The sequence below is a fragment of the Flavobacterium sp. 11 genome (assembly GCF_002754315.1).
GTDB lineage: Bacteria > Bacteroidota > Bacteroidia > Flavobacteriales > Flavobacteriaceae > Flavobacterium > Flavobacterium algoritolerans.
The window spans coordinates 1,730,145-1,960,830 of record NZ_PEFE01000001.1 but is presented as its reverse complement, the minus strand read 5'-3'; the positions used below and the strand labels follow the sequence as shown (position 1 = coordinate 1,960,830).

Here is a 230,686-nt window from a genome sequence, read left to right as displayed (position 1 = left end):
GTGTAGTAGTTTTTTCTTGTGAAAAAACACTGTAATTAAAAAACAAAGCCGTTATAGAAATCGCAAAAAAATATTTCATCATTTTTATTTATAAAATTATTCAATTATTAATAACGGAACGGTATCAAATTTTATTCCAAAAATCTGATACCGTTTTATAGAGAACATTAAAAACAATGATGTTCAAAAGATTAGATTACAATCTAAATTATTATTCCCACTCAATAGTTGCTGGCGGTTTTGAACTAATGTCATACACCACTCTATTGACTCCTTTTACTTTATTGATGATATCATTAGATACTTTCATCAAGAAATCATACGGTAAATGTACCCAGTCAGCGGTCATACCATCCGTAGATTCTACTGCACGAAGCGCAATCACTTTTTCATAAGTACGCTCATCGCCCATTACACCTACACTGTTAACCGGAAGCAAAATTGCCCCTGCCTGCCAAACTTTGTCGTATAATCCCCAAGATTTCAATCCTTCGATAAAAACAGAATCTACTTCTTGTAAAATTCTAACTTTCTCCGGCGTGATATCTCCTAAAATTCTAATGGACAATCCTGGTCCTGGAAAAGGATGTCTTCCTAATAATTCTGGGTCAATTCCTAATGAAGCTCCTACTCTACGCACTTCATCTTTGAAAAGCATACGCAAAGGCTCCACAATTTTTAATTTCATGTAATCAGGTAAACCTCCTACATTATGGTGTGATTTTATAGTCGCCGAAGGTCCTTTTACCGAAACTGATTCAATAACGTCAGGATAAATTGTTCCTTGTGCTAACCATTTTACATCTTCTATAAGGTGTGATTCATCATCGAAAACCTCGATAAATACACGTCCAATAATTTTACGTTTGGTTTCCGGATCACTTACACCTGCTAATTCAGATAAGAAACGATCTCCGGCATCTACTCCTTTTACGTTTAAACCCATTCCTTTGTATTGATCTAATACGTTTTGGAATTCGTTTTTACGAAGCAAACCATTATTTACAAAAATGCAGTATAAATTTTTCCCAATAGCTTGATTTAATAAAACTGCCGCTACAGTAGAATCTACTCCTCCAGAAAGACCAAGAACTACTTTATCGTCTTGTAATTTTTCTTTTAACTCTGCTACCATTTCTTCAACAAAAGCATTTGGTGTAAAATTTTGAGGAACTTCTGCAATTTTCACTAAAAAGTTCTCCAGCATTTTTGATCCATCTGTAGAATGGAAAACTTCAGGGTGGTATTGAATTGCATAAGTGGTTTCACCTTCAATTCTGTACGCTGCAAATTCCACATCATGTGTGCTTGCAATTTTCACACCATCAGTTGGCAAAGCCTTAATACTATCACTATGGCTCATCCAAACTTGGCTGTTCTCAGAAACACCTTCAAAGAAAACTTCATTCTCTTTTATGAAAGACAAATTAGCTCTACCATATTCCCTAGTATTCGAAGCTGCTACTTCACCTCCACTAAAATGAGATAAATATTGTGCTCCGTAACAAACGGCTAACAAAGGTAGTTTTCCTCTAATTTGAGATAAATCAGGATGTGGTGCATCTTCTCCTCTAACAGAAAAAGGGCTTCCTCCAAGAATTACTGCTTTATAAGATGATAAATCACTCGGAAAATGATTGTAAGGGAAAATTTCGCAGAATATATTTAATTCGCGAACTCTACGCGCAATAAGCTGTGTATATTGCGATCCGAAATCTAAAATAAGTACGTTGTGTTGCATGCGCAAAAATACTTTTTATATTTTGAATTGAAAAATTGATTTTTGAAAAATATTCTTTTTATTTGTCTCACTTGGATTATTCCGCTAAAATCAAATTAAAATAATCCTAAAAAAACCCGAATCCTATAATTTTCGTAAGTGAACTTATACATTCTAAAAAAATAATTTAAGACAAAACAACTTTCAATGAGAACAAAAATTTATGTATCAATAGTAACTGTACTGCTTTTAATAACTTCATGTAATGTGATTGATGATTTATTGACTTTTTCAATAGACAATCAAACAACTTTTAAAATTGAAAGTGGATTTCCTCTTGGTACTGCATTTAATGTGGTAACTCCAGATGTCACGACAAATTCAAGTTCCACTTTTGAAAACAACAATACCAAAGCTGAATTAGTAAAAGATGTAAAATTAAGTGAGTTGAAATTGACCATCACAGATCCAAGCAATAAGTCATTCAGTTTTCTAAAATCGATTCATTTATACATTTCAACAGATGCAAATGACGAAATAGAATTGGCTTATTTAGATGAAATCAATTCGACTTCAAATACTATAAATCTAACGTGTACTTCTCAAAAATTAGACAAATACATCAAAGCATCTTCTTACAAAATAAGAACTAAAGCAGTTATTAAAGAAAGTTTAACACAAGACATCAGTGTAAAATCTGACATGAAATTCAGAGTTACCGCTGATCCATTTTAAGAAATCAGCGGTGCTAAATTATTCTTTTGTAACAATAATAGTTGCCTTAAAACCAGTTCCAAGATTCCATTGACTGGCCGAAATCAAACCGCCATTGTCATCATAAATCTGAAATTCAGCAGTATTTGGACCTGAACTTCCTTGATTTAAGGCTTCAAAGTCTATCTTGTTGAATCCTTTTTCCAGTACTATTTCAAAACCCTGGAAATTACTATCTAAATTCACTTGATATTCAACGACTTTATCATTCAAGTACACACGAATCTTATCGCCATCGACATAAGCTGCATCTCTGTATCTTACTTTGGCGGTAAGCGAACTTGTTGTAAAATTTCCTAAATTTTGATTTTTTCTGTAAACGATACCTTCAGAATTGTCTTCCTTTTTGTTTAATTTATCTCTGTAAACATCTCCCGGATTAATAAATTCATTTTTCGGAGTCATTGAAAAATTAGTGGTCGGAGTAATTGAAAGTGAAGGACTCGGATTCGGGTTTAAAAGCTCTGGGTTTTTGAATACATTCGGAGTCTTTATAGGAGGAATCTCTGCTTTTGGCGGAGTTACTTTTTTAATTTTAGGTGCATTATTTTTGAGTGGAATAGGCGTAAATTTTGAACTAAATTCATTCTGAGCATATCCACTTAAAGACATACTTATTGCAATCATTAAAAATAAAATCCTTTTCATAACTTTTTTAAATTAATTTATCAGTGCTTGTAAAATTTTAAAAATAAAAAACTAATCATATAAAATGACTAATTATGGCATAATTTAACTTTCATTTATAACATTCAATTTTTAAATTTATTGCCTTTTAGAACCTAAAATATTCTAACAATTCTCAGCAAAAATTGAAGTTTTTAATTAAAAATTACTGTTTTTCATTTCAGTATTTTTTATAAATTGCAAATATTATGCCACACCAAAAATTGCATTTAAACAATGCAAATAATACCTAAACACAATTAAAATGAAAAGAGAAAACATATTGACAGGTTCACCTTGGGAAGACAAAATGGGATATTGCCGTGCTGTACGCATTGGAAACATCATTGAAGTATCAGGAACGGTAGCCATTGTTGATGGTGAAAAAGTAAAAGCTGACGATGCTCATGCCCAAACACTAAACATTTTAGAGCGCGTAGAAAAAGTTCTGGAAGACCTGAATGTAAGCATGAAAGATGTCATTCGTACCCGCATATTTACTACTGACGTTTCTACATTTGAAGCTGTTGCAACCGCTCATGCCAAGTTTTTTAAAGACATAAAACCAACCACTGGTTTCTACGGAATTAATCAACTCGTAGCACCTGAATATTTAGTTGAAATCGAATTTACAGCTATAGCTTCTGAAAAACCATTAATTCAGGAAGGATTATAATACTTTTGTAAAAAATACTTCTTCAATTAAGGTAATGAATTTAGAAAATACTAAAAAAATAATGCTTGTCACACTCAAATGGATTCTCATTTGTGTATTGACAGGCATTTTTTCTGGATCGGCATCAGCATTTTTTTTAGTGGCACTGGATTGGGTTACACAATATAGGAAACACAACAACTGGATAATTTGGCTTTTGCCAATAGGCGGACTCATAATAGGATTGCTCTATTATTATTGGGGTAAATCTATAGTTAAAGGCAATAATTTATTGCTGGAAGAATACGAGAATCCTCAAAAAACAATTCCTCTAAAAATGGCTCCATTAGTACTTTTTGGTACCTTAATCACGCATCTTTTTGGAGGTTCAGCGGGTCGTGAAGGAACCGCAGTACAAATGGGTGGCGCCATCGCCGATCAATTTACAAGCATCTTCAAGCTTGATACTACCGACAGAAAGACATTAATCATTCTGGGAATAAGTGCAGGTTTTGCTTCCGTTTTTGGAACACCTTTGGCTGGAGCCTTGTTTGCTTTGGAGGTCCTTTATTTTAGCAAAATCAGTTACAAAAGCATTCCATTGTCCTTTTTGACAGCATACATCGCTTATTTCACTGTTGAGTTTTGGCAGGTAAAACACACTCATTATAGTATTCCAATTATCCCCGAAATGAGTTTTACCACATTATTTTGGATAATTCCAGTCAGTATTCTTTTTGGTTTAGCAGCTATGTTATTTTCTCGAAGCACCCATTTTTGGGGTCATTTATTTTCAAAAACCATATCCTTTCCTCCGCTTCGTCCTTTCATTGGAGGAATAATTCTTGCGGTGGTTATTTACTGCATTGGAACTACAAAATACATCGGCTTAGGAGTTCCAATTATTGTTGATTCCTTTTCTAATCCAAATGCTTCGTATGATTTTATTTTAAAAATACTATTCACAGGATTCACGCTCGGAGCAGGATTCAAAGGTGGCGAAGTGACTCCGCTATTTTTCGTTGGTGCTACACTGGGAAGCGCTTTATCGGTTGTAGTTCCTTTACCTATTGCACTTTTAGCAGGAATGGGATTTGTAGCCATTTTTTCGGGAGCAACCCACACTCCTATTGCTTGTACGGTCATGGGAATGGAACTTTTTGGGATAGAAAGTGGTGTTTTTATTGGCATTGCTTGTATTATCGCATATTTTTCTTCGGGGTCAGTGGGGATTTATAATGCTCAAATAGTAAAAGGAGCAAAATACAAGTTGTATCAAAAAGTAAGAAGAAAAAATATAGAACTTTTGTGACATTGTAAAAGTTTGTTAATTACACAAATGATTTCAACATTACATTAAAAAAATGTAATTTCGCAATCTATGAAAATACAAGACATTCAAGCGATACAGTTGTTATTATCAACTCCAAAAAAAATTGCAATAATCCCACACCGAGGTCCTGATGGAGATGCTATGGGCTCTACCTTAGGATTATATCATTTTTTATTAAAAAACAATCACCATCCTGTGGTGGTTTCTCCCAATGAATTTCCTGATTTTCTGGCGTGGATGCCCGGCTCAGAAACCGTAAAAATATACGAAAAAGACAAAGAAAACTGTACTAAAATACTGGAAGAAGCGGAACTTATTTTCACTTTAGATTTCAATGCTTTGCACCGAACCGGTGAAATGGAGCATGTTTTAGCCAAGCTAAAAGCGCCATTTATCATGATTGATCATCATCAAAAACCAGATGATTATGCCACATTTACCTATTCTGACACCTCGTTTGGATCTACTTGTGAAATGATTTATAACTTCATTTTATTTCTTGGAAAAAAAGAGGATATCGATAAAACTATAGGAACTTGTATTTATACCGGAATTCTTACTGATTCAGGTTCTTTTCGTTTTCCAAAAACAACTGGAACAACCCATCGAATTATTGCTGAATTAATTGATTTAGGTGTTGAAAACACGGAGATTCCAACCTTATTATTTGACAACAGTTCTTTTGGAAGATTACAGTTATTGGGCAGAGCGCTTCAAAACATGAAAGTCTTAACAGAACATCAAACCGCATACACTACGCTTACTCAAGACGAGTTAAATGCCTTTGATTATGTAAAAGGCGATACAGAAGGAATTGTAAACTACGGATTAAGTATAAAAGGAATCGTTTTTACTGCTATATTTATCGAAAATAAAGAAGAAAAAATCATCAAGATTTCATTCCGCTCACAAGGTGATTTTGATGTCAATCAATTTGCCAGAGATCATTTCAATGGTGGCGGACATCGTAATGCTGCCGGTGGAAAATCAGAAGTATCGATGGAAGAAACGATTCGAAAATTTGAAGATTTAGTAACAAAGCTAAAAATATAATAGATGTCAAAATTTAGTACGTTAATCGTATTTGGATTCTTTTTATCCATAATTGCTTCAAGCTGTAAGCAGCATCAGGATGCTAGAAAGCCTATTTCACAGACTTCGGGAAGCTTTATGAAGAAATCAATCGCGCGCAATAAAAAACTGGTTGCCAGTGAAGAAACCGAGATTGAGGCTTTAATCAAAAGCAATCCAAATGTAAAATATATCGCTTCCAAAAAAGGATATTGGTATACTTATGAGACGAAAAATGAGATTGATTCCCTTACTCCAAAAAAAGGTGATGTCGCTTTTTTTGACTACGAAATAAAAGATTTAAAAGGTGCCGTTATCTATTCTGAATTGGAATTAAGGCCTCAAATCTATTATGTAGACAAACAAAACATCATGATGGGATTGCGTGACGGTATCAAATTAATGCGAAAAAACGAAAAAGTGAGTTTCCTTTTTCCGTCAAATATGGGATATGGCTATCATGGTGACGACAAAAAAATTGGCACCAATCAACCTTTGATTTGCACGGTAACTTTACGAGATTTCAAATCGGAAGCAGTGTATAAGAAAGAAAGTGAAGTCCAACTAAAAGCAATCCCTGCTCCTGCCAAGCAGGAAACCAAACCCGTAATAAAACCCAAAGACACTATAACCCAATAAAAATTAAATTTAGAAATGAAAAAAAAGATCCTATTCGCATTCCTAGTTATTGCTTCAATTTACTCTTGTAAAGAAGAGCACAACAATCTTCCTGATGGTTTATATGCAAAAATAGAAACCAATAAAGGGGAAATAATTGTACAATTAGATTTCGAAAAAGCACCTATAACCGTTGCCAACTATGTGGCTTTAGCCGAAGGAAAAAATGAATTTGTCACCAATGAAAAACTTAAAGGCAAACCATTTTTTGACGGATTAAAATTTCACCGAGTAATTCCGGAATTCATGATTCAAACGGGAGATCCTTTAGGAACAGGATCAGGAGATACCGGTTATAAATTTAAAGACGAGTTTTCAGATTTAAGATTTGACAAAGGCGGTGTTTTGGCTATGGCCAATAACGGACCTACAACTAATAGCAGTCAGTTTTTCATCACGCATCTTGCAACACCTTGGTTAGACGGAAAGCATACTATTTTTGGTCATGTGGTAGACAAAGGAATGGATGTTGTGAACAAGATTGTACAAAATGATTACATTACTAAAGTTACCATCATCAGAAACGGTGAAGCGGCTAAAAAGTTTAATGCCGTAAAAACATTCAATGATTATTTTTCAGTAGAATCTGAAAATCAAAAGAAAAAAGCAGCGATTGATGCTGAAAACAAAAAAATCTACGACGCTAAATACAAAGAAGTTCGTGAGCAAAAAATTGCTTATTTTGCTACTTTAAAAGCAAAAGCAACAAAAACACCTACTGGATTGCAATACGTAATCACTAAGAAAGGCGGCGGCAAAAAACCTACTAATGGAGCCAATGTTTTCATACACTATGCTGGTTTTCTGGAAGACGGAGAATTATTTGATGCCAGTGTAGAAAGTGTTTCTAAAACTTTTGGTAAATACGACGAAAACAGAGCGGCTCAAAATGGGTACCAACCTATCCCTTTTCAATTCGGAAGAAAAGATGGCATGATTCCTGGTTTCATTGAAGGATTGGAGCAATTATCTTTTGGAGATAAAGCGATACTTTTTATCCCATCTCGATTAGGATATGGTGAAGCGGGAGCTGGTGGAGTAATTCCTCCGGGTGCTAATATCATTTTCGAAATTGAATTATTGGAAACAATGCCACAACAATAACCGATTAAAAAAGTTAGACCTTAAAATACTTAAAAAATGAAATTTAAAATTCTGTTTTTATTATTTGTGGGAATGTTAAACCTGCATTCTCAAACTACAAAGAAAACTGTTCCGGTAAAAAAACCTGTAACAACAGTAAAAGCTGCTGTAAAACCAGCAGTGAAACCAGTAGTAAAAGCACCAGCAGTAATCGAAGGAATTTTTGCAACAATTTCCACTAACAAAGGAGATATTGTGCTTGAATTAGAATACAAAAAAACTCCGGTTACCGTAGCTAACTTTATTGCGCTTGCTGAAGGTAAAAATACTTTTGTAACCAATGAAAAACTAAAAGGAAAACCATTTTTTGATGGTTTAAAATTTCACCGTGTGATTAAAGACTTCATGATTCAAGGAGGAGACCCTTCAGGAAATGGCTCAGGTGGACCGGGTTATGCGTTCAAGGATGAAATTACCGACTTAAAACACAACAAACCAGGTATACTTTCTATGGCTAATTCTGGACCAACTACCAATGGAAGCCAGTTTTTCATTACCCATAAAGAAACGCCTTGGTTAGACGGCAAACATACTGTTTTTGGTCATGTTACTGAGGGAATGAATGTGGTGAACTCCATTGCTGCAAATGATGTGATTACTAAAGTTACTATCGTTAGAAAAGGAGTTTTAGCCAAAAAATTTGATGCCCCAAAAGTGTTCTCGGATTATTTCAACAATAAATCTGAAGATCAAAAGAAAGTGGCTTCGGTTATTACTGCTAAAAAAGCATATTTAGCCGCTACAAAAGCAACAGCAACCACTACTCCATCAGGACTAGCATATAAGATAACACAAAAAGGAACAGGTGTAAAACCTGCTAACGGAACTACATTTTATTTTCATTATGCCGGTTATTTTGAAGATGGAACCCTTTTTGACAGCAGTTATGAAGACGTTTGTAAAAACTACGGAAAATATGATGCAAACCGTGCCGCACAAAACGGATACCAAGCATTCCCTTTTGAAGCCGGAAAAAAAGACGGTATGATTCCGGGATTTATTGAAGGCTTAGAGAACATGTCCTTTGGAGACAAAGCAGTCGTTTTCATCCCGTCAAATCTGGCGTATGGAGAAAGAGGTGCCGGCAGCGTTATTCCGCCTAATACAACACTTGTTTTTGAATTGGAAATGCTGGAAAAACAAGCAACTCCAAAACAATAAATTTCAAAAAAACACAAATAAAAAACCCGACAGACTTAAAAATCTATCGGGTTTCTTTTTATAATTTATTTGCTAAAAAGTACAGATTAAACCAATGGAAATTGGTGATAATCTCCATCATCAGCATTCCATTTTGCTATTATTTTTTTCCAAATTTCCAATCAAATTCATCTTTTTGATTGATAATTGCACCAATCTCAAATTTTACAACCTCATCAAATTCCGTTTGAAAAATGATCCAGTTTTCCTCATTGAAATAGTTTTCAAACGTATCAAATTCTTCCTGAGTGAATTTAGTGATTCCTTTGGCAGCCAAATCTTTTTTGACTTCGCTAATTTTTCTATTGATAATTTTATTCCCAAACAAATCCAGTTCCGGGCTAGATGCCACGATATAACCCAATTTGAATTCTTCCTCAACGTAGAAAGTCAAACGCATTTTTAGTTTGTTGTAAGCAAAAATCACATTATCATCCTCGTCCTTGTAATTCCTGTCTGGTTTCCCGTAAATAGCGGTAACATCATTTTGTTTCATTCCGAAAATGAGCTTATCAATTCCGTTTTTTGGATTTATTTTCATACGTAGTTTATATTTATTTTTTAAAGCAATATGCAATTCGGACAACGCATTCGGTGTTTATTTCGAGTTTGCGTTATGCTCCTTTCATATCATTTTATTTGACCGCAAAGTTCGCAAAGTTTTTCGCAAAGTCCACTACCTTTTTATTTAAAAATTAGTGTCAAACAAATACTGTTACTGATTCTAAAATTCACAATTTGGGCGTGACCCGCTAAAAAATCGGGTCGGGCTATCCGTTGCAATCTCCCGAAGAAAAATCGGGAGGATTTCCACTTTTATCCCTCACGCAAATAAGTGAGAACAACGACTAAATTAGTCTCATGTAAATTCAAAAAGTACCCAGCAAATGAAAAGCCTTTTCGATGATTTGTAAGAAAATTTTAATATATTTGATAAGGAATAAATGTATTATGTTCGTCAGACCTATCTCTCTAAGTTTGGGGTGATAGGTCTGATTTTATCAGACCTATATACTAGTTGCCAGCAATACATAAAACCAAAACCATAAATATGAAACAACTTTTTACAATTATAGCATTCGCATTTTTGTCAACTACATTTGGACAAACCGCAGATGAATCTCTGAAAAGTGGAATCGAAAAGCACAACTCAAAAGACTATGAAGGTGCGATTAAAGAATATAGTAAAGCAATCAAAGCGGATAAAGATTTAAAAGTTGGATATTATAATCGTGGAGTTTGCGAACTTGGTTTAAAAAATTTTAAATCGGCAAAAAAAGACTTTGACAAAACAATTGAGCTTGACCCGACTTTTATAAAAGCATTTTATAGTAGAGCGAGCGTTTATGTAAGTCAAGAAAAATATCAAGAGGCTTTGCCCGACCTTGACAAAACAATAGAACTCGACCAAAAATTTCCAAATGCCTTGACTTTACGTGGACAAATCAGAGCACAAACAGGAAACAAAAATGGTGCTTGCTCAGATTTTAATAAAGCCAAAGAAATTGGAGATAAACAAGCTGATAAATACTTAAGTCAATTTTGTGGTAATGAACAACAAGATGGCGAATCTTTATCTCTTCATTGGCCAGAAAGTGAAAACTGGAAAATTGGAAGTAACCAAGAAAACGATGAAATGGCAATGCTTGAACTAATTCCTTCAAATGAAACCTTTGATGATTGGACAGAAATTGGAACCATGATATCTATAAAAGGTGCAAAAAATATACCTATGGATAAAGCAATGGCAATGCAATTTGAAAGGTTAAAAGAAAGCTCTCCAAAAGCTAAATTAACATTTATTGAAAAAGATGAAAGTGTAGAATATCCTTGGATAATTTTTACTATCGAAAGTCCTAAATCTAAAGACTACAAAAATCCTGAATCACAACTTTGGTATATAACACAAGGCAAAACATCATTATACATAAATTTTAGAGCGGTTAAAGAATCAACAGTCCCTGCAAACTTAAAAGACAAATGGATTAATTTTTTTAAGACTGCAAAAATCATATATCAATAGTATCAACTTGTACTGCTGGCAACAGCCACTACAACGGATTTGGGTATTTGGCTTAATGGAAAGATGGTTTTGTATTTGGAATGATTTGCTGCGCCTGTTCGCTATCGCATTCTATGATGAAAAACAAGTAAAAATTGTTAAAACTACGATGCAAATTTATACGTGTTTATATATGAAGTTTCTCTGTTAATGACAGCAAAAACCCTGCTTATAAGTTTGCATCTAATATTGTTTAAAACAAGCATAGAATTTTTTCCTTCAGCCTTTTTCTTATTGTAATATTCTTTTAATTGAGGATCATACTTCAATGTGGTCATAGCGCACATTTGCAGCAAGGATTTTATTTTTTATCAGCCATATGATTTACTTTAGTCCTGCCTTTTATACTAGAGCCGGAGCTGCATTCAAATGGGGCAACTCCAGAATAACAGGCAAATTGTCTCCAATTTTTAAAAGCCGTAAATCCTTTTGTGGCAATGATTAAATATATGCTGGTTTGTTCCCCTATTCCAGGAATGGTTCTGATGAGTTGAGTCTGTTTGTTCAACTGAGCATTTGCTTTGATGATTTCTTTCATCTTGGTTTCTATTTTGCGGATAGCATTTCTAATGGTTTTGGTTAAACTTTGATTGATTGATGATACTTCCTTGAAAACTTCTTTACTTGCAAAACCCTTATTTTCCTTAGTTGTTTCTAAAAGCAATAATGATTTAAGCATTTTTTCTCTTTCGGTATACAGAATTTTTAGTTTTTGAATGTCTATAGCTGTCAAAGTAAAAAGTTTGAGTTTGTCAATATTTCTATAGCTGTAATAGGCAATATCTTTAGCGTCTGATTTATCGGTTTTTCCTCTTGAAATCCCCTTTGATCTTTTTATTTCAACGGCTGGGACAATCCATAAATCTAACTTTAAATCCATTGAAGCAGACGAAAGATGATTGGTATAAACCCCTGTGTTTTCACAACAAAAAAGAGTTTGATTTATGTCAATCTTCTTGCTTAGATTTTTGACAAACAGACTAATGCTTTTTATGTTGTTTTCAACAACAAAATGTTCCGATTTCAAAGAAGAAACATCAAGAATAGTGATATCTAATTTTAGTTTTGAAATATCAATACCCACATAAAATAAATAGTTTTTCATAACTTTGGATTTAGGATAAACAAAAATGTTGAACTTCTTTAGAGCCTTTATTAGACCTTGATGTCTATCATTCTATTTGAAGCAATTCAACGGGTTCAAGGAGAAGGCAGAGGACTAATGCGATAGTTAAGTCTTAAGCTTAGCTCGGGTGAAAGTTCACCTCTGCTTTCCTTTGAATAAATTTAATGTTTTTTACTCTAACACAAAGTAAAGGCTCGGATGGCAAATCCGAAAATAGGGCTTAATTTAGTCCCAAACCCGCTGTAGTGCCAAAACGTTGGCACCAATTACGAAAGAAAATCAAAACTTATGAAAAAAATTATCCAAATAATATTACTTCTATTTTCTGGTGCAGTGTTCGCTTGCACTTGTAATGATCCTAAAATAACAGAGAAATATATTGAATCTGAATTTGTTGCTAAGGTTAAAATTATTAAAAATTATAAAAATGAAAGCTCAAAAGAACTGTATAAGACAGACATTTTAATTAGTGAACTTTTTAAAGGAGAAAGTTTAAAATCAATTTATGTTACAGGGAGAAGTGATGGAAATATCGGGAGTTCTTGTTCTATATTTATTCCTGAAAATACTGAATTGATTATTTATGCCCGAAAAGATAAAGATGGGAAATATATAATCGGAATGTGTTCTGGTTTACTATATATAAACAAATCTAACCCGAAAAGACAAAAACGAGAATTAGAAATATTAAAAATGTTTAAGTCAAAAAACATAGTTTTCACCGACAAAATAAATTACCGTGAAAAAAATAATATTAGCGCGGATTTAGAGCAATTTAAAGGAATTGAACTTAATAAAGAGTACGGAATATATGAAATTATTTTCAGTGCTGATTTGACAATTAAAACTGTATCTGAAATTAGTGGTTTTGGAAATCAAATAGATCAAAAACTAACTGAAATTATTAAAAAAAGTGAATGGTCTAGTTTTAACAACGGTATAAAAGATAAAGTCCCAGATAATAGTAAACTGATAATTGGAATATATTTTTATCCAAAAGAAAAGAATGACTTGAGTTTCTTAAGCCAGTTTTATCTATAAAGTAACAGGTGCCAACAGCCACTACAACGGATTTGAGCATTTGGCTTAATAGAAAGTTGGTTTTGTATTTGGGATAATTTGTCAAGCCCCCTGTAGTAATACAACGCTAGGCATCATTGTATCGTAACACCCTTGCCTTAGAGATTTCGAGTAAAAGATTTTAGATAAGAGAACCAATTAAAAAATAAAAATTATGGCACTTATTAATCCTTATGTAAACTACAATGGCAATGCCGAGGAAGCATTCCTTTTTTACAAATCAGTATTTGGTGGAGAATTCGCCAAGATTATTCGTTTAAAAGACATATCGAGTCCTGAATATCCAGTAGCAGAAAATGATGCGAATAAAATCATGCTCATTGCCTTGCCCATTGGCAAAAACATTTTAATGGCCAATGACGTTCCAGAAAGCATGGGTCGAGTAAATGAAAATGAAAACAGGTCAAAAATATCTATAAGTGCAGAAAGTCGTGAAGAAGCCGATAAGTTATTTAACGGACTTTCAGTAGGTGGAAATATTGAAGTGCCTATTAGTGACAGTCCTTGGGGCTCTTATTTTGGTATGTTTAGAGACAAATTCGGTATTGAATGGATGGTGGATTTTGATCCAAAATTTAACGGGAAAATATAAGTGAACTAAACAAAGAATGCCTAACAGGGATTTGACGCAATTGCTGTTTCAGTTGTTGTAGGAAACCATTATTTCCATAACTTCGTTTAGTTCGGCCGAGAGAACTCAATTCCAATTGTTGCAATTGTTGCCAAGCAAAAGAAGTTATGTGCTATTTTCGAGGACCGAAATGCTAATCCAAACCAACTAATGAAGCAATTACAAAAAGGGGAATTTTATGGACAAACTAATAAGACTATTAATTTAGAGGGAATTACTTTGACCGATACCATTTATACTCACGATAAAGTAGATTGGCATTATCACGAAAACGCATACTTTACTTTTATACTTCAAGGGAATGTGATTGAAGGAAACAAAAATGAAATTTATAATTGTTCCGCAGGTAGTTTATTATTTCACAATTGGCAAGAACCACACTATAACATTAAACCAGAAGGATTTACAAGAGGTTTTCATATTGAAATAGAAAAAGATTGGTTTGATGATTTGGAATTTAACACACTGAATTTAGAAGGCAGTATCAATATTGCAAACCCAGATTTAAAATTTTTACTTTATAAAATTTTTAGAGAGACAAAAGCTGATGATAGCACTACAACACTTTCAATTCAAACACTGTTATTAGAAACTTTAACAAAAATGCTTCGATATAACCAATCTAAATCTAATAAAAAACCGACTTGGGTTTCAGAAATAAATCTAATACTGAATGACCAATTTTCAGATAATCTTACATTAGAATATTTGTCAAAAACTGTGAACGTCCATCCTGTTCATTTATCAAGAGATTTTTCAAAATACTTCCATTCCAGTCTCGGGGAATATATTAGAAAATTAAAAGTCCAAAAATCTTTACAGCTCATTTCACAAAAAAAACTGGATTTGACCACAATAGCTTTTGATTGTGGCTTTTCTGACCAAAGCCATTTTACACGTTGTTTCAAAGAAGTAAACGGTATTAATCCTTCTGAATATAGAAAAATTCTTTTTACTTAATAGTTCACGAATGTTAATTCTGTTCTATTTTAAAACTAAATTTGGTTATACTATTGTAGCTAAAATATTTAAAGAATTATGAAAAGAATTTTAATAACCGTTTTGGTTAATCTATTTTGGCTAACAAGTTTTGCGCAAACAAAAGATATTGTACCTACTGACGGAATTACTTCAGATTTACACAGAGCCAATGTTGGAAAAATTACATTTATGGACCGTAATATTCCTGTAGAGGAATATAAAGAAACCGATTTTTTAGCAACACTTGAATTAAAGCAAGAAACTAATTTGAACATTAGAGTTTTTATGGAAAACTCAATTACAAATTACATGCATCAACTTGTACCTGAATTATCTGCGGATGAACTCAATCTTAAGGGCAATTATCAATTCTCATTTTTTGTAGACAATACTCTCATTTATAAAGAAAATATCCATCACGGTTGCGGATTAAGAAAAAGCACTACCACTACATTTCGAGTTCCCTTTACTGATACTGCCGGTGGTGATTGGTGGTCTATTTATTTATTTGACAGGTTTAAAAACAATGGTGGAGAAAAAGCATTAACAATAGGAACACATAAACTAACCATAGAATTGCGACCTTATGTAAAAATGGATGAAAATAGTGACGCAAAAGTGGGAGATTTAATCGCATCAGGCAATCTTAACTTGATTATTAAAACACCTGAAATTACGGCTAAACAAATAGCGATTCAATCTATTGCTAATAATAGCGGTTTTGAAACATCTAATTCCCAATATGATAAAAAGAAAATTGAAGAACTGAACAAAAGTATTCACCAAAATTCATTCAAAGCAATTACAAGCATTGTTGTTATAAAAGAAGGAAAGCTTTTATTAGAAGAATACTTCAACAAAGCTGATAGAAATACATTGCACGACACGCGCTCAGTTGGAAAATCTTTTGCCTCTGTATTGATGGGTATTGCTATAAAAGAGGGATATATAAAAGATGAAAATCAAACCTTAAACACTTTCTACGATTTAACTAAGTTTTCAAATTACAGTGCAAAAAAAGATAGTGTCAAGCTGAAAGATTTATTGACAATGAGCTCTGCTTTTAATGGTTCAGATTCAAATAGTGAGTCGCCGGGAAATGAAGAAAACATGTATCCAACTGACAATTGGGTCAAATTTGCATTAGATTTACCTATGGACAGCCTTAAATCAAATGGCAAACAATGGGATTATTTTACAGCAGGAGTAGTTTTACTGGGGGATATTTTAAATAAATCTGTACCCGAAGGATTAGAAAAATACGCCGAGAAAAAATTATTTAAACCATTAAATATTGACAAATACCAATGGCAATACACCCCTCAAAATGTGGTTAATACTGCTGGTGGTTTGCAAATGACATCGTTAGAATTTGCAAAAATTGGGCAGCTCTATAAAAATAAAGGACAATGGAAAGGACAACAGATAGTACCAACTGAATGGATCAATAAAACATTTACAAGACAAATTCAAATTACTGAAAGAGAGCATGAATTTTACGGCTACCTCTTTTGGAACAAAACCTATACCGTAAACGGAAAAAATTATGAAACGTTTTATTGTGCCGGTAATGGCGGAAACAAAATATTTATTTTCAAAGATGTGCCTTTAACGATTGTTATTACTGCAAAAGCTTTCAACAGACCTTACGGGCATTCGCAAGTGGACAAAATAATGGAAGACTATATTTTACCTGCAATACTGAAATAAAAAACATCACTAACAGCCGTTTGTCAAGATTGGGGATTTAGGTATCATTTAAAATTGATTTTATATTTGCAATTTATTTTAAATCAATATATTAGTAAAAAACATTCCCACTTGTGTGAAACGAGTGTACTATAACAGTCATTGTTACATGACACCCTAAAAAAAATTGTGAGAACTGCATTTGATATTAAAAATGTCATTATTTTTTTTTAATTTTATACAGATGTATAATTTAAACCAATATATCGTAGATACTCCCAGCCGTTGCCACAGACTAAGTTGTGGTGATTCTCTTTTTACGGTTTATAACTGTAGGCTTGATGATAAATTTGCAGACCTGTGGAGTCATAATAATTACATTGTATATGTTGCAGAGGGGAAAAAAATTTGGCACACTCCTCATGGTTCCTATGATTTGCAAGCCGGAAGTTGTGTATTCATAAGACGCGGAGCCGCAATTGTAGAACAGTTTCTAGATACAGAGTTTTGCTTTTATCTTTTTTTCGTTTCCGATACATTCATTTGTGACGTATTGAAAACAAAATCAACAGCACTTCATCAATCTGACAAAAAATATGATCCCATCATACCCATTGAAAGCTCAGAAGCAGTGCATTCCTTTTTTAAATCGATGCTTCCTTATTTCAATGCAGTTGTTCCTCCAGACCAGTCGCTATTGCAGCTTAAATTCAAAGAACTAATTCTTACACTGGCAGACAACAAAACAAACGAAGCTTTATTATGTTATTTCTGCTCCTTACTCCATGCACCACAAACGGTAGCATTACAATCGGTTATGGAAGATAATTTTTGCTTTAATTTAAAAATGGAGGATTTTGCCAAATTAAGTTATCGCAGTTTATCTGCTTTTAAAAGAGATTTTGTAAAGGTTTATAATACTTCTCCCGGCAAATGGTTAATGGAGAAAAGATTACAACATGCCAAACACCTGCTTACCAGCGGAGTCCAATCAGTCAGTGATGCGGCTTTTGAAAGTGGCTTTGAAAGCATCTCCCATTTTAGCAGAGTTTTTAGCAAAAAGTTCGGAACATCTCCCTCAACTATAAAGAGAGCTATAAATATTTTGAGCTGAACAGTCAAGTAAATGAACTTTGCAGTAAAGCAGTTTATCGAAAGGTTTTTTAGTTTTGATTAACTAAAAATTAAAAGCCATGAATGCAAACAAATTACTTTGGGAAAAAGGCGATTTCACGCGAATAGCAGAAAGTATGCGTGAAAGCGGAGCAACTTTGGTTGCCAAACTGGATATTACTAAAAATCTTAACGTTCTTGATTTAGGTTGTGGTGATGGTACTACGGCAATACCTGAAGCTAAACTTGGCGCCAATGTTTTAGGTGTTGATATTGCAAGTAATCTTGTTGCTGCAGGAAACATCAGGGCAAATGCTGAAGGACTTACCAATTGTACTTTTCAGGAAGGCGATGCAACGGATTTGAATGGACAAAAAGACGAGAGTTTTGATCTTGTGGTGAGCATCTTTGGAGCTATGTTCGCACCAAAACCTTTTGATGTGGCTAAGGAAATGGTTCGTGTTACCAAACCTGGAGGAAGAATCGTAATGGGTAACTGGATACCAGGAGACCCAACATTAGTGGCACAAATATTAAAAATCAGTTCTTCCTATACACCGCCACCGCCAGAAAGTTTTATCAGCCCAATGCTTTGGGGTATTGAAGAAAACGTTACAGAGCGTTTTGTAGATGCAGGAGTACCAAAAGAAAATATAGCATTTGCCAGAGATACTTTTACATTTAAGGCTCCATATTCTCCAACCGAATTCTTGAACAATTTCAAGAACTATTATGGACCAACTATGAATGCTTTTGAAGCGGCTGAAAAGAATGGTAAAGCTCTAGATCTTCAGAATGAACTGGAAACATTGTTTATCAGCCAAAATAAAAGTCTCGATAAAAATACTACTGATATAACTGCAACTTTCCTGCGAGTAGATGTTTCAATATGAAAGCATTAAAAACGTTAACCAGAACGCATTGATATCGCACAATTGTTCGTGTAGTTTTGCAAACTGTGTCCACAATAGCGAACCAATAATACAAAAAGCCATGATTAATTCATGGCTTTTGCTGTTTTAAATCCCCTGTTTCATCCAAAAAAAGCATACCTATTTACTCTTAATCCTAAAATAGATTAGCTCCATACTTGGCAACAAATATGAAAAAATCACTTGTTAATTCAATTTAATTAACTAACTTTCATACACTTATACTTAAATTATCAATTCTTGATAATGAGGTTACTACTATTTAATTTTTATACCGTACGACTATGAAAATTTCTTTAGAAAAAAAAATAATCATTGGATTCATCCTCAATTTATTCGTTGTTTTTGCTATTGCTTGGATTTTTATTCTAAGGATTGACAAACAAAGAGACCAAACTTTAGACAAGTCTTTGAATTGGATAGAAATTGCATTAATCATTCTTTCTGTTATATTACTGACCGTTGTTTATTTTATCATTCGGTCCCAACTTCGGGCTAAAAACGTTTCCCAAGATTTACTTTTAGAAAACAAACAATTACTACAATCGATTATCGACAATACTTTGAGCCCCATGTTTATAAAAAAAATAAATGGCGAATATCTGTTGATTAATAAACAATTTGAATCTTTATATAAAATCACAAATGAAGACATAATAGGCAAAACAGATCATGATTTTTTACCCGCATCAATAGCTGATGTCTACCGAAACTCCGATTTTGAGGTTGTAAAAGCATTAAAAGAGTTAAAAACCGAAGAAACAATTCAACAATCTGACGGAATGCACACGTATATCGCTGTAAAATTCCCAATCTATGACGCCACAAAAAGGATTTATGCTATTGGTGGCATTTTCACAGATATCTCCGAAAGAAAAAAACTGGAAGAATCTTCCAAAGCCGCCGATACATTCTTCAACATGTCAGTAGATATGATGATTATTTCTTCTATGAATAAATTTGTAAAAGTGAATCCAGCAGTCAGTAAAATTTTAGGATATTCTGAGGAAGAACTACTAAGCAAAAGCTTTTTGGAATTTACTCATCCGGAGGATATTGAAATCACACAAAAAGAAGTTTCTAAACTTCAAACGGGAGCTCCATCAATAAAATTCGAAAACAGATACATTTGTAAAGACGGTTCAATAAAATGGCTCATTTGGTCTGTATTTCCTGATGTCACAACTGGATTATTATATGCTGTAGCCAGTGATATTACCGCTCAGAAAGAAATTGAAACCGCATTAAATGTAGCTAATACATTTTTCTACATGTCCTTTGATATGTTTGTTGTCATTAAAAACGAAAAATTTGTAAAAGTAAATCCTGCTTTTACAAGAATACTTGGATACGATCAAAGAGAAATAATCAACAAGCCATTTTTAGATTTTATTCATCCTGAAGATGCTAAAGTCTTTATGGATGGAATTAAAAAACTACAAATCAGCGACTCCGTTATCAGTCACAGAGTTCGAGAAAGACTAAAAGACGGCTCCTATAAATGGTTTGACTGGACAAGCACAATTGACATTCAAACAGGAATAATTTATGCCGTGGCAAGAGATGTTTCTGAATTGATTAAAAATGAAGAATCCTTGAAGATAGCAAATATGTTTTTTGACATGGCATTTGATATTTTAACCGTTGCCAAAGAAAATCATTTTATCAAAATCAATCATGCGTTCACAAAAACTCTCGGGTATAATCAGGAAGACATGGATCGGATTAAATTCATGGATTTAATACACCCTGACGACAAGGAAACTGCTGGAGAAGTATTGGAAAAACATCTAAAAGGAGAATCTGTTGTTAATTTTAGAACACGGTTTTTGTGTAAAGACGGTTCTTATAAATGGCTGGATTGGAATAGCAATATGGATCTTCAGAACGGCATTTTTTATTCTGTTGGACGAAACGTCACAGAACTTGTAGAACTCGAAAATGAGCAGCAACAAGCCATAGACAATCTCTATGAAAATGAAGAAAAATTACGATTAATCGTCGAAAATATAAGTGAGGGAATTATTGTGGCAAACGCCGATAAAAAAATAATTATGGCCAATAATATGGCCAATGAGATTTTTGGAATCGAAGAAGACGATAAAATTTCCACTAATTTAAGCAATCATTTCGAACTCTATTTCCCTGATGAAAAAACCATTTTTCCTTCGCAAAACTTACCTATGGAACGCGCGCTGAGTGGCGAAGTGACTACTGATGTTGAAATAGTTCTTTGGAATCCAATGGCACAGGAAAAGAAAAGAGTGCTGATTAGCGGCAGACCATTAGTCGATCAAAACAACAATGTGGTTGCAGCTGTTGTAACGATAAAAGACATCAGTAAATACAAACAAATGGAGGAGGATTTGAAAGAATCAGAATCTAAATACAGACAATTAATCGGATTCCGAAAAGGCAATACTGATACGCTGATATAAGCCTGAAACTATGCGCTATAATTTCCTTTTTAGATTCTCTTTAACGTCATCGAACCATTCATTTCTTAAAATACTTAATATAATACTGTCACGCCGAGCATCACTTCCCAGAGTGGGCATATGATTGCGCAATACTCCTTCAACTTTACAACCGATACTTTTCATGGCAGCAATGCTTCGTTCGTTATTATTATCAGCGCGAAACTCAACACGTTCGACTCCTAAAGTTTCGAATGCGAATTGCAACAGTAAAAATTTACAATGCTTGTTTAACCCGGTTCCACGAAACGCTCCTCCGTACCAAGTATAACCCAGTTGAAGTGTTTTGAATTCTAAATTGATATCGTAAAAACGAGTGCTTCCAGCATATTTTCCTGATTTTTTATCGAAAACTATAAAGGGAAATTCTACTCCGTTTTCTTTGGCTTTTAGAGCAATCTGAATGTATTTTTCTAAATTTTCCTTCCCATTTGCCTGAACAAGGGAATACTTCCAAGTTTCAGGTTCATTAATAGAAATTTCCATTAGATTTTCAACATCCGACTCCAATAATGGGCGCAATAAAACAGTTTCGTCTTCTAGGATGGTATTTTGGAATAAAACTAAGCTCATATTTATATTCAGTTATGGGTAAAAAACAATTTATTTTAATCACTTAATTCAAGTATTAAAATTGAATTTTATGAAGATAGACTACATTAAATCAAGTCGTAAATTTAATATAAAAATTGAAATTTAACTTCTTACGATTTAGAGATTTATTATTTTTATTTTCTTAATTTCGTTATCGGTAGCAAAAAATTAGTTTCACTAAATAAATAACTACGAAATCCAATTTTAAAAATTAATCCATGAAATCAATCCAGTTTTTAATCCTTCCTTTCGTTTTTTTTACTGCATTCAGTTCTTATTCTCAAAATCAAAGTAAAACAGATAAATCAAAAGAATTTAAAGTAGCATTCGAACAGTTCACACTAGAAAACGGGCTGCATGTAATCCTGCATATTGATCGATCTGACCCAGTAGTCGCTGTTGCTTTGACAAGCCACGTGGGATCTGCGAGAGAAAAAGCAGGTCGTACCGGATTTGCACATTTATTTGAACATTTACTTTTCTTGGAATCTGAAAACTTGGGTAAAGGAGGTCTTGATAAAATGAGTGCCCGTATTGGTGGGGCTGGTGCCAATGGTTCTACCAGCAGAGATCGCACTAATTATTTTCAGACTGTTCCTAAAGACGCATTAGAAAAAATGATTTGGGCCGAAGCCGATAAATTAGGTTATTTCATCAATACGGTAACAGAACCCGTTTTAGCCAAAGAAAAACAGGTCGTTAAAAATGAAAAAAGACAGAGTTATGACAACAGACCTTATGGACACAATTTTTCTGTAATATCTAAAAGTTTATACCCTGCAACACATCCGTACAGCTGGGATGTGATTGGTTCCTTAGAAGATTTACAAAATGCCACACTGGAAGATGTAAAAAGTTTCTACAATCGCTGGTATGTACCTAATAATGTTACATTGACAATTGCCGGAGATTTCGATGTCAAACAAACCAAAGCTTGGGTCGAAAAATACTTTGGAGAAATAAAACGTGGGGAAGCAATTCCTAAAATGGAGAAACAATCTGTAACATTGACCGAAACTAAAAAACTGTATTATGAAGATAATTTTGCCAAATTACCGCAACTCACACTGACTTGGCCTTCGGTTTACGAATACCATCCTGACAGTTATGCCTTGGAAGTTTTAGCCAGTTATCTGTCAAAAGGTAAAAAGGCACCTTTGTACAAAACCCTTGTCGAAGACAAAAAATTAACCGATGCCACTGACGTTTTCCAATACAATTCAGAAATAGCAGGTCAGTACATGTTGAGTGTTACTGCTTTTGAAAAAACAAATTTGAATGACGTAATGAGTGGCGTAAACGAAGCTTTTAAAAACTTTGAAGCCGAAGGAATTTCTCAACAGGATTTAAATCGGATTAAAGCCGGACAGGAAACCGCTTTTTACACAAATCTATCCAGCGTATTAGGAAAAGGATTCCAACTGGCGCAATATGAAATTTTTGCAGGAACTCCAGATTATATTAATCAAGATGTGAAAAATATTTTAGCGGTAACTACTGAAGATGTGATGCGTGTGTATCAAAAATACATCAAAGGAAAACATTTTGTGGCCACAAGTTTTGTTCCAAAAGGTGAAGCCAATTTAATCTTGGACGGTTCAGAATTAGCAGCTGTAGTTGAAGAAAAAATCATCGAAGGAAAAGAAGATTCATTTGATGCCAGCATTGCGGCTACGTATGAAAAAACGCCTTCTAAATTTGACCGAAGCGTAGAGCCAGCGTATGGAGAAAGCCCTGATGTAAAATTACCATCGGTGTGGAAAAGCAAATTGTCATCTGGTTTAAACGTTTTAGGTATTGAAAACCACGAAGTGCCTCTTGTTCAATTTCAGTTGCAGATTAAAGGCGGAATGTTACTTGAAAATACCGATAAAATAGGTGTTTCAACCATGCTGGCGGAACTGATGACAAAAGGAACCAAAAACAAAACTCCGGAACAACTGGAGAATGCTATTGAGAGTCTGGGAGCAACCATTAGAGCATACGCAACTGACGAATCTATTTTTATCTCAGGAAATACCTTAGCAAAGAATTACAATGAAACTATGGCGTTAGTTCAAGAAATAATCCTGCAACCTCGCTGGGACGCCAAAGAATTTGATTTGATTAAACAAAGTACTTTAAGCCAAATTATACAACAAAAAGCGGATCCAAATAGTATTGCCAGAAATGAATTTAAGAAGTTAATTTATGGAACAGAATCTATTTTATCCAACAACCGCATCGGTAACGAAAATTCTGTAAACAGCATTACGATTGATGATTTGAAAAATTATTACACTAAAAACATGGCTCCGTCTGTTGCTGATTTTCAAATTGTGGGTTCCATTTCAAAAACGGATGTGACTAATTCATTAGCGACTTTAAATAAAAACTGGGAAGCTAAAAAAGTTACGGTTCCTAAAATAACAACTACGAATACCGTAGCATCATCCAAAATTTATTTTTACGATGTTCCCGGTGCAAAACAATCGGTTATCCGAATAGGATATCCCGCACTTGCCGCTACGGATGCTGATTTTTATCCCGCTCAAATCCTGAATTACCGTTTGGGTGGTGGTGGCTTTGCCTCCCAATTAACGCAAGAATTACGTGAAGGAAAAGGATATACGTATGGTATCAATTCTTCCTTTAATGGTTCTGTCAATAAAGGTCCGTTTACTATTTCCAGTGGCGTTCGCTCTAATGTAACATTTGAATCCGTTAGTTTAATCAAAGAAATTGTAGCGCAATATGGAAAAAATTTCAACGAGAATGATCTTGAGGTTACAAAAGGATATTTAATAAAAAGTAATGCCAGAGCATTTGAAACACTGTCATCTAAACTGGAAATGCTTTACGACATCAGCAACTACAAATACTCTGATGACTATGCAAAACAACAGGAAAACATTGTAAAAAAGATTACTATTGGAGAACTAAAAAAGCTTTCGGATACGTATTTGAATGCTGATAAAATGATTTATTTAGTGGTAGGCGATGCTGAAACGCAATTGAAAAAGCTGCAGCAAATTGGTTTTGGAGCGCCAATTCTTTTGAATAAAACGGCGATAAAATAACTGATTGTATTAGCCAGGATTGAAGTAAAATCCCGAACAGAAAAAAAATAATTTTTCTTGTCCTGAAAGAGCGACCAACGGAAGCTCCTTTCAGGATTTAGAAAAATTATTTTTTAAGGGAATCCCGAAATATCGGGGTGTAACGAAGTGCTGTCTCGATTCTTAGGGATAGCTCCAAAAAAACTACTCGTTCATTTCGTCGTAACGCACCGGAATTTGCGGATCGTACAACGGACATTTGAATTCTTCCATAGTATCCGCCAGAAGGTTCATGGTTTTACCTTCGGTTCCGTAGCAATCGATTTGTATGCTTTGCGATGTCGTTTTGATGTGAAAAGCACCTTTTCCAGTCGTGTTTTTCCAACTAAATTCGTCTACTTTTTCCCAGTTTGAAAATACCGAATTGATTCTATTGATGATAACCGTCACTGGCAGTTCCTCTAATCCTTCGAGGATTTCTTGCTCAACAAGAGCTTCATACACCAAGTGATGGTTGAGATAAATTCCGTCCTGATATCTCCAAAAAAGTAATTCGTACATTGGAAAAAAGTTTAAAGGTTTAATCGTTTAAAAGTTTAGGCAAAAAACCAAAGTTTAATTGTTTAAATCAATCAACGATTAATCAATTCAACGGTTAAACAATCTTAATATTCAAAAGTCCCGTATTCGCTGGTAATAGTAAGTTTTTTTGTATCGGCTGCTTCTACTCTACCCACGATTTGAGCATCAACATTGAATGATTTTGAAATCGCGATAATGTCTTGTGCAACAGCTTCCGGAACGTAAATTTCCATACGGTGACCGCAATTGAAAACTTGGTACATTTCTTTCCAATCCGTTTTAGATTGTTCTTGAATTAACTGGAACAATGGCGGAACCGGAAATAAATTGTCTTTTATAATGTGTAGCTTTTCTACGAAATGTAAAATTTTAGTTTGTGCTCCACCACTGCAATGTACCATTCCATGAATTTCATCAGAAGAATATTTATCTAAAATTTTCTTGATAATTGGCGCATAGGTTCTGGTTGGCGAAAGCACTAATTGTCCGGCGTCGATTGGTGAATTTTCAACTGCATCCGTCAATTTTACTTGCCCGGAATAGATTAATTCTTCAGGAACTGCAGCGTCAAAACTCTCTGGGTATTTAGTTGCCAAATACTTCCCGAAAACATCATGACGCGCCGATGTCAATCCGTTGCTTCCCATTCCGCCATTATAGCTTTTCTCGTAAGTAGCCTGACCAAAAGAAGCCAATCCTACAATTACGTCACCCGCTTTAATATTAGCATTGTCTATTACTTTAGAACGTTTCATGCGAGCTGTTACTGTTGAATCTACAATTATAGTTCGAACAATATCGCCTACATCTGCCGTTTCACCGCCTGTTGAATGGATGGTCACGCCAAAAGAATCCAGTTCTTTAATCAACTCCTCTGTTCCATTGATAATTGCTGAAATAACTTCGGCCGGGATTAGGTTTTTGTTTCTTCCAATAGTTGAAGAAAGCAAAATATTATCGGTTGCTCCTACGCACAATAAATCATCAATATTCATGATTAAAGCATCTTGCGAAATGCCTTTCCAAACAGAAATATCTCCTGTTTCTTTCCAATACATGTATGCCAGAGAAGATTTAGTTCCTGCTCCATCAGCATGCATGATAAGACAATAATCTTCGTCTTGAGTTAAATAATCAGGGACTATTTTACAGAAAGCTTGTGGAAATAATCCTTTATCAATGTTTTTTATGGCATTATGAACATCTTCTTTGGATGCCGAAACACCGCGAAGCGCATATCTTTTTGAAGTATCTGAACTCATGTAGTATAGTTGTGAAGCCTGCATTATGACAGGTAGTTGTGCGGCAAAGATAATTATTTTTTTGGGTTTTGCCTATGGGGTTTTCAAGTGTTTCGTTAAATCTACATTCCTTCCATAAAGTGTAGTTTTATTTCATTAAATTTGTCATAAAATTTTAACTATTAGATTATTACATTTAAAAATCAATACTAAAATGCCGTTTATATTAATCGCGATTATCCTAAATTAATATTGATTTTAATTGAGTTTATCCAATAAACTACCTTTAAAAGTTCAACAAAATTTAAACACTGAATGAAACTTAGAGAAGTGGAAACCAGCAACCACTATAAAAAACGGGGCCATGCCGAAAAGCCATACGAGTAGGAAATTAAAACAACAATATCATGCCTAAATATGTAATTGAAAGAGAAATTCCTGGTGCCGGTAAATTAAATGCCGATCAACTGAAAGCTATTTCGCAAACATCTTGCGGAGTATTGGGTAAAATGGGACCGCAAATCCAATGGGTTAACAGTCAGGTAACCGCTGACAAAATTTATTGTACTTATATTGCTCCCAACGAAGAAATGATTCGCGAACATGCGAAACAAGGTGGGTTTCCTGCAAATTCCATAAGTCGAATATCTACAACCATTGACCCGACAACCGCAGAAGAAACCGTTTAGCAAGCTGAAATTAAATGCATTAAACTTAAAAAATGCCTATCCGAAACGGAAAGGCATTTTTTATAAAAACACGTTTGTTATTATTTTACAGTATTACACTATTTTTTCACAACCAATATTTCGACTCTCCTATTGGCAATTCGTTCTGCTTCATTTTTCTCTGGCAATGCATATATAGGTCTGCTGCTTCCGAATCCTCTATGCCCTAATCTTGAAGTGGCGATTCCGTTTCTTATTAAATAATCAAATACAAACTTTGATCTTCTATAGGAAAGTTTTACGTCATTTGGATTGTTGTTACAACAAATATGCCCGTAAACATAAATTTTCAATTGAGGATTCATTTTTAAAACCTGAAGAAGATCAGAAAGAATTGGTTCCGATTCTGTAATTATTCTTTCTGAATTAAAATAGAAATTTAGATTTTCGAGTTTTATCAAATCTCCTATTTTAGCGTTATTTACTTTTTCAATCAGAGAAATATTATTTTTTGTTTCATTAACAGGAACATCTTTCTCTGGGGTATTTTCAAAAACCAAATTCTCATTATCTGTTTTTTTGTTAATGGAAATCTTATCTTGATAATAAACTAAAACTTTTCGGTTATCGCTTTGATTTTTTAATTGCTCAAAGTCTTCTCCTAAACCGTATAACTCAAGTTTTTCGCTCAGAGGAACTTTATTAAATTCTAAAAGTGCGAGTACATTATTAGCTCTTCGAAAAGACAGTTCCTTGTTGTAAGAATTGGAATCGATACTATCACAAAATCCTTGAATTTTTAAAATCTCTTTACCTTTTGAATGTTCTAACCATTTACAAAAATCTTGTTGTGATTTTTCATTAATTATATCTTGATTAAAATCAAAAAACAATACCAATTTATCTTGTGCAGACAAAGTAATTATATAAAAAAACAAAATAAAAAAAAGTCTTATTTTCATGTAAAACAATTGACTATTATTTTAAAATAACGCATAAATAAAAAAAATAGTATAAAAAAACCCGATAGGTTTTGAAACCTATCGGGTCTAATCTTTTAGAGCTTTTAGTTTATTTTGTAAACAACAATTCTCTGTATTTAGTCAATGTCCAAAGTTCATTATCTACCAGTAACTCTAGTTTATCACAGTGGTTTCTGATGATTTCAAAATATGGTTTTACATTATTACAATATGCCTCAGCCATTGCTTGCGCATCAGTCAAATTGTTAGCTTTCTTTCTTTCGTTTGTCATCGCTTCCACTTTAGAATTGATTCCTTCGATATGACTGGAAATTTCTCTGATCAGGATGATTTGTTCTTTAGCAATCGATTCGAATTCAGCTCCAAAAATATCTTTCAATCCTTTAACATTCTCAATTAAAGTATTTTGGTAACGAATAGCAGTAGGAATTACGTGATTTTTAGAAATATCACCTAAAACTCTACCTTCAATTTGAATTTTCTTAGTGTACTCTTCCAATTCAATTTCGTAACGCGCTTCAACCTCGATGTGATTCATGATATTCAACTCAGAAAACAAATCCAAAGCTTGTTTTGAAGCTCTTGCTTTTAATGCTTCAGGAGTTGTTTTGAAGTTGCTTAAACCTCTTTTCGCTGCTTCGATTTCCCAAGCATCGCTGTAACCGTCTCCTTCGAAAAGGATATTTTTAGAAACTTTGATATATTCTCTCAATACATTGAAGATAGCATCATCTTTCTTCATGTCTTTCGATTCAATCAAGCTATCCACTTCTTTTTTGAAATCTTTCAATTGTTTAGCAACAATGGCATTCAAAGTAGTCATTGCATTAGAACAGTTTGCAGTAGAACCTACAGCTCTGAACTCAAATTTATTTCCTGTAAAAGCAAATGGTGAAGTTCTGTTTCTGTCCGTATTATCCAAAAGTACATCTGGAATTTTACCTACTACATTTAGTTTTAAATCTGTTTTTTCTTCCGGAGATAATTTCCCTGCAGTTACTCCTTCTAATTCAGCTAAAACTTTAGTTAATTGCTCACCAATAAATACAGAGATAATTGCCGGTGGCGCCTCATTTGCGCCTAATCTATGGTCATTACTTGCAGAAGCGATAGCACCTCTTAATAATGCCTCATAATCATTTACCGCTTTGATTGTATTGATAAAGAATGTCAAGAACTGTAAATTACTCATAGGCGTTTTACTTGGACTCAACAAGTTTACTCCAGTATCAGTTGCTAATGACCAGTTATTGTGTTTTCCTGAACCATTAACGCCTTTGAACGGTTTTTCATGGAATAACACTTTCAAATCATGACGTTCTGCCACTTTTTGCATTACGTCCATTAACAAACAGTTGTGGTCAACTGCTAAGTTTGTCTCTTCAAAAATAGGTGCCAATTCAAATTGATTTGGAGCTACTTCATTATGACGTGTTTTAACCGGAATTCCCAACAACATACATTCTTGCTCTAAATCCCTCATGTACGTCAAAGCACGAGTTGGAATAGAACCAAAATAGTGGTCGTCCAATTGTTGTCCTTTTGCAGAAGTATGTCCTAGCAAAGTTCTTCCAGTCATCACAAGATCCGGACGAGAATCAGCCAATGATTTATCAATTAAGAAATATTCTTGCTCCCATCCTAAGGTTGCAGTAACTTTCTTTACATTTTTATCAAAATATTTACATACTTCAGTTGCAGCGTCATCCATTGCAGATAATGCTCTTAATAAAGGAATTTTATTATCTAAAGCTTCCCCTGTGTACGAAATAAAAACTGTTGGAATACATAATGTAGTTCCAAAAATAAATGCTGGAGAAGTTGGATCCCAAGCAGTATACCCTCTTGCTTCAAATGTGTTTCTGATTCCACCATTTGGAAAACTGGATGCATCTGGTTCTTGTTGTACTAATTGAGCACCACCAAATTTTTCTACTGGATCGCTTCCATCGTATGAAGTTTCGAAAAAAGCATCATGTTTTTCAGCAGTTGTTCCTGTTAACGGTTGAAACCAGTGTGTGTAATGGGTAACTCCTTTTGACAGAGCCCATTCTTTCATACCCATGGCAATATAATCAGCTAATTTTCTATCTATTTTAGTTCCATGCTGAACAGCACCCTGGACTCCCTTATAAGCATCTGAAGTCAAATACTGCTTCATCGCTTTATCATTAAATACATTCGAACCAAAAATAACTGATTTTCTATCGGATTCTTCAAAATGAACCGGCTTTCTAGTGGAAGCTTCTCTCAAAGCTTGAAAACGTAATGTAGACATGTGAAAAAAATTAAATTATTAATATTTTTATTAGGAAATAGCAAATATAAGGAATAAAACGTAGAAAAAACAGAATCGTAGATTATGAAATTAATTTATATTCCCCTTTTAAATTATCATTTTTAAAATATACCCCACTCAAAATGCAGTTATGGGAAAAATAACAGGCTTACAAATAAAAATACCCCCTTATTTTTATTGGAGTTAAAATTTAATTTAATTTTGCGTTAAATAAAAGTTACGAATAAATTTATATTGTTATGGCGAAAATAAAATTAGAGTACATTTGGTTAGATGGTTATGAACCAACACAAAATCTTAGAAGTAAAACTAAAGTTGAAGAGCATGAAAATTTCCAAGGAACTTTGGAAGAAATCGGAAACTGGTCATTTGATGGTTCATCAACTAGACAAGCAGAAGGTGGTTCATCAGATTGTTTATTAGTACCAGTTGCTATTTATCCAGATCCAACACGTAAAAACGGATACTTAGTAATGACCGAAGTTATGCATGCAGACGGTACCCCTCACCCTTCAAACGGTAGAGCTACAATTGATGATGATGGAGACTTCTGGTTTGGATTCGAACAAGAATATTTCATCATGGACAATCATACTTTATTACCTTTAGGTTTCCCAATTGGTGGTTACCCAGCCCCACAAGGTATGTATTACTGTTCAGTAGGTGGAAAAAATACTCACGGTAGAGATATCGTTGAAGAGCATGCAGATTTATGTATTGCTGCAGGTATCAACTTTGAAGGTATTAACCAAGAGGTTGCTTGCGGACAATGGGAATTCCAATTATTTGCAAAAGGAGCTAAAAAAGCAGGTGACGAAATCTGGATTGCGAGATACTTACTAGATCGTTTGTCTGAAAAATTTAATTGTTTTATTGAATATCACCCAAAACCTCTTGGAGATACAGATTGGAATGGTTCAGGTATGCATGCTAACTTCTCTAATGAAGTTTTAAGAACATGTGGTTCTCAAGAAGTATACGAAAAAATATGTGAAGCTTTCAGACCTGTAACTAAAGAGCATATTGCTGTTTATGGAGCATACAATGACCAACGTTTAACTGGTAAACATGAAACTGCTTCTATCAATGATTTCTCTTATGGTGTTTCTGACAGAGGAGCTTCTATAAGAATCCCATTAATCACTGTTCAAAAAGGATGGAAAGGATGGTTAGAAGACAGAAGACCAGCTTCAAACGGAGATCCATACAAAATCGCTGCAAGAATTGTTAAAACTGTAAAATCTGCTTTAATAGAAGAACCAGCTTTAGTATAAAAATAAGTTTATATAAAATTTGATTTTGTTTATAAGAAAAGGTGTCATCAATTCTGATGACACCTTTTTTATTGTTAGACATTTTTAAAAATTAACTTTTGTTCAGAATAAATTTTAATCTTAAAAAATCAAGAAGTATCTTTGCTAATCTCAAAAAAATAAACTGATATGATTGTCTGGATTTCTTTTTTAACAGCTGTTTTAATTTTTCTTGCACTCGATTTAGGAGTCTTCAATAAAACACCACACATTATAAGTTCAAAAGAGGCTGGTAAATGGACTGCAATATGGGTCACATTATCATTTATGTTTTCAGGAGTGGTCTATTGGCTTTACACCACGGATTATATTGCAAATCCAGATATTTTGAAACCTGCAGATGCAGCAATAAAATTCATAACAGGCTATTTAATAGAATTATCCCTGAGTATAGATAATATTTTTGTCATCGCTATTATTTTCTCTGCCTTTAAAATTCCACAAAAATACCAACATCGAGTTTTATTTTGGGGAATACTAGGCGCTATCGTTTTTAGAGGTTTAATGATCTATTTTGGTGTTTTGCTTATTAACAAGTTTTCATGGATGACCTATATTTTTGGAGGTTTTCTAATATACACTGCTATGAAAATGTTGTTTAGTGGTGAAGATGAAAAATTTGAACCCAAAAAATCATTCATATATAAGACTCTTAAAAAAGTTATACCTATCTCGAATCACATCGACGGAGAGCATTTTTTTGTAAAAAGAAGACATATTACAGCTGCAACACCTCTTTTTGTAGCGCTTATAGTAATTGAAGTAATGGATGTCGTATTTGCTATAGACAGTGTTCCTGCAATTTTAGCCATAACAAGTGATCCTTTTTTGGTTTTTAGTTCGAATATCTTTGCCATTTTAGGATTACGTTCTATGTATTTCTTTCTTGCCCATATGCTTGATAAATTTGCTCATTTAGAATACAGTCTTATTGCAATCTTAACTTTTGTAGGTATCAAAATGTTGCTTCATGATTATATTAAATTACCGGAATGGGTATCGCTGGCTTTTATAGCGGTTTCACTTATAGCAGGAATTATTGCATCTTTAAGAAAAAGCAACAAAGAATTCGTCTAATTAATTCATAAAAATAAACGCATAAAAAAAGGAAATCTCACGATTTCCTTTTTTTATTTTATTGAATATTGTAACCTACAAATTGATTTTTTGAATCTCAGTCTTCTCCACTTTTAATGCTGACATTACTGCGTCTATACTGTTTTTATTTACTGAAGTAGCAAAACTAGCCGGTATAATTACAATTCTAAAAGTTTGGTCTTGTGTCCAACTTGAAGGTAAAGTAGTAAGACTAAAATTAGCCGAAAGAAAAATATTAACATTATATCTGGTGTAATCAAAATTGAAATCTAATTCTCCACCATCACTAAAATAATACGTTTGAGGCATTAGTTTCCAAATGTCTTCACCATTTACCGTATCATACAGGTGATACACTAAAACTACATCCGATGAATAAATTGGTGGATTAAAAGTAACCAATCTACTGTAGTTATTATTGGAATTAAATGAAGTTGTAACTTCAAACACTTCACTAATGGTATCATTATCCACAGTATCGGTTATTTCTGTTACTTCGCAACTTTGTAGTGTCATCATCCCGATGAAAACTAAAAATAAGGTAATTTTTTTCATTAGTTATAGCTTTATAATTTATATTGAAAAACTGTATCCATTAATTGTGCCAAAGTTTATTTTAAAAAATAATGCACTTTTTAAAAATGGAAAAAAAACTTAAATTATACCTAATAATGCTAGGCTCCACACCAAAGTAAAGTTTAAAAAAACAATATGATTTTTTTTTAGAATAGTAATTTTTTGAAAGATTTTATTCCACATAGGAAAGATTTTTGGCTAGAAGCCAAAGGAAAATTTCACATTGATGCTCTTAAATGCTGAACAACCCGTTTAAAGAAGAATATTGGTTGAAAATTACAAAATGCAAGACTCCCTTATAAGAGGGCAGATTGCATTTGGGCATTTTAAACTGAATAAAATAACTAATTGACAAAACATTAAATAAAAAAAGCATCTGCGAAAACAGATGCTTTTTAGTTAAAATTAGTTTTAAAACTATCTGGTAGAAATTACTTTTTTAATGCTACTACCACGATTAGTAGTCACTTTTACAACATACACTTGGTCTCTTCCTCTATTCAATTTAAGATCAAGCGTTACTTCTTTATTCAAAAAACCATTAGCATCGGCTTTAGAAAGCACTGAAATACCTTGTGAATCAAACACCTCGATTTTAACATCAGAAACGTAATCAAAATTGTATCTTACGGTGAGTTGGTCTTTGAAAGGAACAGGATAAGTAGTAAACCCTGCGGCTTCAGTTTTTGCTTCTATAGGCGCAACCACATCGGTAGTTTTAGCAGCTTGTTGTGCTGGAGCTGAACAATTAGTAGTATCATCTTCATCATTACAAGCGGCAGTTGCGCTACAACCAGCTTCAGTTTCAACTGCAACTGTTGGACTAGAACCGGCTGCGAGACCGCTAAATATAACTGGCTCCCCTTCTTTTGCTTCAATACCTGAATTTGGCACACCAACTAATGAATATGTGGCTCCAATAATTGGACTACATACCTCAATACTACCAGTTGCTGACCCACAAAGTGACGGCTGGGTTATTTTTAATTTTAGTTCTGGGTTAGCATTTACTGCCACAGTAGCTGTTTCTTGACAACCATTACTATCAGTATATGTGATGACAGAAGTACCAACTGACACTCCTGTTACTGTACCGTCACTATCAACAGTGGCTACACCAGGATTAGCAGATACCCATGGGTTAGAGGTCGCTCCAATACCTGATCCTGTTAATTGAGTAGTAGCGCCTACACATACACTAAGAACACCAGTAATTGTAGGTGTTACATTTACTGTAACCGTAACTTCACTTGTTGAAGCAACACAAGAAGGGGTCTGGTTACTGGTTACTGTCAATATAAAAGTTACCGAACCCACTCCATCTACATGCACTACTGGGGTAGCTGTAGTACCATCACTTTTTACAGAGCCAACAGCTGTACCTGTTGCTGATCCTGTCTTAACAGTCCATAGAGCAGTTCCGTTGGTAAAACTTCCACTTAAGCTGAAATCATTTCCTCCAACTTCTGGACACTGTGCCGATGGGGCAGTACCTGCTGACGCGGTTGTTGATAAATTAATAGAAACTGTCTGAGAGCAAACACTTGCCACTCCATTTCTAGTCACTGTTGAAGTAATTTCAAAACTCCCACCGGGTGTAAAATCAGTGCTAGATGGTACAACAGTTACTGATGAACTTGTTGTAGCTCCACTAAAAGTTGCTCCAGCAGTATTACTAGTAAAAGCCCATGAATAAGTTACTGGGCTGCCATTTGGATTAAGGATAGTCGAATTGAAAACTAAGTTCGCCACTTCTGGACAAGCTGTTAATGGTCCTGAAACTGAACATCGTGGAGGACTGACTACAGCCGCAGCTGCAAGCGATCTATCCTGATTACCACCATCACCATCAAGTGAAATAAGACGGGTATGATATGGTGAACCTGAAACCCCAGTAGCACCATTACCAATCCCCCAGTCATATTCAGCAGCAATATGACCAGCCCATGCCATCACTACTGTAGAATTAGTCGTGGTAAAGGTAATTTTCAATCTTGTTGATGATTGCGCATCGTTTAAATCTCCTTCGCTTACATAACTAATTGCAGTAATAGTTCCGTTATATATTGTCATTAATTTCTTTGTAGCTGCCAAAGCATTAAAACTGCTTGTAGGTATATCAGGAACAGGTGAATCTAGAGAGCTGGGAGCTGGAATTTCAAAAGTATTGGGTCCTGCTAAACCAGTTATCCCTGCAGTTGGATCTATTACTTCTTGTGAATGTCCGAAGGTTGCAATATGAGATCCCGTTGGATTATCTATATTGTCATAGTGTGTTATATAATCAAGTGCATTTTTTCCGGAATGTTTTATATCCCACTCAATTATCAGGTCATGAGATCCTGACACAAGATTATTCATGACTATACGATAAGGTATAGACCATCCTTCAGCGTAATGAGCTTGTGTGGCATTCGCATTTCCATTTACCCAGTTACCTGGAGTAACAGGAGATGACTTAGATCCATTTCTAATCTGGTCTATATTAGCTGTCTGTGGCTTCACAGCCTTAAATCCAGATTCGCTTCCAATAGCATCAAGTATAAAAGCCTGCGAAATGATATTTTGTTGTGTATATACATTGTATGACTGAGAAACTTTGTTTGTGTGAGCAGATGCATCTGTAAAGGCAATTGTACCGCGTAAACGAGAAGTTTGACTTGCAGACCTATTTTGTGCCAATAAAGTAATCCCTGTTGAACACAATAAAACCATTGTAAAAAAATACAGTGGTCTAATAGTTATTTTACCTAATCGATTTTGGTAATCTAGTGGAATTCTGATATTAATTTTTAAAAAATTTAATATAGAAACCATGTTTTCCGATAAAAAGCAAAATATGTTTTTGCTAGATAAAGCTCCGAAAAACTGCTGAAGTGTATTATTTTTCATGATATTGTAATTTTACTCCATAGTTGTTAAAAAATAGGAAAACAGTAGACTCGGGATAGAAACAATCATATAAAAACAAATCACCCTCACAAACTCATTTATAAAGTACGCCATCATCAAAAGAATACTTTATTTTGGGGTAATAAACTACCTTTTATTAACCAAATTGGGGCTTTAAAAGAAACTTAAAAACCTTAATTTCAAATTAATAAATAAGTTCAAAAAAAGAAAAAATAGAAAGCTTTCTATCTAAGCGATACAACTTTCTGAATAAAAAAACACCTTCAAAAAAATTGAAGAACTCCTTCATCAAAAGGATATTTTATTGCGGGGAACAATCCTAAAAATCCTTTTTTACCAGTAAACTATTTTGGAAAACAGCTCGAAAAAATGAATTATTTTTTTGCTATATCAAAGTTAATCAATGCATTAAAGCCCTATTAAAAAGCGAAAAGCAAATCTGATAAAGAGCAAATATATTCGATAAAAAACCTATTGATTCAGAAAAATAGTATGTTTTAAAACAAATTATTTTTTATTCAAAACACTATTAATCAATTAGTTATAAATAAAAAAACCTCGAAAGCAAAACTTTCGAGGTTTAATTTCATACTCTAATCCTTCTCAATATTTTATAGGATCAGATGATTATTCATAACCTATTTTGAAGAAATTATTTTTTTCACACTACTTCCTCTATTGGTTGTTACTTTTACAACATACACTTCTGATCTATCTACATAAGAATTAAGATTTAGTGTAACTTCTTTGTTCATGTAACTATTATTATCCATTTTTGAAAGTATTGAAACTCCTTGTGAATTAAGTACATCGATTTTCACATCAGATACATAATCAAAATTATATCTAATGGTAAGTTGATCTTTGAAAGGAACTGGATAGGCTTCAAAACCTGCTTTATCGCCCAAACCATCTCCTTCTTTTGTAGCAGGAGTTCCTCCTAATGGACATCCTGAATTATTAAGAATATCCAATTGAGTGGCTAATTTTCCAGGTGCATTTCCTCCTGATGAATAGGCTGCATTAACGGCATCTATTACCGATTGTGGACTATCAGAATATGGTGCAGGATAATCAACTTCATCGCTGCAAGCATTCAATAAAGCGGCTACTCCTTGACGAGCTAAATTAAAAATACCTCCACCACCTAAATTAAGCGCTTGCAATAAAGTTAAATTAGCAAGATTGGACGGTGCATTTACAAACACATCGCCGAACAACATTGTAGGAGTATAGCTTGAACACCATCTATCAGTATGGTTTTTCCAGTATCCTAATGTACAACCTTCAACGATACAAATTTGATTAGTAACGAGAACTAAATCAGAAGCAGTACATCCATTTATTGGATCTGTAACAGTTAATGTGTACGTTCCAGCTGCATTCACAGTTGGTGTAGCTGTATCTGCCCCAGAGACAATGTTACCACCATTACTGGCAACCCAAGAGTAGATTGCATTTTGAGTAGTTGAAGTTCCTGATAATAGTACAGTAGTTTCACCACATAATATCAGAACATCGTCACCTGCAACTGCATTTGGTAGTGCTATATTAACCGTTACAGTCACCTCATCACTATCACTACAACCAGAAGCGGTATGTGTTTTAGTAACGGTATACGTAGTAGTCACACTTGGATTAACGAATGGATTTGCAGCAGTCGAAGTAAATCCGGCTGGAGATGAAATCCAAGAATAAGTAAATCCAGCTTCTGCTACTTCTCCAATAGAACCGCCATCAGGATTTGATATACAGGTTTTAGTGAAATCAGGTCCTGCTACCGCAACTACTGTTGGTTGATTAACTGTTACAATAACCTCATCAGTATCGCTACAACCAGAAGCGGTATGCGTTTTAGTTACGGTATAAGTAGTAGTCACACTTGGATTAACGAATGGATTTGCAGCAGTCGAAGTAAATCCGGCTGGAGATGAAGTCCAAGAATAAGTAAATCCGGCTTCTGCAACTTCTCCAATAGAACCACCTGATATATTAATCAAGCAATTTTTAGTGAAATCAGATCCTGCATTAGCAACTACTGTTGGTTTATTCACCGTTACAGTCACTTCATCAGTATCGCTACAACCAGAAGCGGTATGCGTTTTAGTAACAGTATAAGTAGTAGTCACACTTGGATTAACTGTTGGATTTGCGGCAGTCGAAGTAAATCCGGCTGGAGATGAAGTCCAAGAATAAGTAAATCCGGCTTCAGCTGCTTCTCCAATAGAACCGCCATCAGGATTTGATATACAGGTTTTAGTAAAATCAGGTCCTGCTACCGCAACTACTGTTGGTTTATTCACCGTTACAGTAACCTCATCAGTATCGCTACAACCAGAAGCTGTGTGCGTTTTGGTAACGGTATACGTAGTAGTCACACTTGGATTAGCTGTTGGATTTGCAGCAGTCGAAGTAAATCCGGCTGGAGATGAAGTCCAGGAATAAGTAAATCCGGCTTCTGCCACTTCTCCAATAGAACCACCTGATATGTTAATCAAGCAATTTTTAGTAAAATCAGATCCTGCATTCGCAACTACTGTTGGTTTATTCACCGTTACAGTCACTTCATCAGTATCGCTACAACCAGAAGCGGTATGAGTTTTAGTAACAGTATAAGTAGTAGTCACACTTGGATTAACTGTTGGATTTGCAGCAGTCGAAGTAAATCCGGCTGGAGATGATGTCCAAGAATAAGTAAATCCAGCTTGAGCCGCTTCTCCAATAGAACCGCCATCAGGATTTGATATACAGGTTTTAGTGAAATCAGATCCTGCTACCGCAACTACTGTTGGTTGATTAACCGTTACAGTAACCTCATCGGTATCGCTGCAACCAGAAGCTGTCTGTGTTTTAGTAACGGTATACGTAGTAGTCACACTTGGATTAACTGTTGGATTTGCAGCAGTCGAAGTAAATCCGGCTGGAGATGATGTCCAAGAATAAGTAAATCCGGCTTCTGCAACTTCTCCAATAGAACCACCTGATATATTAATCAAGCAATTTTTAGTGAAATCAGATCCTGCATTTACCACTATCGTTGGTTTATTCACCGTTACAGTAACCTCATCGGTATCGCTACAACCAGAAGCGGTATGCGTTTTAGTTACGGTATACGTAGTAGTTACACTTGGATTAACTGTTGGATTTGCTGCAGTCGAAGTAAATCCGGCTGGAGATGAAATCCAAGAATAAGTAAATCCGGCTTGAGCCACTTCTCCAATAGAACCGCCATCAGGATTTGATATACAGGTTTTAGTAAAATCAGGTCCTGCTACCGCAACTACTGTTGGTTTATTAACCGTAACGGTAACCTCATCGGTATCGCTACAACCTGAAGCGGTATGCGTTTTAGTTACGGTATACGTAGTAGTCACACTTGGATTAACTGTTGGATTTGCAGCAGTCGAAGTAAATCCGGCTGGAGATGAAGTCCAAGAATAAGTAAATCCGGCTTCTGCAACTTCTCCAATAGAACCACCTGATATATTAATCAAGCAATTTTTAGTGAAATCAGATCCTGCATTAGCAACTACTGTTGGTTTATTAACTGTTACAGTAACCTCATCGGTATCGCTACAGCCAGAAGCGGTATGCGTTTTGGTAACAGTATACGTAGTAGTCACACTTGGATTAACAAATGGATTTGCAGCAGTCGAAGTAAATCCGGCTGGAGATGATGTCCAAGAATAAGTAAATCCAGCTTGAGCCGCTTCTCCAATAGAACCGCCATCAGGATTTGATATACAGGTTTTAGTGAAATCAGGTCCTGCTACCGCAACTACTGTTGGTTTATTCACCGTTACAGTCACATCATCAGTATCGCTACAACCAGAAGCGGTATGCGTTTTAGTAACAGTATAAGTAGTAGTCACACTTGGATTAACTGTTGGATTTGCAGCAGTCGAAGTAAATCCGGCTGGAGATGATGTCCAAGAATAAGTAAATCCAGCTTGAGCCGCTTCTCCAATAGAACCGCCATCAGGATTTGATATACAGGTTTTAGTGAAATCAGATCCTGCTACCGCAACTACTGTTGGTTGATTAACCGTTACAGTAACCTCATCGGTATCGCTGCAACCAGAAGCTGTCTGTGTTTTAGTAACGGTATACGTAGTAGTCACACTTGGATTAACAAATGGATTTGCAGCAGTCGAAGTAAATCCGGCTGGAGATGATGTCCAAGAATAAGTAAATCCGGCTTCTGCAACTTCTCCAATAGAACCACCTGATATATTAATCAAGCAATTTTTAGTGAAATCAGATCCTGCATTTACCACTATCGTTGGTTTATTCACCGTTACAGTAACCTCATCGGTATCGCTACAACCAGAAGCGGTATGCGTTTTAGTTACGGTATACGTAGTAGTTACACTTGGATTAACTGTTGGATTTGCGGCAGTCGAAGTAAATCCGGCTGGAGATGAAATCCAAGAATAAGTAAATCCGGCTTGAGCCACTTCTCCAATAGAACCGCCATCAGGGTTTAATGTACAGGTTTTAGTGAAATCAGATCCTGCTACCGCAACTACTGTTGGTTGATTAACTGTTACAGTAACCTCATCAGTATCGCTACAACCTGAAGCGGTATGCGTTTTGGTAACGGTATACGTAGTAGTCACACTTGGATTAACGAATGGATTTGCGGCAGTCGAAGTAAATCCGGCTGGAGATGAAGTCCAAGAATAAGTAAATCCAGCTTCTGCCACTTCTCCAATAGAACCACCTGATATATTAATCAAGCAATTTTTAGTAAAATCAGATCCTGCATTAGCAACTACTGTTGGTTTATTCACAGTTACAGTCACCTCATCAGTATCGCTACAACCAGAAGCGGTATGCGTTTTGGTAACGGTATACGTAGTAGTCACACTTGGATTAACTGTTGGATTTGCGGCAGTCGAAGTAAATCCGGCTGGAGATGAAGTCCAAGAATAAGTAAATCCAGCTTCTGCCACTTCTCCAATAGAACCGCCATCAGGATTCGATATACAGGTTTTAGTAAAATCAGGTCCTGCTACCGCAACTACTGTTGGTTTATTCACCGTTACAGTAACCTCATCAGTATCGCTACAACCAGAAGCGGTGTGCGTTTTGGTAACGGTATACGTAGTAGTCACACTTGGATTAACTGTTGGATTTGCAGCAGTCGAAGTAAATCCGGCTGGAGATGAAGTCCAAGAATAAGTAAATCCGGCTTCTGCAACTTCTCCAATAGAGCCACCTGATATGTTAATCAAGCAATTTTTAGTAAAATCAGATCCTGCATTCGCAACTACCGTTGGTTTATTCACCGTTACAGTCACTTCATCAGTATCGCTACAACCATTAGCCGTATTCGTTTTAGTAACGGTATACGTAGTAGTTACAATTGGATTAACTGTTGGATTTGCGGCAGTCGAAGTAAATCCGGCTGGAGATGAAGTCCAAGAATAAGTAAATCCGGCTTCAGCTGCTTCTCCAATAGAACCGCCATCAGGATTTGATATACAGTTTTTAGTAAAATCAGGTCCTGCTACCGCTATTGGCGGTGTATTATTTTTTTCTACAACTACTGTCGCTTGAGCAAAGCACCCTGTAAAACCTGGCGCATAGACTTTGACAGTATAGGTACCAGAGTCTGTTACCACTCTGTCAGGATCCAGTGGATTATCGCCTGGAATAAGTACATTAGAAGGATTATACCATTCTATAGTTGCTCCCGTTGGGGCTATGCCTGTAGCAGTAATAGTGGCATTGGTATTAATACAAGTAATCACTTGATTAACATTAGCAGCTACCGTTGGAGTTACTGTATCACCAAATGGGAATGGTCCTGCAAAATCTTTTTGCTCACTGGTAAAAGAATCAGACTGTCCACCTGCGGAACTACGGGTCTTAACCAATAAACTCCCCAATACATTGGCACATGGCCCAGAACCTTGTCCTTTTCTGTCCAAACCAAAAGCAGTAAGATTAATACCAATTTCTACATGTTGAAGGATTTGGTAGTGATCAAAAAATGCTGCGTTTGGACCTTCAATAGTTCCCCAAGGCGGACCTAAAGTAGTATCTTCAGCATTTACCCTTCCAAAAATATTTTCAACATCGGCTGGGTCATTGGAAACAATACGCCCATAACCAAAATTACCGCTTTGCTCCCCTTTTTCAAAAGTTCCGGGAACTACGCTAAATGGTCTTAAGGCCGCTGAATTATTATATGTATTAAAAACAGTTTCATCCATCCATACTCTGATTCTAACTTCAGGTTTAGATCCTCCTCCTTCATAATCAATCGAAACGATTATAGTTCCAGGAACATTAACACTTCCGTCAGCATTAAAAGTAAATGCGGTACGACCTCCATCGCTGCCTGTATTCCCAAAAACTAAATCTCCTGGAGAGTAGCTAACTAAGGTACGGAAGAATTCAAAATCAATATGCTTGCTACCATCAGTAGATCGCAATGTTGCAGCAGCATAAGCCCAAAGTACATCAAAAGGTCTGTCGTCTACAGGAAAACCTGGATTTGTAGAGGGATCATGCGGATTTGTTCCTCGTAAATGTGCCATTACATCGATGATATCATCTTTTTGAGGAATACTTCCAGCGCCTAGACTCCAAGTAATTGGATTATCAGCATTTTTATCTGCTGTACCGGCAAAAATACTCGAATCACTATTCCCTTGAGCAGAATTAGTATCCCTGCCATATACAGAATCTATCCATAAAAACCCATCAACAATAGGATATGGAAAACCTGGAGCAGGAGTCGTTACTGACTGCCCTTTTGTAAAGGAATAATTATTGTTAGCCAGAATAGAAGTCTTCAATGCAGCAGCACCAGTTACATCTATGACTCCTTTGCCACTGCCTGGGTAGGTAGTATTAAACCAGTCATCTGTACCAGCCTGATTGGGAAGACTCCCAAACTGCAACAGGTTGGCATAAGCATCAGCTTCAATACCAAAATTGGCTTTGACAGCAGCACCTCCAACAAGTTGACCATAAATAGGAGCTTGGCCAAACACTAAAAGCAGTAAAGTGGCATAAAAAAAGAGCTTTTTAGCAAACGCACTCGTCCAAAAAAAGCTCGAAAAACCTGCGTTGAAGCGCCAGGAAAAAGTGCAACAATAATCTTGTACACTTTTTATCGTAGAAAATATAAATTTTTTCATAATAATTTGGTTTTAAGACCATATTATTAATAAGAAAGCACATGTAGAAGTGGGGTTTTCGAAGAGTTGAAAAGGTCCTGTTCCATAGATAGAGTGTAGTTTAATACCATAAATTAGAAAAAAAAGGAAGTTACAGACTGAGGCTAAAAATTACTGAGCTACAAATCAACCTTCATAAACACATTTATGAAGTAATCCATCATTCAAAAGATTTTTATTGTGGGGAACAATAACTAAATTCTTTTATCTACCAGACAATTGCTTTACAAAGCAATCTTTAAACTTTAATCTAAAACAATCAGTATTGAAATTAATAACTGGTTCAAACAAAAGATTTTCAACTCAAAGGAAAAACTTGCAACAAACGAAATATCTTCAAAAAATAAATTTAGGAAGCACTCCATCTAAAAAAGTCCACTTTATTGTAAAGAGTAAAAATACATCTGATAACCAAATAGTTACGTTATAAAAAAAAACTTAAATAATTAACTTTTGTTGAATCAAAGTTAGCTATAACATCAAAAAAAGAAAAAGAAAGAGCGCTAAACAAGATAAAATTCTGTTATTCCCGACAAGAGACACTATTCGCTAAGAAAAGGTTTACAGCTGCAAAATATTAATACTTAAAAACCTGTTAACTTATTGACAATCAATTAATTAAGTAATATATTATTTAAATTTTGTTAATAAAAAAACAATGTTAAAAAACAGTAATATCCTTTAACATATGAATTAGTAGTATCAATTCTTTATCCATCATTTATTTAAAAAATTATTTCTCTTAAAATACTGAAAATGAATCCTTTTTTAAGGTTAAAAAAACCTCAGGAGGCTATAAAAACATTGCTTTTTATTCATGAAAACAATATAGCCATCTAAAAAACGTCAAAAAAAAGACCCTTCATTGCTGAAAGGTCTTTTGTGTTAAAAATTATAATTCAATTCTAATTTCTATTTCACGGCAACAGTGTTGTTTCTTAAAATTTTGCTAAAAAATAATACATGAGAAGGCAATGCATTTTCCCAATATTCCCAAGTGTGAGCTCCTGGACGTTCCGTATAATCATGAGAAACTTTATTATAAACGAGTCTTCGGTGTAATTCCCTGTTAGATTCTATCAAAAAATCATCTACTCCGCAATCTATAATCAATTCCAGTTTGTTACTTTTTATTTTATCAACCATATTTAAAACAGCATTTGAGGCATACACTTCCTGTGGTACTCCTTCAATTCCAAAAACAGGTTCCATTAATTTAGTCACTCTTTCCTTAGATTCTGGATTAATCATGCTCCCCATATCAACAGCTCCACTCATACTTCCTGCGGCACAAAATAGTTCCGGGTGTTTTGTCGAAAGATACAATGCCCCATGACCTCCCATAGAAAGTCCTGTAATTACACGTCCTTTTCTGTCATTTATTGTTCGATAGGTATTATCTACTTTCTGAATTACTTCTTTTGTGATATATGTTTCAAACTGACTTCCTTTATTAACAGGACTATCAAGATAAAAACTGAAAGTTTCCCCTTCCGGCATTACAATTATGATATTATACTGATCCGCTAAATTGTGCAATAAATTCTTATCCGGGGTTTTAGACAACCAATCATTAAAATGACCATAAGCACCGTGCAAAAGATAAAGAACAGGATAGTTAACCTTGCTTTTAGCATAAGAACTGGGCAATACTACCGCAGCTTTATAGGTTTTATTCATAGCTGAACTCGGGATTTGCAACGTATCGGCTTTTGCACCATAAGATGATGCAGTATGTCCAAGAAGGAAAAATAAAAATAGAATCTGAAGTTTTTTCATTTGATAGTTTTTTTGGTGATTGAAAAGTAAATATACACTTTTCCAGAAAAACTTGCTTTATCGTTTAAAAATCGAATACACTTTACAAAAACAATTGATTCATTTAGAACAGCTTAATTCAATATTGATGTGTTTTTGTAAAAACAATTCAATAAATAATTAACTCCACATTAAACAAAAACCTCTTACTTTTTTTATTCCGAAATTAAACAATATATACTTTTTTAACACAAATGAATTTATAAATTATTGAATTTTAACCATAATCGGCATTATGATGATAAAATAGCACCTAAATTAGAAAATATAGTTCTATTCCGTAAACGATTCTTATCCTAATTTTACAATAGAAATTTTAACTATTAATTTAAAAACTAGAATTATGAAAAACATTTTAAAATTGAGTTTATTGTTGATAGTAACAATGACTAGTATGAGTATGTATGCAATTGACGACAATTTTTTACTTAACGTAAAAAAAGGAAAAGGAAATGAAATTAGCTTTACTCTAAACCAAATTAAACAAGCTAATGTATCTATTTATGATGATCAGAATAATTTAATCTACACCGAAAAAGCAAAAGGTGAAAAAGGAATCTCAAAAACATATAATTTAGACGAATTTCCCGTGGGAACGTATTATTTGGTTGTCGAAAACAGCCTGAAAAAAGTAAAACACGAAATTATCATCTCGGAACAAAAAACATTTTTAACAACAAAAGCAATCTCGGAAGTTTATAAACCAACGATGAAAAATAGAAATTTGGCAACTATCAATTAGTGTCCTGCCGAATAGTATTAATAAAGGCTGTCTTTTGGGACAGCCTTTTCTTTTATTTTAAATATGAATTACATGTTACATATTTCTTCTATATTGCCCGCCTACTTCAAACAAAGCCGAAGTGATTTGTCCCAAAGAACAAACCTTCGTTGCTTCCATCAAATGTTCGAATAAGTTTTCGTTTTTAATGGCAGCTTCCTGAAGCGTATTTAAATGTGTATTCACTAAATCCTGATTGGATTGGTGTAAATGGTTCAACATATCAATTTGGTATTGTTTTTCTTCTTCCGTAGCACGAATTACTTCAGCTGGAATCACTGTTGGAGAACCTTTAGAACTCAAGAACGTATTCACTCCAATAATTGGAAATTCACCGGTATGTTTCAAAGTTTCATAATACAAACTTTCTTCTTGAATTTTACTTCTTTGGTACATCGTTTCCATAGCACCAAGCACTCCGCCACGTTCAGTAATTCGGTCGAATTCCTGTAAAACCGCAGCTTCTACTAAATCTGTCAATTCTTCGATAATGAAAGCTCCTTGAATTGGATTTTCATTTTTGGCCAGACCTAATTCTTTATTGATAATCAACTGAATCGCCATTGCACGACGTACAGATTCTTCTGTTGGCGTTGTAATTGCTTCGTCATACGCGTTAGTATGCAACGAATTACAGTTGTCATAAATGGCATACAAAGCTTGTAAAGTAGTACGAATATCATTGAAATCAATTTCCTGTGCGTGTAAAGAACGACCTGATGTCTGAATATGGTATTTCAACATTTGCGCACGTTCGTTGGCTCCGTATTTGTTTTTCATGGCTTTCGCCCAAATTTTACGTGCCACACGACCGATAACTGCATATTCAGGATCTACTCCATTCGAGAAAAAGAAAGATAAGTTTGGTCCAAAATCATTGATGTTCATGCCACGACTCAAATAATATTCTACGTAAGTAAAACCATTAGAAAGTGTGAAAGCCAATTGCGTGATAGGATTTGCTCCCGCTTCAGCAATGTGATAGCCTGAAATAGAAACCGAATAGAAGTTTCTAACATTCTTGGTAATGAAATATTCCTGTACGTCACCCATCAATCTCAATGCAAATTCAGTAGAAAAAATACACGTATTTTGTGCTTGGTCTTCTTTTAAAATATCAGCTTGAACCGTTCCACGAACTTGTGACAACGTTCTTGCTTTTATGTCGTTATACACTTCCAAAGGTAGAACCTCATCTCCGGTAACGCCCAAAAGCATTAACCCTAAACCGTTGTTTCCTTCGGGTAAATCACCTTGATAATGCGGTCTTTCTACTCCTTTTTTGGTATAGATTTGTTTAATTTTTTCGGCAACTTCACCTTCAATGCCATTCTCTTTAATGTAAAACTCACATTGCTGGTCAATCGCAGCATTCATAAAAAAGCCTAATAACATAGGCGCTGGTCCATTAATCGTCATACTCACCGAAGTCATCGCATGAACCAAATCAAAACCAGAATATAATTTTTTAGCATCATCCAAACAACAAATAGAAACTCCGGCATTACCGATTTTTCCATAAATATCAGGACGTACATGTGGATCGTTTCCGTATAAAGTTACACTGTCAAAAGCAGTTGACAACCGTTTTGCAGGCAAACCTGCACTCACATAATGAAAACGTTTGTTGGTTCTTTCTGGTCCGCCTTCTCCGGCAAACATACGGGAAGGATCTTCTCCTTCGCGTTTGAAAGGATACAATCCAGCGGTAAAAGGAAATTCTCCGGGAACATTTTCCTGCAAACACCAACGTAAAATATCTCCCCAAGCTTTGTACTTTGGTAACGCAATTTTCGGGATTTGAGAATGTGAAAGCGACTCGGTATGCGTAGCCATTTTAATTTCTCTGTCACGAACTTTGAACGTATAAACTGGATTTTTGTACTTGTTTACTTTTTCGCTCCAAGTCAAAATGATTTCCCAATTGTACGGATCCAAATCCATTTTTACTTTATCAAATTGATTCAGCAAAAGGTTCAAAAAGATTTTGTCTTCAGCAGCACCTAGTTTTTCAGATTCCAAAGGAGTTGGCAAAACCGAATCGTCATTAATTCCTGCTTTGTTTATTTCAGGTATTTTCTTAGCAACTGTTTCAATCGTTTTGAAAATTCCGTATAATTTCTGGGCAACTTGTTCCTGACTAACCGCAGTAACATCATATTTACGGTTACTTTCGGCAATTTCAGACAAATAACGCGTTCTGTGTGGCGGAATAACGAAAATCTTCTCACTCATTTCACGAGTGATTTGGAACGTTGATTTCAAATCAGAATTCGTTTTCTCATGGATTTTATCCATAATCGCTTTGTACAGCGTATTCATTCCTGGATCGTTAAACTGCGAGGCAATTGTCCCGAAAACTGGAAGTGTATCTAAATCCGCATCCCAAAGATTATGGTTGCGTTGGTATTGTTTTTTCACGTCTCTTAACGCATCTAGAGAACCGCGTTTGTCGAATTTGTTTATCGCTACCAAGTCGGCAAAATCAAGCATGTCGATTTTTTCCAATTGGGTTGCTGCACCAAATTCTGGTGTCATTACATATAAAGATACATCAGAGTGGTCCATGATTTCCGTATCAGATTGCCCGATTCCAGAAGTCTCCAAAATGATGATATCATAATTTGCCGCTTTAATCACTTGAATCGCATCGGCAACATATTTAGACAAAGCCAAATTCGATTGGCGTGTGGCCAATGAACGCATGTAAACTCTAGGACTATTGATAGCATTCATTCGGATTCTATCTCCAAGCAATGCACCGCCAGTTTTTCTTTTGGATGGATCTACAGATATTAACCCGATTGTTTTTTCCGGGAAATCGATTAGAAAACGACGCACCAATTCATCTACCAACGATGATTTTCCTGCCCCACCTGTTCCTGTAATCCCAAGAACCGGAATCGTGCAATTCTCATTCTTTTTTTGAATGGCTTCCAAAGTTTTGGCCGCAACATCAGGAAAATTCTCTGCTGATGAAATAATTCTGGCAATTGCTTTTGGATTTTTTTCTTCTAAATGATTGATTTCATCACTTAGTTGATCTCCAATAGCATAATCTGCACGTTGTACTAAATCATTTATCATTCCTTGTAAACCCAAAGCACGTCCGTCATCAGGAGAATAAATTCTCGTAATTCCGTACGCTTGTAACTCGGCAATTTCAGAAGGCAGAATTACACCTCCGCCACCGCCAAATATCTTGATTTGCCCTGCTCCTTTTTCTTGAAGCAAGTCATACATGTATTTGAAATATTCGTTATGCCCTCCTTGGTAGGAAGTTATTGCAATCGCATTGGCATCTTCTTGAATCGCTGTATTGACAACTTCTTCCACACTACGGTCATGGCCCAAATGGATTACCTCAACACCTGTAGACTGAATAATCCTACGCATGATGTTGATTGCGGCATCGTGACCGTCAAAAAGAGCTGCTGCGGTAACAATTCTTACTTTATTGTTAGGGATATATGGTTTTTGTTGTTCCATTTTATGAATATGATAATTTAAGCCTGCAATTTACGATTTTATTTTAAAAATTATTTGATGTTGTGGCTCGTTGTTAATAAATAACACAGAATTTTGTTATTTAGCCCCGATTGAAGCGGCATCTCCCGATTTAGAAAAACAAGGCTTTTATCAGCCGTAGTTTTTATTTATCGGGAATACAGCGGAAAGCGGGACAAATCCTGATTAATAAAACTAAAATTTGTGCTCCTAAAGAATAGTTGGCTTTGTTTTTGAATAAGTAGTATTTTTACAAAAGCCAAATGGCAAACAGACGAAGTAAACTAATACTCTAATTACGATGAAGAAAATTTTAATGGTTATGATGGCGGTTTCGCTTTCGAGTTGTGCCGAAATGCAACAGGTGATGAATCAATTTCCACAAACGCAAGGAATTGGCGGCGTTGATATTGCCGGTGGATTGAAGGAAGCATTGAACAATGGGATTTCGAAACAGGTAACAAAATTGACTGCTACCGATGGTTTTTACAGAAATGAAGCCGTGAAAATTTTATTGCCGGAAGAATTGAGAAAAGTAGATACTGGTTTGAGAAGAATTGGATTGAGTTCTTTGGCTGACGAAGGTTTGAAAGTATTGAATCGTGCTGCCGAAGACGCAGTGAAGGAAGCGACTCCAATATTTGTTGATGCCGTTAGAAACATGACTTTTATGGATGCCAAAACGATTTTGATGGGAAATGAAAGTTCGGCTACCACTTATTTGCAGAACAGTACTTCGACCGCTTTGTACGGAAAATTCAATCCTGTGATTAAAAATTCATTTACCAAAGTGGGCGCCGATAAAGTATGGGCCAACATTATTACCAAATACAACAGCATTCCTCTTGTAAATAAAGTGAATCCTGATTTGACTGATTATGTTACGAACCAAGCGTTGAATGGCGTTTTCAAAATGGTTGCTGTTGAAGAAAAAAACATCAGAACGAATTTGAGTTCCAGAACTTCTGTTTTATTGCAAAAGGTTTTTGCCTTGCAGGATAACAAATAGATTGAAATTTGGCTGTTTTTTTTCAAACATAAAACAGCCAAATCCAACTTTTTTATAAAAACAAATACGTTTAGTTTTGAAAAATACTATTCATTACTACCAACAAAGCTGAAAACAGAACCCTAATGCAGAAAATTACAATCCTAATCCATTGCGAAGATCAAAAAGCAATTATTGCTTCCGTTACGAATTATATTTCCTCTATTGATGGTAATATTATTTATTTAGATCAACATGTCGATGCCGATGAAAATGTATTTTTCATGCGTTTAGAATGTGAATTCAGTGCCAAAAATTGGAATATTGAAGCTATTAAAACTGATTTTCAAGCTAAGTTAGCAGCTCCTTTTAATATGTCGTGGGAAATGTATACCCAAAACGAAAAACCAAGAATGGCTTTGTTTGTTTCTAAATACGACCATTGTTTGTATGATATTTTAGGACGCTACAGCGCCGGCGAATTGCCTCTTGAAATTCCTTTGATTATAAGCAATCATGAGGATTTGAAAGCAGTGGCAGAGCGTTTTTCTATTCCGTTTCATTATGTTCCTTTCACAAAAGACATTAAAACCGAAGGTGAACAAAAACAGTTGGATTTACTAAAAGAATACAATATTGACTTCATTGTTTTGGCACGCTACATGCAAATTATCACACCTAATTTGATTGCGCAATACAAAAATCAAATTATCAATATTCATCATTCCTTCCTTCCGGCATTTCCAGGGGCAAAACCGTATCATTCTGCTTTTAAACGCGGTGTAAAAATCATTGGTGCCACGAGTCATTATGTTACCGAAGGATTAGATGAAGGTCCGATTATCGAGCAGGATATTGCCCGAGTTTCACACAGTCATTCTATAGAAGATTTTATTATGAAAGGGCGCGATCTGGAACGCATGGTTTTGGCCAGAGCCATAAAACTGCATGCCGAAAGAAAAACAATGGTTTATGACAATAAAACGGTGGTGTTTTTATAAATTCTCACCCCAACTCTCTCCAAAGAAAAGAGAATCAAACCCCATAGAATTAAAGGATATTGTCTATTATATATAAATGCTCGCTTATTGGTGAGCATTTTTTTTAACCTGAAATTTCAATTTCCCTCGTTTTTCCATTATTGTCAAATACTACTTTGGTCCAAAACGATTTTGCTTTTTGATGCGTTGGATACCAATCACGATTTTCTTCCACAAGAATAAAAAGTCCAGTATCTGTTCCTAAAACGATAAATTTTTCTAGTTTTGGTTGTTTTGAAAATACCGAAAGACCGTATTTATTAAACATTTCATCACTGAGCTTTGAAACATTTTTGGTCACAAAACCTATTTCGCTCACAGAAAGAATTGACAATCCATCAAATGGTTTTTCTGAAGTATTATCAAGGCTGAAACGGGCAATAAATTCTAAAATATTTCCATTATTGTCATAGAAATAAAAAGACTTTGCATTCCAGTTATAGAAATCGGCAATTTTTTCTGGTGGAACAACCTCCATAATTTCAGTTTTCTTTTCTATCCAAGCAAAGGCTTCCAACAATTTATTATTGGGTATATCAAAAGCAAAATGATATACCGGTTTTAAATTCTCAGAAGAACGGAAAGTTAGTTTTGTAGAACCAGCGGCAAATGATACACTCGAATTGGTTTTCGAAATAGTTTTCAATCCGATGACTTTAGTATAGAACAACTCCGTTTCAGTAATGCTATCCGTCAATAATTCGAGTTCGAGAATATTCATCGTGTTTAAATAAAGTAATTTATCTTTTTAACAAATACACCTCAACGCCCAGCAACTAAATCACTATGAGTTGCTAATGATTCTTTAAACCTGCTGAAATTCAATAGCCTCAGATGATGTCAAAATACTTAAAGAAGTGCTCTGGAAATAAAGTTAAAAAACTTAACTTATGTACAACAAAGTAATAACAAAATCTTAACAGCAAAACGCCTGCTTATGTGTGATCTTTGCAGAGTAATAAACTGGTTATTTATTATTTTGGTTTTGGTTAGTTAAAGAATTGCCTGCATTTGTAATGCAGGCATTTTTTTATTTAGCGGTATTTATAAAAGAAAGAACTGCATCATTGAAAGCATTAGGTTGCTCCACATTTACTACATGTCCACACTTTTCTATTACAAAGAGTTTTGACGATTTATAATGATTTTCTACCACTTTCCTAACCGATGGCAAAAACATATAATCCTCTTCGCCCATAACATAAAGCGTAGGAATATTCAATTCGACCTGGCGGAACCATTTCAGCACCGGATTTATTTCGGCAGTGAGTTTAAACCATTTGATGAATTCTTTTTGATATAATTTTTTAGCTTCATTGATAAAAAGAACACGAGATTGCTTGTGACTTTTTTTAGGCATGATGACAAAGGCAAAAAACTTGTATAAAACCAAATACGGCAATACATATTTAAACATATTTCCCAATCGCATTAATACTTGAGAACGGAAATTCATTTTCAGGATTGCGCCGCCAAGAATCATGCTTTGCACGCGTTCCGGATACATTTCAGCCAATTGTCTGATGAGTATGGTACCCAAAGAAATGCCAACGAAATGTGATTTTTTAATTTTAAGAAAATCTAAGACTTCCAGAATATCATTGGCCAAAGCCGAAAAAGTATATTTCTGTTTGAAAGCCGTCTTTAAAGTAGGTTTTGATTCCCCATGACCCCGCAAATCCAATAACAATACATTATACTGTTTTTTAAAATCACGTATTTGCTTAAACCAGATAGAAGAACTCCCACCGGCGCCATGAACAAAAGTTACCCACTGATCGGTGTTTTTATTTTCGTAAATGGTATAATTAATCACTTGGTTTTTTTTGTAAAAATAGGACTTTAATTTTAAATCCCAATCTTAACAAAAAATAATGCTGGTTTTATAATTGTATACCGTAAATTTGCAAAAAATTTACACCCATGAAAGGATTATTGAAAGAGAAAAGTGAAATAGAAAAGCTTAAAAGAGAATACCAAATGCTCTCAGAACTAAATTTCAACTTCGACAAGACCACTGTTAAGTCTACCGTAACAACAGAAGAATTAATTTTAGAGGAATGCGAATCATAATTTTTGATGCATTTTTTTAAAATAGTCAAACGCTTTTAGCAGCCTGCTTCCATACCAAGAAAACATTTCGCCATCAACAAATACCGTTTTTGCATGATGCGTGTACCTTCCTATTTCGAATGCATCTTCTTCTTTGAAAGGATACGGCTCTGAAGACAGAAAAACCAAATCCGGATCTCCTTCCAATCGCATTTTTTTGAGTTCGATTTCCGGATAACGTGATTTGTTATCATAAATATTCTGAAAGTGGTTCAGTTTCAGTAATTCATTGATAAAATTATCCGAACCAGCGACCATAAACGGGTTTTTCCAAATGAAATACGCTGCTTTTTTAACCGGTTTATCTTTGATGAAGTTTTTAAAATCGCTCAAGGCAAAAGCCAATTTGTCGTTCCATTTCTGGGCTTCGGTTCTGCAATTGAAGAGCTGACCAAAGTCGGTAATCATTTGAAAATTGTCTTCAATCGTGATGATATTTGTCACCCAAACCGGACAAATTTTACGCAATTCTGCTACGATTTCCTGTGTGTTTTCTTCTTTATTACAAATGATGATATCCGGCTCCAACAACCTGATTTTCTCATAATGTACTTTCTTGGTTCCTCCAACTATTTTCTTAACAGACTTAAAATGATACGGATGCACACAGAATTTGGTAATACCAACAATTCGGTTTTCCAAGCCCAAATCATACAGTAATTCCGTTTGAGAAGGAACCAGTGAAATAATGCGCTTGGGGGACGTTTCAAAAGAATGGGAAATTCCTATTTGATCGATTAGATTTTTTTGTTTCAAGTTTAAAGTTTAAAGTTCATAGTATTAAAACATAAATTGGCAGCTTCTTAACCATTAAGAAATTAAGAAAATTAAGCTTTAAAAGTATTTCTTAACGGTTGTGAGAAACAAGCTTTAAAGTATTTCTTAATGAAACTTAATTTCTTAATGGTTTAAAAAAAGTCCCAGTTTAAAATTCTTTCACTTTAAGTCTTAAACCTTTTCAAACTTCAAACTAATAATTGCTGCCATTTCCTGTTGCATTTTCAACGCTTCTTCTCTTGCTTTTTCAACAAAATCAGTTCCGTTTGACGCATAAATAATCGCTCTGGAAGAATTAATAAGCAACCCAACATTCGCATTCATACCGTATTTACAAACTTCAGATAAACTTCCTCCTTGTGCTCCCACTCCAGGAACCAGCAAGAAACTGTCAGGGACAATTTTACGAATTTCAGTAAAATATTCGGCTTTGGTAGCACCTACAACATACATCAGGTTTTCACTGTTTTTCCACGTTTTAGACGTTTCTAATACTTGCTTATACAGTTCTTTAGCTCCGCTCCGTTCGGCTCCGCCTCGGGTTCCTTCCACATTTAAAGTCTGAAAATCGAACGCACCTTCATTGGAAGTCAAAGCCAGCATAATCGTATGTTTATTTTCGAAAGCAAGAAAAGGCTCCACCGAATCTTTCCCCATATAAGGAGCAACGGTAACGCTGTCAAAGTTTAAATCTTCAAAAAAAGCTTTGGCATACATCGAAGACGTATTTCCAATATCACCACGTTTTGCATCTGCAATCGTGAAAATATCCGGATAAGTTGAGTTGATGTAATGAATTGTTTTTTGCAACGACATCCAACCTTTTATTCCGTAAGCTTCATAAAAAGCGGTATTGGGCTTATACGCCACCGCTAAATCATGGGTTGCATCGATTATGGCTTTATTGAATTCGAAAATAGGATCTTCCAGTGCTAATAAATGTTGTGGAATTTTATTCAAATCAACATCTAATCCTACTGCTAGGAATGATTTCTTGATTCTGATTTGGTCAATAAGTTGTTGTGTAGTCATTGTTTAAATTGTGTGCTGCAAATTTATGAAAAAAACCGCAAAAGGATTGGCCGTTTTATAACTTAAAAATTCAATGAATACACTCTATTTTAAGGCTGTTCCTTTTTTTAAAATTGTTAGTATAATAGATTGTCAGGACTGCACTAAAACTATATTTTTATTTTAAAAGAAATTGATTTTCAAACCAATAAGAGTTAATTATATAAGAAAAATAAAAATTTATATAACAAATGAAATCCATAGCAACCTCATCTTTGCAGTGTTAATCTAACATTGTAAAAACAAAAAACATGAAAAACTTTATCTTATCAGCATCTTTATTTGCAACAACAATATTGTTTGCAAACACCACAGAAAAAATTGATCAAACTACAATTTCAAAAAAACAAAAAGTTGAAATTAGCAAAACAACAGATAAAACAGTCTATTTCTGGGAAGTAAACACGCCAACAGGTTATGCAAGTGGTTATACGCTTTCGGAAGCCAAAGCATTAAAAACAATAAAATTGATGGCTACAAACGACATCGTAACGTATAGAATCGTTGAAGCCTATAAATAGTTTTTAAAACTAAATATAGGCTTCAATAGCTTATTTTTATAAAAATTATTTCCCTTTTGAGGTCCCGAAGAACACAAAAAAAAGTGAAACGAATTTCACTTTTTTTTTATTTAGAATACCTCGCTGGCTTCTTTCAATTTTTCCATGTTGTTGACTAACGCTAGCTCGTCAACAATTTTCTGAATGTCACCATTCATGATATTTCCTAAATCGTACAAAGTCAATCCTACACGGTGATCCGTTACACGACCTTGTGCGTAATTGTAGGTACGAATTTTGGCAGAACGGTCACCAGAACTTACTTGAGACGTACGTTTTGTAGCATCTTCGGCTTGTTTTTTGGCTAATTCCTGTTCGTATAAACGGGAACGCAATACACCAAAAGCCTTATCTTTATTTTTATGTTGTGATTTTTGATCCTGACATTGCGCCACTAATCCTGTTGGAATGTGCGTCAAACGAACGGCTGATTTGGTTGTATTTACTGATTGTCCACCAGGTCCTGACGAACAGAAGAAATCCACACGCACATCATTCATATCAATTTGTACATCAAATTCCTCTGCTTCCGGCAATACCATAACAGTCGCTGCTGATGTGTGAACACGTCCTTGCGTTTCTGTTTGCGGTACACGTTGCACACGGTGAACACCCGCTTCAAACTTCAAAGTTCCATAAACATCTTCACCGGTAACTTCAAAAATCACCTCTTTAAATCCACCCGAAGTTCCTTCATTCATATCCACCACAGATGTTCTCCAACCTCTGTTTTCACAATATTTTGTGTACATACGGAATAAATCCCCTGCAAAAATACTCGCTTCATCCCCACCCGTTCCGGCACGAATCTCCACCATGACATTTTTGGCATCTTCGGGATCTTTAGGAATCAACATAAATTTGATTTCATCCTCCAGTTCCGGTAATCTTTCCTTTGCTTCTTCCAGTTGCATTTTGGCCATTTCGGTCATATCTGCATCACTGTTATCGGCTATAATTTCGTTTGCTTCTTCAATATTTGCCATAATCAGCACGTATTCATCGCGCTTTTCGGCCAAAGCTTTTAAACTTTTGTACTCTTGATTCAATTGCACATAACGCTTCTGATCAGAGATAACATCCGGCTGAATGATTAAATCCGATATCTCATCGAAACGTTGTTTTACTATTTGAAGTCTATCTAACATTTTCTTATTCCTTTTATTGGAGTGCAAAAATACGAAAAAACTATTCAGTTTGCAAGGCTCGTTTTTGACGTATTACTTATCAATTGAAAACTTAAGGAACGCTAAGTCATCAGTAAAACAAATGGTACATGAGTAGAAATTTTAAACGTTAAACTTTTAAACAATTAAACTCTTTTTCAGGAGCTGTTTCCTGCTATTCGCTGTATTCCCGATAATAAAAACTATGGCTAAAAAGCCTTGTTTTTTTAAATCGGGAGATGCCGCTGCAAACGAAGTTCACTGAACTCCAATTAAAATAAAAGTAAAGTGAAGTAATCAGGGCTAGGCGTTTGTGCTAAAAAAAGCGTTTTACGGTTTCCCGTAAAGCTATTGATTCAAAAGAAGTTAGTTTTGAACACCAAAGATAACTTAATATGTTTTTGTCCGTATTTTCGGTATTAAGTTATATATTTGAAAATAACTAAACTCTGCCGTTTATCAGGCAAAGCGACCCAAAATTAGATGGCTTTGTATGATTTTGTCATACATATAGACAAGTTACCCTGCAATAGTATAAAGAATCGTAAAAACATCAACAATATAGATTAGTAATTAAAATCAGTTAAAGACTTATGGATATAGTAAACATAAAAACAAAAATTTATTATTATGAGTTAAACTTTGTATTTAAAACAGGTGAAAACTTAAGTACTTTTTTTGATACTTTAACAAATTTGTCAGTTACAAGAGCAAGAATACGTTATCAATATTTTGGAGAACGGTATGTTTTTATTCAAGGAGTTAGTAATGGTGGGAATATTATTCAAGGAAAACTTAGAAGTATTCGAGATGATATTTTTCCACAATTAATAAATATGACAAATGATGAAGTTACTGATTTAGAAGATAGAGGAAGTGATGGAATTATGGACACTTCTCACTTTATTATAGATTTTCGTAGAAATAAAACAATTTTAGCTTTGGAATACAATCACAGTGGTGCAAAAATTGATGATTTTGTTAAATACATAGAAAAAATTGGAATTTCTAAAGAACTAATCACAAAATTAGGTTTTCAATTTTTAACAGAAGAAAGTTTTGAAGACTTAGAAAGTAGAATTAATAGAATCTCAGAATTTAGTTTAAAAATTCATAAAGATAATTTCGAAGAGATACGTGGAATGGATGGAAATATATTACAAGCAGCTGAAGCTACTATAAACAATTTTGAAAATGAATATGCAGTATTGAATTTCAAAATGGATTATAGAAAGTTCTCTGATACTCCACAAATTAAAAGGTCAATTCTAAATATTGTGCATTGGTTTGAAGAAAATCCAGATAAAAGAAACTTGTTTAATTATTTAAACTTTGTCGCAGAAGATGAAACAAATAATAATAAACTTCGTTTATATGATTTAATAGTTTCAAAAGTAAAAAGCGAATTTAATGTTCAAAAAAAGAAAAAAGCTAAAACAATTATTTCGGAAGATATGTTTCCAAAAATGCTAAGAGAAATTGATATAAAAGGATTTAGATGAAAAAAACACTTGATTTCTATATTAATAATGCGTTATTTTTCGATAGCATAATTATTCTTGCGCTTTGGTTTGCAAATTCATACTTTTCCTTTTTTGATTTTAAAATTGCGGAAAAAAAAGATAATTTAGAAATCGTTAGTGATACAGTTTCGGCTTCAATTTCACTTGCTGGATTTATTTTAGCATCGTTAACTGTTATTGCATCAATTAGATCAAATATAACTAATCGACCACAAGACGCAATAAGAAATCCGTTAGAAATGTTTTTTTCTGACGTAAATTACAAAAGAGTTGTACAAGTATTCAAAGATGCAATAGTTGAATTAGTTTTGGTTTTGGTTTTTATTTTATCATATTTTATTTGGATAAGCCAAGAAAATTTTCTTAATTTCACAATACTAAAGTGGATAATTTCAGCAATTTTAATGATTTTTTTAAGCGTATCAAGAACTTTAATTGTACTATTTACAATAATCAAAATAGATAGTTAAAAAAACTACTGCAGGTAACAGGCGTTTAGCAAAAAAGCGGGTCTAGTGCTTAAATGAAATTTTGTGCTTCGTATCAAGTTTATTGCTAGCAGACAGTTTAGCGCTTCGAAATCCGCTTCTTCGCAAAGCGCCAAAACGTTAGTGACTATTTTAACACTCCGCGGTTGTAACAAACTATTTTTTTTAAAGACTACTTAAAGAAAAAGAAAATATGGAAACGAGCAGAAGACTTTGGCTGAAAAAAATTGGTATTGGAGTAGCTGGTATTGGACTTACAAACTTCAATTCATTTGCTTCTCCTCTTGTATCAGAAAATTTAATTAATAGTTTTGAGGATGATGCTAACTTAATTTTTTTACGCTCAAATGAAAACCCTTATGGTCCATCTCCATTAGCAAGGAAAGCATTTGTAGACAATGTGAATATTAGTAACCGATATAATTGGGATGTTGCATCACAACTGATTTCTGACCTTGCAAAAAAGAATAGTGTTAAAGACGAAAACATATTGTTGGGAGCTGGTTCAACTGAAATTTTAGATTTGGTTGCAAAATTCGTATCATTAGACAAAGGAAATTACGTAATCGCAGACCCAAGCTATGATTATTGGACAGTTACATTAGATAATTTAGGCTTAACAAAAAATAAAGTACCTCTTACAACCGACAAGAAAATTAATTTGCAAGCTATGTTGGAAGTTGTAAACCAAGACACAAAACTTGTTTATATCTGTAATCCAAACAACCCAACAGGAACAATTTGTGAAAGAGAAGCATTGGTAGAATTTGTAACCAAGATTTCACAAAATACAATTGTATTAATTGATGAGGCATATTTGGACTTTACTAAACAGCAATCCCTTAGCAATATCGTAAATGACCACAAAAATATTATTATAGCCAAAACATTTTCCAAAATGTACGGTTTGGCTGGAGCACGGATTGGGTATGCGATTGCGAACAAAACAATAATTGATAATTTGGCTAATTTGCAATCCAATACAAATAATAGCGTTAGTGTATTGTCAAAACTTGCTGCTATAGCTTCTTTGAAAGATGATAAATTTGTTTCAAATTGCTACTTGCTAAATGAAGATGTGAGACAATATACTATCAGCGAACTCAAAAAATTAAATTGTGAGTGCATTTATTCTAATACAAATTTTATCTATTTTTCACTTGAAAAATACAACAAGGACTATTTCAAGCAATTAGAAAGCAATAATATTCAAGGGGGAAGAATATATGAAGAGCAAGGTAAATGGACAAGGATTACAGTGGGTAAAATGGGCGAAATGAAAAAATTCATTAAAGCAATACAATAAAAAACTGCCACCAACACTCGCTACAAGCAATTTGGGTATTAGGCTTAATTTGAAATTAGTTTTGTATTTGGGAGGATTTGGCAAACACCATCTCCGCAAACTATAAATAAGTCGCAAAAACAAAATATAATCGTGATTGCTCTGCAAAGTCTCACGACTTCGTAGCAATTCCAATAATCAACAAACACAGGAAAATAAAGGTTGCTAAAGTTAAAACGGCATATAGCAATGGGTACGAAGTCAGGAGACTTCGCACAGCATGCTATTAATACAATTTTCATTTTTTGAGAAGACAGCATATCCCACTGATGCTTGTTTGCAACGAATACCAATTTTAATTTGTAGCACAATCGTAGCGTTTGCAACGCGATTTTTTATACTTTTATTGAACTAAAACCTTATTTTAATAAAATGAATCCCAAAGTTGATGACTTTATAAGCAATGCCAAAAAATGGCAGCCCGAAATGGAGCAATTGCGACTATTGCTACTCGATTGCGGACTAACCGAAGAGTTCAAGTGGCGTGCGCCTTGTTACAGTTTTCAGGGAAGTAATGTGGTACTTATAGGTAGTTTTAAAGAATACTGTGCGCTTAGTTTTTTTAAAGGAACTTTACTTCAAGACACCGATGGAATTCTATGCAAACCCGGAGAAAACAGTCAGGCTGTACGTTTTTTTAAGTTTACCAATCTGGAAGAAATCATAGAACAACAATCGATAATCAAAGCCTATATTTATGAAGCCATTGAAATTGAAAAAGCAGGCTTGAAAGTAAATTTCAAAAGCAATACCGAACTTGAATTGGTAGCAGAATTACAAAATACGTTAGACAAAAATCCCGACTTAAAAGTTGCTTTCCACGCCTTAACGCCAGGGCGACAGCGCGCTTACAACTTATACTTTTCGGGTTCCAAACAATCCAAAACCCGCGAAACCCGAATTGAAAAATACATGCAGCGTATTCTTGACGGAAAGGGAATCAACGATTGTACTTGTGGACTGTCTAAAAAAATGCCCAATTGTGACGGTTCACACAAATACATTCGAGCAGAAAATAAATGACAATCCACAGCATCTTTTACTTTGGTTATTATGAAAACGAAACGGAATCGATAGCCCTGATAGAAGCGGCATCTCCCGATTTAGAAAAACAAGGCTTTTCGGCCGTAGTTTTTATTTATCGGGAATACAGCGGACAGCAGGACGGTTCTTAATTGAAAACACCATTCTTTCTGCTCCAGCAATGCAAAGTGTTCTTTAAAAAAACATTTTCTTAAAAGTCTGGATTGCTGTGCAAAGTCTCCTGACTTCGTGAAGCATGGGTGAAATTATTTACCGTAAAAATATTTTTCACAGCAATTTTTTTTTACTTTTAAAATAAAAAACATGAACAGAGTTTTATTCTTACTATTTATTATTTCTTTCTCAAAAACCAGTGCACAAAATGCCGTTTCAGATAAAATAAAGAATAACAATCCTATTTTCAAAGGTTGGTATGCTGATCCTGAAGGAATCATTTTTGATAAAACATACTGGATATATCCCACTTTTTCAGCTCCTTATGAAAAACAAGTTTTTTTGGATGCTTTCTCGTCTACTGATTTAACCAATTGGACAAAACATGCTAAAATTTTAGATACAACTGCTGTAAAATGGGCGAAAAAAGCGATGTGGGCACCGTCAATCATTAAAAATAAGAATAAATATTTTCTGTTTTTTGGAGCTAACGATATTCAAAGTGATACTGAATCAGGAGGAATAGGTGTAGCGGTTGCATCTAAACCTGAAGGTCCTTATAAAGATTATTTAGGAAAGCCATTAGTTGATAAATTTTATAATGGCGCACAACCTATTGACCAATTTGTTTTTAGAGATAAAGATGGTCAACATTATTTAATTTATGGAGGATGGAAACATTGCAATATTGCTAAATTGAAACCGGATTTTACGGGTTTCATCCCTTTCAAAGACAAAACAGTATTTAAAGAGATTACTCCGGAAAATTATGTTGAAGGGCCATTTATGTTTATCCGAAATAACAAATATTATTTTATGTGGTCCGAAGGCGGCTGGGGCGGACCCAATTATTGCGTAGCGTATGCGATTGCTGATTCTCCGATGGGGCCATTCAAGCGCATTGGTAAAGTCTTGCAACAAGATCCTAAAATTGCTACCGGAGCAGGGCATCATTCGGTTATGAAAGCACCTGATTCCAATCAATATTACATTGTTTACCACAGAAGACCGCTTACAGAAACGCATGCCAATTCAAGAGAAACGTGCATAGAAGAAATGTTTTTTGACGAACAAGGTTTTATCAAACCCATTACGATTACCAACGAAGGTGTAAAAGCACATACTATTAAATGATTGTATGGTATCTTTATTAATTCATAACCCGATCCAATCATTAGCGCAGCATTACAGGCTATGCCCACAAACCAGAACAGCTAAACAAACAGTAAAAAAACACTAACACATTTAAAAAACTTACCTATGAAACTACTACTTGCCACATTCCTTTTAGTTTTCAACCTGACGGCATTCGCTCAATCGAATGACTTTGCCGGTGATTACAATCGTATTTTAAATGGTAAAGATGAAAGTCATTTATTTGATTATAAATTGACCTTACATCAAGATGGAACATTCCTATTTCATTATTATTCGAAAATTAAACAGGGAATTCCACCTGAAGTAAATAAATACGGAAAAGGAAAATGGAGTGCAAAAGACAATGTGATTACTTTTTCTTCTAACAAACAAGAAGACTTTGATGAAAAATACACGTTGGATTTTAATAATTCCAAGGCGAGATTTGTAACTAAGAATCCTAGAGATAAATCGGACCGAATAATCAAAACCAGACTTACGTTTGTTGAGTCAGAAATCTCCTGGATGCAAAAACTGGATGTTTTTAAGATATAAATCCGCATTACAACGCCTGTATACAATTAAACAATCAACAGCTTGACGAAGAAGCAGTAAGGGTAACTTTTAATTTACCAATCGAATATAAATTGAATTAACGATTACACCATTTGACCACAATGAAAGAGGAAATTCAAACATATAACGACATACAGACCTCAGACGACAAAGCAATTTGCAACGTGCTTGCCCAGACTATTGACAACGAATTGACCGAAGCTGAGAGCAAAATTTGGCACGCCCACCCTGTTTGGTTTTTAGACGGTAATCCAATTGTTGGTTACAGCAAACAAAAAGCAGGATGGCGTTTGATGTTTTGGAGTGGTGCTGACTTTGAAGAAGACGATTTAAACATAAAAGGAAAAAAATTTAAAGACGCTTCTATTTTCTTCAGTACAGTTGAACAAATCAATACAAAAGACCTTGAACGTTGGCTGAACAAATCAAGAGATATTCAGTGGGATTACAAAAACATAGTAAAAAGAAAAGGACAATTAGAGAGGTTGAAATAAATGGAGATTAACCTTAAAATCTAAAGCATGAACAAGACAAACAATCACGATGAGCGTATTGCAAAAATGACATTCGCATCGGTATATCCACATTATATCGCAAAAGTCGAGAAGAAAAACAGAACAAAAGAAGAATTATTTCAAGTAATTGAATGGTTAACGGGTTACGATGAAAAAAAACTACAAGAACTCGTGGAAGAAAAAGTAACTTTTGAAAAATTCTTTCAGAATGCTACACTAAACCCTAATGCGCACTTGATTACGGGTGTAATTTGTGGGTATCGGATAGAAGAAATCGAAAATCCGTTAACGCAACAAGTACGATATTTAGACAAACTGGTCGATGAATTGGCTAAAGGACGTAAAATGGAGAAAATTTTGCGAGTGGCGTAAAGCGCCCCAAAAACGAGATAAATTTACACTCATAAACCCTCTCTCAAATCAGCTTCATTCGGTTCCCAATAGGGATAATTAATCTTCAATTCCATAATAATAAGACCCGCCCTTTTTAAGATTCTCCAATGCATTTTTTGGAAATACCCGTTCATAACTCCTACCGATTTCTTTTTAATACCAATTTCTAAATTCCTAATTTGCGCCCTTAAATCAGAAAGAGAAAATGAAGGTCTGTATTGCCGAGAAACCAAGTGTAGCACGCGAAATCGCATCCGTTTTAGGAGCCAATACCAAACGCGACGGGTATTACGAAGGCAACGGTTATGCCGTAACGTACACTTTTGGGCATTTATGTACCTTAAAAGAACCAAACGATTACAAACCCCATTGGAAAAGTTGGGATTTGAACAACCTGCCCATGCTTCCCGACAAATTTGAAACCAAAGTGGTCGAAAATTCGGGAATCCAAAAGCAATTCAAAATCATAAAAAGTTTGTTTGACAAAGCCGAGTTGGTCATCAACTGCGGGGATGCAGGGCAAGAAGGAGAACTCATTCAGCGCTGGGTCATGAATGAAGCCAATTATAAAGGCGAGGTAAAACGCTTGTGGATTTCGTCCCTGACCACCGAAGCCATCAAAGAGGGTTTTGAAAACCTAAAACCATCTGCCAACTACGATAATTTATACTACGCCGGATTTTCCAGAGCCATTGGCGACTGGTTACTCGGTATGAATGCCACCCGTTTGTACACCGTAAAGCACGGCGGGTACAAGCAAGTATTGTCTATTGGAAGGGTACAAACCCCTACTCTAGCCATGGTTGTTGACCGATTTAAAGAAATTGAGAATTTCAAACCGCAACCGTATTGGGAGTTGCAAACTTTATATCGAGAAACGCTTTTCAGCTATGAAGATGGACGCTTTTTGAAAAAAGAAGATGGCGAACTTTTGGCCAATAAAGTCAAAGAAAGTGTGTTCGAAATTGTTTCTGTCGAAAAAAAGAATGGCAATGAGTTTGCGCCTAAACTGTTTGATTTAACAGGTTTGCAAGTATATTGCAATACAAAATTTGGCTTTTCAGCAGATGAAACGCTTAAAATTGTTCAGACTTTGTACGAACAAAAAGTAGTCACCTACCCCAGAGTCGACACCACGTTTTTACCAAGCGATATTTATCCAAAAGTACCCGGAATTCTGAGAAACTTGACGAATTATGCGGCGTTGACGCAACCGCTTTTGGAAAAAAAGATAAAAAAATCGCCTAAAGTTTTCAATGACAAAAAAGTTACCGATCACCATGCGATTATTCCAACGGGAATTCAAAGCAACTTGCAATACAATCAGCAACAAGTATATGACATTATTACAAAGCGTTTTATTGCGGTGTTTTATGATGATTGTTTGGTTGCTAATACGACAGTAATAGGGAAAGCCGCCGATGTAGCTTTCAAAACCACCGGAAAAGAAATCTTAAAAAAAGGCTTTCGCATTGTTTTTGAAGATCCGAACGCCAAAGAAAAGGAAGCCGATATCCTGCCGAGTTTTGTTGTAGGTGAAAAAGGCCCACACGAACCTTCATTTTTAGAAAAGGAAACCAAACCACCGAATCAGTTTACGGAAGCCACCTTATTGCGCGCCATGGAAACCGCGGGCAAACAAGTTGACGATGAAGATTTACGCGAATTGATGAAAGAAAATGGTATCGGTCGTCCATCCACGCGAGCCAATATTATTGAAACGCTTTTTAGACGCCAATACATCGTAAGAAACAAAAAACAAGTATTGCCAACGCCAACAGGAATTCAACTAATTGATACTATTCAAAATGAGTTGGTCAAGTCCGCAGAACTGACGGGTTCTTGGGAAAAACAGTTGAAAGATATTGAAAAAGGAACCTTTACCGCCGGTTCATTTATCAAAAATATGAAGCGCATGGTTGAGGTTTTGGTATATGAAGTTCGCAGTGAAACCAGACGCGCCAACATCTCACATGCAGGAAATGTCCAAAAGGAAGAGGCTAAAGTGGAGAAAAAGAAAGCTGCAGGAATTTTGGCGGAAGCCTGTCCGAAATGTAAAAAAGCAACGCTTATCAAAGGAAAATCCGCTTATGGCTGTGGCGAATACAAAGCAGGTTGCACGTTCCTATTGCCCTATACTTTTGCGGAGAAAAAAATATCCGAGAACCAATACCTGCGATTGCTTCAAAAAGGATCTACCGTAAACTTGAAAGATTTTAAAACCGATGCCGGCGCTGTGGAAGGTTTACTCCGCTTTGATGAAAATTTCAAACTCAAATTAGAACTGAAGAAAACTTTGACGAAAACCGTACCGGACGAATTAGCCTGTCCGAAATGTGAAAAAGGAACGGTTCTTAAAGGAAAAACTGCTTATGGTTGCAGTGATTATAAATTGGGTTGTGATTTCAAAGTGACTTTCGATGTGGTCAGAACGAATTTAAAAGATCAAAAACCGACCAAAGAATTGGTTTATACTATTTTGAAAGAAAGCGAAAATAATTACTGATTTCTGATTAATACTATCTGAAATGCTTCGCTGGTTCGCTATCGCATTCTATGATGAAAAACAAGTAAAAATTGTTAAAACTACGATGCAAATTTATACGTGTTTATATATGAAGTTTCTCTGTTAATGACAGCAAAAACCCTGCTTATAAGTTTGCATCTAATATTGTTTAAAACAAGCATAGAATTTTTTCCTTCAGCCTTTTTCTTATTGTAATATTCTTTTAATTGAGGATCATACTTCAATGTGGTCATAGCGCACATTTGCAGCAAGGATTTTATTTTTTTATCAGCCATATGATTTACTTTAGTCCTGCCTTTTATACTAGAGCCGGAGCTGCATTCAAATGGGGCAACTCCAGAATAACAGGCAAATTGTCTCCAATTTTTAAAAGCCGTAAATCCTTTTGTGGCAATGATTAAATATATGCTGGTTTGTTCCCCTATTCCAGGAATGGTTCTGATGAGTTGAGTCTGTTTGTTCAACTGAGCATTTGCTTTGATGATTTCTTTCATCTTGGTTTCTATTTTGCGGATAGCATTTCTAATGGTTTTGGTTAAACTTTGATTGATTGATGATACTTCCTTGAAAACTTCTTTACTTGCAAAACCCTTATTTTCCTTAGTTGTTTCTAAAAGCAATAATGATTTAAGCATTTTTTCTCTTTCGGTATACAGAATTTTTAGTTTTTGAATGTCTATAGCTGTCAAAGTAAAAAGTTTGAGTTTGTCAATATTTCTATAGCTGTAATAGGCAATATCTTTAGCGTCTGATTTATCGGTTTTTCCTCTTGAAATCCCCTTTGATCTTTTTATTTCAACGGCTGGGACAATCCATAAATCTAACTTTAAATCCATTGAAGCAGACGAAAGATGATTGGTATAAACCCCTGTGTTTTCACAACAAAAAAGAGTTTGATTTATGTCAATCTTCTTGCTTAGATTTTTGACAAACAGACTAATGCTTTTTATGTTGTTTTCAACAACAAAATGTTCCGATTTCAAAGAAGAAACATCAAGAATAGTGATATCTAATTTTAGTTTTGAAATATCAATACCCACATAAAATAAATAGTTTTTCATAACTTTGGATTTAGGATAAACAAAAATGTTGAACTTCTTTAGAGCCTTTATTAGACCTTGATGTCTATCATTCTATTTGAAGCAATTCAACGGGTTCAAGGAGAAGGCAGAGGACTAATGCGATAGTTAAGTCTTAAGCTTAGCTCGGGTGAAAGTTCACCTCTGCTTTCCTTTGAATAAATTTAATGTTTTTTACTCTAACACAAAGTAAAGGCTCGGGTCAAAAATCATTAATCAAAAATCTTTCTATTCTATTTTTTTATATTTTAGCGTTTCAAAATAACACCAAATACTTACACATATGTTTCAAAAAACAACTCTCATACTGCTTTTGCTAGTAATTGTTTCCTGCAAAAATTCTGATTCCAATAAAAACGAAAAAATCAAAGCGGCAAGTTGGCTTTTGGGGAATTGGGAAAACAAATCAGCCGATGGTACTCTAACGGAAAATTGGGAGAAATTGAACGACAGTACCTTTCAAGCACAATCCTATTACATAAAAGAGAAAGATACAGTGCATTTTGAATCTATCATCTTACAACAAAAAGGAGAAAACTTAACGTATACTGCAACAGTAAAAGGGCAAAATAATGACAAACCCGTTGTTTTCAAATTGACAACTGCAACCGACAAACAAGTATCATTTGAAAATTTGAAACACGATTATCCTCAAAAAATCAGTTATAACCAAATTACTCCAGACAGTTTAGTCGCTAAAATTTCGGGAATCCAACAAGGAAAACCAAGTTCTGAACAGTTTTCGATGAAAAAAATCAAATAAAACTTTAACAATTAAGTTTCAATCAAAACCTTGCTCTAAATAAGCAAGGTTTTTTTTATGCCGTAAAATACTGACTTTCAAATTACTGAAAATTATTTTTTAATATTATTTATATTTAGTCTAAATAAGTTTTGTTAAAACAAAAAGCACCATTATATTTGCGGTATTATTTTTAATTAATCTAAATAAATGAAAACGATAAATACATTTTACCTGTCTGTTTTATTAATTGGCATAACAGTGAGTGCTCAAGAAAAAAAAGAGCAAGAAAAAGATTCTCTTAAAACCTTAAAGGAAGTTATTGTAAACACCAACAAATACAAGTACAAAAGAGAAAAAAGCACTACGGTTTCAAAAATGCCTTTGAACAATATTGAAAATCCTCAAGTGTACAATACCGTTACCAGCGAATTATTGAAAGAGCAAGTAGTGACTAATTTTAATGATGCTTTGAAAAATGCAACTGGTATAACGCGTCTTTGGGAATCAACAGGACGTGGCGGTGATGGAGCAGAATATTTTTCTATGAGAGGATTTGCTGTTCAGCCTACCATGATTAATGGTCTTCCTGGAATCAATAACGGAAGTATCGACCCTGCAAATGTGGATAACATTGAAGTTATAAAAGGACCATCGGGAACATTATTTGGAAGCAGCTTAATTTCTTACGGAGGTTTAATAAACACTGTCACTAAAAAGCCATACTCAACTTTTGGTGGAGAAATAAGTTATATTTCAGGATCGTATGGATTGGACCGAATCACTGCCGATGTAAACATACCTTTAAATTCAGATGTTGCCGTTCGAATAAATACAGCGTATCAAAAAGAAAATTCGTTTCAAGATGCTGGTTTCGGCAAATCATTTTTCTTTGCGCCTTCGCTAAGTTATAAAGTGAATGATAAACTTTCATTCTTAATAAATACAGAATTCACCAACAGAAATTCTGCTAATGCACCCATGATTTTCTTGAGCAGATATTCTCCTTTATCTTTTAATTCAATCGAATTATTTGAAAGAAATTATAAAAAATCGTTTACTTCAAACGAATTATCAATCAGTAATCCAACGTATAGTTTACAAGCTCAAATGTTTTACAAGTTGTCTGACCAATGGACTTCTCAAACGGTATTATCCAGAAGTAACAGTAAAACCAGCGGGTATTATTCGTATTTATTTGACGCGTCAAACGGAAATGATTTTTCAAGATATATTTCTAAAAGAAACGGAGAAACTTTGGCAACTGATATTCAGCAGAATTTCATAGGAGACTTTAAAATTGGAAGTTTAAGAAACCGATTGGTCGCAGGTATTGATTATTATAAATCAAATATTATAAACGGAAGCACCGGTTGGTTAGGAAACGGAACTGTTTCCTTAATCGATGGATCAGATACGGGAGATTTGACCCAAGCAGGAGTTGACAACCTTTTAGTAGGTTCGTTCGAAGGAAACTCAACTGCAGAAACGGAAGTTATTAGTGCTTATGCGTCGAATGTGTTGAATATTACGGATAAATTATCTGCCATGGCGAGTTTGAGAATTGACAACTTCAAATCTAAAACAGCAACCGAAGAAAACAGTCAAGCAGCCGTTTCTCCAAAATTCGGTTTGGTTTACATGCTGATTAAAGATAAAGTTTCTGTTTTCTCCAATTATATGAATGGCTTTGTAAATGTAACGCCACGAGAAGTTTCTGAAGTGGATGGTTCTAATCCGAGAATGGAATCTTTTGACCCAGAACAAGCCAATCAATATGAATTTGGACTAAAAACAAACTTGTACAAGGATATTATTTCAGCATCGATTAGTTATTACAACATTGATGTAAAAAATAGAATAATGACTGATCCCAATAATATCAACAATTCCATTCAAGGCGGCGAAGTAAACAGTAAAGGAATTGAATTGAGTTTTACGGCAAATCCTGTCAAAGGATTTAACATCATTGCCGGATTCAGCAACAACAAAAGTGAAGTTACTAAAGACAATCCCGGAGATGGTTATTTAGGACAAAGACCCGAAGAAGCAGGACCGGAAACCCTAGTTAATTTCTGGGCTAATTACACGTTGACTTCAGGAAAATTAAAAGGTTTCGGAATTGGATTTGGTGGAAACTATGCCAGCGAGTACAAAACCTTAAACAGAGCAAATATTGGAACATTTGAGTTGCCAAGTTATACCGTTTTAAATTCGGCTTTATCGTATACGAGTGATAAATTTAATATCGCATTAAAATTGAATAATGCATTAAACGAAAAATACTATTCTGGTTGGTCCACTGTAACTCCTCAGCGTTTGAGAAGTGTAACAGCAGGTTTAACCTATAAATTTTAAGTTTCATAATTGGTTTTGTTTCACTAAACTCCTCATTTCGGTGGGGAGTTTTATCCTTTTTAAATGAAAAATAACAACTTCAAAAAAGCAATTCGAAAAATCCATCTTTGGCTTGGTTTGTCCTCTGGTTTAATTGTTTTTATAATCGCCATAACAGGATGTTTGTATGCCTTTCAAGAGGAAATACAGGACATCACAGAAGAATATCGTTTTGTGGAAACGCAAAATAAATCCTTTTTACCTCCATCTCAACTGGAAATCATCGCTAGAAAAGAAGTTCCTAATAAAGTACTTCACGCCATCAAATACAATGAAAAAAATAATTCTGTTGAAGCTATATTTTTTCATTACGAACCCAGTTATCATTATACAACTTACATGAATCCTTATACAGGAAAAGTGCTGAAAACGATCAATAATGAGGAAGGTTTTTTCCCTTTTATACTAGACGGACATTTCTATCTTTGGCTGCCTCATGAAATTGGGCAGACTATTGTGGCATCGGCGACATTACTATTTCTGATACTGCTCGTTTCGGGTTTAATTCTTTGGTATCCAAAAAATAAAAGTGCCGCAAAACAACGCTTTTGGTTCAAATGGAAAAAAGGTACAAAATGGAAAAGAAAAAATTATGATTTACATAATGTCACCGGTTTTTACATCTTGATAATCGGAATTATTTTTGCCATTACGGGATTAGTATGGGGATTTCAATGGTTTGCGTACTCGTATTATAAAGTGTCCGGCGGTGAAAAATCATTGTTATATGAAGAACCGCTTTCGAAAAAAAATCAGAAAACTGCAACTACTTCAACCGTAAAACCATTAGATGCTGTTTGGCTTAAAATGCAGAAAGAATATCCTCAAGCTAAATCCATTGAAATTCATCCGCCGGAATCGAATCTTTCACCAATAGCCGCCAATGCGAATAGTGACAAAGGAACGTATTGGAAAATTGACTACCGCTATTTTGATCAATACAGCTTGGAAGAAATGACTGTTTCCCATCTTTGGGGTAGAAAAACAGCGGATAAAGTTGCTGATAACCTCATGAAAATGAATTATGATATTCACACCGGAGCCATATTAGGATTACCGGGGAAAATATTCGCCTTTCTTTGTAGTTTACTCATTGCAAGTCTGCCAATATCCGGATGCTATATTTGGTGGGGACGAAATAAAAAAAATAAAAACACAACAACAGTTTCAGCGTAAATCAAAATAAAAAAACATAATTGAACTATTTAAAGTAATTGCATTAAACCTTTCAATTCATTTTATATCTAAATAGATAATTGAAAAAATTTTTATGCTTTTTGAATTAGATATAGTGCAAACAAGTATAAAAAAACACAATAAAAAATTTCTCTTTATAGGGTAAATAATAATTGCTATTATACTATTTATTTTTACATTTGCGTTATTTTTATTTATTCTAAATAACTCAACTATTAAATAAACAAACTTTCCCTATTAATAAGAACCTTGACAATACATTTATGAAAAAGAATCTTTTTATTTCATTTGCCTTAGTCGCTACTTTATTTGTGAGTGCGCAGCAAAAAAATACACTTTTGGAGCAGTCTTTCTGGAAAACAACACCAGATGTAAACGCAGTTAAAGCAGAAATAGCAAAAGGGAACAGCCCATCAGCATCAACACCTAATGCTTTTGATGTAACCGTTATGGCTATTAATAATGATGCACCTGAGGCTACAATAAAATTCTTATTGGAACAACCCGGAAATGAAGTCACTAAATCTACTCATGATAATCGTATTTATTTACATTGGGCCGCTAATAAAGGAAATACAGCAATCGTAGAATACCTTATAGCCAAAGGATCAGACATTAACCTAGAAGATAGCCAAGGCTTTACTCCAATTACATTTGCAGCCAATAACGGTCAAAATAATACTGCAGTTTATGATGCGCTTTTTAAAGCTGGAATAGACCCAAAGAAAAAATATAAAGACGGTCTAAACCTATTGTTTATGGCAATACCGTCAGACAAAAACCTGACACTTACTACCTATTTTGTTTCTAAAGGATTGTCTCTTAAAGACATTGATAATGATGGAAATACGGCCTTTAATTATGCAGCCAGAACTGGAAATGTAACCCTTTTAAAAACACTGTTAGAAAAAGGAGTGAAATACACTGATAATGCACTAATTATTGCTGCACAAGGCTCTCGTAGAGACGCAAACACAATTGAAACCTATAAATACTTGGTAGAAGAATTAAAACTAAAACCAACAGTAACTAGCAAAACAGGAGAGACTGTACTTCATTTTCTGGTAAGTAAATCCAACCAAACTGAAATCATCAATTACTTTTTAGCAAAAGGAGTAGACGCCAACAAAGCCGATAATGAAGGGAATACTGCATTAATGGCAGCAGCCGGGTCAAGAGAAATTGCTGCACTAGAACTGTTATTGCCAATTGTAAAAAATATCAATATACAAAATGGTAAAGGTGAGTCGGCATTAACGATGGCTGTGAAATCTGGGACACCAGAAGCAGTTGCACTATTATTGAGTAAAGGTGCCGCTGCAAACGTTCAAGACAAAGATGGAAACAACTTAGGATATTACTTAATACAGTCCTACAGACCAATAGGTCGTGGACCAGAAGCTGCTAATGGACCAAAACAAGATCCTTTTGAAGCTAAAATAAAACTACTTCAGGATAAAGGATTAAACGTAGTCACTCCTCAAAAAGATGGAAGCACGCTTTATCACTTTGCTATCGCAAAAAGCGATTTAACTTTGCTAAAGAAAATTACTGATTTAAGCGTCGATGTAAACGCAAAAAACAAAGATGGTTTAACCGCTTTGCACAAAGCAGCTATGATCTCTAAAGACGATACTATCTTAAAATACCTGATCTCTATTGGTGCCAAAAAAGAAATCACCACTGATTTTGACGAAAGTGCCTATGCCTTAGCAAAAGAAAATGAGTCTTTAACAAAAAACAACGTATCTCTAGAATTTTTAAAATAACAATATGAAATTGCCGTGATAGAAAATCACAAACAATAATAAAGAATGGCGATACCATATTCCTTTAAAACAAATATTATCTACATATGAAATCAATCCTGAAAATTAGTTTATCTATAGCGTTTCTATTCCTTTTGTCCTTTCAAGCTGCCGCACAAACCAGTAAATACAAATGCATGCTCCAAATGTCCAACTACATGGGAGAAGGCGCTTATATTGTAGTTTCACTTGTAAACACTAAAGGCGAATATGTGAAAACATTATATGTAATGGGTGACGATAAAAAATGGTACAAAACCCTAAAAGAGTGGCATAAATTCTATTCTAAAAAACCAGAAAACATCAGCGCCAAAACTGGAGCTTCAGTAACTGGTGGAGACCGTAGCATCACTACACTAGAAATTGAAGATGCTAAAATCAACAAAGGATTTAAATTACGCTTTGAAACAGCTGTAGAAGATCATAAATATTATACCGCCGATTTAGAAATTCCGCTAACAACAGAAGGAATTGCTGCAAAAACTGAAGGTAAAGGTTATATTCGTTACGTAAGATTAAACAAAATATAAAATAAACAGCTTTTACATTAAACCATATTAAGTCATATAAGCTTTTACAAAACGTAAAACTTATATGACTTATATGTTAAAATTTATTATCAATGACTCTTTCTTTTTGGCGTTACTCACACTTGGCTTTGGCTGTATTTTCTGCTGCATTTTTGATATTGGCATCTGTAACTGGTGTCATACTCGCAGTCGATGCCATACAAGAGAAAACACCGCCATACAAAGTAGAAAATTTCGACAAAATAACACTTGGAGAAACTTTGCCAATATTGCGCAAAACCTATCCTGAAATAACCGAATTGAGTGTAAACCACAATCAATTTGTAACCCTGCAAGGTATCGACCAGGAAGATAATGATGTCAATGCTTATGTTGATCCAAGAACTGGAAAAATACTAGGAGATCCCATCAAAAAAAGTGAGTTTATCCAATGGACGACAGCGCTCCATCGTTCTTTATTTCTTAAAGAAACGGGGCGTTTTTTTGTTGGTTTTATTTCCTTTTTGTTAGTATTGATTTCCATTTCGGGTTTTGCTTTGATACTCAACCGACAAAGAAGTCTTCGCAGTTTGTTTTCTAAAATTGTAAAAGAAAATTTTGCCCAATATTACCATATTTTTCTAGGACGATTATCGCTGATTCCGATTCTGATTATCGCACTTTCAGGAACCTATTTAACCTTGGAAAAGTTTAATTTTTTCCTTGAAAAAACAGATTCAGAAGAAAAAACTGAAACGACTGTAACTGCGCCTATTGCAGAAAAAAGTGCAGCTAATTCCGTTTTTAAAAATACACTTCTGGCTGATGTTCAAAAAATTGAATTCCCTTTTTCGGATGATCCCGAAGAATATTATATCATTACATTAAAAGACCGAGAAATAGAAGTCAATCAGGTTTCCGGGGCAATTGTAAATGAAACTCCTTTTCCGATGAGAGCTTTAATATCGGATTTGAGTCTTAACTTACATACCGGTCGAACCAGTATTTTATGGGCGATAATTTTAGGAATAGCGAGTTTAAATATTCTCTTTTTTATCTACTCGGGATTTGCAATGACTTTGAAACGAAGATCGAGTCGCATTAAAAACAAATTCAAACCCGAAGACAGTAGATTTATTTTGCTGGTAGGTTCTGAAAATGGAAGTTCATTGCGATTTGCTAATGCTATTCACAAACAATTACTTGCTCACGGAGAAAAAGCTTTCCTTACTGAATTGAATAATTATTCGGTTTACCCAAAAGCAGAACATCTTATCGTATTTACTTCAACCCACGGATTAGGAGATGCTCCTTCTAATGCGAGCAAATTTATTTCGCTCATTAACAAAACCGAACAACAACAAAAAATCAATGTTTCGGTAGTCGGATTTGGTTCAAAAGCGTATCCTGATTTTTGTGGTTATGCACGTGACATTGACACTTTATTGGCGAAACAAAATTGGGCGGAGCACTTCTTAGAATTACAAACCGTAAATGACAAATCAGCTGAAGAATTTGTAGGTTGGGTAAAATTATGGAGTGCCAAAACAGGAATTTCTCTTTCCTCCACTCCATCAGTATACAATGAGGTTCCAAAAGGTTTGGAGAAACTGGTGGTATTGGACAAGACCGCCATTTCTGATACGGAACATACTTTTTTACTCACATTACGCGCTAGCAGGAGCGCTAAATTTACTTCGGGCGACCTCTTGGCTATTTATCCTGCAAATGACACCCGAGAACGCCTATACTCTATCGGAAACCATAATGGCAACATATTATTAGTGGTAAAACTGCATCCTTCAGGTTTGGGATCCGGCTTTTTATATGGTGTGGAACCTGGTTCGATTATAAAAGCCAGAATCCTCAAGAATGCTGCTTTTCACTTTCCGAAAAAAGCACCCAAAGTAGCACTAATTTCAAATGGAACCGGTATCGCTCCCTTTCTGGGCATGATAGAACAAAACAAGAAAAAAACCGAAATCCACTTGTATTCCGGCTTTCGAAAGGAAACTGAAACTGTTTTAGGATATAAAAAATTCGCCGATGAAATGATGGAGAAACAACAACTCCAAAGTTTTTATTTGGCTTTATCCCGTGAAGCAGACCATAATTATGTGATGGATTTAATCAAACGTGACGCTGATTTTTTCATGGATTTGTTAACACAAGGAGGCGTTGTAATGATTTGCGGTTCGCTTGCGATGCAAAAAGATGTAGAAGCTGTTCTTGATAAATTATGTCTTTCCAGAACAAGTATGGAAATTGCAGCTTATAAAGCGAATGGACAAGTATTGACGGATTGTTATTAGTGGAATTATGTTACTTTGTAATTGCGAGGAACAAAGCAATCACATTAGTTGCTCAACTTATATGCTTATGCTAGTGCGATTGCTTCGTTCCTCGCAATGACTACTGATACTTTTATTATGAAATTCCAATTCCTCTTTCTCCTTTTACTAATTTGCGCTTTCACAAGCCACAGCCAGGTCTTACGCAAAAGAACCACCTTACTTATGGGCGGTCGTTTTGATATTAGCATTGTTGCCAAAGATTCAGTATCGGCAGAACAAAACATAGACGCCGTTATTGCAGAAATTACCCGAATCGAGAATTTAATTTCTGATTGGAAATCGGATTCACAAGTATCTGAAGTGAACCAAAATGCGGGTATTCGACCAGTAAAAGTGGATAGAGAAGTTTTTGAATTAACACAAAGAGCGATTCAATTTTCTGAAGTAACCCATGGCGGTTTTGACATCAGTTTTGCGGCGATGGATAAAATCTGGAAATTTGACGGTTCCATGACTGCGATGCCTTCGGCGGAAGCCATTAAAAAATCGGTTGAAAAAGTAGGCTATAAAAATATTATTTTGGATAGTGTTCAATCTACCATTTTCCTAAAACTAAAAGGAATGAAGATTGGATTTGGAGCATTAGGAGAAGGATATGCCACCGATAAATGCCGAGATATGATGCTAGCAAAAGGTATCAAAGCCGGAATTATAAACGGATCAGGCGATATGAGCACTTGGGGAAAGCAACCTAACGGGAAACCTTGGAATATAGGAATTACCAATCCCTTTCATCCCGAAAAACTTCTGGCTGTTGTTCCATTAGAACAAGATGCAGTAACCACTTCAGGGAGCTATGAGAAATTTGTTGTTTTTGACGGCAAACGCTATTCCCATATCATCAATCCGGCAACGGGCTATCCCGCAACGGGCTTGTGTAGTGTGACTGTTTTTGGACCAAATGCTGAAACGGCTAACGGCTTGAGTACTTCGCTAATGGTTTTAGGAAAAACGGCAGGACTGCTTTTACTCAACAAATATCCTGATTACAGCTGCATCATAATTACTGATGATGGAAAAGTTGTGAAATCAAAAAACTTCCGAATCAAGAAATTTAAGGCAAAGCTTTAATTTACTCTAAGCATTAAAACACTCCGAAATTAAATACTATTGCATCAAAGATAGGCTTCGTATTAGTGCTTATGAATGGTTATTACAATATTCTGTTTTGACACCAATTCCACAAATCAAGTATTCCCTTTGAAAACAGTTGCTAATCCTTAAAATCTGCAGCACCGAAAATGTCCTCCTCAACCATGGTATTTGCAAATTGCTTTAACAAAATTTAACATAAAAGTTCTTCAAACACTTTTCAAGGGATGAATTTCAGAATTCACAGGGTCAAAAAAGTAATATTAACAAGACAAAGACCATGAAAAAGAAAGCTTCAGGTAAAAATGGTTGTTTCATAAAAATATAAAACACTAAAAAACAATACGTTAAATATATTTTTAATTTTTATTAATATTTAATCTAAATAAGTTTTGCAAATCCATACTTGGGTTTTATATTTGCATCGTTATTTTTAATTATTCCAAATAAACAATCATGAAATATATTTTACTTCCAACTTTAACACTTTTATTCAGTTTATCCTGTCTAGCACAAGAATCAGCAAATGCTTCTGGTGATAAAAATTATGATGAAACTACTTCTTCAGAATTTGACACTATAAAAAACAAAAAAGGAGGGATACTAAAAGAAGTTATTATCACAGCCAACAAGGAGAAAAAACCAGTTTCAGCATTGAGATCAGGTTTAAAACCAATGGACACTCCACAAAGTGTACAAGTTATTGGATCTGAAATTATAGCACAACAACAAAGCATTCGTTTGAGTGAGGTACTGAAAAATGCCAATGGTGTTTATGTAGGTTCTGCACGTGGTGGCGCTCAAGAATCATTTTATTCTAGAGGATATGATATGTCAGCCAACAATATGTTTAAAAATGGTTTTCGCTATAATGCGGGGTCTATTCCTGAGGTTTCTTCTTTGGAAAAAGTAGAATTTTTAAAAGGTAGTGCGGCTTTATTATTTGGTAACGTTGCTCCTGGAGGAATCTTAAATTTAGTTACGAAAACACCATCTTTCAAAAGTGGTGGAGAAATTTCTATGCAAGCAGGAAGTTTTGCTTACTATAAACCAGCTGTAGATTTTTACGGACCATTAAATAAAAATATTGCATATCGTTTTACAGGTTCTTACGAAAATTCAGAAAGCTTTAGAGATGTTGTGAAAAACGAACGTTTATACATTAATCCCTCTTTCCTTTTTAATGTAACTGATAAAACTCAAATTACAGTACAAGGAGATTACTTGAAAAGCAATTGGACACCAGATTTTGGAACTGGAGTAATAGGAAAAGAAATTGTTGATGTGCCACGCAGTAACTATTATGGTGCGCTTTGGTCAAATGGAAAAACAAAATCAGCAAGTGCTTCCGCATTACTTAATCACAGTTTCAATGACAACTGGAAATTAAATTTCAATGCTTCTTTTCAAAATTTCGACAGAGAATCAAAAGCTACAGAACGTATTGTAATATCTCCAACAGCTAATCCTTATGGAAATTTCAATAGACCATTAGGACAGAATAAAGGTACTGAACAAATTTTTGGAGATCAATTAAGCATACAAGGAAACTTCAACACCGGAAAAATAAAACATCAATTGTTAACAGGTGTAGATTTTGAAAACTCTTTTGCACAAGCATATACGTTTGCTTTTAGTACTGCCAATTATGATACTGTAAATATCTTTACTTTCGACCCTGCAACACAGCGAATGGATGAACCAAATTCTACGCTTACCCGAATAGTAAGTACTGATACAAACCGTTTTGGGGTTTATGCACAAGATTTGATTTCGTTTACAGAAAAAATTAAACTTTTAGCAGGAATTCGTTGGTCTTGGCAAGAAGCAGAAGTAATCAACAACAGCTTGACAACTCAAGCTCCAATACGTAAAGATGAGGCATTCTCTCCAAAATTTGGATTAGTGTATCAACCAACAAAAGAGATGTCTTTGTTTGCCAGCTACTCTAACTCATTTACACCAAATACTGGAACAACAGTTGATTTAAAACCAATAAAACCTTCAATCATAGACCAATATGAAGCAGGTATTAAAAAAGATTTCTGGAGAGGTATTTTGAGTACAAATATTACTGCGTACCAAATCACAAACAGCAATTTGGCACAAACAGCAGAATTTAAAGCTGATGGATCAAACAATACTGATACGACTATAAAAGTCTTGAACGGAGAAACTACTAGCAAAGGAATTGAAATTGATATTACAGCCAGACCTACAGAAGGCTTAAACATCATTGCCGGTTACAGCTACAACGATATGCGTTATACCAAAACATCAGGATTAAACGGAAGTACTATTCAAGGAGATCGTGTGGTAAGAACTCCAGCTAATACCGCTAATTTAAGCTTTTTCTATACTTTGCCAGCTGGAGCATTAAAAGGTGTTTCTTTTGGAGCAATCGGGAACTACATTGGTGACCGTCTTGGAGGTTGGAATAATCTAGTTGTAATTAATCCTAATACTGGAGCTCAAACAATCAATGACAGAGAAATTCCAATGAGTGGTTATACTACAATAGATGTTTCTGCAGGTTATACTTGGAAAAAAATCTCAATCTTATGTAGGTTGTCAAACATTACAAATGAGTTGAATTATACGGTACACGAAAACTACAGTATCAATCCAATTGCACCGCGTCAAATATTGACAAGTTTAAAATATAAATTCTAAAACCAAACTTGGGTTTTACTTCATCCAAAACTTTTTCTGCCAATTTCATTTTTTTGAAAAGCAGAAAAAGTTTTTGTTATTTTAACGAACTAAAAAATTGTGCTTGCAAAAGAATAAAAATACGATTCCCTCATTAAATTAAAAATTATGAAAAAAATAAAATTCAGAAATTTGCACCGTGATTTAGGCTATTTTTATATTGGACTTATTGTATCATTTGCCTTCTCTGGGCTTTTGATGAACCATAGAGATGCTTGGCATCCAGAAAAATATACTACTGAAACAAAAGCGATTGAAGTGAAATTGCCGGAGGAAAGTGAAATCAACGAAAAATTTTCTGAAGATTTAGGTAAACAACTGGGCATCGATGACAAAATGAGACGTCACACAGTGAAAAAAGGAGAATTTAAAATTTCTTTTGAAAACCACGATGTCGAAATTGATATGAAAACCGGAAAAGGAGAAATCATCTCTTTTGTAAAAACACCAATAATCAGTCAATCGATGAAATTGCATAAAAACACATCTAATTTCTGGATTTATTATTCTGATATTTTTGCCATCAGTTTAATCATCATCGCTTTGACAGGAACAATAATGATCAAAGCCGGGAAATTCAGTTGGAAAAACAGAGGTTGGAAACTCGCAGTAGCCGGAGTAATTTTTCCATTGATTTTTCTGTTTTTATTGGGATAAAATCCAATTTAACACATAAAATTCAAAAACCTCGTTTAGAAATAGACGGGGTTTTCTATTTTTCATCAAAGCGTTATTTTTTTCATATATTTGATGGTAACAATTGATATATAATGACTTAACAAATTTTAAATTATGAAAAAAACATCTATTTTATTTGGGGCTTTATTAATCATGATACTTTCATCATGTAAGGATGAGAAAAAAAAGGAAGAAGCACGTTTGCCTGAACAATATGACTTGGAAGATTTTTACAATACCAAATCGATAAGTGCTTCAGGATTCAATAACGATGAAACAAAAATTCTAATAAACAATAACACAACTGGAATCTACAATGCGTATGAGTTATCTCTCGCAGATACTACCGCTATAGCATTGACAAAATCTACTAAAGAAAGTATTTATACTGTAGATTATTTACCGGGAAGTTCTAAATTCATTTATTCGGCTGATGAAGGAGGGAATGAAAATTCTCATTTATTCCTAATGGATCGTAAAAGTAATACTCCAAAAGACATCACTCCTTGGGCAAATAGCGCCAATAGTTTCAATGGCTGGAGCCAAGACAAAAAAAACATGTACATAAACAGTAACAAGCGAGATGTAAAGTATTTTGATATTTTAAAATTAGACACTCTAACTTGGAAACCTACCATTTTATACCAAAATGAATCCGGTTTAACCCCATCAGTAATTAGTAAAACGGAACGTTATATAGCACTTACCAAAGAAATCACTACGGATAAAAACGAAATGTATTTATACGATAGTAAAACTAAAACAACTAAACGTCTCAGTAACGACAAAGAAGCAAATTGGAGTCCAATGGCTTTTGAAAAAAATGACAGCATTTTTTATTATACCAGTAATGAAGATAAAGAATTCAGTTCGTTACTCAAATACAATATCAATACCGGAAAATCAGAAGAAATTTTCAAAGATAAGTGGGATGTAATGTATATGTCTTTAAGCGAAAAAGAAAAATACCATATTGTTTTTGTGAACAATGACGGGAAAAACAAAGTACTCCTTTTTGAACATGCAACCGGAAAACCGCTAAAGCTACCTGACTTTGACGATGGTGATGTAATAAATGTAATCATTTCCAATAGTGAAAATAAATTATTGCTGACTGTAGGAAGCAGTACCAGCTCTCCAAACTTATATCTTTATGATATTACTTCCAAAAAACTAAAACAACTGACTTCCACTCTAAGTAAAAAAATCAATCAAGACGATCTTGCAAAAGCCGAAGTGATTCGTTTCAAATCTTTTGATGGCAAAGAAATACCAGCTATTTATTATAAGCCTTTACAAGCTTCTAAAAACAATAAAGTTCCAGCATTAATCTGGGTACACGGCGGACCCGGCGGGCAAAGTCGCATTGGATATTCAAACACCATACAATATCTGGTTAATAAAGGATATGCGGTTTTGGCCGTAAACAATCGCGGCAGCAGTGGCTATGGTAAAACATTTTACAAAATGGATAATAAAGATCATAGTAACGGAGATTTAAAAGACTGTATTTGGGGCAAAAAATGGCTGACAGAACAGGATTATATTGACCCGAATGCTATTGGTATTTACGGCGGAAGTTATGGCGGATGCATGGTTTTAGGCGCATTAGCATTTCATCCCGAAGAATTTAAAGTAGGTATCGATTTATTTGGCGTTGCAAATTGGCCCAGAACATTAAAAAGTATTCCTCCTTATTGGGAATCATTCCGCAAAGCGCTCTATGACGAAATGGGAGATCCGTATACTGCTGATAGTATTCGATTGAAAAAAATATCGCCATTATACAATTACGATAAAATAAACAAACCATTACTTGTTTTCCAAGGGGCTAATGATGTAAGGGTATTGCCTGTAGAAAGTGATGAAATTGTAGAAGGAGTAAAGAAAAATGGAGTGCCGGTTCAATATGTAGTATATCCAGATGAAGGGCATGGATTTCAAAAAAAGGAAAACCAAATTGCGACAACAAAAACCACATTACTCTTCTTGGATAAATACCTAAAATCTAAGAAATAGAAATAATTAAGTAAGTTCAAAAAAAAATCCATCTCGTTATAAATGAGATGGATTTTTTTAATGTAAACCTTCTGAGTCTATCATTATTAGTTCAATACTTATATCTAAGGGAAATTTTGTGAATTGTAACCAATTTAAGCGGCGAGCAATTTCATAAAAAGCTTAATTTATTTGAATTCCATTTTTTTCAAGTAATTCAAAAAGAGCGATACTTTGATTTGGCTCGTATTTTTCTACACCACTTTGATACCATTTTGCAATTAAATTCATCTGATGTGAAGTATAACCATCTGTGTCAATGCTTAAGCCAAGCAAACCTGACAGAAGAAAATCTTCCAAAATTTTATTAGTTACAATACATTCCGGAATTCCATCACTAACGCATCCGTTCATCCGTTCATAATCTGATCTCCCAGAATCAAATCCAGCAATAAAAGCTTCATTCCTTTTTGCATAATTAAATTCCAAAAATGGATTCAAACCAATTGAATATCCTTCAAAATAATGTTGTCTGTAAGCTGGACTATATATTTTTTTCATTTCTATACTAAAGTATTAATTGAAAATCTCACTACAAACATATTAACAATATTTTACTTAGTACATAAAAATCGTTTAAAGGACAAAATACTCTTTAAATCACAATAGAATAGCCGTTTATCGACAAAATATTGTCAAATCACAACAAATCACAAGAATTCTGCTTTTTCCGAAATCGGAATTATTTATCTAATTTTCAACAAAAAAATCCCATTCGCCGAGACGAATGGGATTTTAAATTTTATAAATAAACTAACTCTTATTTCAATCCTGCCAAACTATGTTCGATAGTCTCAATTTTAGATAAGGCATCAGCTTCTTTTTGTCTTTCGTTTGCCAAAACTTTCTCTGGCGCACCAGCCACAAATTTCTCATTTGCCAGTTTATTTTGAACTGATTTCAAGAAACCTTGCGTATAAACTAACTCAGCAGTCAGTTTTGCAATTTCCTCTTCAACGTTTATATTTCCTGTAATCGGAATGAAATACTCATTCGATTTTACACGGAAAGATAATGCTCCTTCTACTTTATCCGAAACATATTCTAATGATGTTATGTTTCCTAATTTAGTTATAACAGTATCAAAATAAGTAGACACTTTATCATTGTTTACCGCTTTCAATTCGATTGTATCTTTAAACGGAATATTCTTGTCTTTACGAATCGTTCTAATTCCAGATATCACTTCAATTGTATTTTCAAAATCAGTAATTAGACCCGCATTAAAAGGTTTCATTTCCGGCCAAGTCGAAACAATCAACGCTTCCTCAGTAGTTCTTTCGGCAAGAATTTGCCAAATTTCCTCTGTCAAGAACGGCATAAAAGGATGTAATAATTTCAAATTATTTTCAAGCATTTCGATGGCTTTCGCCAAAGTTACGCTGTCAATTGGCTGTTGGTACGCCGGTTTTATCATTTCGAGGAACCAAGAACAGAAATCGTCCCAAACCAGTTTGTAAATGGCCATTAAAGCATCGGAAATTCTATATTTTTCAAAATTGTCTTCGATTTCTAGAAGTGTTTGTTGCAATTTGGCTTCATACCATTCAATCGCCACTTTTGAAGATTCCGGTTGCGGAATTGTATCCGAAACTTCCCAACCTTTTATCAGTTTGAACGCATTCCAAATTTTGTTGGTAAACGCTTTTCCTTGGTTACACAATTCCTCATCAAACATAATGTCATTCCCTGCAGAAGCGCTCAAAAGCAATCCTACACGAACTCCATCAGCTCCAAATTTTTCAATCAAATCTAAAGGATCAGGTGAATTCCCTAATGATTTAGACATTTTCCGACGTTGCTTATCACGAACTAAACCAGTCAAATATACATTTGTAAATGGTTTTTTTCCTGTGTATTCATAACCTGCAATAATCATTCTCGCTACCCAGAAAAATAAAATATCCGGACCGGTAACTAAATCATTCGTTGGATAATAGTATTTAAAATCTTCGCTTTCGGGATCCATAATTCCTCCAAAAACAGACATTGGCCATAGCCAAGAAGAAAACCAAGTATCTAATGCATCAACATCTTGTTTCAAGTCAGAAGTTGTAAGTTGTACGTTGTTGGTTCTTTCTTTAGCTAAAACTAAAGCTTCTTCGATAGATTCAGCAACCACGAAATCTTCTTTTCCGTCCCCGTAGAAATAAGCTGGAATTTGTTGTCCCCACCATAATTGACGAGAGATATTCCAATCACGAATATTATTTAACCAATGTGCATACGTATTATTAAAACGAGCTGGATGCAATTTGATTTCGCCATCTTCCAAAACAGATTTAATCGCCGGTTTTACCAAATCTTCCATTTTCAAGAACCATTGGTCTGATAAACGAGGTTCGATTACGGCTTTCGTTCTTTCAGAAGTTCCAACTTTATTCAAGTGTGTTTCTGTTTTTGCCAAAGCTCCAATAGTTTCTAATTCTTTGGCAATTGCCTCACGAACCACAAAACGATCTTGTCCTTGATACTGCAATCCAAAACTATTCAAAGTAGCATCGTCATTGAAAATATCAATAATCTCCAGATTGTGCTTCTCCCCTAATGCTTTGTCATTCATATCGTGCGCCGGAGTCACTTTCAAACAACCAGTTCCAAACTCGATATCAACATATTCATCTTCGATAATTGGAATTACTCTTCCGCAAATAGGTACAATTGCTTTCTTGCCTTTCAAATGAGCAAAACGTTCGTCATTTGGATTGATACAAATCGCGGTATCTCCAAAAATAGTTTCCGGACGTGTGGTTGCAATAGTCAGAAAGTCTTCACTTCCTTCGATTTTATATTTTAGGAAATATAATTTTCCTTGTTGTTCTTCGTAAATTACTTCTTCGTCAGACAAAGTAGTTTTTGCTTCGGGATCCCAGTTTACCATTCGGTATCCTCTATAAATCAAGCCTTTGTTGTATAAATCCACAAAAGAACGAATTACTGAGGCTGACATATCAGGGTCCATCGTAAACTTGGTTCGTTCCCAATCACAAGAAGCCCCTAATTTTTTCAATTGATCAAGAATTACACCTCCGTATTTATCAGTCCATTCCCAAGCATGAGCCAAAAATTCTTCGCGTGTTAAATCATTTTTATTAATTCCTTCGGCTTTTAATTTCGCAACTACCTTAGCTTCAGTAGCTATCGAGGCATGATCCGTTCCCGGAACCCAGCAAGCGTTGAATCCTTTAAGACGCGCTCTTCTAATTAATACATCTTGAATGGTGTTGTTCAACATGTGTCCCATATGCAAAACTCCGGTAACATTAGGCGGAGGAATTACTATGGTATATGGTGTTCTATGGTCTGGTTCTGAGTGAAAATAATTGTTTTTCATCCAGTAGTCATACCACTTATTTTCAATGGTTTTAGCGTCAAATTGTGCAGGAATTGTCATTTTATTGTGGATTCGTTTAATCGTTAAATTCGATTGTTTGTTAGTTCAGTTAAACAAATAACCAAATCAACAAATAAACTTTAAAACTTTGGTCTGATATTTGTAATTCTAATTGGGAACAAAAGTAAATAATTAAGTACACTATAAAAAGAGAAATAAAAATTTGTACGTTAATTAAAAGAAAGTAAATTTACTAAATGAATTTAAATATAAGAAAATGAAAAAAACAATAGCTTTATTCGCATTCGCATTAATCAGCAGTATCGGTTTTGCTCAGAATGGCCCAAAAATTGAATTTGCAGCCAAAGACAATACAATTGATTATGGAAAGGTTACTAAGAATGAAAATGGCTCTCGTGATTTTATCTTTACAAATACAGGTAATGCTCCATTAATTATCACTAATGTACTGTCTACTTGTGGCTGCACGGTTCCTACAAAACCAGATGAACCAATCATGCCAGGGAAAACAGGAAAAATAACTGTGAAATATAACATGGCTCCAGGACCAATCAGAAAAACGATAACTGTTGAGTCAAATGCAGTAAACTATGAAGGTGGAAGAGTTGCTCTGAAAATTAAAGGTGAAGTTATTTCTAATTAATTTCAGAATCAAAAATAAATTAAAAACGCTTTTGGATATTATTTCCAAAAGCGTTTTTTGTCTATAAAATATTATACAATTGAAACCTGAATTTTAAGATTTCACTTTTACGTTCCACTTCTAAAGTAATCCATTTTTCTTCTTCTTCCTTAAAAAGAGCATTGATTTCTTGCAATGAAAGTTTATGAATGGGATTATTATTAATTAAAATGATTACATCTCCTTTTTGTAATCCTGCGTTAGCTGCCGGAGAATTTTGCCTCACATAGGCAATCTCATAAATAGGTTTTAATTGGAATTTATATTTAAAGTCATCCATAAATACTCTAACACCACCGGACTCATTATATTTTGTAGACAAAGGAACCGTTTCCATTCGCACAGTTTCCTGAACCCACTGTAAACCATTTTGTTGAATCTCAACTCCACTTTTATTGTAGCTGAAAGGTGCACTGTAATCACTATTCTTTTTTAAATACATTTGGCTGTTTTGGTAATCAAAAACAACTGTAAACCGCTTCATAATTTCTCCTCCAACTGAGCCTTTTCGATCTGGCACCATATTTACATTCCTAATTGATACCGAATCTGGAAAGGCAACCACAGGATTATTAAATTCAAAATCACCCATCTCAAATTTTTTAATTATGGCTCTTTTACCTTTTACATCACCACTAAAACCTCTTCCTAAAAAGTCTTCGAAATTTTTTGCAGGAACTTTAATCAATTCTGAACGATCTTGAAACAACCATATTGCATCGCTGTTCCCTATATCTATCAATAACTTTACAGGAATTTCTTTATTATCCTGAATTATTGTGCTTTTTAAATAGGGCTTGGATTTTTCAACAGTGATAGGAATTGTTTTGTAACTTTTTTCAATTTTTTTTCTGTTTTTATCATTGTCCTTATAAACTATAACTCTCTTTTTCCTGTAATTGACTTCTATTAAATTATTTTGAAAAAAATGATACCCAATAATTCCATTGACCGGAATCCCTACATGTGACGATAAATTAAATTCAGGGTCCAAAATAATATAGAGCATATGATTACTATACTTCATATCATTAAACTCTAAGACATTATTAGTGGATTTCAATCCTTCAACAGCCTCTTGGCTTCCTAATCCTTTCAGCAATATTTTCTCGGCATTGAAAAAACGAACTTCTTTTTTATCTTCTAAACTAAATAATATCGTTTCGGAAACACCGGTATCCAATAAAAAATTCAATTCTACTCCATTTACTTTTATAGGTACAAAGACTAAATTATTAATCAATTTAAAAGGGACACTAATTTTATTCATGTCTTTTTTAAACTGAAATCCTTGTTGTGCAAAAACAGGGCAAGCAAACAGGTAAATGAGAATTATTACTATTCTTTTTTTCATTATTAATCTTTTACATAAAAATACTAAATAAATCATATCAAAAATGCAGATTTAACAATATATACGCATATTGATTATAATAAATTCGAAAAAAAAATTGCAAATTTGCAATTCAATAATCAAGACTATGCCAAAAATATCAAACAAAGGCAAACAAATGCCTGAATCGCCAATACGAAAATTAGTTCCATACTCAGAAATAGCGAAGAAAAAAGGACATAAAGTATACCATTTAAACATTGGCCAACCAGATATCAAAACTCCTGAAGTTGCCATGAACGCCGTTAAAAATATTGATTTAACTATTCTGGAATACAGCCATTCTGCTGGAAATGAAAGCTACAGAAAAAAATTATCTGCCTATTATATCAATCAAGGCATTTCGGTAAATATTGAAGATATTATTATCACTACTGGTGGATCAGAAGCACTTATGTTTGCTATGGGAAGCACTATGGATCAAGGAGATGAAATCATTATCCCAGAACCATTTTATGCTAATTACAATGGATTTTCAACAGCTTCAGGCGTTACTGTTGTTCCAGTAATTTCGACTATTGAAACAGGTTTTGCTTTACCGGCTATAGAAGATTTTGAAAAACTGATTACTCCAAAAACTAAAGCCATCCTGATTTGTAACCCAGGAAACCCAACGGGATATTTATATTCGAAAGAAGAAATTATGAAATTGGCAGCTTTGGTCAAAAAACATGATTTATTCTTGATTTCTGACGAAGTATATCGTGAGTTTACCTATGATGGTGACATCCATTATTCAGTAATGAATGTTACCGGACTTGAGGAACACGCTATTATGATTGATTCGGTTTCTAAGAGATATAGTATGTGCGGTGCAAGAATAGGATGTATTGTTTCTAAAAATAAAGAAGTCATGGCGACCGCTATGAAATTTGCACAAGCAAGATTAAGCCCTCCTACTATTGAACAAATTGCAAGTGAAGCTGCCCTTGATACTCCAAAAAGTTATTTTGATGAAGTAATTTCAGAATATAGAGAGCGTAGAGACACTTTAATAAATGAGTTGAATAAAATTGAAGGTGTTATAGTGTCTAAACCAAAAGGTGCTTTTTATTGCATTGCACAACTTCCAGTTGATAATGCTGATGATTTTGCACAATGGCTTTTAGAAACCTATGATTTGAATGGTGAAACCGTTATGGTAGCTCCAGCTGCAGGGTTTTATTCGACTCCAGGAATGGGATTGAATCAGGTTCGAATAGCTTATGTGCTAAAGAAAGAAGATTTAATTAGTGCTGTATCAATTTTGAAAGCAGCGATTCCAGTTTATAATGCAACTCAATCAAAAAGCTAATATAAGCTTTGCTTTTTTAGTGCTAAACTCACGCTATAAAACATTCCTATTACATCAAAAGGCAGTAACTATTGAGTTATTGCCTTTTGCTTTTTATAACCAATAGAAAGAAGTCATTGACTTTATAGCCTATAAAGTCATCATTAAATAGTATGAGCTTTAGAAATTCTTTAATTTTTATTATTTATCTTTACGGCTTAAATATTTACACCCACAATAATAGTTGCTTTTAATGATAAAAAACGAAGAATTTCAAGACGAAATAGGAGATAATCATGTTAGTTTATCCGCAAAAAATCCAGTAAGAGATGATGCTTTTGATATTACTGATGATGAAAAAATTGAAAAAATAAAAAAAGACGTTGAGAGCATTCTACTGACACTTGGAATGGACTTGACTGACGATAGTTTAAAAGGCACGCCCAATCGTGTTGCAAAAATGTTTGTAAAAGAAATTTTTGGAGGTTTAAATCCTGCAAAAAAACCAAAAGCATCTACATTTGACAATAATTACAAATATGGCGAAATGTTGGTTGAAAAAAACATTATCGTTTACTCAACTTGCGAGCATCATTTATTACCAATCATAGGAAGAGCTCATGTGGCTTACATTTCTAATGGAAGCGTAATTGGTTTATCCAAAATGAATCGTATTGTAGAATATTATGCCAAAAGACCTCAGGTTCAAGAGCGTTTGACTATGCAAATTGTTCAGGAATTACAAATCGCTTTGGGTACTGAAGATGTCGCTTGTGTGATTGATGCGAAACACCTTTGCGTTAATTCAAGAGGAATCAGTGATATCGAGAGTAGCACTGTGACATCAGAATTTGGTGGAAAATTTAAAGACAATGTAACTCGCAGAGAGTTTTTGGATTATATTAAATTAGAAACAAAGTTCTAAATTTGGTTAATCGTTGATTTGGTTAATCGTTTATTCGATGAATCGTTCAATCGAAAATATGTAAACCATTCAAACAACAATAAATTATTAAATAAACCACTTTGCTATGTATATTTTTTCATTTGAGAAACTGGAAGTTTGGCAAAATTCAAGGCTTTTCATTTTGGACATTTATAAATTAACAAATAACTATCCTACAAACGAAATATATGGAATGACATCTCAATTAAAGAGAAGTGCTTCCTCTATAGCGACAAACATTGCTGAAGGAACTTCCAGAAACACTAATAAAGACAAAGCTCATTTTTTAACAATGTCTTATTCATCTGCAATGGAAACATTAAGTCATTTAATTATATCCTATGATTTGAATTTCATTTCAAACGAAGAATATTTATCGACTAGGGAAAAGTTAGAAAAAATTTGCAATCAAATTAATAGCTTAAAAAAATATTACTTATCTAATGATTGAATCGGATAACTGTTCAACAAATAAACAGTTAACCAAATAAACAAATAACCGATTAAACGATTAACCTCTTATGCCATTATATAGTAGCCAAACTCTAAAAATATACAATTCTCTTTCGGGAGAAAAAGAAATTTTCACACCAATACATGAAGGAAATGTAGGAATGTACGTTTGTGGACCTACGGTTTACAGTAATGTGCATCTTGGAAATGTGCGAACATTCATGTCTTTTGACGTGATTTTCAGGTATTTTTTGCATTTGGATTACAAAGTGCGCTACGTTCGAAACATTACGGATGTGGGTCACATTGTGGATGATGTGGATGAAGGTGAAGATAAAATTGCAAAAAAAGCCCGTTTAGAGCAACTGGAACCTATGGAAGTGGTGCAACGCTATACGGTAGATTTTCATGATATTTTGAATGAATTTAATTTTTTACCGCCAAGTATTGAGCCAACAGCTACAGGTCATATTATTGAGCAAATTGAAATTATTAAAACCATAATCGACAAAGGAATTGGTTACGAAGCCAATGGGTCGGTTTATTTTGATGTAGTGAAATTCAATGAAACCAATCATTACGGAAGATTAAGTGGTAGAAATATTGAGGATATGCTGGCTAATACCCGTGATCTAGATGGTCAAAGTGACAAAAGAAATTCACAGGATTTTGCGCTTTGGAAAAAAGCCGAGCCACAACATATCATGAGATGGCCTTCGCCATGGAGCGATGGATTTCCGGGTTGGCATCTTGAATGTACTGCAATGAGCACAAAATATTTAGGTAATCATTTTGACATTCACGGAGGTGGAATGGATTTGAAATTCCCGCATCATGAATGTGAAATTGCTCAAAATGAAGCATGTACTGGACAAACTCCAGTCAATTACTGGATGCACGCCAATATGCTTACGTTAAACGGTAAAAAAATGGCCAAATCTACTGGTAATAATATTTTACCAAGAGAAATATTAACCGGAGAAAATACTATTCTAAGCAAAGCCTTTTCAGCATCGGTAGCACGATTTTTTATGTTACAAGCGCATTACAGAAGTATTCTTGATTTTTCTGATGATGCCATTGTCGCTGCCGAAAAAGGATACAAACGATTGATGGAAGCCATGAATTCGTTAAAAGATATCACTGCTGACACAAAAAGTACGATTGATATTCCAGCTTGGAAACAATTGTGTTATGATGCCATAAATGACGATTTTAATACGCCAATTTTAATTGCGCAGTTATTTGAAGGCGTTCGTTTTATCAATTTGTTGAAAGATGGAAAAGAAACGTTGAATAACGAGGATTTAAAATCTTTCGAAAAAGCAATGAACAGTTTTGTTTTTGAAGTCCTGGGACTGGAAGATGAAAAAGTTTCGGATAGCAGTAATGACAAATTAGAAGGAACGGTAAACATGCTTATTGAAATGAGAAAACAAGCTCGTGACAATAAGAATTTTGCTTTATCAGACCAAATTAGAGATCAATTGATTGCATTGGGAATCCAGTTGAAAGACGGAAAAGAAGGAACTACTTTTAGCATTTAGTTTTCTATATCAAGTCGCAGACTAATACCGTAAAATAATTTTGATTAACAAAAGTGAAGTTTTAAATTCTAATACTAAAGTCATGTTGTCAAAAATAGTTGTTTACCCATTTTTGCTATTGGTTCGATTTTATCAAGTTGCCATTTCCCCTTTTACTCCAGCAGCTTGTAGATTTGAGCCTACCTGCTCTTCCTATATGATTGAAGCATTACAAACCCATGGCTTATTTTATGGTGGATTTTTAGGAATGAAACGTATTTTGAGTTGCCATCCTTGGGGCAAAACAGGTTATGACCCTGTTCCCAAAAAAGCATGTCATCATAAACATTAACTTTTTTTAAATACGAAATTTTACTTTAAATCTTTATTTTTACGACTAATAAACAAATTTAACACTAAATGACACACGCTTTAAACATCGTTTGGAATCCATCAGAAGGGATCGATTTAGGCTTTTTTATCATTCGATATTACAGCTTAATGTTTGTAATTGCTTTTGGTTTAGGCTGGTACATAATGAAACATATATTTGAACGTGAAGGAGAATCTATAGAAAAATTAGATTCATTGTTTATCTGGACTGTACTTGCCACTTTGATTGGCGCACGTTTAGGACACGTTTTCTTTTATGATTGGGAGTATTACCGCAATCATTTATTGGAAATCATTTTACCTTTCCGTTTTTCTCCAAATTTTGAATTTACCGGTTACCAAGGTTTAGCAAGTCATGGCGCTGCCATTTCTATCATAATTGCGATGTATTTTTACAGCAAAAATGTGCTTAAAAAACCACAAATGTGGATTTTAGACCGAGTGGTAATTCCGGTTGCCAGTGGAGCCATTTTTGTGAGATTAGGAAATTTTTTCAATTCAGAAATTATAGGTCATGAAACCACATCGCCATTTGGAATAAAATTCATCAAAGATCATTTCAGTCCGATGGATGCGGTCAATGCTACTCAAATAGCCAATCCTAAAGATGCCTATACAGCAATAGCAACCGATCCAAAATTTGCATCATTACTGGAGCAGGTTCCAGTAAGACATCCTACGCAATTGTACGAAGCATTTTGTTACGTTTTTGTTTTTGCTATTTTATTTTTCTTGTATTGGAAAACCGAAAAAAGAAATAAAACAGGATACCTATTTGGTATGTTTCTAGTCCTTTTATTTTCTGTTCGTTTTGTAGTGGAATCCGTTAAGGAAAGCCAAGGTGGATTCGAAAGCGCTTTGGGATTATTCTCTACAGGACAATGGCTAAGTATTCCTTTTATACTTATAGGACTGTATTTTATTTTTACTGCTGAAAAACCTCTTAAAGTATAACATCATATTTACTTAACAAAACGAAAAAGCTCCCGTCGCAATGGGAGCTTTTTTGTTTTATTATCTTTTTAATGAAAAATGGGATTTGAATTTCTTAGGAATATCTTGTTCAGTGTACTCAATACTGAACCAATAATCATTCGCTGGCATTGGCTGTCCAATGTACGTTCCATCCCATCCCGTGCCATTTGGAAAAATTTCTTTTAAAAATTTACCATGACGATCAAATATTAGAATTTTTGAATTTAATTGGTCTTGCAAAGCAAAAACATTCCAAGTATCATTATACCCATCAGCATTTGGTGTGAAAAACTTAGGATAATTGATTACTAAAACATTAGTTCTAGTTATTGGCGGACTACAGCCATTTTTGTCTATAACAGTAACGGAATGAGTTCCTAAAGAAACATATTCAAAAACGGGGCTTTCCTGAAATGGTCCATCATCTAATTGATACAAATAATCGCCAGTTCCTGTAGCGATAACTGTCACTATTTGATTTTTCGCAAAAGCCTCAGAAACTGTCCAATCTACATCTAAAAGGGTATTTGAGGGAGTCACAGTAACATTAATTGTTTGTGAAGTGGCACATTGATTTGAATTTGGAGAAAAAACATAAGCACCACTTGCCATATTGTTAACAATTGCGGGTGACCAAGTTCCTGAAATTCCATTTGGAGAAGTAGTATTCAAAATAGGCGGTATACCTCCCATACAGATTGACAAATTAGAAAAATTAGGCTGAACAAGAGGAGTAACAGTAACTGCTAATGTTTGGCTATTGGCACATTCAGATGCATTTGGCGTAAAAACATAACTTCCGCTAGTTGTATTACTAACTGTTGATGGCGACCAAGTTCCTGTGATTCCATTAGGAGAAGTTGTTGCTAATATTGGCGCAGTAGACCCTGAACAAAATGGGGCTATTGCGGGAAAATTAGGTGTTCCTTTTGGTATAATCGTCACACTTAATGTTTGTGTAGTCGCACATTGATTTGGATTTGGTGTAAAAACATAGTTCCTGCTAACAGTATTACTAATCGTTGATGGAGCCCATGTACCAACAATACCATTTGGAGATGTATTTGCCAAAAGTGGTGCGGTAGTTCCAGAACAAAACGGTGGAATACTTGCAAAATTTGGCGTAACAACCGGTACAATATCTATTGTGACTCTTGTAGGTGTTACTGAAGTACATTGTCCTGTATTAGGTGTAAAAGTATAAGTAACTGGACCTAAAACTGCCGTATTAACTGTAGCTGGACTCCAAGAACCTGAAATAGCCGGTGTATTATTTGAAGTTGTTGGCAAGATTGGTGCAGTCGCATTTTGGCAAACTGTAGTTGGAATACCCGTAAAAGTTGGTGTTACCAATGGGGTAACGATTACATTCAAAGTTTGTGTGGTAGCACATGGAAACAAAGTTGAATTTGGAGTAAATACATAACTTCCGCTAGTCGTATTACTTATTATTGCTGGCAACCAAGTTCCTGTGATTCCATTTGGAGATGTAGGACCTAGTAACGGTGCTGGAGTTCCAGTGCAAAAAGGAGCAATAGCAGGAAAATTAGGAGTTACTGTTGAAGTTCCGCAAGGTACACTACAAGTGATAGTTTGTGGAGGCACACAAGGATGTGTAGCTGAAGACAATGTTAATGTTGCTGATTGCCCTGGTAACATATTAAAGACTTGAAAATGAGAAACACCTGTACTTCCGTTTACAGGAGAACCACCTTGAATTGTATAGGTGTAATTATACGAATTAGAAATCAGAGGATTATTTGACCAATCAAAAAATACGGAAGAAGCTCTATCAGCTGGTAAAATCTGCGAAGCGTCACATCTGAAATTAAGAATAGTGGCGCCATTATTAGCAACTACTATAACATCAATTTTTGAACGAGTACTTTCAACACCTCCTACAGTTTCACTAACATAATAAGAAGTAGTTCCTACGGTAGCTGTTGAAGGAATTGGCGCGGTAGCTGATGCCGTTCCCCCAGTTGCGTTTGTACCATACCAATTTAATGTTCCTCCGGAAGATGCTGTGGCCGTCAATGCAGTTGCTACAGCATTTTGACAATAATAAACAGGAGTAGTAACTGTTGGTGGCGAAGCTAAAATATCTGAATTTTCATTTCTAGATATAAGAAATAGTAAAGCATCCTTAGAATTAGAACTTGTTTTTAAAGTAAAAATCGAGCCACTCTTAACTAATCCAAGGCTCTTGTTTTCAAGACCAATGCTGCTATTTTTAGCATGAAGAATTGAATTAGACAAAATTGTAATTAAAAAAATAAAAACGAAAGACTTAATAAATTTTTCCATTATTAGTTAGATTTTAATTTCATCAAAAAAACAGCGAGCTTTAACAAATATTTAGTAAATATATAAATTTTATACTTTCATAATCTATAAGTTCATAGATATTAATAGATTATACATAACATAGAAAATTCAGAAGTAATTCTATAAAGGAAATGAAAAAGCAAAATCAATATTTTTAGTATTATAACCTGAATTTGAACCTTGCAATCCAGCATTGGACACATGACGAAAATTCGGTCTTATGTCAACTGTTATTTTATTTATTTTAAAAGTAAAACCTAAAGCTAGTACATCTGAAAAAGCAAAACCTTTTGACAATCGCTCTGTCTCTGTGTCAGTAAACATAGGTCCAACACTACCAAGAATATAAATACTAGCTGTTTTAAAAACTGGTTTACGCATCAAAAAACCAATATTTAAAACATATTCTTTTATATCTTTTAACTTGGTATATCTTTCTCTTTTTTCAATATAATTGGGGTCATCAGGCTTAACAAAATATAAATTCAATAGTTGATGTTTCGCAAAGTTTAGTTCTGGTTGCAACAAGATTTCATATTGAAAATGTTTTGTTTGTTTTACGGTATAGTATACTTGTAGTTTATAGTAACTGTTTGTATACGTATAATCGCTATTTTTTAATTCAGTTCCAAAACCATAACCAAAACCTAACTTTACTTTACTCAATGTATCTTGAGCATAAAATGTTTGATAACTAAAGACTATAATTAAAATAAAAATTATTTTTTTACACATGAAATTTAGTTTATAGCCAATATATTTCTTTACCATTAAATTACAAATAAAAACTTAAAATTGCCATTATGAATCAAAAAAAAGAGATTCAACTTTCGCTGAATCTCTTTTAAAAATTTATATAAAAAGCTCATTTAGCTTTCTTGATGTGCTTTTTCTACCTTGCTTTTATCCTCTTTAGATATTGTATCCACAAGTACCGGAGTAGCAATAAACAATGAAGAATATGTTCCTACGATAATACCCACTAACATAGCGAATATAAATCCTCTGATAGATTCCCCTCCAAAAACAAACATGATTAATAAAACCACAATCATTGTTAATGAAGTATTGATTGTTCTAGACATTGTTGTATTAATAGATTGATTTACAATCTCAGCAAAAGTACCTTTAGTTTTACCTGCTAAATACTCTCTAACTCTATCAAATACAATAACAGTATCATTCATAGAATACCCAATAACCGTTAGAATCGCAGCGATAAAGTGCTGATCGATTTCCATACCAAAAGGCATAAATTTATAACACAAAGAGTAAATCCCTAATACAAAAACAACATCATGCGCAATAGCTGCAATTGCACCTAAACTATATTGCCATTTTCTGTAACTGATCATTAAGTATAAAAATACGATAGCCATTGCTCCAAGTACTGCCCAGTATGCGTTTGTTTTAATGTCTTCTGCTACTGTTGGACCAACTTTAGATGCTAGTAAAATACCTGATTTTTTACCATCATAAGCATTTACAAATTTCTCATACGTCATATCTGCTGAAAAATGTTGTTTTAAAGTAGCAAACAACAATTTATTCACTTCTTCATCAGCTTTAATTCCTGGCTCCTGAACTTTATATTTTGTTGTGATTTTTAATTGATTATCACTACCAAAAACTTTTACTTCAGCGCTACCATCAAAAACTTTAGCTAACTCCGCTTTTACAGCTTCAGTTTCAATTGGTTTTTCAAAACGCACTTGGAATGTTCTTCCTCCTACAAAATCAACCCCTTGATCTAAACCATTTGTTGCCAATGAAATAATACTTATAACAACTACAACACTAGAGAACAAATACGTCCATTTTTTTACTCCTAAGAAATCAAAGTGAAAGTTATTAAACATATTCTTAGAGAAGTTTGTAACAAACGTCAAATTATTCTTTCTACTTATGTTCCAATCAATGAAGATTCTTGCAATGAAAATAGAGGTAAATAATGAAGTTACAATACCAATCAATAATGTAGTAGCAAAACCTTTAATTGGTCCTGAACCAAAAATAAACAATACCGCTCCTGTTAAAATATGCGTTACGTTAGCATCAGTAATTGATGACATTGCACCTCTCCAACTGTAAGAAGTTTTAATGGCTTCCTCTAATGTTTTACCTGAACGTAATTCTTCTTTTGCTCTTTCGTAAATAATGATATTCGCATCAACTGCTGTTCCCATTGTTAAAACGATACCTGCAATACCTGGCAATGTAAGAACTGCCCCAATACTTGCTAAAATTCCGAATAAGAAAAGTAAGTTAACCGCTAACGCTACATTAGCATACCAACCTGCTTTACCATAATATATCATCATCCAAAGTGATACTAAAAGCAATCCTATCAAAGCAGAATTAGTACCATTATCAATAGCTTCTTGCCCTAGGGATGGTCCTACCACTTCTGATTGAACAATATCTGCAGCAGCAGGAAGTTTACCTGCTCTTAAAACATTCGCTAAATCTTTAGTTTCTGTAACATCAAAAGCTCCTGAAATTTCAGATCTACCACCAGAAATTGGACCTGTAGATACTCCCGGTGCAGAATAAACCACATCATCCAAAACAATAGCAATATTGCTTTTTTGAGTATATGCTCTACCTGTTAATTCTTCCCAAGATTTTGCTCCTTGACCATTCATTTGCATTGAAACCGCTGGTTTACCCATTTGGTCAAATGTATCTTTTGCATCAGTAACAACACCACCACTCATAGAAGGAACATTGTCTCTGTTCCCTTTTAAAGCGTATAATTCTACAGCATCAACACTTTTTGCTTTAGCATCTTTAATAGTCATTGGTTTACCCCAAACAAATTTTGCATAACGTTGGTCACCTGCTAATAAAACTCTTATATCTGCTCTTTTCAAATATCCGTTTACTACGGCAGTATCTTTTGGAGAGAAAAGCCCTAAAACTGGACCTCCACCTTGACCAATTATTTTATCAAATAAAGGATTTTCTCCTTTTTTAGTAGCAGTTGAATCTTTTTCATCTGTAAGTAATGCACTTAAAGAATCTTTTACAACTGGTTTTACTTCAGTAGTTTTAATTTCAGTTTTTTTCAATGACTCATTAGCAGCCATTAAGAAATTACCAATTTCTTCAATTTTATACGTTTCCCAAAACTCTAATTGAGCTGTACTTTGTAATAATTTTTTAATTCTGTCTACATCTTTTGCACCAGGAAGTTCTACAAGGATTCTTCCAGATTCTCCTAATTTTTGAATATTAGGTTGTGTTACACCAAATTTATCGATACGTTTTCTTAAAACACCAAAAGCACTTTCTACAGACTCATCTACTTTTCTGGAGATAACCTTTTTTACTTGTGCATCTGTCATTTGAAAATCAACTCCACCTTCACCTTGCAAACTTCTGTTTGCGAAAATATCAGGAGATGCTAATTTTACAGTTCCTTTTGAATTTTCATCAAAAGCATCATAAAAAGCATCTAGATACGATTGATTTCCTTTTTGATTTGCAGTAGCATCAGCCAAAGACTTATTGAAAATTGGGTTTTTAGAATTATTCGATAATCCTTTTAAAATATCTTTTACTGATATTTGAAGTATAACATTGATACCACCTTCTAAGTCAAGACCTTTATTGATTTGTTTGTCACTAACTTCATTGAACGTAAAATCGGTAAAACCAAGATTAAATACTTTTTCTTTACCAATAGAATCTAAATATTTTACTTCTTTTTCAGGATTTCCACCTGCAAAAGATTTTGCATCACTTTTTACTTTGCTCGCGACAAAAGTGAAAGAAAGTTGGTAAATACTTACCAATGCAAATAGAATTGCGAAAAATTTAATAAGTCCTTTATTCTGCATTATTACTAAAAATTAATTATTTTTTATTTATTTATTTTTGCTTTAAACCTTATAGAATAAGACTTGACATCGATTTTTTAAATTCAAAAAAGAATATCTCGAACTACATCATTTTTTTAAACCGAGCAAATATATAATTAACGTTAAGATTAACCAATTTATTTATTAATTAATCTCAAGAAAAAGACTGCATATTAGCAGTCTTCCTTATTATATATGTATTTTTTTATGCTAAAATCGATTTTAAGGCATCATTCATTTGTCTAACGGCATCAGCACTTTTAGCAAATAAGGCTTTTTCTTGTTCATTGAGCTTAATATCAAGAATTTCTTCCACTCCATTTTTACCAATAATACAAGGAACACCTATACAGATATCATCTTGACCGTATTCTCCTTCAACAAAAACGGAACAAGCGATCATTTTCTTTTGGTCATTCAAAATACTGTCAACTAAGAAAGCAACTGAAGCACCCGGAGCATACCAAGCTGATGTTCCTAAAAGACCCGTAAGTGTAGCTCCACCTACCATTGTATCTGCAGCTACTTTTTGTAATTGTTCTTCTGATAAAAATTGAGAAACCGGAATTCCATTATAAGAAGCCAATCTTGTCAAAGGAATCATAGTAGTATCACCATGCCCACCAATAACCATTGCTGAAATATCATTTGCAGGTTTATCTAAAGCTAAAGACAAATACGTTCTGAAACGAGAGCTGTCTAATGCTCCTCCCATACCTATTATTCTATTTTTTGGCAATCCAGTAGATTTCAATGCCAAATAAGTCATGGTATCCATAGGATTAGAAACTACAACTATTATAGTATCCGGTGAATGTTTCAATACGTTTTCAGCAACCGTTTTCACGATTCCTGCATTAATACCTATTAATTCTTCACGAGTCATCCCTGGTTTTCTTGGAATTCCTGATGTAATCACAACTACATCACTTCCAGCGGTTTTAGAATAATCATTAGTAACGCCTGATACTTTGGTATTAAAACCCGTATTAGTAGCACACTGCATAATATCTAAAGCTTTACCTTCAGCAAAACCTTCTCTGATATCTAACAACACTACTTCGCTGGCAATTCCTCTATAAGAAATTACATCTGCACAGGTCGCACCTACATTTCCTGCTCCTACAATGGTAACTTTCATATTTTAAAGTTTATTCGGTTATTAGTTAATTTGGTTAATCTCTATGGTGTTAATCGTAATTTATTCAAACAAAAAGCAAACGATTAAACTACGTTATGCATCAATATTAGCATAAACTGCATTCTTCTCAATAAATTCTCTTCTTGGTGGTACCTCATCACCCATCAACATAGAGAAAACTCTATCGGCTTCCGCCAAACTGTCAATAGTTACCTGACGTAAAGTTCTGAAACTTGGATCCATTGTAGTTTCCCACAATTGCTCCGCGTTCATCTCCCCAAGACCTTTATAACGTTGAATTCCTGCGCTTCCACCCATTCTTTCATTCGCTTGATCACGTTGTACGTCATTCCAAGCGTATTCTTTCTTGTTCCCCTTTTTAACTAAATATAAAGGTGGTGCTGCAATATATACGTGACCTTCTTCGATTAATTCTTTCATGAATCTAAAGAAGAATGTCAAGATTAAAGTAGAAATGTGGCTACCATCCACATCGGCATCACACATAATAATTACTTTATGGTAACGTAATTTTTCAATATTCAACGCTTTACTATCTTCGGCAGTTCCAATTGTAACACCAAGAGCAGTAAATATATTTCGAATCTCTTCGTTTTCAAAAACTTTGTGATGCATTGCTTTTTCTACGTTCAAAATCTTACCACGTAATGGCAAAATAGCTTGAAACGCACGATCACGACCTTGTTTAGCCGTTCCACCTGCCGAATCTCCCTCGACAAGGTATACTTCACATTTTGCAGGATCTTGTTCCGAACAATCAGAAAGTTTTCCTGGCAATCCACCGCCACCCATTACGGTTTTGCGTTGTACCATTTCACGCGCTTTTTTGGCTGCGTGACGTGCTTGTGCTGCAAGAATTACTTTTTGAACGATGATACGGGCATCATTTGGATTTTCTTCCAAATAATTCTCAATCATTTCACTCACTGCCTGACTCACCGGAGAAACAACTTCTCTGTTCCCCAGTTTTGTTTTAGTTTGCCCTTCAAATTGTGGTTCAGCAACTTTTACCGAAATAATAGCCGTCAATCCTTCACGGAAGTCATCACCAGAAATATCAAACTTCAACTTATCTAACATTCCAGAAGCATCTGCATATTTCTTTAATGATCTGGTCAAACCAGTTCTGAAACCTTGCAAGTGCGTTCCTCCTTCATGTGTGTTGATATTATTCACATAAGAGAAAATATTCTCAGTGTAACTTGTGTTATAAATTAACGCAACTTCAACCGGAATCTCTCCTTTTTCATGGTCCATAGAAATAACGTGTGCAATAATTGGCTCACGATTTCCATCTAAATAACGGATGTATTCTTTTAAACCTTCATCAGAATGAAAAATTTCAGAAACAAAATTTCCGTCTTTATCTAATTCTCTTTTATCTGTAAAAGTAATTGTAATTCCTTTATTCAAAAAAGACAATTCACGCATACGAGCTGACAAAGTATCATACGAATACTCTATCGTTTGGGTAAAAATACTTGGATCAGGGTAAAAAGTTACGATTGTCCCTCTTTTAGACGTTTCCCCAATTTGTTTAACCGGATACAACGCTTTTCCTTTTTCGTATTCTTGTTCGTATACTTTTCCATCACTACTGTGAACGGTAGCTCTCAAATGATTGGACAAAGCATTTACAACAGAAACCCCAACACCGTGAAGTCCTCCAGAAACTTTATACGAATCTTTATCAAATTTACCTCCGGCACCAATTTTAGTCATTACAACCTCCAATGCCGAAACACCTTCTTTTTTATGAATACCAACCGGGATACCACGTCCATTATCTTCAACAGAAATAGACCCATCTTCATTTATATCGACTCTGATGGTATCACAATGACCTCCCATTGCCTCATCAATAGAGTTATCTACAACCTCATAAACTAAATGGTGTAGTCCTCGAACACCTACATCTCCAATATACATTGATGGACGCATTCTTACGTGCTCCATTCCCTCTAATGCCTGAATACTATCCGCTGAATAATTGTCCTTCTTGATTTCTTCGCTCATATATTTTATTCTAAAAAAATGTAATTTTTGTCTAACACGCAAATATATAAAAACGCAAATTATATAACCGTTAAAATCCCTTTTTAAGCTCTTAAGTTATTAACATTTGTTCATATAACTCCAAAAAAAACGCTCTCAAAATCGAGAGCGTTTTCTATTCCTGCAAAATCAATTTAATATTTTAAACCGTAACTCCTGTTTTAGCAATTTCGGTATCTGCCTGAACGTGCGCTGCATTGGCTCTTCCGCTTGGATCCTGATTTTCTTGCCATTTCGGAATCCATTTTCTAACCGTTTGTGCCGCACTAACTTGCGGATAATATTTATTAAATATAGACCTGTAAAAATACGCTTCTTTAGTTGCAGGGGAATTGTATGGAAATTCAGTAGCAGCTCCGGCTAATTGCTCATCAGTAACTTGAGAGGAACAGTATTCAATCAATTGATCAATCCAGTTGTATCCTACTCCATCTGAAAACTGTTCTTTTTGTCTCCATAAAACCTCTTCTGGAAGATATGGATTATCCGGTGTGTCAAATGCTTTTCTCAGAATGTATTTTTCCTTTCCATCGTACGTTTTAGGCATCTTTTCTTCTGCTTTGATACAAACTGCCATCTCCAAGAAAGCTTTGTCTAAAAACGGAACTCTAGCCTCTAATCCGTGAGCCATCGTTGATTTATCAGCTCTTAATAAATCGGCAGTAAATAATTTCTGCACTCTTTCGATTGTTTCCTTTTGAAAATCTTCTGTTGAAGGCGCATTTCTAAAATACAAATATCCTCCAAAAATCTCATCTGCTCCTTCGCCCGAAAGCACCACTTTTATTCCCATATCCGTAATCGCTTTAGATAAGAAATACATTGGAGTACTTGCTCTTACCGAAGTCACGTCATAGGTTTCTAAATGCCAGATTAGTTTGTCCAATATTTTAATTCCTTCTTCGATAGTAAAGTGAATTTCATGATGTTCCGTTCCTAAATATTCCGCTACTTTTCTGGCAGCAGCAGCATCCGGAGCATCAGCATCTAAACCAATCGAGAATGAATGTAATTTTTTACCGCTTTCCGCCAAGAGTCTGGAAGCAATTGCCGAAGTCAAGGAAGAATCCAATCCTCCAGAAAGCAACACCCCAATTGGCACATCACTCATCAGTCGTTTACGAGTCGCTTCGGTCAAAGTTTCTCTGATTAATTCTAAATCTAATTCTTGGTCTGCTTTTAAATAATCTTCATATTCCGGCTTGTAATATTTTACAAAACCCGTTTTTTGAGTATAAAAATGTCCTGGAGGAAAAGTAGAAAATGTTTTACATTGATCTGCAATAGGTTTCATTTCCGATGAAAAATAGATTCTTCCTCTTTCGTCCAAACCATAATACAACGGCTTTACTCCCATTGGGTCTCTACCCGCAATAAAATCATCACCATCAACGACTACAAAAGCCCAATCTCCATCCAACATATTGCAAAAATCATATCCAAACTCTTCGTACAAATGCACAATAACCTCTGAATCTGATTTAGTTCTAAAAGTATGTTCTTTCAAAACACCATCTCTTAATTCCTGATGATTGTATATTTCGCCATTATGAACCATATAGGCCGTTTTTGTGCCTTGTATCGGTTGTTTTCCAGAATGCAAATCGATTATAGACAACCGTTCATGGCTCAAAATATGTCCTTTTTCGGTAACATGCAAATCACTTTCATCCGGGCCACGATGCGACATTCTTTTCGAAAGTTCCCCAACTAGCTGTTCATCTTTTGCTCTTCCAATAATGGCTAATATTCCGCACATAACATTATATTTTTATTTTTTACCAATTCTAACTCAACAAATATGCGACAGTAGTTACAAATACAAAACACAAACACACTATTTAGTTTAAATTTAAAACAAAAAAAATAATTTTACATTTAAAGTGTAATTAAAATACTCAATTAATAAAATTATTCCATTACAATTGTAAATCCTCAAAAAGTATCCTCTTATTTATTTCACTTTCTTGCCTTTTAAATACGTACTTGTTGGCTTCATTTTTACAATTTTATGCTCTTCCACTTTCATTAAATCCTGATCATACATTACAAAATCAGCCCATTTACCCACTTCAAGACTTCCTTTTTCTTTTTCTTCGAAATTAGAATAAGCTGCCCAAATGGTCATTCCTCTTAAAGTTTCGGCTCTAGTCAAAGCATTTTCCATCTGGAAACCACCTTTTGGGTATTCCTTACTGTCTTTCCTTGCAACTGCAGCATGAAAAGTAAGCATCGGGTTCACTTCCTCTACAGGAAAATCGGTTCCTAAAGCTACCATTCCAGCTTTTTGGAGTAATTTTTTATAAGCATACGCATTTTTCAGCCTTTCTTTCCCCAATCTATCACCAGCCCAATACATATCGGATGTCGCATGCGTAGGTTGAACCGAAGGGATAATCCCGAATTTAAAATAGTCAAAATCAGCTTCACGCAAAACTTGGGCATGCTCAATTTTCCATCTTCGGTCTTTAGTACCTTCTAAAACTTGTCTGTATATTTTTAAAATCACCGTATTTGCAGAGTCTCCAATGGCATGTGTGTTGAGTTGAAAATCCGAAACCGCAATTTGCCTTGCCACTTCTTTTAATTCTGTAACCGGTGCCAACAAAGCGCCATATTGGTCTGGCTTGTCAGAATACGGTTTGTGCATGCAAGCGCCACGAGAACCCAAAGCGCCATCACCATACATTTTAAAAGAACGGACATTTAGATTATCGGTTTTATAAATTCCTTTTTTTAGATACAAGTCGATATTTTTTTGATTTGCTGTAATCATAGCATAAACATTAAGCTTCATCAATTTTGCTTTTTGCAAACTATCCATCAAATGAATAATATCCGGATCTAATCCTGCATCATTTACAGTTGTCAATCCATAATCAAACATCACTTTTTCAGCATCCAATAAAGCGGCTATTTGTATTTTACGAGTTGGTTTCGGAATTATTTTAAAAACCAATTCCATCGGATTATCAACTAAAATTCCTGTTGGTTCCCCGTTTACAATTTCAATTTGACCACCAGCAGCTTTCGTATTTTTTGTAATTCCGGCCAATTTCAATGCCTTACTATTCACTATAATTGCATGCCCGTCAACTCTATTCAATACTACAGGAATATCAGGAAAGGCAGTATCCAATTCTGCTTTTGTAGGATATTTTTTTACTTTCCAATCGTTTTGATCCCAACCGTTACCTACAATAAACGTTGGATTTTTATCTTTTTGAAAAGCCTTTAAACGAGTAATTATTTCGTCCATACTTTTAGTACCGCGCAAATCAGCTTCCTGTAAACTTAATCCATAGCTGTAAAAATGACAATGCGCATCAATCAAGCCTGGATAAATAAATTTCCCTTCGGCTTCTATCGTATTCTTAGATTCATATTGTTTTGCAATTTCACGATTTGTACCAATAGCTACAATTTTTCCCTCATCAATTGCCATAGCCGAAGCCTTTTCAAAAGAATTATTGATGGAATAAATCGTTGCATCTGTAATAATGGTATCAACGGAAATCTTATCCTTTTGATCACAGGAAATCAATAAAAATAAAGCAAGGAATGATGTAATAAATCTCATAATAAACAATTTAGTTATGCTAATATAAAAAAACTCCACCTAATTATTTTAGACAATGCCGTAATTATATTTTTTTCAAATTGTAACCTTCTCCATAAAAATAGTTCCCATAAAAAAACGCTCTCGAAATGGAGAGCGTTTTTATCTATTTATAAAATCTTATTTCAATACTGTTTAGGCTTTTGCATATGCATCATCATGCACACTAGCTACTGCTCTTCCTGAAGGATCATTCATGTTCTTGAATGCTTCATCCCATTCCAATGCAATTTTTGTACTACACGCCACACTTGCTTCTTGCGGAACACACAAAGCTGCGGCATCACTTGGAAAATGCTCATGGAAAATAGAACGATAATAATATTCCTCTTTTGAAGTTGGCGTTTGTAGAGGGAACTTGTATTTGGCATTTGCTAATTGTTCATCCGAAATTTCAACAGCTACAACCTCTTTCAAAGTATCAATCCAACCGTATCCTACACCATCACTAAATTGTTCTTTTTGTCTCCAAGCAACACTTGGCGGAAGCATTTCTTCAAAAGCTTTACGAACTACCCATTTTTCCATAGGATGTTCCTTGTTGATCATTTTATCTTGTGGATTAACTCTCATCGCCACATCCATAAATTCTTTATCTAAAAACGGCACACGTCCTTCAATTCCCCATGCTGCTAAACTTTTGTTGGCACGCAAACAGTCATACATGTGTAATTTACCTAATTTACGTACGTTTTCTTCGTGGAATTCTCTTGCGTTTGGCGCTTTGTGGAAATACAAGTATCCTCCAAAAAGTTCATCTGCTCCTTCACCCGATAATACCATTTTAATTCCCATTGATTTGATGACTCTCGCCATTAACCACATTGGTGTTGATGCTCTAATCGTAGTCACATCATACGTTTCCAGGTTGTAAATCACATCTTTAACTGCATCTAAACCTTCCTGAATAGTGAATTTTATTTCGTGGTGAATAGTTCCAATATGATCTGCCACTACTTGTGCAGCCGCTAAATCTGGAGAACCTTCTAATCCTACTGAGAAAGAGTGTAATTGTGGGTACCAAGCATCAGCAACATCACCAGATTCAATACGTTTTTGCGCATATTTTTTGGCTACAGCCGAAGTAATAGAAGAATCTAATCCTCCTGAAAGTAATACTCCATAAGGCACATCACTCATCAATTGTCTGTGAACTGCTGCTTCTAAAGCGACTTTAATTTCGTCAATGCTGGTTACGTTGTCTTTTACGGCATCGTAATCTGTCCATTCTCTTTTATACCATTGTACAAATTCGCCATCTTTACTTGACATATAATGTCCCGGAGGAAACAATTGGATTTTAGTACAATATCCTTCTAATGCTTTCAATTCTGAAGCCACATAAAAAGTTCCGTGCTCATCCCAACCTATGTATAATGGAATAATTCCCATGTGATCACGAGCAACAAAATACTCATCTTTTTCTACATCATAAATGGCAAATCCAAAAATTCCGTTCATTTCATCTATAAAATGAGGTCCTTTTTCTTTGTAAAGTGCTAAAATAACTTCACAGTCACTTTCTGTTTGAAAGTTGTATTTCCCCTCAAATTGTTTACGCAATTCTCGGTGGTTATAGATTTCACCATTTGCAGCTAAAACAAGTTGTTTGTCTTCACTAAATAAAGGTTGTTTCCCTGACGCAGGATCAACAATTGCCAAACGCTCGTGAGACAAAATAGCTTTTTCATTACTGAAAATTCCACTCCAGTCCGGTCCACGATGACGGATAATTTTAGACATTTCTAATACTTGTGGTCTTAAAACTTCCGCTTTTTGTTTTAAATCAAAGGCACATACTATTCCGCACATAACTATATATTTTTAATGTTTTTGTTTATTTTTATAGGGCAAAGATGGAGTTATAGTTCTAATTGAAAAACACAAATGCCATTTTTAATTACAAACAATAACTAAAAATGATTATTTGTATTTAAAATGTAATTAAAAAAGAATAAAAACAGAATTGAAGTTGTGGATTGTAAAATAGGACGCGGATAAGGCAGATGCAACTCCCGAAGTTTCGGGACGGATTATAACAGATTTTATTCAATATTCTCCACTAAATACTTCGTACCATTAATCTCAAAAGTAAACCCTTCTTGATTTCCCATGAGTTTATTTCCCAAAGGCGATTGTGGTGACAATGCGATAATATTGATTCCTTCGACATTGATTTTAGGAAGCGCCACACTCAGGTACAAATAGATTCCGTTTGCTTTTACCAAGCTGCCCACAATGATGGTTTCGGCAATTGTAGTGGCATCAATTTTATCTAAAACTGTTTTTTGATCCAGTACTTCTCTCAATTTACGATTGAGTTTTTCCTGCTCAATATGCATCATTGACAAAGCGGTTTCGTGTTTGTCTCCGGCAGAACCTTTGGCATCGTTCTTAGAATCTTCGGTAAGCGCTACAATCATGTCTTTGAAAACATCGATTCTATCCTGAACTAATTGTAGATAATGCGTATGTATTTTTTGCTTGAAAGTCATAATTTAAAGTTTAACCACAAAGTTCACAAAGAAAGCACAATGTTCACGAAGTTTTTTTATTATAGTTTCTGTATTTAGAAAAAGTTTAATCATAAAGAAGACAAAAGGTTGACTTCTTTATGATTAAACTTTCTGTAGTCTTTGTATCTTCTTTGTGAACTTTGTGGTTAAGTAAAAAATTAAAAATCAAATTTATAGTTCACTCCTAAAATTACCTGAAAACCTTGAACCGGATAATTCTGCCATTTTTGGTAAGCATTATTAGTGATATTATTGGCTCTTGCAAAAGCAGTCAATCGATCGCTGTATTTGAATCCTACATTTGCATTTACATCAAAATAAGATTTTAAAGTTACAGGAGCAGCATTCGCTGAAAAATCAGTATTTATCTGGATATCTTTACGCTCGCCTACATAAAACACATTTGCACCAGCGAACCATTTCTCAGTTATATTGAAATCAAGATTTGAATTTATTTTAATTGTTGGCATATTCCAAGCTTCTTGCTGAAAATCATTGGTGTAACTACTGAAAGTTCCATTGATTCCAAAAGATACAGCTGAAGAAAAATCAGCTTTTAGTTCTCCGTAAAAACGCAATGTTTTCATATCGTCATACACCACTTGAAAGGAATTTCCAAAAGCATAATCCTCGTTACCCGCATTTTCAGTATAATCATTGCTTCTAAATAAAGCTTTATTTCTCTCGTTTGCATACGAAGCTTTTATATTATAACTTACTGTATTGGTTAATTTTCCTTTTAATCCGGCAAAAATATCATACTGCTTATCTGTTGGCGCAATATTCAATGTTGGTGATAAAAACGGATTTTCGTTGACAAAATCCATATAGGAGTTTTGCTCTAAATCCCCTTCGGCTCCTGCATAGAAAATCATCAAATCACCAACAACTTTGTAAGAAGCATTGAATTGTGGATACACTAAAAAGGTATTGTTGCTGTTTTCATTATCCATACTATAAAACAAACCAGCTCCAATATTCAGCGTCCAATCATCTTCCTGCATTACAAAACTGGGAACAATTCCAAAATTTGTAAAACCATATTTTACACGCTCTGTATTGGTATTTAAATAATTTTTCTTGAAACTACCGCTAACATAATCTACAATTATATTTGTTTTTACCGCGCTTTCCATTACATCAAATTCTACTGTTGGTTTTGCATAAAAACGATTTTCAGAAGATCCTGAAGCATCCGAAAAATGATTGTATTTCAGACTTGCTTTGTTCAAAATACTTTCGTTAAAGGCTACATTTCCGCCTAACGATATCGTACCGTAAGTTTGCTGAGGATTAATTCCGTTAATCAAAACCATTCTGTCTTGAGGAGTCAAAGTGCTGCCAAAATTTGCAGGTAATCCGTACCAATTATAAATTTGGTTTTGATACCCCAAATCCAAATTCCAGGACACGTCTTTTTGATTGGAACCATACATCAAGTCCAGCGATGTATCGTAAAAACCATCCTCTAATGCTATATTTTGGATTCCACCCTCAGACGAATGATGACGAAACATTCCACCAACATAATCCGTGTCATTAAGATCATGATTCACGAATAATTCCCCAATAAAGGTTCCGTAATTACCCACTCCAAAAGTGGCGTAATTTTTAAACAAATGGGCTTGTTTTTCTTTTTCTACCCCTTCTGCTTTCCCTTTGGATGGTGTAAAAGTTGAAGCTACCGGAAAAGAGAAAATCGTGTACTTTATCTTTTCTTTTTTGGCATTTGCGTCTTCATCCAGTTCAGGAATTTCTTTTACCTTGAAAGCGTCCGAAATTTTTGGCGTATACGGTTTTACAACATTTACGGTCTCTGTTCCTATTTGCTCTTTCTTTTGTGCAAACGAAAATTGGAATACGAAGAAGAATAAAATCCCCAACCCAATTCTCACTGAAGGAAAGGGAACCGAAAACGTTGCTGCCTTATTTGTGAATGATTTTATGTTCAATTGTTTAAATGTCATGTTTTATTTTTTTTACTTCTTATTTCTAACGCTAATAATCTTAATCTTTAAACTTCCCATTCGCCTTTTGCAATGAATTGCGTTTCTCCGCCTATTTTTATATCAAAATGATTTTCACTTAATTTTCCATCAAAATAAATTTGGGAAGCCCTGTTTATAAAATCTCCCTGATGATTGACTATTTTAATTTCTGGTGAATAATATTTCAAAAGAAAAGCCTGTAAACAAGTGCTGGCACTTCCCGTTGCAGCATCTTCAATAAGTTGATTGTTTTCAACACATAGCATTCTGCTAATGAGTTTTCCATCTTCTAAACAATAAAAATATAACGCTCTATGATTGGTTTTACAGTGTGCATGCAACCATTCGTTCATTTTATCCTTGTCAAGAATTAAATTCTCCAATGCTTTTTTATTTTTCAGAGGAACAATTACAAAAGCGCTTCCTGTGCTTACTTCCTGAATGGAAAATTTATCATCAAAATCAGCACTGCTTAAATTGCTGAAGGATAAAAAACCTTCTGCTGAAAAAGTATCCAAAAACTGAGGTTGAGCCGCCTGCAACCAAACCAAATCTCCCGATTGACGCACTGGAATTTCACCAATTGGAACCGATAACGTAATCTTTTCTGGTTGGCCTTCAAATATGGTATTCATCAAAACCCACGATGTTCCTATTATTGGATGTCCAGCAAACTTCATTTCGTGCTCTGGAGTAAAAATTCTAATTGTTGCTGCTTTATTTTCAGGGTCAAGCTTTGTTATAAAAGTGCTTTCCGCAAAGTTGATTTCACGGGCAATTTTTTGCATCTGTTCGTCACTTAAGGCTTCAGCCTCTAAAAAAACAGCCAATTGATTGCCTGCATATTTTTGCTTTGTAAAAACATCAACGATGTAAAAAGGTAAATTCATTCTATTTGTTTTTTGACTTTCCATTATTCTAAAAATTTCATGCCGATTTTTGTTGTTTTCCAACATACAATCACAGCCTTCTTTATTTAGTTATCGATGAATTTGTTTTAGATTCCTCAGCTTTTATAGTATCCAATTCTCTTTGTGCATCTGAAACTACATCCGTAAAATCAGTAAAATTTTGGATTACATTTTCTAAAATGTATGTTGCCTGATAACTGTCTTTTAGTCCGTAAAAGTTTTTCGCCATTAATACTAATCCTTTCGCACCAAAATATTTATAGCTGGAATAATTCTTCGCTAATTTTTGAACAGCAGTATTAGAAGCTTCAAACTTTTCGTCTTTATTTTTAAAATAAGCATCATAATACAAGGCTTCGGCAGCTAATTCTCCTTTAGCAATCGTCATCAATTTTGCGTAGGCAACTTTCGCTTTCGCTTCATCACCTGTTTCAATTGCCGCACGCGCTATAATAATTTGCGCATCACTTTTTACATTATCATCCGTTTTAGGATTCATCAATACTTTCTCTGCATAAATAACTGAATTTGGATAATCCTTTTTGTCATAATACGATTTCATCAAATTAGATTGTGCAAAAGTTTTATTCTGAGAAATATCCGCTTCGTTTTCTAAACGGGATAAAACCGGAATTGCTTTCTCATACTCTTTATTTTTAAGGAAAATTTGAGCTAATCTTGATAACGATTGTTCTGTAAATTCACTTCTAGATTGCGCAATTACATATTCATAATTAGCAATAGATTTACTCTCCGAACCTTCAGAATAATACAATTGAGCCAAATAATAATTAGCCTGCAAAGCATGAATCCCACGAGGAAATTGGTTTATATAACCACTAAATCCTGCTATTGCTTGCTTAACATTATTTTGTTGAAATTGTTTTTCAGCAGCTTCATACGTGTCATTATCAAGCTCTGCATCTGTTACAGCAACAAAATCCAACGTACGAACCCAAGTTGCATATTCATCAACTCTGCCATTGTCCACATAAATCAATCGAGCGGTTGCTACCGCTTCTAAAGCCTCAGGAGTTCTAGGAAAATCAGCAGCTACTTTCTTAAATTTCAACAATGCCTGCTCATCTTTATCCGTGTTATAATACACTAATCCCTGACGCAAAATAGATCTGGAAGTGAAAGATCCTTTTTTAAATTCCGTATTTAAACGGTCATAAGTTTTAACGGCAAGGTCATTTTTATTCTCGGCAACATAAGTATTAGCAAGTTCAAAAAGCGCATCGTCTCTGTATTCTGATTTTGGATATAATTGTAAAAAAGCATTTAGCTCATCTATTTTCTTGTCATTTTTTGCTATAAATCCATAGCAAATCGCTTTTTGAAAATACGCATAATCTGCATCTACACTTTTAGATTCTATCACTTTACTGTACGCATCCATAGCCGGACCGTATTTTGAAGTTACAAAACGGCAATCCGCCAAACGCAAATACGAATCATTCAAACGTACTTTATCCGAAGGTGCTTTTTCTATTTGATTTTGGAAATAATTACCCGCTTGATCGTATTCTTTCAATTTAAAATACGTGTAAGCAATATTGTAATTGCTGTTTTTAAATTCTGGTGTTGTAGCCGCTTGGTTTGCACCAATGAATTGCTTGAAACTTAATAATGCGTCTTTGAAATCATTCAAAACATATTCCGTTTCACCTTGCCAGAAAGTAGCACGAGCCGTAAAAACGGCATCTTTTTGTTCGCTCACAGATTTTGTGAACATCTTCAAGGCTTCCGGATAATTCCCATCGGTGTATAATTCTAAACCTCTGTAAAAAAGTACTTTTTGGTACGCTAATTTGTTTTCTGGCGATTTATTTTTCTCCAATAAAACTAAGGCTTCTTTGTAGTTTTTAGACGAAATATAAGAATCTATCAATAATTTCTCCACCTCTGAACGGCTTGCATTATCTGGATATTTTTTCAAAAAAGCTTGCAAAACTGCAGGTACACTTTGATACGAATTTCCTAATTCATAACTTAATTTTGCATAATTCAGGCTCGCATCTTCTTGAATTGCTAAATCAAAATCCATTTCAGAAGCGTTTTTGAAAGCATTCAAAGCCTGCTGTTTTTTATCGGTATTCAGGTAACTTTCTCCCAAATGATAATAGGCATTTTGCGCTACAAAATCTTTCCCTCCAATGATTTTATTGAACTGAGAAATCGCGTTTTCGTAGTCTTTTTGTTTGTAATACGCATATCCTAATTGGTAAAAATCCGTATTATTCCATTTTCCTTTTTTTCCTTTATAATCTACTAAATATGGAATTGCTTTATCATATTGTTTCAAATTGAAGTAGCTTTCGCCAATGATTTTACTCAGTTCAGATTTTTCCAAAGGAGTTGATTTAGCCATTGCTTTCTGTCCTAAATCAATTGCTTTTTGGAAATTCCCCAACTTAAAATTCATGTCAGCCTGATAATACGAAAGCTTTTCTTTGTACTTTTCTTCGCCTGAAACTTCGTCAAAATACTTTGTTGCCTGCTTGTAATCATCACCTTCATACGCCATAAACCCCAAATAATATTTGGCTTGAGAACCATATTCGGCAGAGTTTACGACTTTATTCAAATACACTGTAGCTTCTTTTTTCTTTTTGGCATTAAAAAAACTATACCCTTTCTGAAAATTGAATTTATCTTGGTCGTTTCTGCTTAAACTGCTTTCGTCTACTTTATCAAACCATTGCAATGCTTGCGGATAATTCCCTTGATTAAAATGATAATGTGCCACTTCAATGTACGCCTGATTTTGTTTTACACTCGTAGGATAATCCGAAACAAATTGCTCCATCAATTCATCCGCATTGGATTGATTGGTTCGAATGGCGCAATTAGCGGCATAATAGGCACAATCTGATTTTAGTTCTTCAGTAGTCGCTGTTTCCTTTACTTTATTAAAAATTAGTTGCGCCGATGCATATTGCGCATCTTTAAATAAAGAAACCGCTTTATTGAAATCTTTTGAATCGTGAGTGTAAATTGTTGATTTTTGTGCCGAAACAGAGGCAGTTATAATGAAAATTGGAATAAAGAAGAGCCAAGAAATTTTACGCATTGTGATTTTATTTTAATAATTCAAATGTATCATATTCTGAAGTCTATAACGAATCGTTATCGGCTTTTATTATGAACATTTTTTTTAACACTGAAGAATTTAACTTTATTCATCCCTTTAAACTCCGCTACTTTCACTTATTATTTATAATTATCAGAATTCTATCTAATTGAATAGAATTTATTTTGAATAGAACCGTTATCTTATTACTTTTACCCAATAAACAAATGCAAACTATGTCACAATCCGTACTGTCTCTAAAAAATGTAAATATTTATCAAGAAGGTAAATCTATTTTATCCCAAGTAAACTTGGAGGTAAAACATGGTGAATTCCTTTATATTATTGGAAAAACAGGCTCTGGAAAAAGTAGTTTAATGAAAACTTTATATGCTGATTTACCTTTAACAGAAGGAGAAGGAAATATTGTAGATTTTGATTTAGCCACTTTAAAAGAAGATGACATTCCGTTTTTGAGAAGAAAGATTGGAATCGTTTTTCAAGATTTCAAATTATTACCGGATAGAACTGTAAAAGACAATATGTTATTTGTTCTAAAAGCTACCGGCTGGATTGACAACGTAGAAATGCAAAACAAGATTGACGAGGTTTTAAATAAAGTAGGGATGAGAGAATTTGGCAATAAAATGCCGCATCAACTTTCTGGAGGAGAACAACAACGTGTTGCCATTGCCAGAGCTTTACTGAACGACCCTGAATTAATCCTTGCTGACGAACCAACAGGAAACCTTGACCCACAAACCAGTGCCGAAGTTTTAGAAGTATTAAAAAGCATCAATGCTAACGGAAAAACCATCATTATGGCCACACACGATTATGCATTATTGATGAAATTCCCATCTAAAACATTGAAATGTGAAGATGCAAAAATCTTTGAAGTGGTTCAGAGAACGGCATAATGCTTTCCATTCTTGTTCCAATATACAATTACAATGTTTATCCTCTTGTTTTAGAGTTGCACAAACAATGTATGGATTGCGGAATAGATTTTGAAATTCTATGTCAAGACGATGCTTCAAAATCAGGTTTGAATGTACTCAATGAAAATGTGAATGCATTATCAAATTGCAGTTTTGTCTCCTTAAAAGAAAATCTGGCACATCGTGAAAACAGAAATTCCCTTGCCGAACAAGCAAAATTTGATTATTTGCTTTTCATTGACGGAGATTCAATTATTATTCATGACCATTACATAAAAAAACACATTGACAACCTTCATGATTTTGATGTTGTATATGGCGGTAGGTTACATCCTGAAAAATGTCCTTCTGACAACCAAAAACTACGTTGGAAATACGGAAGGTTTATTGAGGATAAATCTGCAATAAACCGAAAGAAAAAACCGTATCAATCGTTACTTTTTAATAATACCGTAATCAAAAAAGACTGTTTCAAAAAAGTGAAATTTGACAAAAACAGAAAGAAATACGGTCATGATGACACCCAACTTTCATATCAATTGAGTTTATTAAAATCTAAAGTAAATCATATTGAAAATCCTGTTGAACATGGAGATATTGATACCAATTTGGCTTATCTGAACAAGACCAAAGAGTCTTTAGAAAATTTGATTTCGCTGTACGAAGAAGAAAAAATTGATATTGAATTTGTAAGACTGATTCAATTGTATCATTTTTTAAAAAGAACAAAATCCACTTTTATCATTTCAAAAATACATTCCATTTTTGAGAAACATCTATTATTGCAAAATTTGACTGGAAAGAATCCTAATTTATTCCTTTTTAATTGGTTTCGAGTTGGCTATTTATGTTCGATAAATGATAAAAATTAACGCTTTTTGAGTCCAATGAATAATTGATTCCAAGTTTGCATAATAGCATCTATATTGTATTTTTCGCTGGATATTTTTGCCTTTTTCCCCATTTCTCTTCTTAATGTCGCATTTTCGATTAAAGTCTCAACACCCTTTACATAATCTGATTCGTTGCCGTTTTCAATCAAAAAACCGTCTTCACCATGAGACAAAATTCCTCTTGGCCCACACGGACAATCATAAGCAACACAAGGCAATCCGGAAGCCATAGCCTCAATTAAAACCATCCCAAAACCTTCAAATCGAGACGACATCAGATAAAATGAAGCTTCTAAATATTTCTTATCAATATCCTGAACCGGTTCATAAAAAACAACATTGTCTGAAACATTTAGGTTTTCAGCCAACAATTTTAAATCGATATTTTTAGCTGATTTGCCGTAAATTTCCAAAGTCCAATCCGGGTGTTTTGCAACAACTTTTTTCCAGATTTGCAACATTCTGTCAAATCCTTTTTCATACGTATGCCTGCCAACAGCAATTACTTTTTTACTTTCTAAAGCACTCGATTTTTCTGAAGTAAACCAAAGGGGATTTGGAATAACAATTGTATCATCTATATTCCATTCTGCAATGCTTTCACTTGTTACAACAACAAATCGATCGTATTCCTTTATCCCGATTTTTTTTAAAGCATGAATACCATTAGACACCATTTTCGTCAAGAAATCATCCTTTAATTCTCTTTCTTCAACAAACTTAGAACTGTGCATTTCTAGAATAAGAGGAACTTTATTTTTTAAAATAAAAGGAATTGAATATGCCTTTAAACCATTATCACAAACAACAACAATATCGGGTTGAATTGCTTTAATTTTACTTTTTAACCCTTTCGCAAAAGAATTAAAAAACTGAAAAAAGTTACCTTTCAATGATAAATCGTGAAAAATAATATTGGAATTAAAAGAATAAAACAAAGGATAGAAACCCTCGTTTTGAGTCAGAACATGAACTTCATATCCCAATTTTTCAACCAGATAATTAGCTTTTATCGAAAGGACTCTGGCTACACCGCCTTCGTTATTTATGTTGGGAACTATATAAAGAAGCTTCATTTTTTTGATTCCAAAAATTCATCAAAATCCCTAATATAATCTTCTTCTTTGAAAACACCAGATGCCAAAACCAAACAAACGGCTCCAGAAGAAAAATTTTGCAATTCTCTCCAAATGCCTGTTGGTATAAGCAATCCAACATTTGGTTTGTTCAATATAAATGATTTTTTTTCTAATCCATCCTGAAGAACAACCTCAAAACTTCCGCTCAAAGCAATCAGCGTTTCTTGCTGCGCAATGTGTGAATGCCCACCTCTGTATGCATTACTTGGCACATCAAAAAGATAATACACACGTTTGAATTCAAATGGCAAAACATCCTCTTGAATAAATGCCAGATTCCCACGTATATCTTCCACAACAGGAATTTTTATTAATTGTATGGCGTTAAGAGTTGTTTTCATTTAGTAAGTTGTAAAAAATCTTCTTTTCCTTTGTTTGCGCTTTTTAGTGCTACAAAAACTTGGTTTATTTTAATCTTGCTTTGTTTAATATCAAAGAACAACTTCAAAAAAACCCCTTTAAGATAATTATAATTTGAAACTCTGGTCAAGAAAGCACCCAGTACATAATACCTTTGTTCCAAATTTAATTTATCATCTGTTGAAACCGCCGGATGAACTGCTATAACCTTAGGAACAATGATTATGTTTTGTTTTTGATTTTTCAAATCTGACAAAAAAATAGCTTCTTCTCCCATCATAAATGAACTTCCAAGTCCAAAATTAGTATCAAACTTAATCTTTAGTTGGTCGAATACCGCTTTTTTTAAACTTATTTCAATCGACAAAATATTAAAAATGTCTAGATTATTTAGTTGCAATTTTGTTTGAGAAGGATATTTTTTAAATAACAAACCATTTGAACCTTCAATTGCAAAACAAATGCTGGCTGCCTCAGGATAATTATTGTGGGCTTTAAGAATATTGCTTTCAAAATCTTCCTTGAAAACTTCATCGTCATCGGCTAATAAAACAATTTTTCCATGAGCATTTTGTAAGCCTAAATTCCTGCTTTTCGACAACCCTTTTTCAAATGAATTTACAACTCTAACGGAAGGAAAATCTGAAACCAACAGCTTATTTTCAGAGGTTTGATTGATAATTAAAATTGAAAATTCTGAAAAATGACAGAAAGGAAACATAGGAATCAAAAAATCCAAAGAATCCCTATTCATCGTAGCCATTACTATTTCAAGATCTCCTTTTTTAAATTCTTTTATCAATTTGTTACTATATTTACACAAATATAAATAATTCAGCTTTGTAAATGAAAATACTTTTGATTGGCGAATACAGTCGATTGCATAATTCTTTAAAAGAAGGATTGATAATGCTGGGACATGAAGTTATTTTGTTGTCATCAGGAGATCATTTCAAAAAATTCGATAGTGATTATTCGTTCCACCCAGCATTTTTATCGGGTTGTTGGCTGCCTCGAAAAATCAAAAATATCCTTTATAAACTCACGGGTATCAATTTAGAGAAAGCTGAAAGAGGTCTTCGATTTTTCCTTTTATTACCACAATTAAAAAACTTTGATCACGTACAGCTCATTAATTCGGACGCAATTGAAACGTTCCCTTTTTTGTCCCTAATACTTTATAAAAAGATATTCAAAAAAATCAAAAACAGAAGCTTATTAATCTGTGGTGACGAAACCCCGGTTATTGATTATTTACTCAAAAAAGAATCTGCTTACAGTATTCTGACTCCTTATTTCGAGGATAATTCGTTAAAAGAACATTTTGAATATCCATTAAAGTACTCCACAAAAAACTATCGAAAAACCTTTGATTGGTTGGTCGAAAACTGCCAAAATCTAGTTGCCTCCGATTTAGATTATAAGATTCCGATGGAGAAAATGGGATATTCCGTTCATTTCATTCCGAATCCGGTTAACACCCTAAAAATTGAGTTTCAAGAACAAAAAATTAACGATAAAATTGTTATTTTTCTTGGCATAAATCGTTCCAGCTACATCAAAAAAGGAATTGCTTATTTTGAAAAAGCGTTGCAAATTATTCAGGAAAAATATGCTCAAAAAGTAGCTGTGATTATCACTGAAAACCTTCCTTATGAAGATTATATACATTTATACAATAGCGCACAAATCGTTTTAGATCAAATCTATGCTAACGACCAAGGGTACAACGCCCTGGAAGCTATGGCAAAAGGAAAAGTAGTTTTTACAGGCGGTGGAAAAGAATTTATGGATCATTATAATTTAAAGGAACGAATCAATATAAATGCATTACCAGATGTAGATTACTTGATAAATGAACTTTCCTTTTTGATTGAAAATCCCGAAGCCATTATTACTATTGGAAAACGTGCCAGAGCATTTATCGAAAAAGAGCATGATTATATTAATATTGCGAATCAGTACTTGGCGTCTTGGAATTCAAAAACAATTTCCTAAACATAAATAAAATCAGAACGAACACTATTAAATTGGCAAAAAAATACGCCTGTAAAGCTCCTTCAAAAGAAAAAAGCGGCACTAAATAAAAAGACAATAAAAGATACGCTACATTAAACACTATTTCAAGAATAAAATATTTTTCAATACTTGCTTTAACAACGATTTGATACCCAAAAGCTAATGTCATTATCCTTAAAAAATCGCCTAAAAGCTGCCAAATCAACACATCATTCACTTTTAAAAACGCTGAAGTAAAAGCAATATTCAATATAATTCCTTTCAACAAAAAAACAGCCACTAATGCCAATAAACATAGCGGTACAAAAAATTTAAAATAGGATTTCAATTCCGCTTTAAAAGCTGCATCAGTTGTCAAAGAAGCCAATTTAGGCATGTAGTACAATGATAATCCAGAACTAAAAACTAACATATAAAAACTGGAAAATTTATTCGTTGCATCCCAGATTCCAGCTTCTTGAATGGAATGTGTTTCAATAATAAAATTCCGTATCAGCATTAATGTTGCTGGAGCAATTATAGCACTCAATAATGCCATGGAAGAAAATCGCTTGATGACATCCAGGTATTTTTTTTCTAAAATTTTTTGGAGATTGAATTGAAAATAGCTTTTGTCTTTTATAACAAATCCAAACGTTACTAAAACCATTATTAATTCGCCCAAAGCGACAGCAACTAATCCTCCATTTACAGCATGATTCACAATTAAAAAAGCTGTAAAAACAAAAATCAGCACATTGGAAACAATCTGTAAAATAACAATCCTTTTATACTTTTCTAAGGCGTTGTAGATTGCCATCCAAAATACATTGATAACAATTAAAGGGAGCAGCAATCCAAAAAAACGAATGGGATTGGTAAACGAATTGGTGAAAAATAAAAATTCGGAAATATTATTGGCAAAGAGTAAAATAAGCAACCCCATGACTGATGAAACCAGGAGGAAAAACCAAAAAAAAGTAGAATAAATAATGCCTATTTCTTTCTTATCCTCTTTATTCTCAACAAATAACTTTATAAATGAATTGTTTATACCTAATGTAGTTACAGACTTCATCATTCCTGTAAAATTCCTGAAACTCCCCAATAATGCCATTCCTGAAGTTCCTAAATAAACGGACACAATCTTTGTAGAAATAATTCCCAAAACAAAACTCACCACTACGGAAATAGAATTAAGTGATACTACTTTTAGAAGTGTATTTTGTTTTATGAATTTCAACATTATAAATTCCTTATTACTTTAGCTGGATTCCCTGCTGCAACAACATTTTTGGGAATATTTTTAGTCACTACAGACCCATTTCCTATAACCGAGTTATCCCCTATTTCAACACCTTTTAAAATAGACACATTGGAACCAATGAAAACATTTTCACCAATGTACACTGGAAAGGAATCTGGATTTCCCTCATTCCTTTTATCAATATTCAAATCATGTCCATCATTATCAATAATAGTGCAATTACCGCCTATTAAAACATTGTCTTTGATGGTAACTTTAGAAAAACAAACAATAGAAAAAGCATTATTGATAGCAACATTGTTTCCAATGTTAATTTCGCTATTTTCATTTCTGGCTTCTAAATAGGTATAGCCTGAAAAAAAGTAAGGAGAGGAAACTACACCAATTTGAACATTGTTCCCAAAATGAATCTTCCCATTTCCTTTCAACAATAATGGATAGAAAAGATTTGGTTTACCAAAAACTCTTTTACAATCTGAAAGAAATTCATACTTTTTGATTCGAAAAGTAACAAAACACAATTGTTTAATTCTACTAAATAATCCCATCTAATATTTATTTAAAACTGAAACAATATAACTCACTTCATCCATCGTCAAAACTGGGCTTATAGGCAAACTCAACACTTCATTATGAATTTTTTCGGTGATTGGAAAAGATAAAGGATTCCATCCCGAAGCTTCGGAAGAAAATGCTTTTTGTTTGTGTGGCGGAACTGGATAATGTATGACCGTTTGAATACCATTTTGATGCAAATAGTCTTGTAAATCGATTCTGTTTTGTGTTCGAATGACAAACAAATGAAAAACATGATTATTTGACAAATCCCAATTTGGCACTATTATTTTATCGTTTTTAATTTCAGACAAATAACGTCTGGCAATAGTTCTTCGCCATTCATTTTCAGTGTCTAAATTGGGTAATTTCACGTTAAGGAAAGCCGCTTGCAATTCATCTAATCTTGAATTTACTCCAATATAATCATTATAATATTTTGTTTCCGAACCATAATTACGAAGTGATCGAATGACTTCTGCTAAGTCCGAATCATTTGTGATAACGGCACCGGCATCTCCTAATGTTCCCAGATTTTTCCCAGGATAAAAACTATACGCTACGCTTGATTTTTGATTGCTGATTCTTGATTTCTGATTTCTGATTGCACCATGAGCCTGAGCCGCATCTTCAATAACTAGCAAATCGTTTGCGACAGCAATTTCATGTATCGCATCCATTTCTGCCAATTGTCCATAAAGATGAACTACTAAAATTGCTTTGGTTTTTGAAGTGATTTTATCTGAAATTAAATCGGGATTGATGTTGTAAGTTTCCAACTTTGGCTCAACCAAAATAGGAATTAAATCTGCTTGCAAAATAGCCAGAATACTCGCAATATAGGTGTTTGCAGGAACAATAACTTCGTCTCCTTTTTGTAATTTCCTTAATTGAATATACCCTTTAAAAATTAAAACTAAAGCGTCAAAACCATTTCCCGTACCGATGCAATGCTTTGTACCGCAATAATTGGCAAAACTGGTTTCAAATTCCTTGACTTCATTCCCTAAAATATACCAGCCATTGTCTAAAACCGCTTTCATTTTTTCCTGAAATGCAGTTTCATACGGTTCGTTAATTTTTTTCAAATCAAGAAATGGTATCATATGAGATTCATTTTATAAAAATCCTGACTGTAAACAGAGCATCCTAATTCTTCTTTTTGTTTCAAAAGTCCTGCATTATACCCTTTTTCATTGTCATCAGTAACGACACCCATATCAAAAAAAAGCTTCCCTTCGCTCTTGTATTTTTGTATCAAACGAATGAATAAAAAATCCAATGCGCGCAGCTCCTCGCCTTTCTTGGTGGTAGCTCCATATTGCGATTTTACAACAGTTTCTGTTTCGAATAACGTAATACCAGCAATAATAACGCCCTCATAATACACTGAAAACTGTTTGATGTTATTGGGGAACATTTCCTTTAACTTTTTGATTTCCTCTAGGGTATGAACAGGTTTTGCATTATGTTTCTCGAATAGTCTTGGCACTAAAACCAATTCCCAAAAAGATTCAAATCGATGTTCTTCCACCAATTCTAAATCGAGCGTTTCAGTTTTTCTGAAATGCTTTAATTTACTTTTTGAAATCGTCAAAGGCATTGCCAAATTTATTGCGAGATTCATTTCTTTTTTATCTAAAAAAGCACCTCTTTTAAGTAAAAAGAAGTCGGTTTCATGATTCCCATCAGAAGAATAGAAAAAAGGAATTGGTTTACAATAAAAAAAATGTATCCCATTTTCTTTAAAAAAAGACAAAAGAGAATCTAAAATTATTTCTACTTTTTCTCCATTTATTTTAGGGGAGTAAACCAATCCGCCGTACGTCAAACCTTGATGAGAAAAAACTTTTGCTCCAGCTTTATTTGCCGGCAAAACAGCTATCAGTTTTTCATCCTCAAAAACCATCAAGGAGAAATCCTCAAATCGCTCTTTGTGGTATTCCATAAAATCACGGTGAAATAAAAAGGTAGCGTTTTTGGCTTGACCAATAAAGGCATTCCAATTTGTATAATCGCTTTCCTGGTATTGTTTGACGGAATAATTTTTCACTATTTGATTTTAGACTTCGTGAAATTAAGCATTTTTTATTTATGTTCTAAAGTGGGTAAATACCATTTAAATTTCACCGCCATCAAACGAACCGAAATGATAACTAAAGAAGTTGTTAGGTATAAAACATCATTTTCTAAATTAAATTCCCGAAGGATAAAGAAAACAATTCCACCCAAAATACAAATCGTAGCATAAATTTCCCTTCTGAAAATAACGGGGATTTCAGTACACAAAATATCCCGAATAACGCCTCCAAAACAAGCTGTCATGGTCCCTAAAGCTACACAAATAACAGGATGAAGTCCAATATTTATTCCTTTTTCGAGACCTATCAAAGTAAAAACGCCCAACCCAATAGTATCAAATAAAAACAAAGAAGTTCGCAATCTGTCGAATTTTTTTCTAAAAATAATGGCCAATATGAATCCGATGATTATAACATAAACGTATTTTAAGTCCAGCATCCATCCCACCGGCGTTCTGCCAATCATGATGTCTCGCAAGGTTCCGCCACCCACGGCAGTTACAAAAGCAATAATAAATACCCCAAAAGGATCCATTTTTTTATTCATTGCCGTCAAAGCGCCAGACATGGCAAAAGCCATCGTACCGATGATGTCTAATAAATGGAACATACTGTTTTTTTGGATTTAAAAATGGATAAAAAGAATGCTTTTAATTGAATCTAATTCAGGCAAAATTAAAGAAAATACTCGTGTAACCAACTCCTATTGGCTACATTTAATCAACGTGTATTACAGCAGATAAATATTCGAATCCAAATATAGAAAACTGAATTTTCTCTATGTATCTTTGTTTTCTATAAATTAAATAGTTGTACCTCTTGAAACAAATCACTTCGATACAAAATCCATACATAAAATCTTTAGTGCAATTGCAGGAAAAAGCAAAAGCACGTAAACAATCTGGAACCTTTTTAATTGAGGGAAAACGCGAAATTTCTATTGCCATCAAGGGCGGTTACGAAATGGAAACGCTGTTATTTTTACCTGAAATTTGTTCAGAAAACGAAGCCCGTCAATTATCTAAAAATGCCGAATTGATAGAAATCAATAAAGAAGTGTATCAAAAACTCGCTTACAGAGATACCACTGAAGGCATTTTGGCTGTAGCCAAAACCAAATCGATGCAATTATCTGATTTGAAATTATCTGAAAACCCATTGATTCTTATTGCCGAAGCGCCGGAAAAACCAGGGAATATTGGAGCTTTGCTTCGTACTGCCGATGCTGCTAATCTTGATGCGGTGATCATTGCCAATCCAAAAAGCGATTTATACAATCCAAATATTGTGCGTTCCAGCGTGGGTTGTTTGTTTACCAACCAAATTGCAACCGGAACAACATCCGAAATTATTGCGTTTTTGAAAGAACGGAAAATCAATTTTTATTGTGCGACATTACAAAACTCGACTTCGTATCACACACAGGATTATACTACGTCAACAGCACTGGTTGTAGGAACAGAAGCCACCGGATTGACGGAGGAATGGCGAAAAGAAGCAACCCAAAATATTATTATTCCAATGCAAGGCGAGATCGATTCCATGAATGTTTCGGTTGCAGCAGCCATCTTGATTTTTGAAGCAAAAAGACAGAGAGGGTTTTAGATTTTTTGATTGCAAATTTCAAGATAAACCCAAGTATTTTTAGTTTAAAATTCAAATATACATTTGCATATCTCCCAACTTATTCTTATTTTTAGGAAATGAACAATGCCGTTATGACAGAAATAGATTTAGAAAAAGAAAACAAGGCAATTGCCCAAGAATATAAAGAATTGCTTCGCATAAGTTACCAAACTTTAACACCTGAAGACAAAAAATTAATCCGAAAAGCATTTGATGTTTCCGTAGAAGCTCATAAAGAGCAACGCAGAAAATCAGGTGAAGCCTATATCTTCCACCCAATTGCTGTGGCAAAAATTGTTGCTTCCGAAATAGGTTTGGGAGCCACATCCATCGCTGCTGCATTATTGCATGATGTGGTTGAAGACACACCAACTACTATTCAAGATATCGAACGTTTGTTTAATCCTAAAGTGGCTCAAATCGTTGAGGGATTAACCAAAATATCCATGGTTCAAAAAGATTTGAATGCATCATTACAAGCCGAGAATTTCAGGAAAATGATTCTTACACTGAATGATGATGTTCGAGTGATTTTGATTAAACTAGCCGATCGTTTGCACAATATGCAGACTATGGAATCGATGCAGGAAGACAAACAAACTAAAATTGCATCGGAAACTTTATACATATACGCACCATTAGCGCATCGACTGGGGTTATACAACATAAAAACGAAGCTAGAAGATTTAGGGTTAAAGTACACTGAACCTGCCGTTTACAATGACATTGTAAGCAAAATAAAAGAAACCAAAGAAGAACAAGATGCTTACATCGCTGATATTACTGCCGTTCTAAAAACAGCTTTGGATGAAGAAGGGATTGAGTACATTATAAAAGGTCGTCCAAAATCTATCTATTCTATTCGTCGAAAAATGAAGGCGCAAAACGTAAGCTTCGATGAAGTGTATGATAAGTTTGCCTTGCGAATCGTTTACAAATCAAATCCCCACGACGAAAAATTTCTCGCCTGGAAGATTTATTCTATCGTAACGGATCATTACAGACCAAGCCCAAGTCGTTTACGCGACTGGATTTCGTCACCAAAATCTACTGGCTACGAAGCATTACATATTACAGTAATGGGACCAAAAGGACGCTGGGTTGAAGTTCAGGTTCGAAGTGAACGCATGGATGAAATTGCCGAAAAAGGATACGCAGCGCACTACAAATATAAAAATGGCGCTACTGAAGAAAGCGGTCTGGATGTATGGCTTAATTTACTAAAAGAAGCTCTGGAAAATTCAGAAACGAATGCAGTAGATTTTGTGGAAGATTTCAAAATGAATTTATATTCTAAAGAAATCTTTGTGTTTACCCCAAAAGGAGAAATAAAATCATTGCCAAAAGGCGCCACTTCACTTGATTTTGCTTTCAGCATTCATTCCGAAATAGGAATTAGAACCAGAGGAACACGTGTTAATGGGAAATTAGTTCCTTTGAATTTCGAATTAAAAAGTGGTGACCAAATTGAAGTCATTACTTCACAACATCAAAAACCTACGGTCAACTGGCTGGATTACGTAACTACATCCAGAGCCAAAACGAAAATAAAAAATGTTTTAAACGAAAACACCAAGAAAATTGGCGAAGAAGGAAAAGAACTCCTAACTCGAAAACTAAAGCATTTAAAAATAACATTGAACGAATCAGTGGTTAACGAATTGGTTAACTTTTTCAAACTTAAAACCAGTTTAGATTTATTTTACAGAGTGGGAATTGGTGCCATTGAAAACCAACAACTCAAGGATTACGCAGCCCAAAAAAGCAATACTTTCATTAATTTTTTCAAAAATAAAATGAAACGTTCGCCAAGCACCGCTGACGAAGACATCCATAAACCAATCATTAGCAGCAGTTACGACATGCTTGTTTTTGGTAAAGAACACGATAAACTGGATTACAAATTATCGCCTTGTTGCAACCCAATACCTGGTGATGATGTATTTGGATTTGTAACCATCAACGAAGGAATAAAAGTGCATAAAAAAGATTGCCCGAACGCCATTGGGATGCAATCCAACTATGCCTACCGAATAATGACAGCTAAATGGATTGACTCTTCACAAGAAGAATTCAAAGCCATCATAAACATAACCGGAATGGATGTTTTAGGACTCACAAACCAGCTAACAAAGGTAATTTCCAACAATATGCATGTTAATATTCAGAGTATTTCTTTGAGTACCGATGCAGGGATTTTTCATGGTCAAGTTGCGGTAATTGTTCAAAACAACACCATTTTGAAAAAAATGATCAACAACATCAAAAAAATTGACGGAATCGATAAAGTAACAAGGGTTTATAAAACATAGAAAAAAATCCAGTTTTTAGTTTCAAATCTCAATTTGTTCTACGTGAAAATAAAAAACTTGAAACTAAACAAACCTTAAACTTTATACTTTAAACTAAAAAATTTATCTTTGCCCGCATATGACACTCATTTCCACAGATAACACCAAAAACCAAGAAATTGTAAAAAATGTTTTTACAATGTATCTTGAAAAAAAAGGACATCGCAAAACTCCTGAACGTTATGCTATCCTTCAGGAAATTTACGATAGCGAAGAACATTTTGATGTAGAGAACCTTTATATCAAAATGAAAAATAAAAACTATCGTGTGAGTAGAGCAACTCTTTACAATACGATTGAATTGCTATTGGATTGTGCTTTAGTGCGTAAACACCAATTTGGACAAAATCAAGCACATTATGAAAAATCATATTTTGACAAACAGCACGATCATATTATAATGACGGATACTGGTGAAGTAATTGAGTTTTGTGATCCAAGAATTCAAAGTATCAAAAAAACAATCGAAGAAATATTCGACATAGAGATTACCAACCATTCCTTATATTTATATGGAATAAAAAAACAAAAATAGTACGGATAACTTACTAGTTGTCCCTTCAATATATCACTAACTACAAAATAACAGATAGAATGACCGTAGATTTATTACTAGGATTACAATGGGGAGATGAAGGAAAAGGAAAAATTGTTGATGTTCTAACTTCAAATTATGATATTATTGCTCGTTTTCAAGGAGGTCCAAATGCAGGACACACTTTGGAATTTGACGGAATAAAACATGTTCTTAGAACTATTCCTTCTGGTATTTTTCATAAAACTGCTGTAAACATCATTGGAAATGGAGTAGTAATTGATCCTGTTGTTTTTCAAAAAGAAATTGAAGGTCTTGAAAAATTTAATTTAGACATCAAAAGCAAATTAATCATTTCAAGAAAAGCACATTTAATTTTACCAACACACCGTTTATTAGACGCTGCTTCTGAGGCTTCTAAAGGAAAAGCAAAAATTGGTTCTACATTAAAAGGAATTGGCCCTACTTATATGGACAAAACCGGAAGAAACGGTCTTCGTGTAGGTGATATCGAATTAGAAGATTTTGCAGATCGTTACAGAGCTTTGGCTGACAAGCATGAAGCAATGATTAAATTCTACGATGTTGCTATCCAATACAATTTAGAGGAATTAGAAAAAGAATTTTTTGAAGCCATCGAAGAACTAAAAAAATTAGATTTCATCGATAGTGAAGAATATTTACACCAAGCTCAAAAAGCAGGTAAATCAATACTATGTGAAGGTGCTCAAGGTTCATTATTGGATGTTGATTTTGGAACGTATCCATTTGTAACTTCATCTAACACAACTGCTGCAGGTGCTTGTACCGGTTTAGGGATTGCTCCAAATAAAATCAAGGAAGTATACGGAATTTTCAAAGCTTACGTAACACGCGTAGGAAGTGGTCCTTTCCCTACTGAACTTTTTGACGAAGATGGTGCAACTATGGCACGTGTAGGAAATGAATTTGGATCAGTAACCGGAAGACAAAGACGTTGTGGCTGGTTAGACTTAGTAGCACTTAAATATGCTGTTCAGGTTAATGGTGTAACGCAACTGATGATGATGAAAGGCGATGTACTTTCAGGATTTGAAACGTTGAAAGTATGTACGGAATACAATTATAAAGGAGAGAAAATTTCTCATTTCCCTTATAACATCGAACCAGAAAATGTAACTCCGGTTTATCAAGATTTCAAAGGTTGGAAACAAGATTTAACGGGTATGACTACGTATGATGAATTACCGACAGAGTTGAAAGAATACATTCAATTCATTGAAAAAGAAGTGGAAGTTCCTATCAAAATAGTTTCTGTAGGTCCAGACAGAAAGCAAACTATTCTAAAATAAGATTACTAAACGCTCTGAAATTCAGAGCGTTTTTTTTAGTTTAAAAATCAATACAACCGAATGAAAAATCCAGCTATTAAAATCCAAAAAACCGAATTGCTATCAGACAATTGGTACATCTTAAACAAAGTAACTTTTGACTATCAAAAAAAAGACGAGTCCTGGATTACCCAAAGAAGAGAAGTTTATGATAGAGGAAATGGCGCCGCTATTTTGCTTTATAACACACTACAAAAAACAGTTATTCTAACACGACAGTTTCGCCTCCCAACCTATCTTAACGGAAATGAAACCGGAATGATGATTGAGGTTTGTGCTGGACTTTTGGACGCAGACAATCCTGAGCAATGCATCATTCGAGAAACCGAAGAAGAAACAGGATACCGCATTTCTAAAGTAAAAAAGGTAATGGAAACGTATATGTCTCCGGGTGCAGTAACAGAAATTTTATATTTATTTATAGGTGAATACGATGAATCCATGAAAGTGAGTGACGGTGGTGGAGTAGCACATGAAGAAGAAAATATAGATGTAATGGAAATGTCTTTTGACGAAGCCTATGCTATGATTGAATCCGGTCAAATGCAAGATGCAAAGACCATTATGTTGTTACAATATGCCAAAATAAACAGTCTTATTTAATGAACAACACAACTAAAGGGATTTTATTTGCACTGTTAGCTACCTTTCTTTGGTCCGTAAATATGGTAATCGCCAGTGGGATAAAAGGTCATATTCCTCCTGTTGGATTGGCTTTTTGGCGCTGGACAGTTGCTTGTATTGTTTTGGCTCCGTTTGCCATAAAAAGCACTCTTGAAAATTTCAAAATTGTAAAGAAACACATTCGGTATCTTACGCTTACAGCAGTATTAGGCATCACTATTTTTAACACGCTGATTTATTTTGCAGGAAAAACAACAAGTGCAGTTAATTTATCATTAATCGCCATTTCGATTCCCTTGTTTATTGTTGTCCTTTCCAGAATTATTTTTAAAGAGAAAGTTTCCAATGTAAAAATAGTGGGAATTGCAACCATAATCACAGGAGTTTTAGTGCTTATTTCCAAAGGTTCCTTACAAGCATTACTCCATATCAACTTCACCATTGGAGATGTATTGATGCTAGTGGCTTGCTTCTTTTTTGCTTACTACACTATTTTAGTACGTAAAAAACCAGACGAATTAAGCCCAAAAGTATTTTTGTTTAGTGTTTTCGTAATTGGTACAATTTTACTGTTCCCTTTTTATCTGTATGAACATATCTATTATAAAAAAGTGATTTTTGACACTAAAACAGTCTCGGTAACCACATACGTTGGCGTTTGCGCTTCCTTAATTTCTTTTTATTTATGGAACGAAGCCATTCGATTAATTGGAACCTCAAAAACAGCATTGATTTATTATTTGATTCCCGTTTTCAGTGGGATTCTGGCGTATTTTTTTCTAAATCAAGCTATTTTGCTAACCCAAATCATAAGTATGGGAATCATTATTTCCGGGTTATTAATTACCAATAAGAAGTAAAAAATTAAACTTTTGACAAAATAGAAAAGCAGAATAAAAATAAATTTATTCTGCTTTTCTATTTAAAAGATATAGTGAAAATTACTATTTATTAGGCTGCGGGGTCATTCTTAAATACGGTTTTACCCTCTCGTAGCCTTTTGGAAATTTAGCCGCAATATCTTCGTCTTTAACTGCAGTCGAGATTACTACTTTATCACCATCTTTCCAGTTGGCCGGCGTTGCAACGCTATAATTAGCTGTCAATTGCAAACTATCAACTACACGCAAAAGTTCATCAAAATTTCTACCGGTTGACGCAGGATAGGTCATCATTAATTTTATTTTCTTGTCTGGTCCAATTATAAAAACCGAACGAACCGTGAAACTCTCACTTGCGTTGGGATGAATCATATCGTATAATTCAGCAATACGCTTGTCTTCATCGGCAATTATAGGGAAATTTACAGTTGTATTTTGAGTTTCGTTGATGTCTTTGATCCACTCCATGTGCGAATCTACTCCATCAACACTCAATGCGATTACTTTTACATTTCGTTTTTCAAATTCAGGATAATAATTTGCAACTGTTCCTAACTCCGTGGTACAAACAGGTGTGAAATCAGCTGGATGAGAGAACAAAATACCCCAAGAATCTCCTAACCAATCATGAAATTTTATTTTTCCTTGTGACGTTTCTGCTTCAAAATCAGGAGCAATATCGCCTAATCGTAATGTTGCCATAGTAGTTTATTTTATTAATTAGTAACACTGTAAGTTATTGAAATAAAAGCAATAAAGGAGGAAACTAATCTTAAAATTGTACTAATTTTTGTAAAACCCAGAAAGCAATACTTCCAAAAAATGTCATTAGGAGACCAAATGCCCTAGCCCTGATTGTCCCGAAGTTTCGGGAGCAATCCTTTTGTTTTTTTCTTAAAAAAACAAAAGATATAGTGTAGAGCAGGACACGAGCGAAGCGAACTGACGAAGTAAAAAGCTCCTGAAAAGACGTCTTATTTTTTCTTTAAATTTGGTAAAAAGAGCGCTATAATCCCTATCAAAGGCAAATACGCACAAAGATAATACACGTACGTTATGCTGGTGTGATCTGCAAGATTCCCCAATAAAGCAGAACCTAAACCACCCATTCCAAAGGCAAAACCATAGAAAAGACCAGAAACCATTCCGAGTTTTTTAGGCAATAATTCTTGTGCATAAACTAAGATTGCCGGAAATGCAGAGGAGATTATGATTCCTATTAAGACTGATAAAACGCCTGTCCAAAACAAATCGACATACGGCAACAATAAAGTAAAAGGTGCGGCTCCCAAAACTGAAAACCAAATCACATATTTTCTTCCGAATTTATCGCCTAACGGTCCTCCGATTAAGGTTCCAATAGCACAAGAAGCCAAAAATAAAACCAAATGAAATTGCGCTTCCTGAACCGATAATCCAAATTTTTCGATTAAATAAAACGTAAAATAGCTGGACATACTGGCCATGTAAAAGAATTTTGAAAATATCAGAACCAACAAAATTCCCACTGAGATTACAATCTTTTTTTGGGATAAATTAGGCAAATCGATTACGGCTTTCTTGGTACTTCTTAAACTTAAATGGTTTTGGTACCAAAGTGCAATTCTACTCAAAACTATCAATCCGATAATGGCAACAACCACAAACCAAATGATGTAATATTGTGAATTAGGAACCACAATTAAGGCTACTAATAAAGGACCGATAGCTGTTCCAGCATTGCCTCCCAACTGGAAAATGGATTGTGCCAAACCACGCTTTCCTCCAGATGCCAAAAAGGAGATTCGGGAAGCTTCAGGATGAAAAATCGAAGAACCAATACCAACCAAAACAACCGAAATTATAATCATTGAAAAACTGGAAGCATACGATAAACATACGATTCCGGATAAGGTAAACAGCATTCCGAAAATTTGAGAAAAAGGCTTTGGTCGTTTGTCCGTATACAAACCAACCAAAGGCTGTAATATAGAAGCCGCCAATTGATAGGCCAAGGTGATTAACCCGATTTGTGTGAAGGTTAAATTGAAATTTTCTTTTAAAATAGGATACGCTGCCGGAATTACGGCTTGTAATAAATCATTCAATAAATGGGCGAATGCAATAGAAAATAATATAGAATAAACGGTTTGCTGAGCAATAGGAGTTGTATCTATTTTTGATACAGTATCAAGAGATGAATTCATATTTTTAAAAAAACTATATTACTAATTATTGATCCATATTAGATTAAAAAAATTAAACAAACTGAACTACAAAATACCAAAATAACAAGGTGATAAACGACAACGGGATTCCAAAACCTATCATCATACTGCTTAAACGAGGTTTTAAACCGTGAGTAGAAGCTAAAATACAAGCGGTAATCATGGGTGCCATCGCTGACTCTAATATGGCAACCTGAATAATTTTAGAATGCTGTTGCAAAATTACGACATACAACACGTAAATGAGAGCCGGAGTCAATATTAATTTATACAAAAGTCCCAGTCCTAAAAACTTCCAATGCTGGCTTTTCCGGTCAAAACGCAGTTGCAAACCAACAGAAAGCAAAGCCAAAGGTGTCACTCCACTTCCCAGTTTTTGCAATAAAAGCTGAACGTAATCCTGAAAATCGAAATTAAAAACATTCATCAAACAGGCAATTAAAAAAGTTATAAATGGAGGAAAAAAAAGAATTTTTTTGGCGATTTGAAAACCGCTAGGGTTGCCACTGGAATATAAAGTTGCTACCAGAATTCCTAAGGTAGAAAGCACCACAAAAGAACCGGGTTGATCGACTAAAATAGCCGTTTTCAAACCTTCTTCTCCATATAATGCTTCAATTATTGGGTAACCTAAAAAGGAAGTATTGCCCAAACCTGCCGTTAAAATCAAACATCCAATGAGTTTTTTAGACCAGCCAAATTTGCTGCCTAAAAAACTAAAAAATAAATAGGATACAACAAATCCAATCCAAGCAACTCCAATTGGGAATAACAATTCATTACTCCATTTTATTTTTGGAATATAATACAAGGCCAGCGCTGGGAGACAGATATAAATAACAATCTTGTTTAATAGCTTGTAAACAGTTACAGGAAACCCTTTTATATTTTGGAATACAATGCCTAGAAATAAAAAAACAAAGATTAGGATGAAATTAGTCATAGCTTAATTTGATTACAAAAATACCATTTAAATTTATTTTGAGAAGTAGAAAAAACTGCTTTAGATGCTACAATATGTTAAAAAAGCAACAATAATTGGAAATTACAATTTTAGACGTATATTTGTAATATATTTTATTACAGTATGATTTCAGGTAAATTTGCAATAACAATACATATCCTCACCTTACTCACTAAATTCCCAGATGAATATTTATCTTCAGAATTTATAGCAGGAAGCATGAACTTACATCCCGTTTTGGTAAGAAAAGAAATTGCAAACCTGAAGAAAAATAATATTGTAGAAAGTAAAGAAGGCAAAAACGGCGGTACAAAATTATTAAAATCGGCATCAAACATTTCGTTAGACACCATTTTCAAAATGACTTTTGACACTGTTACTTTGGGATTTTCAAAAAACACACCCAATCCAAATTGCCCTGTCGGAAAAAAAATAAATGAAAATTTAGAAAATTTATATGAAAATATCAATGAAAAAATCAGCTTACAATTAAGCGGTATTACATTGGAAAATTTTTCTAATCAATTTTAAAACTATTTTTTTAAACTAAACTGTAACATTTTTTATTACTTTTAAATACATATAATTATGAAAATCGCAATTATCGGAGCCACAGGATTTGTAGGTTCAGCAATTTTAAATGAATTGGCAAATCGCAATCACCAAATTACAGCAATAGCCAGAAATCCAAAAAATGATGAAAACTCGAATATCAAATGGGAAAAAGCAGATATTAATAACGTTGATGAACTGTCTAAAATTATTGCAGGAAATGATGTGATTGTAAATGCTTTCAGCGCAGGTTGGACTAATCCAAATTTATATACCGATTTCCTTGAAGGTTCAAAAGGGATTCAAGAAGCTGTTAAAAAATCCGGTGTAAAACGATTCATCACCATTGGTGGCGGAGGAAGTTTGTTTGTAGCTCCAAATCTACAAGCAGTAGACACTCCGGATTTTCCAAAGGAATATTACGCAGGAGCAACTGCAGCAAGAGATTATTTGAATATTATTAGAGAAGAAAAAGAATTGGATTGGGCATTTTTCAGTCCGGCTTTTGAAATGCATCAAGGCATCACAACAGGAAGAACAGGTAAATACCGTCTAGGGTTAGAAAACCCAGTTTTTGATGAAAATCAAAGAAGTATTTTATCCGTTGAAGATTTAGCAGTTGTTATAGCTGATGAAATTGAAACTCCAAAACACCATCAAGTGCGTTTTACAGCAGCCTATTAATTCCGCATGTTTTCTAAAATAAAACAGTTTCATAAGGCAGTTGCTTTTTGAAACTGTTTTTGTTTTCACTACTTTTACTATTCTAAAAAATAGTTTTGCCAAATAAAAAACACCATCCAAGCGCGTTAAACGAAAAACCCGGAATTTCTGCTCCAGAAATTATCAGCACTGTTGCTGTTGAACATATTCAGCAATTTAGAAAGATACAACCTTCGGCAAAAGAACTCGTTAAAGGGATTTTAGAAGAAAATATAACTGCGCTGAGTCGTGCGATTACTTTAGTGGAAAGTACGAATGTAAGTCATTTGGCGAAAGCCAATGAAGTGATAAATGCCTGTTTGCCATATGCCAACAAATCAGTTAGAATTGGCATTACAGGAGTTCCCGGCGTTGGAAAAAGTACCTTCATTGAAGCTTTTGGAAAATATTTGACTGGTTTAGGAAAAAAAGTAGCGGTGCTTGCCGTTGATCCCAGCAGTACGATTTCGCATGGAAGTATTTTGGGTGATAAAACCCGAATGGAAGAACTCGTTAAAGATGAAAATGCTTTTATACGACCTTCAGCTTCAGGTGAAACATTAGGTGGTGTCGCTCGAAAAACCCGTGAAACCATTACACTTTGTGAGGCTGCCGGTTTTGACACTATCATTATAGAAACGGTTGGCGTAGGCCAAAGTGAAACCGCTGTTCACAGCATGGTTGATTTTTTTCTTCTATTAAAAATTTCTGGTGCCGGCGATGAATTGCAAGGCATCAAACGCGGCATTATGGAAATGGCCGATGCTATTGTCATCAATAAAGCGGATGGTGACAATATCAAAAGAGCTCATCTTGCTAAACTGGAATTCAATAGAGCATTGCATCTTTTCCCTGCCAAAAAATCAGGTTGGACTCCTACAACTGCTGCCTGCAGCGCTATTACCCATGAAGGAATACCTGATGTTTGGGAAACCATTCAAAAATTTATGGAACTGACTAAAGGCAATAATTACTTTTTTGAAAAACGAAAAGAACAAAATCAATATTGGATGCTGGAGACCATCAACGAGCAATTGAAAACCAATTTTTACAGCAATGCTGAAATTCAAAAATCATTGGATTCAACTAAAAAAGCGGTGCAAAATGATGAAATTTCACCCTTTGCAGCCGCTCAAAAATTATTGGAAAAGTATTTTAAAAAAGACTAATCTATTCTGTTCTTCTTTTCCCTTCTAAATAAGTTTGGTATCCATACTTTAACATTAAAACACCAAGAGCAATCTTACCAAATTTACCAATAACATATCCTACAATATGTCCAGAATTATAGGCTTCACTTTCGTTTATATTTGATTTAATTTCAAACGGAAAAAAGTTAAAAACCCCTTTAATTATGAGTATTGTGCCAAAAATAAACATGAAATACATAAATAAATTTTTCATTTGGATATAGATTAGGTAAGACAAAAAGTTAACTACTCCTCGTAAAGTTTAATTTCTCTATCATAAAACTCATTGGCAAGAACTATTAATCCTTCCATTTCTGCATTTAATTCTGCTTCGTCAAGATCCTCTGCTTCTTCCATAAACTCTACCTCATCATCTTTCAGATTGATTATAAATCTAGGGTAATCAAGGTGTATGATGAAAATATCCTCAGGGAAATCAGTATTGTCGCCTAGTAAAAATTTTGGTAATTCCATGAATTTAATATTTAAGTATTTATTATTTTATTTGTTATGATTTTGCAACACCAACTTTCTTGTTAATCTCGCAAAGCGAATATACAAAAATAAAGCGGCAGCAGTTAATCCCGCCAGAAGTCCTATCCAGATTCCAACGGCTTTAAGTTCCGTATATTTTCCTAAATAATAGGAAATAGGAAAACCAATAACCCAATACGCCACAAAGGTAATGTACATAGGGATTTTTACATCTTGCAAACCACGTAATGCTCCCAAAACAACGACTTGAATTCCATCCGAGATTTGGAAAATAGCTGCAATCAATAGTAATTTTGAAGTGATTATGATGATTTCTTCGTTGTCCAGCATCTGAGCTGAATCGGTCATATTCAAGAATAAATGCGGTAAAAAATTATGGAATACCACAAAGATTATCGCAAAAAAAGTTTCAAGTATAATCGCCAATAGAAAAATAGATCGTGCAACAACAATCAACTTTTTAAAATCATTCATTCCTTTAGTATGACTCACTCGAATCATTGCCGTAACACTTAAACCCATTGCAACCATAAAAGTAGAGGATGCCAAAATAAGTGCAATCTGATTGGCAGCCTGACTATTTTTACCCAAAGAACCAGAAAGCCAAATTGCAGCGGTAAACAAAGTTACTTCAAACAACATTTGCATAGCTGAAGGCATACCCAGATTGATAATCTTTTTCAAAATTGATTTTCTGATTTCTTTAAAACTGAAATTCTTAAAATATTTTTTCAATGCAGAATTCTTTTTCATCAGGTAATGCATGAAAACCACCATCATTATCCTTGATAAGACCGTTCCCAATGCAGCTCCCAGAATTCCTAATTTTGGAAAAAACCAAATTCCGTAAATCAGTACATAATTAAAAAAGACATGCACTACGTTAGCCATAAATATGGCGTACATGGAGTATTTTGTTTTAGACAATCCATCGGCAAATTGTTTGTACCCTTGATACATAATCACCGGAATTAAAGAAAAAGCAACCCAATCAATATAAGGAGCAGCCATTTCAGCCACTTCCTTGGGTTGGTGCATGAAATACATAATTTGTTTAGACAATACGGTCAAAATAAATAATGCAACTCCTAAAATCGTACATAAAAGTAATCCGTGATGAAAAGTAGTACGGATTTTTTGATCATTTTTTTCGGCATCAGCCTCAGCCACTAATGGAGTTATTGCAGTAGAAAAACCTATCCCTAAAGACAAAGCAATGAATATAAAGCTATTACCCAATGAAACTGCCGCCAATTCAGTTGAACCTAATTTTCCAACCATGAAATTATCAACGATTCCTATTAATGTATGTCCTAGCATTCCCAGAACTACAGGATAAGCTAATTTAATATTATAAGAAAACTCTTTGAAGTATTGAGATAAATTCACTTTTGCTTTTTTTTGATGGCAAAGATAATTAGAAGCTTTCAATTGCATCAATACTATTACATATATAACACTTCTTTTTTAGTGCATAATTTCACCCAACAAGGAATTCTATAACAAAACCAAGTAATTCTATAACAAAACAGGCTTATGAGGGCTATACATTTGTAACGTTGTTTAGAATTAAATAAAATCAAGACAACACCAAAAAAAATTATTAATAAAAAATATTACAATTATGAAAACGACAGGAAAAATCAAAATGTTATTTGTATTCGCAATAGCAATGATGTTTGCTAACAATGTACAAGCACAAGAAACAACAACTACAGCTACAAATTACGATCAAGGATTCCGTTTAGGATTTGGTGCAAATGCAGGATATTCAACTAGCGACCCATACAAATTAGCACTAGGAGCTGATGTAAGAGGACAATATGATTTATCAAAAAGATACTCTTTAACTTTAACAACTGGTTACACTAATTTATTTGTAAGCAAAGCTGATACGTTTCCTGGTCAAACAGAAGGAAAAGATTTAGGTATCATCCCAGCTAAAGCAGGTTTTAAAGCTTTCGTATGGAATGACCAATTTTATGTAATGGGAGAAGCTGGTGCAGCATTTGCAGTAAGTAATGTAGACAATACCAGAGATAAAACTTCTTTATTGTTATCTCCAAGTATAGGTTATGCTACTAAATACATAGATATTTCTTTGAACTATACACACTACAATCATTTTGATCGTTTAAACAACAACGGTTCTCTCGGAAAAGGTGTTGGACAAGTAGGTGTTCGTTTGGCTTACGGTTTTGAACTATAAAACTTTTTTGAATTAGTTATAAAAATGCGCTGAAATTCAGCGCATTTTTTGTTTACTATCGGGAGTACTTTTTATCTGTCAACGTTTTCATAAAGGCGATAAGCTGTTTTTTTTCCAAGTCAGTAAGGTTCAGTTTGTCTTCGGGTAACGTTTGATTTTGTAAATTAAACCCCAATCCGTTTCCACCGCCGTCATTGTAAAAATCAATCACTTCTTCCAGTGTTTTAAAAACACCATTGTGCATGTAAGGCGCCGTCAATTCTACATTTCTTATGGTTGGTGTTTTGAAAGAATTACGATGAATTTCGGCTTTCGTTAATTCAAATTTACCCAAATCAGCATCTAATTTTTTATGTTTATCAGGAACGCCCAGCACTTCACTTTCTGATTTCATAAAACTTGGTGGTACAGTTCCATTTGTTAATGGAATAAAATGACAGGTAGCACATTTTGCTTTTCCGGTGAATAAATTAAACCCTGCAATTTCATCTAAATCAAATTTTTCCTCACCTTGCATAAATCCATCAAACTTTGAATCATAATTACTCAATGATCTTATATAGGATGCTAATGCATTTTTTATTCCAAATTCATCTATTGCTGTTTTAGGAAACGCCTTTTTGAACTTGGCAACATAACTCGCTTCTTTTTTTAAAGCTGCAACTGATTTTGCTAAAGAACCGTGCATTTCATTTTCATTGATAATTACCGCTACAGCCTGATCTTCTAGATAATTGACTCTGGAATCTGAGAAGAAAGCACGCTGAAATGCAATGTGAGTAAGCGTAGGCGTATTTCTTTTTACCAAAGATTTACCATCTAATGAAACTGATTTCTCCAAACCATCCGTAAATGCTTTATCTGAATGGTGACAAGAAGCACAAGAACGAGCATTATTTCCCGATAAAACAGGATCATTAAATAATAACTTTCCCAATTCTATTTTTTCAGGCGTTGTTTCATAATCTGGAAATGCGGAGAAAGCTTCGGCATCAAAAGCAGTTGCATCAAAAAGTGTCTGTGCAGTTGTTTTCAGTCCTCTTGTTTCTTTTATAAAAGGAATTTTCAAGCTGACTTGCGTTTTATGCAAACCGATACTTAACGGATTGGCGATTTCTCGAATAAAAAAAGCGCGATCAAATGCATTAAAGTTGGTATTTGTTTTTAAATATTCCTTGCCTTTTTTAATCGTTTTTAAAACATTCTGAAAAGATTCATCGGTTGAATTATCCGCATAGATTTTATAATATTTCTCGATACTTTCTAATGCTGATGCTGCTTCCGGAATAGATTTTTGAGCAATCGGGGAATCAAATCCGGTTATTCCCAAGGTTATGATTCTAAAAACTTCCAAACGCATCGCATCAAAAACATGGGAATCTGTGAATTCATTTGTCTGTGACACTTTGTCCAAACGCTTTAAATTTGCCGATAGAATACCCATTTCTTTCAGCAATTCCGCTTTTGATTTTGGATTATATGCCGGAAAAATAAATTCTTCAATCACTTGAAATCCTTCGGGAGACAAAGTCTTTCCATCATTTTCTTCAAATTCTGCTAAGGCTGGACCATTTATAGCTTTAGAAACAGCCGGAAAATAATATTCACTCATCGTTTCCACTTGTTTGTAACTACCATGCGCCAGTAAAAATTGTTTCTGGAGCTGAACTGTTGAGGAATTTAACTTTATTAAATGCTCCAGTTTAGAAACCTCATCTATGACTTTTAGAATATCTGATTTGAATACATTATTTACCGTTTCATGCTTAGGAATAGCATTTTGGCAAGAGAACAATACAATTAGAACCAATAAAATGAAACTGTTTTTCATGATAAATGCGAGTAACTTTAAAAAATTGTAAAAAACAAAAACCACGGTTCCTAGTAAGAAACCGTGGATATTTGTAACTATTTGATTGGGTTTATTATCGTGCTAATCCTTTGATTAAAACAATTTGGCTTGCTTGGTCTTCATTTGGACGATTTGTTCCTCCATCCACTCCTTTGTATTTTGTTCCTCTCCAAGTATGAGGTTGAACACTTAGTAAAAAGGTATCATCAATCCCTAATTGCTCTGAAACATCAATCATGGCTCCGTATTCCCAATCCCCTAATTTACTTGTTCCTCCTACATTATATTTAGTAGCATCTGTAGCCGTACGACGATGGTCTAACTCAACAACCACTTTCAATTGTTTTGTCGCTATATTATATTGGTAGATGTAAGCATCATGCGTTTCATCACCATATCCATTCGCATCTTCCTGAACATAAACGTAGTTTTTTGTCACACAGATGTTATCCGGATTTTGGAATTTCCCTGCAATTCCGGTACGGTCATCTCCGTCAAGAATTACTTCAAGAGTACCAGCCAAAGGATTATTTGCATCTAAGTTCAATTTGTAAACTCTACCGTATTTTGTTCTTGAAGCATCTGCATTTGCACCAGAAGTATTTTGTCCTGTAACATTAAAATAAATTTCTCTTGCTCCGGCATCTGTACCTTTTTTATAATCCAAATCCTCTACTCTTCCAAATTTGATTCCTTTCAATGTATTCACAGATGCATTTATAGCCGCTCCTGTCATTGTAGTATGGTTCTCAATTTTCACAAAAGAAACACCGTACGATTGATTGACAACCATATCTTTCTCTCTCTGATTGTTATCCGTTCTTTTCATCATGTATAAAGAACCGTTCGTTAAATCACCAACAGTGTTTGAAACATACATAAACACTTGGCCACCATACGTTCCTGAATCATCATCTCCAATCACAACCACCGTTTTTCCTGCAAATGCAGACGCTTTTAACGGTAAAGCATTTTCAGCACTTATTCTTCCTAAAGCAGGTAATTCTTTAGAAACTGAAGCAGAAGCAACATCTCCAAAAGGATTTATGGCATGAGTACGCGATTCTTCACCAGATTCTCCACAAGTCAAATACAATGGACCAAAACCATTTTCGGCAACTGTTGCCATTGTAGCACCACATAACCTCCAAGTTCCACCATTAGAATTCAATAAATATTCTCCTTTTGTAGGTTTGAATGTTTTGTCAAAAGTTACTCTTGATACCGCAAAATTATCTTCGTGATTCACCAAAAAAGTAAAAGTACCATCAGCATTTTTCAATAATCCTGATCCATCTGCAGATCCTCCAAAAACAAAATTTGGGCTTCCTGCCAAAACATCGTCAGAACCAATCAATGAAAAAAGCTCTAAGCTTTCAAAACCAGCTTGCTTTTTCAATAACACTGGAGTCGCTGATTGATTCACTAAAACAACACTCGTTGTTTCATTAGAAGATTTAGCATCATTCTCACATGAGATTAAGGATACTAAAAATAACATTGGTAAAATAATTCTTTTCATCTTGGTTGATTGTTTAAATTTCAAGCAAAGTAATGCCGTGAATTTAAACTCTGAATGAATTGAATATTAACAAAAAGCCAAGAGTTGGCTTTATTTTAAAGGCGAGAAAAACAATAATTTTACATACTAACAGTACCGTAATGCAATGATAAACTTCAAGTAACTTTCGCAAGAAAATCTATTACATTAATTCTCTTTCTTCAACATCTCTTTATACATTTCAAAATTAGCTTTAACTTTTTCGTCTAATTGCGGTTCTTTAATATCAGTACGTTTTTGCATTTCTTCCCAAATAATTTTGGCAACAATATAACGTGCCATTTCCTTATCATCCGCAGGAATAATATACCAAGGTGCATTTTCGGTAGCAGTTTTATTAATTGCCTCTTCATAATACTGCATGTATTCCTCCCAATGCTCGCGCTCTTTCAAATCTCCAGGTGAAAATTTCCAATGGTGCTCCACTTCTTCCAATCGGCGTAGTAACCTTTTGCGTTGTTCTTCCTTACTCATGTGAAAGTAAAACTTCAAAACAATCGTTCCGTTTTGCGTGATGTGTTTTTCAAAATTATTGATTTGCTCCATCCTATTTTCCCAAAACTGTGGTGTTATATCAGCCACTTTTTCGATTCCCGGCAAATTTTCATTCATAATATATTCCGGATGCACACGAGTAACCAAGACATTCTCATAATGCGTTCTGTTAAAAACAGCAAATTTCCCTTTTTCAGGCAAAGCCAAATAATGTCTCCACAAGTAATCATGCTCCAGCTCCGTAGAATTAGGTGTTTTAAAACTATGCACCACAACCCCACGCGGATTAAATTCCTTAAAAACTTCCCGAATCAGACTGTCCTTCCCTGATGTGTCCATGCCTTGCAAACAAATCAAAACGCCGTATCGATTATGCGCATACATAACATCCTGCAACTCGCTCAATTTCGTCTGAACTTTATCCAGTTTTTCCTCTTTATCATCCTCACTGGCTCCATTAAACAAGTTCGTAGGGATTTTAGACAAATCAATTTTGCCAATCACTTTAAAATCATCGGGATTTATAGACTTCATAAGAAATATTTTATCTTTGTAAACTCAAATATAACAAATTATAAGGAGCATTTTCCAGCTATTCGTTGCAATCTTTTATTATTTTAAAGAAAAATAATAAAAGGATTTCCACTGCTATCTGGGCTAGGCACTCGTTTTCAAAACAAAAACAATGGAAAAATTCACACTCGAATTATTATTTCAAATCATCGGCATTGGTTCAGCATCAGGACTTATTTACAAAGACAATTCCCTACTGATTATTGGTGACAACAGCGGTTTCCTTTATGAATATCAAATGGATTCCAAAGATTTAAAACGCCATCCATTACTGGAAAACCCAACAGAAAACACGCTAAAAAAAGACAAAGCTGATTTTGAAGCCATAACCCATTTTGGGGATAGTTTGTATGTTTTTGGTTCCGGTTCCACCGAGAAAAGGAACAAAATGATACAAGTCAATTCTACTGATAAAAAGATAATCGCCACAAATGACCTCACCGATTTGTATGCAGTCATGCAAAATTTTGGAGAAATAAAACCCGAAGATTTCAACCTCGAAGGCGCCATCTATAATGGCGAAAGTTGGTTTTTATTGAATCGTGGCAACGGAAGTTCCAATAAAAATGTTCTTTTTACCATCGAAGGAAAAAACCTGACCAATGATTTTACTATTCTTTCTAACGCCTACAAACTCCCTAAAATAAAAGGAGTCCGCAGTAGTTTTACCGATGCCGTTTTAGTCGACAACAGCATTTATTTTTTGGCTACAGCCGAAGATACCGAATCTACTTATGATGATGGCGAAGTTTTAGGAAGTCTTATCGGGAGAATCAACCTGAAAACCATGAAAATAGATTTTACCCAAAAAATAAGCAGCACCCATAAATTCGAAGGATTGACTTTGTATACTGATTCAAAAGAAAAAATCGAGTTCCTGCTTTGTGAAGATAAAGACACCGAAGTTTTAGAAACAGATATTTATAAATTGAGTTTGGACAAAAAATAAAATCCATTCCTTTAAAGATGTTCCTTTTATCCAAAATAACAGAACGTTAAATTTAGATTAAATAGAAAATCAAAATAGATTTCAAATTTAAAACGAGGTACTTTTACAATAAACCAAGCCTTTTATTGGCTTAAATAATTTATAAAATGACAGATTTAAAAAATAAAAATGCCCTAATCACCGGCGCAGGAAAAGGAATTGGAAAAGCAATCGCGATTGCTTTAGCAAAAGAAGGTGTAAATGTAATTCTGGTAGCACGAACTCAGGAAGAAATAGACAGTGTAGCTGCCAAAGTGCGTTCGTTACGAGTAAAAGCACTGGCGATAACTGCTGATGTTGCTGATATTAATTCGGTAAACGCTGCCGTTGCCAAAGCCTTAGCAGAATTTGGAACCATTGATATTTTAATCAACAATGCAGGAATAGCTGCTTTTGGGAAATTCTTAGAATTAGAACCAACGGATTGGGAACGTATTATTCAGGTAAATTTAATGGGAACCTATTATGTAACGCGTGCCGTTTTGCCAAATATGATTCAAAGACAAACAGGTGATATCATCAATATTTCTTCAACAGCCGGACTAAGTGGAAATGCGTTAACAAGTGCTTATAGTGCTTCAAAATTTGCTGTTTTAGGATTAACGGAATCGTTGATGCAGGAAGTTCGCAAGCATAATATTCGTGTAACGGCTTTAACGCCAAGCACTGTTGCGACTGACATGGCCAAAGAATTAAACTTAACAGATGGCAATCCGGATAAAGTCATGCAAGCAGAAGACATGGCCGAATTAATCATCGCGCAACTCAAATTAAACCGACGCGTTTTTATCAAAAACAGCAGTATTTGGTCTACGAATCCGTAATTTTTTTATTTTTAAACATACAAGGCTTAAAAGATAAAACCATTAAGAAATTAAATGACCTTATATGGTTGAAAAAAACTTACACTAAAGCCGAAGCAAATTCCATTCGTACGCTTCCGTCTTCATCAATTTTTGTCAAATTAATTTCGTGTAAGGTATTGACTAATTCTGGATTCCAAGGCGTTTTTACTTTCACGTAGTTTTCGGTAAACCCGTGAATATAACCTTCTTTATTTTCACTTTCGAACAAAACAGTTCTATTGGTTCCCAATTGACTTTCGTAAAAAGCACGGCGTTTTTTAACTGACAAACCGCGTAACATCTTACTTCGTTTGGCGCGAACATTAGCAGGAACAACACCTTCCATTGAAGCTGCTTCAGTATTATCACGTTCTGAATATGTGAATACGTGTAAATACGAAATATTCATTTCATTCAAAAAATGATAGGTTTCCAGAAAATGTTCATCTGTTTCACCCGGAAAACCCACAATCACATCCACACCAATACAAGCGTGTGGCATCACTTCCCGAATTTTATTGACTCTTTCGGTATAAACTTCACGTTGGTAACGACGTTTCATCAACTTCAAAATGTCATTGCTTCCAGATTGCAACGGAATATGAAAATGCGGTACAAAAGTTCTGCTTTTTGATACAAATTCTATCGTTTCGTTCTTTAATAAATTTGGTTCAATAGATGAAATTCGCAATCTTTCGATGCCTTCCACTTTGTCTAATTCTTGAACTAATTCCAGAAAAGTATGTTCGTGTTTTTTATTTCCAAATTCACCCTTACCGTAATCGCCAATATTGACACCGGTAAGAACAATTTCTTTGATATTTTGTTTCGAAATTTCTGAAGCATTTTTCAATACATTTTCCAATTCATCACTTCTCGAAATTCCTCTTGCCAACGGAATCGTGCAATAGGTACATTTGTAATCACAACCATCCTGCACTTTCAAGAAGGCACGGGTTCTGTCTCCTATTGAGTAACTTCCCACATAAAAATCAGCTTCGGCTATTTCGCAGGAATGCACTTCACCAAAATCATTTTTGGACAAATCATTAATATAATCCGCCAATTTAAATTTTTCTGTTGCACCAAGAACCAAATCTACTCCATCTACACTCGCTAATTCTTCCGGTTTCAATTGCGCATAACATCCTACTGCCGCTACAAATGCTTTGTCATTCAATTTCATTGCTTTTCGCACCACTTGCTTGAACTGCTTATCTGCATTTTCAGTAACTGAACAGGTATTAATCACGTACATATCAGCAATTTCCTCAAAATCTACCCGATCAAAACCTTCGTCTTGAAGATTACGCGCAATCGTAGAAGTCTCTGAGAAGTTTAGTTTACAACCCAGCGTATAAAAAGCAACTTTTTTTCTATTTTCCATAAGATAACTCAATTAATGAAATCGTTGTCAAAAAATTGAGTGCGCAAATTTACGAACTAAAATCTATTAATTTTTAGACAATAACCATTTTATTAAAAACTAAATCCGACACTCAGACTCTTTTAGAGAACAAGTATCGGATACTAAATTATTATTATTTTGATTTGAATTTTAATTCAAAATAAATCGTCTCACTACTTCAGCCACGCCATGATTATTATTTGAGGCTACAATAACATCTCCTTTATCTCTCAATTCTGGCGTTACATTATCGACCCAAACACCCAAGCCTGCATATTCAATCATGGTTAAATCATTTCCTGCGTTTCCAACAGCAATAATTTCACTTTGATTTATATCCAGTTTTTCTGCTAAAATTTTTATGCTGGCGGCTTTATCAATCCCATTTTGCGCTACTTCAAGAAAAAATGGCTTCGACATGCTCACACTAAGATGTGGCATTGCGGCTTTCAAATCTTTTTCAACTTCTTTTAAATAACTTGGCTCTTCCAATAAAATACATTTTACAGCGGAAGACTGAACCTCATCTTTAAAACTAAGGACTTTATTGTGTTCTAAACCTGTGATTTTTTTTTCGATTTCAATAAATTCCGAATTTGTCTCACTCACAATTTTCCCATCAACATAAGTAATAATATGGGTATTACTTTTTAAACTGTAATCATACAATTCATGAATTTGTTCCTGGGTCAACGTTTGTTCAAAAATGACTTTATCTTCCTTTAAATCTGTAATGACAGCGCCATTATACGATATCATAAACGAATTATCCAGTTGCAATTCTTTGGCATAAGCAGTCATGGCTGGTGTTGGCCTTCCGGAAGCCAAAATAACATAAACACCCAATTCCTGTGCCTTAAACAACATTTCTTTATTCTCGTCTGAAATGGTATGGTCATCGGTTAACAAAGTGTCATCCATGTCCAAAACCAACATTTTATATTTCATTTTTATTTTTTAAAAAGCAGTATTTCAAATACCGAAAATTCACAAATTATTTTTTAATTTACTTTGATTTTGTCTTGTGCCAAAAATTTGAAGAATACGAATTTCCGTTTCAGAATGAATTTTATAAATGATTTTATAATCTCGAACAATCATTCTTCTATAAGGTTCTCCTAAAAACTCATCCGCTTGATATTGCTCAACAAAATGAATATTTTTACTTTGAACCACAATATCTCTAATAACGTTTTTTGCTCCTTGAGGAGATTTTAACTTGATAAATTCAAATATTAATTTCAAATTAGCTTTGGCCTGATTATCCCAAAGTATGGTAATTGGCTTTTGCATATTACCACTTCTCGATTTCTTTTTCTAGATCTTCAATCGTTGTATAGTTGCCCGAAGATATTCGTTCATCAGCTTCTTTAACCATATTAATGTATTCTTCTTTGTCAACTGGATAACCACTAATAGTATGAGCAACAACTTCTTTATCTAAAACAGATTTAAGCGCTAATATTTTTTTTAGTTTACTTTCATCATTAATATGAAGCAACCAATCCATCAATTCTCTTTTCTTTGCAGCTATGTCCATCTTACAGAGTTATTTGAACAACAAATATACAAATTTAAATACTCATTCTGAATTCCTCAATAACTGGGTTCACTTTTGCAAACTCGGTTTCCTGAACGAATAATTCAACTGCTAAATCTGAATTTCCAAATCCTCCCAATCGAGCTGATTGTATGTTGTTTTTCAAAACGGTATCTACTCCTATTGCTTCAATTCTCTCTTGCAACGCTAAAGCTAAAATTTCACTTCCCGAAAACACTTTCATTAATCCCATTTTATTCTTTATTTAATTATTTATTACCGTTTTCTTCATCACCTTCTTGCTCTTCAAAATCATCCTCTTCATCTGCCTCAAAGTTTTCGTCCTCTTCGAAATCTTCGTCCTCATCCTCATCTTCGTCTTCTTCATCAAAATCGAATTCAAAAGGCTCTACTAACATTTTTTCAGCAAGGACTTCAATTCGTTCTGTGAATTGTTCCGAGAAAATAATACGTTGGGTTCTCACAATGCTATTCGAAATACGCATGATTTTAGTTTCATGACGCAATTTCAAAATTGGATCTGCATCATCAAGGATAAACATTTTCAATCGGTTTACATTATAACCGGCAGTAGTGAACATTTCACTTAACTTATTTGGTGTCCCAATCAACACGTCAATTCCGCTGGAAATATAATTTTTATCGTATTCCATATCGCCTTTATCATGAACACCGTAGACTTCTAAATTAGAATTCTTGCCATATTTTTCAAAAAGTGATTCCATTTCTAATACTTTGGCTTTGTCTTCCACAATAATCAAAGCCCTAGGTGACTCTTCATTTGCGCCTGCCAATCTCTGAATTACATTCAGCACAATTGTTGTCGATTTTCCGCTTCCTTTTGGCGCAATAACAATACAATCCGAACCACTTTTCATGGTCGAAAATGTTTCTTTTTGCATCGCATTGGCTTCAGTCAAACCGTTTTCAATTAGAGCTTGTTGTAAGTCTTCGTTTATTTTTTTTAGTTTCATTTCTTATGATTGAAAGATTAAAAATTAAAAGATTTAAACTATTACCAAATCTTTTAATTTTTAATCATTAAATTAATTTTATTTCGATGCAAATAACTTCACATCATTCTCGGAAATTTCGCTTCCGCCAAGGATAATCAAACGCTCCACTACATTTCTCAATTCACGGATATTTCCAGTCCAATCGTATTCCTTCAATAAATTAATCGCTGCTGCAGAGAATTTTTTGACCGCATTACCTTGCTCCGAAGCAATTTTATCTGCAAAATGTGAAATCAACATCGGGATGTCATCACGTCTTTCATTCAACGCAGGAACTTTTATCAAAATTACTGCCAAACGATGGTATAAATCTTCACGAAAACGACCTTCGGCAATTTCCTTTTTCAAATCTTTATTAGTAGCCGCAACCACACGAACATCAACTTTGATGTCCTTATCTGCTCCCACTCTGGTAATCATACTTTCTTGTAAAGCACGCAATACTTTGGCTTGCGCCGAAAGACTCATATCCCCAATTTCATCCAAGAAAATAGTTCCTTTATCAGCAGCTTCAAATTTTCCTGCACGGTCTTTTACTGCCGATGTAAACGCTCCTTTTACGTGACCGAATAATTCGCTTTCTATCAATTCAGACGGAATAGCAGCGCAATTCACTTCGATTAAAGGGAAATTAGCGCGTTCGCTTTTTTCATGTAATTGATGCGCAACCAACTCTTTTCCTGTTCCATTTGGACCTGTGATTAAAACTCTGGCTTCGGTTTGAGCAACCTTCTCAATCATCACTTTGATGTGATTGATAGCTTCGCTTTCGCCAATCATTTCGTAGTTCTTGCTGACTTTTTTCTTCAGAATTTTATTTTCAACTACAAGTTGTTTTTTGTCTAAAGCATTTCGAACCGTATTCAACAATCGGTTTAAATCCGGTGGTTTTGAGATGTAATCAAACGCTCCCAAACGCATCGTATTGATAGCCGTTTCCATATCGCCATGACCAGAGATCATCACCATAGGAATTTCGGGTTTGATTTTTTTTACCGCTTCCAGCACCTCAACGCCGTCCATTTTTGGCATTTTGATATCGCACAAAACCAAATCGTAATCGTTGTTTTTTATTTTTTCAAAACCTGCAACACCATCTTCGGCTTCTTCAACTTGATACGTATCGTTTTCTTCGGTGAGTATCTTTGTAAGTACTCTTCGAATTGCAGCTTCATCTTCTATGATTAGTATTTTTGACATATTTTTTGATTCGATTATTGTTCATTCGGTTAATCGGTTAAACAAATAACCAAATCCACGAATTAACTTCTATTAATATTTCAACCAGCGGTACATTTCACCCCAGGTTGGTTTTTTGCCGTACATGAGTATTCCTATTCGGTATATTTTTGCGGCGAACCAAACTACAAAAAAGAAGGTTCCAAATAATAATGTTACCGATATTGCAATTTGCCACAAAGGTACGCCAAACGGAATTCGCATCAGCATCACGATTGGTGAGGTAAGCGGAATCATTGAAAAAACGACTGCTATTGTTCCATGCGGATCATTGATAACCGTAAAAAATCCAACGTAAACACTCAACATTAATGGCATAATGATAGGCAACAGAAACTGCTGTGAATCCGTTTGATTATCAACTGCAGCGCCAATTGCCGCGTAAAATGAACTGTATAAAAAATAACCTCCTATGAAATAAATCACAAATCCAATAAGGATACTTGCAATGGGTAAATTCCATAATTCCTTAATATACATTTGCGCAGTTCCAGTCATTTCTTGCTGTGCAGAGTGCATCAATTCTGGCGAAACGCTGGCTGTTGGCCCCACATTTACACCAAAAAAAACGGAGGCTGCAAACATTAATGACATTCCGATTATTGCCCAAATAAGGAATTGCAACAATCCTGCCAATGAAGTACCTATGATTTTCCCCATCATCAACTGAAATGGTTTAACCGAGGAAATTATAATTTCTACTATTCGACTGGTTTTTTCTTCGATGACACTTCGCATCACCATGTTTCCGTAGATGATGATGAACATCATTATAAGATATCCAAATGCGCCACCAATCCCGATTTTGATTTCGTTAAGTCCTTTTACGCTTTCTTCACCAGATGCTTTTGTCAAGCTGATATTCACTTTTGACTGGGCATTTTTAATTGCCAGCGTATCTAAATGTGCTTTTTCTAAATTATTTTTGGTTAGTTTACTTGCAATTACATCCTGAACATTTTCAATGAATGAAATACTGGGACTGCTATTTGAAATAAACTGGATTTTACTTTCAAAATCCTTGGAATTACTCGCTTTTGGAATGTATAACAATCCTTCGTAGCTTTCATTTGTAATACTGTCTTTGAGGAATTTTAAATCTATTAAAGACAAATCAAGATATTTGTATGCTTTATCTTTATTGTTTTGGGAAGTAAATTCCTTTACAAACATACCTGATTCGTCATGAATAGCTATTCGTTTGGTGTCAGCTTTCATGGAACTTAAATATGCTACAAAAACGGCGATTCCCACAAATAGTAACGGACTTAAAAAAGTCATAACAATAAAAGATTTATTGCGCACTTTGGCAATAAACTCTCTTTTTATAATTAATGATACTATAGACATTTTAGATGGTTAGATGGTTAAACTACTTAGACTTTTAGACTTCTTAGATTTTAGATTCGATCTAAGCATGTAAGAAATCTAAAAATCTATTTTGTTACTGTTTGAATAAAAATATCATTGACACTTGGTATTTTCTCTACAAAGTGTGTTACCTGGCCGCATTGCGTCAAGATATTCAATAACTCATTTGGCGTGGCATTCCCGAGTTGAATTTCCAGTTTTAACTCGTTGTTCAGTGATTTAAAATTAGCCGGGCCAACAGTAAATTTTTGTGTAATAGTATACATCAACCCTTCTACATTCTCCGATAAAATACCCACTTCAAAACTATTGGTTTTAAATTGTCTTTTGACATCGTCCAGTTTTCCTTCGATTAATTTATTGGATTTGTGAATCAAAGCGATGTGATCACATAATTCTTCTACGCTTTCCATACGGTGGGTGGAGAAAATTATGGTAGCTCCTTCCTCTCTCAAGGCAAGGATTTCATCTTTGATAATATTGGCATTTACAGGATCAAAACCCGAAAAAGGTTCGTCAAAAATCAACAGTTTTGGTTTGTGCAAAACGCAAACCACAAACTGAATTTTCTGAGCCATTCCTTTAGAAAGTTCCTGAATTTTCTTGTTCCACCAACCTTGAATTTCTAATCTTTCAAACCAATACTCCAATTGTTTTTTGGCTTCAGCCTTAGAAAGTCCTTTCATTTGAGCCAAATACAAGCATTGTTCCCCTACTTTCATAGTGTTGTACAATCCTCTTTCTTCCGGTAAATAGCCTATATATTGAACATGTTTGGGTTGTAATTTTTCACCATCCAAAATAATTTCACCACTGTCAGGCAATGTAATTTGATTTATAATTCGGATAAGTGATGTTTTTCCGGCTCCATTTGGACCTAAAAGTCCGTAGATACTTCCTTTTGGAACCATTAATGAAACCTCGTTAAGCGCCACATAATCACCGTATTGCTTGACAACTTTATTCACTTCAAGAATATCACTCATGCTCATTTTTTAATTGGTGTAAAAGTAAATAATTAGTATCGAAATACTTAGAATAGTTTCATATATGTAGCATTTAATTTTTTGAGGTCCTATATGTTATCGCCTTATATTTATTGGTGTTTATCTCACAATATTTTATTTTCATCGGAGTTCGATGATTTTCAATTGTTTGCAACAAACAAATTATTAGTGGCGATTTCATAAAAAACCCATCCTTATTTTAACAAGGATGGGAAATATATTTAAAACAGCTTAGATAAATTGTATCGCTACTTTTTATTATGAAAACATGTCTTTCACTTTCTCAAAAAATGATTTGTCTGATTTTTCAGGATTTGGAATAAAATTCTCATCGGTAAGATTTTTTTCGAAAAACTGTTTTTGCTCTTTGCTCAGTGTTTTTGGAGTCCAAACATTTACATGTACCAATAAATCGCCGTTTCCGTACCCATTGATACTAGGAATTCCTTTTCCTTTTAATCTCAGAATTTTACCGGATTGAATTCCTTCCTCCAGTTTGATTCTTACTTTTCCGTTTATAGCTTCGATGTCTTTGGAAATTCCAAGAACAGCTTCAGCGAAACTGATGTATAAATCGTAGTGTAAATTCTCTCCTTCACGTTTCAAGAATTCATGCTCCAATTCTTCAATAGCAACAATCAAATCTCCCGGGATACTGTTTCCTGGAGCATCGTTTCCTTTATTAGAAACTTTCAATTGCATTCCGTCTACAACACCCGCAGGTATTTTTATTGAAACCGTTTCATCTTCAAGAATCATTCCTTGTGAATCCGCTTCGGATGGTTTTCTGTCTAAAATTTGACCTGAACCACTACATGTTGGACATGTAGAGGCAGATTGCATTCTACCCAAAATGGTATTCGTAACGCGCATCACTTGTCCTTGACCGTTACATGTAGAACATGTTTTATAGGTAACTCCAGGTGCTTGAACTTTACGTTTTACTTTTACTTTTTTCTCAACGCCATTCGCAATTTCTTCCAATGTCAATTTTACTTTGATACGAAGGTTGCTTCCTTTAGCACGACGAACACCGCCGCCGCCACCGCCTCCGAAACCACCAAAACCGCCTCCGAAAATATCACCAAACTGACTGAAAATGTCATCCATATTCATTCCGCCGTGACCACCTCCGCCAAAACCGCCAGAACCATCAAAAGCTTGATGACCATATTGATCGTATTTTGCTTTTTTCTGAGGATCGCTTAATACTTCGTAAGCTTCAGCAGCCAATTTAAATTTATCTTCTGCCGATTTGTCTCCAGGATTTTTGTCAGGATGAAATTGTAGTGCGTTTTTTCGGTATGCTTTTTTAATTTCAGCAGCATCAGCATTTTTTGAAATGCCTAATATTTCGTAAAAATCTTTTTTCATTTTTATTTTTTCTTTTGTTGAGTCGCACTGCAGTGCGCTTCTACGCGTGATATAAATACGCGATTAATCGCGAATCTATTACTGCCCTATAACAACTTTTGGAAAACGGATAATCTTGTCTCCTAATTTATATCCTTTTTCAAGAACGTCAACAATTTTACCTTTCAACTTATCTGATGGCGCAGGAATTTGAGTGATAGCTTCAGCAAAATCAGCATCAAAAGCGTCTCCAGCCTTAACCTCAACTTGCTCTAGTCCTTTAGAAACTAAAGTACTTTTTAATTTTTCATGGATAAGTTCCACACCTTTAGTCAACAATTCGTCATCTGATTTGTTTATCTCAACCATAGCTCTGTCGAAATCATCCAATACAGGAAGCATCGCTAACAAAACTTCTTGATTAGCCGTTTTAAACAACTCGATACGCTCTTTTGTAGTTCTACGTTTGTAATTTTCAAATTCAGCAAATAATCTTAAATACTTATCTTTCTCTTTGGCTAAGTCTTGAGTCAATTGCTCTTCCAGACTTAATTCCTCAATAATGATTTGCTCTCCATTTGCATTATTTTCTAATGTCACATCATCTATTTCTTGATCAATTTCTGTATTTTCAGTAGTCATATTACTTGTATTTTTAAAAATATTCTTAAACTTCATTTTTATTCTTTTCTTTGGATTGCAAAAGTACTGCCAATTCTTTTAAAATGTCAAATTGTCATCTTTTTATTGAATTTATATTTTTTTTAGACTTTACACTCTTAAAAACAAATTTTACCCACTCAAAATTTTAATATAATTTTAAGACTATCTCGATATAGTTTACATAAATTTGTTTCAATTATTTACAGTTAATTTTCTGTAAATGAAAAACTAAAGAATCCCTACAAATTATTAATTCACCATTATTTTATATTAAAAAAAGCTTCGTTTAGTAGACGAAGCTTTTTTTATGCTTTTAAAATAGAACTATACTAATGCGTTTTTCAAACCTTCAAAATCCACTGAAGTCTGTTCTCCGCTCACTAAATTTTTAAGAGAAAAAGAATTGGAAGCCATTTCCTGTTCCCCTACGATTACCGCAAAAGGAATTCCCCTTTTATCTGCATGTTGGAACTGCTTCGCCACTTTCGCATTATCCGGATACAATTCTACTTTTAAACCTGAATTCCTTAATTCTTTTATCGCTTTCATCGCATAAAAAGCTTCTTTTTCGCCGTAATTAATAAACAACGCTTTAGAAGTTGCCGTTACAGTTTCAGGAAATAAATTCAATTCTTCGACAACCAAATAAATTCGATCCAATCCAAAAGAAATTCCCACGCCGCTCATATTTTTCAATCCGAAAATTCCGGTCAAATCATCATATCGTCCGCCACCGCCAATGGACCCCATCGAAACTGATTTTGGCGGAGCCACTTCAAAAATAGCACCCGTATAATAATTTAGCCCTCTGGCCAAAGTCACATCCAAATCTAAAATTGCTGTTGACAATCCGAGTTCCGTAACGTTGTCACAAATAAAACGTAGTTCTTCAACTCCTTTCATTCCTTCATTGGACTCCACAAGCAAAACAGAAAGTTGGTTTATTTTCTCTGAAATAGTTCCTGTGAAATTAAATAGCGGCTGTACTTTCAGAATTGCTTCTTCCGAAATTCCTTTCTCCATCATTTCTTTTTTCACGCCGTCCTCGCCTATTTTATCGAGTTTGTCTAACGCAACAGTGAAATCTATTAATTTATCTGATGCGCCAATCACTTCCGCAATTCCAGATAATATTTTTCTGTTATTGATTTTGATGGTTACCCCTTCTAAACCTAAAGCGGTAAAAACAGTGTCATACAATTGAACCAATTCTACTTCCTGCCACAATGATTTAGAACCTACCACATCAGCATCACATTGAAAAAATTCTCTGAAACGTCCTTTTTGCGGGCGGTCTGCTCTCCAAACGGGTTGAATTTGGTATCTTTTAAATGGAAACTCTATATCGTTTTGATGTTGCACCACATAACGCGCAAATGGAACGGTTAAGTCATAACGCAAGGCTTTTTCAGAAATACTTGATGTTAATTTAGTACTGTCCTTACTTTCTAAATGAGTTGCATTGGCTTTAGCCAAATAATCTCCTGAATTTAATATTTTAAAAATCAAACGATCGCCTTCTTCTCCGTATTTCCCCATTAAAGTTTCGGAGTTTTCAAACGAAGGAGTTTCTATCGGTTGAAAACCAAACTTCTCGAAATTACTTTTTATAATCTGAATGATATATTGACGTTTTGCCACCTCAGTTGGTGAAAAATCTCTAGTTCCTTTTGGAATGCTCGGTTTTGATGCCATTTTTTGATTATTGGATTTTTAGATTTTCAGATTTAGGAATTCTTGAAAAACTCCAAATTCTAATTCTTTGCAAATATCTTATTTTTAAAATAAATCTGTTTACAAATTTCATCATTTTATTGCCCGATGCCTAGCCCAGAGAGCAGCGAAAACATGGAAGTGAAAAATAATATTGTTTTCTTGCCTGAAAGAGCGACCAAAGGAAGCTCCTTTTAGGCAATTAAAAACAAATTATTTTCACTGACAGGTTGTAGCGAAAAGCTGGAAAAAGCTCCTAAAAAATAAATTAGGATTTTTGAAAAGGAAATTTGTAACAAAAATTGTATTTTCGTGTCAAACTGCTATGATGTTAAAATTATTCAAAGAAAATATTCGAATTGCATTCGGTTCCATCAGGACACAATTGTTGAGAACCGTTCTTACTGTGTTGATTATCGCTATTGGAATCACAGCTTTAGTTAGTATTCTTACTGTTGTTTCTGCTTTGGAAAACACTATTTCCTCTGATTTTGCATCGATGGGAGCCAATACTTTTAACATCAATCAATACGAAAACACCACTCGAAATCGCGGTGGCGGAGAAAGAGAAATCATAAATCCAATCATTTCTTACCCTGAAGCGGTTGCTTTCAAAAACAAATACAAATATCCTTTTACCGAAACTTCGCTTTCTTTTACCGCAACTTCTGTTGCTGAAGTAAAATATGAGTCTTCTAAGACGGATCCCGAAAATACGGTTGTTGGTGTCGATGAATTTTTCGTTACTAACTCCGGATTAGAAACTAGTTCCGGACGTAATTTTACCAGATTTGACATCGATAATAATGCGTATGTATGTATTGTAGGTTCTGATTTTGAGAAAGGATTATTAAAAGACGTAAACCCTATTGATAAACTAATCTCGATTCGAGGAGCCAAATTTAAAGTTATCGGAGTACTGAAAGAAAAAGGTTCAACCTTTGGGAATAGTCAGGATTTAAGGATTTTAATCCCTATTCAAGTGGCCCGTTCCATGTTTACTGCGCCAAGCATAAATTACACCATGAGTGTCATGGTTTCTAAAAAAGAATTACTAGATGAAGCGATAGACAATGCGACAAGCACCATGCGCCGCGTTCGTAAATTAAGCCCGGTAAAAGACAATAATTTTGGCGTAGTTCGCAGTGATGACCTTATCAACAGAATCCTTGGAATCACAAAATATCTTGGACTTGCCTCGTGGCTTATCGGTATCATTACCGTTCTTGGATCTTCAATTGCTTTGATGAATATTATGATTGTTTCGGTAACGGAACGCACACGGGAAATAGGCGTTCGAAAAGCCTTGGGAGCCAAAAAAACAACGATTGCCTTTCAGTTTTTCATAGAAACATTACTTATTGGTCAATTGGGCGGATTAGTAGGAATAATTTTTGGAATCTTAATTGGTTTTGGTATTGCAACTGCCATGAGTTTTGCATTTGTAATTCCGTGGAGCGCAATTATGGCGGCATTCATAACCAGTTTTATGGTTGCTATCGCTTCCGGATTATATCCTGCGATAAAAGCAGCTATGCTGGACCCAATTGAAGCATTGCGATACGAATAGTTTGCAACAATAAACTTCATTGCGAACAAAGCAATCACATTTAATATTTTTCAAAAAAATTTGGGCGTGACCACATTAAAAAAAGGGGCTAACTAATCATACGTGTTAGTTGCCCCTTTTTTTAATGCGGTCGGGTCATCCGCGTTACAAGGTAACTTGCTTCTACCCCTCACGCAAACCCCGTAAATCCATAACTTTTGCATACACAATAACCAAAGTTAAATGCGATTGCTTCATTCCTTGCAATGACAACTAATCATCCTGTCATTTCCGTAAATATCTTTTCGTAATTCGATGTTTTTGAAATTCATTTTTTCAAGTAAATCAACCGTTTCTTTGCCTAGATATTGATTAATTTCAAAATACAATTGTCCGTTTTCAGATAGATTTTTCTGAGCCAATTCGGCTATTTTTTTATAAAAAATCAACGCATCATTATCTTCTACAAAAAGCGCCAAATGCGGTTCATTGTCCAATACATTTTTCTTAATTTCCTCTTTTTCCAGATTTCGAACATACGGCGGATTAGAAACAATAATATCAAATTGTTGCCTTAAATCTTCCGTTTCAAGAATGTTTTGATTGATAAAAGTAACTTCCACAGCATTGTGTTCAGCATTTTTTTTGGCTGTAGCCAAAGCCTTTTCAGAAACATCAATAGCAAAAACTGCTGCATTTGGAATATTCTTCGCCAATGAAATGGCAATACAACCGCTTCCGGTTCCAATATCAAGAATCTTTAGTCCCGAAGTTTCGGGATTAGACTTTTGGATTATTCGGTTATTAGATAAAATCCATTCGACCAACTCTTCCGTTTCGGGTCTTGGAATCAAGACATTCTCATTGACTTCAAAATCCAATCCATAAAAACTCGTTTTTCCTAAAAGATATTGTACTGGAATTTCCAGTTTCAATTGTTCCAAAATCGAATTCCAAACTACAATTTCTGCTTCCGAAAAAACCAAATCAGGATGCAACGCCAAGTCTATTCTTTTCAATTGATGCTTTTCTTCTAAAATTAAATAGAAAAAACTCTCTGCTTCACCCGCATCATAAATTGGAGTTAGTTCCTGAATAAATTGGGTTCTGTATTCTTTAATTTTAAAAGAGCTGTTTTTCATTTATAACTTATAATGTTTTCAACATCCAAACTGGACAACTGGTATGACCTGTGCTTCCCATAGGAGAACAAATGTATTCAAAACCTACTTTCTTATACAGTTTTTGAGCATCAAGCATAAAAGGCATTGTTTCCAAATAGCATTTTTCAAAACCAAAATCTTTGGCACTTTGCAAACATTTTTCCATCATTTGGCTTCCTATTCCTAAGCCTCTGGTTTCCGGCAGAAAATACATTTTTTGCAGTTCACAGATGGTTTCCGCTTCATTTTCAAGTGGTGCAACACCGGCAGAACCAATGATTTTTCCATCCTTTTCTACAACATAATAAACTGATTTTGGCTTACTGTATTCCTCAAACATTAAATCCAAATATGGATCTTCATAAGCCGTTCCTACTTTTGGAATATTTAATTCGTCAAAAACGGCTCTTATCAATTGCGCAACTGCTTGATTGTCTTCTTTTTTTATTTTTCTAATGCTGTAATTTTCCATTTTTATCAAAAACTAATTTTATATACAAAAGTAGAAATTGTTTATTGTTATTTTAGAAAGTTTCAAAACTAATCTCGTCCCGACCCCGAAGTTTCGGGACGGGATTGGGACTAAACTCAAAAATAACTACTTTTGTGTTGTGAAAATACATGAAAAATACATCCGACGCTGCATCGAATTAGCCAGAAATGGCTTGGGAACAACGTATCCAAATCCTTTGGTAGGCAGTGTTATTGTTTATGAAGACAAAATCATTGGCGAAGGCTGGCATAAAAAAGCTGGAGAACCACACGCCGAGGTAAACGCTGTGAATTCCGTAAAAGATAAATCGTTATTGAAAAAAGCGACTATTTATGTGAGTTTAGAACCGTGCAGTCATTTTGGCAAAACGCCGCCTTGTTGTGATTTGATAATCAAAAATAAAATTCCAAATGTAGTTATTGGAACTGTTGACCCCAATGTAAAAGTGGCAGGAAACGGAATCAAAAAACTAATGGAAGCCGGAATACAGGTAACCGTAGGAATTCTTGAAGAAGAATGCAATGAACTTAATAAAAGGTTTTTTACATTTCATGAAAAGAAAAGACCTTATATTATTTTGAAATGGGCCGAAAGTCAAGATGGTTTTATTGCGCCAAAGGAAAAATCAGAAAAAAAACCGGTCTGGATTACAAATCAGTATTCGAGACAATTGGTACATAAATGGAGAACGGAGGAACAAGCTATTTTGGTGGGAACTCAAACTGCCATTGATGACAATCCAAAATTAAACGCACGGGATTGGTACGGAAACAATCCGATTAGAGTAGTTCTAGACCAAAATAATCGCATTCCCAAAGACAATCATGTGTTTGATAGTCAAGTTAAAACAATCCTATTTTCTAAATCGAAACAATCTATTGAGAAAGAAAACTGTATCTTTGAGTATATTGATTTTGAACAAAACATAGCAACACAAGTAATAGAATCGCTATATAAGCATCAAATTCAATCCATTATAATTGAAGGCGGACGGCAAACTTTACAGACATTTATTGATGCCAATCTTTGGGACGAAGCTAGAATATTTGTTGGAAGTACCGAATTTAAGCAAGGAACCAAGGCTCCAAATCTTGCTAAAAACCAGTTCAAAAAACAATCTATTGGTAATGATCAATTAATACTATCTAGAAACTATGATTAATACTATAATTTTTGATTTTGGAGATATTTTTATCAACTTAGACAAAGAAGCTCCTATTGTTGCCTTTACTAAATTGGGCTTAAAAGAATGGACTGAGGATTTAGATGAACTCAATCTATCATTTGAAAAAGGAAAAATTTCTGAGCGTCAATTTATTGAAGGCTTCCAGAAACACATGCCTAATGCTTCAATAGACGAGATTAGAAGTGCTTGGAATACCATTTTATTGGATTTTCCATTGTACAGACTTGAATTTTTACAAATGCTTTCGCAAAAATACCGGTTGTTCTTACTAAGTAACACAGATGCAATTCACATCGATAAATTTCAGCACACAGCCGGAATGACCTTTTACAGAGAGTTTTATCAATGTTTTGAAAAAGTTTATTTTTCTTTTGAGTTAGGCATGCGAAAACCCGACGCCGAAATTTTCAATTACCTAGTAAAAAAACATGAGTTAACGCCAAAACGCACTTTGTTTATTGATGATAAAAAAGAAAATACCGACGCCGCACTTGCATTAGGATTTCAAGTATGGAATTTACAAGTAGGAAAAGAAGATGTTGTTCATTTATTTGACAAAAAAATAATTTAGAAAAGTAGCTTTTGGAATTTAAAGACACCTACAACACTATTGATTTTCCCTCTTCAGCAGTATTATTCAAAGAAAAAAACAGTAAATTTTTTGGTTATGCCTTTCCTATTCAATCAGAGGATGACGTAAAACCAATCATCGAAACCTTACGAAAACAACACCCTAATGCAGGCCATTTTTGTTATGCCTATCAAATAGGTGCTGATGTTATAACGTATAGAGCAAATGATGATGGCGAACCTAGTAATAGTGCAGGAATGCCTATTTATGGACAAATCCAGTCTTTTTCAGTAACCAATGTGCTTATTGTTGTCGTTCGAATATTTGGTGGCGTGAAATTAGGCGTTGGAGGATTAATCTCCGCTTATAAAACAACCGCACAAATGGTTCTTGAGACCTGTGAAATTGTCGAAAAAACGATAGATATTCATTTTACAATAACATTTGATTATAAGAATATGAATAAAGTAATGCGGGTAATTAAGGAAAAAAAGCTTGAAATTGTAAATCAAGAAATGGAAATAAATGAAGAATCAGGACTTCCGATAGGCAAAATTGAAATAAAAACTCGAAAAAAAAATGCCGAAATGGTATTCGACATTTTTAATTCAATGTTTGAAATCGATATAAAACGACTCTAATTTCTACTCAAAATTGCTGTTTTTATAATTTATTCTATTGTTTTTAAGAGTTCTAAAATATAATCCGGCGGAGCGGTAGGACGACCTGTTTTTAAGGACACAAAAACAAGGATAAATTGGGCAGTTGTTAATAACTCATCAGACTCATTATAAATAGCGCAATCAAATTCTATCTTCACAGAACTCTGACTTTTGAAAATCGTATGAACCGTGAGCAACTCATCGTAGCGAGCTGATTTTTTATAATTTATATTCATGGAAACTATTGGAAGCGCAATTCCACTTTCCTCCATGCTTTTATACGAAATCCCTTTGTTTCTAAGCCATTCCACTCTTCCTATCTCAAAATAAGGGATGTAATTTCCATGATAAACAACGCCCATTTGATCCGTTTCGGAGTATCGTACCCTAACTTGTATTTGATGATCTTTCATTAATTATGTATTAAAATTTTTAAATTTAAAAAGCTCCTTACAACAATAATTTGGAAAATTATTGTCCAATATATTTTTTTTTACAGAAATTTGTTCACATATTTGTTACCCCGATAAATAATAAAAAAACATCTTTTTTTTTGTAAGATAACAATTACCAATTAAAAATAATTTAACAGAATATATGAACAAAACTGCTCAATCAGTATGGGAAAACTGTTTGTCTTTCATAAAAGACAACATTCAGGATCAAGCTTACAAAACTTGGTTCGAACCAATCAAATCAGTTGAACTTACCGATAACGCATTATATATTCAAGTTCCAAGTAAATTTTTCTACGAATGGCTAGAAGAACACTACGTAAAATTATTAAAAGTGGCGCTTACCAAAGAACTGGGTAAAAACGCAAAGTTACTCTATAAAATCAGAATGGAAAACACTTATGGCAACAAACAACCGTTTACGGAGCAATTGCCAAGTGCCAACAGAGTTCCTATGAAGCCGCAAGAAGTTGATGCTCCATTTAAAAACTTAAACCCAGAATTAAAAAATCCTTTTGTAATCCCGGGAATCCGAAATTTAAAAATTGAATCTCAACTGAATGCAAATTACAGTTTTGATAATTTTCTGGAAGGTGATTCTAATAGATTAGCGCGTTCTGCAGGTATGGCTGTTGCCAATAAACCTGGAGGAACTTCGTTTAATCCGCTATTGATTTTTGGAGGAGTTGGACTAGGAAAAACACACTTAGCACATGCTATTGGTGTGGAAATAAAAGACAAATACCCTGAAAAAACAGTTTTATACATATCAGCTGAGATTTTCACACAACAATATATTGACTCGGTAAAGAAAAACAACCGAAATGATTTCATCCACTTCTATCAATTAATTGACGTTTTAATTATTGATGATGTCCAGTTCCTTTCCGGAAAATCTGGAACGCAGGATGTTTTCTTCCATATTTTCAATTATTTACATCAAAATGGCAAACAGGTAATCTTGACATCAGACAAGGCGCCAGTTGACATGCAAGATATTGAACAACGATTGTTATCTCGTTTCAAATGGGGATTGTCTGCTGAATTGCACCAACCGGATTATGAAACCAGAATTTCTATCCTAAAAAATATATTGTACAGAGATGGTGTTGAAATCCCTGAAGAAATAATAGAATATGTTGCCCGCAACATCAAATCCAATGTAAGAGAACTGGAAGGAGCCATCATTTCCTTGATTGCACAATCTTCATTCAATAAAAAAGAAGTTACACTTGAACTTGCTAAAAGTGTTGTAGAAAAATTTGTTAAAAATGTAAAACGAGAAATTTCTATCGATTACATTCAAAAAATTGTTTCGGATTATTTCCAATTGGATTTAGAAACATTACAATCAAAAACCAGAAAAAGGCACGTTGTTCAGGCCAGACAATTGGCAATGTTTTTTGCAAAAAAATTCACAAAAGCATCTTTAGCAAATATTGGTTCTCAAATTGGGGACAGAGATCACGCTACCGTATTACACGCCTGTAAAACCGTTGATAATTTAGTTGCTACTGACAAACAATTCAAGAAATTTGTTGAGGATATCAATAAAAAATTAACGCTGTAAACGCATCATGCCCGTGAAAATTTTAATGGTTTGTTTAGGCAATATTTGCCGATCACCCTTGGCCGAAGGCATATTGGCCTCAAAGCTCCCAAAAAATAAATTCAAAGTTGATTCAGCAGGAACTGGTTCTTGGCATGTTGGCCATAAACCTGATGATCGATCCGTTGCTGTAGCAAAAAAAAATAAAATAAACATTTCAGATCAAAAAGGAAGACAATTCAGCAAATCTGATTTCGATTCATTTGATTACATCTATGTAATGGATAATTCTAATTACGACGATGTTATTGAACTTGCCGAAAGTCAAGAACATAAACAGAAAGTCCAACTCATTTTGGATGAATTATTTCCAAACGAGAAAGTAGATGTTCCAGATCCTTATTTTGGTTTACCCAATGGATTTGAAATAGTGTATAATATGCTTGATGAAGTTTGCGATGTAATTGCAAAAAAGCTAATAGACAAACATCAATAATCTTTGGATTTAAAATTTTCAGAAGAAATCAACAGGAAATTTACTTTAGAAACGTAAAAATACAGCAATGCAAACAACTACTTTATTAGGAAAACTGTACTTAATCCCTACTACAATGGGCGATTGCGATCCAATGGATGTGTTGCCTCAAACCGTAAAAAGAAGTATTGATTTCATTGATTATTATATTGTTGAAAACGAAAAAACAGCCCGAAAATCTATTAAAGGCGTACATCCTGAAAAGAAACAATCGGAGCTAAAGCTTTTTGTATTAAATAAACATACCGAAATCAAAGAGCATTTAGATTTCATTAAACCTTTATTAGAAGGGAAAAATATGGGATTAATGAGCGAAGCAGGCTGCCCTGGTGTTGCTGATCCCGGTGCAGTTATTGTAAAATTAGCACATGAAAAAGGAATTCAAGTTATACCGTTAGTTGGACCTTCTTCTATTCTTTTGGCGATGATGGCTTCAGGAATGAATGGACAAAGTTTTACGTTTAATGGTTATTTACCAATAGAAAAAGGAGAAAAAAAGACAGCTCTGAAAAATTTGGAAAAATTATCTCAGGAGAAAAACCAATCTCAAATATTCATAGAAACTCCGTATCGAAATAATAAAATGCTGGAGGATATCTTGCAGGCTATTAATCCCGCGACTCACCTTTGTATTGCTACTGACATTACTTTACCAACAGAATATATCAAAACCCTGAGAGCTTCTGATTGGAAAAAAGTAAAAGTGGATTTACACAACCGCCCTACTATTTTCATCATTCACAAAATGTAACTTTCCTCATTTTGAAATTTAAAAATTGGTTTTTAAATCTCATTTAAAGACCAATCGCTTTTCCAAATAGTATAAAAACACTTCTTTTTTAGTGCTGCAATTTCATTTCAAAATTAAATATTTTGAAAGGTTTCCTCATGTCAATTAGACAACCTAAAAAATTCCTTACTAAAAGATCCTTTTTTATATCGAATGAGTAAATATGGCTTTGTTTCCTCGCTATTGCAAATGGATTTTCCTGCTAAAAAACTCCCATAAAACGGCTATTTATATTAACATTAATTACAAAAAAATTAACCTACGTACCTATAAAAAAAAGCTAATTTTACTAATGCCCACAGTCATTTTTTGATTCAAAATTCAAAAAATAAAACTACTGATGTTATGAATTATAATGATCTAAATAAATTACAAACAACAAAAAGGGGAAGAAATGAATTAAGCCTTACTAATTATTTTTATCATTAATGTATTATGTATTAGACCATTAATTCAAAAACAAAGTATCATGAAATCATATATAATTGTTTTATTTTTTTTATGCATAAGCACACTATCTTATTCCCAAGATAAAGAAGTTAATTCAGGGCAAGGAAATATTAAAATGGAAAATTTACCGGGAGTTGTTATTAAAAGTGCCGGTAAGGATTTTTCCATATACTTACCTGATAGAAACCCAGATAAAAGTGTAAGAGCACTTGAAGAAAAATTCATAGCCTATGATTTAGGGAGAGATTATGAAGGATTTGAAAATTATTTGGTGATTATGGAAACCAGTAAAGGCACATTGACTGCAACATATAATGAAAATGGTAAATTGACTAGTGTAATTGAAAACTATAAAAATATAAAACTTCCTAATAGTGTAATTTATTCCATTTACAAAACATACCCAGGTTGGCAGATTATAAATGACAAGTATCTATATTCTCAAAAAGAAGGTGATATTATTAAAAAAGAGTACAATCTTAAGATAAAAAAAGGCAATGAAGTTCGAAAATTAATTGTCAAACCAGATGGTGAAATTGTCAAAGGAAATTAAACTACTAACAACCATAAAGAAAAAGCTACCGAACTGGTGGCTTTTTTTTTTAGCATACGATTTGGCAAATAAATACAAAAACGCAATACCTTAAATTTTTGATAATTATCAGTTCCCAAAAAATTAAAATTAGGATTAAACTACTACTTTTATAAAGTAATCAACGTTATTTTTTTATGAGTAAACTACCAAATATCAGCACGAGTATTTTTACGGTTATGTCAAAAATGGCAGCTGAATATAACGCCATCAATCTTTCACAAGGTTTTCCAAACTTTCCCGTTGACGAAAGATTAACTGATATTGTTGCCAAACTGGCGAAAGAAAATGTGCATCAATACACTCCAATGTCTGGTTATCCTCCATTATTATCAAAAATAGCGACACTCGTTAAACACTCCTATAGAAGAACTATTCAGCCCGAAACGGAATTGCTGGTTACTGCCGGAGCAACACAAGCTATTTTTACCACTATAACGGCTTTGGTAAAAAATAATGATGACGTAATTATCTTAGATCCAAGTTATGATTGCTATGAAGCACCCGTCTTATTGTGCAACGCAAATCCAGTTCGGGTAGCACTGAATGATGATTATACTTCAAATTGGGAAATTATCGAAAAGGCATGTACTCCAAAAACCAAAATGATTATAATTAATAATCCGCATAATCCAACGGGGAAAATCTTGGCGAAATCAGATTTTGAATCGTTGGAAATCCTGTTGGAAAAATATCCGGATATCATACTTCTTTCTGATGAAGTCTATGAGTACATCACTTTCGAAGAAAAACATATTTCGGCTCATACACGTGAGAAATTATTAAATCGTAGTGTGATGGTTTCCTCTTTTGGAAAATCATTCCATGTTACGGGATGGAAAGTTGGTTATTTAGTAGCGCCGGAATACCTGATAAAGGAAATCAAAAAAGTGCATCAGTTTTTAGTTTTTAGCGTAAATAGTATTTCTCAAATTGCTATTAGCGAGTATCTAGACATCGTTTCTATTGCTGAAATCGGGAAATTATATCTAGAAAAACGAGATTACTTTAGACAATTATTAAAAAATAGTCGCTTCGAACTCATGCCTTGCGAGGGAACTTATTTTCAGGTGGCTTCTTATGCAGCTATATCAAATGAGAGCGATGTTGATTTCTGTAAACGCCTCATTACTGAACATGGCGTGGCTGCAATTCCTATTTCTACTTTTTATACCGATGGAAAAGACCTAAAATTAGTTCGGTTTTGTTTTGCCAAAGACAATGCTACGCTGGAAGAAGCTGCTAAAAGATTGTGTGCGATTTAAAAGAAACGATTTTGTTTTTTTTATTATGCATGCATACTATTTAATTTATTATATTTACAATAAAAAAATATCAAAAATATGAGTTATACAGATAAAATGTTACGTGACGATGCCCTGAAAGGCAAAGTGATTGTCGTAACCGGAGGCGGAAGCGGTTTAGGAAAAGCAATGACTAAATATTTCTTAGAATTAGGGGCGCAAGTAGCCATTACTTCAAGAGATTTAGAAAAACTGAAAAACACTGCAGCAGAACTGGAAACGGAAACAGGCGGAACTTGCCTTCCTATTCAATGTGATGTACGCCATTATGAAGAAGTCGAAAATATGCTCCAAGAAGTTTTGAAAGCTTTTGGTAAAGTGGATGTTTTACTGAATAATGCTGCCGGAAACTTTATTTCTCCAACCGAAAGATTATCTGCTAATGCTTTTGATACTGTAATTGATATTGTTTTAAAAGGCACCAAAAACTGTACCCTTGCTTTTGGAAAACATTGGATTGACACCAAACAAAAATCATCTACCATCTTAAATATTGTTACGACTTACGCTTGGACAGGTTCTGCTTATGTGGTGCCAAGTGCTACTGCAAAAGCCGGAGTTCTTGCTATGACACGAAGTCTTGCGGTAGAATGGGCAAAATACGGAATTCGTTCTAATGCAATTGCTCCGGGACCGTTCCCAACTAAAGGAGCGTGGGACCGATTATTACCAGGAGATTTAGCCGAAAAATTTGATATGGCTAAAAAAGTGCCATTAAAACGTGTAGGAGATCATCAGGAATTAGCCAATTTAGCGGCTTATTTGGTTTCTGATTTTTCAGCGTATGTAAATGGTGAAGTCGTTGTTATTGATGGTGGCGAATGGTTGAAAGGAGCCGGTCAATTCAATATTCTGGAAGCTATTCCCGAAGAACTTTGGGATCAGTTAGAAATGATGATTAAAGCAAAGAAGAACAAATAATAGTTTTATACAAAAACAAAAAAGAGAGTCACTTGGCTCTCTTTTTTTAGTTGACACTACTAAATATTTTAGTAAACATCCTATTTTATAAATTTAACCATTAAGAAATTAAGAAGAATTAAGAAGTTGTGCTTAATTTTTCTTAATTTCTTAATGGTTAAAAAAGAGTTTTTAATTTTTATTGTTTTCCAAGGCAAGTAAAATTTCACTTTTCAGCAAACCACTTCCACCGCCATAATGCTGAACAATAATTATATTTGGATTCTGTTTATTGAAAAAAGTGCACAAATTAGTTTCACTTTCTTCTTGAATTCCGGAACCTAACAATACAAGTGAAAAATCTTTTCTTATAAAAATCTCCTTAGCTTCCTCATCGTTCATAACGCCTACTCCATTCCAATTCTCGTTTGCATTTATTAATCGGATTACAGTTGCCAAGATTTCGAGATGTCTTCCTATGTATAAAATATTTATGGTTTCCATCATTCCAATTTTTAAAAAACACAAACCTCAAGAGAAATAATTCTTTGAGATTTGTGCTTATTTACTTTAAAATTATTGTTGCACAAATTGCAATTCGATATTCAAACGAACTTCTTCGCTTACTAAAACACCACCAGTTTCAAGAGCCGAATTCCAGTTTAATCCCCAATCTTTTCTGTTGATTTTTCCTTCTAATGCAAGTGCTATTTTAGTATTCCCCCATGGATCTTTCATTAATCCGCCATATTCTGCAGCTAATTTCACTGATTTTGTAACACCGTGTAAGGTTAAATCACCAACCAATTCATATTCACCTTCATTAATTTTGGTGAAAGAAGTAGCGCTAAATTTAATTTCTGGAAACTGTGCAGCATCAAAAAAATCCGGACTCAATAAATGAGTATCTCTATCTGCATTTCCAGTTGTTATCGAATCAATTGCTCCGGTAAATTCAATTTTTGCGTTTTCAAAATCGTTATCTTCTGCTTCAATCGTTGCGTCAAATTTTGAAAATTTACCTGAAACATTAGTGAACATCATGTGTTTCACTTTAAAACCAATTTCTGAGTGTGTTGGGTCAATTACCCATTTTGTTGTTGACATAGTATTATTTTATTTATTATTAGTTATTTCTATTATTCATTTATTTAATTACAATTTCATCGGTACTTCCATCAAAAGGATTTCAGCATTGGCAGAATTAGCGGTAATTTTAATACTATTGGTATCCCAAATTCCTAATCCGTCACGTTCATTTAAAGCAATGTCCCCTATGGTAAAATCTCCTTTCAAAACAAAAGCATAAATTCCATTTCCCGGTTTTTTCAATTCATATGAAGTAGAAAAATCATTGTCAAATTTCCCAATATGAAACCAAGCATCCTGATGAATCCAAACGCCTTCATCTTCAGGATTTGGCGATAAAATTTGTTGTAATTTATTGTGACGATCGTTTAAATCTAAAGTGATTTGGTCATAACGAGGTGTTACATTTTTCTGATTTGGATAAATCCAAATCTGCAAAAACTTAACCAACTGATCTTTGTTTTTATTGTATTCACTGTGAAAAATCCCCGTACCGGCGCTCATCGCTTGAATATCACCTTCTTTGATTACGGTAGTATTTCCCATACTGTCTTGGTGTTCTAAATCACCTTCAAGCGGAATAGAAATAATTTCCATATTGTCATGCGGATGTTTCCCAAAACCCATTCCTTGATTGACTCTGTCATCATTCAAAACACGCAACACACCAAAATTCATACGTTCTGGATTGTGATAATTTGCAAAACTAAAAGTGTGATAGGATTCTAACCAACCGTGATTGGCATGACCGCGAGTTTCCGCTTTATGCAAAACGGAATGTGTAATTGCTCCTTCTATAATTTTATCTGTATTTTCCATTGTTCTGTTCTTTAATATTGTGGTACAAAGTTGCGTCAAAAAAAAAGCGCATGCATTGAACTAGGACAAGAAATGAAAAATAACGAGAATTTAGTGTTTGGCGATTTTAGTCCTTATTTTACTAAGAAACTCCGCCGAAATACCCAAATAAGACGCAATATAATGCTGGGCAACGCGCTGTGAAAGTGTAGGATAATGTTCGAGAAATTCTAAATATTTCTCGGTGGCAGTTTTAGAAATGGTGTAAAACAAGCGTTCTTGGGTTACCGCAAGATTGCGTTGCATCAGGATGCGGAAAGCGCGTTCAAACTTTGGTGCTTTGACGAATAGTTCTTCTTTACTGTCTGGACTGAACATAAAAAATTCGCAATCTTCCAATGTTTCGATATACACACGACTCGGTTTATCTTCATAAATACTAAAAGAAATATCGCTTATCCACGCATTTTCAATGGCAAATTGTAGAATGACTTCAAAACCATTGGCATCAATATAATATTTGCGGACACAACCTTTGATAACAAAAGCTTCAAAATTGCACATCTCGCCTTCATGAAGTAAAATTGTTTTCTTAGGAACCGTTTTATATTCCAATAAAGAATTGAAAATTTCTAATTCTTTCGGTTCAAAAGTAACATAGCGACTTATATTTTTATTGATTTGTGAATACAAAGCAGTCTGTTTTAGAAACTAAAGATAGAAAAAAATGTCAATTAACAACGACCAATAAATATATTAAATTAGCAAGATTTCCTCAAAAAATAAAATCCACTCCCAATTAAATTCCTATTTTTGTCGGGATAAAATACATAACAAAAAAATTATGCTCATTATAGGAATTGCAGGTGGTACAGGAAGCGGAAAAACAACCGTTGTACATCAAATCATGAATGAATTACCCGAAACCGAAGTAGGAATTATTTCGCAAGACTCGTATTATAAAGAAAATCACGGACTATCATTTGATGAAAGAGCATTAATTAATTTTGATCATCCGCGTGCCATTGATTTCGAATTATTGGTCACTCACCTTAAAGAATTAAAAGAAGGAAACAACATTCATCAACCCGTTTATTCGTTTGTGACACACAATAGAACGGACGATACCGTTTTCACACATCCTCGAAAAGTGATGATTGTCGAAGGGATTTTAATTTTGGCAAACCCAGAATTAAGAGAATTATTTGATGTAAAAATATACGTTCATGCTGATTCTGACGAACGATTAATCCGTCGTATGAAACGCGATATTGCTGAACGTGGCCGAGATATGCATGAAGTAATCAACAGATATCAAACAACATTGAAGCCAATGCACGAGCAGTTTATAGAACCAACCAAAGCATTTGCAGACATTATTATACCAAACGATAAATACAATACAGTAGCCATTGATGTAGTTCGTGCGGTAATAAATCAAAAAATTCTATAATTTAATTGTAATTTTAGTGTAATAATTATTAGGAGCTATTTCCCGCTTTCCGTTTCAATCTTTTAGTAGGTGCATCTTCCTTCGTCATCATCACCTACTAAAAGGATTTTCACTGTAATCGGGGCTAAAAAAATAAAAAATGACAAATCCGTATAAAGACAAACCTTGGTTTAAATTTTTAAGTAACAAATATGTCTGGGTGTTGTTATTTTTTGCTACTTGGATGATTTTTTTGGACAACTATTCCTATTTCGGACATCGTGTTTTAGACAAACAAATCAACGAATTAGAAGACAATGCCAATTATTATAAGGAAGAAATAAAAAAGGACCAAGAGAACATCAAGCAATTAAAAAATTCAGAACAGATAGAAAAATACGCCCGAGAGAAATACTATATGAAAAAAGATAGTGAAGATATTTATATCATTGAATTCGAAGGTGACACGATTGAAAAATAAAACACCAAGTTTCAGCTCATTTCCAATAGGAAAAAGCTGGAATTAGGAAAACCATAAACAAAATGACAACAAATCTTTTCGATGATTTCAATCCCATTTCCTCCAAGCAATGGAAACAAAAAATCCAATTTGAACTCAATGGAGCGGATTATAATGAAACCTTAGTTTGGAATTCTCCCGAAGACATCCAAGTGAAACCTTTTTATCACAAAGATGAGTTTGCCAAAGCTTTCTCAGTAACTACAAAAGCGACAAATTTCAAAATTTGCCAAAACATATTTGTTTATGATATTGAAAAATCTATCGAAAGAGCATTAGATTCCTTGAGTCGTGGTGCGGACAGCCTTCGTTTTACAATAGAAAACGAATCGATTGATGTTACCAATCTATTGGAGAAATTACCTTTAGAAAAAGTTATTGTTTATTTTAATCTGGGGTTTATTTCAATCGATTTCGTTAAAAAAATAGATGCATTTGCAAAGAAAAATAATACTACTATTTTCTGTAATCTGGATCCAATTGGACAATTAGCCAAAGATGGAAACTGGTTTACAACCAAAGAAAAAAATAATTTCGAAACACTGAATTTACTTTCGACTGCAACACCATCTGTATCGTTAATAAGCATTAATGCGGCATTGTATCAAAATGCAGGTGCCAACATGGTGCAGCAAATTGCCTATAGTTTAGGACATGCCAATGAATATTTCAACAGGGTTGAAGCTATAAACAAACCCATTGTTTTTGAAGTTGCCGTGGGGACAAATTACTTTTTTGAAATTGCAAAACTGCGTACTTTACGATTACTTTTTAATCTGATTGCCAAAGAATACAACCACAACTTAGATTGCAACATCATTGTTTCGCCTACAAAACGAAACAAAACTTTATACGATTATAACGTGAATATGTTGCGTACCACAACTGAATGTATGAGCGCAATTATTGGAGGAGCGGATGCTATTGCTAATTTACCATACGATGCATTATACCACAAAGACAATGAATTTGGTGACCGAATTGCCCGAAACCAATTGTTGATTCTCAAAAACGAAAGTTATTTTGATAAAGTTAATAATCCGGCTGACGGCAGTTATTACATCGAAAATCTTACCAATCAATTAGCTGAAAAATCGTTGGCTTTATTCAAAGATATAGAGGCAAATGGCGGTTTCTTGAAACAACTTAATGATGGAATCATCAAAAGGAAAATTCAGGAAAGTGCTGATACGGCTCAAGCATTATTTGACAACGGTAAAGAAATTTTATTGGGAACAAACAAACATCCCAACAAACAGGATAAAATGAAACACGATTTAGAGCTGTTCCCTTTTGTAAAAGTCAAACCAAGAAAAACATTGATTACACCAATAATCGAAAAACGTCTGGCAGAAAAAATAGAACAAGAGCGACTTGGTCTTGAATAAGATTCAGCAATTTCGACTAATCAAAATTAAAAATTCATCAGCATTCGTGTAATTCGGGACTAAACAAATGAAAAGAAAAGATTTACAACATATAAAATTAGAAAGTACATCGTTGAAAGTGGAGAATGAAAATTCTTTGGCTGATGCATTTCTAACCGCAGAAGGAATCGAACTAAAACCAACGTATTCGGAACAAGATATTGAAAATCTTACTCATCTTGATTTTGGAGCTGGTTTTGCACCAAATTTACGCGGACCTTATGCAACAATGTACGTCCGCAGACCTTGGACCGTTCGCCAATATGCAGGATTTTCAACTGCTGAAGAAAGTAATGCTTTTTACAGAAGAAACCTTGCAGCGGGTCAAAAAGGACTTTCCATCGCTTTTGATTTACCTACTCATCGCGGCTACGATTCCGATCATGAACGTGTGGTAGGAGATGTAGGAAAAGCTGGAGTTGCGATTGATTCCGTGGAAGATATGAAAGTATTATTCGACCAAATTCCGCTAGATGAAATGTCAGTTTCTATGACGATGAATGGCGCTGTTTTACCTATTATGGCTTTCTATATTGTCGCCGCCGAAGAACAAGGTGTAAAACCCGAGTTACTTTCCGGAACAATACAAAATGACATTCTGAAAGAGTTTATGGTGCGTAACACGTATATTTATCCGCCAACGCCTTCGATGAAAATCATTGCTGATATTTTTGAATTTACCAGCAAAAAAATGCCCAAATTCAACTCGATTTCCATTTCAGGATATCACATGCAAGAAGCGGGAGCCACTGCTGACATTGAATTAGCTTACACTTTGGCCGATGGATTGGAATACATTCGAACTGGATTAGCGACCGGAATGAAAATTGATGAGTTTGCACCAAGATTATCCTTTTTCTGGGCGATTGGAATGAACCATTTTATGGAAATTGCCAAAATGCGTGCAGGAAGAATGATATGGGCAAAACTGGTGAAACAATTTGAACCAAAAGACGATAAATCATTAGCCTTGCGAACCCATTGCCAAACTTCGGGTTGGAGTTTAACCGAGCAAGATCCTTTTAATAATGTGGCACGAACCTGTATTGAAGCAGCCGCAGCCGCTTTTGGAGGAACACAATCTTTACATACCAATGCTTTGGATGAAGCCATAGCTTTACCAACGGATTTCTCGGCAAGAATTGCCAGAAACACGCAACTCTATTTACAAGAAGAAACTAAAATCACCAAAACTGTTGATCCATGGGCCGGTAGTTATTACGTAGAAAGTTTGACGAATGAAATCGCCGAAAATGCTTGGAAGCTTATCGAAGAAGTGGAAGAACTGGGCGGAATGACGAAAGCCATTGAATCTGGAATTCCGAAACTTAGAATCGAGGAAGCGGCCGCAAGAAAACAAGCAAGAATAGACAGCGGACAAGATATTATTGTGGGTGTGAATCAATATAGATTAGAAAAGGAAGATCCGTTACAGATTCTGGATGTGGATAACCAAATGGTTCGCAAGCAACAATTGGAACAATTAGACCGAATCAAAGCGACTCGAGATACTGAAAAAGTCCAAAATTCATTAAAAAAACTAACCCTTTGTGCGCAAACAGGAGAAGGTAATTTATTAGAAATTGCCGTTGAAGCCGCTAGAAACCGAACAACATTAGGAGAAATCAGTGATGCATTAGAAGCGGTTTTTGGAAGATACAAAGCACAAATTAAATCCTTTAGCGGTGTGTATAGTAAAGAAATAAAAGACGACAAGAGTTTTGAAAAAGCAAAACAATTAGCAGATGAATTTGCTAAAAAAGAAGGACGTCGCCCTCGAATAATGATTGCCAAAATGGGACAAGACGGGCACGATCGTGGTGCAAAAGTTGTGGCTACCGGTTATGCCGATGTTGGTTTTGATGTAGACATTGGTCCACTTTTTCAAACACCAGCCGAAGCTGCCAAACAAGCCGTAGAAAACGACGTGCATATTTTAGGAGTTTCTTCTCTAGCGGCCGGACACAAAACTCTTGTGCCGCAAGTAATTGAAGAACTAAAAAAATACGGTCGAGAAGATATTATGGTGGTTGTAGGCGGAGTAATTCCTGCGCAAGATTACCAGTTTTTATTTGATTCTGGTGCTGTTGCCGTGTTTGGGCCAGGAACAAAAATTAGTGAAGCTGCCATTAAAATATTAGAAATTTTAATGGGCAGTTTCGAATAAAAAAGAACACTATAATTTTCAATTCTATCTAAAGCACTAATCAAAAGATTGGTGCTTTTTTTGTTTTTTATTAAAAAGGAAGAACATACTATTCCTATTAAAAAAGAAATGATTTAACTGATTTTATTAACATAAGTTATGGTATAAATTAACGCAAAAAACTGAATTAAAAAGCTAAATTTACATAAGCATATTCATTTTTGTTAAAAATTTAAAATTGTAAATTACTGATATATAGATAATTAAACAACTAAAAAAGGGGAAGTAAAACAGCAAGCCTTAGACTATATTAGTTTATTACAATTACGAAAAATCATTAATTAATTTAAAACTTAAATATTATGAAAGCACTTATTATTATACTTTTTTTAAGCGTTACTATAGCATCATACTCACAAGAAACTCCAAAGGGAAAAATTAAAATCGAAGAATTACCTGGCGTAGTTATTAAAAGAGTTGGCTCCGATTTTTCTGTTTATATTCCTGACAACAATCCTGACCAAAGAGTACGAACTGTAGAAGAAAAATTTATTGCCTTTGATTTAGGTAAAGATGCTGAAGGGTTTGAAGAATACCTTGTAGTAATGGAAGTAAAAAATGGCTCTTTGACCGCAACTTACAATGAAAACGGAAAACTAATACGCGTTGTGGAAGAATTCAAAAATGTAAAACTTCCCGGGGAGGTTATCTATTCTATTTACCGAGCATATCCCGGTTGGTCAATTGTAAATGACAGTTTCCTTTATTCACAGGCAGAAGGGGATATTATCAAAAAACAATATAACATTAAAATCAAAAAAGATAAGGAAACCATGAAATTAGTGGTGCGTCCGAATGGGGAAATTCTTAAAGCGAAATAAATTTGATTTAGAATCAAAAAAAAGGCTGTCTAAAGTAATTTCAGACAGCCTTTTATATTTTGTTTAAACTATTAAATCTGTATGTTTTTTACATTTGCATTGCCATCAGCAACAATAAATGAAGTATCATAACCACCAAATAGTTTCATATACGTTCTTATGGAAGTTCCGTAAGCGTCTCTAAAATAGCGCTTACCCTTATTTTTAAAATACTTTTTTACTGATCCTGCACCGCCTAGATGAGCCGCAGCTAAAATTCCAGATTCAGTAACGTGTATTCCGTTGAGAATTGTTCCTTCGTATTTTTCAATCTCCTTTTTCAGTTCCCATTTATTTTTAGCCAAAAGTGCGATAAATGCTTTTTCCTGTAATTCAGGACTATTTAAAAAAGTAGAACTATTACGAACTCCAACAGACTTTAAAGTCTCAATACCAAATTGGTATTTCCCTAAATATCCTAAAGAATTGATTTTTCTATATTTACTTTCAGATTCTCTGTATCCGATTGCTTCCTTAAAGCCAACGAAAAAATTTCCAGTAAAAGGGATGTTCAAATTGATGTAATCTTCTTGCTTTTCAGAAGGAAATAAGTAGTGTGTTCCTTCTTCTTCATTGATAAGAAACCAAGGGCTGGTTTCTAAGTTAAACGGTTTAAAACCTGAGCTTAAAAAAACTGTAATTACAGTCAGACTAGTGTAAAAATACCACTTCTTTATCATAAATTGTTTTTCTTCAAAACGCTGTCCCGTTAAGAAATTTCTATGCGCAAAGATACAACAAAAATAATTATACTGATAATCAAGTAGTTAAACTTTTCTAAAAATAGATTAAGTGGTATTTTATATCGTTTAAGTGCACAAATTCAATTGTAGGTGCAGGAATCTTAACGGTATTAAGAACGGAGAAAACGGTCTTCAAAAAATGGGATTTAGTCTTAATTTTTGTCAAATCTACATCCAAACTCAGGTAAAATTGTCTGAATCTTTTTGGATTAGAAGTTAAAATAGGGGGTGTATCTTCTTTATTTCCGGTTATCATACCATCAGCCCCATAACCCAAGGCCAAGTTAAGCCATTTTGGTATTTTTGAGCCTTTAGCGAAAGAATGCAAATTGATCGAGAGCCAATAGGTTTGTCCATTATAGTCTTTTAGAATCTGTTCTGTAAATGAACTTCCTAAAACTTCAGGTCTGTAACCGGCATATTTTGTAGTATGAAAAGAAAATTTAGGCGTAATACGCTGTTCCTTCCATATTAATTCTTGTGAAACATATAAAGCTGTCCCGGAAGCATTTGCCACAACATCACCTAATGAAGCGCCCCATTCAGAGGAATATCCATCTAAAACCTCAACTGCAGTTAAAAATGCAAAGCCTAAACCCGCTCCATACAGCAATTGATTTTTTTTATTGGCACCACTCCATTGTAGCATTTCGGCACCAAATCGTCCCAAATGATACGACGAAAATACATGACCGGCTTTATCCATTTGTAGCCACTCAGCATTGTCATTTATAAAATGAAAATCAGATTTGGGATACTCGGCGTACCAAGCTTGATTCAAAGCTATTAAAGTTCCCGTAGCCAAAACTGCTTCGGAAATAATAACTGTATTTTGTCTTTTGATATCTAAAGAATCGGATGGTTTGAAGAAACTATCCGCTGTATTTTGAGCAAAACCAGTTTGGAAAATCATCCAAAACAGCAACAAAAAGACAACTTTTTTATTCCGCCCCAAAACTATCTTTTTACGCCTTGGCTGTTGATCCAATCCGAATATTTTTTGGCGTTTTTATTGTGTTCCTCTAATGTAGCGGCAAACTCGTGGTATCCAAAACGCTCTACACTGGCGCAGAAGTAGATGAAATTATTTTTCTCAGGATCTAAAACAGCTTCTAATGCTGTAATATCAGGCATAGCGATAGGTCCCGGAGGAAGTCCCACATTCATATACGTATTGTACGGATGACTCATTGTCAAATCATTGTAAAAAACCCTTTTGATGACTTGGTCAAAATCATTCGATTTCTTTTTCATCGCAAAAATAACGGTTGGATCTGCTTGCAATGGCATTTGCGCTCTTAAACGATTCAAATACACGCCTGCAATTCTAGGTCTCTCGTCTTTTTTAACGGATTCTTTGTGTACGATTGAAGCCAAAATAGTCGCTTCAATAGGAGTTAATCCTTGTTTTTGTGCTTTGGCAACTCTTTCTTTATTCCAAAAATTACGGTATTCCTTGATCATTTTATCGCGAAACTTTTCAGCAGTAGTATTCCAATAAATCTCATACGTATTAGGAATAAACATTACCAAAACATTCTCTTCGTTAAAACCGTTTTCTTTCAAGAAAATAGAATCTTTAAATGAAGTCAGTAATGATAAACTGTCAGCTTCTATTTGAGAACCTACACGTCCCGCTAAATTCTCCACGCGTTCTTGATTATTGAATGCCAATTTCACGGGCGAATTAAGTCTTAAGGTTTTTACCAATTCATAACTGTTCATTCCTTTTGTGAATAGAAAACGACCCGGAATTACATTATCAGAATAGCCTCTTTTATTTGCCACCATTTCAAAACGGTCCATATTCTCAACATACGGCGCAATTATTTTTTTAACATCTTCGTATTTAGAATCCGTTGGAACGTAGACATATACTTCTTTATCGGTAAATTTTGTATTGGCAGAAAAAATTTGTTTCAACAGTATTAATCCATAAATCATTAATATTGATATTAAAACAACAGAAGCAATGGTGATAATTTTCTTAATATTCATAGGTGGTATTGTTATTTTTTGGAATCAGAACCGTGTCATTCTTCCTATTTATTTGATTTTGAAACGATACTGATTCAAAACTAAAAAATTTAAAATTTAGTATTGATTAATTGAAAAATAGCTTCGTCTTTATAAACGCCGTTCACAAAGGTCCAGTCTTTCTTGACGCCTATTATTTCGAATCCAAATTTAGTAAAAAGTGCTTTACTAGCTTCATTTTCGGTTCCTATATTTGCATATAATTGGTGTAAATTAAGATTACAAAAAGCATATTCAATTAATAACCCCAAAGCTTCCGAACCAATATTCTGTTTTCGATTTTCATTGTTTTGAATAACAATACCAACTCCTGCCCTGTTATTCTTTGGATCAAAATCAAATAAATCGATTAAACCTAAGGCCGGAAAATCCTGATCCTGACAAATAGCCAATCGCAATTGCTTGGCTTCATAAATATCCTGATGGGCATTTTCTAAATATTGTTTGACTAAAAACCGGCTGTAAGGCGTGTGCGTATTACTGACTTCCCAAATACTCTGGTCGTTTTCTATGGCATAAACAAACTCCAAATCATTGGGTTCTAATGCACGAATATAGATATTGTCGCCTTTTAATGTTTTCATTTTTGATTTAGAATTTGTTTAAATCTCAATCGTTCCTTTAAATACAAATTCTGCTGGTCCTTTCAAGAAAACGTCTGTAAAATGTCCTTCTTTTTTATCAAAAGAAACGACTAATTTTCCGCCTTCCACATTCAAATCAATGGAAGAAGCAGCTGTTTTTCCCAGCACGTTCATCGCAATTGCTACTGCTGTAGCGCCTGTTCCACAAGAAAGTGTTTCATCCTCTACGCCTCTTTCATAGGTTCGCAGCGAAAAAGTGGTATCGTCAATTTGTTTGACAAAGTTGATGTTGCTTCCAGCTTTTCCGTACAAATCTCCGTATCGAATAGCAGCTCCGTTTTCCTTTATATTGTAATTTTCTAAATCGTCTACCAGTTGCACATGGTGTGGCGAACCGGTATTCAGAAACACATGATCTGAACTCACTTTTACCTCGTCAACATCAATCATTTGAAGTGAAACCAATCCGTCATCCGCAATTGCAGCGTGGTGCAAACCATCTGTCGCGATAAAAGTAGTTTCATTCTCGATTACTTTCAGCTTTTTGGCGAAAGCCACTAAACAACGTCCACCATTGCCACACATAGAACTTTGGTTTCCATCAGAATTGTAATAGACCATTTTAAAATCAGTTTCAGGGTCATTTTCCAATAAAATAAGACCATCTCCCCCTATTCCAAAACGTCTGTCACATAAATGCGCGATTAATTGTGTATTCTCCTTTGGAAAAAACTCTGAACGATTATCAATCATGACAAAATCATTTCCTGTCCCTTGGTATTTATAAAATTCTAGTTGCATTTTAATTGAATTGAGTTCTACAAAATTACGAATTATTAATGAAATGTTAATCATTGTTAAAGAGCGTTAAACTGTATTTTACGAACCTAATTTAGTTTTATTTTTACGGGTAAATATCTTAATAAACGAATTTAATTATGAAAAATTTTTCAACACTTTTTTTGGTTTCCCTGTTGAGCGGAGTAGTAACACTAGGTTCATACAAATTATTATTTGACACCAATGGATATTTTTCTAATGATAAAAATTCAGGAGTCACAATGGCATCCGATTCTTACGGAAAGAAAGTAGGATTATCATCGGATGTACTTGATTTTACTGAAGCTGCAGAAAAAACCATCCATACGGTTGTACACGTAAAAAACGTTTCCCGCAGAACGATTACGAATCCCATTTTAGAATATTTTTATGGGTATAAAGGAGGACAATCCCAGGAACAAGTAGGAACAGGTTCCGGAGTAATCATTTCTGAGGACGGCTATATCGTTACGAACAATCACGTTATTAAAGGTGCATCAGAAATTGAAATTACATTAAACAACAAAAAATCATATGTGGCAAAACTCATTGGAACCGATTCTAAAATGGACATTGCCTTATTGAAAATTGATGCGAATGAAAAATTACCGTATACTGTTTTTGCCAATTCTGATTCGGTTAAAGTGGGCGAATGGGTTTTGGCAGTCGGAAATCCATATAATTTGACTTCCACGGTAACCGCTGGAATTGTTTCGGCTAAAGCCAGAGATTTAGACACCAGCGGAATCCAATCTTTCATACAAACTGATGCTGCGGTAAACCCAGGAAACAGTGGTGGTGCCCTAGTCAACACGCGTGGTGAACTGATAGGAATAAACACGATGATTTCCTCGATGACCGGTTCTTATGTAGGCTATTCGTTTGCAGTTCCTTCGAATATCGCTCGAAAAATCATTGAGGATCTCATGGAATTTGGGAATGTGCAACGTGGAATTCTTGGGGTTGAAGGAGGAGAATTGAACAGCATTAGTTCTAAAGAATTAGGCATAACACAAACGCAAGGATTCTACATTAATAAAGTCACTAAAAATTCCGGTGCCGAGAAATCCGGATTAGGAAAAGGCGATGTTATCATCAAATTAGACGAACAAAATGTGGCTACGTTTGCGGATCTTTCCGGGTACATCAATACGAAAAGACCGAATGATAAAGTTCAGGTTACCTATATTAGAGATGGAAAAACTAGAGTGGTTCCTGTAGTTTTAAGCAAAAATGAATTTTTCAATGCTGAATTCAAAGGCATCGAATTAGAGAACATTGAAGCCGCTGACAAAAAGAAGTTTAAAATTGATTACGGTGTACGAATCAAATCCATAAGCAGCCAAAACTTGAAACAATACGAAGACGAATTAATAGGAAATATTATTTTGAGTATTGACAATGTAAAAGCTACCGATGTGGAAACCGTTTCTAAACTTTTAAGTAAAAAAGAAGAAAGCCAAACGGTACGTATCGAAATGATTAATAAAAATGGAGAAATTATGCGTGTGATTCTCTAACGCATTCCCGTTTAAAAAAATCAAAGCCATCTTGAAAAAACAAGGTGGCTTTTTTATTTTATAAATAATTCATAAAATACGTTACGAAATCGATTGAAATGGGTATTTTTGCGCAAATTTTAAAAAATACAATCACTTATTTTCATTAAATTTTCAACATGGCAACCACAACTTTATACGAAAAAGAAGTTACTTTTCAAGCCGACAGGCGACGTGCAGGAGTAAAACTGATTAAAATTATCAGCGATTTATGGTATGATAAATCGATAGAAATGGTTTTATTTAGAAATCAATTAATTGATAGAAATGTCAGTGATATTATCAACCTGCATGAATATGCTGCTGAATTTGTAGGCAAACCCATTTCAGTGTTTGATTCGGTTAAAATTGCAAAAGCGATTTTAGAATTGAATCTACCGCCTGCAAAACTGGACATTGGTAAACTGACCTATGAATATGGTTTAGAAGAAGATACATATCCGGATGCCAAGTATTTTGTAATTGATAAACTTAAAAACGCAAAAAACTCAGAGGAAATTCAGCCGAAAGATGTTGTGCTATATGGTTTTGGACGCATTGGTCGTTTATTAGCCAGAGAATTAATGTCTAAAACCGGAAAAGGAAGTCAAATGCGATTGCGCGCTATTGTGACACGCGATAAAAATGATGCTAATTCTCTTGAAAAAAGAGCTTCGTTATTGCGTTACGATTCTATTCATGGTGATTTTCAAGGCTCGGTAACCGCTGATCCTGAAAACAATGCTTTAGTTATCAACGGAACAACTGTTCACGTTATTACGGCAAACGGACCAGAAGAAATTGATTATACCCTTTTTGGAATCGATAATGCATTGGTAATTGACAACACTGGAGCTTTCACCACGCACGAAGCATTAAGCCGCCATTTAGTTTCCAAAGGTGTCGATAAAGTATTGCTTACCGCTCCCGGGAAAGGAGTTCCAAATATTGTTCATGGCGTAAACCATACCGAATACAATCCAGATGAAATCAATATTTTTTCGGCAGCATCATGTACTACAAATGCGATTACACCAATATTGAAAGCTGTTGAAGATACTTTAGGAGTTGTCAAAGGACATTTAGAAACCATCCATGCCTACACAAACGACCAGAATCTTGTGGATAATATGCACAAAAAATACCGTCGTGGTAGAGCAGCAGCCTTAAATATGGTAATTACCGAAACAGGCGCCGGAAGTGCTGTTGCAAAAGCATTGCCTAGCCTTGCCGGAAAATTAACCTCAAATGCAATTCGAGTGCCAGTTCCTAACGGTTCATTGGTAGTTTTGAATCTTGAAGTGTCCAGAGAAACATCGCTGTTAGAAATCAATGCTATCATGAAAAAATATGCATTGGAAGGCGAATTGGTAGAGCAAATAAAATATTCTTTGAATAACGAATTGGTTTCTTCGGATATCGTGGGAACATCGGCTCCCGCCATTTATGACAGTAACGCCACAATCGTTTCTACCGATGGTAAAAATATCGTGTTATACATTTGGTACGATAACGAATACGGTTACAGCCACCAAGTAATCCGATTAGCAAAATACATTGCCAAAGTAAGACGTTTTACGTATTACTAGCCTATAGATTACAGGTTGCGGATTGCGGATTGTAATTTTTAGTTTTTTAGTTTTTAGATTTAGATTGAAGAAAGCAGCAACCCAACCTGAATTCAATAGAAAATCCGTCACGTTATCAAAACGAGACGGATTTTTTTATGTGTTAATTTTTCATTGTTGTACCGAATGGAACACGGATTAAACGGATTTTAAAAAAACCCTGAAAGGAATTAATTTTGAGTATTTTTAAACATATAAGAAATATAAGTTCATTTAAGTTGCACTAATTTAAATTCATAAATAGCATAGTCCATCCGAAAATTCATAATCCATAATTCACAATTCATAACTAAAAAGACTACTCCTTAGCTTTCGTCAAATAATATACTGGTATACCTATCAGCATAATCAAAACTCCCCAACCACTTGTACTCGTTTTAGTATACAACAATGCAATACAAATTGCTGTGGCGATAATTAGGTACAATCCCGGCAAAAATGGATATCCAAAAGCTTTATACGGTCTTTCGGCATTTGGCATTTTCTTGCGCAGAATAAATATTCCCAAGATAGTAAGTATGTAAAATATCAAAACGATGATGACCACAAAATCCAGTAAATCACCATATTTCCCTGTCAGACACAACGCCGAAGCCCAGATACACTGCGCCCAGATAGACCAAGCCGGAACACTGGCATGATTCAATTCAGCGGCTTTCTTGAAGAAAACACCGTCTTGCGCCATTGTATAATACACTCTGGCACCCGCCATAATCAATCCGTTATTGCAGGCAAAAGTCGAAATCATAATCATCACAGCGATAATCAAAGTTCCCACCGAACCAAAAATACTTTGCGAAGCCACAACAGCCACACGATCTGATTCTGCTGTTGCAATTTCATATAAAGGCACCACTGCCAAATACATGATATTTGCCAAAATATAAATCACACTCACTATTAAGGTTCCTAAGAACAAACTCAATCCCACATTGCGTTTTGGATTTTTTATTTCTCCGGCGATAAAAGTTACTCCTTCCCAAGCCACACTGGAAAACATCGAACCTACTAATGCTGCCGAAATTCCAGATATCAAAGCCGTTCCACTGATGGGCAACCAAGAACCTGTTTCTACATTTAGTGATTGTGATGTCCAAGCATTCGTCCAGTTAGCGTCCCAAACTTCTGCTTTGGCAGCCATAAAACCAAAAATAATCAAACCTGCCAACGATAAAATTTTGATAACCGTCAGAACCGTTTGTAAAATCTTAGAGTTTTTCACCCCGCGACTGTTCACATAACTCAACAAAATAATGGTAAAAATAGAAACAATCTGTGCCGCATTGAGTTTGAAATCCCCAATCTCGTATAAAATATTTTTATCACTTAAAGGCGCATACAAGTAGGCGGCAAATTTAGCAAAAGCAACACCCACGGCAGCAATTGTCCCGGTTTGAATCACGGCAAAAAAGCTCCAACCGTATAAAAAACCCACCAGTTTCCCGTAAGCTTCCTTGATGTACACATATTGACCACCCGCTTTAGGAAACATCGCGCTCAACTCGCCATAACTCACGGCGGCAATTACCGTAATGGCGCCCGTAAGCACCCACATAGCAATCAACCAACCGGCAGATCCCAACTGGCGAACCATATCCGAGCTTACAATAAATATCCCGGAACCTATCATAGAACCCACCACAAGCATGGTTCCGTCGAGTAATCCTAATTCTCTTTTAAAATCGTCTGGTTTTTGGTCTTCCATATTTTTTGGTTTTGGGGTTTTGGTTTTAGTTGGCTAAAGATATACTTTTTTTGGAAATTTCATAAATTGAAGGAGAAAAGTGAGAAATTCAAAATAAATAGTAAAGAGACAAGAGCAAAGAGTGAGAATTAACTAACCGATTATTCCTTTGGGCGTGAACCTGCAGCAGCTTTGTCGTTCCTCCTCGCTGCTTTGGGTCGGGCGGTACGCTGTATCTTTATTTCCTTAAAGAAAGAAAATAAAGGATGCCGCTTCCCTCCCTCACGCAAACCACAATAAAAAAGACGTTTATTCTTTTCAAGAAAAATTGTAAGAAAAATTTAATATATTTGAGTAAATATAAAACGAAATAAAGTTTCCCAAGCAACCCACATTTTGGTGCATATACGAAGGTTTATTTCGCCTACATACAAGTTTCAAAAAACGCGGAGAATTTAGCACTAAAAATAAAAAACTATCTACTAAAGATATTCGTAATACTAAATACAAAAAATCACATATAACTAAATGTTACAGAAATTAAAAAACATGGGATATTTATTTTGGTTAACTGTAGTAGCAGCTATAGCTCTAGGAGGACTCACAATTTATCAAGCTTACGATAAAGTACAATCAGATAAGGATGCAATTCAAGAGAGAAAAACGGCTGAACAAGAGCGTAATCGTGCAGATCAAGCTCGACAAGAAACTAAAACAGCTCAAGATAAATCCGAGAAATACTTAAATAATCTTAAAGAAGCAAACAGTAAAATTGAAAATCTAAATCAACAATCGTTAGATAAAGCTGATGAAATAATACAAAAAAATGAAGAGGTAATTAGAGCACAAACAGAAACTATCCGAAGCATTACCGGATTTGGTTTACCAGTTGCTGCAGCAGCCCGTTCTAATGATAAGGATGGTACTTTTTATATTATAAATAAGGGAGACTACAATTTAAAAAATTTATCTGTAACAATATATGATTTCACAGATGGCTTAAAGACACATTTAAAAAATAATGTCATATCAGTCAAATTAATGGACGCTCATATTTTAGCTACGTCATCTATTGTTACTCTTGCTCCATATCAAGTTTTATCAATTCCCCAAATTTTTGATTTTGCACAATTTAAAGCTTTTGAAATTAGGATGTACACGGATCATGGAGAATTTAGAGAATTTTTCATTTCTCAATATGACGAAAAAAGCGGATTAATTAGCCATTATTATTACAAATTATACGAAATTGATCGCCTAACGACAAAATGGAAATTAATGGAACAAAAACCTGAAGATAATAGTAGAGATGGAGTTTTTGAAAAATATTTTATAATGGAGAATTACATGATGTCGACCCAATAAACGTAATATAGCTATTGAAAATAAGACAGTCGCATAACCGCCATTTTCAGCTAGCTGGAATTTAGTGGAATTATCGTTTCGCATCAAGCTCTCGTTAAGCCTAAAATTGAGCGGTTCCGAAGCTCGCAACCTCGCCAAGCGGCGGGACGTTATAAAAAACTCCAAACAAAAATGAAATACGCTGAATTTAATATTGACTCGAATAAAATAGAATTCTGGAACTCTATTTTTGGAATTGAAAGTGTTTTACTGAATGGAAAAAGAATTTCTAAAAAGTTTTCTTTTTCTGGAATTACCCATGAAATAAAACTACACACCAGAGATTTAATATTAGAATCCAAATACAAACAATTCGACAAAAAAGAAATCAAACTTGAATTAAAGGAAAATGGCGTATTGCTCAAGGAACAATTAGTAAAAATAGATAAAAAACAAAGATATTTTTCGTTCCTAGTTGGAATAGTCTTGGGAATTACACTCTATAAACTTACAAATTTACTTTTGGAATATTTATATCAATAAGGTAGGGACAACCTAAACAAAAGTGACATGAAATTGCTTTTAATAAAAAATTCATACTTGAACTAAGACAGCATTTCTACTCGCATTTTTATGTTTCTTTCCCAGAAATAAACTGTACTTTAGTGTCGCTTTCCTGAGAGCATTCTAGCATTAACACCAAAACAGGAAACGTATCATTTAGCACTAAAAATTATGAATACATTAAAATTAGGATGGACTGGCCTTGGCAACATGGGAAATCCAATGGTTATGAACCTACTCAAAGCGGGTTTTGAAGTATCCGTTTTCAATCGCACCAAAGATAAAGAAGCGCCATTACTGGCTGCAGGAGCAAAATCAGCAAGCAGTTTACAAGAACTAATGGAAACCTGTGACGTAGTTTTGACCATGTTATCCAATGACGCAGCTGTCAAAGAAGTTTTTGAAGGACCAACGGGTTTATTGTCTAAAACCAATCCTGGGAAAACCATCATCAATATGAGCACGGTTGCTCCAGAAACCTCGCGTTATCTAAACACCATTTGCAACCAACATCATGTACATTTTATAGACGCTCCCGTTTCTGGAAGTGTAAAGCCGGCACAAGACGGAACTTTGGTCATTCTTGTGGGTGCTTCGAGTGAAGATTACAAATTAGCCAAACCCATATTTGACGTTTTGGGTAAAATTGCGATTCACGTAGGGGAACCTGGCGTGGCGAGTTCGGCTAAATTAGCCATCAATTACTTATTAGGATTGAATCTTCAAGGAATAGCTGAAACGGTTTTATTTGCCGAGAAAAACGGCGTGAGCAAAGAAGATATGCTCAACATCATCAATCAAGGCGCTTGTGGCAACGGCATTACGAATATCAAAACACCTTCGATTCTGAACGATTCTTATCCGGCAGCATTTGCTTTGAAACATCTCGTTAAAGATTTAAGATTAGCCAAAGAAGTCGGGCTCGATTCCCCGTTGATTCATCCTTTGTACGACAGTTATGCTGCAGCAGAACAAGAAGGATTAGGCGATCAAGATGTTATGGCGATTATCAGCAGTTTAAAGAGCAAGTAACACTACGAAAACTGAAATAGCAATGATTTAATTCATTAATAATTGTAAGAAAATTTCAATATATTTGAGAAGCTATAAAGAAATAAGTTGGCTATAATATGAAAAAAACTTTTCTACTTTTAATCTGTTTCAGTTTTAATTGCCTAATTGCTCAACAAGAGATTTCGGATACCAAAAAATTAGCTACAATTGCCAAAATTTATGGTTTTCTAAAATATTATCATCCAGAAGTTGGAAAAGGAAAATACGATTGGGATAACGAATTTATTAAATATCTCCCTCAAGTACTTGAAGCTAACGACAAGGAATCATTATCAAAAATTTACAATAATTGGATTAACAGTTTGGGAAAGATTGAAAAATGTAAAAATTGTGATTCTGACCAACTTCTTTTTGATAAAAATTTCAATCTTTCTTGGACACAAGATTCAGAAATTTTCAATATTGAACTTACCTCAAAATTAAAATATATTGAAGAAAACAGATTTCAAGGAGAAAATTTCTATGTCACTACAGAACCTGTTGGAACTATTAAAGTTACAAATGAACCTGTTTATCAAAATTTTTCATATCCAAGTGAAGAATATAGACTTTTGGGATTATTCAAATATTGGAATATCATAGAATATTTCTATCCATACAAATATCTTACTGACCAAAAATGGGATTCTGTATTAACAGAAATGATTCCAAAATTTAGAAGCGCATTCAATAAAGACGAATATCAGTCTCTCGTTAAAGAACTCATAGCAAAATTAGACGATACACACGCTTGGGTCAGCTTCAATGCTGAGAAAGTCAAATACCTTCCTATCAAAATTTCAAACATTGACAATAAAGCTGTAGTTTCAGGTTTCTACAATGATTCTCTTGCGAAAGTTAATAATTTAAAATTAGGAGATATACTCCTAAAAATTAACGACATAAACATTCCAGAAGAAACAGAAAAAAAATCAAAATACATTTCTGGCTCGAATACAAATATTAAAATCCGACAGACTTATAACGAAATTCTTCTTGGAAAGGATAGTTCTGCAACATTGACTATCGAAAGAAATAATGAGATTGAAAAAATTAAAGTCAATCGGTATAATTTCGACGACTTTAAATATTGGGATAACCCGACAACGATTAAAACCAAATCAATAAACGAAACAATTGGTTACATAAATATGGCAAGTGTAAAAGGTGCTGATGTTTCCAACATATTTAAATCTTTCGAAAATAAAAAAGTCCTAATAATTGACTTAAGGAATTATCCAGCCTTTATTTATAAACTTTTTTCAAAATATTTAAATTCAGAAAAAAGAGATTTCAGCAAAATTTACAGTCCAAATATGGATTATCCGGGAATGTTCCGATATAAAGAGAATTTACAAACAGGTATAAAAAACAGCAAAAACTTTAAAGGAAAAATTATCCTTTTAGTAAATGATGAATCAATAAGTAGATCAGAGTTTACTGCTATGGCGCTTCAAACGGCAGACGATGTAATTACAATTGGAAATCAAACAGCCGGAGCAGATGGAGACGTGGTCATTTTTGAGTACATTGGAGGGTACAAAACAGCAATTTCAGGAAATGGCATTCTGTATCCTGATAAAACCGAAACACAAAGAAAAGGAATTAAAATTGACATCAAAATTAAACCAACAATTGAGGGCTTAAAACAAGGTCGAGATGAAATTTTAGATAAAGCAATTGAATTAGGCTCCGAATAAAACATTATTAATTCCGCCATCCAATCATAAAAATAAAAAAGCTAAATCCATAAAGATTTAGCTTTTCTCATTTAATCGAATCAGAAAATGATATTACTTCGTTTTCATTGGTGGCAAGTCAAATGCAGCTGATTCATGCTCAAAACCATTGCGGTGTGAACCATCACAAAAAGGTTTGTTTACTGATAATCCGCAACGGCAAAGACCCAAAGCGGTTCTTCCTTCTAATCCGTATGTTTTTCCTTCACAGTCTGTTATTTCGAAATCGCCTTCTATTTTTATAGATCCATTGCGATTGATTGTTAGTTTTGTCTTGCTCATAATACTTTTTAATTTTTTAGAGTTCAAAGATTGCAAAATATTTTAGGACCTTTCTTCATTGCTGCGCTTTTTTATGATTCCAAATCGTAATTTACATTAATTCTATTTTATGCTATGCTAAAATCAAAAAACAGCTCAAGCCAACAAAAGGAGAGTAATAGTTATTCCTAAAAAAAAGATTCTAAACAATCACTGCTGATTGTTTAGAATCTTTTTCATTACGCTATTTAATAAAACTTATTGCGGCATTTTTGGTGTTGCAATTCGCCCATTTGGCGAGCTTAATGTTTCTATAAATGCCAAAAGAGCATTGATTTCGGTTCTGTTTAAAGCCAGTTTTTTTAGAATTGGAGACGTTACAGGCAACAAAGAATCACGAGCTGTTCCTAAATACTTGGTTTGAACCGGTGAGGGATTGCCTAAATTATAAAATTCCACAACATCCAATAAACTTGGGAAATGCCCATGGTGCATCCATGGTTTTGTATTTACAACCTCTCTTAATGTTGGCGTTCTAAATTTTCCAAGATCTTTTTTATCATGGGTAACATTGTAACGACCAAAATCCTCATCTTTTGTCCCAAACAATGTTTGTCCATCATTATGAAATTGATTGTCGCTAAAATAAGGCGTATTGTGACAGTTGATACATTGCGCTTTGGTTCTGAACAAATGCAATCCAGTTACTTGTTGATCCGTATATGCATCTGATTTTCCGCTAACAAACTGGTCAAATTTACTTTTCGGACTTTTTATCGTTCTTTCATAGGTGGCAATCGCATATTGTATTCTTTGCAAAGTAACCTTTTCGTCACCAAAAGCATCTGTAAACAATTTACCGTAGCCATTTACAGCAACGATTTTATCAACAGCAATGGTTAATTTTTCATTCATTTCTAAAGGATCGGCAATAGGAAACTGCGCTTGATCTTCTAAACTGGAGGCACGCCCGTCCCAGAATAATGTTTTGGCATACCCGGAATTCAAAATAGTCATGGAATTTCGTTTTCCATTTTGTCTATTATGACCAAAAGAACGTGTTAAATTATCCGTCCAACCCAATTCTGGATTGTGGCAGGAAGCACATGCAATTTGCCCACTCACTGATAATCGGGGATCAAAGAATAATGTTTTACCTAAAAATGCTTTTTCTTTTGAGTATTTATTATACTCTGGATAAGTCATTTCTGGTAGCGGTCCAATATCTTGAAAAGTAGCTTTATCAACGTTCTTGTCCAAAGCAGGTTTTGGCCACTTCGCTGGATTTCCGCTGGAATACATTTGTCTTAAATCTTTTATGTCTATATATTCATTTTGATCATCTTTTTTGTAAGCAGATAAAAAAATCAACAAGGCGACTGGAAGTATGATGTGTTTTATTTTCATTTGTGACTACTATTACTAATTTTATAAACTAATTTCTTTGAGACAACTCTCGCTTATTGGAGTTGGTTTTGGATACACTCTGTTATTAAAAATTCTGTATTGTGAGGAAACAGTTCCGCCAAACAGAGCTGTATTTGTTGCTTTTAATTCGAATGAAATTTCAAATAAACCGGCACTAATTTCCTTGTACGTTCCGCCGCCGGAAATACCAATGCTGTAACTTTTACCATTCGTTCCCGCAATAGTAATATACTGTGGAATTACTAAAACAGCACCTTTTGTTTTACTATTTCCATTTTCAGGGAAAAATTCAAGCGCAGAAGTAATATTAAATCCAGGAGAATTTGCAGCCGAAATACTTTCATTAGAAAACCATCGTTTCAAACCGAAAGAATTTGTTGTATTAGTCCCCGTAGTAACATTAAACCCAATTTTGAAAGCATGATGGTACACATCATCTGTTGTGCTTGGAGTTCCTTTATCACTGTATAAAATGGCGTTTTCTGAACCAGCAGGAACAACCACAGGAAATGTAAATGCATTAAAAGTCTGCCACGCACACACGCCGCTTCTATCAAACCAATTCTCTCCATAAGTCAGGTAAAAAGGATTGGATAAATCATAGAAATTTGCTGCTGTATTTGCCGCAGTATCTCGGATTGATTTAATAGGTTTTACGATTTGAAGAACCGTATTTCCTGTTGTCTTGTACGTATCTGAATTGACTAATGCAATATTAGTTTGATAAAAAACATCATCATTTTTTATATTTTCCAAAAGTTTCAAACGATAGGTTACGCTGTTTCTATTGTCACCAAAATCATCGTGCGTCAATGTATAATTAAATCCATTCAAAAACTCAAACATCTTATTATCATTAATCTCTGAAGGTATAAAACCGTTAGGAAAATCGACTTTAAATACGATTTCTTCACCCACTTCACCCTTTATTTCAATCCTGTTGACTGGAAATGTGTAAGTCGTTTTTACCTCATCAAGATTTACTTCAAAACTATTATTAGGAGCTACAGTATTCAGATTTCCAATAGTAATAGCGGGATCTGAGCTTTCTTCAAGTTTTAAAGTAATCTTTTGCTTCGTGCTCCATCTTTTGTCGAAAGACAAATATATAGTATCCGTAAGTTGATTTCCCATAAATGAGATTTGGTCCAATGGTTTAACGCTGAAACTATTGCTATCTCCAGTTTCTGTTATGCTGTATGTTACAAAAACAGGTTTTTTCAAGGTGGAAGATGATAAAGTTACCGGTATTTTTAATGGTTTCACTGATTTGTTCGTGTAACTGGCCACCGGAACTAAAGCGCTGTTCAATGTGGGATATTCTAAAGGCATATTGTTACTGTTCACCAATACATTGAACCGTACAAATGGATCAACATTGTCTGAATTTAATTTATAGTCATCCTTTGAGCAAGCAGTAAACAAGCTTAGGATTAAAACTGCTATCGATATAATTTTAATAGGATTCATTTTGCTGTAAGTTTGAATTAAGATTAATATTCTTTCTTGGAATTGGCAATACAAATTTTGGAGATGGATAATCCAAAGTACAGTTTAGCGACAAACATCCGTCATTTCTTGAAACCCCTTTATTTCTTCTGGCCAAATCAAAAAAGAAATGTCCTTCAAAACAAAGTTCTTTTCTACGCTCGGTTAGCAACACTTGTTCTAAATTATCCGTGGTTGTCAATAAAGTCGCTTTTGCTCTGCCTCTGATGGTATTGATATCCGCTTTTGTTGTTTCTAAATCTCCAAGTTCTAAAGCTGCTTCGGCACGAATTAAATAGAGTTCACTTAATCTGAATGCCAAATATCCCGGATTATCTTGGAATTTTTTGGTGAAATAATAATTGACATTAATAAATACTCCATTAATCAATGTAGGAAGCGCTTTTTCTAAAAACAATTGCTTTCTAATATCAGTAGATTCATAAAGTCCTAATAAATCTTGAGAAGCCACGTATTTATTATAATTAGTATTTGAAAAATACCCGAAAAAACTTGATAAAGAGCCTCCAACCTCACCGCCACTATCTCTAGGAATAGTAAACTCCAATAAATTTTCTGAAATGGGAAGATCTGTTTGTTCCCATTGTGAGATATAATTTTCAGTTGCCACTAACGAAACCCCGGAATTTAAAATAACATCATTGGCGGTGGTAAATGCATTTTGCCAATCGTTCTTAGACAGATATACTCTTGCCAATAATGCCTTTGTATTTTTACTGTTAAAATACGAATACGATGGCCCAGTTAAAAGTGAATTATTTGAAAAATTATCTAAAGCCGCTTTTATATCCTCAATAATAAAAGAATATGTATTCGTTAAAGTTTCTCTTTTAGGATAGGTTATTCCATCGGTTAAAGTCGTTTTATTGTACACAATTCCTAATTGAGTATCTGGTGATGTACTTCCTACAGCCTGACTGTACACTAAAGTCAATAAATAATGAGAATAGGCTCTTATTGCAAAAGCCTCGGCTTTAATTTGATTTTTTTCAATGTCAGTTGCATCCGATAAAGCATCAACATATTCTAAAATTAAATTTGTTTGATTAATTACATCATAACTTTCGTCATAAAAAGTAGTGAAATCACTATCAAGCGCCTGGTCTTGGAACGAATATACATTTTCAAGATTTATTGGTACAGTAATCTGGCCTCTGCTACTTCCAGATACAGTAGGAGAAAATTTAAGATTCCCACCTTGTAAATCTGCATAAACGGCAAAGCGCTCGCCTCTTACATTAGCTTCAAGTGATTGATAAATGCCATTTAATGCGTTTAAAATTCCTTTTTTAGTGGCTAATTGTTCCGTAATTGACGTTTGGGAACCTGGCTCTTGTTCTAAAAAATCACTGCAACTTTGCAATGAAAAAAGAACGACTAAAATCATTAATAATCTGTGGTTATATGTTATTTTACAGTAGTTCATCGTATCAAAATTTAGTATTAAACCCTAAAGAAATTGTTCTTGCTTGTGGATAGGTAAAGTTAAATTCACGTATTCCATTCATACCAGACGGACTTTTGTCTTTGTACCAATACATCGCATTCGAAACATCAACAAAAACAGATAATGCGTCTAAAAAGGTCTTTTTAATAGGAACATTATAGCTTAAATTAATATTACTGATTTTTAAATAAGTAGCGTCATATAAAAATTTACTTAAATTAGGAATGAGGGTTGTATTGCTGATTACCAAAGGCTGTGAAACTACATCTCCTTGATTTCTCCAATAATCATAAGCATTGACAGAAAGGTTTCTATTAGAGGTAATGTTATATTTTGAGATAAGACTGTTATCTACTAAATAATCTCCACCCAATTGAAACGCGCCTCTTATGGATAAAACAATATTGTTTTTAATTGTAAAACTATTATTAAAACCTCCATAAGCTTTAGGTTGATTATCGCCAATAGGAACCCAATCAGCAGCATCAAATAAACTGCTGTAGGTTGCAGCATCATAAACCTGACCGTCTTTTTCTAAAAGATCTCTACCAGTTGCAGGATCAACACCTACCCACTTTATCCCCCAAATTGTTGATGTACTATACCCAACTTTTTGAGCAAGAGCGATCTCTGCAGTTGAAAATTCACTTCCCAAACCAACAAGCTCCGTAACTTTATTTTTTACCGTCGAAATATTAAAAGATGTCGTCCATTTAAAACTATCGCTTTGCAACCACTTAATTCGGGTTGTAAATTCCAATCCTTTATTATACATACTGGCAGCATTTAATTGGATGGAACTATAACCTGTTTCTGTTGGGATATCTCTAGTTGTTATTAAATTTTTTAAATCATCGTAAAAATATTCTAAAGACAATTCTACCCTACCCAAAAAATTAAAATCGACACCTGCGTTAAATTTTGTATTTTTCTCCCAACTCAGATTCCCGTTTGGTGCTTCAGAGGGATAAGAACCTTGCGCTCCATTATATCCGTTTTGACTCAAGATATAAAGCCCTTTTGAGCGGTACGATCCTATTCTTGAATTGCCTGTAGTTCCATAACTGATTTTAAATTTTAGGAGGTCAATTATACTATTGGATTTCATAAAATCCTCATTACTGGTAATCCAACTCAACCCAGCTCCGCCATTTAAAGCAACATTAGTATCATCTCCAAATACCGAACTTTCATCACGCCTAAAATTCCCTAAAAAGTAATATCTCTTTTTATAATTGTAGTTAAACTGTGAAAAAAAAGACACTCGTGAGCTGTAACTAATATCGTCACCAAAGGTCTGATTTCCGGATGATTCGTCTACTGTAGTCAACGGGTCATCATCTTGTATTGCATCGTTGATACTATTAATGCCATTTGGATTCACAAAACCTCTACCCGATGAATAATTAAAATTAGCTTTATCATTAGACAACTCAAAACCAAGAATTCCATCAATATTATGATCCAAATTCAACGTTTTATTGAATAAAGCTTGTCCTTGCCAGTTCCACTTAGTCGAATTTCTCTCATTCAAAAGACGTCTTCCCCAGTTTGGGTATTGAATTCCTTCTAAAGTAAATGAGCCGTTGTATTGACCACTTTCATTGGCTCCTGAGAAATATCTGTCTTGCGTTTTGTCTTTATAATCTATCCCAAAAAGTGTCGAAAAACTTAAAAATTTATTGAATTCATAAGAAGCATTTAAACTTCCCAAAAGACCATAACTGTCCGTTATATTTTTATTTTGCTCAATAGCTGCCAATGGATTCCCTAAACCCGACACACCTACATTAGCATACGAACCATCCGCATTATATGGAGAAATAGTAGGAACAAAAGCATAACTGTAATAAATATTTGGTGCGTTTTTTTGAATGTAACTAGGATTCAAAGACAGGCTGACATCAAATTTATCTACGCGGTAACCCAGATTTATACCAGCGTTTAATTGTTGCGTTTTATTTCCTTTTTGTGGTTCGTCGATTGTAAGGTAACTCAAACTGCTGCGATAGGACAACTTAGAATTGGCTCCAGAAACATTAAAATTATATTTATTGTAAATTCCCGCAACGTTCAGCAAATCAAACCAATCCGTATTTATACCATTATAAGCAACAGGTGTGTAATTTGTTTGACTGTTTTTTAAGTATTCATTTCTGAAGTCATTGTATTGAGATCCACTTAAATATTTAATTTGATTAATCGCTGAGGAAATCCCAAGCTGATTAGAAAAACCAAATTTCGCTTTTCCCTTTTTCCCTTTTTTAGTAGTAATAAGAATTACACCATTAGCACCATCAGCACCATAAATACTTACTGCAGCAGCATCTTTTAGCACCGTAAAACTTTCGATATTTTCCGGTGATATTTGAGCGAGAGGATTGGATAGATTTTCAGAAAAAGTACCGTTAGCATCAAAAAACTGACTATCAATACCTACTTCTTCACTCATTATCACACCATCAACAATGATTAAAGGCTGTGTAGAAGTCCCTAAATTAGAATTAGTTAAAGAACTTAAGCTTCCTTGACCCCGTATATTAATTTTAACCGGACCACCAATTCCCGAAGTATTTTCTATTAACACCCCAGCAATTTGTCCTCCTACTATTTTATCAATACTTTCGGATGCTTGTTCTACGGCTAAATCTTTGGCGTTCAAAGTAGAAATACTTCCTACTATTTCCTCTTTTAGTTTTTTTGTACCGTAGGATGAAGTAATAACCACTTGATCCAACTCATCTGTAAACTGTTCCATATTGAAAACAAAATCAAATGAATTTCCCACCCGGAAACTTTGTGGTTTCATCCCAAGATAGGATACTTCTAAAACAGTATTTGCTATATCATCTCCTTTTAATAAATAGACAAATTTTCCGTTGCTGTCACTTATAGCTCCAGTCGAGGTGCCTTTTACCAAAATGGTTGCACCAGGAATGGGTAGTTTTTCTTTGTCATCTAAAACAACACCTTTTATAAAACGCTCTTTTTCTTCTAAAGGTTCATTACTCGTAATTTCGAGTAATAATATTTGCTCTTTTTGTATAAAAAAAGAGATTTTCTTGTCTTTGAAAAGTTTTTTCAAAGCATCTTCAAGCTTGACATTTTTTACTGCAACAGTTACTTTTTGATTCACATCAATTTTATTAACATTGTAAATAATCCGAAAATTAGTTTGCTGTTCTATGAATTTTATAACTTGACTTAGTGGTTGTTCTTTAAAATTTAAAGTAATGGTCTTATCTTTTGTTTGGGAAAAAGCATTCATACTCATTAAGACTATCCCACAAGTCATTAAGAGCTTTTGCAAATAGGGGTGTAATGTAAACGTCATGTAATTCAAATTTTGGTTAGTTAGTTGTTAGTTAGTTGTTGTTTAATTGGTTATTCTTATACTGCCTTCTTTTTGGTATATTTAAATGGAGTATCCAGCTTTAACAAGTCTAGAATATCTTCTACTTTAGATTCTTTAATCTTAATTGTTCCTGTAAATTTTTGTGCGACTAGATTGCTGTTTGTGTTTACAATAGTAACATCAAAAGCACGCTCCATTCTTTTACAGATGGAACCAAAAGATGCCTCTTTAAAAACAAGTTCTCCTTGAACCCAAGCCGTAAATAAATCAACATCTACCGTTTCTATGGCAAACTTTTTTGAAGATTCATCCCATGTTCCTATGTGGTTCGGAGATAAAATTTTACTGTTTTTCTGGTTAGCATTCTCTGATAATCGCACGCTGCCTTCTACTAAAACAGTATGTATTTGCTTATCATCAGGATAAGCTGTCAGATTAAACTTTGTCCCAAGAACTTCAATACTGACTTGGTTTGACTCCACAATGAATGGGTGTAATTTATCTTTGGCTACATCAAAAAAAGCTTCTCCGGTTAAATAAACTTTTCTATTATTATTTATACCAAATTGTTGCGGATACTTAAATGTTGTTCCGGCATTCAAATGGACCATAGTACCATCTGAAAGTGTTACTTTGAATGTTTTACCATAAGGAACTTTAAGCGTATTATAAACCACTTCATTATTCGCTACATGACCATGATAAATAATTTCATCGTGACTTTGTTCTGCAATTGGTTTTCCTTTGTCATCTACTACTTTTTTATGTTGGTCTTTAGTAATATATTCTACTGCTCCATTGCTTAATTCCAAAACAATCTCTTTTGATGCATTTCCTAAAGGATTATTCAGCTCTGTTGCTGTTCTTCCTAAACCAATAAACACGAGCACAATTGCTGCATATCGCAAAATTGTGTACAGTTTATTTGTGCCAGTCTTTTGCTTTTTCTTGTAAAAATCTTTTATAGCTAATGATGGGTTTTCATTAGACATTGCTGTAAACGCCCATGCCTTTTTTAAAGCAATAAATTGTTTTTTATTCTCTTCAGAAGTTTCAATCCATCTAAAAACAATAAGAACCTCTTCTTCAGAAGCTTCATTGTCTAAATATTTATAAATCAAGTCAGAAATCATATTAATATTTTTAGTTTGAACAAACGCTTTTTACGAGTAACTTTTAGAAACTGTGACAACTATTCATTTATAGAATAAACGGAACAAATGACTTTGTAATCATTATTATATTCAGAGGTAAAGCTTGAAGCTAATTTTCTTGTAAATAAAAAAACATTTCGTAAGCCATATTCCTATCGTCTAAGTAAGTACACTTAACAATTGAAATACCCTATGTTAAAATTTAATTATTTTTTAACTATTTAGTAAAGTGATAATGATAAAGGAAGGCAAATAGTCTGACAATTGTTCTTTTAAAATCTTTAAAGCCTTTGTCATATGGGCTTCAACCGCTTTTTGGCTCACTCCCATTTCAGTAGCGATTTCTTCATTTTTTTTATTCTCAAAACGTTTTTTTAAGTAAACTTGTTTTGTTTTTTCAGGAAGTTCAGCAATTACTTTATTTATCAAAACTTCTAATTCGGTTAATTCTAGGGAATCAAAATGTATTGAATTCAAGATTTGAGTATCTAATTCTCTCTCTTTTTGATTCAATAATTCATTTTTAAATTTGTCTTTTACTTTATTATGCCTTAAAAGATTTAAGCATATTGATTTTGCATACGTATAGAGAAAAGGTAGAATACCATTTGCAGTTTCAATTTTGTCCTTGTTGATCCATAATTTCAAAAAAACCTCTTGAGTAACATTTTTAGCTTCATCCTTATCGTATAAAAATTGAATGCTGAAGCCCAAAACACGATTATAGTATTTATTGAAAAAAAAATTAAACGCAAAGTCATCTCCCTCTTTAAAGGCTCTGAATTGGTATAATTCATTATGTTTTATTTCTTTCATTAAATAAAATAACACGCTGTTTTGTAAAAAAGCTAAATTAGAAAAATAATTCAACTAATTTATAGTTAACTATTATTTTGAATTTACTGGGAAAACAATTTGAATTCAGTCCAACTGAAAAGCAGATTGTTTCAGAAAAGAGGATGCAAAAAATTCACTCTTATGAATAAACAAAAACAGCATCGTGTCTTTTATCTTTTTGATTTTATAACGCCTCAAAAAAACGTCCATATCAAGCCATCCTTAAGATTAAAGTAATCTTGATAAGCTACAAATATTATTAGCTTCTATATTGTATATTTGCCCGTTAGGCAACACTTAGAGAGGTGCTAATTATTTTATATTCTGTAAAAGAATAAAAACACCTTTTCAATTTTATATTTAAAAATAATTTCAATACCATATAATATTTTAAAAGCATGAGTATCTTAAAAAAAGTAAATGTATTCCGAAGGATTTTAACACGAAGCCTTACTAAAAATATCGGCAGTTCCCAGAAGAATCAACATATAGATTTGACTCAAAAAATTGAAATCAAAAGAGTATTAATTTCCAGACCCAATCATAGATTAGGAAACCTATTGCTAATTACACCGCTGGTACAAGACGTAATAGCCACTTTCCCAGAATGCAAAATTGATTTATTTGTAAAAGGAGGGCTTGCGCCAATTGTTTTTCAAAACTACGAAAACATCAATTATATTATTGAACTTCCAAAAAAGCCCTTTAAAAACCTAATCGCTTATTTTCAAGTTTGGATAAAAATCAAAAGGCAGCGCTATGACATAGTTATAAATGTTGATAAAGGTTCTTCATCTGGACGATTATCGGCTCAGTTTGCAGATGCGAAATATAAGTTTTTTGGCGAAGTTGATGAAAACATTGCATTAAAACATAAAGATTACGAGCACATTGCCAAGTATCCGGTGTATGAATTTAGAAGTTTTTTAACCAAATTAGGATTTCAAGAAAAGGAAAATCCAGTTCCATCATTAGACCTTAAATTAAGTCATACCGAACTTGCCGAAGGCAAAAAAACAATAGACAAAATAGTTCCTAATGACAAAAAAACTATTGCTATTTTCACCTATGCAACAGATGACAAATGCTATTCAGAAACTTGGTGGGAAGAATTTTATGAGCAATTAAAAACAAAATATCAAGATTACAATATTTTAGAGGTTTTACCGGTAGAAAATATTTCACAAATAGGATTTAAAGCACCTACTTTTTATAGTAAAGACATTCGGGAAATTGGTTCAGTCATTGCAAATACAGAAATTTTCATTGGGGCCGACAGTGGAATTATGCATTTAGCCAGCGCTTCACTAACACCTACTGTAGGTTTATTTTCTCGTCTTAATCAAAACAAATATGCACCTTACAACAATAACAGTGTGGCCATAAACACCAATACCAGCACAACCGAGGAATCAATCAAAGTAATCAATAACATTCTTCTTGGTAAGAATTAATTAAAAGTATAAAGCAAATTATCCATGAAAAAAATAGCTGTATTCCTAATTGTATTTGTAATCACTGGAACACTTTGCGCCCAGAATACCAACACCTATGCTTTGAAGTTGGACCACATAGCACTTTCAGTAAAAGACTTGGATCGCTCCGTTGATTTCTATACTAATGTTTTGAAACTTTCAGAAATTACCAATCTTACACGAAAAGAAGGCATTCGTTGGGTTTCATTGGGTGATGGTAAAGAATTACACTTAGTTTCCACAATTAAAGGACCTGTTACGATAAACAAAGCTGTACATCTTGCGTTTAAATCAGCTAATTTTGACGCATTGATTCAAGCACTTAAAGCTTTAAAAATTACATATTCTGACTGGCCGGGGAAACTTGACACCATCACCGTTAGAGCTGACGGAATCAAACAAATATACATACAGGATCCAGATGGCTATTGGATTGAAATAAATAGTGCCGAACAACACTAAACTGTACAACTAAAAAAACGAAACTCCTCAGTTGCCTGAGGAGTTTCGTTTTTTTATTCCTTATATTTTTTGAAATTTACCAATTAGAATTATTGTAAAACTCTATTTATTTGGGAGAAATTTTTCTCATAATATTTTTCTTTGGTTGAGGAAATAATAACTCCATTACTCACTGAAGAGTGAATGAATTTTATTTCTCCTTCACAAACTTCTACCACCATACCTACATGATTAATTTGGCTTCTACCATTCGTTTTAAAGAAAATTAAATCTCCTTTTTGAGCTTCTTCAGTATTTATTTTAGTACCAATACCGGATTGTTCTCTTGATGTTCTTGGCAACTTTATATCGAATGCACCAAAAGTAGTACACATTAAACCGGAACAGTCAAAACCTGCTTTTGAAGTTCCTCCAGAACGGTATCTCGTTCCTATGTTTTCTGAAGCGCGTTCTATCAATTGATCCAGAAAATCATGACTAAAAGTAGGCTTTAATGTATTGTTAAAATCAATTGTAGTATTTTCAATTGTAGTTGCATTATTGCTATCAATGCTAACTACAGCATTATTTTCTACTGGTACATTATTTGCACGAATGTTCAACTTAGCTCCTACACGAAGCCCGTTTTTAACTTCTGGATTTTGTTTTTCTAATTCCTGAACCGAAATTCCGTATTGTTTAGCAATACCATATTTAGTTTCTTTTGGCAACACTTCGCGAACAATATTATCTGAGATTGCGCTTGGCGCATCATTTGGTTGAGAAACAGCTATAACTTCTGATTTTGGCAAATCTATTTTTGGCTGAGAAACTACTGGCTCTTCTGTTTTAGGTGTAATTGTAACGGGCTCTGCAATAACTACAGCTTCAGCAGTTGGTAATTCTTTGTTAGGCTGTGGCGCAACTGCTACTTCAGTCACTGGTATTCCATTTCCCGGAATCGTTATTTTTTGACCCACTCTAAGTGCTTTAGTACCTAAAGTTGGATTGGCTTTGTCTAATTCTTTAACCGTAATTCCGTATTTTCTTGCGATAGAATATTTTGATTCTTTTGGCTGAACTTCTATCGTGGTTTGTTCCGTAGTGGATTTTTCAGTTTCGATTACTTGGGGAGTAACTACTAATTCCGGTTTTTGAGAAACCTTTTTGGCTTGAGGAGCAACAGCTACTTCCGTTGAAGATGCGTTTGCAGGAATTATAATTTTTTGACCTATTTTTAATCCTGTAGATTCTAGCGTTGGATTAAGTTCATTTAATTCTTTTAGGGAGATTCCGTATTGTTTTGCAATTCCGTAAAGCGTTTCTTTGGCAAGTACTTCATGTTCTTTTGCGGAGTAATTTGCTGCAACCTTGGATTTAGTATTTGTCTTTTTTGTGGCTGCTACAGGAATTAATAAAATGGAGTTGAGTTTTAATAGATTTTTTGCGTTTGGATTTAATTTGAAAATAGCGCTTTGTTTAACATCATATTTCTCAGCAATACTAGAAATTGTTTCTCCTTTTACGATGGTGTGCTTCGTGGTATTTTCCTGAGAAAAAAGAACGATACTATTCAATAAAAACAATGTTACAATTAATCTTAAACTCATATTCATTTATTTCAAATTACTTACCCCATTTTTATTCTACACAGCGATTTCGGGATATAATTATTAAATCTCGCTATGGTTTGCTTTTTTACTTTTTTATTTAAAAAATTGTAAAAATAATCCTTATCTCTTTTATAAAAAGAGGTTCCGAATGTGTTCATTTTAAATTCTAGTTGATTTTTTATTTCAATTGCAAAAGCAGGTGAAATGGTAACGCCGTACAATCCTATTGTATTGTTGGGCTGAAAATAAAAATTCTAAAGAAGGTTGATTTAAAAAACTATCAAAAAAGCTCCTTTGAATATTTAATTTTTCAAAAAAGCTAATATAAGAGATTTAATCAAAAAACACAGCCTTTTTTTAAATTTTAACGTTCAAAAAATAAAATTTCGACTTGTTTTTTGAATTTTGCCCGTATTTTCGGCTTATAGCCCTTTTCTTTTTTAAAATAAAATTTTGTTTGAAATCAATAAACAGGAATTGAAATTCTGGTTTATGACTTGTAGCCCTGATGAAAGTGAAAAGCCTTTTGCAGCGGAATTGCCTATTTTTCCTGGGAAAAAAGAGCGACTAAAAGAAGCTCCTTTTTTATCTTGGAAAAAAGCAATTGCGCAAAAAAGCTTGAAACGGTCAGCGGGAAATAGCTCAAAAAAAAAACCACCTCATTTTATTTGAAGTGGCGCTGTTAATTCTCTCGTTTTGTTCATACTACATGAATATCACTCCACTTTTCAGCAAGTTTAGAGAGGTTAGCTCGCATTAAATCATCAGGAGTCATCGCTATTCTAAATTCACAATTGGCTTCAAAATTTAAAAACCAAGGTTCAGCAATAGATGGAATTGCAGACGCATCAGGAACTTCAACTACCATAATTGCGCCCCGATGCCCGTCTTGTTCAGAAAAATAAATACTCTCTGGTTTGATATCATTAATCACTCGACTAATGATTTCGCCAGCAGTTCCATTTCTAGTCATTGAGTTGAAAGGCTCAATAGGAAAGATAACATTGACTAACATTCTCATAGCAATAAGATTTAAGATTAATAGTAACTAAAGATACAAAATAACACAATCCGTATTGCTAATAAAATACTCATTACCAATACTTTAACTTAAATTAACATGTCATTAGAAAGCGAATATTGTTCTTCTGAAAAAAACCATAAAACAAAAAAACTCCCAAGTTTCCTTGAGAGTTTTGAATATAAATGTTTTAATTTACTTATGCGTTACTGGCAGCAGCAATTAAGTTTAATGCTGAACCAGCTACAAACCAGCCAATTTGCCCTTCGTTATAGGTATGGTTTGCCAAGATAATATCTTTGGTTCCATCTGCGTGAACGAATTCTAGAGTTAATGGCTTTCCTGGAGCAAAATCTACTAAATCTGTGAAGTTGATGGTGTCATCTTCCTGGATTTTATCGTAATCTGCTTCGTTAGCAAATGTTAATCCTAAAAGCCCTTGTTTTTTAAGGTTTGTTTCGTGGATACGAGCAAATGATTTTACTAATACTGCTTGAACTCCTAAGAAACGAGGCTCCATAGCTGCATGCTCACGAGAAGAACCTTCTCCATAATTGTGATCTCCCACAACAATAGATGGAACTCCAGCTGCTTTATATGCACGTGCAACTGCAGGAACGGCATCATAGGTACCCGTTAATTGATTTTTTACCGAATTGGTTTTTTCTGTAAAAGCATTAACTGCTCCAATCAACATATTGTTAGAAATGTTATCTAAGTGACCGCGGAAACGCAACCATGGACCAGCCATAGAGATGTGATCTGTAGTACATTTTCCGAAAGCCTTAATCAATAATTTAGCTCCAGTAATATTTTTACCATCCCAAGGTTGGAATGGTGCCAATAATTGCAAACGATCTGAAGTTTCGCTAACTAGGATTTGAACACCTGATCCATCAGCTGCTGGTGCTTGAAAACCTGCATCTTCTACTGCAAATCCTTTTTTAGGCAATTCATCACCATAAGGAGCGGTTAGTTTTACTTCTTCTCCGTTATCGTTGATTAAAGTATCAGTAATAGGATTGAAATCCAAACGACCTGAAATTGCTAAAGCAGCAACCATTTCTGGAGATGTTACAAAAGCGTGTGTGTTTGGGTTACCATCGGCACGTTTGGAGAAGTTACGGTTGAAAGAGTGAACGATTGTGTTTTTTTCTCCTTTATCTGCTCCTGCTCTATCCCATTGTCCAATACATGGTCCACAAGCATTAGTAAATACTTTGGTTCCCATTTTTTCGAAAGTAGCGATAATTCCATCTCTTTCGATAGTATACCTAATTTGCTCCGAACCTGGATTGATACCAAATTCAGCTTTTGGGCTGATTCCTAATTCAACGGCTTGATTTACGATAGATGCAGCGCGAGCCATATCTTCGTAAGAAGAGTTGGTACAAGAACCGATTAATCCCCATTCTACTTTAATTGGCCATCCGTTTGCAGCAGCTTCAGCTTTCATTTGAGAAACTGGCGTACCACGGTCCGGAGTAAAAGGGCCATTAATATGTGGTTCTAATTCAGAAAGATTAATTTCGATTACTTGGTCAAAATATGTTTCCGGGTTTGAATACACTTCTGGATCAGCAGTTAAATAAGACGCTACCTTATCAGCAGCATCTACTACATCTTGACGACCTGTTGCAGAAAGATATCTTCTCATGGACTCGTCATAACCAAATGTTGAAGTGGTAGCACCAATTTCGGCACCCATATTACAAATAGTTCCTTTTCCAGTACATGACATTGAAGTAGCTCCTTCTCCAAAATATTCAACGATAGCTCCTGTTCCACCTTTTACAGTAAGAATATCAGCTACTTTAAGGATTACATCTTTTGGTGCAGTCCAACCGGAAAGTTTTCCAGTTAATTTTACACCTATTAATTTTGGAAATTTTAATTCCCATGACATTCCTGACATTACATCTACAGCGTCAGCTCCACCAACACCAATAGCCAACATTCCTAATCCACCTGCATTTACAGTATGTGAATCGGTACCAATCATTAAACCTCCGGGGAAGGCATAATTCTCCAAAACGATTTGGTGAATAATTCCCGAACCTGGTTTCCAGAAACCAATTCCGTATTTATCAGACACTGAAGAAAGGAAGTCAAAAACTTCTTTGGATTGTGTATTTGCTGCAGCTAAATCAAATTCAGCTCCATTTTTAGCCAAAATCAAGTGATCACAATGCACCGTTGTAGGAACTGCAACTTTCTTTTTACCAGCGTGCATAAATTGCAACAATGCCATTTGAGCCGTTGCATCTTGACAAGCAACTCTATCCGGGGCAAAATCCACATAATCAACACCTCTTCCAAAAGCAGTTGATGGCATTCCATCCCAAAGGTGATTGTACAAAATTTTCTCTGTTAAAGTAAGCGGACGGCCAACTATTTCGCGTGCCTTATCAACACGAGTTGTCATGTTGTCGTACACTTTTTTAATCATTTCAATATCAAAAGCCATAATATATAGGTGTTTTTTGTTATTCTATTTATACATCACAAGATACAAAAAAATAGAGTATAAAAAAAGCCTGAGTCTAATGACTCAGGCTTTTAAATTATAATTAACTAATTATGTGAATTATTTAACTAATAACTTATGAGAAGGTGCAAACTTGGTTAGATTAATACCTTCTACCGCCGTTTTATATTCTTCTATTGTTGGAGTTCTACCAAGGATTGTAGATAAAACTACAACTGGAGTAGAAGAAAGTAAAGACTCTCCTTTTTTACCTTCAGTATCTTCTACAACTCTTCCTTGGAAAAGACGCGTAGATGTTGCCATAACGGTATCTCCTTTAGCAGCTTTTTCCTGGTTACCCATACAAAGGTTACAACCTGGACGCTCTAGATATAACATATTTTCATATGATGTACGTGCTGCAGCTTTAGGAACATTATCGTCAAATTCGAAACCAGAATATTTTTGTAAAATTTCCCAGTCACCTTCTGCTTTTAATTCATCAACAATATTATAAGTAGGCGGAGCTACAACTAGTGGCGCTTTGAATTCTACTTTACCTTCTTGCTCATCAATGTTCTTAAGCATATGAGCTAGAATTTTCATATCACCCTTATGAACCATACAAGATCCAATAAATCCAAGATCTACTTTTTTAACCCCTCCATAGAAAGATAATGGTCTAATAGTATCGTGTGTGTATCTTTTAGAAACATCAGCATTATTCACATCAGGATCTGCAATCATTGGCTCAGCAATCACGTCAAGATCTACAACAACTTCAGCGTAATACTTAGCGTTTGCATCCGGTCTTAGCGCTGGTTTCTCTCCTGAAATAATCTCGGCAATTCTCTTATCAGCTATAGCAATCAATCCTTTCAGTACTTGATTTTTATTATCCATTCCCTTATCAATCATGATCTGAATTCTACCTTTTGCCATCTCAAGAGATTCAATCAAGGTATAATCTTCAGAAATACAGATAGAAGCTTTTGCTTTCATTTCTGCAGTCCAATCCGTAAAAGTAAATGCTTGATCTGCATTCAGCGTTCCTAAGTGAACCTCAATAATTCTTCCTTGGAATACATTCTCTCCACCAAATGTTTTAAGCATTTGAGATTGTGTAGCATGAACCACGTCACGGAAATCCATGTATCCTTTCATATCTCCTTTGAAAGTCACCTTCACAGATTCTGGAATTGGCATTGAAGCTTCACCTGTAGCCAAAGCCAAAGCAACTGTTCCTGAGTCAGCACCAAAAGCAACACCTTTTGACATTCTGGTATGAGAGTCACCACCAATGATGATAGCCCATTCGTTTACAGTAATATCATTAAGTACTTTATGAATTACATCCGTCATGGAATGATAAACGCCTTTCGGATCACGAGCCGTGATCAAACCGAAGTCATTCATAAATTTCATTAATCTAGGAATATTTGCCTTAGATTTATTGTCCCAAACTGAAGCAGTATGACAACCTGATTGGTAAGCACCGTCAACAATTGGAGAAATCACAGTTGCAGCCATAGACTCTAATTCCTGAGAGGTCATCAAACCAGTTGTATCTTGTGAACCAACAATATTTACGGTAACACGAACATCAGAACCAGCGTGTAACACTTTACCTGGAGTTGTTCCAACCGCATTTTTATTAAATATTTTTTCTACTGCAGTAAGACCCTGCCCTTCAATAGAAACTTCTTTTGACGGAGCATATACAGGTACAATAGCAATACCAAGAGTTTTTGATGCAAATGTTTGTAATTTTTTTCCAAACACAATTGCATAAGAACCTCCCGCTTTTATAAATTCAATTTTCTGAGGAGTGAATGCTTTAGAAATATCTATCAATTCTTTATCTCCACTATACAATTTCTTTGTCTTTGTATTGATTGTAAGAACCGTACCAGTAGCAACAGAATACACTTCCTCAAGAATAGGATCACCACTTTCATTACGAATAGGGTTACCATTTTCATCTAATTTTTTTACCCAGTTTTTAAGGTCCAAACCTATACCACCAGTAACATCAACAGTTGTTAGGAAAATTGGAGAAATACCGTTTGTTCCTGCAACGATTGGAGCAATATTAATAAATGGAACATAAGGACTAGCTTGTTTACCACTCCAAAGTGCCACGTTGTTTACACCTGACATTCTTGAAGATCCCACACCCATAGTACCTTTTTCAGCGATTAACATCACGCTCTTATCAGGATTCGCTTCTGCTAACGCTTTGATTTCAGCTTGTGCTTCTGGAGAAATTAAGCATTTACCGTGCAATTCACGATCTGAACGAGAGTGCGCTTGGTTTCCTGGAGAAAGTAAATCTGTTGAAATATCTCCTTCACCTGCAATAAAAGTAATTACCTTAATTTCTTCTGCAATTTCAGGTAATTTAGTAAAGAACTCTGCCTTAGCATAGCTTTCTAGAATATCCTTGGCAATTTCGTTACCGTTTTTGAAAGCCTCAGCTAAACGATCTGTATCTGCTTCATAAAGATAAACTTGTGTTTTTAAAACAGCTGCAGCATCTTTTGTAATAGCAACATCATCACCTAAAGCTAAATCAAGTAAAACGGCTATAGAAGTTCCACCTTTCATATGTGATAATAACTCTAAAGCAAAAGCAGGCGTAATTTCAGCAACTACTGATTGACCTAAAACGATTTCCTTTAAAAACTTAGCTTTCACATTAGCTGCAGGAGTAGTTCCTGGAACAACATTGTAAATAAAGAATTTAAGAGAATCCTCTCTGTACTCGTTATTCAAATCTTTAATTTGTTCAATGATTTCGCTTAATAATTCGGCTCCATCAATTGGCTTTGGGTTAAGTCCCTGGCCTTTTCGTTCTTCAATTTCTTGAATGTAATCCTTATAAGTATTCATAATAGAAGTCTTTTCTTGGTATTTTTATTTTTTGTACGCAAATTTAGGAATTAATGCCGAGAATTAAAAAAAATATAATAGATGTAGCTTTTTCAAAAATTATTATTACAAAATAAAGAGTTTCACTACTTTTTATTGTCAAAAATTCAATTTTAAATTAAAATAATGAATTATCAACAATTTAAAATCTTTTCTTTGAGAAAGTTGAAATTTAACGATACTTAGGGAGCGAGATTTTACACCGTTTTCAGCTAAGAACCTTTCTAAATTATCACTTATAACGTTGTAGTTGTGTTTTCAAACGCTCTTTTTGGTCAAACTGTACTATTAAGTGAAAACAAAAAAGCCAAACAGATTTTAGAAATTTGTTTGGCTTTTTTCTCAATATTAAAAATTATTACATCAGCTTCTGAATAATAGCTTCTTCAGTAATTCCTTCGGCATCAGCTTTATAATTTTTAATAATTCTATGGCGTAAAATTCCGGTAGCCACAGCTTTCACATCTTCAATATCCGGAGAAAATTTACCATTAAAAGCAGCATTTGCCTTGGCAGCTAAAATCAAATTTTGTGAAGCCCTAGGTCCAGCTCCCCAATCTAAATAATTTTTCACAAACTCATTAGATAGCGGATTATCCGGTCTTGTTTTACTGACCAATGTCACTGCATACTCAATTACATTATCTGCAACTGGTATTCTACGGATTAATTGTTGAAAATCAATTATTTCTTGAGCAGTAAATAATGGATTTATAGTGTTTTTTATATCAGAAGTAGTTTGCTTAACTACTTGAACTTCTTCTAAAAAAGAAGGATATTCTAATTTTATGGCAAACATGAAACGGTCTAACTGAGCTTCGGGCAAAGGATACGTTCCTTCCTGCTCAATTGGATTTTGTGTTGCCAAAACAAAATAAGGCAAATCTAATTTATAGTTTTCACCTGCAATAGTAACCGAACGCTCCTGCATCGCTTCCAACAAAGCAGCCTGAGTTTTTGGCGGCGTTCTGTTTATCTCGTCGGCCAGAATAATATTGGAAAAAATAGGCCCTTTTATAAATTTAAAATGACGATTTTCATCTAGTATTTCACTTCCAAGTATATCTGAAGGCATCAAATCCGGAGTAAACTGAATTCTTTTGAAATCAAGTCCTAATGCTTGCGCAAGCGTGTTTACCATCAATGTTTTGGCCAATCCTGGAACTCCTACCAATAATGCATGCCCGCCAGAAAATATACAAAGCAAAATTTGATCTACCACATCATTCTGACCTACAATGATTTTTGCTATCTCCGTTTTTAGCTCATTCCTTTTTTGAACCAAGTTATGTATTGCTGCTACGTCTGACATGTATTAAGTATTTTAAAATTAAAAAGAGTTAGCGTTATGAAATCATAAAACTAACTCTTTTTATTTATTTATTGAAAAATTTTTATTCCTAATTCCAATCTGGTAAATGATTAAGAAAACTATTTTTTAAGCCAATTGTTTGTAAAATCACAATCTCTATATTCTCCAATGATTTTGATGTACGTTTCTTTAATCTTTTCATCAAACCATTTTCCAATAGTCGTAATTTGTTTGCTTTTTAAAGCCAAGTCTTTTATCTTGATGTAATCTTTGGCATAATCTGCTGCATGCTCATCTATTCTATTTGTAACAGTAATTAGTTTGAATGTTTTCTTTCCTTCCTCACCTTGTTCTAATATTGGAGCAGAAACTTCACCCTCTTTTAAATTAGAAACTTGACTATAAAAAGTAGGATCCAGCTTAGTCAACTCAAAACGAGTATCTTGTGTTTTTGGATTGATTAAAGCTCCACCATTGGCTCTAGTTTCTTTCTCATCAGATAATGTTCTGGCTGCATCTGCAAAAGTGATTTCTTTATCTTCGATTCTTTTTTTAATCAAAGTAATTTTCTCTTTAGCTTCATTCAACGCTTCTTCAGTAACTGTTGGTGTCAATAATATATGACGTAATTCTATTTCTTGCCCTTTAATTTTTTCTACATAAATGATATGATATCCAAAATCTGTTTGAAAAGGAGCAGAAATTTCTCCTTCAGCAAGACTAAACGCAACATCTTTAAACTCTTTTACAAATGGAGTTTTACGATTCATTTTATAAAACCCTCCATTCGATCTTGAACCCGGATCTTGAGAATATAAAACCGCTTTTGTAGAAAAACTAGAACCTTCTTCTATTTCCTTTTTAAAACCATTCAGTTTATCAATTACTTTTTGTTTATCGGCATCCGAAACTTTAGGAGTAACCACAATTTGCGCTACTTCTAATTCTACACCAAAGAAAGGAAGATCAGTGGCAGGTATTGTTTTGAAATAATTACGCACTTCTTCAGGAGTGATTTCTACAGCATCAACAATTTTCTTTTGCATTTCTGAACTTAACTTACCTTCTTTTAAAATATCAGAGAAGTAAGTTCTGAATTCTTCCTCAGAATCTTTTTTGTAATACTTAACCACTTTGTCCAAAGATCCTATTTGCTCTACCATATAGTTCAAACGATCTTCCATCATACCTTTCACTTCAGCATCTGTAACTACGATACTATCTTGAATAGCTTGATGTGCATATAATTTATCTTCCAATAATTTACCTAACATTTGACATCTTGTAATGTCTTTTACAGATCCACCTTGAGTCGAAATTTCAAGATACGACTTATCAATATCAGAATCAAGTATGATATAATCCCCAACCGTGGCAATTACACCGTCAATTTTTTGTTTTTGATTGGATTGGATTTTTTTAACCGGAGTAATGACACTATCCTTAATAATTTCTTGAGCACTTGCTACAACACTGGAAAAAAGCAAAACAAAAAAAGTAAGTGCAATTCTATTATTGATGGATCTCATTTGTATTTTATTTATTGGCATTATTATAATTTGTATTTATTGTAAAACATCCCTATTCAACTGTCTTTAAACCTGTTTTATAAAGGCCAGAATAATTTTGGCAAATATACACTTTAAGAATCAAGAAGCGAATTGAATTTATAATACAATTTCTTACCATTCTTTAAATTTAAAACGAACAAAAATAACAATTCAATTACATAATACAAGTTTCCTACCTACTATTAACAAAAAATTATAAACGCATTTATTGATTGCGATATTCAGCTCCTAAATCGTAAAGAAACTGAACATTAGAAGTGGCGAAATTAAAATCACCGTTGTGCATTATTAAATTGTAACAGTATCATTTTATTTCCCTTTTTCAAACATTACACTTTTTAGTAAAATCTACTTTTCTTTTTTCTACTATTTCATTTGTTCCAAATCGAGTTTTGCTTTAAAAACATTCCGAAAACAGAAAAAGCATTAAAAAACAGGGCTTAAATTTCTCATTTTTAGCAGTATATTCAAAAAGTTGCAAACACTACAACGTTTTCGTTAAGAATTAAAAAAATTCGCATACTCATCACGTAAGAATTTGTATAAATTAGCTAAAAAAGTGATTTATTATTAAAAAATTAAACTTAAAAATAAATTTATAATAATTATTCGATTTATTTTTTTGATTTTAATAAAATGAGTTTTAATTCCTAACCTTAAAAAAAATCTAAAATTCATATTGTATACTATTTTCAATTAATACTCCAAAATCTATTATTTAACCAAATTTATTCCTTTTATGAAAAAACTAAATTTCAAAGCGTATCTATTATCAGCCTTATTAGTTGGTATGTATTCGTGTAATTCGAATGACGATCTGACAACTGATTCTGCTGCTGCAGCTTCACAATTCAAAGTAATCAATGTTACGCATCACGACGGACAACCATTCAGCACCGGAAAATCTGCTAATTCCACAACCGGAAGATATGTTGCAAATCCTGGCGGTGGTGTTATGATGCAAGCATTCTATTGGGACGTTCCTGCCGGCGGCAACTGGTGGAATACTGTTAACGCCAAAATAACGGCTTGGTCAAATGCCGGGATTGGTTCTATCTGGCTTCCTCCCGTATCCAAAGCACAAAATGGTGCTTTTTCAATGGGATATGATCCTACAGATTATTTTGATTTTGGTAATTACAATCAAAATGGAACTGTAGAAACAAGATTCGGTTCCCGTACAGAACTAGAAAGTCTGATAACAAAAGTGCACGCCGAAAACATGCAAGTATATGCTGATATGGTTTTAAATCACAATAGCGGCGGGCAATTAGAAAACAATCCTTTTACTGGAACGCAAACCTATACTAATTTTACCGGTGTCGCTTCTGGCAAATTCCCTAGAACCAGTGCTGATTTTTATAAAAATGCATACGGAAATAATGATGAAGGTGCTTTTGGAGGTTTTCCTGACTTAGCTCACGTGGTACCAAATGTTCAAGACTGGCTTTGGAAAAGAGCAGACGGAGTTGGTAAATATTACAAAAATACGATGAAATTTGACGGATGGAGATTTGATTACGTTAAAGGTTTTGCACCTTGGGTCATAAAAGATTGGAATGCAAACGTGGGTGGATTCTCCGTTGGTGAGTTATGGGATTCTAACGTAAACATACTGAATGATTGGGCAAATAATGCCAATAGTTCTGTTTTTGACTTTGCCTGTTATTATAAAATGAACGATGCATTCGACGGAAACAATTTAAATCTTTTGAATGATGACATGATGTGGAAGAGAAATCCTTACAAAGCAGTTACTTTCGTTTCTAATCATGACACCGATGAAATTTGGAAAAAAGAGTTAGCGTATGCTTATATTTTGACTCACGAAGGATATCCAACTATTTTTTACAGAGATTATGAAGAATGGTTGAATAAAGCGAAAATGGATAATCTTATTTGGATACACAACAATAAAGGAACGGGAACAACTTCTATTTTATACACCGATACTGATGAATATATCGCTCGAAGAAATGGTTATAATGGAAATCCAGGTTTAGTGGTTTACATTAACAACTCATCAACTTGGCAAGAAAGATGGATTCAAACGAATTGGGCTAATGCACAAATCAAAGATTTCACAGGAAATTCAACTTGGTTTCCAACAACCCAAGGCGATAAATGGGTTAAAATTCAGTGTCCGCCAAATGGATATTCTGTTTGGTCAATCAATATGTAACACATAAATACCATCAAGGCTGTCTGAAAAGGCAGCCTTTTTTTATCAGTTAGTAAATCTTCACAACACTAATATTGATTTAAAATCACATGAATTGCAACTTCAAAACTCACCTACTCCATTTAGAGTATACAATTTTTTTAATTGGCATTTATAAATAGTACTTTTGCAAACTATTTATACAAATATGGGCTTTTTAGAAGAAATACAACGCAGAAGAACTTTCGGGATTATCTCACATCCTGATGCCGGAAAAACAACACTTACTGAGAAACTCCTCCTTTTTGGTGGTGCAATTCAAGAAGCAGGTGCCGTAAAGAATAATAAAATTAAAAAAGGTGCTACCAGTGACTTTATGGAAATTGAACGCCAAAGAGGAATTTCGGTTTCTACTTCGGTTTTAGCATTCAATTATAAAGACAAAAAAATAAATATTCTCGATACTCCCGGACACAAGGATTTTGCAGAGGACACTTTTAGAACATTAACTGCTGTTGACAGCGTTATTGTTGTAATTGACGTTGCCAAAGGTGTTGAGGAACAAACGGAAAAATTAGTAGCTGTTTGTAGAATGCGAAAAATTCCAATAATCGTATTCATCAACAAATTAGACCGTGAAGGGAAAGATGCTTTTGACTTGATGGATGAAGTGGAACAAAAACTGGGTTTAACCGTTACGCCATTAAGTTTTCCAATAGGAATGGGTTATGATTTTCAAGGTATTTATAATCTATGGGAACAAAACATCAACTTATTTAGTGGAGACAGCCGTAAAAACATTGAAGAAACTATAGCTTTCTCTGATGTTCAAAATCCAGAATTAGAGAAAATCATCGGGCAGAAACCTGCTGATAAACTTCGAGAAGAACTAGAGCTGATTGACGAAGTGTATCCAAAATTTGATCGTCAGGATTATTTAGACGGAAAACTACAACCTGTATTTTTTGGTTCGGCATTGAATAATTTTGGTGTAAGAGAATTATTGGACTGTTTTGTTCAGATTGCTCCATCACCGAGGCCAAAAGATTCTGAGACACGATTGGTAGATCCAAAAGAAGAAAAAATGACTGGATTTGTTTTTAAAATCCACGCCAATATGGATCCAAAACACCGAGACCGTCTGGCCTTTATAAAAATTGTTTCTGGAACTTTCGAAAGAAATAAACCGTATTATCACGTTCGCCAGAAGAAAAATTTAAAATTCTCGAGTCCGAATGCTTTTTTTGCAGAAAAAAAAGAAATTGTAGACATATCCTATCCTGGTGATATTGTTGGTTTACATGACACCGGAAATTTCAAAATTGGAGATACGTTGACCGAAGGGGAAATCATGAGCTTCAAGGGAATTCCAAGTTTCTCACCGGAACACTTTAGATATATTAATAATGCTGATCCAATGAAAGCCAAACAATTGGACAAAGGAATTGATCAGTTGATGGACGAAGGTGTTGCGCAGTTATTTACACTGGAAATGAACAACAGAAAAATAATTGGTACGGTTGGTGCACTTCAATATGAGGTGATTCAGTATCGTTTGGAACATGAATATGGCGCAAAATGTACCTATGAAAATTTCCCTGTTCACAAAGCTTGTTGGGTAAAACCTAACGATCCAAAAAGCGATGAATTTAAAGAATTTAGAAGAATCAAACAAAAGTTCTTAGCACATGATAAGTACGGACAATTAGTATTTCTAGCCGATTCTGATTTTACAATCCAGATGACACAGAATAAATATCCGAATGTAAAATTATACTTTACTTCAGAATTTGAATAAAATATTTTTTAAAATAATTACAAAAAAAAACGCTAATTAAAAATTAGCGTTTTTTTTATATACCTTTTAAAATAAACCTCCACTTAAGAAATCATACTGTCAGAATCTACGGCTTTCTTTAAAAAAGCTTTGATCAACAAACGGTTTGGAGCAGAACCAGATGTTATAACCTGTATTTTTGTATTTGTACTTTCTTTAGAGATTGTACCGTTTGGATCTTGTTTTGTCCCCATAAACCATAGTACGAAATTCATACTATTTGAAGATGAAACTGCTGAAACACTTTCTTTTTTTGAATTACTGTTAACTTCAACAGTATTACCATCAACTAGCTTTTGAGCAGATTGACCAAATACAGATACGTTTGACATTAATACAAAAACAAACATTATCAAGAGATTAGAAATCCCTTTAGTGTCCGCTTTTAAAGAAAAATATTTCATAACAATTCGTTTTTTTATGATGGATAGGATTTAATTCCCTATCTCGAGAACGAAAGTATATCATTTATTTACGAGCAAAAAATATTTTCGATGAAGCACCTTAATAATCGTTTAAAACACAAACTTGTTATCAAGACCCTGAATTTAATAGTTTCTTAATATCAATTTATCAAATAAAAAGTATTGTTAGATTTTTTTTCAGAAATACAAAATTTCAAGAACGATTGCTGGAGAATATTGAAATTGTTCTGAAATACATATTTAAATCAAAACGTATAGTTACTAATTAAGTGACTAATATATAAACAAAAAAAGGCCCCATTTCTGGAGCCTTTTTTTTCTTTATAATTTATGCTTGTCCTGCCGGACCGAAGTTAAGCGGTATTGGTGCTTGTTCAGTGTCTTTTATTTCGCCATGAGCGACTTCAAAACGGTGAATATTTTCTCCTATTGCTTTCAACAATCTTTTAGCATGTTGTGGTGTCAAGACAATTCTTGATTTCACCTTAGCTTTAGGAATACCAGGCATGATGCTTACAAAATCTAAAACAAACTCTGATGAAGAGTGATTTATTATTGCCAAGTTGGAATAAATTCCTTCAGCAATTTTTTCATCTAGCTCAATATTAATTTGCTCTTGTTGTTGATTAGAATTACTCATATTTTAATAAATATATTCTTCTTTGTTAGCCATCATGTCGTTATAATCTTCTTTTGAACCTACAATTGTATTGTCATATTCTCTCATACCTGTTCCGGCAGGGATTCTATGTCCAACAATTACATTTTCTTTCAATCCTTCTAAGTAATCAATTTTACCTGCAACAGCAGCTTCATTCAATACTTTAGTAGTTTCTTGGAAAGATGCAGCAGAAATAAACGATTTAGTTTGAAGCGATGCTCTTGTAATACCTTGTAAAACTGGTGTTGCTGTTGCAGTAACAACATCACGAGCTACAACAAGATTTTTATCTGTACGTTTCAATAAAGAATTTTCATCACGTAACTCACGAGGCGTAATAATTTGACCTTCTTTTAATGCACTAGAATCTCCAGCATCTTCAACTACTTTCATACCATATAATTTATCATTTTGAACGATAAAATCTTTAGTGTGAATTAATTGATCTTCTAAGAATAAAGTATCACCTGGATCCTGAACTCTTACTTTACGCATCATTTGACGTATCACTACTTCAAAGTGTTTGTCGTTGATTTTTACCCCTTGTAAACGGTATACTTCTTGAATTTCATTTACCAAATACTGTTGAACAGCAGCTGGTCCTTGTATTCTTAAAATATCATCCGGAGTAATTGCACCATCAGATAAAGGCACCCCTGCTCTTACGAAGTCATTTTCTTGAACTAGAATTTGGCTTGATAATTTAACCAAGTATTTTCTAACGTCACCAAATTTAGATTCGATAACAATCTCACGGTTACCTCTTTTGATTTTTCCAAAAGAAACAACACCATCGATTTCAGAAACAACAGCTGGGTTTGAAGGATTACGAGCTTCTAACAACTCTGTAATTCTAGGTAAACCTCCTGTAATATCTCCTGATTTAGAAGAACGACGTGGGATTTTTACCAATACTTTACCTGCTTTAATTTTCTCACCATTTTCAACCATCAAGTGGGCTCCAACTGGTAAGTTATAAGAACGGATTAGTTCCCCTTCTTTACCGTAAACCAATAAAGTTGGAATTAATTTTTTAGCTCTAGATTCAGAAATTACTTTTTCTTGGAAACCAGTTTGCTCATCAATTTCAACCATGAATGATTGACCTTGCTCTAAATCTTCGTAAGCAATTTTACCGGTAAATTCAGAAACGATAACCCCATTATATGGATCCCATTTACAAATCACATCTCCTTTAGCAACAGATTGACCGTCTTTAACGAAAATACTTGAACCGTAAGGAATATTATTTGTACTTAATAAGATACCTGTTCTTTCATCGATTAATTTCAATTCAGTAGAACGAGATACAACAATATCAACTGCATTACCTTCGCTATCTTCTCCTTTAACAGTTTTTAAATCTTCGATTTCAAGTTTACCATTAAATTTGGTAATGATGCTTGATTCTTCAGAAATACCACCCGCAACCCCACCAACGTGGAATGTACGCAATGTTAACTGTGTACCAGGTTCTCCAATAGATTGTGCTGCAATAACACCAACTGCTTCTCCTCTTTGTGTCATTTTACCAGTAGCTAAATTTCTACCGTAACATTTTGCACAAATACCTTTTAACGCTTCACAAGTTAATGGTGAACGCACTTCCACTTTCTCGATTGGAGAAGCGTCAATTGCTTTCATTATAACTTCTGTGATTTGTTGTCCAGATTGAACTAAAACTTCATTGTTTAAAGGATTAATTACGTCTTGTAAAACAACACGTCCTAAAATTCTTTCTCCTAATGATTCAACAATTTCCTCATTTTTCTTCAATGCTGATACTTCAACACCTCTTAATGTCCCACAATCTTCGATGTTAACAATAACATCTTGAGATACATCATGCAATCTTCTTGTTAAATATCCTGCATCGGCAGTTTTCAATGCCGTATCCGCAAGACCTTTACGCGCACCGTGAGTAGAGATAAAGTACTCAAGGATAGAAAGACCTTCTTTAAAGTTAGAAAGAATCGGGTTTTCAATAATCTCACCACCACCAGCAGTCGATTTTTTAGGCTTAGCCATCAAACCACGCATACCGGTTAACTGACGAATTTGTTCTTTGGAACCCCTTGCCCCAGAATCAAGCATCATGTACACCGAGTTGAAACCTTGTTGGTCTTCTCTAATGTTTTTCATTGCTAACTCTGTCAATTGAGCATTTGCTGAAGTCCAAACATCAATAACTTGGTTGTAACGTTCGTTATTGGTAATAAGACCCATGTTATAATTTGCAGAAATACCTCCTACTTGCTCTCTTGCGTCGGCAATTAATTTAGGTTTCTGATCTGGAATTCTAATATCCCCAAGAGAGAATGACAAACCACCTTTGAAGGCAAATTTGTACCCCATGTCTTTCATGTTATCCAAGAAAGCCGCAGTTGTAGGTACATCAGTAGAACTCAAAACGTGACCGATAATATCTCTAAGGTTTTTCTTAGTCAATACATCATTGATATATCCAGCTGCTTCCGGTACTACTTCATTAAATAATACACGACCCGCAGTTGTTTGTATAATTTGGTATACTAATTCACCAGCTTCATTAAAATCTTTTGCTCTAATTTTTACTCTAGCATTCAATTCTAATCTTCCTTCATTCAAAGCAATATTTACTTCTTCAGCAGAATAAAAAGTGATTCCTTCTCCTAAAATTTTAAGCTCTGGAGTAGATAAACGTTCTTTGGTCATATAGTATAGACCCAAAACCATATCCTGAGAAGGTACCGTGATAGGAGCTCCATTTGCAGGATTCAGGATATTGTGAGAACCCAACATTAAAAGTTGAGCTTCCAAAATAGCTTCTGGTCCTAACGGTAAGTGAACTGCCATTTGATCCCCATCAAAATCCGCATTAAATGCAGTACAAACTAAAGGGTGCAATTGGATTGCTTTTCCTTCAATTAATTTTGGTTGGAATGCTTGAATACCTAATCTGTGCAAAGTAGGAGCACGATTCAGTAATATTGGGTGACCTTTGATTACATTTTCAAGGATATCCCAAACTACAGGCTCTTTCTTATCTATTATTTTCTTAGCTGATTTTACAGTTTTTACAATTCCTCTTTCTATCAATTTACGGATAACGAAAGGTTTGTATAATTCTGCTGCCATATCTTTTGGGATACCACATTCAGATAATTTCAATTCAGGTCCAACAACAATTACCGAACGAGCAGAATAATCCACACGTTTTCCAAGTAAATTTTGACGGAAACGTCCTTGTTTACCTTTAAGGGAATCAGATAATGATTTTAATGGTCTGTTTGATTCTGTTTTTACTGCAGAAGCTTTACGAGTATTATCGAAAAGTGAATCTACAGATTCTTGCAACATACGTTTTTCGTTTCTTAAGATAACTTCTGGAGCTTTAATCTCCATTAATCTTTTCAAACGGTTGTTACGTATAATTACACGACGGTATAAATCATTTAAATCTGAAGTTGCAAAACGACCTCCATCAAGTGGCACAAGCGGACGTAATTCTGGTGGAATAACTGGTACCACTTTCATAATCATCCATTCTGGACGATTCTCACGGTTCAAGTTAGACTCACGGAAAGATTCAACAACTTGTAATCTTTTTAACGCTTCCGTTTTACGTTGCTTAGACGTTTCATTGTTAGCATTGTGTCTTAATTGGTAAGACAATGCATCAAGATCAATTCTTGCCAATAAATCCATAATACACTCTGCTCCCATTTTGGCAACAAATTTATTAGGATCAAAATCATCAAGATACTGATTGTCAGCAGGAAGTGTATCTAAAATATTTAAATATTCTTCTTCTGTCAAAAAGTCTAATCTTTGTAATGATTCACCATCTGCATTTTTAGCAATACCAGCTTGGATAACTACGTATCTTTCGTAGTAAATAATCATATCTAATTTCTTAGATGGAAGACCAAGGATATAACCAATTTTGTTTGGAAGAGAACGGAAATACCAGATATGAGCAATTGGCACAACAAGATTGATGTGACCTACTCTGTCTCTACGTACTTTTTTCTCAGTTACTTCAACACCACAACGGTCACAGATGATTCCTTTGTAACGTATTCTTTTATACTTACCACAAGCACATTCAAAATCTTTTACTGGTCCGAAAATACGTTCACAGAAAAGACCATCACGCTCTGGTTTGTGCGTTCTGTAGTTGATAGTTTCCGGCTTTAATACTTCACCTCTTGATTCTTTCAAGATAGATTCAGGAGAAGCAAGTCCTATTGAGATTTTATTAAACCTTTTTACAGGGTTTTTATCTTTACTATTATTATTTCTATTATTCATCATAGTTTTTACTATTGATTTATTTGCAATTAAAAAATTGATTCTTGTTTAAGTCGAAAGTTTGAAAGTCGAAAGTCGAAAGTCACACTAGACTTTAAAACTTTAAGACATTTGACTTTATGACTGTAACATTACCTCGGATTACTTCTCTAAACTTCAACAAATTTTTGAAGTGCTATTTATTGAACCTTTGGGTTTAAATAAAAAATCGGAACGGGTTACGGGTATAAATCCTAAAAACTTATATAAATGAGTAATCAGCCCCGAAAAAATCGGGACTGATTACTAAACTTTTTTTATTCTTCTAAACGAATGTCTAATCCAAGACCTTTCAATTCATGCATCAATACATTGAATGATTCAGGTAATCCTGGTTCTGGCATAGATTCACCTTTTACGATTGCTTCGTAAGTTTTTGCTCTACCGATAACATCATCAGACTTCACAGTCAAGATTTCTCTAAGAGTACTTGATGCTCCATAAGCTTCAAGTGCCCAAACTTCCATCTCTCCAAAACGTTGACCTCCAAATTGAGCTTTACCTCCAAGTGGTTGTTGTGTAATCAACGAGTATGGACCTATAGAACGTGCGTGCATTTTATCGTCAACCATGTGTCCAAGTTTCAACATGTAGATAACTCCTACTGTTGCCGCTTGATGGAAACGCTCTCCTGTACCACCATCATATAAATGTGTATGTCCAAAACGTGGTATTCCAGCTTCATCAGTCAATTCATTGATTTGATCAAGAGTTGCTCCGTCAAAAATTGGTGTAGCAAATTTTCTACCCAAGTTCATACCAGCCCAACCAAGAACAGTTTCATAAATTTGACCAATGTTCATACGTGAAGGTACCCCAAGTGGGTTCAACACGATATCAACTGGCGTTCCGTCTTCAAGGAAAGGCATATCTTCATGACGAACGATACGAGCAACAATACCTTTGTTACCGTGACGTCCAGCCATTTTATCCCCAACTTTCAGTTTACGTTTTTTGGCAATATATACTTTAGCTAGTTTCAAGATTCCTGCTGGCAATTCATCTCCAACAGTAATAGTGAATTTCTCTCTACGTAATGCACCTTGTAAATCGTTCAATTTAATTTTATAGTTATGAATTAAATCATTAACCATTTTATTAGTTGCATCATCAGCAACCCATTGACCTTTACTTAAGTGAGCAAAATCTTCAACAGCATAAAGCATTTTTTGAGTGTATTTTTTACCTTTTGGTAAAACTTCCTCACCCAAATCATTCATTACACCTTGAGATGTTTTTCCGTTTACGATCAAGAAAAGTTTTTCAACTAATTTGTCTTTTAATTCAACAAATTTAACTTCAAACTCCATTTCAAGTGCTCCTAAAGCATCTTTATCTTGAGTACGCTTACGTTTATCTTTTACTGCTCTTGCAAACAATTTTTTGTCTAAAACAACACCATGTAAAGATGGAGACGCTTTTAATGAAGCATCTTTTACATCACCTGCTTTGTCCCCGAAGATTGCACGAAGCAATTTCTCTTCCGGAGTAGGATCTGATTCCCCTTTTGGAGTAATTTTTCCGATAAGAATGTCGCCAGGTTTAACTTCAGCTCCTATTCTAATCATACCATTTTCATCTAAATCTTTAGTAGCTTCTTCAGAAACGTTCGGTATATCGTTCGTTAATTCTTCGTTACCTAATTTAGTATCTCTAACTTCTAATGAATAATCATCAACGTGAATAGAGGTGAAAATATCGTCACGAACTACTTTTTCAGAAATTACAATCGCATCCTCGAAGTTATATCCTTTCCATGGCATAAATGCAACTTTAAGGTTTCTACCTAAAGCTAATTCACCATTTTGAGTCGCATATCCTTCTGATAATACTTGTCCAGGAATCACTCTGTCCCCTTTTCTTACGATAGGTTTAAGGTTGATACTTGTACCTTGATTGGTTTTTCTAAATTTAATTAGATTGTATGTTTTTTCATCTGGCTCAAAACTCACCATTCTTTCTTCCTCAGAACGGTCGTATTTGATAGTGATGATATTTGCATCTACATATTCTATAACTCCATCTCCTTCAGCATTAATCAATACTCTAGAATCAGAAGCTACTTGACGCTCTAAACCAGTTCCAACAATTGGAGCTTCAGGACGAATTAATGGTACCGCCTGACGCATCATGTTAGATCCCATCAAGGCTCTATTCGCATCATCATGTTCCAAGAAAGGAATCAAAGAAGCCGAGATAGAAGCAATTTGATTTGGAGCAACATCCGTATAATCAACTTTTGTTGGTTCAATTACCGGGAAATCACCTTCTTGACGTGCAATTACGTCTTCGGCAGTAATTTTTCCAGTAGCATCCATTTGAATATTTGCCTGAGCAATCATCATTCCTTCTTCTTCTTCTGCGCTTAAGTACACTGGAGTAGACACTAAATCTACAGTTCCATTAGTTACTTTACGGTAAGGTGTTTCGATGAAACCCATTCCGTTTACTTTAGCATAAACACCAAGAGATGAAATCAAACCAATGTTTGGTCCCTCAGGAGTTTCAATTGGACATAAACGTCCGTAATGCGTATAGTGAACGTCACGTACCTCAAAACCTGCTCTTTCTCTCGAAAGTCCACCTGGTCCTAGTGCAGATAATCTTCTTTTGTGCGTAATCTCGGCAAGTGGATTCGTTTGATCCATAAACTGAGACAACTGGTTTGTTCCAAAGAAAGAGTTGATAACAGATGATAATGTTTTAGCATTAATCAAATCTATTGGTGTAAACACCTCGTTATCTCTAACGTTCATTCTCTCACGAATAGTTCTAGCCATACGTGCTAAACCAACACCGAATTGTTGAGACAATTGTTCTCCAACTGTTCTTACACGACGGTTTGATAAGTGATCAATATCATCAATCTCTGCTTTAGAGTTGATCAATTCAATCAAATATTTCACAATAGTTATGATATCTTCTTTGGTCAAGACTTGCTTTTCCATTGGAGTATCTAAACCTAATTTTTTATTTATTCTATAACGACCTACTTCACCTAAGTTGTAACGTTGGTCAGAAAAGAATAATTTATCTATAATACCACGAGCCGTTTCTTCATCAGGCGGTTCAGCGTTACGTAATTGTCTGTAGATATGTTCAACAGCCTCTTTTTCAGAGTTTGTTGGATCTTTTTGCAATGTATTATGAATGATGGCATAATCACCTTGATTAGCATCTTCTTTATGTAACAAAATAGATTTAACGTTAGAATCAATGATTTCTTCTACATTATCTTTGTCGATAATTGTATCTCTATCAAGGATTATTTCGTTACGTTCGATAGAAACTACTTCACCAGTGTCTTCATCTACGAAATCTTCATGCCATGTATTCAATACACGGGCAGCTAATTTTCTACCGATATATTTTTTTAAACCTGTTTTAGAAACCTTAATTTCTTCAGCAAGGTCAAAAATTTCTAGAATATCTTTATCTCTTTCAAAACCAATTGCTCTAAAAAGAGTGGTAACTGGTAATTTTTTCTTTCTGTCGATATAAGCATACATTACGCTATTAATATCTGTAGAAAATTCTATCCAAGAACCTTTAAAAGGAATTACTCTCGCAGAATATAATTTTGTTCCATTTGCATGGAATGATTGACCAAAGAAAACACCTGGAGATCTGTGTAATTGAGAAACAACTACACGCTCAGCACCATTAATAACAAAGGTACCACTTGGTGTCATATAAGGTATTGTACCAAGATAAACATCTTGAACAATAGTTTCAAAATCTTCATGTTCTGGATCTGTACAATATAGTTTTAACCTAGCTTTTAAAGGCACACTATAGGTAAGACCTCTTTCTATACATTCTTGAATTGTATAACGTGGTGGATCTACAAAATAATCAAGGAATTCTAATACAAAGTTATTTCTTGTATCAGTAATTGGGAAGTTTTCCATGAAGGTATTGTAAAGCCCTTCGTCGCCTCTTTCGTCAGATTTAGTTTCTAATTGAAAAAAATCTTTGAACGATTTAACCTGAACATCAAGAAAATCTGGATAATCAGGAATATTTTTTGTTGAGGCAAAATTCAATCTTTCAGTCTGATTTGTTATCATCAATGGACAAAATTTTGATTAAAAAAGTAATTTTTGGTGTAAATAATAATTTATTTACATTTAAATTTTACAACCATTACATCTTTAAAAAATCAATTTAAGATAACTACTTTCTTATTATCTATTGATTTATTTTCTCGTAATGGGCAAAATTATTGTATTAAAAAGTATAAATTGTAAGAATACAAGCTAGACTTTTGTTATACGAAAAATGGTTTAGGTCATTGGGTGACTAAACCCAAGACCTAAACCTTATTCTTTAAACTGAGTTTAACTATTTAAGCTCAACAACAGCTCCAGCTTCTTCTAAAGATTTTTTAAGACCTTCAGCCTCTTCTTTAGAAACACCTTCTTTTACATTACTTGGTGCGCTATCAACTACATCTTTAGCTTCTTTCAAACCTAAACCTGTAAGTTCTTTTACTAATTTCACAACAGCTAATTTAGAAGCACCAGCTTCTTTCAATACAACTGTGAATTCTGTTTGTACTTCTTCAGCAGCAGCTTCTCCACCACCTGAAACTACTACAGCTGCAGCAGCTGGTTCGATTCCGTACTCATCTTTTAATATTGTTGCTAATTCGTTAACTTCTTTTACCGTTAGGTTAACTAATTGTTCTGCGAATTGTTTCAAATCTGCCATTTTTTCTATCGTTTTAAAATGATTTGTAAAAATATAATTTATTTATTGTGCGCTTTTTAAAATAAAACTTAGACTATAAAGTCGGTTTTATTATGCTTCTACTTCTTCTGTAGCCTCTTCGCTTTTTGCGAATTGGTTTTGAAGAGCAGAAATAACTCTTTGAGCTGGTGATTGAAGTAATCCAATGATTTCGCCGATAAGCTCTTCTTTAGATTTAATAGTTGCTAATGCATCTAATTGATCATCTCCAATATAAATTTCAGAGTTAATATAAGCTCCCTTTAATACAGGTTTAGCTGATTTTTTTCTAAAATCTTTAATTATTTTTCCAGGTGCATTTGCAACATCTGAAATAAATATAGCACTATTACCTGTCAATACAGAAGGTAAGTCACC

General features: G+C 34.3%; 188 protein-coding genes (2 of these 188 only partly in view). 91 read left to right on the top strand and 97 right to left on the bottom strand.

Features of this window, described 5'->3' with window-relative positions:
• Both CLV00_RS16550 and guaA read right to left on the bottom strand, forming a co-directional pair.
• Nucleotides 1–82, bottom strand: the start of a protein-coding gene (locus tag CLV00_RS16550) for a LysM domain-containing protein (protein WP_233206871.1). Its footprint begins 461 nt before the window's first position; only the first 82 of its 543 coding nucleotides appear in the window; the start codon lies at nt 80–82; its stop codon lies beyond the left edge, outside the window.
• 129 nt (nt 83–211) lie between these two features.
• Nucleotides 212–1,741: a glutamine-hydrolyzing GMP synthase gene (gene guaA, locus CLV00_RS08530; RefSeq protein WP_099714713.1), complete on the bottom strand. Its 1,530-nt coding sequence runs from the start codon at nt 1,739–1,741 to the stop codon at nt 212–214.
• A gap of 186 nt (nt 1,742–1,927) precedes the next feature.
• Between guaA and CLV00_RS08525 the strand changes: the two genes are divergently transcribed.
• Entirely contained in the window at nt 1,928–2,455 is a 528-nt protein-coding gene (locus CLV00_RS08525; protein WP_099714712.1) for a hypothetical protein, read from the top strand.
• An 18-nt stretch (nt 2,456–2,473) separates the two neighbouring features.
• Here CLV00_RS08525 and CLV00_RS08520 read toward each other — a convergent pair whose 3' ends face one another.
• Nucleotides 2,474–3,142, bottom strand: coding sequence for a hypothetical protein (locus CLV00_RS08520; protein WP_099714711.1), 669 nt, complete (start codon nt 3,140–3,142; stop codon nt 2,474–2,476).
• 283 nt (nt 3,143–3,425) lie between these two features.
• Here CLV00_RS08520 and CLV00_RS08515 point away from each other — a divergent pair, with 283 nt between their 5' ends.
• The 6 genes from CLV00_RS08515 (at nt 3,426) to CLV00_RS08490 (ending at nt 9,201) form a co-directional block, all read left to right on the top strand.
• Nucleotides 3,426–3,836: a RidA family protein gene (locus CLV00_RS08515; RefSeq protein ID WP_099714710.1), complete on the top strand. Its 411-nt coding sequence runs from the start codon at nt 3,426–3,428 to the stop codon at nt 3,834–3,836.
• A 34-nt stretch (nt 3,837–3,870) separates the two neighbouring features.
• Nucleotides 3,871–5,127 carry a voltage-gated chloride channel family protein gene (locus CLV00_RS08510; protein WP_099714709.1) on the top strand — a complete coding sequence of 419 codons (1,257 nt, stop codon included), beginning with the start codon at nt 3,871–3,873 and terminating at the stop codon, nt 5,125–5,127.
• Nucleotides 5,128–5,196: 69 nt separating this feature from the next.
• On the top strand, nt 5,197–6,201 hold the full coding sequence (locus CLV00_RS08505; protein ID WP_099714708.1) for a bifunctional oligoribonuclease/PAP phosphatase NrnA: 1,005 nt from the start codon (nt 5,197–5,199) through the stop codon (nt 6,199–6,201).
• 3 nt (nt 6,202–6,204) lie between these two features.
• Nucleotides 6,205–6,858, top strand: a complete 654-nt coding sequence (gldI, locus tag CLV00_RS08500; protein WP_099714707.1) for a gliding motility-associated peptidyl-prolyl isomerase GldI — start codon at nt 6,205–6,207, stop codon at nt 6,856–6,858.
• A 15-nt stretch (nt 6,859–6,873) separates the two neighbouring features.
• On the top strand, nt 6,874–8,001 hold the full coding sequence (locus CLV00_RS08495; protein ID WP_099714706.1) for a peptidylprolyl isomerase: 1,128 nt from the start codon (nt 6,874–6,876) through the stop codon (nt 7,999–8,001).
• Between the two features lie 36 nt (nt 8,002–8,037).
• On the top strand, nt 8,038–9,201 hold the full coding sequence (locus CLV00_RS08490) for a peptidylprolyl isomerase (RefSeq protein WP_099714705.1): 1,164 nt from the start codon (nt 8,038–8,040) through the stop codon (nt 9,199–9,201).
• 139 nt (nt 9,202–9,340) lie between these two features.
• On the opposite strand, the gene CLV00_RS08485 is transcribed toward CLV00_RS08490, so the two are convergent.
• Nucleotides 9,341–9,781, bottom strand: a complete 441-nt coding sequence (locus CLV00_RS08485) for a hypothetical protein (RefSeq protein ID WP_099714704.1) — start codon at nt 9,779–9,781, stop codon at nt 9,341–9,343.
• A 510-nt stretch (nt 9,782–10,291) separates the two neighbouring features.
• Between CLV00_RS08485 and CLV00_RS08480 the strand changes: the two genes are divergently transcribed.
• On the top strand, nt 10,292–11,263 hold the full coding sequence (locus CLV00_RS08480; RefSeq protein ID WP_099714703.1) for a tetratricopeptide repeat protein: 972 nt from the start codon (nt 10,292–10,294) through the stop codon (nt 11,261–11,263).
• A gap of 340 nt (nt 11,264–11,603) precedes the next feature.
• On the opposite strand, the gene CLV00_RS08475 is transcribed toward CLV00_RS08480, so the two are convergent.
• On the bottom strand, nt 11,604–12,407 hold the full coding sequence (locus CLV00_RS08475; protein ID WP_099714702.1) for a transposase: 804 nt from the start codon (nt 12,405–12,407) through the stop codon (nt 11,604–11,606).
• A 309-nt stretch (nt 12,408–12,716) separates the two neighbouring features.
• Between CLV00_RS08475 and CLV00_RS08470 the strand changes: the two genes are divergently transcribed.
• The 7 genes from CLV00_RS08470 to CLV00_RS08440 all read left to right on the top strand — a co-directional run bounded on the left by CLV00_RS08470 (nt 12,717) and on the right by CLV00_RS08440 (nt 21,292).
• The gene (locus CLV00_RS08470; protein WP_099714701.1) at nt 12,717–13,469 is read left to right on the top strand and encodes a hypothetical protein; all 753 of its coding nucleotides are present in this window, start codon (nt 12,717–12,719) and stop codon (nt 13,467–13,469) included.
• Nucleotides 13,470–13,662: 193 nt separating this feature from the next.
• Entirely contained in the window at nt 13,663–14,100 is a 438-nt protein-coding gene (locus CLV00_RS08465) for a VOC family protein (protein WP_099714700.1), read from the top strand.
• Nucleotides 14,101–14,289: 189 nt separating this feature from the next.
• Nucleotides 14,290–15,099 carry an AraC family transcriptional regulator gene (locus CLV00_RS08460; protein ID WP_099714699.1) on the top strand — a complete coding sequence of 270 codons (810 nt, stop codon included), beginning with the start codon at nt 14,290–14,292 and terminating at the stop codon, nt 15,097–15,099.
• 78 nt (nt 15,100–15,177) lie between these two features.
• Entirely contained in the window at nt 15,178–16,830 is a 1,653-nt protein-coding gene (locus CLV00_RS08455) for a serine hydrolase (RefSeq protein WP_099714698.1), read from the top strand.
• 223 nt (nt 16,831–17,053) lie between these two features.
• Complete coding sequence (locus CLV00_RS08450; RefSeq protein WP_158234592.1) at nt 17,054–17,923, top strand: AraC family transcriptional regulator; 870 nt, start codon at nt 17,054–17,056, stop codon at nt 17,921–17,923.
• Between the two features lie 79 nt (nt 17,924–18,002).
• Nucleotides 18,003–18,815 carry a class I SAM-dependent methyltransferase gene (locus tag CLV00_RS08445; protein ID WP_099714696.1) on the top strand — a complete coding sequence of 271 codons (813 nt, stop codon included), beginning with the start codon at nt 18,003–18,005 and terminating at the stop codon, nt 18,813–18,815.
• 323 nt (nt 18,816–19,138) lie between these two features.
• Nucleotides 19,139–21,292 carry a PAS domain S-box protein gene (locus tag CLV00_RS08440; protein ID WP_099714695.1) on the top strand — a complete coding sequence of 718 codons (2,154 nt, stop codon included), beginning with the start codon at nt 19,139–19,141 and terminating at the stop codon, nt 21,290–21,292.
• Nucleotides 21,293–21,307: 15 nt separating this feature from the next.
• On the opposite strand, the gene CLV00_RS08435 is transcribed toward CLV00_RS08440, so the two are convergent.
• Complete coding sequence (locus CLV00_RS08435) at nt 21,308–21,904, bottom strand: GNAT family N-acetyltransferase (protein WP_099714694.1); 597 nt, start codon at nt 21,902–21,904, stop codon at nt 21,308–21,310.
• A gap of 239 nt (nt 21,905–22,143) precedes the next feature.
• On the opposite strand from CLV00_RS08435, the gene CLV00_RS08430 reads away from it, so the two are divergent.
• Nucleotides 22,144–24,984 (top strand): pitrilysin family protein, encoded by a 2,841-nt coding sequence (locus tag CLV00_RS08430; RefSeq protein WP_099714693.1) that lies wholly within the window; start codon nt 22,144–22,146, stop codon nt 24,982–24,984.
• 183 nt (nt 24,985–25,167) lie between these two features.
• Here CLV00_RS08430 and CLV00_RS08425 read toward each other — a convergent pair whose 3' ends face one another.
• Nucleotides 25,168–25,524 (bottom strand): hypothetical protein, encoded by a 357-nt coding sequence (locus CLV00_RS08425; protein WP_099714692.1) that lies wholly within the window; start codon nt 25,522–25,524, stop codon nt 25,168–25,170.
• Between the two features lie 104 nt (nt 25,525–25,628).
• Complete coding sequence (locus CLV00_RS08420; RefSeq protein WP_099716288.1) at nt 25,629–26,807, bottom strand: AIR synthase related protein; 1,179 nt, start codon at nt 26,805–26,807, stop codon at nt 25,629–25,631.
• Nucleotides 26,808–27,193: 386 nt separating this feature from the next.
• Between CLV00_RS08420 and CLV00_RS08415 the strand changes: the two genes are divergently transcribed.
• Nucleotides 27,194–27,475: a DUF4242 domain-containing protein gene (locus tag CLV00_RS08415; RefSeq protein ID WP_099714691.1), complete on the top strand. Its 282-nt coding sequence runs from the start codon at nt 27,194–27,196 to the stop codon at nt 27,473–27,475.
• Between the two features lie 98 nt (nt 27,476–27,573).
• Here the strand turns inward: CLV00_RS08415 and CLV00_RS08410 are convergent, their stop codons facing one another.
• Together CLV00_RS08410 and CLV00_RS08405 are read right to left on the bottom strand one after the other, a co-directional pair.
• On the bottom strand, nt 27,574–28,347 hold the full coding sequence (locus CLV00_RS08410; RefSeq protein ID WP_158234591.1) for an OmpA family protein: 774 nt from the start codon (nt 28,345–28,347) through the stop codon (nt 27,574–27,576).
• 178 nt (nt 28,348–28,525) lie between these two features.
• Nucleotides 28,526–30,715 (bottom strand): glutamine synthetase III, encoded by a 2,190-nt coding sequence (locus CLV00_RS08405; protein ID WP_099714689.1) that lies wholly within the window; start codon nt 30,713–30,715, stop codon nt 28,526–28,528.
• A 260-nt stretch (nt 30,716–30,975) separates the two neighbouring features.
• Between CLV00_RS08405 and CLV00_RS08400 the strand changes: the two genes are divergently transcribed.
• Both CLV00_RS08400 and CLV00_RS08395 read left to right on the top strand, forming a co-directional pair.
• Nucleotides 30,976–32,010 (top strand): glutamine synthetase beta-grasp domain-containing protein, encoded by a 1,035-nt coding sequence (locus CLV00_RS08400; protein ID WP_099714688.1) that lies wholly within the window; start codon nt 30,976–30,978, stop codon nt 32,008–32,010.
• Between the two features lie 168 nt (nt 32,011–32,178).
• A complete protein-coding gene (locus CLV00_RS08395; RefSeq protein ID WP_099714687.1) occupies nt 32,179–33,126 on the top strand; it encodes a TerC family protein in 948 nt (315 codons plus the stop codon).
• Between the two features lie 75 nt (nt 33,127–33,201).
• Here CLV00_RS08395 and CLV00_RS08390 read toward each other — a convergent pair whose 3' ends face one another.
• From CLV00_RS08390 to CLV00_RS08375, 4 genes are all read right to left on the bottom strand, one after another.
• Nucleotides 33,202–33,702, bottom strand: a complete 501-nt coding sequence (locus tag CLV00_RS08390; RefSeq protein ID WP_099714686.1) for a hypothetical protein — start codon at nt 33,700–33,702, stop codon at nt 33,202–33,204.
• 438 nt (nt 33,703–34,140) lie between these two features.
• Nucleotides 34,141–36,615 (bottom strand): T9SS type A sorting domain-containing protein, encoded by a 2,475-nt coding sequence (locus CLV00_RS08385; protein WP_099714685.1) that lies wholly within the window; start codon nt 36,613–36,615, stop codon nt 34,141–34,143.
• Between the two features lie 659 nt (nt 36,616–37,274).
• On the bottom strand, nt 37,275–43,790 hold the full coding sequence (locus CLV00_RS08380) for a T9SS type A sorting domain-containing protein (RefSeq protein ID WP_099714684.1): 6,516 nt from the start codon (nt 43,788–43,790) through the stop codon (nt 37,275–37,277).
• Nucleotides 43,791–44,741: 951 nt separating this feature from the next.
• On the bottom strand, nt 44,742–45,608 hold the full coding sequence (locus tag CLV00_RS08375; protein WP_099714683.1) for an alpha/beta hydrolase family protein: 867 nt from the start codon (nt 45,606–45,608) through the stop codon (nt 44,742–44,744).
• Nucleotides 45,609–45,990: 382 nt separating this feature from the next.
• On the opposite strand from CLV00_RS08375, the gene CLV00_RS08370 reads away from it, so the two are divergent.
• Entirely contained in the window at nt 45,991–46,389 is a 399-nt protein-coding gene (locus CLV00_RS08370) for a FimB/Mfa2 family fimbrial subunit (RefSeq protein ID WP_099714682.1), read from the top strand.
• Between the two features lie 75 nt (nt 46,390–46,464).
• Here CLV00_RS08370 and CLV00_RS08365 read toward each other — a convergent pair whose 3' ends face one another.
• Nucleotides 46,465–49,917 carry a methylmalonyl-CoA mutase family protein gene (locus tag CLV00_RS08365; protein WP_099714681.1) on the bottom strand — a complete coding sequence of 1,151 codons (3,453 nt, stop codon included), beginning with the start codon at nt 49,915–49,917 and terminating at the stop codon, nt 46,465–46,467.
• Nucleotides 49,918–50,236: 319 nt separating this feature from the next.
• Here CLV00_RS08365 and CLV00_RS08360 point away from each other — a divergent pair, with 319 nt between their 5' ends.
• Both CLV00_RS08360 and purU read left to right on the top strand, forming a co-directional pair.
• Nucleotides 50,237–50,944, top strand: a complete 708-nt coding sequence (locus CLV00_RS08360) for a DUF4197 domain-containing protein (RefSeq protein ID WP_099714680.1) — start codon at nt 50,237–50,239, stop codon at nt 50,942–50,944.
• A 125-nt stretch (nt 50,945–51,069) separates the two neighbouring features.
• Nucleotides 51,070–51,924, top strand: coding sequence for a formyltetrahydrofolate deformylase (gene purU, locus CLV00_RS08355; protein ID WP_099714679.1), 855 nt, complete (start codon nt 51,070–51,072; stop codon nt 51,922–51,924).
• 103 nt (nt 51,925–52,027) lie between these two features.
• On the opposite strand, the gene CLV00_RS08350 is transcribed toward purU, so the two are convergent.
• From CLV00_RS08350 to pyrF, 4 genes are all read right to left on the bottom strand, one after another.
• On the bottom strand, nt 52,028–52,684 hold the full coding sequence (locus tag CLV00_RS08350; protein WP_099714678.1) for a VOC family protein: 657 nt from the start codon (nt 52,682–52,684) through the stop codon (nt 52,028–52,030).
• Nucleotides 52,685–52,993: 309 nt separating this feature from the next.
• Nucleotides 52,994–53,779, bottom strand: coding sequence for an alpha/beta fold hydrolase (locus CLV00_RS08345; protein WP_099714677.1), 786 nt, complete (start codon nt 53,777–53,779; stop codon nt 52,994–52,996).
• Between the two features lie 251 nt (nt 53,780–54,030).
• Complete coding sequence (locus CLV00_RS08340; protein WP_199074773.1) at nt 54,031–54,831, bottom strand: ABC transporter substrate-binding protein; 801 nt, start codon at nt 54,829–54,831, stop codon at nt 54,031–54,033.
• A gap of 192 nt (nt 54,832–55,023) precedes the next feature.
• Nucleotides 55,024–55,884 carry an orotidine-5'-phosphate decarboxylase gene (pyrF, locus tag CLV00_RS08335; RefSeq protein WP_099714676.1) on the bottom strand — a complete coding sequence of 287 codons (861 nt, stop codon included), beginning with the start codon at nt 55,882–55,884 and terminating at the stop codon, nt 55,024–55,026.
• 290 nt (nt 55,885–56,174) lie between these two features.
• On the opposite strand from pyrF, the gene CLV00_RS08330 reads away from it, so the two are divergent.
• Nucleotides 56,175–56,444, top strand: coding sequence for a hypothetical protein (locus CLV00_RS08330; RefSeq protein WP_099714675.1), 270 nt, complete (start codon nt 56,175–56,177; stop codon nt 56,442–56,444).
• A gap of 110 nt (nt 56,445–56,554) precedes the next feature.
• Here the strand turns inward: CLV00_RS08330 and prfA are convergent, their stop codons facing one another.
• A complete protein-coding gene (prfA, locus tag CLV00_RS08325; RefSeq protein WP_099714674.1) occupies nt 56,555–57,631 on the bottom strand; it encodes a peptide chain release factor 1 in 1,077 nt (358 codons plus the stop codon).
• A 611-nt stretch (nt 57,632–58,242) separates the two neighbouring features.
• Between prfA and CLV00_RS08320 the strand changes: the two genes are divergently transcribed.
• The 10 genes from CLV00_RS08320 (at nt 58,243) to CLV00_RS08280 (ending at nt 67,329) form a co-directional block, all read left to right on the top strand.
• Nucleotides 58,243–59,151, top strand: a complete 909-nt coding sequence (locus CLV00_RS08320; RefSeq protein WP_099714673.1) for a hypothetical protein — start codon at nt 58,243–58,245, stop codon at nt 59,149–59,151.
• Nucleotides 59,148–59,642, top strand: coding sequence for a hypothetical protein (locus CLV00_RS08315; RefSeq protein WP_099714672.1), 495 nt, complete (start codon nt 59,148–59,150; stop codon nt 59,640–59,642). Before CLV00_RS08320 ends, CLV00_RS08315 begins: the two co-directional genes overlap by 4 nt.
• A gap of 211 nt (nt 59,643–59,853) precedes the next feature.
• On the top strand, nt 59,854–60,966 hold the full coding sequence (locus CLV00_RS08310) for a histidinol-phosphate transaminase (protein ID WP_099714671.1): 1,113 nt from the start codon (nt 59,854–59,856) through the stop codon (nt 60,964–60,966).
• 411 nt (nt 60,967–61,377) lie between these two features.
• Complete coding sequence (locus CLV00_RS08305; RefSeq protein ID WP_099714670.1) at nt 61,378–62,028, top strand: DUF1801 domain-containing protein; 651 nt, start codon at nt 61,378–61,380, stop codon at nt 62,026–62,028.
• Nucleotides 62,025–62,180 (top strand): hypothetical protein, encoded by a 156-nt coding sequence (locus CLV00_RS16400; RefSeq protein ID WP_158234590.1) that lies wholly within the window; start codon nt 62,025–62,027, stop codon nt 62,178–62,180. Before CLV00_RS08305 ends, CLV00_RS16400 begins: the two co-directional genes overlap by 4 nt.
• Nucleotides 62,181–62,352: 172 nt before the next feature.
• Entirely contained in the window at nt 62,353–63,336 is a 984-nt protein-coding gene (locus tag CLV00_RS08300) for a glycoside hydrolase family 43 protein (RefSeq protein WP_099714669.1), read from the top strand.
• Between the two features lie 126 nt (nt 63,337–63,462).
• Nucleotides 63,463–63,894, top strand: a complete 432-nt coding sequence (locus tag CLV00_RS08295) for a hypothetical protein (protein ID WP_099714668.1) — start codon at nt 63,463–63,465, stop codon at nt 63,892–63,894.
• Nucleotides 63,895–64,016: 122 nt separating this feature from the next.
• Nucleotides 64,017–64,409, top strand: coding sequence for a DUF1801 domain-containing protein (locus CLV00_RS08290; protein ID WP_099714667.1), 393 nt, complete (start codon nt 64,017–64,019; stop codon nt 64,407–64,409).
• Between the two features lie 27 nt (nt 64,410–64,436).
• Nucleotides 64,437–64,802: a DUF2200 domain-containing protein gene (locus CLV00_RS08285; protein ID WP_099714666.1), complete on the top strand. Its 366-nt coding sequence runs from the start codon at nt 64,437–64,439 to the stop codon at nt 64,800–64,802.
• 226 nt (nt 64,803–65,028) lie between these two features.
• A complete protein-coding gene (locus CLV00_RS08280) occupies nt 65,029–67,329 on the top strand; it encodes a DNA topoisomerase 3 (protein WP_099714665.1) in 2,301 nt (766 codons plus the stop codon).
• 80 nt (nt 67,330–67,409) lie between these two features.
• Here the strand turns inward: CLV00_RS08280 and CLV00_RS08275 are convergent, their stop codons facing one another.
• Nucleotides 67,410–68,411 (bottom strand): transposase, encoded by a 1,002-nt coding sequence (locus CLV00_RS08275; protein ID WP_099714043.1) that lies wholly within the window; start codon nt 68,409–68,411, stop codon nt 67,410–67,412.
• A gap of 301 nt (nt 68,412–68,712) precedes the next feature.
• Between CLV00_RS08275 and CLV00_RS08270 the strand changes: the two genes are divergently transcribed.
• The 10 genes from CLV00_RS08270 to CLV00_RS08225 all read left to right on the top strand — a co-directional run bounded on the left by CLV00_RS08270 (nt 68,713) and on the right by CLV00_RS08225 (nt 83,937).
• On the top strand, nt 68,713–69,192 hold the full coding sequence (locus CLV00_RS08270) for a DUF6265 family protein (protein WP_099714664.1): 480 nt from the start codon (nt 68,713–68,715) through the stop codon (nt 69,190–69,192).
• Between the two features lie 189 nt (nt 69,193–69,381).
• Nucleotides 69,382–71,529 (top strand): TonB-dependent siderophore receptor, encoded by a 2,148-nt coding sequence (locus tag CLV00_RS08265; RefSeq protein WP_099714663.1) that lies wholly within the window; start codon nt 69,382–69,384, stop codon nt 71,527–71,529.
• A gap of 63 nt (nt 71,530–71,592) precedes the next feature.
• Nucleotides 71,593–72,744, top strand: coding sequence for a PepSY domain-containing protein (locus tag CLV00_RS08260; RefSeq protein ID WP_099714662.1), 1,152 nt, complete (start codon nt 71,593–71,595; stop codon nt 72,742–72,744).
• Between the two features lie 284 nt (nt 72,745–73,028).
• Nucleotides 73,029–74,534 carry an ankyrin repeat domain-containing protein gene (locus tag CLV00_RS08255; protein WP_099714661.1) on the top strand — a complete coding sequence of 502 codons (1,506 nt, stop codon included), beginning with the start codon at nt 73,029–73,031 and terminating at the stop codon, nt 74,532–74,534.
• An 86-nt stretch (nt 74,535–74,620) separates the two neighbouring features.
• Nucleotides 74,621–75,103 carry a DUF2271 domain-containing protein gene (locus CLV00_RS08250; RefSeq protein WP_099714660.1) on the top strand — a complete coding sequence of 161 codons (483 nt, stop codon included), beginning with the start codon at nt 74,621–74,623 and terminating at the stop codon, nt 75,101–75,103.
• A gap of 92 nt (nt 75,104–75,195) precedes the next feature.
• Nucleotides 75,196–77,394 (top strand): PepSY domain-containing protein, encoded by a 2,199-nt coding sequence (locus CLV00_RS08245; protein WP_099714659.1) that lies wholly within the window; start codon nt 75,196–75,198, stop codon nt 77,392–77,394.
• A gap of 117 nt (nt 77,395–77,511) precedes the next feature.
• Complete coding sequence (locus CLV00_RS08240) at nt 77,512–78,507, top strand: FAD:protein FMN transferase (RefSeq protein ID WP_099716286.1); 996 nt, start codon at nt 77,512–77,514, stop codon at nt 78,505–78,507.
• A 477-nt stretch (nt 78,508–78,984) separates the two neighbouring features.
• Nucleotides 78,985–81,201, top strand: coding sequence for a TonB-dependent siderophore receptor (locus CLV00_RS08235; RefSeq protein WP_099714658.1), 2,217 nt, complete (start codon nt 78,985–78,987; stop codon nt 81,199–81,201).
• Nucleotides 81,202–81,348: 147 nt separating this feature from the next.
• Entirely contained in the window at nt 81,349–81,897 is a 549-nt protein-coding gene (locus tag CLV00_RS08230) for a PepSY-associated TM helix domain-containing protein (RefSeq protein ID WP_099714657.1), read from the top strand.
• Nucleotides 81,898–82,032: 135 nt separating this feature from the next.
• Nucleotides 82,033–83,937: an alpha/beta fold hydrolase gene (locus CLV00_RS08225; protein WP_099714656.1), complete on the top strand. Its 1,905-nt coding sequence runs from the start codon at nt 82,033–82,035 to the stop codon at nt 83,935–83,937.
• Between the two features lie 162 nt (nt 83,938–84,099).
• Here CLV00_RS08225 and CLV00_RS08220 read toward each other — a convergent pair whose 3' ends face one another.
• Both CLV00_RS08220 and CLV00_RS08215 read right to left on the bottom strand, forming a co-directional pair.
• The gene (locus tag CLV00_RS08220) at nt 84,100–84,477 is read right to left on the bottom strand and encodes a hypothetical protein (protein ID WP_099714655.1); all 378 of its coding nucleotides are present in this window, start codon (nt 84,475–84,477) and stop codon (nt 84,100–84,102) included.
• Nucleotides 84,478–84,736: 259 nt separating this feature from the next.
• Nucleotides 84,737–87,370, bottom strand: coding sequence for a valine--tRNA ligase (locus CLV00_RS08215; RefSeq protein WP_099714654.1), 2,634 nt, complete (start codon nt 87,368–87,370; stop codon nt 84,737–84,739).
• 217 nt (nt 87,371–87,587) lie between these two features.
• Between CLV00_RS08215 and CLV00_RS08210 the strand changes: the two genes are divergently transcribed.
• The gene (locus CLV00_RS08210) at nt 87,588–87,974 is read left to right on the top strand and encodes a DUF1573 domain-containing protein (protein WP_099714653.1); all 387 of its coding nucleotides are present in this window, start codon (nt 87,588–87,590) and stop codon (nt 87,972–87,974) included.
• A gap of 61 nt (nt 87,975–88,035) precedes the next feature.
• On the opposite strand, the gene CLV00_RS08205 is transcribed toward CLV00_RS08210, so the two are convergent.
• On the bottom strand, nt 88,036–89,367 hold the full coding sequence (locus CLV00_RS08205; RefSeq protein WP_099714652.1) for a retropepsin-like aspartic protease: 1,332 nt from the start codon (nt 89,365–89,367) through the stop codon (nt 88,036–88,038).
• 127 nt (nt 89,368–89,494) lie between these two features.
• Between CLV00_RS08205 and CLV00_RS08200 the strand changes: the two genes are divergently transcribed.
• The 6 genes from CLV00_RS08200 (at nt 89,495) to lgt (ending at nt 94,951) form a co-directional block, all read left to right on the top strand.
• The gene (locus tag CLV00_RS08200; protein WP_099714651.1) at nt 89,495–90,700 is read left to right on the top strand and encodes a pyridoxal phosphate-dependent aminotransferase; all 1,206 of its coding nucleotides are present in this window, start codon (nt 89,495–89,497) and stop codon (nt 90,698–90,700) included.
• A 232-nt stretch (nt 90,701–90,932) separates the two neighbouring features.
• Nucleotides 90,933–91,604, top strand: a complete 672-nt coding sequence (gene folE, locus CLV00_RS08195; RefSeq protein ID WP_099714650.1) for a GTP cyclohydrolase I FolE — start codon at nt 90,933–90,935, stop codon at nt 91,602–91,604.
• 106 nt (nt 91,605–91,710) lie between these two features.
• Nucleotides 91,711–92,076, top strand: coding sequence for a four helix bundle protein (locus CLV00_RS08190; protein ID WP_099714649.1), 366 nt, complete (start codon nt 91,711–91,713; stop codon nt 92,074–92,076).
• A gap of 70 nt (nt 92,077–92,146) precedes the next feature.
• On the top strand, nt 92,147–93,625 hold the full coding sequence (cysS, locus tag CLV00_RS08185; RefSeq protein ID WP_099714648.1) for a cysteine--tRNA ligase: 1,479 nt from the start codon (nt 92,147–92,149) through the stop codon (nt 93,623–93,625).
• Nucleotides 93,626–93,707: 82 nt separating this feature from the next.
• On the top strand, nt 93,708–93,956 hold the full coding sequence (gene yidD / locus CLV00_RS08180; protein ID WP_099714647.1) for a membrane protein insertion efficiency factor YidD: 249 nt from the start codon (nt 93,708–93,710) through the stop codon (nt 93,954–93,956).
• Between the two features lie 68 nt (nt 93,957–94,024).
• On the top strand, nt 94,025–94,951 hold the full coding sequence (gene lgt / locus CLV00_RS08175) for a prolipoprotein diacylglyceryl transferase (RefSeq protein WP_099714646.1): 927 nt from the start codon (nt 94,025–94,027) through the stop codon (nt 94,949–94,951).
• Between the two features lie 60 nt (nt 94,952–95,011).
• On the opposite strand, the gene CLV00_RS08170 is transcribed toward lgt, so the two are convergent.
• From CLV00_RS08170 to CLV00_RS08115, 12 genes are all read right to left on the bottom strand, one after another.
• Entirely contained in the window at nt 95,012–97,279 is a 2,268-nt protein-coding gene (locus CLV00_RS08170; RefSeq protein WP_099714645.1) for a T9SS type B sorting domain-containing protein, read from the bottom strand.
• Between the two features lie 141 nt (nt 97,280–97,420).
• Nucleotides 97,421–98,035 (bottom strand): acyloxyacyl hydrolase, encoded by a 615-nt coding sequence (locus tag CLV00_RS08165; protein ID WP_099716285.1) that lies wholly within the window; start codon nt 98,033–98,035, stop codon nt 97,421–97,423.
• Between the two features lie 134 nt (nt 98,036–98,169).
• Nucleotides 98,170–101,142: a protein translocase subunit SecDF gene (gene secDF / locus CLV00_RS08160; RefSeq protein ID WP_099714644.1), complete on the bottom strand. Its 2,973-nt coding sequence runs from the start codon at nt 101,140–101,142 to the stop codon at nt 98,170–98,172.
• Between the two features lie 226 nt (nt 101,143–101,368).
• The gene (mdh, locus tag CLV00_RS08155; RefSeq protein WP_099714643.1) at nt 101,369–102,304 is read right to left on the bottom strand and encodes a malate dehydrogenase; all 936 of its coding nucleotides are present in this window, start codon (nt 102,302–102,304) and stop codon (nt 101,369–101,371) included.
• A gap of 93 nt (nt 102,305–102,397) precedes the next feature.
• On the bottom strand, nt 102,398–104,341 hold the full coding sequence (gene gyrB, locus CLV00_RS08150; protein ID WP_099714642.1) for a DNA topoisomerase (ATP-hydrolyzing) subunit B: 1,944 nt from the start codon (nt 104,339–104,341) through the stop codon (nt 102,398–102,400).
• Nucleotides 104,342–104,522: 181 nt separating this feature from the next.
• The gene (gene asnB / locus CLV00_RS08145) at nt 104,523–106,139 is read right to left on the bottom strand and encodes an asparagine synthase B (RefSeq protein WP_099714641.1); all 1,617 of its coding nucleotides are present in this window, start codon (nt 106,137–106,139) and stop codon (nt 104,523–104,525) included.
• Nucleotides 106,140–106,334: 195 nt separating this feature from the next.
• Entirely contained in the window at nt 106,335–107,960 is a 1,626-nt protein-coding gene (locus tag CLV00_RS08140; RefSeq protein ID WP_099714640.1) for an amidohydrolase, read from the bottom strand.
• 174 nt (nt 107,961–108,134) lie between these two features.
• A complete protein-coding gene (gene asnB, locus CLV00_RS08135; RefSeq protein ID WP_099714639.1) occupies nt 108,135–109,811 on the bottom strand; it encodes an asparagine synthase B in 1,677 nt (558 codons plus the stop codon).
• 233 nt (nt 109,812–110,044) lie between these two features.
• Nucleotides 110,045–110,494: a hypothetical protein gene (locus CLV00_RS08130; RefSeq protein WP_099714638.1), complete on the bottom strand. Its 450-nt coding sequence runs from the start codon at nt 110,492–110,494 to the stop codon at nt 110,045–110,047.
• Nucleotides 110,495–110,673: 179 nt separating this feature from the next.
• Entirely contained in the window at nt 110,674–112,482 is a 1,809-nt protein-coding gene (locus tag CLV00_RS08125) for a TonB-dependent receptor (RefSeq protein WP_158234589.1), read from the bottom strand.
• A 47-nt stretch (nt 112,483–112,529) separates the two neighbouring features.
• Nucleotides 112,530–113,393: a PhzF family phenazine biosynthesis protein gene (locus CLV00_RS08120; protein WP_099716283.1), complete on the bottom strand. Its 864-nt coding sequence runs from the start codon at nt 113,391–113,393 to the stop codon at nt 112,530–112,532.
• Between the two features lie 82 nt (nt 113,394–113,475).
• Nucleotides 113,476–116,490, bottom strand: coding sequence for a tetratricopeptide repeat protein (locus CLV00_RS08115; RefSeq protein ID WP_099714637.1), 3,015 nt, complete (start codon nt 116,488–116,490; stop codon nt 113,476–113,478).
• Nucleotides 116,491–116,726: 236 nt separating this feature from the next.
• Here CLV00_RS08115 and CLV00_RS08110 point away from each other — a divergent pair, with 236 nt between their 5' ends.
• Together CLV00_RS08110 and CLV00_RS08105 are read left to right on the top strand one after the other, a co-directional pair.
• Entirely contained in the window at nt 116,727–117,410 is a 684-nt protein-coding gene (locus tag CLV00_RS08110; protein ID WP_099714636.1) for a cell division ATP-binding protein FtsE, read from the top strand.
• Nucleotides 117,410–118,303: a glycosyltransferase gene (locus CLV00_RS08105; RefSeq protein WP_099714635.1), complete on the top strand. Its 894-nt coding sequence runs from the start codon at nt 117,410–117,412 to the stop codon at nt 118,301–118,303. The genes CLV00_RS08110 and CLV00_RS08105 overlap by 1 nt, the downstream gene beginning before the upstream one ends.
• Here the strand turns inward: CLV00_RS08105 and CLV00_RS08100 are convergent.
• The 3 genes from CLV00_RS08100 to CLV00_RS08090 are packed head-to-tail and all read right to left on the bottom strand — an operon-like array spanning nt 118,300 to nt 120,625.
• On the bottom strand, nt 118,300–119,400 hold the full coding sequence (locus CLV00_RS08100) for a glycosyltransferase family 4 protein (RefSeq protein WP_099714634.1): 1,101 nt from the start codon (nt 119,398–119,400) through the stop codon (nt 118,300–118,302). The genes CLV00_RS08105 and CLV00_RS08100 overlap by 4 nt on opposite strands.
• Nucleotides 119,397–119,804 (bottom strand): FdtA/QdtA family cupin domain-containing protein, encoded by a 408-nt coding sequence (locus CLV00_RS08095; RefSeq protein WP_099714633.1) that lies wholly within the window; start codon nt 119,802–119,804, stop codon nt 119,397–119,399. The genes CLV00_RS08100 and CLV00_RS08095 overlap by 4 nt, the downstream gene beginning before the upstream one ends.
• Entirely contained in the window at nt 119,801–120,625 is an 825-nt protein-coding gene (locus CLV00_RS08090) for a glycosyltransferase family 2 protein (RefSeq protein WP_099714632.1), read from the bottom strand. Before CLV00_RS08090 ends, CLV00_RS08095 begins: the two co-directional genes overlap by 4 nt.
• A 44-nt stretch (nt 120,626–120,669) precedes the next feature.
• Between CLV00_RS08090 and CLV00_RS08085 the strand changes: the two genes are divergently transcribed.
• Complete coding sequence (locus tag CLV00_RS08085; RefSeq protein WP_099714631.1) at nt 120,670–121,821, top strand: glycosyltransferase; 1,152 nt, start codon at nt 120,670–120,672, stop codon at nt 121,819–121,821.
• On the opposite strand, the gene CLV00_RS08080 is transcribed toward CLV00_RS08085, so the two are convergent.
• The 5 genes from CLV00_RS08080 to CLV00_RS08060 are packed head-to-tail and all read right to left on the bottom strand — an operon-like array spanning nt 121,769 to nt 126,334.
• Nucleotides 121,769–123,067 (bottom strand): O-antigen translocase, encoded by a 1,299-nt coding sequence (locus CLV00_RS08080; protein ID WP_099714630.1) that lies wholly within the window; start codon nt 123,065–123,067, stop codon nt 121,769–121,771. The genes CLV00_RS08085 and CLV00_RS08080 overlap by 53 nt on opposite strands.
• The gene (locus CLV00_RS08075) at nt 123,067–123,636 is read right to left on the bottom strand and encodes an acyltransferase (protein ID WP_099714629.1); all 570 of its coding nucleotides are present in this window, start codon (nt 123,634–123,636) and stop codon (nt 123,067–123,069) included. Before CLV00_RS08075 ends, CLV00_RS08080 begins: the two co-directional genes overlap by 1 nt.
• Nucleotides 123,637–124,749, bottom strand: a complete 1,113-nt coding sequence (locus CLV00_RS08070) for a DegT/DnrJ/EryC1/StrS aminotransferase family protein (protein ID WP_099714628.1) — start codon at nt 124,747–124,749, stop codon at nt 123,637–123,639.
• A complete protein-coding gene (locus tag CLV00_RS08065; protein WP_099714627.1) occupies nt 124,746–125,696 on the bottom strand; it encodes a FemAB family protein in 951 nt (316 codons plus the stop codon). Before CLV00_RS08065 ends, CLV00_RS08070 begins: the two co-directional genes overlap by 4 nt.
• Before the next feature lie 35 nt (nt 125,697–125,731).
• Nucleotides 125,732–126,334 carry a trimeric intracellular cation channel family protein gene (locus tag CLV00_RS08060; RefSeq protein ID WP_099714626.1) on the bottom strand — a complete coding sequence of 201 codons (603 nt, stop codon included), beginning with the start codon at nt 126,332–126,334 and terminating at the stop codon, nt 125,732–125,734.
• A gap of 209 nt (nt 126,335–126,543) precedes the next feature.
• Here CLV00_RS08060 and CLV00_RS08055 point away from each other — a divergent pair, with 209 nt between their 5' ends.
• The 6 genes from CLV00_RS08055 to CLV00_RS08030 all read left to right on the top strand — a co-directional run bounded on the left by CLV00_RS08055 (nt 126,544) and on the right by CLV00_RS08030 (nt 133,090).
• A complete protein-coding gene (locus tag CLV00_RS08055; protein WP_099714625.1) occupies nt 126,544–127,329 on the top strand; it encodes an RNA methyltransferase in 786 nt (261 codons plus the stop codon).
• 113 nt (nt 127,330–127,442) lie between these two features.
• Nucleotides 127,443–129,662 carry a bifunctional (p)ppGpp synthetase/guanosine-3',5'-bis(diphosphate) 3'-pyrophosphohydrolase gene (locus CLV00_RS08050; RefSeq protein WP_099716282.1) on the top strand — a complete coding sequence of 740 codons (2,220 nt, stop codon included), beginning with the start codon at nt 127,443–127,445 and terminating at the stop codon, nt 129,660–129,662.
• A gap of 118 nt (nt 129,663–129,780) precedes the next feature.
• Nucleotides 129,781–130,236: a Fur family transcriptional regulator gene (locus CLV00_RS08045; protein ID WP_035670620.1), complete on the top strand. Its 456-nt coding sequence runs from the start codon at nt 129,781–129,783 to the stop codon at nt 130,234–130,236.
• A 59-nt stretch (nt 130,237–130,295) separates the two neighbouring features.
• Nucleotides 130,296–131,567, top strand: a complete 1,272-nt coding sequence (locus CLV00_RS08040; RefSeq protein ID WP_099714624.1) for an adenylosuccinate synthase — start codon at nt 130,296–130,298, stop codon at nt 131,565–131,567.
• Nucleotides 131,568–131,627: 60 nt separating this feature from the next.
• Nucleotides 131,628–132,209 carry a GDP-mannose pyrophosphatase NudK gene (gene nudK, locus CLV00_RS08035; RefSeq protein WP_099714623.1) on the top strand — a complete coding sequence of 194 codons (582 nt, stop codon included), beginning with the start codon at nt 131,628–131,630 and terminating at the stop codon, nt 132,207–132,209.
• Complete coding sequence (locus tag CLV00_RS08030) at nt 132,209–133,090, top strand: DMT family transporter (protein ID WP_099714622.1); 882 nt, start codon at nt 132,209–132,211, stop codon at nt 133,088–133,090. The genes nudK and CLV00_RS08030 overlap by 1 nt, the downstream gene beginning before the upstream one ends.
• Nucleotides 133,091–133,174: 84 nt before the next feature.
• On the opposite strand, the gene CLV00_RS08025 is transcribed toward CLV00_RS08030, so the two are convergent.
• From CLV00_RS08025 to CLV00_RS08015, 3 genes are all read right to left on the bottom strand, one after another.
• Entirely contained in the window at nt 133,175–133,813 is a 639-nt protein-coding gene (locus CLV00_RS08025) for a peroxiredoxin (RefSeq protein WP_099714621.1), read from the bottom strand.
• Nucleotides 133,814–134,085: 272 nt separating this feature from the next.
• The gene (locus CLV00_RS08020; RefSeq protein ID WP_099714620.1) at nt 134,086–135,297 is read right to left on the bottom strand and encodes an MFS transporter; all 1,212 of its coding nucleotides are present in this window, start codon (nt 135,295–135,297) and stop codon (nt 134,086–134,088) included.
• A 52-nt stretch (nt 135,298–135,349) separates the two neighbouring features.
• Complete coding sequence (locus CLV00_RS08015; RefSeq protein ID WP_099714619.1) at nt 135,350–136,261, bottom strand: AEC family transporter; 912 nt, start codon at nt 136,259–136,261, stop codon at nt 135,350–135,352.
• Nucleotides 136,262–136,405: 144 nt separating this feature from the next.
• Between CLV00_RS08015 and CLV00_RS08010 the strand changes: the two genes are divergently transcribed.
• The 3 genes from CLV00_RS08010 to meaB all read left to right on the top strand — a co-directional run bounded on the left by CLV00_RS08010 (nt 136,406) and on the right by meaB (nt 138,705).
• Entirely contained in the window at nt 136,406–136,813 is a 408-nt protein-coding gene (locus CLV00_RS08010) for an Rrf2 family transcriptional regulator (protein ID WP_099714618.1), read from the top strand.
• A gap of 57 nt (nt 136,814–136,870) precedes the next feature.
• Nucleotides 136,871–137,518, top strand: a complete 648-nt coding sequence (locus CLV00_RS08005; RefSeq protein ID WP_099714617.1) for an NAD(P)-dependent oxidoreductase — start codon at nt 136,871–136,873, stop codon at nt 137,516–137,518.
• 95 nt (nt 137,519–137,613) lie between these two features.
• Nucleotides 137,614–138,705, top strand: coding sequence for a methylmalonyl Co-A mutase-associated GTPase MeaB (meaB, locus tag CLV00_RS08000; RefSeq protein WP_233206870.1), 1,092 nt, complete (start codon nt 137,614–137,616; stop codon nt 138,703–138,705).
• Nucleotide 138,706: 1 nt separating this feature from the next.
• Here the strand turns inward: meaB and CLV00_RS07995 are convergent, their stop codons facing one another.
• Genes CLV00_RS07995 through CLV00_RS07985 form a run of 3 tightly spaced genes read right to left on the bottom strand, consistent with a single transcriptional unit; the run spans nt 138,707 to nt 140,610 of the window.
• A complete protein-coding gene (locus CLV00_RS07995) occupies nt 138,707–138,940 on the bottom strand; it encodes a hypothetical protein (protein ID WP_099714615.1) in 234 nt (77 codons plus the stop codon).
• Nucleotides 138,941–138,972: 32 nt separating this feature from the next.
• Complete coding sequence (locus tag CLV00_RS07990; protein ID WP_091204000.1) at nt 138,973–139,200, bottom strand: hypothetical protein; 228 nt, start codon at nt 139,198–139,200, stop codon at nt 138,973–138,975.
• Between the two features lie 27 nt (nt 139,201–139,227).
• Complete coding sequence (locus CLV00_RS07985; protein WP_099716281.1) at nt 139,228–140,610, bottom strand: MATE family efflux transporter; 1,383 nt, start codon at nt 140,608–140,610, stop codon at nt 139,228–139,230.
• 235 nt (nt 140,611–140,845) lie between these two features.
• Between CLV00_RS07985 and CLV00_RS07980 the strand changes: the two genes are divergently transcribed.
• Nucleotides 140,846–141,430 carry a hypothetical protein gene (locus CLV00_RS07980; RefSeq protein WP_099714614.1) on the top strand — a complete coding sequence of 195 codons (585 nt, stop codon included), beginning with the start codon at nt 140,846–140,848 and terminating at the stop codon, nt 141,428–141,430.
• 55 nt (nt 141,431–141,485) lie between these two features.
• Here CLV00_RS07980 and CLV00_RS07975 read toward each other — a convergent pair whose 3' ends face one another.
• The 3 genes from CLV00_RS07975 to CLV00_RS07965 all read right to left on the bottom strand — a co-directional run bounded on the left by CLV00_RS07975 (nt 141,486) and on the right by CLV00_RS07965 (nt 145,872).
• Nucleotides 141,486–143,261, bottom strand: coding sequence for a cytochrome c peroxidase (locus tag CLV00_RS07975; RefSeq protein WP_099714613.1), 1,776 nt, complete (start codon nt 143,259–143,261; stop codon nt 141,486–141,488).
• A 94-nt stretch (nt 143,262–143,355) separates the two neighbouring features.
• Nucleotides 143,356–144,804, bottom strand: a complete 1,449-nt coding sequence (locus CLV00_RS07970) for a hypothetical protein (RefSeq protein ID WP_099714612.1) — start codon at nt 144,802–144,804, stop codon at nt 143,356–143,358.
• 186 nt (nt 144,805–144,990) lie between these two features.
• A complete protein-coding gene (locus CLV00_RS07965; protein ID WP_099714611.1) occupies nt 144,991–145,872 on the bottom strand; it encodes a PPK2 family polyphosphate kinase in 882 nt (293 codons plus the stop codon).
• A 151-nt stretch (nt 145,873–146,023) separates the two neighbouring features.
• On the opposite strand from CLV00_RS07965, the gene CLV00_RS07960 reads away from it, so the two are divergent.
• Together CLV00_RS07960 and CLV00_RS07955 are read left to right on the top strand one after the other, a co-directional pair.
• Entirely contained in the window at nt 146,024–146,860 is an 837-nt protein-coding gene (locus CLV00_RS07960) for a hypothetical protein (RefSeq protein WP_099714610.1), read from the top strand.
• Between the two features lie 146 nt (nt 146,861–147,006).
• The gene (locus CLV00_RS07955; RefSeq protein WP_099714609.1) at nt 147,007–147,723 is read left to right on the top strand and encodes a 3-ketoacyl-ACP reductase; all 717 of its coding nucleotides are present in this window, start codon (nt 147,007–147,009) and stop codon (nt 147,721–147,723) included.
• Nucleotides 147,724–147,802: 79 nt separating this feature from the next.
• On the opposite strand, the gene mtaB is transcribed toward CLV00_RS07955, so the two are convergent.
• From mtaB to hisS, 12 genes are all read right to left on the bottom strand, one after another.
• Nucleotides 147,803–149,131: a tRNA (N(6)-L-threonylcarbamoyladenosine(37)-C(2))-methylthiotransferase MtaB gene (gene mtaB, locus CLV00_RS07950; protein WP_099714608.1), complete on the bottom strand. Its 1,329-nt coding sequence runs from the start codon at nt 149,129–149,131 to the stop codon at nt 147,803–147,805.
• 171 nt (nt 149,132–149,302) lie between these two features.
• On the bottom strand, nt 149,303–150,100 hold the full coding sequence (locus CLV00_RS07945; protein WP_099714607.1) for a Cof-type HAD-IIB family hydrolase: 798 nt from the start codon (nt 150,098–150,100) through the stop codon (nt 149,303–149,305).
• A gap of 39 nt (nt 150,101–150,139) precedes the next feature.
• Nucleotides 150,140–150,445, bottom strand: a complete 306-nt coding sequence (locus tag CLV00_RS07940; RefSeq protein ID WP_099714606.1) for a type II toxin-antitoxin system RelE/ParE family toxin — start codon at nt 150,443–150,445, stop codon at nt 150,140–150,142.
• Between the two features lies 1 nt (nt 150,446).
• Entirely contained in the window at nt 150,447–150,692 is a 246-nt protein-coding gene (locus CLV00_RS07935) for a hypothetical protein (RefSeq protein ID WP_099714605.1), read from the bottom strand.
• Between the two features lie 34 nt (nt 150,693–150,726).
• The gene (locus CLV00_RS07930; RefSeq protein WP_039110017.1) at nt 150,727–150,945 is read right to left on the bottom strand and encodes a DUF2007 domain-containing protein; all 219 of its coding nucleotides are present in this window, start codon (nt 150,943–150,945) and stop codon (nt 150,727–150,729) included.
• A 16-nt stretch (nt 150,946–150,961) separates the two neighbouring features.
• The gene (locus CLV00_RS07925) at nt 150,962–151,687 is read right to left on the bottom strand and encodes a DEAD/DEAH box helicase (RefSeq protein WP_099714604.1); all 726 of its coding nucleotides are present in this window, start codon (nt 151,685–151,687) and stop codon (nt 150,962–150,964) included.
• Between the two features lie 78 nt (nt 151,688–151,765).
• Nucleotides 151,766–152,929, bottom strand: coding sequence for a sigma-54 dependent transcriptional regulator (locus CLV00_RS07920; protein WP_099714603.1), 1,164 nt, complete (start codon nt 152,927–152,929; stop codon nt 151,766–151,768).
• A 72-nt stretch (nt 152,930–153,001) separates the two neighbouring features.
• Complete coding sequence (locus CLV00_RS07915) at nt 153,002–154,318, bottom strand: ABC transporter permease (RefSeq protein ID WP_099714602.1); 1,317 nt, start codon at nt 154,316–154,318, stop codon at nt 153,002–153,004.
• 86 nt (nt 154,319–154,404) lie between these two features.
• Nucleotides 154,405–155,325: an ABC transporter ATP-binding protein gene (locus CLV00_RS07910; RefSeq protein ID WP_099714601.1), complete on the bottom strand. Its 921-nt coding sequence runs from the start codon at nt 155,323–155,325 to the stop codon at nt 154,405–154,407.
• Between the two features lie 279 nt (nt 155,326–155,604).
• Complete coding sequence (gene dnaJ / locus CLV00_RS07905) at nt 155,605–156,720, bottom strand: molecular chaperone DnaJ (protein ID WP_099714600.1); 1,116 nt, start codon at nt 156,718–156,720, stop codon at nt 155,605–155,607.
• Nucleotides 156,721–156,798: 78 nt separating this feature from the next.
• Nucleotides 156,799–157,377, bottom strand: a complete 579-nt coding sequence (locus CLV00_RS07900; protein ID WP_099714599.1) for a nucleotide exchange factor GrpE — start codon at nt 157,375–157,377, stop codon at nt 156,799–156,801.
• Nucleotides 157,378–157,686: 309 nt separating this feature from the next.
• A complete protein-coding gene (gene hisS, locus CLV00_RS07895; protein ID WP_099714598.1) occupies nt 157,687–159,057 on the bottom strand; it encodes a histidine--tRNA ligase in 1,371 nt (456 codons plus the stop codon).
• Nucleotides 159,058–159,400: 343 nt separating this feature from the next.
• On the opposite strand from hisS, the gene CLV00_RS07890 reads away from it, so the two are divergent.
• Nucleotides 159,401–160,645, top strand: coding sequence for an ABC transporter permease (locus CLV00_RS07890; RefSeq protein ID WP_199074771.1), 1,245 nt, complete (start codon nt 159,401–159,403; stop codon nt 160,643–160,645).
• 233 nt (nt 160,646–160,878) lie between these two features.
• On the opposite strand, the gene prmC is transcribed toward CLV00_RS07890, so the two are convergent.
• A complete protein-coding gene (gene prmC, locus CLV00_RS07885; RefSeq protein WP_099714596.1) occupies nt 160,879–161,766 on the bottom strand; it encodes a peptide chain release factor N(5)-glutamine methyltransferase in 888 nt (295 codons plus the stop codon).
• A gap of 7 nt (nt 161,767–161,773) precedes the next feature.
• A complete protein-coding gene (locus CLV00_RS07880; RefSeq protein WP_099714595.1) occupies nt 161,774–162,259 on the bottom strand; it encodes a GNAT family N-acetyltransferase in 486 nt (161 codons plus the stop codon).
• Nucleotides 162,260–162,398: 139 nt separating this feature from the next.
• Here CLV00_RS07880 and ribD point away from each other — a divergent pair, with 139 nt between their 5' ends.
• From ribD to CLV00_RS07865, 3 genes are read left to right on the top strand one after another with little or no spacing between them, the layout of a single operon-like run.
• A complete protein-coding gene (ribD, locus tag CLV00_RS07875; RefSeq protein ID WP_099714594.1) occupies nt 162,399–163,442 on the top strand; it encodes a bifunctional diaminohydroxyphosphoribosylaminopyrimidine deaminase/5-amino-6-(5-phosphoribosylamino)uracil reductase RibD in 1,044 nt (347 codons plus the stop codon).
• Nucleotides 163,435–164,037, top strand: a complete 603-nt coding sequence (locus CLV00_RS07870; protein WP_099714593.1) for an HAD family phosphatase — start codon at nt 163,435–163,437, stop codon at nt 164,035–164,037. Before ribD ends, CLV00_RS07870 begins: the two co-directional genes overlap by 8 nt.
• 11 nt (nt 164,038–164,048) lie before the next feature.
• On the top strand, nt 164,049–164,678 hold the full coding sequence (locus CLV00_RS07865) for a YigZ family protein (RefSeq protein ID WP_099714592.1): 630 nt from the start codon (nt 164,049–164,051) through the stop codon (nt 164,676–164,678).
• Nucleotides 164,679–164,707: 29 nt separating this feature from the next.
• Here CLV00_RS07865 and CLV00_RS07860 read toward each other — a convergent pair whose 3' ends face one another.
• Complete coding sequence (locus tag CLV00_RS07860) at nt 164,708–165,112, bottom strand: thioesterase family protein (RefSeq protein WP_099714591.1); 405 nt, start codon at nt 165,110–165,112, stop codon at nt 164,708–164,710.
• A 184-nt stretch (nt 165,113–165,296) separates the two neighbouring features.
• Here CLV00_RS07860 and dnaA point away from each other — a divergent pair, with 184 nt between their 5' ends.
• The 6 genes from dnaA (at nt 165,297) to CLV00_RS07830 (ending at nt 171,295) form a co-directional block, all read left to right on the top strand.
• Nucleotides 165,297–166,724 carry a chromosomal replication initiator protein DnaA gene (dnaA, locus tag CLV00_RS07855; RefSeq protein WP_035674283.1) on the top strand — a complete coding sequence of 476 codons (1,428 nt, stop codon included), beginning with the start codon at nt 165,297–165,299 and terminating at the stop codon, nt 166,722–166,724.
• 7 nt (nt 166,725–166,731) lie between these two features.
• On the top strand, nt 166,732–167,199 hold the full coding sequence (locus CLV00_RS07850; RefSeq protein ID WP_099714590.1) for a low molecular weight protein-tyrosine-phosphatase: 468 nt from the start codon (nt 166,732–166,734) through the stop codon (nt 167,197–167,199).
• A gap of 67 nt (nt 167,200–167,266) precedes the next feature.
• Nucleotides 167,267–167,989 carry an SAM-dependent methyltransferase gene (locus CLV00_RS07845; RefSeq protein WP_099714589.1) on the top strand — a complete coding sequence of 241 codons (723 nt, stop codon included), beginning with the start codon at nt 167,267–167,269 and terminating at the stop codon, nt 167,987–167,989.
• Nucleotides 167,990–168,497: 508 nt separating this feature from the next.
• Nucleotides 168,498–169,031 carry a hypothetical protein gene (locus CLV00_RS07840; protein ID WP_099714588.1) on the top strand — a complete coding sequence of 178 codons (534 nt, stop codon included), beginning with the start codon at nt 168,498–168,500 and terminating at the stop codon, nt 169,029–169,031.
• 176 nt (nt 169,032–169,207) lie between these two features.
• Nucleotides 169,208–170,335 (top strand): methionine aminotransferase, encoded by a 1,128-nt coding sequence (locus CLV00_RS07835; RefSeq protein ID WP_099714587.1) that lies wholly within the window; start codon nt 169,208–169,210, stop codon nt 170,333–170,335.
• A 78-nt stretch (nt 170,336–170,413) separates the two neighbouring features.
• Complete coding sequence (locus tag CLV00_RS07830) at nt 170,414–171,295, top strand: SDR family oxidoreductase (protein ID WP_167547431.1); 882 nt, start codon at nt 170,414–170,416, stop codon at nt 171,293–171,295.
• A 171-nt stretch (nt 171,296–171,466) separates the two neighbouring features.
• Here CLV00_RS07830 and CLV00_RS07825 read toward each other — a convergent pair whose 3' ends face one another.
• The 4 genes from CLV00_RS07825 to CLV00_RS07810 form a co-directional block, all read right to left on the bottom strand.
• On the bottom strand, nt 171,467–171,781 hold the full coding sequence (locus CLV00_RS07825) for a hypothetical protein (protein WP_099714586.1): 315 nt from the start codon (nt 171,779–171,781) through the stop codon (nt 171,467–171,469).
• 69 nt (nt 171,782–171,850) lie between these two features.
• On the bottom strand, nt 171,851–172,381 hold the full coding sequence (locus CLV00_RS07820) for a YceI family protein (RefSeq protein WP_099714585.1): 531 nt from the start codon (nt 172,379–172,381) through the stop codon (nt 171,851–171,853).
• A 48-nt stretch (nt 172,382–172,429) separates the two neighbouring features.
• Nucleotides 172,430–173,182 (bottom strand): pirin family protein, encoded by a 753-nt coding sequence (locus CLV00_RS07815; RefSeq protein ID WP_099714584.1) that lies wholly within the window; start codon nt 173,180–173,182, stop codon nt 172,430–172,432.
• A gap of 90 nt (nt 173,183–173,272) precedes the next feature.
• The gene (locus CLV00_RS07810; protein WP_099714583.1) at nt 173,273–173,854 is read right to left on the bottom strand and encodes a Crp/Fnr family transcriptional regulator; all 582 of its coding nucleotides are present in this window, start codon (nt 173,852–173,854) and stop codon (nt 173,273–173,275) included.
• A gap of 151 nt (nt 173,855–174,005) precedes the next feature.
• On the opposite strand from CLV00_RS07810, the gene udk reads away from it, so the two are divergent.
• The 5 genes from udk (at nt 174,006) to CLV00_RS07785 (ending at nt 179,567) form a co-directional block, all read left to right on the top strand.
• Entirely contained in the window at nt 174,006–174,614 is a 609-nt protein-coding gene (gene udk, locus CLV00_RS07805; RefSeq protein WP_099714582.1) for a uridine kinase, read from the top strand.
• A gap of 139 nt (nt 174,615–174,753) precedes the next feature.
• Entirely contained in the window at nt 174,754–175,074 is a 321-nt protein-coding gene (locus CLV00_RS07800) for a septum formation initiator family protein (protein ID WP_099714581.1), read from the top strand.
• A gap of 62 nt (nt 175,075–175,136) precedes the next feature.
• Nucleotides 175,137–176,501, top strand: a complete 1,365-nt coding sequence (locus CLV00_RS07795; protein ID WP_099714580.1) for a methylmalonyl-CoA mutase subunit beta — start codon at nt 175,137–175,139, stop codon at nt 176,499–176,501.
• Nucleotides 176,502–176,568: 67 nt separating this feature from the next.
• A complete protein-coding gene (gene scpA / locus CLV00_RS07790; RefSeq protein WP_099714579.1) occupies nt 176,569–178,707 on the top strand; it encodes a methylmalonyl-CoA mutase in 2,139 nt (712 codons plus the stop codon).
• Between the two features lie 341 nt (nt 178,708–179,048).
• Complete coding sequence (locus CLV00_RS07785) at nt 179,049–179,567, top strand: hypothetical protein (protein ID WP_099714578.1); 519 nt, start codon at nt 179,049–179,051, stop codon at nt 179,565–179,567.
• 71 nt (nt 179,568–179,638) lie between these two features.
• On the opposite strand, the gene CLV00_RS07780 is transcribed toward CLV00_RS07785, so the two are convergent.
• The 5 genes from CLV00_RS07780 to dapF all read right to left on the bottom strand — a co-directional run bounded on the left by CLV00_RS07780 (nt 179,639) and on the right by dapF (nt 183,771).
• Nucleotides 179,639–180,286: a peptidoglycan-binding protein LysM gene (locus tag CLV00_RS07780; protein ID WP_099714577.1), complete on the bottom strand. Its 648-nt coding sequence runs from the start codon at nt 180,284–180,286 to the stop codon at nt 179,639–179,641.
• A gap of 97 nt (nt 180,287–180,383) precedes the next feature.
• Nucleotides 180,384–181,262, bottom strand: a complete 879-nt coding sequence (locus CLV00_RS07775) for a DUF2279 domain-containing protein (RefSeq protein ID WP_099714576.1) — start codon at nt 181,260–181,262, stop codon at nt 180,384–180,386.
• 44 nt (nt 181,263–181,306) lie between these two features.
• Nucleotides 181,307–182,347, bottom strand: a complete 1,041-nt coding sequence (mltG, locus tag CLV00_RS07770) for an endolytic transglycosylase MltG (protein ID WP_099714575.1) — start codon at nt 182,345–182,347, stop codon at nt 181,307–181,309.
• Nucleotides 182,348–182,436: 89 nt separating this feature from the next.
• Entirely contained in the window at nt 182,437–182,970 is a 534-nt protein-coding gene (locus CLV00_RS07765) for a GNAT family N-acetyltransferase (RefSeq protein ID WP_099714574.1), read from the bottom strand.
• An 18-nt stretch (nt 182,971–182,988) separates the two neighbouring features.
• The gene (gene dapF / locus CLV00_RS07760; RefSeq protein ID WP_099714573.1) at nt 182,989–183,771 is read right to left on the bottom strand and encodes a diaminopimelate epimerase; all 783 of its coding nucleotides are present in this window, start codon (nt 183,769–183,771) and stop codon (nt 182,989–182,991) included.
• A 137-nt stretch (nt 183,772–183,908) separates the two neighbouring features.
• Between dapF and CLV00_RS07755 the strand changes: the two genes are divergently transcribed.
• Nucleotides 183,909–185,309 (top strand): S1C family serine protease, encoded by a 1,401-nt coding sequence (locus CLV00_RS07755; RefSeq protein ID WP_099714572.1) that lies wholly within the window; start codon nt 183,909–183,911, stop codon nt 185,307–185,309.
• Between the two features lie 158 nt (nt 185,310–185,467).
• On the top strand, nt 185,468–186,916 hold the full coding sequence (locus CLV00_RS07750; RefSeq protein ID WP_099714571.1) for a glyceraldehyde-3-phosphate dehydrogenase: 1,449 nt from the start codon (nt 185,468–185,470) through the stop codon (nt 186,914–186,916).
• A 337-nt stretch (nt 186,917–187,253) separates the two neighbouring features.
• Here CLV00_RS07750 and CLV00_RS07745 read toward each other — a convergent pair whose 3' ends face one another.
• A complete protein-coding gene (locus CLV00_RS07745) occupies nt 187,254–188,660 on the bottom strand; it encodes an APC family permease (RefSeq protein WP_099714570.1) in 1,407 nt (468 codons plus the stop codon).
• A 507-nt stretch (nt 188,661–189,167) separates the two neighbouring features.
• Between CLV00_RS07745 and CLV00_RS07740 the strand changes: the two genes are divergently transcribed.
• The 4 genes from CLV00_RS07740 (at nt 189,168) to CLV00_RS07725 (ending at nt 193,300) form a co-directional block, all read left to right on the top strand.
• Nucleotides 189,168–190,004: a hypothetical protein gene (locus tag CLV00_RS07740; RefSeq protein ID WP_099714569.1), complete on the top strand. Its 837-nt coding sequence runs from the start codon at nt 189,168–189,170 to the stop codon at nt 190,002–190,004.
• Between the two features lie 171 nt (nt 190,005–190,175).
• Nucleotides 190,176–190,526 (top strand): hypothetical protein, encoded by a 351-nt coding sequence (locus CLV00_RS07735; protein ID WP_099714568.1) that lies wholly within the window; start codon nt 190,176–190,178, stop codon nt 190,524–190,526.
• 192 nt (nt 190,527–190,718) lie between these two features.
• Complete coding sequence (locus tag CLV00_RS07730; RefSeq protein WP_099714567.1) at nt 190,719–191,579, top strand: NAD(P)-dependent oxidoreductase; 861 nt, start codon at nt 190,719–190,721, stop codon at nt 191,577–191,579.
• A gap of 98 nt (nt 191,580–191,677) precedes the next feature.
• Nucleotides 191,678–193,300: a S41 family peptidase gene (locus CLV00_RS07725; RefSeq protein WP_099714566.1), complete on the top strand. Its 1,623-nt coding sequence runs from the start codon at nt 191,678–191,680 to the stop codon at nt 193,298–193,300.
• Nucleotides 193,301–193,393: 93 nt separating this feature from the next.
• Here the strand turns inward: CLV00_RS07725 and CLV00_RS07720 are convergent, their stop codons facing one another.
• The 7 genes from CLV00_RS07720 to CLV00_RS07690 all read right to left on the bottom strand — a co-directional run bounded on the left by CLV00_RS07720 (nt 193,394) and on the right by CLV00_RS07690 (nt 203,309).
• Nucleotides 193,394–193,621: a CDGSH iron-sulfur domain-containing protein gene (locus CLV00_RS07720; protein WP_091164708.1), complete on the bottom strand. Its 228-nt coding sequence runs from the start codon at nt 193,619–193,621 to the stop codon at nt 193,394–193,396.
• Nucleotides 193,622–193,858: 237 nt separating this feature from the next.
• Nucleotides 193,859–195,007, bottom strand: coding sequence for a cytochrome-c peroxidase (locus CLV00_RS07715; RefSeq protein WP_099714565.1), 1,149 nt, complete (start codon nt 195,005–195,007; stop codon nt 193,859–193,861).
• Nucleotides 195,008–195,028: 21 nt separating this feature from the next.
• The gene (locus CLV00_RS07710; RefSeq protein WP_143394883.1) at nt 195,029–196,498 is read right to left on the bottom strand and encodes a hypothetical protein; all 1,470 of its coding nucleotides are present in this window, start codon (nt 196,496–196,498) and stop codon (nt 195,029–195,031) included.
• Entirely contained in the window at nt 196,485–197,963 is a 1,479-nt protein-coding gene (locus CLV00_RS07705; RefSeq protein ID WP_099714563.1) for a RagB/SusD family nutrient uptake outer membrane protein, read from the bottom strand. Before CLV00_RS07705 ends, CLV00_RS07710 begins: the two co-directional genes overlap by 14 nt.
• A gap of 4 nt (nt 197,964–197,967) precedes the next feature.
• Nucleotides 197,968–201,318, bottom strand: coding sequence for a SusC/RagA family TonB-linked outer membrane protein (locus tag CLV00_RS07700; RefSeq protein WP_099714562.1), 3,351 nt, complete (start codon nt 201,316–201,318; stop codon nt 197,968–197,970).
• Between the two features lie 56 nt (nt 201,319–201,374).
• Nucleotides 201,375–202,472 carry a FecR family protein gene (locus CLV00_RS07695; RefSeq protein WP_099714561.1) on the bottom strand — a complete coding sequence of 366 codons (1,098 nt, stop codon included), beginning with the start codon at nt 202,470–202,472 and terminating at the stop codon, nt 201,375–201,377.
• A 234-nt stretch (nt 202,473–202,706) separates the two neighbouring features.
• Nucleotides 202,707–203,309, bottom strand: coding sequence for an RNA polymerase sigma-70 factor (locus CLV00_RS07690; protein WP_099714560.1), 603 nt, complete (start codon nt 203,307–203,309; stop codon nt 202,707–202,709).
• Nucleotides 203,310–203,728: 419 nt separating this feature from the next.
• Here CLV00_RS07690 and CLV00_RS07685 point away from each other — a divergent pair, with 419 nt between their 5' ends.
• Both CLV00_RS07685 and CLV00_RS07680 read left to right on the top strand, forming a co-directional pair.
• Entirely contained in the window at nt 203,729–204,784 is a 1,056-nt protein-coding gene (locus tag CLV00_RS07685) for a glycosyltransferase family 9 protein (protein WP_099714559.1), read from the top strand.
• A 24-nt stretch (nt 204,785–204,808) separates the two neighbouring features.
• Nucleotides 204,809–205,267 carry a VOC family protein gene (locus CLV00_RS07680; protein ID WP_099714558.1) on the top strand — a complete coding sequence of 153 codons (459 nt, stop codon included), beginning with the start codon at nt 204,809–204,811 and terminating at the stop codon, nt 205,265–205,267.
• 89 nt (nt 205,268–205,356) lie between these two features.
• Here the strand turns inward: CLV00_RS07680 and CLV00_RS07675 are convergent, their stop codons facing one another.
• Nucleotides 205,357–206,856, bottom strand: a complete 1,500-nt coding sequence (locus CLV00_RS07675) for a LysM peptidoglycan-binding domain-containing protein (protein ID WP_099716280.1) — start codon at nt 206,854–206,856, stop codon at nt 205,357–205,359.
• Between the two features lie 456 nt (nt 206,857–207,312).
• On the opposite strand from CLV00_RS07675, the gene CLV00_RS07665 reads away from it, so the two are divergent.
• Nucleotides 207,313–207,531 (top strand): hypothetical protein, encoded by a 219-nt coding sequence (locus tag CLV00_RS07665; RefSeq protein ID WP_099714556.1) that lies wholly within the window; start codon nt 207,313–207,315, stop codon nt 207,529–207,531.
• Between the two features lie 28 nt (nt 207,532–207,559).
• Here the strand turns inward: CLV00_RS07665 and CLV00_RS07660 are convergent, their stop codons facing one another.
• The 5 genes from CLV00_RS07660 to CLV00_RS07640 form a co-directional block, all read right to left on the bottom strand.
• The gene (locus CLV00_RS07660) at nt 207,560–207,880 is read right to left on the bottom strand and encodes a panthothenate synthetase (protein WP_099714555.1); all 321 of its coding nucleotides are present in this window, start codon (nt 207,878–207,880) and stop codon (nt 207,560–207,562) included.
• A gap of 199 nt (nt 207,881–208,079) precedes the next feature.
• Nucleotides 208,080–210,347, bottom strand: a complete 2,268-nt coding sequence (locus CLV00_RS07655; protein WP_099714554.1) for an aconitate hydratase — start codon at nt 210,345–210,347, stop codon at nt 208,080–208,082.
• Nucleotides 210,348–210,467: 120 nt separating this feature from the next.
• Nucleotides 210,468–213,239: a bifunctional aconitate hydratase 2/2-methylisocitrate dehydratase gene (locus CLV00_RS07650; protein WP_099714553.1), complete on the bottom strand. Its 2,772-nt coding sequence runs from the start codon at nt 213,237–213,239 to the stop codon at nt 210,468–210,470.
• Between the two features lie 397 nt (nt 213,240–213,636).
• The gene (locus CLV00_RS07645; protein ID WP_099714552.1) at nt 213,637–214,590 is read right to left on the bottom strand and encodes a MoxR family ATPase; all 954 of its coding nucleotides are present in this window, start codon (nt 214,588–214,590) and stop codon (nt 213,637–213,639) included.
• A 119-nt stretch (nt 214,591–214,709) separates the two neighbouring features.
• Nucleotides 214,710–216,140 carry a peptidylprolyl isomerase gene (locus CLV00_RS07640; protein ID WP_099714551.1) on the bottom strand — a complete coding sequence of 477 codons (1,431 nt, stop codon included), beginning with the start codon at nt 216,138–216,140 and terminating at the stop codon, nt 214,710–214,712.
• A gap of 760 nt (nt 216,141–216,900) precedes the next feature.
• Here CLV00_RS07640 and CLV00_RS07635 point away from each other — a divergent pair.
• Entirely contained in the window at nt 216,901–218,343 is a 1,443-nt protein-coding gene (locus tag CLV00_RS07635) for an alpha-amylase (protein ID WP_099714550.1), read from the top strand.
• A gap of 187 nt (nt 218,344–218,530) precedes the next feature.
• Nucleotides 218,531–220,120, top strand: a complete 1,590-nt coding sequence (locus CLV00_RS07630; protein WP_099714549.1) for a peptide chain release factor 3 — start codon at nt 218,531–218,533, stop codon at nt 220,118–220,120.
• 83 nt (nt 220,121–220,203) lie between these two features.
• On the opposite strand, the gene CLV00_RS07625 is transcribed toward CLV00_RS07630, so the two are convergent.
• The 6 genes from CLV00_RS07625 to rplJ form a co-directional block, all read right to left on the bottom strand.
• On the bottom strand, nt 220,204–220,563 hold the full coding sequence (locus tag CLV00_RS07625) for a hypothetical protein (protein WP_099714548.1): 360 nt from the start codon (nt 220,561–220,563) through the stop codon (nt 220,204–220,206).
• Nucleotides 220,564–220,912: 349 nt separating this feature from the next.
• Nucleotides 220,913–221,224 carry a DUF3467 domain-containing protein gene (locus CLV00_RS07620; protein WP_073354716.1) on the bottom strand — a complete coding sequence of 104 codons (312 nt, stop codon included), beginning with the start codon at nt 221,222–221,224 and terminating at the stop codon, nt 220,913–220,915.
• 3 nt (nt 221,225–221,227) lie between these two features.
• A complete protein-coding gene (rpoC, locus tag CLV00_RS07615; protein WP_099714547.1) occupies nt 221,228–225,541 on the bottom strand; it encodes a DNA-directed RNA polymerase subunit beta' in 4,314 nt (1,437 codons plus the stop codon).
• A gap of 293 nt (nt 225,542–225,834) precedes the next feature.
• Entirely contained in the window at nt 225,835–229,647 is a 3,813-nt protein-coding gene (rpoB, locus tag CLV00_RS07610) for a DNA-directed RNA polymerase subunit beta (protein ID WP_099714546.1), read from the bottom strand.
• Between the two features lie 274 nt (nt 229,648–229,921).
• Nucleotides 229,922–230,290, bottom strand: a complete 369-nt coding sequence (gene rplL, locus CLV00_RS07605; RefSeq protein ID WP_035670434.1) for a 50S ribosomal protein L7/L12 — start codon at nt 230,288–230,290, stop codon at nt 229,922–229,924.
• A 90-nt stretch (nt 230,291–230,380) separates the two neighbouring features.
• Nucleotides 230,381–230,686: the 3' portion of a 50S ribosomal protein L10 gene (rplJ, locus tag CLV00_RS07600; protein ID WP_099714545.1), read on the bottom strand. The gene runs 207 nt beyond the window's last position; the window shows 306 of its 513 coding nt (coding positions 208–513); its start codon lies off the right edge, out of view — the gene reads right to left on this strand; the stop codon is at nt 230,381–230,383.

What these genes read in the sequence shown, in the direction of transcription:
- guaA (WP_099714713.1), bottom strand. Translation starts at nt 1,741, where the DNA reads ATGCAACACAACGTACTTATTTTAGATTTCGGATCGCAATATACACAG.
- CLV00_RS08525 (WP_099714712.1), top strand. Translation starts at nt 1,928, where the DNA reads ATGAGAACAAAAATTTATGTATCAATAGTAACTGTACTGCTTTTAATA.
- CLV00_RS08520 (WP_099714711.1), bottom strand. Translation starts at nt 3,142, where the DNA reads ATGAAAAGGATTTTATTTTTAATGATTGCAATAAGTATGTCTTTAAGT.
- CLV00_RS08515 (WP_099714710.1), top strand. Translation starts at nt 3,426, where the DNA reads ATGAAAAGAGAAAACATATTGACAGGTTCACCTTGGGAAGACAAAATG.
- CLV00_RS08510 (WP_099714709.1), top strand. Translation starts at nt 3,871, where the DNA reads ATGAATTTAGAAAATACTAAAAAAATAATGCTTGTCACACTCAAATGG.
- CLV00_RS08505 (WP_099714708.1), top strand. Translation starts at nt 5,197, where the DNA reads ATGAAAATACAAGACATTCAAGCGATACAGTTGTTATTATCAACTCCA.
- gldI (WP_099714707.1), top strand. Translation starts at nt 6,205, where the DNA reads ATGTCAAAATTTAGTACGTTAATCGTATTTGGATTCTTTTTATCCATA.
- CLV00_RS08495 (WP_099714706.1), top strand. Translation starts at nt 6,874, where the DNA reads ATGAAAAAAAAGATCCTATTCGCATTCCTAGTTATTGCTTCAATTTAC.
- CLV00_RS08490 (WP_099714705.1), top strand. Translation starts at nt 8,038, where the DNA reads ATGAAATTTAAAATTCTGTTTTTATTATTTGTGGGAATGTTAAACCTG.
- CLV00_RS08485 (WP_099714704.1), bottom strand. Translation starts at nt 9,781, where the DNA reads ATGAAAATAAATCCAAAAAACGGAATTGATAAGCTCATTTTCGGAATG.
- CLV00_RS08480 (WP_099714703.1), top strand. Translation starts at nt 10,292, where the DNA reads ATGAAACAACTTTTTACAATTATAGCATTCGCATTTTTGTCAACTACA.
- CLV00_RS08475 (WP_099714702.1), bottom strand. Translation starts at nt 12,407, where the DNA reads ATGAAAAACTATTTATTTTATGTGGGTATTGATATTTCAAAACTAAAA.
- CLV00_RS08470 (WP_099714701.1), top strand. Translation starts at nt 12,717, where the DNA reads ATGAAAAAAATTATCCAAATAATATTACTTCTATTTTCTGGTGCAGTG.
- CLV00_RS08465 (WP_099714700.1), top strand. Translation starts at nt 13,663, where the DNA reads ATGGCACTTATTAATCCTTATGTAAACTACAATGGCAATGCCGAGGAA.
- CLV00_RS08460 (WP_099714699.1), top strand. Translation starts at nt 14,290, where the DNA reads ATGAAGCAATTACAAAAAGGGGAATTTTATGGACAAACTAATAAGACT.
- CLV00_RS08455 (WP_099714698.1), top strand. Translation starts at nt 15,178, where the DNA reads ATGAAAAGAATTTTAATAACCGTTTTGGTTAATCTATTTTGGCTAACA.
- CLV00_RS08450 (WP_158234592.1), top strand. Translation starts at nt 17,054, where the DNA reads ATGTATAATTTAAACCAATATATCGTAGATACTCCCAGCCGTTGCCAC.
- CLV00_RS08445 (WP_099714696.1), top strand. Translation starts at nt 18,003, where the DNA reads ATGAATGCAAACAAATTACTTTGGGAAAAAGGCGATTTCACGCGAATA.
- CLV00_RS08440 (WP_099714695.1), top strand. Translation starts at nt 19,139, where the DNA reads ATGAAAATTTCTTTAGAAAAAAAAATAATCATTGGATTCATCCTCAAT.
- CLV00_RS08435 (WP_099714694.1), bottom strand. Translation starts at nt 21,904, where the DNA reads ATGAGCTTAGTTTTATTCCAAAATACCATCCTAGAAGACGAAACTGTT.
- CLV00_RS08430 (WP_099714693.1), top strand. Translation starts at nt 22,144, where the DNA reads ATGAAATCAATCCAGTTTTTAATCCTTCCTTTCGTTTTTTTTACTGCA.
- CLV00_RS08425 (WP_099714692.1), bottom strand. Translation starts at nt 25,524, where the DNA reads ATGTACGAATTACTTTTTTGGAGATATCAGGACGGAATTTATCTCAAC.
- CLV00_RS08420 (WP_099716288.1), bottom strand. Translation starts at nt 26,807, where the DNA reads ATGAGTTCAGATACTTCAAAAAGATATGCGCTTCGCGGTGTTTCGGCA.
- CLV00_RS08415 (WP_099714691.1), top strand. Translation starts at nt 27,194, where the DNA reads ATGCCTAAATATGTAATTGAAAGAGAAATTCCTGGTGCCGGTAAATTA.
- CLV00_RS08405 (WP_099714689.1), bottom strand. Translation starts at nt 30,715, where the DNA reads ATGTCTACATTACGTTTTCAAGCTTTGAGAGAAGCTTCCACTAGAAAG.
- CLV00_RS08400 (WP_099714688.1), top strand. Translation starts at nt 30,976, where the DNA reads ATGGCGAAAATAAAATTAGAGTACATTTGGTTAGATGGTTATGAACCA.
- CLV00_RS08395 (WP_099714687.1), top strand. Translation starts at nt 32,179, where the DNA reads ATGATTGTCTGGATTTCTTTTTTAACAGCTGTTTTAATTTTTCTTGCA.
- CLV00_RS08390 (WP_099714686.1), bottom strand. Translation starts at nt 33,702, where the DNA reads ATGAAAAAAATTACCTTATTTTTAGTTTTCATCGGGATGATGACACTA.
- CLV00_RS08385 (WP_099714685.1), bottom strand. Translation starts at nt 36,615, where the DNA reads ATGAAAAATAATACACTTCAGCAGTTTTTCGGAGCTTTATCTAGCAAA.
- CLV00_RS08380 (WP_099714684.1), bottom strand. Translation starts at nt 43,790, where the DNA reads ATGAAAAAATTTATATTTTCTACGATAAAAAGTGTACAAGATTATTGT.
- CLV00_RS08375 (WP_099714683.1), bottom strand. Translation starts at nt 45,608, where the DNA reads ATGAAAAAACTTCAGATTCTATTTTTATTTTTCCTTCTTGGACATACT.
- CLV00_RS08370 (WP_099714682.1), top strand. Translation starts at nt 45,991, where the DNA reads ATGAAAAACATTTTAAAATTGAGTTTATTGTTGATAGTAACAATGACT.
- CLV00_RS08365 (WP_099714681.1), bottom strand. Translation starts at nt 49,917, where the DNA reads ATGGAACAACAAAAACCATATATCCCTAACAATAAAGTAAGAATTGTT.
- CLV00_RS08360 (WP_099714680.1), top strand. Translation starts at nt 50,237, where the DNA reads ATGAAGAAAATTTTAATGGTTATGATGGCGGTTTCGCTTTCGAGTTGT.
- purU (WP_099714679.1), top strand. Translation starts at nt 51,070, where the DNA reads ATGCAGAAAATTACAATCCTAATCCATTGCGAAGATCAAAAAGCAATT.
- CLV00_RS08350 (WP_099714678.1), bottom strand. Translation starts at nt 52,684, where the DNA reads ATGAATATTCTCGAACTCGAATTATTGACGGATAGCATTACTGAAACG.
- pyrF (WP_099714676.1), bottom strand. Translation starts at nt 55,884, where the DNA reads ATGACTACACAACAACTTATTGACCAAATCAGAATCAAGAAATCATTC.
- CLV00_RS08330 (WP_099714675.1), top strand. Translation starts at nt 56,175, where the DNA reads ATGAAAAACTTTATCTTATCAGCATCTTTATTTGCAACAACAATATTG.
- prfA (WP_099714674.1), bottom strand. Translation starts at nt 57,631, where the DNA reads ATGTTAGATAGACTTCAAATAGTAAAACAACGTTTCGATGAGATATCG.
- CLV00_RS08320 (WP_099714673.1), top strand. Translation starts at nt 58,243, where the DNA reads ATGGATATAGTAAACATAAAAACAAAAATTTATTATTATGAGTTAAAC.
- CLV00_RS08315 (WP_099714672.1), top strand. Translation starts at nt 59,148, where the DNA reads ATGAAAAAAACACTTGATTTCTATATTAATAATGCGTTATTTTTCGAT.
- CLV00_RS08310 (WP_099714671.1), top strand. Translation starts at nt 59,854, where the DNA reads ATGGAAACGAGCAGAAGACTTTGGCTGAAAAAAATTGGTATTGGAGTA.
- CLV00_RS08305 (WP_099714670.1), top strand. Translation starts at nt 61,378, where the DNA reads ATGAATCCCAAAGTTGATGACTTTATAAGCAATGCCAAAAAATGGCAG.
- CLV00_RS16400 (WP_158234590.1), top strand. Translation starts at nt 62,025, where the DNA reads ATGACAATCCACAGCATCTTTTACTTTGGTTATTATGAAAACGAAACG.
- CLV00_RS08300 (WP_099714669.1), top strand. Translation starts at nt 62,353, where the DNA reads ATGAACAGAGTTTTATTCTTACTATTTATTATTTCTTTCTCAAAAACC.
- CLV00_RS08295 (WP_099714668.1), top strand. Translation starts at nt 63,463, where the DNA reads ATGAAACTACTACTTGCCACATTCCTTTTAGTTTTCAACCTGACGGCA.
- CLV00_RS08290 (WP_099714667.1), top strand. Translation starts at nt 64,017, where the DNA reads ATGAAAGAGGAAATTCAAACATATAACGACATACAGACCTCAGACGAC.
- CLV00_RS08285 (WP_099714666.1), top strand. Translation starts at nt 64,437, where the DNA reads ATGAACAAGACAAACAATCACGATGAGCGTATTGCAAAAATGACATTC.
- CLV00_RS08280 (WP_099714665.1), top strand. Translation starts at nt 65,029, where the DNA reads ATGAAGGTCTGTATTGCCGAGAAACCAAGTGTAGCACGCGAAATCGCA.
- CLV00_RS08275 (WP_099714043.1), bottom strand. Translation starts at nt 68,411, where the DNA reads ATGAAAAACTATTTATTTTATGTGGGTATTGATATTTCAAAACTAAAA.
- CLV00_RS08270 (WP_099714664.1), top strand. Translation starts at nt 68,713, where the DNA reads ATGTTTCAAAAAACAACTCTCATACTGCTTTTGCTAGTAATTGTTTCC.
- CLV00_RS08265 (WP_099714663.1), top strand. Translation starts at nt 69,382, where the DNA reads ATGAAAACGATAAATACATTTTACCTGTCTGTTTTATTAATTGGCATA.
- CLV00_RS08260 (WP_099714662.1), top strand. Translation starts at nt 71,593, where the DNA reads ATGAAAAATAACAACTTCAAAAAAGCAATTCGAAAAATCCATCTTTGG.
- CLV00_RS08255 (WP_099714661.1), top strand. Translation starts at nt 73,029, where the DNA reads ATGAAAAAGAATCTTTTTATTTCATTTGCCTTAGTCGCTACTTTATTT.
- CLV00_RS08250 (WP_099714660.1), top strand. Translation starts at nt 74,621, where the DNA reads ATGAAATCAATCCTGAAAATTAGTTTATCTATAGCGTTTCTATTCCTT.
- CLV00_RS08245 (WP_099714659.1), top strand. Translation starts at nt 75,196, where the DNA reads ATGACTCTTTCTTTTTGGCGTTACTCACACTTGGCTTTGGCTGTATTT.
- CLV00_RS08240 (WP_099716286.1), top strand. Translation starts at nt 77,512, where the DNA reads ATGAAATTCCAATTCCTCTTTCTCCTTTTACTAATTTGCGCTTTCACA.
- CLV00_RS08235 (WP_099714658.1), top strand. Translation starts at nt 78,985, where the DNA reads ATGAAATATATTTTACTTCCAACTTTAACACTTTTATTCAGTTTATCC.
- CLV00_RS08230 (WP_099714657.1), top strand. Translation starts at nt 81,349, where the DNA reads ATGAAAAAAATAAAATTCAGAAATTTGCACCGTGATTTAGGCTATTTT.
- CLV00_RS08225 (WP_099714656.1), top strand. Translation starts at nt 82,033, where the DNA reads ATGAAAAAAACATCTATTTTATTTGGGGCTTTATTAATCATGATACTT.
- CLV00_RS08220 (WP_099714655.1), bottom strand. Translation starts at nt 84,477, where the DNA reads ATGAAAAAAATATATAGTCCAGCTTACAGACAACATTATTTTGAAGGA.
- CLV00_RS08215 (WP_099714654.1), bottom strand. Translation starts at nt 87,370, where the DNA reads ATGACAATTCCTGCACAATTTGACGCTAAAACCATTGAAAATAAGTGG.
- CLV00_RS08210 (WP_099714653.1), top strand. Translation starts at nt 87,588, where the DNA reads ATGAAAAAAACAATAGCTTTATTCGCATTCGCATTAATCAGCAGTATC.
- CLV00_RS08205 (WP_099714652.1), bottom strand. Translation starts at nt 89,367, where the DNA reads ATGAAAAAAAGAATAGTAATAATTCTCATTTACCTGTTTGCTTGCCCT.
- CLV00_RS08200 (WP_099714651.1), top strand. Translation starts at nt 89,495, where the DNA reads ATGCCAAAAATATCAAACAAAGGCAAACAAATGCCTGAATCGCCAATA.
- folE (WP_099714650.1), top strand. Translation starts at nt 90,933, where the DNA reads ATGATAAAAAACGAAGAATTTCAAGACGAAATAGGAGATAATCATGTT.
- CLV00_RS08190 (WP_099714649.1), top strand. Translation starts at nt 91,711, where the DNA reads ATGTATATTTTTTCATTTGAGAAACTGGAAGTTTGGCAAAATTCAAGG.
- cysS (WP_099714648.1), top strand. Translation starts at nt 92,147, where the DNA reads ATGCCATTATATAGTAGCCAAACTCTAAAAATATACAATTCTCTTTCG.
- yidD (WP_099714647.1), top strand. Translation starts at nt 93,708, where the DNA reads ATGTTGTCAAAAATAGTTGTTTACCCATTTTTGCTATTGGTTCGATTT.
- lgt (WP_099714646.1), top strand. Translation starts at nt 94,025, where the DNA reads ATGACACACGCTTTAAACATCGTTTGGAATCCATCAGAAGGGATCGAT.
- CLV00_RS08170 (WP_099714645.1), bottom strand. Translation starts at nt 97,279, where the DNA reads ATGGAAAAATTTATTAAGTCTTTCGTTTTTATTTTTTTAATTACAATT.
- CLV00_RS08165 (WP_099716285.1), bottom strand. Translation starts at nt 98,035, where the DNA reads ATGTGTAAAAAAATAATTTTTATTTTAATTATAGTCTTTAGTTATCAA.
- secDF (WP_099714644.1), bottom strand. Translation starts at nt 101,142, where the DNA reads ATGCAGAATAAAGGACTTATTAAATTTTTCGCAATTCTATTTGCATTG.
- mdh (WP_099714643.1), bottom strand. Translation starts at nt 102,304, where the DNA reads ATGAAAGTTACCATTGTAGGAGCAGGAAATGTAGGTGCGACCTGTGCA.
- gyrB (WP_099714642.1), bottom strand. Translation starts at nt 104,341, where the DNA reads ATGAGCGAAGAAATCAAGAAGGACAATTATTCAGCGGATAGTATTCAG.
- asnB (WP_099714641.1), bottom strand. Translation starts at nt 106,139, where the DNA reads ATGTGCGGAATATTAGCCATTATTGGAAGAGCAAAAGATGAACAGCTA.
- CLV00_RS08140 (WP_099714640.1), bottom strand. Translation starts at nt 107,960, where the DNA reads ATGAGATTTATTACATCATTCCTTGCTTTATTTTTATTGATTTCCTGT.
- asnB (WP_099714639.1), bottom strand. Translation starts at nt 109,811, where the DNA reads ATGTGCGGAATAGTATGTGCCTTTGATTTAAAACAAAAAGCGGAAGTT.
- CLV00_RS08130 (WP_099714638.1), bottom strand. Translation starts at nt 110,494, where the DNA reads ATGACTTTCAAGCAAAAAATACATACGCATTATCTACAATTAGTTCAG.
- CLV00_RS08125 (WP_158234589.1), bottom strand. Translation starts at nt 112,482, where the DNA reads ATGACATTTAAACAATTGAACATAAAATCATTCACAAATAAGGCAGCA.
- CLV00_RS08120 (WP_099716283.1), bottom strand. Translation starts at nt 113,393, where the DNA reads ATGAATTTACCTTTTTACATCGTTGATGTTTTTACAAAGCAAAAATAT.
- CLV00_RS08115 (WP_099714637.1), bottom strand. Translation starts at nt 116,490, where the DNA reads ATGCGTAAAATTTCTTGGCTCTTCTTTATTCCAATTTTCATTATAACT.
- CLV00_RS08110 (WP_099714636.1), top strand. Translation starts at nt 116,727, where the DNA reads ATGTCACAATCCGTACTGTCTCTAAAAAATGTAAATATTTATCAAGAA.
- CLV00_RS08105 (WP_099714635.1), top strand. Translation starts at nt 117,410, where the DNA reads ATGCTTTCCATTCTTGTTCCAATATACAATTACAATGTTTATCCTCTT.
- CLV00_RS08100 (WP_099714634.1), bottom strand. Translation starts at nt 119,400, where the DNA reads ATGAAGCTTCTTTATATAGTTCCCAACATAAATAACGAAGGCGGTGTA.
- CLV00_RS08095 (WP_099714633.1), bottom strand. Translation starts at nt 119,804, where the DNA reads ATGAAAACAACTCTTAACGCCATACAATTAATAAAAATTCCTGTTGTG.
- CLV00_RS08085 (WP_099714631.1), top strand. Translation starts at nt 120,670, where the DNA reads ATGAAAATACTTTTGATTGGCGAATACAGTCGATTGCATAATTCTTTA.
- CLV00_RS08080 (WP_099714630.1), bottom strand. Translation starts at nt 123,067, where the DNA reads ATGTTGAAATTCATAAAACAAAATACACTTCTAAAAGTAGTATCACTT.
- CLV00_RS08075 (WP_099714629.1), bottom strand. Translation starts at nt 123,636, where the DNA reads ATGGGATTATTTAGTAGAATTAAACAATTGTGTTTTGTTACTTTTCGA.
- CLV00_RS08070 (WP_099714628.1), bottom strand. Translation starts at nt 124,749, where the DNA reads ATGATACCATTTCTTGATTTGAAAAAAATTAACGAACCGTATGAAACT.
- CLV00_RS08060 (WP_099714626.1), bottom strand. Translation starts at nt 126,334, where the DNA reads ATGTTCCATTTATTAGACATCATCGGTACGATGGCTTTTGCCATGTCT.
- CLV00_RS08050 (WP_099716282.1), top strand. Translation starts at nt 127,443, where the DNA reads ATGACAGAAATAGATTTAGAAAAAGAAAACAAGGCAATTGCCCAAGAA.
- CLV00_RS08045 (WP_035670620.1), top strand. Translation starts at nt 129,781, where the DNA reads ATGACACTCATTTCCACAGATAACACCAAAAACCAAGAAATTGTAAAA.
- CLV00_RS08040 (WP_099714624.1), top strand. Translation starts at nt 130,296, where the DNA reads ATGACCGTAGATTTATTACTAGGATTACAATGGGGAGATGAAGGAAAA.
- nudK (WP_099714623.1), top strand. Translation starts at nt 131,628, where the DNA reads ATGAAAAATCCAGCTATTAAAATCCAAAAAACCGAATTGCTATCAGAC.
- CLV00_RS08030 (WP_099714622.1), top strand. Translation starts at nt 132,209, where the DNA reads ATGAACAACACAACTAAAGGGATTTTATTTGCACTGTTAGCTACCTTT.
- CLV00_RS08025 (WP_099714621.1), bottom strand. Translation starts at nt 133,813, where the DNA reads ATGGCAACATTACGATTAGGCGATATTGCTCCTGATTTTGAAGCAGAA.
- CLV00_RS08020 (WP_099714620.1), bottom strand. Translation starts at nt 135,297, where the DNA reads ATGAATTCATCTCTTGATACTGTATCAAAAATAGATACAACTCCTATT.
- CLV00_RS08015 (WP_099714619.1), bottom strand. Translation starts at nt 136,261, where the DNA reads ATGACTAATTTCATCCTAATCTTTGTTTTTTTATTTCTAGGCATTGTA.
- CLV00_RS08010 (WP_099714618.1), top strand. Translation starts at nt 136,406, where the DNA reads ATGATTTCAGGTAAATTTGCAATAACAATACATATCCTCACCTTACTC.
- CLV00_RS08005 (WP_099714617.1), top strand. Translation starts at nt 136,871, where the DNA reads ATGAAAATCGCAATTATCGGAGCCACAGGATTTGTAGGTTCAGCAATT.
- CLV00_RS07995 (WP_099714615.1), bottom strand. Translation starts at nt 138,940, where the DNA reads ATGAAAAATTTATTTATGTATTTCATGTTTATTTTTGGCACAATACTC.
- CLV00_RS07990 (WP_091204000.1), bottom strand. Translation starts at nt 139,200, where the DNA reads ATGGAATTACCAAAATTTTTACTAGGCGACAATACTGATTTCCCTGAG.
- CLV00_RS07980 (WP_099714614.1), top strand. Translation starts at nt 140,846, where the DNA reads ATGAAAACGACAGGAAAAATCAAAATGTTATTTGTATTCGCAATAGCA.
- CLV00_RS07975 (WP_099714613.1), bottom strand. Translation starts at nt 143,261, where the DNA reads ATGAAAAACAGTTTCATTTTATTGGTTCTAATTGTATTGTTCTCTTGC.
- CLV00_RS07970 (WP_099714612.1), bottom strand. Translation starts at nt 144,804, where the DNA reads ATGAAAAGAATTATTTTACCAATGTTATTTTTAGTATCCTTAATCTCA.
- CLV00_RS07965 (WP_099714611.1), bottom strand. Translation starts at nt 145,872, where the DNA reads ATGAAGTCTATAAATCCCGATGATTTTAAAGTGATTGGCAAAATTGAT.
- CLV00_RS07960 (WP_099714610.1), top strand. Translation starts at nt 146,024, where the DNA reads ATGGAAAAATTCACACTCGAATTATTATTTCAAATCATCGGCATTGGT.
- CLV00_RS07955 (WP_099714609.1), top strand. Translation starts at nt 147,007, where the DNA reads ATGACAGATTTAAAAAATAAAAATGCCCTAATCACCGGCGCAGGAAAA.
- mtaB (WP_099714608.1), bottom strand. Translation starts at nt 149,131, where the DNA reads ATGGAAAATAGAAAAAAAGTTGCTTTTTATACGCTGGGTTGTAAACTA.
- CLV00_RS07945 (WP_099714607.1), bottom strand. Translation starts at nt 150,100, where the DNA reads ATGAAATATAAAATGTTGGTTTTGGACATGGATGACACTTTGTTAACC.
- CLV00_RS07940 (WP_099714606.1), bottom strand. Translation starts at nt 150,445, where the DNA reads ATGCAAAAGCCAATTACCATACTTTGGGATAATCAGGCCAAAGCTAAT.
- CLV00_RS07935 (WP_099714605.1), bottom strand. Translation starts at nt 150,692, where the DNA reads ATGGACATAGCTGCAAAGAAAAGAGAATTGATGGATTGGTTGCTTCAT.
- CLV00_RS07930 (WP_039110017.1), bottom strand. Translation starts at nt 150,945, where the DNA reads ATGGGATTAATGAAAGTGTTTTCGGGAAGTGAAATTTTAGCTTTAGCG.
- CLV00_RS07925 (WP_099714604.1), bottom strand. Translation starts at nt 151,687, where the DNA reads ATGAAACTAAAAAAAATAAACGAAGACTTACAACAAGCTCTAATTGAA.
- CLV00_RS07920 (WP_099714603.1), bottom strand. Translation starts at nt 152,929, where the DNA reads ATGTCAAAAATACTAATCATAGAAGATGAAGCTGCAATTCGAAGAGTA.
- CLV00_RS07915 (WP_099714602.1), bottom strand. Translation starts at nt 154,318, where the DNA reads ATGTCTATAGTATCATTAATTATAAAAAGAGAGTTTATTGCCAAAGTG.
- CLV00_RS07910 (WP_099714601.1), bottom strand. Translation starts at nt 155,325, where the DNA reads ATGAGTGATATTCTTGAAGTGAATAAAGTTGTCAAGCAATACGGTGAT.
- dnaJ (WP_099714600.1), bottom strand. Translation starts at nt 156,720, where the DNA reads ATGAAAAAAGATTTTTACGAAATATTAGGCATTTCAAAAAATGCTGAT.
- CLV00_RS07900 (WP_099714599.1), bottom strand. Translation starts at nt 157,377, where the DNA reads ATGAAGTTTAAGAATATTTTTAAAAATACAAGTAATATGACTACTGAA.
- hisS (WP_099714598.1), bottom strand. Translation starts at nt 159,057, where the DNA reads ATGGCATCAAAACCGAGCATTCCAAAAGGAACTAGAGATTTTTCACCA.
- CLV00_RS07890 (WP_199074771.1), top strand. Translation starts at nt 159,401, where the DNA reads ATGATGTTAAAATTATTCAAAGAAAATATTCGAATTGCATTCGGTTCC.
- prmC (WP_099714596.1), bottom strand. Translation starts at nt 161,766, where the DNA reads ATGAAAAACAGCTCTTTTAAAATTAAAGAATACAGAACCCAATTTATT.
- CLV00_RS07880 (WP_099714595.1), bottom strand. Translation starts at nt 162,259, where the DNA reads ATGGAAAATTACAGCATTAGAAAAATAAAAAAAGAAGACAATCAAGCA.
- CLV00_RS07870 (WP_099714593.1), top strand. Translation starts at nt 163,435, where the DNA reads ATGATTAATACTATAATTTTTGATTTTGGAGATATTTTTATCAACTTA.
- CLV00_RS07860 (WP_099714591.1), bottom strand. Translation starts at nt 165,112, where the DNA reads ATGAAAGATCATCAAATACAAGTTAGGGTACGATACTCCGAAACGGAT.
- dnaA (WP_035674283.1), top strand. Translation starts at nt 165,297, where the DNA reads ATGAACAAAACTGCTCAATCAGTATGGGAAAACTGTTTGTCTTTCATA.
- CLV00_RS07850 (WP_099714590.1), top strand. Translation starts at nt 166,732, where the DNA reads ATGCCCGTGAAAATTTTAATGGTTTGTTTAGGCAATATTTGCCGATCA.
- CLV00_RS07845 (WP_099714589.1), top strand. Translation starts at nt 167,267, where the DNA reads ATGCAAACAACTACTTTATTAGGAAAACTGTACTTAATCCCTACTACA.
- CLV00_RS07840 (WP_099714588.1), top strand. Translation starts at nt 168,498, where the DNA reads ATGAAATCATATATAATTGTTTTATTTTTTTTATGCATAAGCACACTA.
- CLV00_RS07835 (WP_099714587.1), top strand. Translation starts at nt 169,208, where the DNA reads ATGAGTAAACTACCAAATATCAGCACGAGTATTTTTACGGTTATGTCA.
- CLV00_RS07830 (WP_167547431.1), top strand. Translation starts at nt 170,414, where the DNA reads ATGAGTTATACAGATAAAATGTTACGTGACGATGCCCTGAAAGGCAAA.
- CLV00_RS07825 (WP_099714586.1), bottom strand. Translation starts at nt 171,781, where the DNA reads ATGATGGAAACCATAAATATTTTATACATAGGAAGACATCTCGAAATC.
- CLV00_RS07820 (WP_099714585.1), bottom strand. Translation starts at nt 172,381, where the DNA reads ATGTCAACAACAAAATGGGTAATTGACCCAACACACTCAGAAATTGGT.
- CLV00_RS07815 (WP_099714584.1), bottom strand. Translation starts at nt 173,182, where the DNA reads ATGGAAAATACAGATAAAATTATAGAAGGAGCAATTACACATTCCGTT.
- udk (WP_099714582.1), top strand. Translation starts at nt 174,006, where the DNA reads ATGCTCATTATAGGAATTGCAGGTGGTACAGGAAGCGGAAAAACAACC.
- CLV00_RS07800 (WP_099714581.1), top strand. Translation starts at nt 174,754, where the DNA reads ATGACAAATCCGTATAAAGACAAACCTTGGTTTAAATTTTTAAGTAAC.
- CLV00_RS07795 (WP_099714580.1), top strand. Translation starts at nt 175,137, where the DNA reads ATGACAACAAATCTTTTCGATGATTTCAATCCCATTTCCTCCAAGCAA.
- scpA (WP_099714579.1), top strand. Translation starts at nt 176,569, where the DNA reads ATGAAAAGAAAAGATTTACAACATATAAAATTAGAAAGTACATCGTTG.
- CLV00_RS07785 (WP_099714578.1), top strand. Translation starts at nt 179,049, where the DNA reads ATGAAAGCACTTATTATTATACTTTTTTTAAGCGTTACTATAGCATCA.
- CLV00_RS07780 (WP_099714577.1), bottom strand. Translation starts at nt 180,286, where the DNA reads ATGATAAAGAAGTGGTATTTTTACACTAGTCTGACTGTAATTACAGTT.
- CLV00_RS07775 (WP_099714576.1), bottom strand. Translation starts at nt 181,262, where the DNA reads ATGATTTTCCAAACTGGTTTTGCTCAAAATACAGCGGATAGTTTCTTC.
- mltG (WP_099714575.1), bottom strand. Translation starts at nt 182,347, where the DNA reads ATGAATATTAAGAAAATTATCACCATTGCTTCTGTTGTTTTAATATCA.
- CLV00_RS07765 (WP_099714574.1), bottom strand. Translation starts at nt 182,970, where the DNA reads ATGAAAACATTAAAAGGCGACAATATCTATATTCGTGCATTAGAACCC.
- dapF (WP_099714573.1), bottom strand. Translation starts at nt 183,771, where the DNA reads ATGCAACTAGAATTTTATAAATACCAAGGGACAGGAAATGATTTTGTC.
- CLV00_RS07755 (WP_099714572.1), top strand. Translation starts at nt 183,909, where the DNA reads ATGAAAAATTTTTCAACACTTTTTTTGGTTTCCCTGTTGAGCGGAGTA.
- CLV00_RS07750 (WP_099714571.1), top strand. Translation starts at nt 185,468, where the DNA reads ATGGCAACCACAACTTTATACGAAAAAGAAGTTACTTTTCAAGCCGAC.
- CLV00_RS07745 (WP_099714570.1), bottom strand. Translation starts at nt 188,660, where the DNA reads ATGGAAGACCAAAAACCAGACGATTTTAAAAGAGAATTAGGATTACTC.
- CLV00_RS07740 (WP_099714569.1), top strand. Translation starts at nt 189,168, where the DNA reads ATGTTACAGAAATTAAAAAACATGGGATATTTATTTTGGTTAACTGTA.
- CLV00_RS07735 (WP_099714568.1), top strand. Translation starts at nt 190,176, where the DNA reads ATGAAATACGCTGAATTTAATATTGACTCGAATAAAATAGAATTCTGG.
- CLV00_RS07730 (WP_099714567.1), top strand. Translation starts at nt 190,719, where the DNA reads ATGAATACATTAAAATTAGGATGGACTGGCCTTGGCAACATGGGAAAT.
- CLV00_RS07725 (WP_099714566.1), top strand. Translation starts at nt 191,678, where the DNA reads ATGAAAAAAACTTTTCTACTTTTAATCTGTTTCAGTTTTAATTGCCTA.
- CLV00_RS07720 (WP_091164708.1), bottom strand. Translation starts at nt 193,621, where the DNA reads ATGAGCAAGACAAAACTAACAATCAATCGCAATGGATCTATAAAAATA.
- CLV00_RS07715 (WP_099714565.1), bottom strand. Translation starts at nt 195,007, where the DNA reads ATGAAAATAAAACACATCATACTTCCAGTCGCCTTGTTGATTTTTTTA.
- CLV00_RS07710 (WP_143394883.1), bottom strand. Translation starts at nt 196,498, where the DNA reads ATGAATCCTATTAAAATTATATCGATAGCAGTTTTAATCCTAAGCTTG.
- CLV00_RS07705 (WP_099714563.1), bottom strand. Translation starts at nt 197,963, where the DNA reads ATGAACTACTGTAAAATAACATATAACCACAGATTATTAATGATTTTA.
- CLV00_RS07700 (WP_099714562.1), bottom strand. Translation starts at nt 201,318, where the DNA reads ATGACGTTTACATTACACCCCTATTTGCAAAAGCTCTTAATGACTTGT.
- CLV00_RS07695 (WP_099714561.1), bottom strand. Translation starts at nt 202,472, where the DNA reads ATGATTTCTGACTTGATTTATAAATATTTAGACAATGAAGCTTCTGAA.
- CLV00_RS07690 (WP_099714560.1), bottom strand. Translation starts at nt 203,309, where the DNA reads ATGAAAGAAATAAAACATAATGAATTATACCAATTCAGAGCCTTTAAA.
- CLV00_RS07685 (WP_099714559.1), top strand. Translation starts at nt 203,729, where the DNA reads ATGAGTATCTTAAAAAAAGTAAATGTATTCCGAAGGATTTTAACACGA.
- CLV00_RS07680 (WP_099714558.1), top strand. Translation starts at nt 204,809, where the DNA reads ATGAAAAAAATAGCTGTATTCCTAATTGTATTTGTAATCACTGGAACA.
- CLV00_RS07675 (WP_099716280.1), bottom strand. Translation starts at nt 206,856, where the DNA reads ATGAGTTTAAGATTAATTGTAACATTGTTTTTATTGAATAGTATCGTT.
- CLV00_RS07660 (WP_099714555.1), bottom strand. Translation starts at nt 207,880, where the DNA reads ATGAGAATGTTAGTCAATGTTATCTTTCCTATTGAGCCTTTCAACTCA.
- CLV00_RS07655 (WP_099714554.1), bottom strand. Translation starts at nt 210,347, where the DNA reads ATGGCTTTTGATATTGAAATGATTAAAAAAGTGTACGACAACATGACA.
- CLV00_RS07650 (WP_099714553.1), bottom strand. Translation starts at nt 213,239, where the DNA reads ATGAATACTTATAAGGATTACATTCAAGAAATTGAAGAACGAAAAGGC.
- CLV00_RS07645 (WP_099714552.1), bottom strand. Translation starts at nt 214,590, where the DNA reads ATGTCAGACGTAGCAGCAATACATAACTTGGTTCAAAAAAGGAATGAG.
- CLV00_RS07640 (WP_099714551.1), bottom strand. Translation starts at nt 216,140, where the DNA reads ATGCCAATAAATAAAATACAAATGAGATCCATCAATAATAGAATTGCA.
- CLV00_RS07635 (WP_099714550.1), top strand. Translation starts at nt 216,901, where the DNA reads ATGAAAAAACTAAATTTCAAAGCGTATCTATTATCAGCCTTATTAGTT.
- CLV00_RS07630 (WP_099714549.1), top strand. Translation starts at nt 218,531, where the DNA reads ATGGGCTTTTTAGAAGAAATACAACGCAGAAGAACTTTCGGGATTATC.
- CLV00_RS07625 (WP_099714548.1), bottom strand. Translation starts at nt 220,563, where the DNA reads ATGAAATATTTTTCTTTAAAAGCGGACACTAAAGGGATTTCTAATCTC.
- CLV00_RS07620 (WP_073354716.1), bottom strand. Translation starts at nt 221,224, where the DNA reads ATGAGTAATTCTAATCAACAACAAGAGCAAATTAATATTGAGCTAGAT.
- rpoC (WP_099714547.1), bottom strand. Translation starts at nt 225,541, where the DNA reads ATGATGAATAATAGAAATAATAATAGTAAAGATAAAAACCCTGTAAAA.
- rpoB (WP_099714546.1), bottom strand. Translation starts at nt 229,647, where the DNA reads ATGATAACAAATCAGACTGAAAGATTGAATTTTGCCTCAACAAAAAAT.
- rplL (WP_035670434.1), bottom strand. Translation starts at nt 230,290, where the DNA reads ATGGCAGATTTGAAACAATTCGCAGAACAATTAGTTAACCTAACGGTA.